Source organism: Herbaspirillum sp. CF444 (genome assembly GCF_000282135.1).
Classification (GTDB): domain Bacteria; phylum Pseudomonadota; class Gammaproteobacteria; order Burkholderiales; family Burkholderiaceae_D; genus Herbaspirillum.
Genome location: NZ_AKJW01000058.1, coordinates 57672 through 265752, shown reverse-complemented (window position 1 = coordinate 265752; position 208081 = coordinate 57672). Strand labels below are relative to the sequence as shown.

Sequence of the window (208081 nt, the reverse complement as noted above, 5' to 3'; positions counted from 1 at the left end):
CGATAGCGCTCTGACTCAGTGACGACGAAGCAGTTCGACTAAATCATATAAAGGACCTGCATCGCGTAAAGCGATGCGCCTCATACCCGTTGTCCTTCAACGGCGGCATCCGCGAACACGGAGTGGCGCGACAACATCAAATGATTTGCGATCCAATTGGAAGAAATGGTGAGCACGAGTGAAAAAGGCGGAATTCCTTGGCATCGCCCACGGCTGTGACCATTGCCGTCGAGGTAATCGGCCCCGCGCCATCGATTGCCCGGATCTTCTGGCACAACACTGAATTCTTCATGCATGCAGCGATCCGTTTGGCTACAATTCGAGGGGCCGGTTTGCGTACGGTAGTCAGAAGCTCTGCGCGCCTTACTTTAGCGCCAATATTATTCAAAATACCCAACGGTAACTAGCCATCAACCAATAAGAAGGTGCCTCACCCTGGGTCGTTGCATTGAGCATCAATGTAGCGATGCCTCGACCTATCTCGGTTTCGATACCAGCACCTAAACGCAGCCAGTCTTGTTTTAACTCTTGACCCGCGAAGCTGAAACTATATAAGCCAATGACTTGCCCCGAAGCCGGCGAGCCGAATTTCTGAAACCGATGGGCCGCTTCAACTCGCCCCTGGAGCATCGTGCTATTAGACAGCGGATAGAGCACGTCGACTCCCAATCGTGCCGTCGACGCATGGTCGAGACGCTGATCCCAGATCGCTGGAAACGATCCGCCCTGTTCTATGTAGCCGTCTGTCTGGTTTTTCAAATAGGTTAGACTGGCATACGGACTGAATCTTGCTTCACCTCTGGACACCGCGTTGAGCCAATCTACGCGCAAGCGAAGAGCCTGACTCTCTACTTTTGGTGAGGCAAAGACATGTTCCAGATTGCCCGCATTCAAATAGCCCCTGTCGATATCTGTGCGCCCCCGGCCATAGTAGGCGCTAGCCGAGAAATAGAACGACGGCGACAAAGTAACAATGAGATCCGGCATGAAAAAAGTGCTGCGGGAAGTCGCATTTCCACCCATATCTGCATTTGTCTTGCTGTACGTTCTCCCCATCGAAATGTTCAGTTGCAATGTGTCATTGAAGCGATAGCCATAACCTACCTCCGACATTCCTAGAGAGCTGTCACTACTGCCATGATCTTGACGGCCTGCATCGCCTGCAACCCAGAAGGAAAAATGACCTTTGGGCAAAAGCGTGCGCATCAAGTTACTATGCATGCCGTTGACCACGATCTCGGCATTGTTGATCGCTTGCAGGTGTGCAGCGGCTGCTTGATTTAAGCCGCCATTGAATGATTGAACATCGATGAGACCGGAACCCGCTCCCCCAACGCCAGAGTTGACAACGCGTGCGATGAATGCATGGTTGTTGGCGAGGGCTCCGACCACTACACTTCCGTCGGCATTGGTGGCGTTAGCGCTAGAGGTATTCGTCCCGATCATGGAAATGCCGTTGGACGCGAGCCAACTTTCTACAGTTTGCATACCGGAGGACGAGGTCCAGCGGAAAGCACGTTGAGCGTTTCCCGCATTGCCGTCCGTAGCGCTCCCGACAACCACGTCCCCGCTGGCATTTACTCCGTTTGCAAAAGAGCTCGTTCCGCCGTTCAGCGTTCCCAGGCTGACCATGCCGCCAGCCTGGGTCCAACGGAAGGCACGTTGCGCATTACCTGCGCTACCGTCATCGCTGACACCAACCACCACATCTCCGACTGCATTGATCCCATTCGCAGAGGAAGTTGTTCCCCCATTTATGGTTCCGAGACTGATCATGCCGCCGGCCTGGGTCCAACGGAAAGCACGTTGAGCATTGCTTGCGCTTCCATCATAAGCATTTCCAACAACGACATCTCCCAACGCATTCACGCCAGTCGCAGAGGAGTGGGTGCCGCCATTGAGCATCCCGAGGCTAACCATGCCACCAGACTGTGTCCAGCGATACGCGGTGAATGCATTGTTTGCATTGCCATCGGCACTCCCCCCGACCACCACGTCCCCGAGCGCGTTTACGCCGGCAGCATATGAGTTGCTACCGCCGTTAAGTGATCCTAAACTCACCATGCCATTCGTTTGCGTCCAACGAAAAGCCCGAAAGTTGTTACCTGCATTACCGTCGCGAGCACTTCCAACTACCACATCTCCCGTGGCATTTGTTGCGGTCGCATGAGAGCTAAGACCGCCGTTGAGTGTTCCCAGGTCCAGCATCCCGCCAGACGATGTCCAACGAAACGCCCGGAACTGATCGCCTGCGTTGCCGTCAGTCGCGTCCCCCACGACGACATCCCCGCTTGCACTTACTCCATTTGAAGACGAACTGCTTCCCCCATTGAAGGGCGCCAGATCGCTTATGGTTTGAGCCGCCGCTTGAAACGCAGAAGAAATCGCTACAACGAATAAAGTGTATTTATAGGCGGTAAGCATTTTTTCTCCCCTTAGAGATGGCAAATGACCGTTTTAGCTCGCCCGTCGTTATCAAACGTTTAGTATTTTTTGTTTTTTTCTGCCGGCTTCTCCTCTTTGCCGGAGCTAAAGAGTGCCTTGGCAGGCGAGAAATTTTTGGATGCTAACGATGATCCGTCGAATGTGTCCGGGCTTGATCAGAATTGCAGATAGTCCGACGCCGAACACACGCGCCAATCGTATCAATTCCCTTGATTAAGTATGGCACTTTGACGCCTCGGCGTGCTCAATTTTTCGTCACAATCCCTGGCTTCGGACTGATGTTTTTCTTTCATCGCAGCCATCAAGCGCGGCAACCACAGCTTGCATTGCAGACTTGCACTTCCGAATGGTACAGACGTTTAACCCGGAATCCTGGCCTCATCTCATTGACCATCGACCGGCAATGTCGCATCGCATTGTCAATGTTGCATCATCCAGGTCATGATGAACTTGGCTGGGAATTGAGGTAGTGCAAGAGGCCTGGCGCTCAGCCATGTGTCGCACGTGGCGGGACGAGCCAGGAACTGGCTATTGCCCAACCATGGCCGGCAGCAATCTCATTTCATCACCGAAATCAAACGTGCTGCCCGCCATCGATATGGATCTCTGCACCGTTCAGGTAAGAACTGGCGTCGCTGCACAGGAAATAGATGACTGAAGCGACCTCCTCCGGCGTGCCGAGTCGGCGCAGCGGAATTTTCCGGTTGACGATCGCCGTCGTACCCGGAGACAAAATATCGGTATCTATTTCACCGGGAGAAACCGCATTGACGCGCACGCCCCGCAAACCCAAGTCATGGGCCATCTCACGCGTCAACGCCAACAGCGCGGCCTTGGAGGTTCCGTAGGATGCACCGGCAAACGGATGCACCGTGTTACCGGCAATCGAGGCCACATTGACGACAACTCCGCCGGCGCTACTCAGCGAAGCGCCAAGTCCTCTTACCAATTGCACCACTGAGAAAAAATTGATGTTGAAGACGCGCCGCCAGGTTTGCAGGTCACATTCCATCACCCCCATGCGCATACCACCGGCGAGCTTGGGCGACACACCGGCGTTATTGACCAGGGCATGCAAGCGGCCATCCGGCAGACGCCGGATGATTTCGGACAGACAAGCCTTGATAGCAGCGCCGTTAGCCAGATCAACAGAAATATGCTGCAGCAATCCTTGCGACGATTGATACGCGTCTGCCAAGAGAGGTTTGCTCGACAGGGTCAGCACACGCCACCCATTGTCGGCAAATAATCGTGCCGTCGCGCGCCCGATTCCCCTGCTGCCGCCGGTAACCAAGACAGTCTTGGCAGAATTCGGGATCATGCTCTTCCTCCTGATGTAAAGGACCTATTGTTGGTGCGGTCAACTTTCCCCGAGAAGATGCGTTGCCCACCATCGCGATACGATCATCAGACAGGCTCCGGCGCCACCGCAATCAGCGCACGCCCATTTCGCACCAAGCCAGTCCATCAAAACGCCGACAACATAAAAAAGAGAAAAACCCTTGATGAAAAATGGGCGCAATCCCATTTCTGGAAATCGAAGTCGACGCCAAAATATCAGGCCAACCATCTATCGCCAAAAGACAGTTTCGACACGACAAAAATAGAGGAATATCGCGAACGAAATTGTACAAACCAAGATCATGAATCCACTCCCCCGAACCACGTTACTCATCGTCGACAGCACGATTGATGCACGCCCTTTTATTTCTCAGACTCTGCGAAACCTCGTAGGTGACGTAGTCACATTGAGAAGAAATTCGATTCAATTTTTTCACTTGAAGAAAGGATTGACGCAATCACAATCGCTAGCCGTATGCAATATGCCGTTGGAAGACGGACTGATACTTCTAGGTCGTATGAGGAAGAGCACGTGCGTTAGCAAGATACGTACTGTCGTCATTACAGGTGCAGCTACCCGTCAACTAGTCGAGACGTTGGCCCGGAATGAAGTGGATGAACTGTTGGTTACCCCGTTTAGCGCCGCCACAATCTCAAGAAAAATAGCAATCCAGGTACTAGACATGTAATGCCACTGGCACACCTGCTCGTTTGACGCTGTAGCGGTCGAAGGGCAGATCATTTCGCAATTGTAATAATTCTGTTTGATTTTTGTAATTGCTGATTTCCTACAATGGACTCATCGTCAAACGACGATATTTCACCATCATCCACATCCTCTGATCGCCATTTTCAGGGCCCGCAGATGGATGAAATTCGAGCATTTTTCTGTCGTTAATTTTTCCGCTCAGCACAAAACCTTGCCGCGCAAGCAGAATGCCATCGGCGTCCGTCCAACAACGCCTCCTGTGCAGAAAGTGCGGCTGAACCGTGATCAATAGTCGTGCTCCGCAACAATGACTTCCGTCTTTTAATAATTTCAGATGATATCGAACCCGACCGAGTACGTTTTGGATGTGCCTCAAAAGAATGAGGCACTAGCGCCGATGAGCTCAAAATTATTGCTGCTTGTAACACAAGCTGACCTCAAATCTTTGATACCGTTTATCTCTGACCTCGCTATTCCGGATTGGAACGAGCGTGTAATGCTCTTGACATTTAATGAGAACAAAAGCATCCGGAGACGCGTTGGATCCGACGAATTTGAAGGGAACACGGATCTAGCCATTGAAAAAATCACGGCGGTCCGATTCGGATACTGCATTGCCAACAAGCACGTCGCGCTGGATTTTTCGCGTCTGTCAAAACTAATGCCCACGCTTCGCAAGTGCGGCTCCTTGAAAATTCTCAAAGAAGAAGTCAAGGATGCGCTGCGTACACTGAAGCTTCATTGGCTGGACTATGCCCAAGACCAATGGGAACATTCGTCCATACAGTGTATGAATCCTTATGAGTGGTGCCACCAGTTTTCTCAACTAGGCATAAATAGAAAAGTTGGAGAAAACCTTCTGAAGCAGCTTAAAGTCATTCCAGCTTCTCACCTGCAACGCTCTTTCACCGTGAAGCGGGGAGAATTGACCGGCATGAACGTTGCACATGCTTACTTCGAGGATGACGAACCAGGATCGAGCTCTTTGATGATCAGATCGGTTCTTGAGCATATCTATCCGAATGAATCGATCATTGCCATATCACCGGATTCCTTTCCCGCGATATCGAATCTTAGCCTTAATCGAATCTATATTTATGAAGACGGTTTGTGGAGTGGCGTCGAGCTTCAGAAGCGTTTAACCGGCCTGAGCATATACGAAGCCTGGAAAAAAGTGCCACTGGTCTTTCGTTACGCAGTCACTAGCGATGCGGGCCTGGTGGTAGGTCGAATGCACTGCGCACTTCATGGCTTTAACAATGTCACCATCGAGCCGGCTGAAAACCATTTCAGCTTCCTGGAAAATAAGAGCGAATGTGATTTTTTAAATATAAAGAAAAGCGATGACCTAAGAACCATCATTGACTCCGCAATTGAACCGTTTGTTTTTAAAAACAGGATCTTATGGAAAAACGATTTGGAATCTGGTCGGAAGATAATGGAGTCGCTGGGCAAGCAGCTCATACTGCCCTTCCTGCGCCGGCGAGAACAAGCCAAGCAACAGAAGAGCGGCAAGATAGTGCAGCCCCTTGAAGACATTGTAATTAGAAATGAGAAGATCAATAAATGGTCCCTGGGATCTCTGAAATTTGGTTCTACCATTGTTTTCAGTTCGAGCATTCCCAAATCGGTGTTGCCGATTTTTTGGCTTAAGGGGCAAGTCAAATGGGGCAGCGCAGTCTTGATTTGGCGGCCACTTTTTTGGGATGTACGGCTGACCGACGAAGTTCAATACAAAACCGACTGATCTGCGATGACATGGGTTCCTGCATAGCCTGAGTTCGCCATTTCCACTGAACGATAATCTCGATTTACGATGCGTGCCCCTTTTAAATTTTTGAGCCTCCCCATTTCCGGGTTGCACAGGATGGTGCTTACTGGATGGCAAATTCATGGACCGGAGGTGAGGGTGCATCGAAGTTGCAGCATTGTTGGTTGGCGTAACCGCATTACGCGCTTTATGGGCAATTTTGTACTGCTTGTCCTTTTTATGGGCATGATTTCCACCAGCTCCTTTGCCGCCCTCGTCGGCTGCACGGGGGTCGGGAGTAATTTTTCACAACTCTGGGGGACGTCGTCGTATAGCAATGCTGCATTCAGGTACAACCAACTTGTTTACGGAGGTAGTGTTAATCGCAATGTCAACCAACTCAACAATATGCCGGATGGTAGCGTGATCTGGAGCGCGGAGCAGACGTTCTCTGGTGTCCGCTCTGATGCCCCACCCTGGGGTGACGGCGACTGGGTGGTCTATGGGTGCTGGTCCCGACCAATTGCATTGGGTGGATATTCTATTGGTTTTCGAGGTTATGGCTACTCTGGACCTGGCCATAGCAACGAGATGCCGGTATGGGCTACGCCGGTGAAGGGTGTTTACCTGCGCATGGGCATGAAGGTCAATGGAGTCAATCCTCTTAAAAATGGCACCACCATCCTCGCGAATGCCAGGCGAGTCGCTGATGGGCGCTACAGGTACTTCTTTTCGAGTCAGACAAGGTATTCAGCAACTTTCGAACTTATCAAAAGCGGGCGCGTAGAACCCGGCAGTGTCATCATAAATGGAACCGGGGATGGGGCCTGGATCGGCTTTTCTGTCGGTGGTGTCTGGGTGGCGAGTGCGGGAACGAATGGTAGGCTCGATGTGGCGGGCAGTACTTGTTCGTTGAGCAGTCCCAATGTGTCCATGGGAGCAATCAGCGCCTCGACCTTTGGCGGACACTACGGCTATAAAACGGCGTCCGTTCCATTCTCGCTGCAATTCAGCAATTGCGCCGATGTGAGCAAGATTGCTTATAAGTTTGATGCCGCCGAAGGGGCCGTTGACAAAAAAAATGGTGTTTTTAGCCTGAGTAGCAAGTCTACTGCCGGCGGGCTGGCTCTGCAGATCAGCGATCAGTCGGGGGCGGCAGTGCCGCTCGGTGAGTTTAAAACGGTGGCGACTGCAAGCGCGCCCAGTCCCTCCATCCCGTTTTCTATTTCTTACTTCCAGCTGGAAAAAACCGTCAAGCCTGGCAGTGCAGATGGCAAGCTGATTGTTACCGTTCTTTATAACTGACGAAATCCTCGGTCCGGATAGCCGGCAGTGTTCCATTGTTGCCCGACTGACGAACAATCTGTTCAAGCGCTTCCGGACGAAGTCCGTGGTCATCGGCCAGCCGGCGCGCCAAGCGCCGATACGGCTTCCATGATGCAGCTGCGCAGCGCCAGCAAAAAGAGGTACCGACTGCTTCGATCAGCCGCTGTGAGCTTGAGGTACAACCCGCTTGTCCATCGCCGGAGATTACGCTGCGTTGTACGGCAACGCCTCAAAACCCTTGCTTTGTGACGGACGGCAGAAGCCTCTGATCGGCCCAAATGGATAGTGCCGGTTTGCCCAGGCGTGCGGCTTCCCGCTCGATGATCACCTCGGCGAGCGTCTTGGTGCTTGCCTCCTTGATCACTGGGTAGTTGTTGCGAGCGTTCAGGTTTTCCTGATCGTGTCCGGCTTCAGTCTTGACGCTCGATTGTGCGCATGCAGACACCGTGAGAACAGCAAGCATGGCGCCAAAGAGGATTGGAATAGCTTTCATATGATTTTTCTGGAACGAAAATAAAAACCGTGCCTGAACCAGGCGGCCCAGATCACCAGTTCCTTGTGTGGCGCATCGTTGGAATGCATTTGCGATAGTCGCGACCAGTGCAAACAAGGTCACTAGCCGCAATGTCATCGAAGCCGGATTTTTTGGCTTCACGTTCCTTCCTCAACACGCTCCTCAAAAACGTAGCCCATGCCCCACACGGTGTGCAGCAGCTTTCTGTCAAAGGCATCGTCAAGCTTGGCGCGTAATCTGCGGACTGCGACATCGACCACGTTGGTGTCACTGTCGAAATTCATGTCCCAAACCTGAGAGGCAATGCGTGGGCGAGAGAAGACCTCTCCAGGTCTGTGGATCAGCATATGCAGCAACGCGAATTCTTTGGCCGTGAGGTTAATCCGCTGTCCGTCTCGCGTCACTTTCCTGCGCAGCACGTCAAGCCGCACATCAGCGTATTCGATGACATCGGACTCACGGCCGGGACTACGGCGGAGTAGCGTGCGCACTCGCGCCAGCAGTTCGATAAAGGCGAAGGGCTTGACAAGATAGTCATCGGCGCCCAGCTCCAATCCCTTGACCCGATATTCAATTTCATCCCGCGCGGTAAGGAAAAGTACCGGTGTGTCGTGAGTACGGCGCAACTCTCGCAGAATGTCCCAGCCGTTCATGCGGGGCAGCATGACGTCCAGAATAATCAGTTTGTATTCCAGGGATTGCGCGTTGTGCAAGCCGTCTACGCCCGTTTGGACCCAGTCGACAACGAAGCCCGATTCTCTTAGCCCGCGACAGAGATAATCGCCGGATTTTAATTCGTCCTCTACCAGCAAGATGTGCATGATTTGGTTTCCATCCAATACATCAATATTCTGAATGAACCTGCCTCGGTAGCCGAAAAACAATGGTTTGTAAAAAATAGAACTGCTTTACCGGTGCAGCCTTTGGAAGATGTAAAAGGCCGTTGAGATCGCGACTTTGGAATGATTGGCCTAATACAACAATCGTAGGTTCATGGCGCCGATCGGCTATATCCCATGCGCCAACACTGAGAAGAACCGCTACGTGCGTCAGACGAAATAAAAAAAACCGCCGGCAAAGAACTGCCAACGGATTAAAAGCTTGCATCAACAATGCGGGAGATGAGCAATGCAGCCATATGGATACGGAGCTCCGTGAAAACCATAAAAAATTTTAAGTCACCTGAACGATAGTCCGAATAGGCTCAGACTGAAAAACTGCCAGGCAAAAGCTAATCCGCACACAGGCATCACACTGCCCATCTAGGTCGGTATTACACACGAGGTCCGAATTGCGAGCTGGATTGCAACCATCTCTACCGCACAGCGCGTCGATACAACATGAAACAAAAGAAGAGGCGGAGCAATTGCAGGATAAGATTCAGCTCTACCAAGCCGAATGCTATCTGATAGTTGCAGCGAGCCAAAGCCATCCTTAACTAGTCACCTCCGGCTGTACTTTACGTTGCCGGATCACGCTCCGGCTCCGCAGCAGAATGCTTTATCAGCGCCTCGCCACTATCAACCTGCGTTCCTGTCGTACAGGTCAAGTCCAACTGGGGCAGGGGGCGCTTTGCACTTCCATCCGACCCGGACGGCAAGTTATATCGCGTGGTGCATGCCGGCCGCTGATCCCATACCGCAACCAGGCGGCCTTGTTTTTTTTGACTGCGCAGCAAAATCTTGCCGCCTTGCCCCACAATGCCCTGGCGGTTTCCACGCTCATCCTCGACCACGGTGCCGAATGGAACCCACTGTCCATCCTGCTTGCGCAAGCGCACCAGGAATGAATGACCTGTTTTCGGCGTGAACACGACTTTTACAGCAGCCCCGGCCAAAGGAGCAACTTGTTGCACGGGGTTGTCTACCTGAATATCCAGCGATGCACCGATCGGATCCAGTTCAATCTCATTTTTCATGAACGGCGTGAGATACGGAATGATGGCATAACCATTTTTATCAATGCGTATACCGTCGGCTCCAGCGAGTTTCATCCCTGCAGCCCCCTTGGCTTCAACAATTGCATAGGTATCGGACAGCGGCTTAGACAGCGTCAGCCCTCCTCCATGCAAGACGGCACCACCACGCACCCCGAATGAAGCCTGCCGGTAAGCTGCCGAAGCACTGATCGAGCTGCTGAAGTCTGCATAACGGGAGCGATAAGCGACATTGCCGCCGGCGTCCATCTGCGATTGCACATCGCCACTCATACGCTGCGCACTCACGCCATAGGAAAAATTTCTATCTTCTTCCGATGTACCGCTGAAGGCCACTTGCTGCCGCGCGTTGTGCAGGGCATCTCGAGTGAATTGCATGTTCAACATACCGCTGGCTATCCCCAACGGTATGTTGATACCGACTGTCAGCATCAAATCCGCGCGACCTCCGTCGACGCGCTGACGTGACATCGAAACGTTATATCCGATTCCCCTGAAGACGTTGCTGTAGTTCCACTGATAGCCCATGTCACGTCTGCCATCCCAATAACAGGACGATAGCGCGGTGGCGGAGAGCATGCCAAGGCCCTCGGCCAGCGGCTGAGAAAGCGTGAATGATTGCTTGCTCTTGAGGCGAGATATTGAGTCGTCGTTCAATCCGCTCTGCGCCATCGATTTCATTGCCACCAGGTCATTGAGTGACCAAAAGCGGCGGGTAGAATAGCGATGATTGGCCAGGTAGATGCCCGTACTCGAATTGCTGAGCAAATGCGACCAAGCCATCCGGAGGCTGCTTCCCTGATCCACTACGCGCGGCGACACGCGCGCCTGGGACCGGGTGGCGTCCAGGGAAAGTGCACCGATCGGCGCATTCACCGCAGCGCCGACGGCCGCCGCCCGATAGTCCTGACTGAATTGGGTGCCGGCATAGGCCGTCCAGGCATTGGAAATCCCATGATGCAGACTGGCCTCTACCAGCCAGGCGCCCTGCCCATCCAGGATCCTGCCTGCATTGATGCGATACTTCGATTGGCCAGGCCTCATCAACTGAGGCACTGCGGCATAGGGAACGGCCATTCGCCTTACCTCTCCACCGACCTCCGTGATCGTCACCTCAAGGTCACCGCCATATCCCATGGGGTATAAGTCGTCGATAACGAACGGCCCGGGCGGCACGGTAGTTTCGTAGAGCTGCACGCCGTTCTGACGGACGTCCACTCGCGCGTTGCTGTTGGCAATCCCGCGAATCTGCGGTGCATAGCCACGCTGTGATTGCGGCAACATCCGCTCGTCGCTATACATTCGTATGCCGCGCATGCGCAGCGAATCGAATAACTCTCCACCGGTGCTCGTATCCCCCAACAGCAGCTGCGATCTCAAGCTGGCGACATTACGCTGCAGATAGGAAGAAATATTTTGATAGTGGCGCCCCCTTTGGCTGGCAACGGAGAGGGATCCGCGATGGCGCAAAAAAACACCAGCGGCATTGGTACCGGCGTCGAGCCCCAGATAAGCTTGGCTGTTGCTGTTCTGACCGCGCACAGATGCGTGATAAAGATTGAGGTTATAGTTCAGGCTGGCGGCATCCGCACCTGACGACCACTCGGACGGATCGACAAAGCCTCGCGGATCGCGGCGCAACATGGCTTGCGGAATCGTCAGATCAACGCGCAGTTCGGCAAAATCCACGGAGATCGCCATGCCTGCCAGCGCCCCGAGATCAACGCACTGATCATTGATGACGCCCGCGCTTTGCCCCGAACTGTCGAGCCTGGAGAAATCCAGGCCCATGCGTTCCAACATGGCCCGACTGAAGCATGGCGCGGCTTCGCCTCCCTCATGCGCAGCGACGAAGCTGACGTCGGCGCGCTGCAAATAACGGTCATTCAGGTATAGATCGAGACGATGCAGGCCAGGCATGAATGTCGGCCGCTCAAGAACCCGGAATAGCTCCGCCGGCTCGCCATTGAGAAAGCCCTGATCGAATTCCGATTCAGCTGCGCACGCTGCCGCCGACAATGCCAGCCACACTAAACATATGGTGGAACGCAGCATCATTGAGATCGTGCAACAGCGTCCTTTGCCTTCGTTCCGCCATAGTCATCGATTTCGACATAGGTAACATCGCCTGAATGAAACGAACTTGCCTCTGGCGGCAAAGGGAACACGGCGTCTTCATCGGGCAGCACATATCCCATTCCGGCATCGAACTCCCGGCCGCCGGCTCGATATGTGATCGAACCGAAATTGTGGACATAAGGCGAAGTATTTAAGACACGCAACACCGATCGGCCGGATTTCCCGGCAGCTACCACCCAAGTCAGCGCGTCACCTCGCGCAGGCAGGCCTTCGGGCCGAAAAAGCAGCTTGATGCGACTGCGCACAGCCACCTGCAGGCGATCCCCGGGAAGGGTGGACTTGGGTGGAACATCGAGAACATTCAACCAGAACAGCGTTTCCTTACCTGTCGGCAAAGGCTCCCCCGTATAGACGATGCGCACCGACTGGCTACTTCCAGGCCCCAGACGAAACAAAGTAGGGGTAAGGACGAACGGAACATCCTGCTGACTCCCTTCCCCGGCATCCACCCATGCCTGCACAAGCGAAGCCTGTTCACCCTCGTTCTTCATGCGCAAGGTTGCCTCAGCCAGACCTGCCGGCACAATCACCCGCGTGGTTTGCAGCACGACTTCGGCCTGCACCATTCCGGTTGCCGAACACAAGGCAAGCACCGCCCCTGTGCCGACAAGAAAATGCCTTAAAGCCATGTTGCAGAACCCATTTACGGATAAACCAGGGTGTACTTGACGTTCGTGACGACGGTACCCGCACCGGCCTTTGCGGTAGCGTAGTACGCGGCGTCATAGGCGATCTGCGCGGCGCCATTTGTATCAACATCAACAAAGTCGACCGTATCCGTCGCGCCGATAACCAAAGGAGCGATAGCACCCTGCTTGAACAATGCAACATCTACATTTGTTGCGGTTGCTCCGGACGACAAGGAAAGTCGACCAGCAGAATTCACCGTGTCACCACGCTCAAAAAACACGGCAATTTTCTTCTTATCTGTTGCGGTGCTGGCGGCACAACCGGTCAGATTGAAAAGAAAGCTTTTTCTTCCGGCCACCGACCCGGCAGACTTGAGCGAAGTGTCAGACACCTTGTCCAAAGCAACGGTAAAATCTGGCGTCCCCCCATTAACCTTGCAGGTCGACCCCACAATAGAACCCGTGATCATCACGGTTCCATCGGCAGCCCACACTCCTCCATTACTCAAGCCAAAAATCGCTCCCACCACCAGAGACAACTTACTTGCCTTCGAACGCAATAATATTTTCACAGCCCCACCTTTCCATCCGTCAAAAAAAGATCAACTCAAAAAAAAGTACCCCACTCAAGGCACTAGAGCCAACCTTAATCGCGACAAGAAGAAACAAAAATGGGCCGACGCCCAGCCTGGCCTGGGTCGCCACTGAAAATTCAAAAAACCTTGCATCACAATATTGGATCTGACATCCCCACATCGAAAATGGGCAAGCCTCCAAAAAAAGAAAACGCGTACTCAAATCAAATCAGGGCAATCCCGGTAGAAATCTCCTCCCCATCCCATATCATCGCGACCTGGCCCTGCCGACAATAGCCTCCAGCTCAAACCAATAGCATGCAAGGAGGCAATCGATGCGGCAACAGAGAGCTGGCAGACAAAGCCAATCTTCTCCGAAGAAATCTCTTCCTTTTCGGGCAGCCGGGCGATCCTATTGCCTCGGTGCGACTTTATCGTTGCTGAGCGCTCAGGTCATGGCCGCTAAACCTGCGTCGTTTTACGACATGGGATACGCGATTCCGCAAGCCATTAATCCTGTTGGAGACGTGCTCGTGGGAGTGGATACAAGGGGGGCCTTTAGATGGACACCTGCGAGCGGCTACACGCGCCTGAAACTGGGTCCACTCGCACCTATCTATACTTCGATGATTCCCATGGGGGTGAGCGCCGATGGCGATACGATCATAGGTTCGGCAACGTCGGTAGATGACCGGCGCGATGCATTCATCTGGACGCGTGAATCGGGCAAGTGGACCAGTATAGGCTCACTCAATGGAGGCACCTTGACCATCCCTCGCGGCATAAACTACGCCGGAGATGTTGTTGTCGGCGAAGCCGAAGACGGTCACGATCGGCTGAAGTGGGCTGCTTTCCGGTGGACGCGTTCGGGTGGAATTGAAAGTCTCGGCTACCTTAATGGCGGCTGGTTGTCCCAAGCAACGGCCGTCAATGCCGCCGGCGATGTCATAGTTGGCGATGCAAACAATGGGCCGGGTAATCGGGTTCCCAGAGTCGCCTTCCGTTGGACGCGCGAAGGCGGCATGCAATCGCTGGGAAGCTTGCACGGACCGCAAGGCCTCTCGCGTGCTACGGCTGTCAATGCAGCCGGAAACGTGGTTGCCGGTTACTCTGCCCAGTCTGACAACGAGGGCTGGCAAGCATTTCGCTGGACGCAGCAAACCGGCATGAAAAGCCTGGGCAATCTGAATGGAGGCCTCGAATCCTGGGCCAGCGGAATCAATGCCTCTGGTGACGTGATTGTCGGCACCGCGTACGATGGAGCAACTGAGAATAACCAGCCGAGGGCATTCCGCTGGACACGCGACGGCGGCATGCAGTCCGTAGAACAATGGCTAAGTGCCGCGGGAGTCAAGATTTCGGACGACATGCATACCTATGGCGCTACGGCCGTCAACGGCGATGGCACCATCGTTACCGGAAGACTGCAATCGGGCGATGCTTTCATTGCACGCGTACCGATTAATCAACCCAACACTCCCGCTCCGGAACCAGGCCTCATCGGCATCAGAGACTACCTCAACAGTCTCTATGCAATGGGAGGCGAGTCAAAGTTGCCTCTACAGGAACAGCGAATGGTCCTGCATGGCGCCCATGGCTCCCCATTGCAAAACCTATTGATTCAAGGCCAGAAGTTCGTGCGCGCCAATGGTGATACAGGCCAGACTGGAAGCGCCGACACGCGCCTGCGTCGAAACTCGGGGGAAATCGGCGTTGGCTACGGTGTTACTCCTACCTTACAGCTACAGTTGGCCGTCGGGCGCACTGATTCACGCCAACAATTGCCATGGAACGGCAGCGCGCGACATAGCGGAACCTATGTCTTGCCAGAGTTAGTGTGGCAGTCGATTCCAGATCTGTTTGTGAGCGTTAGCGGCTATTACAACCATGGGAACGCCGATATACGTCGCGGCTATTCCAACGCGGGACTCGCCAGTAGTTCAACCGGCACTACCAATTCCGCCACCTCTTCCTTAAGGTTACGGTTCGATATGCGCAATGCACTACGCCTTGGAGCGGTCGACATATCGCCATACGCCAGCATTACCTGGAGCCGCATGAAGATGAATGATTACCGGGAGCAAGGAGGCCCCTTTCCCGCCGAATTCGATGCACGCACAATGCACGATCGCATCCTGCGACTTGGCACCTCGGCCACTCTGATCACGCGCCAAGATATCGAAATCGACGGCAGTGCAGAAATTGGTTACCGTATCAACGAGATGCCTAGAATCAACGTCTCAGGGACGATTCCTGGCTTAGGTAATTTTTCCATCAGCGGAGCCGATACGGAACGGCGCATCTGGCCCAGGATTGGCCTCGGCCTGACCTCTCCGTTAAGGCAGGGGATGCTTTCGGCAATGCTCAACGCAACCAAGCGCGAAGGCCATGTCGGATACTGGCTCGCCAGCGCATACAGCGTACATTTCTAGAGAGCCGGAGATTTGCGATGAGCGACAATGAGCCTTGTCTTGCCATCTCTTGGGTGATCGCCCATTTCAATGGCATTCCACGGACAGTAACATTCTGATAGCGCACTTGGTCCACAATTTAGACTGCAGGCCTCCCCCGGGTTGCATCGGTTCCCCCGCCCTTAACTAAACCACCAATGCAACCTTTTTGCCCCGTTGGCTATCCAGCGCCAACGGGGCTTTTTTCATCAACGACGAATCATCACTGCTTAATCCACCGCTCCACCTCTGATATCCATTGCTTGCAACGGTTGTATGCATCGAGATCGCCTCCGGCCAGCCCCGACTGCAAAGCCAGACTTTCCCCTGCCATTGCATCCTGCCCCAAGGCCTGCAACCCTCCCTGCAATCGATGAAGGAGACGAATGATCAAGGGAGTGTCTCCGTCCTCGATGGCCTCGATCAACTTGCTCCTCTCTTTTGGCCAAGATTGGGAGAACGCCTGCCGCAGAACTTCCTCAAGGCTGGCCGCACATCCGTCACTCTCGAATTTTGACTCGGAGGAAACAGGCCAGAGTCCTTCCAGTATTCGTTGCAGCGTATTGATCGAGATCGGCTTGTATATCACTTCATTGAAAATACTCAGACGCAAATCGTCTGATTTGCTGTGGCTGACCGCGGTGGCAGCGACGATCACCGCGCGGGCGTCTTGCTTGCGAATCTCGGTGGCCAGTGCAATGCCGTCGAGCCGTGGCATACCCAAATCCGTGATCAGGATATCCGGTCGTTTGGACTGCCACTGCTCCAGCGCCTCGGCACCATCTCGCGTCAGACGTACTGATCGATAACCTAATGCCTCTAGCTGATGCTCGATCAGTGTTAGATTCACATGATCATCTTCGGCCACCAGAATATCCAGGTCGCCTCGCCCGTTCGGCACAGGGACTTCAGTTCGAATCGCAGGCAGGTCCGCACTGCCGCTATCGGCGAGGGCCAGAATCCATGACTTGCGGTCAAAAGCGCTGACCTGACCAGATCCTCCGTGCGTCGTTCCGTGCCTGACAACGTCAGCCCGAATCGACACTACTTTAGTGTCGGAGTCGAGCCGCTTCTCGTCGCAATCCTGTGCTACAAGTTCGATATCGACGTGCCCCTCGCAAGGCGCTACTTGTACTTCAGCCCCCCAATGCTGCAGATAGGAGCAGAGCATCTCACGTAGTACGGCAACCCGACAATGCAGCGCTATCACGCGATTGCTTAATGGCCGGGTCTGTGCCGCTGGCTGGTATGCAGTGGAAGCCAAAGGAATTTCGGCACCAAAAACGCTGCCTTCCCCCTCCTTGCTGGTAAGGGTAATGCGCCCCCCCATCAATTCAGCCAGTCGCCGGCACAAGGAAAGGCCTAAACCGGTTCCGCCAAAACGGCTGCTAATAGTTTCGTCGGCCTGTTCGAGCGATTCGAAGATACGTTGGCGGGCAGCGAGTGAAACACCGATTCCCGTGTCGGTGACCTCGAAACGTACAACTCCGGCCAAATCCTCGCTGGTCATCCGAGTCACCGCCAGGGTGATAGCACCGTGCGATGTAAACTTCACCGCGTTGCCGACCAGGTTTTGGAGTATCTGCATCAAGCGCTGGCGATCCCCCAACAGGGGTTCTTCGAATGCCGGCGATGGCAGGCAATAGAACTGTAATCCCTTATTGAGCGCCAATGGTGCAAATAGCTGCGCACATTCTTCAAGAAGGTCATTGACGTTGACCAGGGTGCTGTTCAGCTCTATCGATGTGGCCTCAATTTTAGTGACGTCCAGGATGTCATTGACCAAGCTCATCAGCATGTCGAAGGCATGCCTGATCAGCTCCACGCGCTGACGCTGCTGATCCTTTAAGTCATCGCGCGCCAGCAGCTCCATATGTCCAATGGCCCCATGCAAGGGGGTACGAATCTCATGACTAACCTGTGCGAGAAACATCGACTTCGCCTGGTTAGCCTTATCCGCCATGGTCTTTGCTTCAAGCACCAGCGCTTCGTGCGCTTTGTGCATATTCATATCGATCATGCCCAGCAAGACCACGTCTTGACCGGCAAAGCGCGTGCGGGCCCAGACCGAACCGAGATAGCTGGCGCCACCGTCACGCAGGCGTATTTCCGCTTCGATCATCGAATGATCGAGATCACTCTCCGAGTGCTGCCCCAAAAGGTTGCATTCCCTTACGATCTGGGCATAAAACTCACTGTGTGGAATGAGCGAGTGTTCCAGCATCTGAGACGCCACGGAATTTTGCAGCACTACTTGGCCAGTGCCAAACGCATACACGGCGATTCCTACCGGCAGCGTATCGATGATGGTCTGACTGAACTGGCGTGTTTCAATCAGCGCCAGTGCCTTCTTCTGCAAGGGACTGATGACAAATTTGTCGAAGTACAAGGTTGCGGCCCAAACAAAAAACAAAGCGAACAAACCCCAAAATGCACCGATGGTGAAGTCACCATGCAGACCATCTATGATATCTCTCCATGTAAACGAATAGACGACTGTCCAGCCGGGTGCATCGATATTCTGGGTAATAAAAAAATAGCTGCCCACCCGAAAATAAGTGATGTGATTGCCATCACGCGCCGCTTGTCCGGACTTGTCGCGTACATGGCCCAGAACGGTGTTATCGAAAGGAAAATGCCAGTCGCTCAGAAGACGTCCATTATTCCCTGCATCCAGCACGAACAGTCCAGGCACGCTTTCGTTACTCATGAAGAACTGGTGAAACTGCTTGCCCGGCACCGAGAAGACTGCGGTGGCCACATGGCTGTTAGTCAGGGGGATCTGTACAGCCAGCCCGGTAATAGCGTCGCGTGCTATCGGTGCATTGCCTGATGGGCTCCACCAGATCACCTTGTGTCCTACGCTGCCCTGCGCATCTGCGGCGCGAGCAAATTCGCGCGCAAATGCAGCGTCAACCTGCAACCCCATATTGCCGATGAAGGTGTGGCTACCTTGCTGCCCGACGATGCGCGCCTCTTCAGATGCCAGCGGCGGCGAAATCGCCAGGAAAGAATGATCTGACGTATAGAGATAGCCATTGAGGGTTACGCCCGGCTCGGCAGGATTAAAGATCGGCAAAGCCGATGCCTGCCGTAGCAACTGCAGCAGGCTGCTCAGATAAGCGCGGTCGCGCGTGGGAGTCAAGTTGCCAACAATTGAAAACGGCACCACTGTCAGGGTATCGGGCGTGGTGAAAATCCCCCCTCCTTCCGGCTTGGTCAGATACCCTTCTGGCGACAGTATGTCGTTTTGATACAGACGTTGCAGCCGTCCGTACATTTCCGCGAATTGCGTGACTCGCGCAGCCAAACGATCGGCTTCAGCCTTAATCTGTTCTCGCTTGCTGATGAATAACCCAACTTGCCGCTCTCGAAATTGGCTGAAAGCGCTGTACCCTAGAAACAACAATGCACAGATGATGGCCACCGACAGCAAGGCGGCGCATCCGTACAGCATGCGGCGATAGTAGCGCTCTGAAAGCGCAAGGATCTGGCGAGGCATGCGTGCTACCTCATTCGTTCAAGTCTCTGAAGACCCGGCTCAACTCGACGTCGTTGCTGACCCCAAGCTTCTTCATCGCCGCGACTTTCTGGTTACTGATCGTTTTCGGACTGCGATGGAGACGCTGAGCGATGGCTCTGATTGATAGTCCTTCGCATATCATTCTGGCAACTGCCGATTCACGCTCTGAAAGACTCTGCAGGCCTACCTGGCCTGCCTGATGGGTGAAGATCTGTTCCAGCAGCAGCGCCGACAATGATTGTGGCAAATAGATATTGCCGGCGTACACGCTGCGCACCGCCTGCGGAAGATTGACGAAGTCCGTCTTGTTTTTACCAATAAAGCCGGCAGCTCCCAGTTCAAGTGCACCAGAGATGATGTGCGAAAGTGCATGCGCGCTAAGAAAAATGACTCGCATCTCTGGAGCATGACGCCGAATCTTACGGAGCAAGTTCAGGCCATCGGCCTGTGGATCGTCATCGAACGCATAGTCGCAAAGCAATACGTCGACCGGAGAATGTGTCAGCCCGTCCATGAGCTGCGCTATACTTTCCGCGGCGAAGCTCAACACCATGTCTGAGCAAGGCGCGAGAATGCTCTCCACGCCCCGTAAAACCACCGGATAATCGTCAGCGATTCCAACCCTGATAAGATTGCTACGCCCCATTTGTTTCGACTCCATCTTGTATCCCATGTGCTTCACAGGCAGGTTCATGTTTTTCATCCTTGGCACGTCTATGATCGCACCATCAGTACCGGACGATGCCTCCTGACGCTCCTATTTTAAATTAGGTGTGGCCATTTGGCACTCTGGTTCGTCTCCTGAAACGAGCGCCCCGGATGCATTCAGGTAAGTAAAGAATTCCGGGGCCGCTACTGGTTTTCCGAACAAATAACCTTGGAACAGACCTACGCCAAGGCGCCGCAGCCGGCGGTGTTGCGCTACCGTCTCGACTCCTTCTGCTGTGACATGCGCACCAAATGCACGCGCAAGATCGACAATCTTTGCGATTAAACGCCCATACATGGGATTACTCTCCATTTGCTCGACGAAGGATCGGTCGATTTTGACGCAACTGATGGGACCGCAAGCAAACTGATGCAGTCGTGCATCGCCAATCCCAAAATCGTCAATGGCAACGGTAGCACCTGCATTTCCCAACTCGCAAAAAAGAGCTGCGCAATGGTCAGCAGTCAGATCTGCACCGCGCTCGGGCATCTCAACCATCAATCCCAGTTGGCGATCGTCCATATGTTTCAGAAAAGACCGGCATTCCTTTGGCAATGAGGCACTCTGCAAATGTGCAAGGCAGGCATTGAACGAAAGAAAGAACGGCCGATTCAAGCGCAATGTCGCTTCGCGCCAAGTGTTCCTCGTTTTGGTCAGAATCTGACGCGTTGCTGCGACCAACAGGCCTTCTTCAGCCAACTGGGTCAGGAACTCTGCCGGAGGTAACACGCCATGGCGTGGGTGATGCCAACGCATCAGCATTTCAGCTCCCTGCCAGGCCCCATCAGCACACACAATCGGTTGAAAATAAGGATGGAATTGGTTGTCGTGCAGCGCAGCGAGCAACTGGCTGCGCTCGATACGGCTCGCAGCATAGATGAAGTTGGTTTCGGTAATTGCATTCATAGCATCACTCCTTATTTGCTGCTGAATCGGCTGAAATGACGGCATTCAACTTGGCGGCACCTGCCACCAAATTTCCGGAATCATCAATCAGCGTGTAATTCAGGCTGGCGCTGATCCGATCGAACCGGACACCAACCTCTGCAGCGATCGGGTAGACTCCCTCTCCCATGGGCGGCGTCATCATATCGGGCAACTGCTGTATCGGGTATTGTCGATCCCCAGCCTGTACAGCCATGCCTCCGAACGAAGCAAAATAGGCGCTTCGGTTGTGGCAGACGACGAACCATTGCTCGTCTTTCCGCCTGATCTGGAAATCCAATGCCGTTGCAATCGATCCTGCGGGCGCCTGTAAACCTTCAGGCCGATAGAAAATTTTAATTTGGGTATTGAGTCCAAGCAGTACCCGCGGTGTGTCATTGTTTTGGTCACCGGCCGGGAGGATGGGAATCTCGTAGAGATTGAGCCACGAGAGCGACTCCCGCCCGGCCGGCAACACGTCCCCTGTGTAAAGCACGCGTATCGACTTGACTTCGTGCGATTGCAGCCGAAATACGGCCGGCATGACGAACATCGACGATACGATGGTGTCGGGAATACTGCTTCCCTCGCCATTGTCCACCCAGATCTGCAGCATCACCGGATAGTCGTTGGTATTGACGAGGGTGACGCTTTGCGCCTGTGCACCGTCGCTGAAAATAACCCGGGTACGATCAGCCATGACCCCGGCCAGCGCTACTCCGGAGCAAGCAATGAGCCAAGCAGCCAGACACAGCTGCCTGCGCTTCGCCATGCGCTTTAGTACACAAGAGAACCAGTGGATCAGCCGCATCATTGCACCTTCACCACGACGTAGGCGCTAGCCTGGATTCGCCCCGGTGTAATCACGTTGGCGCCAGGCAGCTTGCTCAATGTGGCTGCAAATGAACGCGTGACATCGAACGTGCTGCCGCCTGCCCCTCCTCCCCCTCGGGTTGCCGGGTACCAGCCGGCGTCAGGCCCCATCTTCGCCGACCATCTCGAACCGTCGTTGGCCACGAAGCCCTGGCCTGTGATTGCCGAATTGGCCAGGAAATTCATGGTCTGGCCGGTCTCGCCGTCACTCAGGCGAATACCCACCCCCGTGGCCATTGAGGAGTCAGCGCCATAGTTATCCGACAACAGATACGTAATGCCTCCGCCAGACGTCGTCAATCCCATTTGCCGGGCTTTGGCTTCAGCACCGGCAGACACTTGAATCCCGATAGCCGTCTGGTTGATAGCTACACCGGAGTTGACGGAGCGATCGCACTCCAACTGGACTGCAAAATTTGCCTCACGTGTTTCCCCGCGCTTGAGCTCTTCGATCGTGATCGGCAGAAAATATACTTCTGGTGTGGCATTGCGCACCACACAGCTCGCCGTGTTGCTCAGGGAAGTCCCCTGACGCATACCGAACGCCACCCCGTTGGTCGGAAAAAAACGCCATTGTCGTGCACTGTCGGTGCCATCCGGATCGTTGTCGGTATAGCCCGGCCCCCGAAATGAAAGGTACGCATTCGGTTGCGTGCAGGTGTAAACCGCAGCGTTGCCGCCGCCAAGCGCTGGGGTTCCAGGACACCAGTTACCTGGCCACCCAGTGCTGTCGGCGGTCGACACCCTGGCAATCTCCGCCTTGACCGGGCTCAAATGCTTGGCCTTGATGAATATCTTTTTGCCGTCTGGACTTAAGTCATACTCCGTCAGCTTGGCGGACTGATAGAACCGCGAGAACACCTTGCCCGAACGCACATGGGTCACTTTGATGGCCACATAGGGAAACCATGTTTGATAAAACCCAGGCAAACCATCCTTCGTACCAATCTCACTGAAGCCACCGACCCGATCATCGCCGTTGGTGGCGAACACCTCGTATAGCTCGTCCTTGTCGCTGATATCGCAGGTCCACATGACAGTCTCGTCATTAATACCACGAGCCTGGCCGGCAGTAGCCGTCGCCGATCCCAGGATGGTACCGACCGGCTGCAGAGCGACATTGGTCAGGTTGACCCGACCGAACCAGAACTGCGCCGAGCCGTCGTCCAGGATAGGTGTAGTGGGATAGGCAGAATAATTGTTACGTTCGCATCGCGCCTGCGCGGGGCTGGCCAAGATAAGGCTCGTCAACGCTAAACCATGCGCCACTAGGCGCAGCAGTATTTTCTTCATCGTCAGTTCTCCCTTGCTGCAGTTTGCCGCTCAATGGAAGCCGGCATAAATTCAATGAGGTGCTGGCCTGGGCTGCATTGGCCTTCCAGGCGGATCAATGGCTTGGCAGTATCGCGCCCGGTGAGGTCGTAAGTCACAGCGCAGCTTTCGCTACTATGGTCGCCCCATCGAACGGCGAGTCGGCCTTTGGACTTGTCGCTGCGCAAGTAAGCCTGGCTTCCCTGCCCCACCATTCCCACAATACTGCCGGCTTCGTCCAGCACATCGGCACCCATCGGCACCGGGTTGCCGTCCGGCCGGATCAACTTGATAAGCATTGCATTACCTTGTCTGGTCTTGAAGCTCAGTTTCAGGCTTGCTCCGGCATAAGGCACCACGCTACGCTGCCCGTCGGTCAGTTCCACCTTACTGCTTATTCCCTCGGGCATCAGGCCGACCATATTGCGCCGGTAAGGCGACAAGGAAGGCACCAGCGCATATCCATTGCCATCGATCACGGCACCTTGACCGTTGTAGACTTTGGCTCCCTCGGCACCCTTGGCTTCGATCAGAGCAAAGGTATCACCCAGGTACGGTCCGAACGTAATACCTCCGGTATGTACCGCAATGGCGCCACGAGCATTGGCAGAGGTCTGCCAATAGCCAGGGCCATGGCTGGCATTGACACTCACGGCGGCATTGGCGAACCGGGCGCCTGCATTGGCATTAATGCTGTCCTGACCACCGCCTGAAGCATGATTAACGCCGACGCCATAATTCACATGGCGCTCACCGTCAGACATTCCCGAAAGCTGCGTCTGAAGCATGTTTTCCTTGCCCGATCGGGTAAACGAAGTACTGACTGTCGGCCGATTCCCTGCGGGGACGCCCAAAGGAATCGACATCGATACCATCAGCGAAGAGCCACGGGTTGGCGCAACTGTTTGCGTCCACATTGAAGTATCGCTGGTAGTCTGCTGGCGCTGAAATGCAATGTTCAGACTTATCGCATTGTTGAAGACGGTCGAATAACCCAGTTGCAATTGCGTCAACCGACTGCGGCTGTCGTAGAAGTTCTGCGTCAGACCCGACAGATAAATGGCGCCCCTACTGCCCAACTGCTGGCTCAGCGACACATCGAGACGCGAGCGTTGCTTATAGGTCGTAGAAATAACGGCATCCCTGGCATTATTTTGACGTTCGTTCTGTACGTCCGATAGCTCACGGTATCCGGCCGTCGAATAGCGATAGCTCGCAATCGAGAAGGTGGTGCCCGTTTGTGCAAAACTATGCGAATAGGACAAACCGGACATCCATCCGGAGCTCCGCCATCCGGCTCCGATTTCGGCTCGCGAATAATTCAGATTCATACCTAGCGCGCCGATTTTTCCGGCCCAGACGCCGCCCAAGGCGACCGACTGGTAGCCGCGTGCCAAACGCAGGCCCGTATTAACCGTAAGCGAATTGCTCACGCCCAACTGATAAATGACATCCGCGAACATGTCCTTGGCATCGCTGTCACGCGTGCGCCCCAACGTCAGGCTGTAGTGCGACATCCCGGGGCGCATCGACTCCGGCACCGACGAAAAAGGCACACTGAACTGCACCCTCGATCCATCGGCCTCGATCACAGTGACATCCAGATCACCGTTGTAGCTGGTGGGATTCAGGTCGTCGATCACAAACGATCCCGCCGCCACCGTAGTGCGATAGATCTCCCGGCCCTTTTGCGCCACGATTACTTGCGCATTGCTGCGAGCAGTCCCGCGAATGACAGGGGCATAGCCGCGCAATGAATCCGGCAGCATGCGTGGGTCCGAACTGAGCTCGATCCCCTGATAACCCATACCGGAAAAGAAGTTGCCTGACGTGAAATTTTCGCCCAGCGTCAATTCGCTGCCCCATCTGGCGATGGCGCGCTTGGCATAGGTTCGGATGGGATTCCAAGCGAAGCCATGCTGCGCATCATAACGCATGCTGCCTTGCTGGCGCAGACGCCACAGCCCAAGGTTCAGCCCGCTGCTGGTCGAGACAAAGGTGGAACTGCTACTGCTGTTACCCAGGCGCGCATAGTACTGACTGGCGTTGTAGTTGACGAAGCCGATGGAGTTGCCAGCGTCGTACTGCTGCGGATCGATATAGCCACGCGCCTCGACATTGAGTAACGATTGTGGCACGCTGACGACCAACTTCAACGCAGAAAAATCCAGGGTCGCGGTAGCGCCGGAGGCCACCGTATCAATACGGCTGCACTCTTTATCATTGGCAGAGGACACGAGGTCTCGTCGCAGATCAATGACCGCCAAGTCTTGACGCGACAGGCACGCCGCCACCCCCAGACCTTCGAACACATCGAAACGAATGCTGCGGCGCTCCCGGAATACGCCATTGACGAACATATCCACCCGATAGGTGCCAGGTTCGATGTTGCCCACACGGTTGAAACGTGACAACGTCCCTTTATTGATTGGTGAAGCCATTTCCAACCCCTCTAAAAAACGGTATTCCGACACTTTTTTTTCTTGCGTGCTGCTGCCCGACTGAGTTGTTGCATGCGCACTGGTTGGCAGCGATACCGCCATAGTAGCTACCATCCATGCCAACCAGCCGGTGCTCGCGAACACCGCCTTATTGAACAACATACTCCTGCTCGACATCGCCACCGAAGTCATTGACGATTTTCAACTTCAGACGACGTTTTCCGCTGCCTGCCGGTGCTGGCGGAAGCACCCAACTGACTTCTTGACGGGGAGGAATCATGGTGGCTCGAGCGACCTCGATAGCATGCCCATCCATTTCAACCTCAGCACGCTGGACGACGACGTAGTAGCCGCTATCGTTGCGTGCAACCACTTTGCTGCCGGTGCTGGTTTTCTCCATGGAAAACGAGAGAGATTGGCGCGCGATACTGGCATCGGCATCGCTGGCCAGCCCCGGCGGACGATAAAAAACCTTCATGCGACTGCGCACGGTAAGTACCAGCTGGTTGAAATCGGCGGAAGTGTTCTTAAGCGCCGGAACCTGCACGAAATTAAGAAAGAACAGCGACTCCCTGTCGTCGGGCAGTGGGTCACCTACATACGACAACCTTACCAGTTGACCACTATTGGCCTCCATACGGAACACTGGCGGACTAACGATGAACTGTGGTTCGCCATTGTCCATGCCTGCTGCAGAATTACCACGATCCACCCATACCTGAACCAAGTTGGGATGATCGTCCGGATTGGTGAAACGCAGAGCCTGCTCGTTCACGCCACCCGAATAGACGACACGCGTTCCCAGCATCGTCACGCTGGCCAAAGCGCCAGTGCTTGCCATTGAAATTGCCAACATAAATACCCCGCAAATTAACCTTGTTTTTTTCACTTTATTTCCCTTTCTGCCTTATTTTTTTGCTCCTTAGTGAGCCCGCGACTGCTATTGCAAAGAAGCCACACCAATCCCTGGCGCGACAAATTGAATCGCCGTCTTAAGAAGGCGAAAGAAGTAAAAAAACCGACATAGAGGGGAACCTGTCAAGAATGCGCACAAATTAAATACGCGACGCCAGCAATGAAGTGATGGCTGCAGACAAGACCAATCCAAGAATTACTTCGGCCAAAAGGCCCTAAGCAGAATTACAGTAGCGAATGCGGCGTCACGACTACGGCAGATAAGCCGCTAACCCAGCCGTGACGCAGGTAGACCGTCGTATTAAAGGTAGTCCAATGCGTACTGCACGGAACCGATCACCGTTCCGACTCCCGCGGCACCGCCTTCAGAGATATAGCGCACGGCAAAGGTATACTCGGCAGCCACATCAGTTCCTTTTTTCAACACGAGCCCCTTCACCGAAGTAGGTGCGCCAGCCACCATTTTTACCGGATTTCCGCCGGTGCCTTCCAGCAATTGCAGCGCGACATTCTGGGCGGTTCCGACATTGGGAATGTTCCCACCCGAGGTCGCAGCGTTGACCAGGAACATGGTTTTGATGGCCACATCACTGGCGGCAGATGCCGCACAGCCATCGACTCTGACGGTAAATGGCGTCTCGCCGGTAATTGCACCTGCCGTGCTCAGAGAGGCCTTGGTCACCGTCGGAAGCAACACGACCGGATTAACCTCTCCATCGACAGATACCTGACAGGTCTGGCTGGCAACTTGCCCGCGGAACGTAATCGTATTGCCTGCGGCAAATACAAGAGACGGCGATGCAAGAGCCAGCATCACAAATATTTTCTTCATGGATTAAAACCTCGCTATAAAAGTGCGACCGGACGAAAAGAGGAGCAGATGGGTGGTCGCCACCCCCACACCGCATGAATAGAAGTATGAAGCGCCACGCCCCGGCCGAATATGGCGCGCGGCCCAATAATGCACAGGCCGCAGACCCAATACTTAATGGGCAATCGCCCATTTCCGTTCGTCAACATTTCTGAAGCCTTTCTGGCATTGGGTTTGTCGAGGAATGCCGCCGCTGAGCCATGAGAGGAGAGGCCTCGACGGCAAAAGAGAACCCAAAGGGAACTACCGAGGTTTCGCGGGCTTTGGCCACTTGCCCCCAGCCAATATCCTCATGAAGTTTTGGGATATTTAACCGGATCGGGCACGCAGAATTTCGGCAACCAAGCGCGCTTCAGAACGAAGTTGGCAACTTCGACAGATGCACGTCATGAACAACGAACAGCCGGGCTCGTTATAGAGCGCCGTCCTGGCGGCAAAACCTACGCTCTTGTGAAACAGCTTGCTTGTTGAAGAAATTGTCGATGCTCGTTCGGAGATCTATTTTTTGCCGGGCGCTTCTCCATGCCTGCATGTCATGTGACGCCATGGAGGTCTGGTCGTGAATCATCAACGTACCGAACACCTGTATCGAGAAGCAGGCTTGTCGTTGCGTGGAGATGCCGCAAGAAACAACCAATTGAGCCAGCACCGACTTGCACTCCTGCAATTTCATGATGCGTCCCAAAAGAACACGTCGTGCCGACCAAATCGGCGCACGCCCATCTCGGCGGGTGGATTGGCCCGGAAATCGGACCGGCATCAACATGGACGAAATCTTATTGAGGCAGTATTCCGTGCATGCAGAATTAGATTGCATGTATCATGAAACTCAAGGACAGTTAAGTTTGCAGCCCCTTATCCCGTAACTGCGAAATCGCCCATGCGACAGACTGAGTAAAGAGCGAGTCGGCATCAAAGCAACCAACTGCATTGAGTCCTGCACTGAAACACGATCTGGGGAGAACGAAATCGTGATCAAGACTGGCAATAAATTTCCGGCAAATTTACGCACGGCGGGCGTAGGCGGCATCGCGATGGCGGTATGTATTGCAATTGCCTTGATGGGGACGACCACTCAAACCCGGGCCGACACCTTTCGCATCGCTATGGTCAGCCATGCTCCCGATGGCGATCCATGGTGGAACGTCGTCAAGAACGGGATCAAGGACGCCGATGCCGATTTTGGCGTGAGTACCGACTATCTCAACGCCCCCCAGGGAGGCACCGGGGCCATGAAGCCGTTGCTGGAAAAACTCGCCGGCTATGACGCCGTCATCAGCACGCTGGCAGACTTCTCGATGACCGGTCCTGCTCTGCAAGGCATCAGTGGGCGCAGGGTCCCCCTGATCACCATTAACAACGGAACCGAGGAGGAATCCAAAGCAGTAGGAGCCTTCACCCATATCGGCCTGGACGATTACCGGGCCGGCATGCAGGTTGGCCGATTGGCAAAGGCGGCCGGTGTTCGTTCCCTGCTCTGCATCAGCCATCTTGACTCATCGTCTTCCGCGCTGGCGCGCTGCAACGGTTTTGCCGAGATGCTTGGTAACAGTGGAAATTGGGATCTGGTGAAAGTTGGAAAGGATCCGGTTGCAGCGCAAAACGAGATTGCACGAAAGTTGAGTAGCCCCCCTTATCCGGACGCGATTTTGGCGCTGGGACCGCTATCGGCCGAGCCGGCCATTCGCGCAATTGAAACCTCCGGCGCAACCAACAAGAAAATATTCTTTGTCACCTTCGACTATTCGCCCAAGGTCATTGACGCCATTCGCAAGGGAGTGGTACAGGTTGCTGTCGACCAACAGCCCTATCTGCAAGGTTATCTGCCGGTTGCCATTTTGGCGATCATGCTCAGGCAAGACACTCGCGCCGTGTTCAACATCAGAAAGACCCTCTATGAGAACGCGAGTTTCAGGCAACGCATTGAAAAATACAATCTCGTACCATCCTATACGCTACAAAAAATCAGTACCGAGGCGCCTCTGATTACAATCAAAAATGTTGACGCAGTGGCTCCTTACGCCGGGACCTATCGGTAATCCATAGTTACCGTTACGGTGGCTTTTATGCTTTTGATGAGTGCCCCAATAACCCTCGTAAACAACGAAAAAATCGATCTCAACGAACGGTACTGCGTTCCGAGCGGCCCATATGGTTTGCTATTGTTCTGCCGCTTTATCGTGACAGTCGCCAAAGTGGGCACTGCCCATCCAAGATTGGAAAGCCACGTTAACTCGGCTTACCATCCAGTCGGGTAAACGAATCTCCATGAATTAAACGAAAGCCCGTTTACACAAAAATTCGGACACGCCCATCGGCCAGAAACCAGGCGCAAAAAAAACGCTGTCTTGCCGTTTGATTCCATGGCATACGCCTGGGAATTGCCGGGCGGCCTCGTTCCGTCAGCGTGACGTCTATAGTCAGTAGATTTTTTCCATGCGGCAGATACGATCTAGCTGTTGCGCCATCTCGCCGACTGAATCACAAAAAACTTCCTCTCCTCGCGCTTCTTGTAGATCAATCTTGCGCAGTCTTGCCCAAGCCATTGCCGCGTGAGCAGCCTGGCTGCTCAGTATTTTGACTTGTCTTCGATACACGTTACTCCTGCTCAGAAACAACTGCGCAACACGCATACGTGGCTCGACAACTGAACGAGCTCGTTTGGCAGGACCAACTTTGGAGTGAAAGCTAAGAACCAGACCGTTTTGTATCTTGAGCGAAGCCCCCCATTCTTTAGAACGCGCAAGATCAGCTTCCATAAGACGACTGGTTCTCGCGATCCTTACTTCGACAGAAAATAATTTTTGACGATTGGGGTAAATACGAAAAATGCGTACGCCGCCAGTACGAAATACCCTTTTGGGGCGTTCCATCTTTCCATTGGAAAAATACATTGGCTACTACCTTAAGTCTTAAATTAACAGAGACATATCGCCGAAAAAAGAACCGATTTCTTTTTCAAAATGGCCTTCTGTCGCTTCTTGATATTCTGCAAACCATGGTCGAAAAGGAATATGGGCCTACGCCTAAATTCCCCCACTCCCTTGCCTGGTTTTGACTGTGACTCCCAGCTTCAAGCAGTCATAAAAATCGCCGTTTAATATGATCTGGACGGTAATTTTTATCTTCCGCATCGCGCAAGGCACCTGTTGCGCCGGTCGCGGCACCATGCTGGTAGCTCCACGCACAACTGAACCGGCCTTACCACTGCGCAGCTTCTTCGACAAGGTGGCGCCACGCGGTCCAAATTGCAAGTTTCCGGCACGGCCGCTGCTGGGATTCGGTCCTGTACGGTCCCCGAACGTAATCCGTGAAGAAAATACGGGATCGACAAACGGGACCAATTCTAGTTTTCTATCGGCGGAGACGCAGACGTATATAGAACCGTACTCACCGGTCCGACTGCCATATCAAAGGACTGGTCATTTTGTAGTGTGCAAGAGCCAGAGCAGATGCTCGCAACGACCTCCGGAGGCTTAATTTTTTTTCTTGTATTTTTCGACCAACGCCAATGCAATGGCCTCGGTCTGGGCGTCGGCATCTCCTCTTATATTCTGCGGCCGGAAATGCATCTGGAAGGCACTGATCACCTTGCGCGTTTCCTCATCCAGCACCCCTGTCTGCGGAACGGTATATCCATATTCCTCCAATGCAGCCTGAATATTGGCAACAGAGGCGGGCTCTAGCAGCAATCTGCCCGCCAGATATTTTTCCACGACCAGCTCATCCGGCCATGCGCCGATACCTTGCCTGGACAGCGCCTGCCATGGGAAGCGCGGACCGGGATCATACTTCCGTTGCGGCGCGATGTCGCTATGCGCGAGCACATTTTCGGGCGCGATCTGATAACGACTGATGATATCCAAAGCCAGTTTGCCGATTAAATCCATTTGCCCCGGTGCATAGTCATACCAACGTCTTTCTGCTCCTTCATCGGTATAGCCAGGATTGACGATTTCGATGCCGATGGAGGTATCGTTGAGGTTGCTGCGGTTCCCCCAATTGCTGACACCCGCATGCCAGGCGCGCTTCTCTTCCGCCACCATTTGCAGGGCGACAGGCTTGCCGTTATCGATGGCAGGAACGGTAGGCGCCAGATAATGGGCGCTGACATTGGGTCCAGTCAGGACATCAATGGATTTCTGATCGTCAAGCGCGGTGTAATGAAAGACGAGGAAGCGTATCCTTTCATTTTGCGCCACAGCGGGATGCGTTTGGTCTGCTTTGTAGTCACCGCGATCGATAGGAAAAGGTGTCACGGCGCATCCGCTTATCAACAAGATCAATGTCAAAAAAATGAATTTCATCACGCGTCCAATGTTGGGTTTGTCGTAATGAGCAGCTTATAAAGCCGACAGTAAGGCGGATATAGGCTCGTACCCAAGTTGCCATGGGCCATTCACTCTACTTTCAGGAGTCGGATAGACAATCAGGTGCGGGCAATTGAGCGCTCTGCGGCAACGTCTTTCTTGGTTGCTGAAACCTCAGTCACATAACGCTTATGTCGAAACTTGGAAAGGACATGAGGATTGCGGTGTAGCTTTTCCAACGCGTCACTTTGAAAAATTGCTGGTGCATCGACGTGCAGCCCTGATCAACCAGATCAGAGGCTTACTCGGTGAACGAGGCGTGATCATTGCGCAGACACCTGCAGCGCTCAAACATGCAATCCGCGGTGCGTGCCGGCCAGGGGCCACTCGCCCGGAATGACCCACCCGACATCGTCGGCCGTCAACGCCAGCACACCTCGCAGATCGCCACAGCCCGTTGCTGCAAATAGTTCCTTCACGATGAGCACGTTCCCTTGCGTGCTCATCGCGCCAATCGCGCCAATCCGATATCGACGTGCATGGCGATATCGAACGTGCCAGCTCCGTTTTTTGCCAGGCCGATCATCAAGAGGCCAAGCGATTCGAGCGTCCGGGCCATGTGCAAGGCGCCAATATCCAAAGGCCGCAGGCCGAGACTCCCGAGGAAAGTCGCAACGCGGGCCTTGGCTTCTGCATCGTCGCCTGCGATGAACGCGTCGAGCCGACCACCCTTGGCAAGCACGGGGCCGAAGAGAGTGTTGAACGCTTTCACGACATGCGCACCGGCGGGGAGACCTCTGGCAGTCTCCTGCGCACCGGAACTGCCGCTGGGGGTCACCAGACCCGAGAGATCGGGGGTGACCGGGTTGGTGATGTCGATGATTACCTTGCCGCCCAGCGCCGCCCCGAAATCGGCCACCACCGACGCCGCACTGCCGTATGGCACGGCGAGGATGACGATGTCGCCCGTTGGTGCGACGCCGTACGTCCCGGTGGTCGCGCCAGCGCCAAGCTTGTCGGCAAACGCCTGCACCTTGGACTCGTCGCGGCCGATCACCTCGACTGTGTGACCAGCCGTGATGGTACGGCCCGCGATTGCCGCGGCCATGCCGCCGGCGCCGATGATGCTGATGGGAGTGCTCATATTGTTTCCTCGTCAGTTAGCAGGTTGTTCGTCACGTATTACCGGGGCGATGCCCCGGTAATACGGCGCGGGTCAGGCGGCAGGGAAATAGTGGCCGTTGTCCATATCGGCGAACAGGCCGGGCTGAGTGGGTTCCCAGCCCAGGGCCTGGCGGGTGATGAGGTTCGACGCCGGGAGATCGAGCGTGACCAGGTTTGCCAGGAAGCCAAAGTAGCCCGGCAGCATCAGCACATCCGCGGGTATGCTCACGGCCGGCACACCCAGGCGGCTGCCAATGGCCTCGGCGATGGCGCGGAACGGGATGCCTTCACTTTCGACCCCGTGCCAATATTTGCCAGCCAGCCCCTTCTCCAGCGCCAGGCGGAACAAGGTGGCGAGGTCACGGGCGTGCACGGCCGGCCACAGGTTCACGCCTTCTCCCGGATAGCCGATGACGCCTTTTTCCTTCGCCAGCCCGATCAACAATGGAAGGAAGCCGACGTCGGTCGTGCTGTGCGCGATCGTAGGAATCCGCACGATCGACGACCGCACGCCCCGCTCTGCGAGGCCGATGACGGCGAGCTCTACCGCGTTACGAACCCGCAGGGTCCCCTTGTACGCATCGCCGCCGGGAAGTGACGGGTCTTCCTCGGTGGCTGGTCGGCCCAGCTTTTCCCAACCGGGCGCGCCGATGCTCCCCGACACGACCAGCGGCTTGCCGCTTCCAGCCAGCGCCTCGCCGTATGCGAGCATGATCCGGAGTTCCGCTGCGGCCACGGCGTCGATCCCGCCGGAGGGAAGCAGGTCTTGCCTGTGCGCGACGTGAATGACACCGTCGGCGTCCGCCGCCGCTGCCTTGAGCTCTTCGAGGTCGGAAATATCCCCGCGCCGCACACTGGCGCCAAGTGCGGCCACCGCATCTGCGGCCTTGTCCGAGCGGGCCAGGCCGGTAACTTCATGTCCGGCCGCGACCAGTTCAGGGATGATGTACGAACCGATATGGCCGGTTCCTCCAGTAACGAAAACGCGCATGGTGCTGTTCCTTGTAAGTGATATGAGAAGGTGGTGTTACGGGTGGGCTGTGCCGGGAAGGCTGACCCCGATTGAGAAGTTGGTGTGCTTGATGGAGTGGGCGAGCAGGCCCAGCGACAGCAGGCAGACGTGCTCCAGCGTCTGCGCCATGGGCAGCAGCCCGATATCCAACGGGCGTAGTCCGAGGCTCTCGATGAACACGGCGACGCGTGCCTTCGCCTGCGCGTCGTTGCCCGCAATGAACACATCCAGCGGGCTACCCTGAAATGAACCGGCAGCCAGGACGTGGGAGAACAGTGTGTTGAATGCCTTGACGATCACCGCGTCGGCGGGGGCGACCCTGGCGATCTCCTGCGCGCCGAAACTGTCGCCAGGTGTCACAAAGCTCGCGAGGTCCGCGGCAACTGGGTTGGTGATATCGATCAGGAGCTTGCCTGCCAGCTTGTCACCGTATTGCTTCACCACGTCCAGAACGGCGGCGTATAGCACCGCCAGTACGACAATATCCCCGGCCGGGTCGGCGCCGAATGTACCTGTCGTCGCACCGGTGCCGACCTGCTCGGCCAGCACCCGCGCCTTGGCTGCATCGCGGTTAATCACCTCGACGCTGTGTCCGGCCTTGGCGGCAAGGCCGGCGATCGCTGCGGCCATGGCCCCCGCGCCGATGATACTGATCGTGCTCATCTATTTCCTTAGCGTGAACGGCGCGATCTGGTGACCGCGCTCAACATGCAGGTCATGCTATTCACTTCACTTGTAAAAAGCAAGTGAAATACTGAAATTTACTTGCAATGCGCAAGTAATGTTAAAATCCGGTCATGAAAACGACGAGTAAAGAAGACCTTCGGTCCCATTGCGCGGTGAACTACGGCGTGGAGATGTTCGGCGACCGGTGGTCGTTGTTGATCATTCGCGACATCGTTTTTGCTGGCAAGAAGACGTATGGCGCGTTCTTGAAATCGGAAGAGGGAATCGCGACCAATGTTCTTGCTTCCCGCCTGGCGTTTCTAGAAGAGCAAGGAATTTTGTCGCGGGCGCCCAACCCCGATGACGGGCGCAAGGACTTCTACACGCTGACCGAGAAGGGGCTGGACCTTATTCCCATCATGCTGAACATCGTCCTGTGGAGCGCGCAGCACGATGCGAAATCGTACGTGCGGAGCCAAAAGAAATTCATTGCGCGAATCAGGAAGCATCCCCTGCAAGTGAGCGAAGAGGTGAAGGCGCTGGTTCGCAATGGCGGATGTATATTTCCGGACGCTGACGTGTGAGCAAGACGGCAAGCGTGCCGGCACCTGAAGCTGACGTAGAAAAATAAGAAAACCCTGTATCCGGGCTTTCTTGTTTCAGTTTTACGGATTTGTGCGAAAGTCTACTTGCACGGATGCTCGACAAGGTTATGCAGCACTAAAGGCCCGGGGATGTGCAGCAGGCGGCCCCCTTCGTCGATGCGTCCTACGAAAATGGGAGAGAATCCTAGTTGGACGGCCAATAATCTGATCGACTCGGCGGCCGTATCTTCGTTACTTGCCAAGAACACGACACGTTTGCCGCCGTCTTGGGATGGATCCCTTGCCAGTACCGCCGCAGGGAGCTGGTTGAAGGCCTTGACAACTGAGGCGCCAGGCAGCAAGCCGGCAACAATCTCTGTAGAAAGACGTCCAGCCGACACTTCAGGAGGCACTCCGTGGGCATTCGTTTGATCGACAACGATCTTGCCAGCCCAATTCGGAAGCGCCGCAGCAAGCGTTTCAACGGCCGTGAAAGGAACCGCAAGAAACACAACGTCGGCGGCAAGTGCCTCTTCCAACGTTTTGGCCGAGACCATGTCTCCGAATTTCTTGGTCAGGTCCTGTAAAGAGTCCGGTCCTCGTGTGTTGGCGATCGACACCGGGATTCCGGCGCGTGCGAATTGTCCGGCGATGGCCGATCCTACATTGCCGGAACCAATGATGGCGTAGGTCATTCGGGCGTTCCTCTATCAGTGGCCGGTTGAGTTGGCGGAGAGTTTCAGAGTGGCGACTTGCGTCAGCGCGGCGTCAACGCTCTTCCGAGCGTCCTCCGGGCTGAAGCTCTGAGCCTCGACGCGAATTGTCTCGAAGTCGGATAAACCGATAAAACCCAGAATCTGCTTGAGATATGGCACCAACATATCGTTTGCTGCCATCGGTCCGCTCGAATAGATCCCTCCGCTGGCAGCGACAATGAAAACCTTCTTGCCGGTGATCAGGCCGCGTGGGCCTTCGTGCGAAGGGATCATGGTGACGCCTGGCCACACGATATAGTCAATCCAGGTTTTGAGGGTTGAGGATGGTCCGAAATTGATCATGCTCGCAGCGATCACGACGATATCGGCAGCCTTCAATTCAGCAACCAGCGTCTCGGCCAAGCCGACTGCTTCAATTTGAGCAGGCGTTCTCTCTGCGACGGGTACAAAGCGGCCGATTGCGTACGCTGGATCGATATGCGGCAACGAGTCGACTGCGAGATCGCGAACCGTGATGGCGGCGCTCAACTCGGACGCAAGCCGATTCGAGAGTGCCGTTGCAACTTTGGTTGACAGCGACGCGTCGCGTCGCGGACTGGAGAGGAGCATCAATACGTTTGTCATTGGGGAGGTCCTTGTCATGGCGTTGAATGGTGATCGCTCGATGCATTGGCGGGTTCAGTGCCATGGCAGCGATGTTCAAGGCGACTTTAACGGACAATCAGCGACGAAAAAACTATCTAAATGTAGTTCAACTCTGCCTATAATTTAGAACATGTATGCACTGACTCTTGACCAGATCCAGATATTCCTCGCAGTAGTCGACGAAGGCAGTTTCACGAAGGCCGCAAAGAAGCTTAATCGCGCCCGTTCTGCGGTAACTTATGGAATTCAGAATCTGGAGTCCCAGATAGATCTGCTGCTGTTTGATCGAACGGCATATCGTCCAACCTTGACCGAGGAAGGCAAGGCCCTGCTGGTGCGGGCTCGCCGTATTGCAGATGAAGCCAATTCATTCCGCGACTCCGCGCGTAGCCTTGCCAGCGGGCTTGAAGCCGAACTGACGATTGTTCTGGATTCCATGTTTCCAATGCCGCCAGTCGTCAAAGCGTTAACGGCCTTCAGAGAGAGATTCCCGACCGTTCCACCGCGCGTTTATGTACAGCCGTTAGGCGCTGCCGTTGAATTATTGCTTGATGGCACCGGGATGATCGGATTGCTGCAATCACAATTTACCGACATGACCGTCTTGAAGCGTTTTCACATGCTCACTGTCGACTTGCTCCCGGTTGTAGCGCCGCACCATCCATTGGCAGTATTTAACGGGCCCATCGAATCACATATTTTGCAGCAGTATGTTCAGTTGGTATTGACAGACCTCTCCTCGATGACAGCTGGACGTGATTACAGCGTGTTATCCAGTCAGACGTGGCGGCTTGCGGATCTGGGTGCGAAACATTCGATGCTGTTAGCCGGACTCGGATGGGGAAGCATGCCGGCGCATCTTGTTGAGGATGATATTGCACGAGGACGGTTAAAGATTCTTCGGCTTGTTGAGTTCGATGTACGAATTGCCAAGCTTGCCATGGGCGGCGCATATCGCGCGGATCAGCAGCTAGGTCCGGCCGGGCAATGGATGATTGAGTACTTGTCAGGATCGGTCTAGCATCAGCTCCCGATCCAGGCTGCGCTGGTGTAGGAGTCAAGAGAGCAGAAAGGCATGCACCAATCAAATTTCACATACCTGAAGGTCGGCAATCGGCCAGAAGCGGTCGTCTATTTTTAGAAATCTCAGAAGGCTTAAGACTCAATGATTAGTAGTGCTCAATTGGCTGCTCAGGTAATGAAAGTGAATCATGCCGGAGAGCACGGCGCGATAAACATCTATGCAGCTCAGATTCTCATGGCACGATTTACCGCGAAGTCTTTGCTTCCTGAGTTGCAAGCTTTCAAGGCAGATGAAGAACGTCACAGGAATATCTTCCTTGCCGAACTTAACCGTCGTGGTTTAGCGCGATGCAGAAGTTACTGGTTATGCGCAGTGGGCGGATACATTCTGGGGCTCGGAACGGGATTGCTGGGAGCGAGAGCAATATCTATTACAACGGTCGCCGTGGAGCGCGTCGTGCTGAAGCATTTACGGCATCAAATGGAGTTTCTGGCCGATGATACTCATGCGACTACGGCAATCTCTTCCATCATAGAGGAGGAGCAAGAGCATCATGACAAAGCAGATATCCATCGTAATACCAACAGTGTTTTTGAGGCAGTGTTAAGCACCGCTGTGTCCAGCGCCACAGAGTCTGTTATCTGGTTAGGCATGCGTATTTAATTATCAATTCTTGTCCGCAAACGGCCAGAAGCGGACGAGATCAAAAAAATAGCCTGATTAGTTTGGGTTATTTTTTTGCGAGTAAAAATCATCCAGTTTTAGTGACTGCATAAAATCACCAAAAACAGGCCGCTCCGCAAAAAAATGCATTGCGGAGCAAAATAAAAAGGCCCACCGAGCGGTGGGCCTTTTAAATACTGCTGCTGGCTGCAGGACTTGAACCCGCCACCCCCTGATTACAAGTCCGACGTAGAAATCATAAAAATCAATAACTTAGGTTATTTTCTGCTTCGCAATAAGGATTTATAGCCGGTCGCAAAGGCTAATTACATTCGGCTCAATTGCGAATTGCGAAGCGGAATCTCCAGTTCTTAATGCGAATACGGGGCTGTTCCTGATAAAGTTGCGCGACAAACATAGCGCCGACGTCCGCAATCGACCAGGAGCTGCTAATTACCTAAATCAAAAAAGAGGGGATTCATGTTTTTGCTGTTCATCGCGTTGCCATCCTTGCTCGCCATAGGTTTTTCGTGCATCACTTGGAACAGCCTCAGTCGACCGTGGTTGTTTGTCATTCTCTCGACCGTGATCCTTAATATCATGTATGCCTTGGTGGCACTCTACTATGGGCCTGGCGCAAATACATTTTTGGAGTATAGAGACCCTGCCAGCGTCTCTGGGGACAAGCCACTGCTTGGTGCAGATGCTGTATTCATGATTCAGTGTTCAGTAGCGGCAATTCTTCTACTGCTCGTTGCGTGGTATTTCTTCCGCAAAGCCACTTAGACGAGTCCTGCATAGGCCAATAGACGTCTGCTTCCGGTCAATAACGGTCGTTGTTACCAATTCCCCAAAATGACAGCGGCAAGCGCAATTACGACTTAGCTCGAGAATATGTATAACTTGTTAAACCTGTTTGCTGATGGAGTAGAGTTAGAACTAGCGCTTGCCTTCGCTCTACCTATTATTTACACAGCACTCTCTTTGATCTTCTTTTGGGGGCGAATCAATCACCCTTGGTTTTTTGCGTCTGCATCTTTGATCTTGCTTTTTATTTGCTATAGCCTGGTGATTGGCTGGACTCTTCCTGAGCCTCCGGCAGAGCATCTCCGGATCGTAGAACAACCCCCTCTATTTGGCCCCCTAAGGGTTCCGATGTTGATATTTACTTCGCTCTCGTTACCGATCCTGTATTTTTTAGGAATGTGGTTTCGCAAACCTCGATAGAATGCCCGCAGCAGCACTACAGGAAGAAACAATGCGTCCAACTACCAAGTCAGTGTTCCGTACTATGTCGATGCTTGGGGTCGCTGCCGTTATTGGCGTGACTGGAGCCACATTTACCACCTGCGGCGTAGGGCTCGCCCACGGAACAGGGACGTGGTGTGCTGCCTTGCCCCTGATGTGGTTCATTGGCTTCCCTCTCGCGATAATTGCGGCGCTGATCGTTGGCTTACCGCTTGCACTCTTGTTTTGGAAGTTTCGTCTAACGCGATGGTGGCAGTACGGAATAGCTGGCTTTATCTGCGCCATACCTCTCTGGATCGAGCTTGCTCAACCGTTCACATCTGTTCGTTGGGTACAGTCCGGTTTTTATGATTCTCTGAACTATCTAGGATCAGGGCTCGCAAGCGGACTTGCCTACTGGTGGATATACCGGAAAGTAGGCCTTCGTGACAGCACTGCTGAGATAACTCCAGAATCCAAGCGGCCTGCGTGATCGTCCGCAAAGTGAGCGAAGCTAACGTGATCAGCAAAAAATAGCCCAATTAATTTGGGCTATTTTTTGCGAGTAAAAATCATCCAGTTTTAGCGACTGCATAAAATCACAAAAAAACAGGCCGCTTCGCAAAACAGGGGCGTTGCGAAGCAAAACAAAAAGGCCCACCGAGCGGTGGGCCTTTTAAATACTGGTGCTGGCTGCAGGACTTGAACCCGCCACCCCCTGATTACAAGTCAGGTGCTCTACCAGATGAGCTAAGCCAGCAAAACTGAGAACGAGATTATAGCCTATTTAATTCTGGTTAGTACAGGTCTTCCACCTTTTTTTGGTGGTTCCGGTTCGTTATCGTGGTTTTCTTCGCTGCTGGCTTCAACTTTTCCGGATGCAGGAACGGATGCAAGACCGAGCGTCTGCGTCGGTGCTGCATCCGGCTCATCATCGACGTGCTCGCCGACGGCAAGCACGGCCGGCGCTTCGAATGCCATGCCTTGTCCGTTTTCACGCGCGTAGATGGCGATGACGTTGTCGACCGGGACCGAGATGTCGCGCGAGACGCCGCCGAAACGAGCGCTGAAGCTGATGACGTCGTTGTCCATCTTGAGACCGCTGGTGGCTTCGAAACTGATGTTGAGCACAATCTCGCCGTTCTTGACGAATTGCATGGGCACGCGTGTGCGCGCATCCACCACCACCGCGATGTGCGGCGTATAGCCGTTGTCTGTGCACCATTCGTAAATGGCGCGCAGGAGATAAGGTTTGGTAGATACTTCTGGCATGGAAAAAACCGATCCGGAAAAACGGACCGCCGCGCAATAACGCAGCAATCTTTAAAGCAGTAATCTTAAATGCGTTCGCCGATTGTCCTATTGAGATGGATCAACCGGCGAGACAGGATAATACACAATGCAGCGCGCAGCTTAACGACGCATGACCTTTTCGGAAGGCGTCAGTGCTTCGATGTAGGCAGGACGCGAGAAGATACGCTCGGCGTATTTCATCAGCGGCGCTGCGGTCTTCGACAGTTCGATGCCGTAGTGGTCGAGACGCCAGAGCAACGGCGCCAGCGCGACATCGAGCATGGAGAACTCATCGCCGAGCATGTACTTGTTCTTCAGGAACAGCGGCGCCAGCGTGGTCAGGCGATCGCGGATTTCTGCGCGGGCCTTTTCGTGTGCTTTTTCTGCTGCCTTGGTCTTTTCGTTTTCCAGCGTGTGCACGTGGATGAACAATTCCTTTTCGAAATTGAACAGCATGAGACGTGCGCGCGCGCGCATCAGCGGATCCGCCGGCATCAGCTGCGGATGCGGGAAGCGTTCGTCGATGTATTCGTTGATGATGTTGGATTCGTACAGAACCAGATCGCGCTCGACCAGGATAGGCACCTGACCGTAGGGATTCATGACCGAGATGTCTTCCGGCTTGTTGAACAGATCAACGTCGCGAATTTCAAAGTCCATGCCCTTTTCAAACAGAACGAGGCGGCAACGTTGCGAGAATGGGCAGGTTGTGCCCGAGTAGAGAACCATCATTTTTGTAGTGCCTTAGAAACAAAGGGGGCGAGACGCTGTACGCCTCACCCCGATACGTACGTCCGCAGACTGCGCGGACACAATAAACTTACTTCACTGCCTACTTGACTTCTTTCCAGAAGGAAGCGTTCAGACGCCATGCCAACACCAGGAAGGCGCCCAAGAACAGTAAAACCCAGACGCCGAGGCGCTTACGCGTATTTTGCGCGGGTTCGCCCATCCATTGCAAGTATCCGACCAAATCTGCCACGGCATTGTCGTATTCGACAGCGGTCATCTTGCCTGGTTTCAACTGTTCGAAGCCCACAAATTTGTGAATGGTCTTGCCTTCTTCGTGCGGATCTTTCTCTTCTGCATACTTTGGCGCGCGAATACCTTGCAATTCCCACAACACATGCGGCATGCCGACGTTGGGGAAAACCATGTTATTCCAGCCGGTTGGGCGGCTGTCGTCCTTGTAGTAAGTGCGCAGATAGGTATAGATCCAGTCCGGGCCGCTGCCGGCTTCGGACGCCTTGGCGCGGGCAATCACCGACAAATCGGGCGGAACGGTGCCGAACCATGCCTTGGCGTCTTGCGGCAACATGGTGTTTTTCATCAGATCGCCGACTTTTTCGCCGGTGAACAGCAAGTTGTTCTTGATCTGATCTTCGGATAAACCGATATCGCGCAGGCGGTTGTAACGCATGGCTGATGCCGAGTGGCAATTCAGGCAATAGTTGACGAACAGCTTGGCGCCATTTTGCAGGGCCGAGACGTCGGTCGTGCGGTCTGGCGCCGTATCCAGCGGATACCCGCCTTCATTGGCGTAAGCCAGCGCAGGCAGCAGCACGAGAGTCGAGATCAGTCTTTTCAGCAATGTCATTTTTATCCTCTTGGCTGGCTTAGTGCGGATGATAAGTAACGCGGTCAGGAACTTGCTTGAACTGTCCTGCAGCACTCCACCATGGCATCAGCAAGAAGAAACCGAAGTAAATGAAAGTACATACTTGACTTACGGTCTGGGCAATGTCGTTCAGGATGATATGTTCACCCACGCGCAATGCGCCCCAGACGCCTGGCGGCTTGACGCCGAGGTAACCCAGCACCAGGAAGGCAATCGCAAACACGATGTAGATGTATTTGTGCCAGCTCGGGCGATAGCGGATCGACTTCACCTGCGAGTGATCCAGCCAGGGCAGGCCGCCGAGGATCATGACGGACACGCCCATGAGCACGACACCGAAGAACTTCGCATCGAAAATCGCCATGCCGGCAATGATGGCCACGCCGATGACGATCGCCGCCACCTTGAAGATCGCGCTGCGATTGGATTTCACCAGCAGCAGCGCAACGTAGGCCGCAATACCGGCCATCAGGTACACCATGAAATCCGATGTCGTCGCACGCAGGATCGAGTAGAACGGCGTGAAGTACCAGACCGGTGCGATGTGCGGCGGCGTCTTCAGCGAATCGGCAGGGATGAAGTTGTTGTATTCGAGGAAGTAGCCACCCATTTCCGGCGCGAAGAACACGACGGCGGTGAATACGATCAGGAATACGGCAACCGCCATCACGTCATGCACGGAGTAGTAAGGATGGAAAGGCACGCCGTCCAGCGGCACGCCCTTGTCGTCCAGCTTTTCCTTGATCTCGACGCCGTCCGGGTTGTTCGAACCGACTTCGTGCAGCGCGACGATGTGCGCCACCACCAGGCCGATCAGCACCAGCGGAATCGCGATCACGTGGAACGAAAAGAAGCGGTTCAGCGTGGCGTCGGAGACGACGTAGTCGCCGCGGATCCACAGCGACAGGTCAGGGCCGATGAAAGGGATTGCGCCGAACAGGTTGACGATCACCTGTGCGCCCCAGTACGACATCTGGCCCCATGGCAGCAGGTAACCCATGAAGGCTTCGCCCATCAGGCACAGGAAGATGGCGACGCCGAACAGCCAGACCAGCTCGCGCGGTTTGCGATACGAGCCGTACAGCAGGCCGCGCACCATGTGCAGGTAGACCACGATGAAGAATGCCGACGCGCCGGTGGAATGCATGTAACGCACCAGCCAACCCCAGGGGACGTCGCGCATGATGTATTCGACCGAAGCGAATGCCAGATTCGCGTCAGGCTTGTAGTGCATCACCAGGAAGATCCCGGTCACGATCTGGATGACCAGCACCAGCAGCGCCAGCGAACCGAAGGCGTACCAGAAATTGAAATTCTTGGGAGCGTAGTACTCGGAAAGATGCGCTTTCCAAGTGGAAGTCAGCGGGAAACGGGCGTCGACCCAGTTCAATGCTTTAGCGGATACAGGTGCGTCTTTCGGCAATTGTTTTTCTTGGAATGCGGCCATGATTACGCCTCGCCTTTCTCATCTTTGCCGATGACCAGTTTCGTGTCGCCGTCAAACATGTACCGTGGAACCTGGAGGTTGTCTGGGGACGGTTTGTTTTTGTAGACCCGGCCCGCCAGGTCGAACGTCGATCCGTGGCACGGACAGAGGAAACCGCCCTGCCAGTCGTCCGGCAGCGACGGCTGCGCGCCGGTCTGGAACTTCGAGCTCGGCGAACATCCCAGATGCGGACAGATGCCCACGACCACCAGCACGTCCTTCTTGATCGAACGCCATTCGTTCAGCGCGTATTCAGGAGTGGTGGAAAATTCGGTGCGCTTGGATTGCGGATCGGCGACCTGTGCGTCGACTTTTTTCAGCGACTCCACCATTTCCGGCGTACGCTTGAGAATCCACACCGGCTTGCCGCGCCATTCGACGGTTTTCATTTCGCCCGGCGCCAAGGTGGAAATATCCACTTCGACCGGCGCGCCTGCTGCCTTGGCGCGTTCCGATGGTTGAAAAGTGGAAACAAATGCTCCTGCTGTAGCCAGTCCTGCCACGCCACCCGCCGCGCAAGTCGCGACGAGCAAACCTCGCCGACTGGAGTCGACCTGTTTTTCGTTACTCATACCAACCCCAATTAGTGAAAATACGAAAACTCAACGGAACTTCCAGCAACCTTAGATTATAACTAACCTGAAGTGCCTTTTAAAGCGAATAACAATTCGGGAAATGCGATTTATGGAACTTTTTTAATATTTCAAGTACTTCCATAGAAATGTCTCTGCTTTTTGTATTGTGCAATAAATTGCCAGCAATTTACTTTTTAATCGAAGCACGATATAACCGACTGCGTCGTTTTGCAACAATTTATAGGAGAAAAAGATGGGCATGATGCAAGAATTTCGTACTTTCGCGCTCAAGGGCAACGTAGTCGACCTCGCAGTCGGTGTAATTATCGGCGGCGCCTTCGGCAAAATTGTCGAATCGCTGGTGCAGGACATCATCATGCCGGTGGTCGGAAAGATTTTCGGCGGACTGGATTTTGCCAACTACTATCTGCCGCTCAACGGCCAGAGCGCCCAATTGACGCTGGTGGAAGCTAAAAAAGCCGGCGCGGTGTTCGCTTACGGTAATTTCCTGACCATCCTGATCAACTTCCTGATCCTGGCTTTCATCATTTTCCAGATGGTCCGCATGATCAACAAGGCGCGCGACCTGGCCTCGCATCAAGCGGAAGAAGCGCCTGCCGCCCCCGCCGCGCCACCGGAAGACATCGTGCTGTTGCGCGAAATCCGCGATTCGCTCAGAAAATAAACAAGCCGTGCAAAAGGCCCGCTCGATGCGGGCTTTTTGCCATTGCGGGGTTGATCGCTTGCTTCAGGCCGGATTGTCGATATCGATGAACTGATGACGGATGCCGAAATGATCGGCAAGATGCGCGCCCAGCGCCTGCACGCCGTAGCGCTCGGTGGCATGGTGACCGGCGGCGATGTAGGCCACGCCGGTTTCGCGCGCCAGATGCACGGTCTGCTCGGAGATTTCGCCGCTGATGTAAACCGAGGCGCCGGCGGCGATCGCGTCGCCGAGAAACCCTTGTGCCCCGCCGGTGCACCAGCCGACTTTGCCGATCGCTTGATCCGGATCCCCGATCAGCAATGGCTGGCGACCGAGGCGACGCTCAATCAGACGCGCGAGGTCGCCGACGGTGGCGACATTGGCTTCTGCCTGCACGCTACCCAACCAGCCCAGCTTGTCGTCGCAGAAGCGCTCCTCGCCGACCAGGCTCAGTTGCCGCGCCAGCTGCGCGTTGTTGCCAAGCTCGGGATGACCATCGAGCGGCAAGTGATAGGCGAACAGGTTGATGTCATGCGTCAGCAGCGCCTTGAGGCGCTTTTGCCTGGTGCCGATCACGCGCGCATCCTCGCCGCGCCAGAAATAGCCGTGATGCACCAGGATGGCGTCGGCCTTCAGCTCCACCGCCGCTTCGATCAGCGCCTGGCTCGCCGTCACGCCGCTGACGACCAGGCCGATCTCGGCGCGCCCTTCCACCTGTAGCCCATTTGGGCAATAATCGCGGTATTGTGTGATATTCAGCGTTTGCGCCAGGTATTTGGCAAGTTCATCCCTATTTGCTGTGCGCAGGGTCATCTTTCATCCTCATCTTTATTTCAATATGCGACGTTTTTGGCTGTTGTTTGCGCAAACCGTAACTGTCGGTTTGGCGGTTTGGTTCATTGTAGCTACCTTGAAGCCGGATTGGGCCAGCGGAACCTTGAGTTCCCGCGTCCGTCCCGCTGCTTCCTCGGTCCAGATGCAGGAAGCCGCTCCCGGTGCGCCGACGCCAAATTCCTATCGCGATGCTGCGCGCCAGGCGATGCCGTCGGTGGTCAACATCTTCACCACGACGGAAGCGCGCCCGCAAAAAAATCCGTTCATGGATGATCCGTTCTTCAAGAAATTCTTCGGCGACCAGTTCGAGGATCAACAGGACGACAAACAATCCAGCCTCGGCTCCGGCGTCATCGTCAGTCCGCAAGGCTACATCCTGACCAACAACCACGTAGTCGAAGCCGCCGACGAAATCGAAGTGGCGCTGGCAGACGGCCGCAAGGCATCCGCCAAAGTGGTCGGCACCGATCCGGAAACCGACCTTGCCGTGATCAAGATCGATTTGCCGAACCTCCCGGCCATCACGCTGGCGCACGTCGAGCAAGCCACCGTCGGCGACATCGTGCTGGCCATCGGCAATCCCTTCGGCGTCGGCCAGACCGTGACCATGGGCATCATCTCGGCGCTGGGCCGCAATCACCTCGGCATCAACACCTTCGAAAACTTCATCCAGACCGATGCGGCGATCAACCCGGGCAACTCCGGCGGTGCGCTGGTCGACACCAACGGCAACCTGCTGGGCATCAACACCGCGATCTATTCGCGCACCGGCGGCAACCTCGGCATCGGCTTCGCCATCCCGGTCTCGACCGCCAAGAACGTAATGGAAGCCATCATCAGCCACGGCCAGGTGGTGCGCGGCTGGATCGGCGTCGAACCCCAGGACATCACGCCCGAACTGGCGGAAAGCTTCGGCCTGACCAAGAAGACCGGCGCCATCATCGCCGGCGTGCTCAAGAACGGCCCTGCCGACAAGGCCGGCATGAAGCCGGGCGACATCCTCATCAGCGTCGAGGGCAAGCCGGTCAGCGACACGACGGAAATGCTGAACCTGATCGCGCAGCTGACCCCGGGCGCAAAAGCCAAGATGACCGTGCTGCGCAAGGCGCAGGAAACCACGCTGGAAATCGTCGTCGGCAAACGTCCGCCGCCGAAGCGCGAAGAGCGCGAATAATCAAGACGAACACAACGAACAGACACAAGAAAGCAAGCGTATGCACATCCGCGACCTGACCCAATATCTCGCCGAGCTGTCGGAGAACAACAACCGCGCCTGGTTCGTCATGAACAAGCCGCGTTACGACATCCTGCGCGCCGAGTTCCTGGAACTGGTGACCAAACTGATCGCCGACATCAGCAAATTCGATCCCATCCTCGCCAGCTGCAATCCCAAGAAAGCGCTGTTCCGCATCAACCGCGACATGCGCTTCTCGCACGACAAGAGCCCGTACAAGACGCACTTCTCCGCGTCGCTGACCGCCAGCGGCCTGAAGAAACCGAGCTCGGGCGGCGGCCCGGCTTATTACTTCCACATCGATGCCGATGGCCAGTTGCTGATCGCCGGCGGCGAATACATGCCGCCATCGGATCGCCTGCGCGCCATCCGCCAGCAAGTCATCGCCGATGCCGCCGGTTTCAGCAAGGTGATCAAGACCAAGTCCATCAAGGACAACTACGGCGGTTTGCAGGAAGAAGGCAAACTGACGCGTCCGCCTAAAGGCTTCGACGCCGACAGCCCGCATATCGAATACGTGAAACTGAAAAATTTCATCGTCTGGAAAGAAAGCAGCATCAAGAAAAAGATTCCGGCCGATCTCGGCAAGGAAGTGCTGGCTGGTTTCAAGGACGCTTATCCGCTGGTGCACTGGCTGCGCCAGATTCCATTGGTTGTGCCGGAATAACTTCCGCTTAACTTCCTCCACTGCACCAACAAAAAAGCCACTGCATGCAGTGGCTTTTTATTTGAGTCGCGGTCCGGATCAGCCGCCTACGGCGTCTTCGCGTTCTTCCGGCGCGCGTGTCGCCTTCTCGAAGATCGGCGCCACCAACAGGCCGATTTCATACAGCAGGCACAATGGCACGGCCAGCATCAGCTGACTCATGATGTCCGGCGGCGTCACCACGGCGGCGACCACGAACGCGCCGACCACGACGTAAGGACGGATCTGCTTGAGCTTGGCCAGCGGCACCAGGCCCATGCGCACCAGCACGATCACGATGATCGGCACTTCGAAGGTGATGCCGAACGCCAGGAACATGGTCAGCACGAAGTCGACGTAGCTGTCGATATCCGGCGCCACCGACACCGACTTCGGCGCGAAGTTGTTGATGAACGGGAACACCACGCCGAACACGAAGAAATAGCAGAACGCCACGCCGGTGATGAACAGTATCGACGACGAAATCACCAGCGGTGCGACCAGGCGCTTTTCGTGCGTGTACAGACCCGGCGCGACGAATGCCCACATCTGGTACAGCACCCACGGCAAGGCGATGATGAAGGCCATCAGCATGGTGACCTTGACCGGAATCAGGAACGGCGTGATCACGCCGGTCGCGATCATCTTGCTGCCGGCCGGCAGCGCGTGGATCATCGGCGCGGCCAGCAGATCGAAGATATGCGCAGCCCACGGCATCATGCACAGGAAGATGATGAGCACGGCAGCCGAGGACTTGACCACGCGGCTGCGCAATTCGATCAGATGCGAGATGAAGGTATCTTCGCTACCTGACGTTTTCTGTTCTTCGGCCATGGGATTACTGCAGGAGTGGGATGGAAAACAAGTCCATCGGGATTAGAAAAAGCCGGCGGATTTGCCGGCGCCGATCGGACGATATTTGGCCACGCGCGCTGCTGCAGAAATGACGCGGGTGCGGCGGCCGCTTTGGTTCTTGTACCACGACGGCACGGCCGAGGTGCGCGCCAGCTTCTTCTTGCGGAAATTCTTGGCCTTGATGGTCAGCGCTTCCGGACTTGGCGTGCTGCTCCAGCTGGTGCTGCTACCCGAGTTGCTGTCGTTCCAGGCCTCATTGATGGAATTCTCGGCATCGGCGACGCTCTTGGAAATGCTGCTGTGGACGTCGCTTGCCGCTTCTTCGACATCCTTTTGCATCTTGCGCAATTCCTCCAGCTCGATTTCGCGGCTGACCTCGGTCTTGACCTCGTTGATGTAACGCTGCGCGCGACCGAACAGCGAACCGGCCATGCGCGCGACCTTGGGCAGACGCTCGGGGCCGATCACGACCAGCGCGACGACGCCGATTAAAGCCAGCTTGGAAAGACCGATATCAATCATTGCGAGGGTGGATAGCTGAAATAAGCGAAAGTGAGTGCCACGGACCTGGAAACAAAAGCGCAGCAGAACAAGTGCTGCGCCGGGGCATCAGGAACAACGATAGCCCGCGCGACCCGGAAGGCGGCGCGGGTGTCGACGACATGTATTAGCTGCCGGATTTTTCTTTGTCTTTGGCTTGCACGTCGATGGTGGTCTGATCCTTGGCGACAGGCTTCTCTTCTTCGCCCTTGACGCCATCCTTGAAGCCCTTGACGGCCTTGCCCAGGTCGGAACCCATGTTGCCCAGCTTCTTCGTGCCGAAAACGACCATGACGATAACCAGAACGATCAACCAATGCCAGATACTGAACGAACCCATTTTTCTCTCCTAAGCGGACACGCGTGCCCTGTATTCAAATAAATCTTTATTGCAATATTCTTGCCAGGGGCGCCACCGGATTGCCGGTTTATCCCTGCAGCACGGACTTGGCCCGCCACGGATGCGCGCCACCGATCACATGCATATGGAGATGGTACACCTCTTGGCCGCCGTCAGGGCCCGTATTGAAAAGCGTCTTGAAACCGCCGGTCTTGTCGCCGGTCGCGTCAAGCTGGTAACCGCATCCCTGTTCCTGCGCCAGTTTTGGCGCCAACAAGGCCATTTTACCCAATAGCGCAGCATGTTTCTCCGCGCAATCGGCCAACGTGGCGACGTGTTCTTTGGGAACAATCAGGAAGTGCACCGGCGCGGCCGGGTTGATGTCGTGGAAAGCGATGACGTCATCGTCTTCATAAATCATCTTCGACGGAATCTGCTTGGCGGCGATCTTGCAAAAAATACAGTTATCCAAAGCTGCTTCTCCTCGGTGTCTCGATAAATGGGCGCCTGCGCCGGTTATTGTTTTCTTTATGCGTCGGCGGGACGATTTGCTTTTTCTTCCAGCCCCGACAAACCTTCGCGCCGCGCCAGTTCGTTCAGCACGTCCTGCGGCTTGAGATCGAATTGCGCCAGCATGACCATGGAATGGAACCACAGGTCGGCGCATTCGTAGAGCACCTTGGAGGAGTCGCCGCTCACGCGCGCATCCTTGGCGGCCATGATGGTTTCAGCCGCTTCTTCGCCGATCTTTTTCAGGATCGCGTCGTCGCCCTTGGAAAACAGCTTGGCGACGTAGGACTTTTCGGGATTGCCGCCGTTGGCCAGCTTGCGCGATTCGATGACTTCGGCCAGACGGCGCAGTGTTTCACTCATGGCTCGACCTTGGGTGTGGCTTTGGGAGTTGCTTTGCGCGTGCGCTTCGGCTTTTCCTTTTCCAGCGCCGCTGCTTCGTTGTCTTTCAGGACCGGCTCGACGGTCTGCCATTCGCCGGTCTCGGCGTTGCCTTCGAATTTCTGGAAGAAGCAGGAATGGCGGCCGGTGTGGCAGGCAATGCCGGCCACCTGCTCGACCTTCAGCAAAACCACGTCTTCGTCGCAGTCGAGGCGGATTTCATGGACCTTCTGGAAGTGGCCGGACTCTTCGCCCTTGTGCCACAGCTTCTTGCGCGAGCGGCTCCAGTACACTGCTTCACCGGATTGCACGGTCTTGGCCAGCGCTTCGCGATTCATCCAGGCAAACATCAGCACGTCGTTGGAGCCGACTTCCTGGGCAATCACCGGCACCAGTCCGACTTCGTCCCACTTCACCTTGTTCAGCCATTTTGCACTGATGCTCATGCCAGCCTCATAGGAATATTTTGATCGGCCATAAAACGTTTCGCCTCTTGCACGGTGTGTTGGCCGTAGTGGAAGATGCTCGCCGCCAGCACGGCATCCGCCTTGCCTTGTTTGATGCCGTCGGCAAGATCCTGCAAGCCGCCGACGCCGCCGGATGCAATCACAGGGATCGCCACCGCCTCGGACACCGCGCGCGTGAGCGCCAGGTCGAATCCGCTGCGCGTACCGTCGCGGTCCATGCTGGTCAGCAGAATTTCGCCGGCGCCGAGTTGCGCCATCTTGCGTGCCCACTCCACCGCATCCAGCCCGGTGGCGTTGCGGCCGCCGTGGGTGAAGACTTCCCACTTGCCTTCGCCGGTACGTTTGGCGTCGATGGCGACGACGATGCACTGAGAACCGTATTTGCTCGCGGCGTCCGCCACCAGTTGCGGATTGGTCACGGCCGAGGTGTTGATGCCGACTTTATCGGCGCCGGCATTGAGCAAGCGGCGCACGTCGTCGACTGCGCGCACGCCGCCGCCGACCGTCAGTGGAATGAAAACCTGCGACGCCACCGCTTCGATGATGTCGAGGATCAGGCCGCGGCCGTCCGACGAGGCGGTGATGTCGAGGAAGGTGATCTCGTCCGCGCCCTGTTCATCATAGCGGCGCGCAATCTCAACCGGGTCCCCGGCGTCGCGCAGCTCGACGAAATTGACGCCTTTGACAACCCGTCCGGCCGTCACGTCGAGACAGGGAATGATGCGTTTTGCGAGTGTCATGATTGTTCGCTGTCGGACCCTTCGGACGCCGGTGATGCCTCTTCCGTCAATTCATCGGCGCGATCCTGCGCCGAGCTCAGGTCCAGCGTGCCTTCGTAAATCGAACGGCCGCAAATGACGGCTTCGATGCCTTCGTCCTGCACGCCGCACAGGGCTTCGACGTCCTTGATGCTGTGCACGCCGCCGGAGGCGATGATCGGGATCGACACGGCCTGCGCCAGGCGCACGGTCGCTTCGATATTGACGCCGCCCATCATGCCGTCGCGGCCGATGTCGGTGTAGACGATGGCTTCGCAGCCGTAGCCTTCGAATTTCTGTGCGAGGTCGACCACTTCATGGCCGGACAGCTTGCTCCAGCCGTCGGTGGCGACCTTGCCGTCCTTGGCGTCGAGACCGACGATGATCTGCCCCGGAAACGCGCTGCAGGCGTCGTGCAAGAAGCCGGGGTTCTTCACCGCAGCGGTGCCGATGATGATGTAGGACAGGCCGTCGTCGAGGTAGCGCTCGATGGTGTCGAGATCGCGGATGCCGCCGCCCAGCTGCACGGGGATTTCTTCGACGTCGTTGGCAACGGCGAAATCGCGCACCGCCTTGAGGATGGCTTTGACGGCGGATTCGTTCTTCGGCTTGCCGGCGAAGGCGCCGTTCAGATCAACCAGATGCAGACGACGGGCGCCTTGCGCGAGCCAGTGCCGCGCCATTTCGGCGGGGTCTTGGGAGAATACGGTGGCTTGGTCCATATCGCCTTGCTTCAGGCGAACGCAATGACCGTCTTTCAGGTCGATGGCAGGTATCAGCAGCATGGCTACGGTAATAACGTTAGGTAAAAAGAGAACAAGTCGGCATCGCTGCGCAACTTGCCGGTTGGACAGAAATTAAGCAAAAATCAAGGTTTCCAGTGTACGAAATTCCGATACAGCTGCAAACCCGCAGCGGCACTTTTTTCCGGATGGAATTGCGTTGCAAAAATATTATCGCGGGCGACGGCACAGGCGAACGGCTCGCCGTAGACGGTCTCGCCCACGGTGTGAGCCGATTGGCCCGGTTGCGCGTAATAGCTGTGCACAAAATAAAAGTAAGCCTGCTCGTCTATGCCGTCCCAGAGCGGATGCGCGGCCTTCTGATGGACGCGGTTCCAGCCCATCTGCGGCACCTTGAAACGCGAGCCGTCCTCCTGCGTCTGACCGTCGAGCCGGAAGCGCACCACCTTGCCCGGCAACAAACCAAGTCCCGGCGTATCGCCTTCCTCGCTCCAGTCGAACAACATTTGCTCGCCGACGCACACGCCGAACAGCGGCTTGTTGCGCGACGCATCGATCACGGCCTCCTGCAAACCGGACTCGCGCAGGCAACGCATGCAGTCCGGCATGGCGCCCTGGCCCGGCAGCACGATGCGGTCGGCGGACTGGATATCGGCCACTTCGCCGGAAATGCGCACATCGGCTTCAGGCGCGACATGACGCAGGGCTTGCGCGACCGAGCGCAGGTTGCCCATCCCGTAATCCACTACAACAATTTTATTCATAGTAAAGAATGCAAAAGCACAGAAAGTGCGAACGAAGGAACCTGCTATCGCAGCGGTTCCGCCGGCCGGCTCACATTACAGACTGCCTTTGGTGGAAGGAATCGTTCCCGCCGCGCGCGGATCAAGCTCGATCGCCATGCGCAATGCACGGCCGAAAGCCTTGAATACGGTTTCGCATTGATGGTGCGCATTGATGCCGCGCAGGTTGTCGACATGCAGCGTGACCTGCGCATGATTGACAAAGCCATGGAAGAATTCGCTGGTCAGATCGACGTCGAAGCCGCCGATCATCGAGCGTGTAAACGGGATGTGGTACTCCAGGCCCGGACGGCCGGAGAAATCGATGACCACGCGCGACAGCGCTTCGTCGAGCGGCACGTAGGCATGGCCATAGCGGCGGATGCCCTTCTTGTCGCCGATGGCCTTGGCAAAAGCCTGGCCGAGCGTGATGCCGACGTCTTCCACGGTGTGATGCGCATCGATGTGCAGGTCGCCCTTGGCCTGGATGTCGAGGTCGATCAAACCATGGCGCGCGATCTGGTCCAGCATGTGATCAAGGAAAGGCACGCCGGTGTCCAGCTTTTGCTGGCCGGTGCCATCCAGGTTGATCGCGACGCGGATTTGCGTCTCGTTGGTGTTGCGGACGACTTCTGCAGTTCGTGGAGTTGACATGATCAGGGTAAAACAGACATTACAAAAATGATTCCCGGCTGAGCTCTTGAAGCGTGTCTTTCAGCGCGGCCAGGAACAGGGCATTCTCTTCGGGTGTGCTGACATTGACTCGCAGGCAATTTTTCAGCAATGGATGCATTTTACCGGCATTTTTGACTAATACCTTACGTTGCAGCAGTCCTGCAAACACTTTATCCGCATTTGCCAGTCGAATCAGCAAGAAATTGGCGGCGGAAGGGAAAACTTCAATGCCGCCGACTGCGATAATCGCCGCTGTCAGGTCCGTGCGCGCGCGGCGCAGTGCCGCCGCCTGCCGGTCCAGCTCGGCCGTATGGTCGAGCACGAACTCCGCCGCGGCCTGGGTCAGCACGTTGATATTGTAAGGAGGCCGCACCTTGTCGAATTCCTGCAACAAGGCGCCGCCGGCGGCCATGTAGCCGAGACGGATGCCGGCCAGCCCGAGCTTGGAGACGGTGCGCATGACCACCAGATTGTTGAATTCCGGCAAGCGCGGCATGAAACTCTCTTGCGCGAACGGCTGGTAGGCCTCGTCGACCACCACGATGCCATTGTCGCCGACGGCGCGGATGATCGCCTCCATGTCGCCCGCATCGTACAGCGTACCGGTAGGATTGTTCGGATAGGCGAGATAGGTAATCGCCGGCCGATGTTCGGTAATTGCCGCCAGCATGGCGTCGAGATCGAGCGTGAAGTCAGCCTTGAGCGGCACGCCGATGTAGTCGAGGCCGGCGAACTTCGCCGACACGCCATACATCACGAAACCCGGCTCCGGCGCCAACACCTTGGCGCCCGCTTTGGCGCATGCCACGGAAACGATGGAAATCAATTCGTCCGAACCATTGCCCAGCAATACGTCGAAACCTGCCGGCACGCCCATGTGGCGGCACAGCTTGGCCTTCAGCTGCGTGTAGGACGGCACCGGATAGCGATTGAGCGCGACCTCGGCCAGACGCTGCCCCAGTTCCTCGCGCACGGCCTGCGGCAAGATATAAGGATTTTCCATCGCGTCGAGTTTGACGAAGCCGGCGGCATCCGGCACCGGATAAGCCGACAGCGCGCGCACGTCGGCGCGGATGATGTTTTCAACCAGTGACTTGCTCATGGGATGTCTGTGTCGATGTGGAATCCAGTTCGGCCACGCGCTGCGCGATCAATTCGCAATAAGCCGGGTTCAGTTCAAAGCCGACAAACCGGCGGCCGCAGCGTCTTGCCGCCACCGCCGTCGTGCCGCTGCCCATGAAGGGATCAAGCACCACGCCGCCCGGCGGACACGACGCCTTGATCATGCGTTCGACGATTTCCAGCGGCTTTTGCGTCGGATGATCGGCGCGCTCCTTGTGCTCGCGATGCAGGCGCGACACGCTCCAGACGTCCTTCGGGTTGTAGCCCATTTCCAGCCACTTGGCGCCGACGAAGATAGAACGCGAACGCGCCTTCTTGGTCTCGGCGTCGTAAGGAATGCGGATGGCGTCGAGGTCGAAGTAATAATCCTTGGCGCGCGCAAAAAAACCGATGGTGTCGTGCACCGACGAATACTTGCGGGTGCTGCCGCCCATCGACGGCACGCGGCGGTCCCAGATGATTTCGTTGAGCATGGTCATGCGACGCTTGAGCATGACGAAAATTTCCGGCGAGTAACGCCAGGTCAGAAAGATGTAGAGGCTGCCGTTCGGCTTGAGCTTGGGAATGGCGGCAGTGATCCACTGCTCGGTCCACGCCAGGTAAGCCTCGGTATCGAGCTTGTCGGAGTCGTTGCCGTAATCCTTGCCGAGGCCGTACGGCGGATCCGCGATCAGCAAATCGATCTGGCCATCGGGAATGCGCGCCAAGCCATCCAGCGCATCTTCGCAAAAAACGCGGTCGAGCCAGCTCATCGCAGGCCTGGCTCAACGCGGCGCGTTGTCATTTGAGACGATACTCCGCAGAACGCGCGTGCGCCTGCAAGCCTTCGCCATAGGCCAGCTCTGCAGCCACCCTGCCCAGCGTCTGGGCGCCGGCTTCGCTGACCTGGATGATGCTGGAGCGCTTCTGGAAATCGTAGACGCCCAGCGGCGACGAGAAACGCGCCGTACGCGAGGTCGGCAGCACGTGATTCGGGCCGGCGCAATAATCGCCCAGCGACTCCGACGAAAAACGGCCGAGGAACATGGCGCCGGCGTGACGGATCTTGTCGGCCCATTGCTGCGGCTCTTCAGCGGAAATTTCCAGATGCTCGGCGGCGATCATGTTGGCGATCTCGCAGGCTTCATCCATGTCGCGCACCTTGATCAGCGCGCCGCGATCGGTCAGCGAGGTGCGGATCACGTCCTTGCGCGGCATGGCGTCGAGTTGTTTGTTGATGCTGGCTTCCACCTTCGCGATGTAATCGGCGTCCGGGCACAACAGGATGGATTGCGCCAACTCGTCATGCTCGGCCTGCGAGAACAGGTCCATGGCGATCCAGTCGGGATCGGTGCTGCCGTCGCAGATCACGAGGATCTCCGAAGGGCCGGCGATCATGTCGATGCCGACCGTACCGAACACGCGGCGCTTGGCGGCGGCGACGTAGGCATTGCCGGGACCGACGATCTTGTCGACTTGCGGAATGGTGTCGGTGCCGTAAGCCAGCGCGCCGACGGCTTGCGCGCCGCCGATGGTGAAGACGCGGTCGACGCCCGCGATCGCCGCGGCGGCCAGCACCAGTTCGTTCTTCACTCCGCCCGGCGTCGGCACCACCATGATGACTTCCTGCACGCCGGCCACCTTGGCCGGGATGGCGTTCATCAATACGGACGACGGATAGGCGGCCTTGCCGCCCGGCACGTAGATGCCGACGCGGTCGAGCGGCGTGACTTTTTGTCCAAGTACGGTGCCGTCGGCTTCGGTGTAGAGGAAACCGTCGGAGCCGCATTCCTGCTTCTGGCGCGCGTGATAGGCGCGCACGCGATCAGCAGCGGTTTGCAGGGCATCGCGACGCGCAGAGGGCAGACCAGCCAGCGCCTGCCGCAACTCATCCTGGCCGATTTCCAATGCCGCGACATCGGTGGCAGTGAGACGATCGAAACGATTGGTGTATTCCAGCACCGCGGCATCGCCACGCGTCTTGACGTCAGCCAGGATGCCCGCAGCGGCGCGATCGATGGCTTCGTCTTCGCCGGCCTCGAAGGCCAGCACGGCAGACAGCTTCGACTTGAAGCCGGATTCGGTGGAATCGAGTTTTCGGATGACTATGCCCATGATGTGCCTTTGCTGCTGACCTTCAATGCTTGCCGGTGCTGATGTGTATTTATGCGTTTGCCTGCGAGGCTTTTTCGAATGCTTCCAGAATCGGTTGCAGACGTTCGCGCTTCAATTTCAGTGCAGCCTGGTTCACGACCAGGCGCGATGAAATTTCCATGATGTGCTCGACTTCAACCAGCTTGTTGGCGCGCAAGGTGCCGCCGGTGCTGACGAGGTCGACGATGGCGTCGGACAGGCCGACCAGCGGGCCCAGCTCCATCGAGCCGTACAGTTTGATCAGGTCGACGTGCACGCCCTTGGCGGCGAAATGCTCGCGCGCCGTCTTGACGTATTTGGTCACCACGCGCAGACGCGCGCCCTGGCGCACCGCGCTGGCGTAGTCGAAACCGTCCTGCACCGCGACCGACAGGCGGCACTTGGCGATGTTGAGGTCGATAGGCTGATACAGGCCTTCGCCGCCATGCTCCAGCAACACGTCCTTGCCGGCCACGCCGAAGTCGGCCGCACCGTATTGCACGTAAGTCGGCACGTCCGAGGCGCGCACGATGATCACGCGCACCGCCGGATCGTTGGTCGGCAGGATCAGCTTGCGCGAGGTCTCGGGATCTTCGGCGACTTCGATGCCGGCGGCTTTGAGCAGCGGCAGCGTTTCTTCGAAGATGCGTCCTTTGGACAGTGCGAGGGTGAGTTGCTGGGTCATTTTTTTGTACGGCTGATTTAAAACTGAGCTGCGGCTGAGTTGCAGCTGATTATTTAACGCGTTCGATCCGGGCGCCGATCGACGACAATTTGTTTTCCATGCGATCGTAACCGCGGTCGAGGTGATAGATGCGCTCGATCAGCGTCTCGCCTTGCGCGGCCAGGCCGGCGATCACCAGCGACGCCGAAGCGCGCAGGTCGGTCGCCATCACCGGCGCGCCGACGAATTTCTCGACGCCCTTGACGATCGCGGTGTTGCCTTCGATGTCGATGGCCGCGCCCAGGCGATTCAGTTCCTGCACGTGCATGAAGCGGTTTTCGAAAATCGTTTCGGTCACGTGGCTGGTGCCTTCGGCGATACAGTTCAGCGCCATGAATTGCGCTTGCATGTCTGTCGGGAAGCCCGGGTATTCGGTGGTGCGGAAGCTGACCGCCTTCGGACGGCGCGCCATCTGCACGCGAATCCAGTCGTCGCCGGAAGTCAGGATGGCGCCGGCTTCGCGCAGCTTGTCCAGCGCCGCGTCGAGCAGGCTGCTGCGGGTGTTCTTGAGCGTGACGTCGCCGCCCACTGCCGCCACCGCGCACAGGAAGGTGCCGGTCTCGATACGGTCGGCGATGACGGTGTGCGATGCGCCGTGCAGCTTGTCGACGCCCTGGATCACCAGACGGTCGCTGCCGATGCCTTCGATCTTCGCGCCCATGGCCACCAGCAGGTGCGCCAGGTCGCTGACCTCAGGTTCGCGCGCGGCGTTTTCCAGCACGGTTTCGCCTTCGGCCAGGACTGCCGCCATCAGCAGGTTTTCCGTGCCGGTGACGGTGATCATGTCGGTGACGATGCGCGTGCCCTTGAGGCGCTTGGCCTTGGCGTAGATGTAGCCGGCGTCGATGGTGATCTCGGCGCCCATCGCTTGCAAGCCCTTGATGTGCTGGTCGACCGGGCGCGAACCGATGGCGCAACCGCCCGGCAGCGATACCTTGGCTTCGCCGAAACGAGACAACAAGGGACCCAGCACCAGAATCGAGGCGCGCATGGTCTTGACCAGCTCGTACGGCGCTTCCAGCTTGGTGATGTCGCCGCCGTTGAGGGTGACGCTGTGATCGTTCTGCTCCGCGCGCAAACCCATCTGGCGCATCAGCTTGAGGATCGTGGTCACGTCCTGCAGGTTCGGCACGTTCGACAGATTGAGCGTATCGGCGGTCAGCAGACCGGCGCACAGGATAGGCAACGCGGCGTTCTTGGCGCCGGAAATGACGACGTCGCCGGAGAGGCGATTGCCGCCGCGGATTAAAAGCTTGTCCATGAAAAAGCTAGGCCTTATTTCTGAAATTCTTCGGGAGTGAGGGTCTTCATCGACAGAGCGTGAATTTCCTCGCGCATGCGGTCGCCGAGCGCCGCGTAAACCAGTTGATGACGCTGGATCAGGCGTTTGCCGGCAAAGGCGTCGGACACGATCACGGCGGTGAAGTGCTGGCCGTCGCCTTCAACTTCAAGGTGCGAACAGGCCAGGCCGGCAGCGATGTAATTCTTAACAAGTTCAGGTGTGGGTAGCATGGTGCGGCTCTTCACTAGGTAATCAATATGCAAACGGCCTTGGCCGTCAGTGTGCGCCGGTGCGCAATTTGTAGCCGCTCTTCAACATGCGTACCGCCAGGGTCGCCAGCACGACGAAGAAAACGGCGACGATGCTGAGGCTGATCATGGGGTCGATATCGGACTGTCCGAAGAAGCCGTAGCGGAAGCCATCGATCATATAAAAAAACGGGTTGAAATGCGAGACCGTTTGCCAGAATGGCGGCAGCGAATGGATCGAATAAAACACGCCGGCCAGAAAGGTCAGCGGCACGATCAGGAAATTCTGGAACGCCGCCAGCTGGTCGAACTTTTCGGCCCAGATGCCGGCCACCAGCCCCATGGTGCCGAGAATGGCCGCGCCCAGCAAGGCGAAGATCACGATCCACCACGGCGCTACGAAACTCAGGTGACCGAACCAGGCCGTCACCACGAACACGCCGGCGCCGACGATCAGGCCGCGCACGACCGCCGCCAGCACGTAGCCGCCGAACATTTCCCAGTGCGACAGCGGGGTCAGCAGCACGAACACCAGGTTGCCGGTGATCTTGGACTGGATCAGCGACGACGAGCTGTTGGCGAAGGCGTTTTGCAGCACGCTCATCATCACCAAGCCGGGCACCAGGAAGCCGGTGTATTGCACGCCCGGATAGACCTGCACGCGATCCTGCAGCACATGGCCGAAAATCAGCAGATACAGCATGGCCGTCATGATCGGCGCGGTCACGGTCTGGGTTGCGACTTTCCAGAAACGCAACACTTCTTTGTAAAACAGGGTTTGAAAACCGGTCATTTGGCACCTTCCATGATCTGGATGAAGACGTCTTCCAGATCGGCCTGTTGCAGCTGCATGTCGTCGATGACGGCGCCGCCCTGACGCAACGCCGACAGAATCGGCTCGACGTCGTTGTAGTCGTTCACGCGCAACGTGTATTTCAAGCCCGACAACAATTCTTCGGGATGCGTCGCCAGCGCGCGCAAGCTGTCGGGCAAGCCGCCCGACTTCAGGCGCAACACCAGTTGCGAACCGGAAATACGCTTGATCAGCGCATCGGTTGAATCGAGCGCCACGACCTTGCCCAGCTTCAGCATGGCGATGCGGTTGCACAGCGCCTGCGCTTCTTCCAGATAGTGCGTGGTCAGGACGATAGTGTGGCCTTCGCGATTGAGACGGCCGATGAACTTCCACAAGGTCTGGCGCAATTCGACGTCGACGCCTGCGGTCGGCTCGTCGAGCACGATCACGGGCGGCTTGTGCACCAGCGCCTGGGCCACCAGCACGCGACGCTTCATGCCGCCGGACAAGGCGCGCATGTTGGTGTCGGCCTTGTTGGTCAGGTCGAGGTTGTCCATTACCTCATCGATCCACTTGTCGTTGTTCTTCAGGCCGAAATAGCCGGACTGCATGCGCAAGGTCTCGCGCACGGTGAAGAACGGATCGAACACCAGTTCCTGCGGCACCACGCCGAGCTTGGTGCGCGCGGCGCGATAGTCGCTGACGACGTCATGCCCGTGGATGGTGACCGAACCCGAATCGGCGCGATTCAAACCCGCGATGATGGAAATCAGCGTGGTTTTGCCGGCCCCGTTGGGGCCGAGCAGGCCGAAAAACTCGCCCTCTTCTATCGAGAGCGAAACACCGCCCAGCGCTTGCAGCGACTGGTAGCGTTTTTCGACATTGTTAATCTGTAGAGCAGCCATTTTTTTGGTGCGCTTTTAGGACACGGTGAGAAAACAAAACATGCCGCAAGCCTTTTGCATCAAGGCAATACTCGGTGCGGCGAAACGTTGGATTATAGGGGATTTCCGATCTTGCAGCCGGAACGGCAAAGCAAAGAGGGGCGCTGAAGGGGAACGCTTACTACCGGCCTGATGGCCCGATGACAACGGGAAGGAGATCAGTGATGTCGGTCTGAAGCCGAGGTCGGCGCACCCAGCAGGGAAGCAGCGCCGTACAAGTCGACCAGGCTTTGCAGATTGGCCGGCAGGACGCCGAACTGCAAAGCCAGGCCTTTTTGTTTTGCCGCGCGTTGCCAGGCCAACAATGTCGCCACGGCGGACGAATCGACCGTCGCCACGTCGCTCAGGTCGATTGCCGACTGACCGCCTGCAATGGCTTGCAAGCCTGCCGCCAGCGTGGCAGTGGCATTGTCGACGGTCAGCGTGGCGCCTGGTTTGAACATGGCAAGGTTTCCTGTGGGTTTACCGTAGTGCGACGATTACTTCTTGGCGGAAGAACGGGCAGCCAGCTGCTTGTTCTTGTCCGACAGGCTCTTGATCAGGCCGTCGATGCCGCCCTTGGTGATTTCGCTCTGGAACGTGCCCTTGTAGGCTTCCACCAGCCATGCGCCCATGACGTTGACGTCATACAGCTTCCAGCCGGTCGCCAGTTTTTCCAGGCGATAGCTCAGCTGGATCGGTTCGCCGCGCGACTGGATCACTTGCGAGCGGACTTCGACTTCGGTGTCTGCAGGATCTGCGCGCAGCGGCTTGTATTCGATCTTCTGGTCACGCACTTGCGACAACGCGCCGGAGTAGGTGTAAATCAGCAGGCTGCGGAATTCGGTCATCAGCTGTTTTTGCTGTTCCGGCGTCGCCTGGCGCCAGTAGCGGCCGGCTGCCAGCGCAGTCATGCGCTCGGAGTCGACGTAGGGCAGGATTTTTTCTTCAACCAGCGCGACAATGCGACCGATGTTGCCGGCCTGGATGTCCTTGTCGCTCTTGGCGGTGTTCAGCACGTCTTCGCTGATGCGCTTGACCAGGGCGTCCGGCGCTTCTTGCGCGGAAGCGGCAGAAGCGAATGTCAGTGCGGAAACCGACAGGGCGATTGCCAATAATTTAGAGAGCATGTTCATAGTCTATAGATCCATTGATTAACTGCTTGCGCCGACCACGGCGGCCACTTTGCCACAATTGGAGCCCGCATGGCGTTGCCGGTTCCAAACGGATACGGGAAACAGCAGTTGGTGGCATTCCCCGTTTTTTCAAGTGACGCCGGGCGCATTTGCAGCGCCCGGCTTGAGCCAGCAGTATTGCTGACAGTGCACTGTTACGGCTTGACGACTTCTTCCTTGGTCGACTTGCCATCGTCCTTGTTGCCGTCGATCTGCGACTGGCGGCTTTGCAGATACGTATCGCGAACGAAATCGTACTTGTCCAGAGCGGCGTCTTCCAGCAGGTTGGACGCATCCAGCAACTGCGCGCGCTTGTCGATCACGCGCACCACGGAACCGACGTTACGCCAGCGCACCGGCTTCTTGTAGCTCCACAGATCGCCGTAGAAGTCGGCAGGCAAAGCAGCGGTGTCGCGCACGGTCGACGGGCCCAGCAACGGCAGCACGACATAAGGACCGGAGCCTACGCCCCACTTGCCCAGCGTCTGGCCGAAATCGGATTTCTGCTTCGGCAGGCGCGCTTCGGTACTGACGTCCAGCACGCCGCCGAGGCCGAAAGTGGTATTGACGGCGACGCGCATGAAGCTGGTCACGCCGGTTTCGACACGACCTTGCAGAATCTGGTTCACGGCCGACCACAGGTCGCCGATGTTGCCGAAGAAGTTGCCGATGCCGGTCTGCACGAACTCGGGCAGGACGAATTGATAAGCCTGTGCGGCCGGCTTCAACGCCACCTTGTCGACCGTATCGTTGAAACTGAACATCGCGCGGTTGAAACCTTCGAGCGGATCGTTCGGGTTGTTAGACGTTGCGCAACCACTGAGCGCGGCGACCATGGCCAGCGTACTGATGCGAGCTGCGGTTTTCATTTTGAATTATCCTTTCCCTCTGCTGCCTTGCTATATAAGAACTGGCTGATCAGGTTCTCCAGCACGATCGCCGATTGCGTCAGCTTGATCGTGTCGCCCGCCGCCAGATTTTTTACATCACCCCCCGGTTCGATACCGATGTATTGCTCCCCAAGCAGACCCGAAGTCAGGATCTTGGCGGAACTATCTTTTGGAAACTGATAACGCTCGTCCATGTTGAGCGTCACCAATGCCTGAAATGTCTTGTCGTCGAACCTGATCGAATCGACCCGGCCGACCACCACGCCGGCGCTCTTGACCGCCGCGCGCGCCTTGAGGCCGCCGATGTTGTCAAACTTGGTCGTGATCGCGTACGTCTTCTGGCTAAACGAGAACGAGTTCATGTTGCCGGCCTTCAGCGCCAGGAAAATCAAAGCTGCTGCGCCCAGCAAGACAAACAAACCCACCCACACGTCCAATGTTTTACGTTGCATACCTTGCCATCCTAAAAATCAATCCGAAGTCTGCGATGCGAAATGCATGATCGTGACCCGCTTTGTTGCAGACTTGCCTTTTCACCTGCCGACCGTCTTGCTCAGCTGAACATCAGCGCCGTCAGCAAGAAGTCCAGTCCCAGCACCATCAGCGAAGCGATCACCACGGTGCGGGTCGTCGCCCGCGCGACGCCTTCGGGCGTCGGCTTGGCTTCATATCCTTGGTACAGGGCAACAAAGGTTACCGCAATACCGAAAACCACGCTCTTGAGCACGCCGTTGGCAATGTCGTTCCAGACATCCACGCCGCCCTGCATCTGCGACCAGAACGCGCCTTCGTCCACGCCGATCATGAGCACACCCACAATATAACCACCGATCACACCGACAGCACTAAAAATTGCCGCCAGCACGGGCATGGCAACAACACCCGCCCAGAAACGCGGCGCAATCACGCGCTGCAAAGGATCGACCGCCATCATTTCCATCGCGGAGAGTTGCTCGCCGGCTTTCATCAGGCCGATTTCCGCCGTCAGCGAGGTGCCGGCGCGACCGGCGAACAGCAAGGCCGTCACCACCGGACCGAGCTCGCGCGTCAGCGACAAGGCCACCAGCAAGCCCAGCGCCTGTTCGGAGCCGTATTTATTGAGTGTGTAATAGCCCTGCAAACCCAGCACGAAACCAACGAACAAGCCCGAGACTGCAATGATCACCAGCGAGTAGTTGCCGATGAAGTGGATCTGGTCCGTGATCAGACGCGGACGGCGCCACAGGCCGCCGGACGAACGCACCACGGTCCAGAACATGCGCGCGGCGAAGCCGAGACCCAGCACGAACTCGCGCACGGTACGACCGATTGCAGCGAAGAAACCTGAAATCATTGCTGCCCTCCCAGGCCGACGTCCTCTGCCAGCGAGCGGCCCGGATAGTGGAACGGCACCGGACCGTCGGCCTCGGCGTGCACGAATTGCTTGACGTAAGGATCCTGCGAGGCGCGCATCTCGTCCGGCGTGCCTTGCGCGACGATCCTGCCTTCCGAGAGGAAGTAGACGTAATCGGCGATGGCGAACGATTCATTGACGTCATGCGACACCAGGATCGACGTCGATCCCAGCGCGTCGTTGAGCTTGCGGATCAGGTTGGCGGTCACGCCCATGGAAATCGGATCGAGACCGGCGAACGGCTCGTCGTACATGATCAGCGCCGGATCCAACGCAATTGCACGCGCCAGCGCCACGCGGCGCGCCATGCCGCCGGAAATCTCGGCCGGTTTCAGGGCCGCGGCATTGCGCAGGCCGACGGCGTTGAGCTTGAGCAACACCAGGTCGCGAATCAGTTCTTCCGGCAGATTGGTATGTTCGTGCAGCGGGAAAGCGACGTTGTCGAACACCGTCATGTCGGTAAACAGCGCGCCGTTCTGGAACAGCATGCCCATCTTGCGGCGCAACAGATAGAGTCCGGAGGTATCCAGCGTCGGCACGTTCTGGCCGTCCACGGCCAGGCTGCCGGATTGCGGCCGCAACTGGCCGCCGATCAGGCGCAGGATCGTGGTTTTGCCGGAACCGGAACCGCCCATGACGGCGATCACTTTTCCACGCGGGAAGTCCATGCGGAGGCCCGACAGGATCGGGCGGTCCCCATAACCAAAGTGTAAGTCTCGGATTTCTACGATGTTAGGCAAGACGAGTACCAAGAATTCTCCAAAGGCGACATTGTAGAGCAAAAAGAACAATTGCTTTTGACCAGGCCATAGCGAGTGTAAATACAAACCAACGCCAGACCCGCCTTTTAACATACAGAAACAAATTGGAAACACTTCAGCGCACCATTCCTGGTGCGTTGCGGCATTCTTGCCGTGTTTTTGCAAATTGCCCGACGATCCTCCCGGCTTTGCCGAAGCCTGCGTCCGCAAGCGGCCAAACCGCGCCTAAAGCTATAGTTAGGCGGCCCGACTTGCTACAATACCGCTTTTGATCAAGAAAGAATTTTGTCATGAGCCTCAAATGCGGCATCGTGGGCCTGCCCAACGTCGGTAAATCGACCCTGTTCAATGCCCTGACCAAGGCGGGCATCCCCGCCGAGAACTATCCGTTCTGCACCATCGAACCGAACGTCGGCATGGTCGAAGTGCCCGATCCGCGCTTGCAGGCGCTGGCAGACATCGTCAAACCGGAACGCATCCTTTCGGCAACAGTGGAATTCGTCGACATCGCCGGCCTGGTCGCCGGCGCATCCAAGGGCGAAGGCCTGGGCAACCAGTTCCTGTCGCACATCCGCGAAACCGACGCCATCGTCAACGTGGTGCGCTGCTTTGAAGATCCGAACGTGATCCACGTCTCCGGCAAGGTCAGCCCGCTCGACGACATCGCCGTGATCCAGACCGAACTGGCGCTGGCCGACATGGGCACCGTCGAAAAAGCCATCCACCGCGAACAGAAAAAAGCCCGCTCGGGCGACAAGGACGCCGCCAAGCTGGTGGCCCTGCTGGAACGCATCATGCCGGCGCTGGACGATGCCAAGCCGGTGCGCGCACTGGGTCTGGACGCTGAAGAAATGGCGCTGATCAAGCCGCTGTGCCTGATCACGGCCAAACCGGCCATGTATGTCGCCAACGTCTCCGACACCGGTTTCACCGGCAACCCGCTGCTGGACCAATTGACCGCCTACGCCAAGGAACAGGGCGCGCCGATCGTCGCCATCTGCGCCGCCATCGAATCGGAAATCGCCGACCTGGACGACGCCGACAAGGCCGAATTCCTGGCCGACATGGGCATGGAAGAACCGGGCCTGGATCGCCTGATCCGCGCCGGCTTCAAGCTGCTCGGCCTGCAAACCTACTTCACCGCCGGCGTCAAGGAAGTGCGCGCCTGGACGGTGCCGGTCGGCGCCACCGGCCCGCAAGCCGCCGGCGTGATCCACACCGACTTCGAACGCGGCTTCATCCGCGCGCAGACCATCGCTTACGAAGACTACATCGCCTACAAGGGCGAAGCAGGCGCCAAGGAAGCCGGCAAGATGCGCGCCGAAGGCAAGGAATACATCGTCAAGGACGGCGATGTGATGAACTTCCTGTTCAACGTCTAAGCAGTTCGTCTGACCTACCGGCACATTCCATGAGCAGCAAGAAGCAAACCAAACCTGCGGCGGCCGGCGCTGCCGCAGGCGCCGGTACAGCGACGGCCATTCCCGATATCCGCCCCGGTCAATCGATCGAGCTGCTCAAGGAACTGCACATCCTGACGCGCGACGGCAAGCTGAACCAGGACAGCCGTCGCAAGCTCAAGCAGGTCTACCACCTGTACCAGTTCATCGAGCCGCTGCTGCAGGAAATCCGCGGCCGGCATCCCGATGTCAGCGTGGTCGATCACGGCGCCGGCAAGTCCTATCTCGGCTTCATCCTGTACGACCTGTTTTTCAAATCGCTGGAGGGTGCCTCGCGCATCTACGGCATCGAAACCCGCGAAGAACTGGTGCAGAAATCGAGCGAGCTGGCACGACGCCTCGGCTTCCCCGGCATGTCCTTCCTCAACCTGTCGGTGGCCGATTCGATCGAATCGCCCGCCCTGCCCGCGCAGATCGACATGGTCACGGCGCTGCATGCCTGCGACACCGCGACCGACGACGCTATCCATTTCGCGCTGAAAAAACAGGCGCAATTCATGGTGCTGGTGCCCTGCTGCCAGGCCGAAGTCGCTTCGGTTCTCAACCGCAACAAGGGCCAGTCGCTGGGCCGCACGTCGCTGACCGAACTCTGGCGCCATCCGCTGCACACGCGCGAATTCGGCAGCCAGGTCACCAATGTGCTGCGTTGCCTGCAACTGGAAGCGCACGGCTACCAGGTCAGCGTCACCGAATTGGTCGGCTGGGAACACTCGATGAAGAACGAACTGATCATCGCCCGCTACAAGGACCTGCCGCGCAAACGACCGACCGAGCGCCTGCAGGAAGTCTTGCAATCGCTGGGGCTGGAAGAAATGGGCGAACGATTTTTTACCGGTCTATCGCCATCCGCAGCGCGGTAATGGTAAGCTTGTGCGCCCTCGTGATGCCGATTGAATATGGCGCCGCGGGCAACAGGGAACGTGGGCGGCATGCACCACGTTAGGGAAAAAGAGCGGCTGCAAGACCGGATCAACGATGAAAAGCGCTGTCGACACTCAAGCATTGATCGAAGAGAATCAGCAGTTGCATGCTGAGATGCAGGATCTCCTGGAGCAAGCACGCATCAACCAGCAGATCATGCAGCGCCATCAGGCTTTCGACCTGCGCCTGATCGGCTCCGGCGAATTCCGCGACCTGATTGAAACGGTATCCTTGCTGATGCCGAACACGTTCAATCTGGAAATCGTCACCCTCACCCTGATCGACCACGATTTCGACATCCGCCGCATCCTGCAGGACCTGCAGATCGGTCTCGATGAATATCCCAATTTGCTGTTCCATGTCGAAGGCGGCACGTCGCTGCCTCAGGACAAACCGACGCTGGGCCCGTACCAGCCGACGCTGCACACTCCCCTGTTTCCCAGCTACCAGCCGGCCAGCGTGGCGGTGCTGCCGCTCATGCGCCATCAGAAGCCGATCGGCTACCTGGCGCTGGGCAGCGCCCACGAAGGACGCTTTACCGGCAACCTGGCGACCGACTTCATCGAACGCCTGGCCTCGGTGGTCGCCATTTGCCTCGAAAACGTCATCAACAACGAGCGCCTGAAACACATCGGCCTGACCGACCCGCTCACCGGCGTCAACAACCGTCGCTACATCGAACAACGCATGCAGGAAGAAATCGGCCGCGCCCAGCGCGAGCGTTCCGCGTTGTCCTGCCTGTTCATCGACATTGATCACTTCAAGCGCGTCAACGACAAGTTCGGTCATCAAAGCGGCGACGACGTGTTGCGCGAAGTGGCCACACGAATCAAAAAAGAATTGCGTCTGAGCGACTCGCTCGGCCGTTACGGCGGCGAAGAATTCATCGTGCTGCTCACGCAGGCGACCGTGCAAGACGCTGCCCGCATTGCCGAGCGCATCCGTGCCAGCGTGGCCCAGCAAGCTATCCTGATCGCCGGCGCCGACGAAGCGCTGAAAGTCACCGTCTCCATCGGCGCCGCCGCGCAAACGCCGCCGGACCGCAGCATTCCGGCCGACATGGCGCGCCAGAAGCTGGTCGCCCGCGCCGATGAAGCCTTGTACCGCGCCAAGGAAAGCGGCCGCAACCGCGTCGTGCTGGCGGACTAAGGGCCACTGACAAAACGTCGATGGCAAGGCGCGCCGGCGCAGACAGTACGAATGTACCTTAGAGCTCTACATCAGTGCCCTGACGGCAGCACCCGCTTGTCGCGAATCAGCCATGGCGTCGCGATGATCAAGGCGCCGCCGATAAAATCCTGCACGCGCAATTCCGCCGCCCCCATCCACCATGCCGATGCAGCGGCGACGATGATTTCCACCAGCATCACAACCGCCGTGATATTGACCGGCAGACGCGCCACGCCGTATTGCAGGCACAGGTTGGAAATCATGAACAGCACCGACCACAAGGCCAGCGTCGGCACCGACGGCGCGCCGATGGAAGCCGGCCACGCAATCACACCGGTCACCGCGAGCGCAGCGCCCAACGCCAGCGACAGCACTGCTCCGCCGCCCAGCATCGCAATCGAGCGCGCACCATCGGCCACGCCGTGCAAACGGCGCAACATCACATTGCTGAAGGCAAAGCTCAAACCACCGAGCAAGGCCACCCAGTCGGCCAGGTCATGCGGCAGCGGCACGCCGATGGACGGCTGATACAACACGATCAGCGCGCCAAGCAACCCCAGTGCAATACGCAGCACCGCAGGCCGGGTGATCGGTTCGTGCAGCACCAGGCGCGCCAGGATCACGGCCCAGATCGGCATCAGATAAAACAGCAGGACCACGCGCACCACATCGCCGAAGGCCACGGCGCCGTTGAACGCAATGTTGTTGACGCCGGATGCCACCGCGACGTACAGCAGCTCGGGATGCTTGCGCAGTGCGGGAATGGATTTACGCTTGAGCAGCAACAGCCAGATCGTGCAGAACGAAAAAATGATCGCGGTCGCCCATATCGGATGGATGCCCTGCTGCTGCAAGGATTTGAAGGCTATCCAGGACAAGCCCCAGATGGTCGTATTGACGAGCAAAGCACCGACGGCCCGTGGCGAAATAGGTTGCATGTAGTCCTGCAGAAAAGAAAACGCGACCGTCATTGTAATCGGGTCGCGCCGTTCTCGATTTACTCTGCAGAAATACGCTATATCACGTAGAACCCATGCGTGCCGTCGCGTCCGAGCTGCTCGACCAGGCCGAATTCCCAATCGAGGTAAGCCTGCATGGCCGAAGCCGGATTGTCGGTACCTTCGTATGGACGGCGGTAGCGGTCGATGCGCGGCGACGCCAGCGCGGTTGCGCCGGTCTCGATCGGCAAGCCGGCGGCCTTCCAGCCATTGTCGCCCCCCTCCAGCAAGAACACCGGTTTGTCGGTCAACGCAGCCAGATCGCCGATCACGTACGCCGCCAGCAAGCTGCTGCCGCAAGTGACGACATAGCGCTCGGCCGGCGGCACGGCTTTCAATGCCTCGGGTAATTGCGAGCGCAGCGCGAACCAGGCGCCGGGAATGTGTTGCTTGACGTAGTTGGCGCTGGTGGCGAAGTCGAGTACGACGGTGCCGTCCTTGCGCTCCAGCCAGGCGGCCAGGGTTTGCGGCGAGATTTTTTCCGACTGCGGCGCGGGCGGCAGCTCACGCTTGGCCGGGCCCTGTTCGGACAATTGCTGCGCCGTCACGCCGTCGAGCACATAGACTTCCCACGCCATTTGCGCCAGCCACGATGCCGTCATGTTGGCGCGCACGCCATCGTCGTCGACCAGTACGATACGGGCGCCGCGCACGGTGGCATTGGATTCGGTCTCCTGCACCAGTTGCCCGCCGGGCGCACTGAGGAAGCCCGGCAAGTGGCCGGCTTCATATTCCTGCGGCGTGCGCACGTCGAACTGATAGGTCGTGCGCGTGGCATCGGCTCGGAAGGCCTGCAAACCCTGCCGATCGAGTCGTTTGACGCCGGCGCGATCCGCCACCGCACGCGCATCGCCGGCCGCCTGTACGCGCGTCTCCGTGGCGACGCCGACCGGAAACTGGCGGCTGTTGCCGTGCTCCAGCTGTTGCCCCGCCAGCGTCCAGCCGATGGTGCCGTTGCGCAGCGCATGCACCTGATTCGGAATGCCGGCGTTGACCAACGATTGCGTGCCGATGATGCTGCGCGTGCGGCCGGCGCAATTGACGATGACGCGGGTACGGGGATCCGGCGCCATTTCGCGTACGCGCAGCACCAGCTCGGCGCCCGGCACGCTGACCGAGGTCGGGATGTTCATGTTCTGGTATTCGTCGAAACGGCGCGCATCCAGCACGACCACGTCTTCTTTGGCGTCGAGCAGAGCCTTGACTTCTTCTGCGGACAAGGACGGCGTGTGGCGCTTGCTTTCCACCAGTTCGCCGAAGGATTTGCTCGGTACGTTGACGTCCTGGAACAGCTCGCCGCCTGCGGCCTTCCAGCCGCTGACGCCGCCGGCCAGGATGCTGACGTTGCGGTAGCCGAGCGCGATGAAACGGACAGCGGATTGTTCCGCCAAACCTTCGCCGTCATCGAGTACGACGATGGCGGTGTCGCGGCGCGGAATGCGCGCATAGGCCAGCAGCTCCAGATGCGAGAACGGCAGGTTGGCGGCGAACAGCGGATGCGCTTCGGCGTGCGGCGCCTCTTCGCGCACGTCGAGCAGCGCGATCTCGCGGCGCGCCAGAAGATCGTCACGGACTTGCTGGAAGCTGCGGGTAGGAATGCTCATCTTGTTGTCGTCTCCTGGGACAGGTCCCAAATATTAGGTAAGGTAGTGTTGGAATAACCCGAAATGAATGCCTTGCGCGTGCCGTCCGGCTGATACACGGAACGATGCACTGCGCCGATGTTGGCACCATACACGTGGATGCTGATCGATACCCTGTCGTCGTAGGCATTGCGCACGCGATGGATGTCGTCCAATCCGTCCACATTGGGCGAGACTGCTTCCACCATGCCGGGCGTCAATTGTATCGGTTCTCCGAAAGGCTGGAGCGCGCCGGCATTTTCGTCTTGCCTTCGATAGGATTGCGAGTATTCCGAACCGCGCAGCATGCCGATCAATCCCCAGACCGTATGGTCGTGCACCGGCGTTTGCTGCCCCGGCCCCCAGACAAAACTCACCACGGAAAATCGCTGTGCCGAGTCGACATGAAGCAGGTATTGGCGATAACGATCCGGATCGGGCTGGGCGCATGCTTCCGGCAACCAGTCGTCGACGGCGACCAATTCGCGCAAGAGCGATGATCCCTCGCGGATGATGCCGGCTTCGCCGGATTCACGCTCCAGCAAGGCGGCAAATGAAGTGACGAAATGGCGCAGGCGCTGATGATTGGGCATGGCGGTTTTCCAGACAAAAGAGGATTGAAGCGCGGCAGAGCGGCGCAACGACAGACGAAGGAAATGGCTAAAGAACAGACAAGCGACGATGATACCGCGCCAGAACGGCACAACAGAAATACTGACTACCGATAAGCAAGCAGGATTTTCTTATGGCGCCACGAGGATGTGGCGGATGCGGCAAGGATGCCGGGGGGATGTACGTGGAGAGCCCTTCAGCCTTTGGCCGCAACCTGCAAAGTTTCGTACTTGACCATCAGTTGTTCTTTGGATTCGCGCCAGGCCGGATCGAAGGGGATGCAGGCGACCGGGCAGACTTGCTGGCATTGCGGCTCGTCGAAATGGCCGACGCATTCGGTGCATTTGTTGGGGTCGATTTCATAGATCTGCGGCCCCATGTAGATCGCTTCGTTCGGGCACTCAGGCTCGCAGACGTCGCAGTTAATGCAATCATCGGTGATCATCAGTGCCATAAATACTCCGCTCTCTTCTCATACAACCTGCCTTGCCCGCAGAGGATGCGGACAAGGCAATTACAAATCAGCTACAGATCCATCTTCGCCATCTTTTCCTTCAGCCATTTTTCGACCGAGGGGAATACAAACTTCGACACGTCGCCGCCCAGCAGGGCGATTTCGCGCACGATGGTGCCCGATATGAATTGATATTGGTCCGACGGCGTCAGAAACAAGGTTTCCACGTCGGGCAACAGATAACGATTCATGCCGGCCATCTGGAATTCATATTCGAAGTCCGATACCGCGCGCAGGCCGCGTACGATGACGCGGGCGTTGTTTTGCCGCACGAAATCCTTGAGCAGCCCGGAAAAACTTTCCACCTGGACATTTGGATAATGTCCCAGTACTTCATTCGCTATCGACAGGCGCTCCTCGAGGGAGAAAAACGGCTTCTTGTTTTTGCTGTCCGCTACGCCCACGACCAACTTGTCAAACAATCCCGATGCGCGTCTTACCAGATCTTCATGGCCACGTGTCAACGGATCGAATGTTCCCGGATAAACAGCTGTCACCATCAGGGTCTCTCCTCACCAGCTAAGCAATCAGAACGCGCATTATGCCTGAATTAGCTAATGTTTTTGCGCCGCAATAAGTGATAAAACACCACGCCAGCCTTATCGGCCCGCACAACTTCCCAGGGCGCCATCCAGTCCGGGAGCGCATCGCCCTCCAGCGAATGTTCCGACTCCACGTACATCAGACCGCGGTTCGCCAGAAGCTGCTCGCATATCGGCATGATTTTCGCCAACCAGTTTTGATGATACGGCGGATCGGCAAAAATAAGCTGAAATCCGTTTGCAGTTGTGGCACGCGTGCTCAGCCCCTGCAATAGCGCCAGCGCATCGCCGCGCTGGATCTCGACTTGCGCCGCCTGCAGTTTTTCCTTGTTGGCTTCAAGCTGGCGCACGGCCGGGGTGTGATTCTCGACCATGACGACGCGCTGCGCGCCACGGCTGGCGGCCTCGAAGCCGAGCGCGCCGGAACCGGCGAACAGATCGAGGCAGCTCATCTGCTCCCAGTCGCCGTCGATCAGATGCGTCAGCCAGTTGAAGACGGTTTCGCGCACGCGGTCCGGCGTCGGCCGCAGGCCTTCGGCATCCAGCACCGGCAGCGGCGTGCGCTTCCACTGGCCGCCGATGATGCGGACCTGGTGCGCGCTGCGGCCATGCGCCGCGATGCCATGTTTTCTTACGGTCTTGCTCATATTTTATTCAGCCTCGCCCACCACGACAGTCGTCAATTGATCGGGCGCAATTTTACGCTTGAAGGCATCGCGAATCTGTACGGTCGTGACTTTGCCGATATTGGCCGTCCAGGTGTCGAGATAATCCAACGGTAAACGGTAATAACCGATCACCGCCAGGTTGTCGAGAATCTTGCGATTGTTGTCGATACGCAAGGCAAAGCCGCCGATCAGGTTGTCCTTGGCCGCTTTCAGCTCGGCCGCCGTCGGGCCATCCCTCAGATAGGCCGCCAGCGTGCTGCGCACCACGCCGAGCGCTTCATTGGTCTGTTCCCGCTTGGTCTGCAAACCGATCTGGAACGGACCTTTTTGCGCCAGCGGCGAGAAATAGCTGTAGACGCTATAGCTCAATGCCCGCTTCTCGCGCACTTCATTGGTCAGACGCGACACAAACCCGCCGCCGCCGAGAATGTAATTGCCGACCGTCAGTGCGAAAAAATCCGGATCGCCGCGCACCAGCGCCGGCATGCCGATCAAAATGTGGGATTGCGATGCCGGATGTGCAATGCGCTGCTCCGCCGCCTTGCCTGCGACCACTTCGGGCAAGGCCGGCAGCGCGGCGCCTTGCGGCAACTGCTGCGTCAGGCGTTGTGCGATCTGATCCGCCTGCCTGCGCGTGACGTCGCCGATCATGGCGATGACGGCGCGGTTGGCGACGTAATGCATGCGATGGAAATTCACCAGATCATCGCGTGTGATGGCGGCGACCGAGGCTTCGCTTTCCTGGCGCGCATACGGGTGTTCGCCATAGAGAGCAGCCCAGAACGCCTTGTTGGCGATGTCCTCGGCCTTGGTTTGCGATTCCTTGACGTCGGCGATGGTGCGCGCCCGGTCGCGGGCGAACAAGTCTGCAGGGAAACTCGGCTGCGCCAGCGTGCGCGCCAGCAAGTCCACTGCGACGTCACGCTCGGTCGCGCTCGATAACATGCGCAAGGTGACGCCGGCGCGATCCAGGCTGGCGCCGCCGCCGCGCTGCGCCGCCACGTCGGCGAAACCATCGAGGATCTGCGCTTCCGACAAGGCCGGCGCATCGCCGGCGACAGAGGCGCCGCGCGTCAGCATGGCATTGGTCAGCGACGCCAGTCCGGATTTTCCAACCGGATCGCGGCGCGTGCCGGCATCGAATTCGACGCTGAGATCGAGCATGGGAATTGCATGGTTTTCGACGAACAGCACGCGCGCGCCATTGGGCAAAGACCACGACTGAATCTGCAGGGCCGCCTGCGCCTGCCCGGCAAAACAAGCGAGCAGCGTCGCACAAACCAACCAATATTTTTTCATCTTGATGCTGACTAAATAATCTTAATGATAAGTAGAGACCACGCTCACTGCGGCGGCATGGCGATGGCCGCAACGGCAGGCGCGGGAATCGGCCGGCCTTCGACCCAGTCGATGATGGGCTGCCATTGCTCGATGTCGCGCTGCACGCGCGAAGGCGCGATATCCCACAGCGTCAGGCCGTGCGCCGCCAGTTGCACGTAGTTCTGCGTGTCGCGCAGATAGCTCAGCACCGGCAGGTTCAGGCCTTCGATGAAGCGGTGCAACTGATCGGCCGAACGCGTGCGCGCGTCGACGCGCATGCCGACGATGCCGACGTCGATTTCGCCTTGCCGCACGGCTTTTTCTTCCGCCAGACGGCGCAGGAAATCCTGTGTCGCAAGGATGTCGAAAATCGACGGCTGCAAAGGCACGATCACCTTGTCCGCCATTTTGAGGACGTCGTTCAGGCGCCATCCATGCAAGCCCGCCGGCGTATCGAGCACCACGTGCGTGGTGCCCTTGGGCGGCTTGGCGATGTAGTCCTCGCTGATGTCCCAGGTGGCGATCTGCGTCGCCGCCGGCGGCCGGATGTTGAGCCAGGCGCGCGCCGATTGCTGGCGGTCGATGTCGCCCAGCAGCGCGCCATGCCCGCGGCTGGCGAAATAGCCGGCAAGGTTGGTGGAAAGAGTACTTTTACCTACGCCGCCTTTGGGGTTCGCAACGACGATCACTGGCATGTTCTTCCTCCATAAGAGTGCAATGCACGGATAGTTTTTGGGACAAACATCATCAAGTCACATCGTCAAGTCAATACTGCGACAAACCCGGTGCTTACCTGAGCGGCCCCGGCGGCGGTCCGAGCTTCTTGCCCGACAGGGGCAGCGGCTCCAGCGTGGCCACGGTCAGCTTGTCGTCGGTGAAATACTTCTGCGCGACGGCCTGCACTTGCTGCGGCGTCACGGCTTTGAGCTTGTCGACGATGCGGTCGATGTTCTTGTGCGACAGGCCGGACATTTCCATCACGCCGATTTCCATGGCCTGGCCGAAGATGGAATCGCGCTTGTAGATTTGCGAGGCGATCAGTTGCGTCTTCACACGCTGCAGTTCCTGCTCCGACACGCCCTCCTTCGCAATGCGCGTGACTTCGGCGCGCAGCAATCCTTCCAGTTGCGCGGTGGTGGTGCCGGCAGTCGGACTGCCTGCGAGCGTGAACAGGGTCGGGCCGCGCGTAATGTCGTCGTAGCCGGCGCCGGCGCTGTTGGCGACCTTGTCGGTGCGCACCAGCTTGTCGTTCAGGCGCGCGTTGTCGTAGCCGTCGAGCACCGCGGACAGCACGTCCAGCGCGTAGGCATCCTGATCCTTTTCTACATCGCGTAGCGTCGGTACCTTGAAAGCCAGGATCACGTACGGATTTTCGGCCGGCGCCTTGACGGTGACGCGGCGCAGGCCATGTTGCTCCGGCTCGTTTTGCGGTTTGCCGCGCACGATGGTTTTGGAGGGAATGGCGCCGAAATGCTTCTGCGCCATCGCGACGACCTTGTCGGCGCTGACATCGCCGCTGATCACCAGCGTGGCGTTGTTGGGCGCGTACCAGCGGCGATACCAGGCTTCGATGTCGGCGATGCTCATGTTTTGCAGGTCGTCCATCCAGCCGACCACCGGGTGATGGTAAGGGTGGGCGACGAAGGCGGCGGCGTTCAGCGCCTCGTTCATCAAGCCTTGCGGCTGGTCATCGGTGCGCCAGCGGCGCTCTTCCATGACCACGCGGATTTCCTTGGCGAATTCGTTCTTGTCGAATTGCAAATTGCGCATGCGGTCGGCTTCCAGCGCCATGACCGCTTCCAGACGGGTGTGCTCGACTTGCTGGAAGTAAGCGGTGTAATCGCGATTGGTGAAGGCGTTCTCGCGGCCGCCGAGCTCGGCGACCAGGCGGCTGAACTCGCCGGTCTTGTGCGTTGTGGTGCCCTTGAACATCATGTGCTCCAACGCATGGGCAATGCCGGTGGTGCCGTTGGTTTCGTCGATGGAGCCGACCTTGTACCAGACCATCTGCACCGCCGTCGGCGCGCGATGGTCTTCCTTGACGATCACTTTCATGCCGTTTTTGAGCACGAACTCCGAGGCGACGGAAGGCGCGGACTGGGCCAGAACGGCAGGGCCCATGGCCGCCAGGCAGCCGAATAACAAACCGGTCGACAGGATTGCGCTGATCTTCAATTTCATTCGCTGTGCTCTGATAGAATGCGGGGGCTAGTCAAGGAGTGCCCGGACGGCAATATTCCGGGCCAATTGTACCTTGTTCATTGCGTTTTCCCGCCGGGAAACCAGGGAAACGCGCCCCCATCCGACACCGCAGCCACATTCGACGAATCAGCCCAGCATCCGATGTTTAGTTTCTTCAAGAAAAAGCCCCAGCCAGAACCCATCGTCGCCAAGGAAGCCGCGCCGGCGCACGTTCCCGCAGTGACCGCAACGCCGACACCGGTATCGGTGCCCGCCGCTGAAGAAATCGTCGAAACCGCCGAAATCGCCATACCGTCGCCCGAAGCCAAGCGTTCGTGGCTGGCCCGCCTCAAGAGCGGCCTGTCCAAGACCTCCAGCAACCTGACCACGCTGTTCATCGGCGCCAAGATCGGCGACGAGCTCTACGAGGAACTGGAATCGGCCCTGCTGGTCTCGGACGCCGGCGTCGAAGCCACCCAGTTCCTGCTCGATTCGCTCAGGAAGAAGGTCAAGGACGAAAAACTGACCGAAGCCGACCAGGTGCGCCAGGCCTTGCGCGCGCTGCTGATCGATATGCTGCGCCCGCTGCAGAAGCCGCTGGTGCTGGGCCGCCATCAACCGCTGGTGATGATGATTGCAGGCGTCAACGGCGCCGGCAAGACCACCACGATCGGCAAGCTGGCCAAGCATTTGCAGGCGCATGACCAGTCCGTGCTGCTGGCCGCCGGCGACACCTTCCGCGCGGCCGCGCGCGAACAGCTGACGATCTGGGGCGAGCGCAACAACATTACCGTAATCGCCCAGGAATCGGGCGATCCTGCGGCCGTCGCCTACGATGCCGTGCATTCGGCCACGGCGCGCGGCACCAATGTCGTCATGGTCGACACCGCCGGCCGCCTGCCGACGCAACTGCACCTGATGGACGAACTGAAAAAGATCAAACGCGTCATCGGCAAGGGCATGGACACCGCGCCGCACGAAGTACTGCTGGTCATCGACGGCAATACCGGCCAAAATGCGCTGGCGCAGGTCAAAGCTTTCGACGACGCGCTGGGCCTGACAGGCTTGGTGGTGACCAAACTGGACGGCACCGCCAAAGGCGGCATCCTGGCGGCGATCGCCAAGACCCGGCCGGTGCCGTTGTACTTCATCGGCGTGGGCGAACAGATCGACGATCTGCAAGCCTTCGACGCCGAAGAGTTCGTGGATGCGTTGCTGAGCTGACAAATAAGCTGAAGTAAGCCAAAAAGAAAAGATCAAACAACCGACGATGATTGAATTCGCCAAGGTCTCCAAACAATACTCGCGCGACGTGTTCGCCTTGCGCGACATCACGCTGTCGGTGCAGAAAGGCGAATTGCTCTTTCTCGCCGGTCCGTCCGGCGCCGGCAAATCCACTTTGCTGAAAATGATCGCCGCCATGGAACGTCCCAGCAGCGGCACGCTCAGCGTCAACGGTCAGAGCATCAACACCATCAAGCCTTCCGGCATGCCGTATCTGCGCCGCAACCTCGGCCTGATCTTCCAGCAGCAGCGCCTGCTGCAGGACCGCAGCATCCTGGCCAACGTCATGCTGCCGCTGATCGTGACCGGCGCCGCCCGTTCGGACGCCGAGAAACGCGCCCGCGCCGCGCTGGACAAGGTCGACCTGCTCGACAAGGCTGCGTCGGGGCCGCAGGAGCTCTCCGGCGGCGAGCAGCAGCGCGTGGCGATTGCCCGCGCCATTGTCAACCGCCCGCAAATCATCCTGGCCGACGAGCCCACCGCCAATCTCGACCGCGACAACGCCAACAAGGTGCTGGCGGCGCTCAAGTCTTTCCACGGCGTCGGCGTGACTTGCCTGATTTCGACCCATGACGAGCAATACCTGACCGGCGCCGACCGCATCGTGTACCTGGATCGCGGCCGCATCGTCGATGGCTGGCACAACGGCGTCAGCCATCCGGTGGAGATTTCGCAATGAACTGGCTGCGCCAACATTTCTTCGCCCTGGCGGATGCCTTCAGCCACCTGCTGCGCTCGCCGGGCAACTTCGTGCTCAACGTGCTGGTGGTGTCGATTGCGCTGGCGCTGCCGTTCGCCGGCCTGACCGTGCTGGAAAACGTGCGGCCGGTGTCGGAACAGCTCGCCGTCGAGCCGGAAATCAGCATCTTCCTGAAGATGGACGTCTCGCGCGACAAGGCCACAGCCCTGAGCACGACCATCAACGGCATCCTGCAAAGCAGCGGCAGCACGGCCAAGGTCGAATTCACGCCACGCGAAAAGGCTTTCGATTCGCTCAAGAGCAAAACCGGCCTCAATGACGTGCTGGCGACGCTGGGCTCGAACCCGTTGCCGGACAGTTATGTCCTGAAACTTTCCGGATTTCAGAATGCGATGGACGCCAGCCGCGTCGACGACATCGCGCAAAAGTTGAAGGCCATGCCCGGCGTCGACACGGTCCAGATCGATTCGGCCTGGGTCAAGCGCCTGGCTGCATTGCTGCGCATCTTGCGGCTGGTGCTGCTGTTTCTGGGCGTTACGCTGGGCGCGGTGGTGGTCGCGGTGGTGTTCAATACGATCCGTTTGCAGGTCATGACGCAGTACGAAGAGATCGAAGTATCGCGTCTGCTGGGTGCGACCAACGCCTTCATCCATCGCCCCTTCTACTACACCGGCGCGCTGCTCGGGCTGTGCGCCGGCGGTCTGGCGCTCGTACTGGTGGTGCTGTCCTTGCAGCCGCTGAACATGGCCATCACCGATTTCGCCCGACTGTATGCGTCGGAATTCCGCCTGGCGCCGCCCAGCATCCAGGCCATCGCCTTCCTGCTCGGGGCCAGCGCCCTGCTCGGCCTGTTGGGCGCCATGCTGTCCGTGAAGCAGCATCTTTCCCGGTTGGCCTGAGCTCTCCAACATTGCGGCCGCCCTTTCGGCATCAATCAAGGCAATAATTCCCCGATGGAAATTATTGCCTTGATTGCATTGTTGCTTTGCAAAATTTGTTACAGCTTTCTGGTTGAAAGAAGCAACTTTGGACCTCAGCTTCCCTCTAATTCCTGCGATGAAAGCCAATTGCATCAAAAACAACCATAGATATTAGCTATTCCTTCCTTCCAGATTCGTTATTAGCACTCCCTTGGAAGGAGTGCTAGAATAGTTGATAGAAATACTCCAGCTTTAAGGCAACTGCTTAATTTATGCATCGCTTCCTCATTTAGGAACCAAGGAGAATCAATGAAATCAGCTACTGCACTCATGCCCGTCGAGACCAATGCGCTTGCGCTCGGCTTCTCCGGCAGCCTGGGCAATATCGACGCCTACATTTCGGCCGTCAACCGCCTGCCTATGCTGACGCAAGCTGAAGAAGTTTCGCTGGCGCGCAGTCTGCGCGACAAGAACGACCTCGCTGCAGCGCAAAAACTGGTGCTGTCGCACTTGCGCCTGGTGGTCTCGATCGCCCGCGGCTACCTGGGCTACGGCCTGCCGCACGCCGACCTGATCCAGGAAGGCAATATCGGCCTGATGAAGGCGGTCAAGCGCTTCGACCCGGATCAGAACGTGCGCCTCGTGTCATACGCGATGCACTGGATCAAGGCCGAGATGCACGAGTACATCCTGAAGAACTGGCGTCTGGTCAAAGTGGCGACCACCAAGGCCCAACGCAAGCTGTTCTTCAATCTGCGCAGCCACAAGGAAGGCCTGGACGCCATGACACCGGCGCAAGTCGACGCGCTGGCCAAGACGCTGGACGTCAAGCGCGAAGAAGTCATTGAAATGGAAACCCGCCTGTCCGGCCGCGACGTCGCACTGGAAGCGCCGACCGACGACGAAGACGACAAATTCGCGCCGATCGCCTACCTGTCCTCGGACAACAGCGAACCGACCCGCGTGATGGAAGCCAAGCAATACGACCGTCTGCAATCGGAAGGCCTGGAAGCTGCGCTGAGCAAGCTCGACGACCGTTCGCGCCGCATCGTGGAAGCACGCTGGCTGGCCAACGACGACGGCAGCGGCGCGACGCTGCACGAACTGGCTGATGAATTCGGCGTGTCCGCCGAGCGTATTCGCCAGATCGAAGCGGTTGCCCTGAAGAAGATGAAGGGCGCGCTGCAGGCGTTTTCCTGATCGGCGACAAGTAACACGCAGCAATGAAAAAGGCGCTCTTTGAGCGCCTTTTCTTTTGCCTTTTTGCTGACGTATTCCGGTCAGGACAGCAGCAATTTCAAATCATGCACGATGGGCTCCGCACCCTGGCCATGCTTGACGAACAGGCGGATATGCCCCTGCGGGTCAAACACATAGCTGCCGGCGGTATGGTCCATCGTATAACTGCCCGGCGTCTTGCCCGGCACCTTCTGATAGAACACCTTGAATTCCTTGGCGACCTTGGCGGTTGCCGCCTCATCGCCATACAAGCCGAGGAAACGCTTGTCGAAAGCCGGTACGTACTGCGACAGGATCTGCGGCGTATCGCGCGCCGGATCGACGGTGACGAACAGCACCTGCACCTTGTCGGCTTGCGGGCCGAGTTCCTTCATCACATTGGCCATCTCGGCCATGGTGGTCGGGCAGACGTCCGGACATTGCGTATAGCCGAAGAACATCACGACCGCCTTGCCCTTGAAATCGGCCAGGGTGCGCGGCTTGCCGTTGTGGTCGGTCAGCGCGAAGTCTTTTGCGTATTCCAGGCCGGTGACGTCGGTGTTGACGAACTTCTCGGTATTGCCCTGGCATGCCGCCAGCATCAACGTGGACAAGGCCAGCAACGCTGCCGGCAACAACGAACGCAAACGCTTCATCAGAAAGTCCTGAACAGGAAATAGTGATCGACCAGCAGCACCGCAAACAACAGGGACAGATAAATGATCGAATAGGTAAATGCCTTGCGCGCGATCAGGTCCGTGTAGTGGCGATAAATCTGCCAGGAGTAATAGAAGAAAATGGCGCCCAGCACGACGGCGCTGGCGAGATAGATCAGACCGCTCATGCCGACCGCGAACGGCAACATGGTGGTGGCGATCAGCGCGATCGTATACAGCAGGATCTGCAGCTGCGTGAACTTCATGCCATGCGTGACCGGCAGCATCGGCAGGCCGGATTTCGCATAGTCGTCGCGACGGTACATGGCCAGCGCCCAGAAATGCGGCGGCGTCCAGATGAAGATGATCAGCACCAGGATCCAGGCCTGCATCGGCACGTCATTGGCGACGGCAGCCCAACCCAATGCCGGCGGCATCGCGCCGGACAGGCCGCCGATGACGATGTTTTGCGGCGTCGACGGCTTGAGAATGATCGTGTAGATGACCGCGTAACCGACGAAAGTCGCCAGCGTCAGCCACATGGTCAGCGGATTGACCAGAGCGTACAGCACCCACATGCCCATGCCGCCGATGACCCCGGAAAACACCAGCGTCTGCACTACGGTAATTTCGCCGCGCGCCATCGGACGGCGTGCGGTGCGGGCCATGCGCGAATCGATTTCGCGCTCCACCAGGCAATTGATGGCGAACGCGGCGCCGGCCAGCAGCCAGATGCCGATCGTGCCGAACACGACCTTGCGCCAGTCCGGCAATTCCGGCGTGGCCAGGAACATGCCGATGACGGCGCAGAACACCGCGAGCTGCGTCACGCGCGGCTTGGTCAGCGCCCAATACTGGGCAATTCGGTTGGTTTGTACGGTCAATGTGGTCATGTCAGATTGTCGGCGCAGTATTTTCCCCGGCATGCGGGACGGAAACACGGGCCGTTTTCCCCTCGGCAAGCGGTGCGTACCTGGCTTTGTAGTTTAGCATGACCAGCAAAAGCAGAAGTAAGGCCGCCCCACCATTGTGCATGACGGCAATCGCCAGTGGCCAGTTCAGGTAAATCGTCGATAAGCCGGTCACTAGCTGCAAGGCCATCACGATCAGCAGCCAGCATCCGGTTTTGCGCAAGCCGGCATCCTTGAGTGCCCTGTGCGCCAACCATGCGACATAGGCGATCACCACGAAAGCGAATGAGCGGTGCACCCAGTGGATCGCGGTCAGGGCCGGAAACGGCAGGTATTCGCCGTCGGCGGTCTTGCCCAGATGGCGCCACAGCGTAAAGCCGTTCTCAAAATCCATCTGCGGAATTACTGCGCCGTGACAAAGCGGAAAGTCGTTGCAGGCCAGCGCCGCGTAATTGGTGCTGACCCAGCCGCCCAGCGCAATCTGCACGATCAGCAGCAACATGCCGATCAGCGCCGGCAACGCCAGTGCCCGGCCCGGCGTCGACACCGGCACATGCTCATTCTGCCGCCCCCCCAGCCAACCCAGCATCGCCAGCAGCGTCAGGCCGAGCAGCAAGTGGATGGTGACGATGATCGGCTGCAGTTTCATGGTCACGGTCCATGCGCCGAACGCACCCTGCAGACACACGAACAAGAACAGCGCGGTCGGAAACCATGGCCGGAACTTGATCTCGATGTGACGCGACTTGATCCAGCGCCGCCATGCAACCACCATCAGGATGATGATCAGCACGCCGACCGCCATCGCCAGATAGCGGTGAATCATTTCAATCCAGGCTTTGGCGACGGTGACGGGACCGGTCGGCATGACTTCTTGCGCGGCGCTGATGTGCTCGTGCGCCAGCAGCGGGTTGGAGTGGCCGTAGCATCCCGGCCAGTCGGGACAGCCGAGACCGGAATCGGTCAGGCGCGTAAAGGCGCCGAACATGATCAGGTCGAAGGTCAGGAACAGCGTGACCCAGACCAGCTTGCGGTATTTGTCGGCGTCGTTGGAAACCCAGGTCAGCGTCAGCGGAATCAGCGCGACCAGCAAACCCATGACGGCAAGTTGAATCAGCATGGCCGTCTTATCCTATCGCCGATGCGCGCAGCAATTTGCCGATGTCTTTTTTCATCTTGTTGGGATCGGCATCCTTGGGGAAGCGCAGCATCAGGTTGCCCAGCGGGTCGATGATGTAGATATGGTCTTCCATGGCCGTGCCTTCGTCGGTCGGCAACCAGGCCTTCAACAGTTTGGCGTCGACGCGCAGCATGTCGGTGCCGTCGTACTCGCGCATGAGCACGGTGTCGAGCGGTTTGGCGTCGGTGATCAGCCAGACGCGTTCGACGCGTTCCATTTCCTTGCCTTGCATCAGGCGCAGCTGGCGCATGGCGAACAGGCGCGTCTTGCAGGCGTCGTCGCACTCGCCGCTCGCCACTTGCAGCATGACCCATTTGCCTTTGTAGTCTTCGAGCCTGGCCGGTTTGCCGTCGAGTTCGGTGCTGCCGAGCGCCGGAATCGGGTATTGGCGCGGATCGATCAGTACGCCGTAATTGGTGCGGCTTTGCGGCTTGATCACGTAGTAGGTGAGGTACGAGGCAATCATCGGCGCAGCGCACACGGCGACGACCAGCAACAACTTCCAGCGGCCGCGTTTGCGTTGCACTTCTGGTTGAATTTGTGGCACCAGCTCTTTACTTTTTTCCACTTCGAAATCCTGTCACAACAAAGAAAATAACGGCCATCAAGGCCAGTGCATACCATTGCACGGCATAGCCCCGATGACGTTCGATGCCCAGCGACGGTGCCGGCCAGTCGCGCACCAATCCGTCTTTCATCTCCCCGCCCTGCTCGATCAGAAAAGGCGCGAGCTTCAAATTGCTGGCGGCGGCGTAAGCCGGAAGATCCAGATTCTGCATGATGGCGCCTGGCTTCGGCGCCTCGGCTGTGCCCAGTTGCAGCAAATGACCGGCGTCGCGACGGATCACGCCCTCGATCTCGACCACGCCCGCCGGCGTCGGCAAAACAGGCACCTTGGTACGATCACCGACGTCGCGCGGCGTCCAGCCGCGTTCGACGAGTACCGAGGTATCCGAATCCGCTATTTTAAACGGGGTCAGCACATAGAAGCCCGGCGCGCCATTGTAAGGACGATTGTCGAGGTAACTGGTCCACGAAAAAATGAATTCGCCCTTCACCCTGACGTGCCGGTATTCGCTCTGTCCTACGTCGAGCTGTTGCGCATTGCCGGCCAACGCCATTGCAGGCGCAGCCTGGCGCTCGGCCATTTTGTCCTGGATGGCCTGCTTCTCGTCGCCGCGCCGCGTCTGCCACTGCCCCAGCGACACGCCGATGGCCGCGACAATCAACGTCGCCACCAGCGGAATCCATCTAATGCGAAATCTGATTGGCATTACAATGTCATTTCACTCAATACGACAAGAGTCTCTACGCAGCCGGCAGCTTTGCCGACTGCCGATGCAGACATTTCCGCTCCCACCATGAAAATCATCGTCGCCATTGCTTTCATCCTGATCATCGGCAGCCTTGCTTCCGCGCTCCTGTTTCTGATGCGCGACAAAGGCAAGAGCAACCGCACGGTGTACGCGCTGACCTTGCGCGTGGGGTTTTCGGTGCTGCTGTTCATCCTGCTGCTGATCGCCTATAAATTCGGCTTGATTCAGCCTACCGGCATTCGCTGACGACAACTTGGACAGAGGGGCAAGCCAAAGATTACACGTCTGCTGAATATTTTCGAGCCATCGCCTGATCGTAAAAAAGCCGCACCGAAGTGCGGCTTTTTATTTGGCGAGGCGTCGGATCTTACAGCCAGTAGACCACCACGTAGAGGCCCAGCCAGACCACGTCCACGAAGTGCCAGTACCAGGCGGCGCCTTCGAAGGCAAAGTGGTGTTCCGGCGTGAAGTGACCGCGCAGCACGCGATACAGCACCACCGACAACATGATCGCGCCCATCGTCACGTGGAAGCCGTGGAAGCCGGTCAGCATGAAGAAGGTCGAACCGTAGACGCCCGAGGTCAACTTGAGGTTCAGCTCGGTGTAGGCATGGTGATATTCATAAGCTTGGAAGCCCATGAAGATCGCGCCCAGCAGGATCGTCGCAAACAGCCAGATCGCGGTCTGTGCACGATGACCGGCGCGCAGCGCGTGGTGGGAAATCGTCAGCGTCACGCCCGATGTCAGCAGCAAGGCCGTATTGATCGTCGGAATCGGGAACGGTCCCATGGTCTGGAACGATTCGATCGTGCCGGCCGGGCCGGTGTTGCCCCAGTGTGCGGCAAAGTCGGGCCAGATCACCTTGTGATCCAGGTCGGCCAGCCACGGCATGGTGATGCTGCGCGCGTAGAACAGGGCGCCGAAGAAGGCGGCGAAGAACATCACTTCCGAGAAAATGAACCAGCCCATGCTCCAGCGGAACGAGGCATCAATGCGCTCGTTGTACTGCCCGGATTCGGACTCGCCGATGGCCTGGCCGAACCACTTGTACAGCACCACCAGCACGGCAAGGATGCCGATGATGTTGAGCGCCATGCCCCAGGAATGACCGTTGACCCAGGCCGACGCGCCGGCCATGGTAAGCAGCATCGACATGCCCGCCAGCACCGGCCATTGCGATGGACCGGGTACGAAATAGTACGGTGCTTTAGCGTGTTGAGAACTCATCTCCATCTCCCAATACAAAATTCGGATCTTTTATAAATGACTGCTTCGGATTGGCACTGCAACATCCCTTGGTTGATTCAGCGTCGCTTCGCCGAGCGCTTATGTTTACTGATTATTACTGAGCCACCACCATCTTTACTATCAGTACCAACACCGTCACAAAAATCGCTGCGCCGATGACGCCGGCAATGATGACGTGCAGCGGGTTCAGCTTCGCGGCGTCGCTTTCGTAATCGCTGCGCTTGCGCACGCCGAAGAAAGACCAGAACACCGCCTTCATCGTCGCCGCAAATGATGCCTTGCGCTGCGTTGCATCTTTCAAGTCGCTCATTTGCCGCTTTCCTTCTTGACCGCAGGAAGCAGATGTCTGCGTCCGGTTTGCTTCAGCTTGCCTTCTTGTTCAGTCCTTCGATTTCGAAGAACGTATAAGACAGCGTAATCGTCTTCACATCCTTGGGCAAAGCCGGATCGATGTAGAACACCACCGGCATCTGCTTGGCCTCATTCGGCCCCAAAGTCTGCTGCGTAAAACAGAAGCACTCCACCTTCTTGAAGAAGGCCGCCGACTGCTGTGGCGCGTAACTCGGTATCGCCTGCGCATCGACGCTGCGCGCCTGCGTGTTGACCACTTCGTACAGCACCTGCGTCATTTCGCCAGGATGCACCTGCATGCTCGCCACCGTCGGGCGGAAGCGCCACGGTCCTTGCGAATTACCGTCGAACTCGATCGTCACGGTGCGGCTTTTGTCGATCTGGCTGTTCGTCGGCGCTTCGACCGTCACATCCTTGGGCGTCAGGAAATTGACGCCGGTTACTTCGCAGATCTTCTTGTACACGGGAATCAACGCGTACCCGAAACCGAACATCAGGACGGCGATGACCAGCAACTTCCCCAGCATCTGCCGATTCAGTTTGCGATCGGTCGTCATTTGAACCAGATGCGGTTGATGAAGATACCCACGAAGAACCCTGCTGCTACCAGCGCCAGCAACAAGCCTGTGCGCAGATTGTTCGGCTTTTTACGATCTGTCATACAGAGTGGGCAGGACCAGCCTGCCGCTCCCTTTATTTAACTGTCGGCGGCGTTTCGAATGTGTGGAAAGGCGCCGGGCTCGGCACTGTCCACTCCAGGCCTTCTGCACCTTCCCATGGCTTGTCTTCCGCTTTCGCGCCGCCCTTGATCGACGGGATCACGACGAAGAACAGGAAATATACCTGCGACAGACCGAAGCCGAAGGCGCCGATGGTCGCCACCATGTTGAAGTCGGTGAATTGCGCCGGGTAGTCGGCATAGCGACGCGGCATGCCGGCCAACCCCAGGAAGTGCATCGGGAAGAAGGTCACGTTGAACCAGATCAGCGAGTTCCAGAAGTGGATCTTGCCGCGGGTTTCGTTGTACATGAAGCCGGTCCACTTCGGACCCCAGTAGTAGAAACCGGCGAACAGCGCGAACAATGAACCGGCCACCAGCACGTAATGGAAATGCGCCACCACGTAATAGGTATCCTGCATCTGGATGTCGATCGGGGTCACGGCCAGGATCAGGCCGGTGAAGCCGCCCATGGTGAACACGAAGATGAAGCCGACCGAGAACAGCATCGGCGTTTCAAACGTCATCGAACCGCGCCACATGGTGGCGATCCAGTTGAAGATCTTCACGCCGGTCGGCACGGCGATCAGCATCGTGGCGTACATGAAGAACAGCTGCGCGGTCACCGGCATGCCGGTGGTGAACATGTGGTGGGCCCAGACGATGAAGGACAGGATCGCGATCGATGCGGTCGCGTACACCATCGAAGCGTAGCCGAACAATTGCTTGCGGGCGAAGGCCGGGATGATCTGCGACACGATGCCGAAGGCCGGCAGAATCATGATGTAGACCTCGGGATGGCCGAAGAACCAGAAGATGTGCTGATACATCACCGGATCGCCGCCGCCTGCTGCATTGAAGAAGGAGGTACCGAAGTGACGGTCGGTCAGCGTCATGGTGATCGCGCCGGCCAGCACGGGCATCACGGCGATCAGCAGGTAGGCGGTGATCAGCCAGGTCCAGCAGAACATCGGCATCTTCATCAGCGTCATGCCGGGAGCGCGCATGTTGAGGATGGTGACGATGATGTTGATCGAACCCATGATCGACGATGCGCCCATGATGTGCATCGCGAAGATACCCATGTCCATGCCCGGGCCCATTTGCGTCGACAGCGGCGCGTACAGGGTCCAGCCGGCGGCAGTCGCACCGCCCGGCACCAGGAAGGAACCGGCCAGCAGCAGCGCCGCAGGCGGCAGCAGCCAGAACGAGAAGTTGTTCATGCGGGCGAACGCCATGTCGGAGGCGCCGATCTGCAGCGGAATCATCCAGTTGGCGAAGCCGACGAAGGCCGGCATGATCGCGCCGAACACCATCACCAGGCCGTGCATCGTGGTCAGCTGGTTGAAGAATTCGGGCCGGAAGAACTGCAGGCCGGGCTGGAACAGTTCGGCGCGGATCAGCAGCGCGAGGACACCGCCCGACAGCAGCATGGTGAACGAGAACCACAGGTACAGCGTGCCGATGTCCTTGTGGTTGGTGGCGAAGACCCAGCGGCGCCAGCCGTGCGGGTGGTCATGGTGTCCGTGATCATCGTGACCATGTGCGCCATGATCATGTGCGTGCGAATGATCGTGGCCGTGATCGACTACTGTTGTGCTCATTTCAGTCTCCCAATTCGATACGTGTGCGCGTACAAGGTAAGCGCTCAGGTTCTCACTCAGTTCAGTTACTTGCGCGCAGCCAGTACGTCAGCCGGTTGAACGATATTTTCTTGTGCTTTATTGGACCAGCTGTTGCGCGTGTAGGTAATCACGGCGGCGATCTCGGTGTCGTTAAGCACCGACTTCCAGGCCGGCATCGCGTTCTTGCCGTTCAACACGGTATTGATCTGCGCGGCCTTCGGGCCGTTCACGACCGGGTCGCCGTCCAGTGCAGGGAATGCGCCGGGCACGCCCTTGCCGTTGGCCTGATGGCAGACCACGCAATTGGAGGTGTAGACTTTTTCGCCGCGCTGCTTGAGTTCGTCGATGGTCCAGACCTTGGTCGGATCATCGGCCTTGGCGGCCATTTCCTTTTTCTTGCCGTCGACCCAGGTCTTGTAGTCGGCTTCGCTGACCACGTTGACGACGATAGGCATGAAGGCATGGTCCTTGCCGCACAGCTCAACGCACTGGCCGCGGTAAGTACCGATCTTCTCGGCCTTGAACCAGGTGTCGCGCACGAAACCGGGGATCGCATCCTGCTTCACGCCGAAGGCCGGAACAGTCCACGAGTGGATCACGTCGTTGGCGGTGGTGACGATGCGGACCTTCTTGTTGACCGGGACAACGACTGGATTGTCGACTTCGATCAGGTAGTTGTCGTTTTTCTTCAGGGAAGCATCGACGATCTGTTCACGCGGCGTGGCCAGGTTGGACAGGAAGGAAATGCCTTCGCCTTCGCCCTTGAGGTAATCGTAACCCCACTTCCACTGCATGCCGGTGACCTTGATGGTCAGGTCGGCGTTGGAAGTGTCTTTCATCGCGACGACGGTCTTGGTGGCGGGCAGCGCCATGCCGATCACGATCAGGAAAGGAACCACGGTCCAGGCGATTTCGACGGTGGTGCTTTCGTGGAAACTGGCCGACTTGTGGCCGAGGGACTTGCGGTGCTTGAGGATGGAGTAAAACATGACGCCGAACACGGCGATGAAAATCACCAGGCAGATGATCAGCATCAGGTGATGCAAATCATAGATCTGTTCGGCGATCTGCGTGACCGGCGGCTGGAAATTGGTCTGCAACACGGCCGGACCGCCCTGACTATCGACGACCTTATCACCCCATGCCCATGACGGCACGGAAGCCGTCAGGAGCGATGCACCAAGTAGCAAAGAATGAAGGCGCTTCGCAATTATCATGATTTCCTCAAAAGCCCAAAATAATTATAAGAATTGTGCCGACTACCTGACGCTACTGCTTGCTGATCTCCCGCTCCAGCTCCAGTGCGAACTCGCGTCTCTTCCATTCCGTCAGGTACCGACCTACATCGACTCGTATTCCAGAGGACTCCAGTCCCACCAATTTGTGGCGAGACCCTGCCGGCTCGATTCGTATCTTGTGCAGATCAAGCCTGAAGCGACTCGTTTTTCCTGCTTGCACGAATTCGACCAGCAAACAATCTTCGACCAGCGCGATATATTCGCGATCAGTCGCATGACGTGCATAAATCAGAAAAGCAAAACCGACTGCGGACAACTCAAGTACAGAAAAAACCAATATGTACCAGGCTCCACGCAAAGTGAAAACAAACGCTACTGTCAGAGAAACCGCGCAGAGGATCGCGAAAACTTGCCCCAGTTGGTGCGGCGCAATCGAACAGTTGCGCTTCAACATCCACTCCCGCTTTACCACGGTACGCCTCTGCAATCACCTTTGAAACCGTAAGGCCGAGCACGTCCGCACAAGCTAAAACCCTCGGAGTATAAGGGGTAACCGTAAATGTTATCAAGCGGAATAAAGTCGCTTTTTCGCTCTTGACACAATGCCTTTTCGGACCTCGGAAAGCACCCGCCTGCGCCAGAAAAATCCGCTCCGGACGACGATGCAACACGATGAAATGTCGGATCGGCGGCGCGCATGGCTAGTTTTTCGGCAAATCGAAGCGAATAATCGACTCTCCGCCGGCCGTGGTCCTGGGTACCGGCCGGAAGGCGTGGCCGTAGATCACTTCAAACGTCAGCGGTATCTTGCCGTCGGCGCCGCGCAGTTGCTCCAGCGCCTTGATCAGCTTGCCGTAAGCGTCGCGTCCGAGCAGGCCGCGCCGCCGGTTTTCGAGCGGATTGCCGCCCCAGGCGCGCACGTCCGCCAGCAGGCGTTGCGGCGTTTCATAGGTGACGGTGATGTTTTCCATGTCCATCACCGGCGTGGAAAAACCGGCATTGACCAGCATGTCGCCGAAATCGTGCATGTCGACGAACGGCAGGCTGTGCGGCGCGACATCCACGTTTTCGAAGGCGGCGCGCACTTCCTTGAAGGTGTCCGGGCCGAAGCAGGAGAACATCAACAGGCCTTCGACGCGCAGGACCCGGCGCCATTCGGCGAACACGCGGTCCGGCTGCGGATGCCACTGCAAGGCCAGGTTGGACCAGACCACGTCCAGCGCATTGACGGCAAACGGCAATTGGGCAAAGTCGGCGCACGCCAGGCTGCCGGCACTGCCGGAGCCGGACGACGGCAGCCATTTGGTCAGCAGGCGGTTGACGGCGGATTGCGCCGCCTGTTGGCGCTCCTGCGCCAGGGCCAGCATGCTGAAGGCGCCGTCCAGGCCGATGATCTGGGCGTCGATGAAACGCTTTTGCAACGCCGCGATGTCGGCGCCCTCGCCGCAACCGGCGTCCAGCACGCGCTTCGGCTCGATCTTGATCAGCGTCAGCTTCTCCTGCATGCGGGCGGAGACTTCGCGGCGCAAGAAATCCGATTCGGCGATGCGGGCCGGCATGGAAAACAGGCGGCGCACCAGAGGCAGATCGATCGGCGCGCTCAATTTGGCGCTGGCGTTGGGCAGAGGCAAAGACATGAAAAATCGGGCGGGCAAGATGAGATAATCGGTGCTGGGCGCTTGTCGGACTTGGGGAATCGAAGCGAAAAAATAGCTGGGCGAGGACAGATTTTGCCGGATTCGAAGTGTCAATAGCGAGCTATTGACCAAGAAGACGGTGAAATATGGACCGTCCAGGTGTTTTTGCAGCCGATTACTCCCAAGTCCGGCAGGCTCCTAGTGTAGTCCAATTCCCTATTTTGAGTACAAACCCGCCCCTGCCGCCAGGATGCCCCGACCATGTTCGCCCGCTTGCAAAGTATGACCAGAAACCTCCTGCGGCGACCAGATTGGCTGCCGCAACTGCTGCCCTCTTCCTGTGTGCTGTGCGGACAAACCGACCGCAACGCCGTGTGCCAGCCCTGCCGCCAACGGCATTTCACGACGCGTCCGCGCCGCTGCGTGCAATGCGCCATGCCGATTCCGACCACCGCCAAGGAAATCCGCTGCGGCGACTGCCTCAAGCACAAGCCGGCCTTCGACGCCACCGTCGTCGTGGCCGACTATGCCGCGCCGGCCGACCAGTTGGTGCTGGCGCTGAAATTCGGCGCCAAACTGCCGCTGGCGCCGCTCATGGCGGACATGCTGCGGGAGGCGGCGACGCATTACGCCGAGCGTGGCCTGGCGCTGCCGACGCTGCTGACGGCGGTGCCGCTGGGCAAACTGCGGCTGCAGGAGCGCGGCTTCAACCAATCCCTGGAAATCGCCCGGCCGCTGTCGCGCCGGCTCGACATCCCGCTTGAGTCCTTGCTGGTGCGCCTGCGCGACACCCTGGCCCAGGCGACGCTGCCCAACGAGGAGCGCCGACGCAACATCAAGCGCGCCTTCGTGGTGCCGACGCCAGCCATGAACTACGTACGCGGCGCGCATATCGGCGTGATCGACGACGTCATCACCACCGGTGAAACGCTCAACGAAATCGCTTCCACGCTCAAGCGCTTCGGCGCCAAGCGCGTGACCAATATCGTGTTTGCCCGCACGGTATCGAAATAGCCTCAACTTTCATCCGCTTCACTCAAGGAGAATCATTTGTTTCACGTCGTTCTGGTCGAGCCGGAAATTCCTCCCAATACCGGCAACATCATCCGCCTGTGCGCCAACACCGGCGCGCAATTGCATCTGATCGAGCCGCTCGGCTTCCCGCTCGACGACGCCAAGATGCGGCGCGCGGGGCTGGATTATCACGACTACGCGAGCATGCAGGTGCATCCCAACTGGGATGCCTTCATCGAAAAACGCCAATCCGATCCGGACTTCGATGCCGCGCGCATGTTCGCGCTGACCACGCACGGTTCGACGCCGTTTGCCGGCGTGGCCTTCCATCCCGGCGACGTGTTCGTGTTCGGCGCCGAAACGCGCGGCCTGGCGCCCGAGTTGCGCGAATCCTTCCCGACCGGCCAGCGCATCCGCCTGCCGATGCGGCCGGACAATCGCAGCCTGAATTTGTCCAATACGGTCGCCGTGGTGGTGTATGAGGCGTGGCGGCAGAATGGTTTCGCCGGCGGCAGTTGAGTCGCGCCGAATTGTCCGCGCAATAAAAAAGGCCGCACACGCGGCCTTTTTATTTGATTGCTCCCGCTTACCCCAGCAGCAGCGCATCGTCGGAGAGCACTTCCCCACGCGTGCGCTCGAACATCTTGAGCAGATCCGGCACGTCCAGACCGGCGCGTTCTTCTCCGGACACATCCAGCACCACTTGGCCCTGATGCAGCATCACCGTGCGGTCGCCGTAATCCAGCGCCTGGCGCATGCTGTGGGTCACCATCATGGTGGTCAGCTTGCTTTCGGCGACGATCTTGGCGGTCAGCTCCAGCACGAAAGCTGCCGTCTTCGGGTCCAGCGCGGCGGTGTGCTCGTCCAGCAGCAGGATGCGCGACGGTTGCAACGACGCCATCAGCAGACTGACGGCCTGGCGCTGGCCGCCGGACAGCAGGCCGATGCGGTCCGTCAGGCGCTTTTCCAGGCCTAGGTTGAGGATCGCCAGCTTCTCGCGGAACAGCTCGCGCATGTTGCGCTTGATGGCGAAGCCAAAGCCGCGGCGCTTGCCGCGCGCCATCGCCAGCGCCATGTTTTCTTCAATGGTCAGGGCTTCGCAGGTGCCCGCCATCGGGTCCTGGAACACGCGCGCCACCATGCCGGCGCGATCCCAGGCTTGTTTCTTCGTGACGTCGACGCCGTCGATTTCGATACTGCCCGAATCCACCAGCAGGTCGCCCGAAATCGCATTGAGGAAAGTCGACTTGCCGGCGCCGTTGGAGCCGATCACGGCGACGAACTGGCCGGTCGGGATTTCCAGGTCGAGACCGCGCAGGGCGGGGTTTTCAATCGGCGTGCCCGGATTGAAGGTAATTTTGAGATCTTTTGCCTTCAACATGTCAGCCTCCCTTGCGCAGCAGTTTCAGCTTGCGCTTGCCCATCGGCAGCACCAGCGCCAGCATGACCAGCACGGCGGTGACCAGGTTCAGGTCCTGCGCTTGCAGGCCGATGAAATCGCTGTTGAGCGCCAGCGCGATGAAGAAGCGGTACAGAATCGCGCCAAGAATCACCGCCAGCGTGGTCAAGACCAGACGACGCGCCGGCAGGATGTTTTCGCCGATGATCACGGCCGCCAGGCCGATCACGATGGTGCCGATGCCCATGGAAATGTCGGAACCGCCCTGGGTCTGCGCAAACAGCGCGCCGCCCAATGCCACCAGTGCGTTGGCCAGCGCCATGCCGGCCAGCGTGGCGCGGCCGGTGGCGATGCCTTGCGCGCGCGCCATGCGGGCGTTGGCGCCGGTGGCGCGCATGGCCAGGCCGATTTCGGAAGAGAAGAACCAGTCCAGCAGCAGCTTGGCGAGCACCACCACCACGATCAGCACCAGCGGACGCTCGACATAGTCGGGCATCCAGTCCGGCAGCAGGATGCTGAAAATGGTCGGTTCGTTGATCAGCGGCACATTGGGCTTGCCCATGACGCGCAGGTTGATGGAGTACAGCGCGATCATCATGAGAATACTGGCCAGCAGATCCATGATCTTCAGGCGCACGTTCAGCCATGCGGTCGTGAAACCCGCCAGCGCGCCGGCCAGGATCGCCACACCGGTCGCCAGGAAGGGGTTGTAGCCGGCGGCGATCATGGTTGCCGCCACGGCGCCGCCCAGCGGAAAGCTGCCGTCGACGGTCAGATCGGGGAAAGTGAGGATGCGGAAGGAAATCAGCACCCCGAGGGCGACCAGGCTGAAAATCAGCCCGATTTCCAGTGCGCCCAAGAGCGTATACAGCGACATAAAAAGGTCTTTCTAAGAAAACACATTCGGCATTGATCTCTGTATGACCAATGCCGGATGTCCTCTGAAAATCATGCCGTGGAGCGCTGGTGGCGCCGCACGGCATGCTTCGAGATACAACTGTCCGCGGCCCTGGTACAGCCGGGCCGCAAGGCGCTCAACAAGGAATCAGTTGAGGACCTTGGTCGCCGACTTGAGGAAGTCCGGATTCAGCGTCACGCCCTGCTTTTGCGCGGCGGACGTGTTGATGTACAACTCCAGGTTCTTGCTGGTCGACGATGGAATATCGCCCGGCTTTTCGCCCTTGAGGATGCGCGCCACGATTTTACCGGTCTGACGGCCCAGGTCGTAGAAATTCACGCCCAGTGCTGCAACCGCGCCACGCTTGACGCTGCCGGTGTCGGAGGCGATCAGCGGAATTTTAGCGTCATTGCAGACCTTGGCCAGCGACTCGAAGGTCGACACCACGACGTTGTCGGTGGTGGTGTAGATCAGGTCGACCTTGCCGATCAGGCTTTTGGCGGCAGGCGCGACGTCAACCGAACGCGGCGACGCCGCTTCCACCAGCGTCATGCCCTGCTTTTCCAGCACGGCCTTGATGGCGTTGAGCGCAGAGACCGAATTGGATTCGCCCGGATTGTAGACGATGCCGACGCGCTTGGCGTTGGGAACGACTTTCTTGATGATCTCGACTTGCTTGACCGGATCCAGCATATGCGACAGGCCGGTGACGTTGGTGCCGGACGGGCCCCAGTCCTTGACCAGTTGCGCCGCGATCGGATCGGCGATGGCCGTATAGACGATAGGAATGGTCTTGGTCGATGCCACCAGCGGTTGCGCCGACGGCGTGCCGATGGCGACGATCACGTCAGGATTGTCGCCGACGAATTTCTTGGCGATCTGGCCGGCGGTACCGGCATTGCCCTGGGCGCTCTGAAATTCCCATTTGAAACCCTTGCCGGCATCGAAGCCTTCGGCCTTCAGTTCGTCGCGGGTGCCGTCGCGCACCGCGTCCAATGCCGGATGTTCGACGATGGACGTCGCCAGCACGCTCTTGTCGGCAGCCAGCGCCGGCGCGGCGCAGACAGCGGCCAACGCGAGCGCGCCGGTGATGATGCGCAAACTCTTACTCAATGTGAACATATCCTCTCCTCAGGTGATGCTGTGTGTATGAAAAAGCGCCTCTTGGCGGGCGCTTGTTTTTCAGTGATTCAGTTATTTACTTGATGACTGTCTTGGCCGACTTGATCAGGTCAGCCGACAAGGTCACGCCTTGCTTTTGCGCCGCGGTCGTATTGACGAACAGTTCCAGCTTGCTGCTGGTTGCCGAAGCGATGTCGCCCGGCTTTTCGCCCTTCAGGATGCGCGCCACGACTTTGCCGGTCTGACGGCCGAGGTCATAGTAGTTCACGCCCAGCGCCGCAATCGCACCGCGCTTGACGCTGTCGGTGTCGGAAGCCACCAGCGGGATCTTGGCGTCGTTGCCGACCTTGACCAGCGCTTCGTAGGCCGACACCACGTTGTTGTCGGTGTTGGTGTAGATCACGTCGACCTTGCCGATCAGGCTCTTGGCGGCGGAACCGACGTCGACGCTGCGCGGCGCGGCGGCTTCAACCAGGCTGATGCCGGACTTGCCCAGCAGTTCCTTCAATGCCTTGACGACCACGGCCGAATTGGCTTCGCCCGGGTTGTAGACCATGCCGACGCGCTTGACGTTAGGCACGACGCGCTTGATCAGGTCGACTTGCTTTTCCAGTTCCAGCAGGTCGGACACGCCGGTGACGTTGGTGCCGGATGCCTTCCAGTCCTTGACCAGTTGCGCAGCGACCGGGTCGGTGACGCCGGAATAGACGACAGGAATCGATTTGGTGGCGGCCACGACGGCCTGTGCCGACGGTGTCGCGATGGCGACGATGGCGTCAGGCTTGTCGCCGATGAACTTGCGGGCGATCTGTGCGGCAGTGCCGGTGTTGCCTTGGGCGCTTTGGTATTCCCACTTCAGGTTCTTGCCGACTTCGAAGCCTTCATCCTTCAATTCGTCCTTGACGCCGTCGCGCACGGCGTCCAGAGCCGGATGCTCGACGATGGCGGTGACCAGAACGGTTTTGTCCGCGGCGAAAGCCGGCGCAGAGCATGCCGCGGCCAGGGCCAGGGTGCCGACAAGCGCATTTACCATTGCTGGCAACGACAATTTTTTCATGCTGGACATGGATGTCTCCTCAAAATTTTTAGATGAAAGCCGCAAAAGACGCTAAGTCTAGCCTAGCGCCTGCCAACAATCAATTTACGTAAACAATTTTGGAGCAGGACGAAATCAGCCGCCGGATGCGGCATCGGCGCCAAAAATCGATCATTCGGCACGATCTTTCGCACATCCGTTCTTATTTCTCGCAAAATCGTAAAAAGTCGACCTGACAAACGACCGATCCGGCTCGCATTGGGAAGCGAGAAAACCTCAATTGATATAATCTGCGCCCATGCCGACCGCCCTTCGTTCCTTCGCCGCCTGGATTGCCATCGCCTGCCTGGCATTCGGCAGCCTGTTGCCGCTGAGTTCGCTGGCGACGGCAAAAACGCCGGCGTCAGCCATGGCGATTTGCTCGACCGGGACTGCCTGGCAAAGTCCGGGCTCCGCTCCCGGCCAGCCGGCGCACGGCCATTGCACCTATTGCAGCAGCAGCCAGCCCTTCGTACTGGATTTGCCGGCAAGCAATGTCGATGCATTCCGGGCAACCTGTGCATACCTGAGCGCGCAGATGCCGCGGCGCAGCCATCTGCCGCATTTATCGCTGGAAGACAACCGGGCGCGAGCGCCGCCGGGCTGAGCACCTGCATTTCTTGTGCACCCGCCTCGCGATTACTCTCAACATTCAAAGGATTCCCATGTCTTACCGCCACTTGCTTACCCTCGTCGCCGCCTTCGTCCTGACCGGCGTCGCTCATGCTCACGAATACAAGGTCGCCGAACTCCAGGTCGGCCATCCATGGGCGCGTCCTACCGTGCCCGGCCAACCGTCCGGCGGCGCTTACCTGAGCATTGAAAACAAAGGCAAAGCCGGCGACAAGCTGATCGCCGTCGCCACCCCCGCCGCCAAGTCGGCTGAAATCCACACCATGTCCATGGAAGGCAATGTGATGAAGATGCGCGAAGTCGGCAGCATCGACATCAAGCCCGCCGAAAAAATCGCCATGCAGCCCGGCAGCGGCTATCACATCATGCTGATCGGCCTGAGCCAGCCGCTGAAAGCCGGCGACAAGATCCCGATGACGCTGACGTTTGAAAAGGCCGGCAAGCTGGAAGTCTCGGTATACGTCGAAGACAAGACCGCCGATAAAGGCGGCGACAAGGGCGGCATGGAACATATGCACCATTGATAGCTCGTCGTGCAGCATCCAGCCTGCGATAAGCGGCAATAAAAAAGCGGCCCACGTAAACGGGCCGCTTTTTTTGTGACCGGCATTGCCGCCGTATTCCGCCTGGCTGCGCTTATTTGCGCACCTTGGCCAGCAACTTGGTGGTGGAGCGATCATGCTCGAAAGCGATGGCCACGGCCTTGCCGCCATAGGCCGCAACGGCTTGCCCTTCCGGGATGGCCGTCATGTCGTAGTCGCCGCCCTTCACATAGATCTGCGGACGCGCTTCCTGCACCACTTCCAGCGCCGTGTCTTCGTCGAAAGGCACCACCAGCGACACCGACTCCAAGGCAGCCAGTACCGCCATGCGGTCTTCGCAGGTGTTGATCGGACGATCCTCTCCCTTGCCGAGGCGCTTCACCGATGCATCGGTATTGGCCGCCACCACCAGCGATGCGCCTTGCGCGCGCGCCTGCGCCAGATAGGTCACGTGGCCGCGATGCAAAATATCGAACACGCCGTTGGTCAGCACCACCGGCTGCGGCAACGCGGCGACGCGCGCTTTCAACTCGGCGCGGCTGCAAATCTTTTTCTCGAAATCGCTCATCTGGTTCTTTCTGTACTGTCTCACTGCCCGCTTGGCTATTGAGCGCTTTGCTCACGCGGCTTTAGCAAATAAAAAAGCCGCACGTAGTGTGCGGCTTTCGTCGTCATACTGCAAGCCGGCCAGGATCAGGCGGCGGCAGATCGCACCGGCGCAGGCGCCATGCGAGTGACGATTTCCTTGCGATAACGATTGAGCTCCTGCACGGTTTCAAAGGTGCGCTCGAACAGCAGCGACATGTTGTGCAGGATGCGGTCGACGACCTTCTTTTCCCACTCGCTGTCGAACTTGATCTGCGTGTCGAGCCAGTGCTCCAGCCACTCCGGATCCGGCAGGCGGCTTTGCACAGTGTCGTTCGGGAACAGCGCCTGATTGACGTGCAGGTTGGTCGGATGCAGCGGCTTTTCGGTGCGGCGGGCCGATGCCATCAATACGCCGATCTTGGCGAAGGCTGCGCGTGCAGTGTCGCCGACTTCGACCAGGGCCTTCTTCATGTAGCGCAGGTAAGCGCCGCCGTGGCGTGCTTCGTCCTGGCTGATGATCTTGTAGATTTGCTTGATGACCGGTTCGGTGTGCCAGTCGGAGGCGCAGCGGTACCAGTGATTCAGGCGGATTTCGCCGCAAAAGTGCATCATCAGCGTTTCCAGCGGCGGCGCAGGATCGAATTCGAAACGCACGTTGTGCAGCTCTTCTTCCGTCGGCGCAAATTCGGGCTTGAAGCGGCGCAAATATTCCATCAGCACCAGAGAGTGTTTTTGCTCTTCGAAGAACCATACCGACATGAACGCGGAAAAGTCGCTGTCGCCACGGTTGTCGCGCAGGAACATTTCCGTCGCGGGCAGCGCCGACCATTCAGTGATCGCATTCATGCGAATGGTCTGGGCTTGTTCGTCGGAGAGCATCGAAGCATCGAATTTATCCCAGGGAATATCTTTATCCATATTCCAGCGGACTTGTTCGAGCGATTTAAACAGTTCTGGGTACAGCATTCTGACCTTGCCTATGATTTAACTTGTTGATTTTACCAAGAGTTTCCCCCGTCCCCATACTAAAACGACTTCGTTTCAGAATGATGACATGCGACAAAGTCACGCACATTTGCGGACAAATGTTGTTGTTTTGCGCCGATCAAGGGGATTTTGGCTTGCGAGAGGCTGGCTTGGATTGGCGAGATTGTACAACAGTCGATTTGGCGCGTGTTCGCGGTTTGGCTTCCGCCTTGGGTTTTGTTGTTTTTTTCGGTCCTGCCGGCTTGACCGCCGCCCTGGCTGAGGGCTTGGCTACGGGCTTGTTTTCTTTGGCCGTTTTCCCCGCAGGAACCTGATCGGCCAGCACGTTGCCGACGGCCTGCTGAAATTGCTCCTGCAACAGATTCCACCAGGCATTGGGATTGGCCATGGAGGCCTGGAAATCCGGTACCGGCATCGGCTTCTGCGCTGCTTGCGGCTTTTCCTTTGCAGCTTCGGTCTCAGCAGCCGCATCATTGGCGGCCGCCGACACATCTTCCGGCATGTCTTCTTCGGCTTCTTCCTCGTCTTCCACGGCCGGCTCCGGCTCTGACTTCGGCTGCGGCGCCGAGGCTTTGCGCGGTGCGTCCTTTTCCTGAGCAGGCGATTGCGGCGGCCAGGCCGGGAAACCGAACGGCGAGGCGGTCTTGGCCGCAGCAGCGGCAGCGTCGCCTTCGCCCGGCGTCAGGATGGCGCCCATGGCCTGCAAGGTCGACAAGGTGGCGCTTTGCACTTCGAGGGTCTGGATGGTCGCCCGCAGCATATTCATGTTGAGTTCCAGCCATGAAGCGACGGTTTTGAGGTCCGCGATCTTCTTGTTGATTTCCTCGACCGACAACGACGGAATCCCCATGGCGGGCGCGCCCATGCTGCCCCACATCTTGCGCATGAATTCCATGGTGTCGGCTATCGATCCGGCGCCGGGCATGTTGTTGTGATTCAGCATTTCAGTCTCCTGTCGATCCACTCAATTGAAACATCCGCCGTCGGTACGCACGATATCCGCGCGTCCGGAAGAAAGCGACTTGATCATGCGCTCCTTCCTCAGGCTGTGCAACCTGCCGCGCCGCCGATCAAGGAACGATTTCTCATTCCCCGCAATATACGGACAGCACACGGACAACACACGGGCGACCAGCAGTCCCGGGCGAAAAAATCGCATTGTACTTGGGTTCAATTGCAGATTGCTGCATTCGCGCCCGGGAAAACCAGAGCCGCAACCAGGAGCCGCGCTACACTTACGCCATGACAGAAACAAAGGCTTTCCCTCCGACCAGACGATGGCGCATCGTGGCGCTGGTCTTGTTCACCATCCTGCTGCACCTGCTGGCCATCCATTGGGGCAAGCCCTACCTGAATGCATCCGGGACCGATAATCCGGCGTCGGCCGGCATCAGCGTGGCGCTGGTGCCGTTGGAATTGCCCAGGCAACCCGTCTCGCTGCCGGTCGCGACCAAACCCAAGGTTCAAAAAGTCAAACCAAGGCTTGCGCCCAAAGTGCCGCCGGCATCGACACCGGCAAACAGCACGGCCCTCCCGGTCGTGGCGGATGCCCCGACTGCGCCGGCAACCGGCGACGTTGCCGACGCCGCAAAGACGGAAGCGGATGCAACTGCAACACCAAGCCTCCCTCCCCTTGCCCCCGCCGATGACAAGGCCGCGCCAAAAGCCGGACAGGGTACGCAATACCAGTTCGATCCGCCGCCGTCAGCCGACCTGGAATATGACGTCCACGCCTTTTTCAATGACCTGAACTGGTCCGGCACCGGCACGCTGGCATGGAAAACCGACGGCAACAGCTATAACGTGGACGGCGAAGTCTATGTCCGGATGTTCGCCAAGATCACCTTCCTGACCTTCACCAGCAAGGGCGAGCTCGGCCAATTCGGCGTCTCGCCCGAGATTTATACAGAAACGAAACGCAACCGTTCCGCCACCAACACGCACTTCAACCGCGAGCGCAATCTGGTCAGTTTCTCTTCGTCCACCGCCACTTACCCGCGTGCCGGCGGCGAACAGGACCGCGCCAGCATCATCTGGCAACTGGCCGCGATCGGCCGCGGCGACCCAGGCAAGTTCGTGCCCGGCGCGGTCATCGACATGTTCGTGGCAGGCGTGCGCGACGGCGAAGTGTGGCGCATGCAAATCGTCGGCCAGGAAGAAATCCGCCTGATCGATGGCGCGCACCAGGCCTGGCACGTGGTGCGCCAGCCGCGTCCGGGCTCCTACGACCAGCGGCTCGACATCTGGCTGGACCCGGCGCGGCAATGGTATCCGGCCCGTTTGAGGTTTACCGAAACAAACGGGGATTATTTGGAGATGTCGTTGTCCAATCTCAAAACTCGGTAAACTAGGGTTTTGGGCTGAGGCGTTGAACCCAGCCCCCAGCTACGCTCCGAAAAACCGTAGGCACGGGTCCCGCAAAGTATATTGCCCACCGGACAGTTGCCGAATTTTCAAGTGAATCCACATGTCTCTATCCACCTCTCCGCGCCGCGCGCTTTCGCGGCTGTTCAGCGCACTGCTGCTGACCGCAGCCTCCCTGTCCGTCCTCGCCGCCGATCCCGCCGAGCATCCCGTGGTCAAGCGCAAAGTCAGCCTGCCGCCTTCAGCCGAGCTGCACTACGCCATCGAGGCCAAACAAAGCGGCCTGCAAGTCCAGGGCGAGGCACTGGTCAAATGGAACAACAGTGGCGCCAAGTACGTCGTCACCACCGAAACCCGCGCCATGATGCTCGGCAAGATCCTGGAAGCCACCAGCGAAGGCGACATCGACGACTACGGCCTGGCGCCGACGCGCTTCGTCGACAAGCGTTTCCGTCGCGAAGCGTCGACCACGACCTTCAATCGCGAAACCAAGGCCATCAACTTCACCCAATCGACGGAAAATTATCCGCTCAGGGGTGGCGAACAGGACCGCGCCAGCATCATTTGGCAGTTGATCGCCGTCGCGCGCGGCAATGCCGACAAATTCACGCCGGGCTCCGAATGGCTGTTCTTCGTCGCCGGTCCGCGCGACGCCGAACAATGGAGCTTCAAGGTCGTCGGCCGCGAAAAGATCAAGACCAGGCAGGGTGAAATCAACGCCGTCCACGTGCTGCGCGCGCCGCCGCCGGACGACAAGGGACAAAAGCTCGACATCTGGCTGGCGCCGTCGTCGGACTGGTATCCTGCACGCTTGCGCTTCACCGATCCGGATGGCGATTTCATCGAACAAACGCTGGACAGCGTGAACAAGAAACCCGCTTAGACAACGATTCAGGCAACAAGACAACATCAACACAATGACCGTCGGAAACAAGAACATGACAACTCCCCGCCCTTCTCTGTCTCATCGCGCGCTGGTGCTTTTCAGCGGCGGCCAGGATTCCACGACTTGCCTGGCGTGGGCGCTGTCGCGTTATGAGAAGGTCGAGACCATCGGCTTCGACTACGGCCAGCGTCACGCCATCGAACTGAAGGTGCGGCCGACGCTGCTGGAAAAGATGCGCGGCTTTTCAGCCGAATGGCACAGGAAACTTGGCGAAGACCACATGATCGATCTGTCGCTGATCGGCAATATTTCCGACACGGCGCTGACGCGCGACGTCGCCATCTCGATGCAGGAAAACGGCTTGCCCAACACCTTCGTGCCGGGACGCAACCTGCTGTTCATGACGGTGGCGGCAACCGTGGCCTATCGCCGCGGCCTGGACGTGCTGGTCGGCGGCATGTGCGAAACCGATTTCTCCGGCTATCCGGATTGCCGCGACGATACGATGAAGGCGCTGCAAGTCGCGCTCAATCTCGGCATGGCGACGCACCTCAAGGTGGAAACGCCGCTGATGTGGATCGACAAGGCCGCCACCTGGCGCCTGGCAAATGACCTGGGCGGACAGGCGCTGGTCGACCTGATTCGTTCAGACACCCACACCTGCTATCTCGGCGAGCGCGGCGCGCTGCATGACTGGGGCTACGGCTGCGGCAGCTGCCCCGCCTGCGAACTGCGCGCACGCGGTTATCAGCAGTACGTGCAAACGGCATAAACTTTTCTTGCAGGCATAAAAAACGGCAGGACCGGGAATCACCCGCCTGCCATTTTGTATTTTTTCCTTACCGTCCCGATGCGACGTCAGAACAACTCGTTCTTCATCTGGTTCTTGGCCTTTTCTTCTTCCGGCGACGCCGTCGTTCCGTGGTCGCCCATGCCCAGATCGCGCACGCTGGCGTTAGGCGGATATTCCGAATAATAGTATTCGCCGCCCGACTCGATCAGGCCGCCCGGGACCGTGCGGTCGACCATCGGCGCATCCTTGAGCGCCTTCTGCATGTAGCTGATCCAGATCGGCAAGGCCAGACCGCCGCCGGTTTCGCGGTCGCCCAGGCTCTTCGGCTGGTCGTACCCCATCCACGCAATCCCGACCAGATTCGGCTGATAGCCGGCGAACCAGGCGTCCATCGAATCGTTGGTGGTGCCGGTCTTGCCCGCCAGGTCGGTGCGCTTGAGCGACAAGGCCTTGACCGCGGTGCCGTGGCGCACGACGTCGCGCAGCATGCTGTCCATCACGAAGGCGTTGCGCGCATCGATGACGCGGTTGGCTTCGTCGCCGGACTTGACCGGCTGCGCTTCGGACAGCGTGTTGCCGTTATTGTCGGTGATCTTGGAAATCAGATAGGGATTGATCTTGTAACCGCCGTTGGCGAACACCGAATAGGCACCCACCATCTGCAACGGCGTCACCGCACCCGCGCCCAGCGCCAGCGTCAGGTAAGGCGGGTTCTTGTCGGCGTCGAAACCGAAGCGCGTGATGTACTCCTGCGCGTACTTGACGCCGACGCGTTCAAGAATGCGGATCGACACCAGGTTGATCGATTTCTGCAACGCACGGCGCATCGAGATCGGACCTTCGAACTTGCCGCCGTAGTTCTTCGGCTGCCACACCTGGCCGCCGGTCTGCGTGAAGGTCAGCGGCGCATCGTTGATGATGGTGGCCGGCGACAAGCCTTTTTCCAGCGACGAGGAATAGATGAACGGCTTGAACGACGAACCCGGCTGGCGCCATGCCTGGATCACGTGGTTGAACTTGTTGCGGTTGAAGTCGAAGCCGCCGACCAGCGCGCGGATCGCGCCGTCGTTCGGATTGACCGAGACGAAAGCCGATTCGACTTCCGGCATTTGCGTGACGATCCAGTTCTTGCCGTCCTGGAACACGCGAATGATGGCGCCTCGCTTGATTTTCTTTTGCGGCGGCGCTTTTTCGCTCAACAGGTTGCCGGCGAAGCCGAGGCCGGAACCGGAAATCTTGATCTCGTCGCCGGTCGCCAGCACGGCGGTGATTTCCTTGGTGGTCGCTTCCAGCACCACGGCGGCGACCAGGTCGTCGCTGTCGGGGTGGTCGGCCAGCTCGGACTCGATGGCGTCCTCGGCCTCTTCCTTGGAAGTGGTCGGAATCTCCATGTAACCTTCCGGACCGCGGTAACCGTGGCGACGTTCATAGTCGATGATGCCACGGCGCAGCGCCAGGTAGGCGGCATCCTGGTCTGCTTTGGTGATGGTGGTAAAGACGTTCAGGCCGCGCGTGTAAGTGTCGTCCTTGAATTGCGCGTAGACCAGCTGGCGCGCCATTTCCGACACGTACTCGGCATGCACGCCGAAGGCCGAGCTGTCGCTCTTGACCTGCAGCTCTTCATCCTTGGCCTTGGCGTATTGCTGGTCGGTGATGTAACCGAGCTGGCGCATGCGCAGCAAGATGTATTGCTGGCGCGCGTGGGCGCGCTTGGGATTGACCACCGGATTGTAGGCCGACGGCGCTTTCGGCAAACCGGCCAGCATGGCGGCTTCGGCGATGGTCAATTCCTTGAGCGACTTGCCGAAATAGATCTGCGCCGCCGACGAGAAGCCGTAAGCGCGCTGACCGAGGTAAATCTGGTTCATGTAGACCTCAAGGATCTGGTCCTTGGTCAGGTTGCGCTCGATCTTCCAGGCCAGCGGAATTTCGTAGAGGAATTTGCGCGACGCTTTTTGCAGGAAGGTCGGTTCGTTGCTGGTCAGGAAGAAGTTGCGCGCCACCTGTTGCGTGATCGTACTGGCGCCGCCGCCGCCGCCCGACAAATTGGCGAAGCTGGCGCGCACGATGCCCTGATAGTCGACGCCGCCGTGCTCGTAGAAACGATCGTCCTCGATCGCCAGCACGGCCTTTTTCATGATCTCCGGAATATCTTTGATATGCACGAGGTTGCGACGCTCTTCGCCGAACTCGCCGATCAGCACGCCGTCGGCGGAAAACACGCGCAGCGGAATCTTGGGACGATAGTCGGTCAGCGAATCGAGGTCCGGCAGCTTCGGATACGCCAGCGTCACCACAAACCCCAGCACCAGCACCGCCATGAGCACCAGCGCTGCCAGCACGCCCACCGTCCCCAGCAGAATGCGGATGACCGGATGCAAGCGTTTCTTGGGGGTCGCGACAGGAGTTGGTGCAGGGCTAGGCGCGGCAGCCGGAGCTGGAGTTGGCGCTTTGCCGTTGTTTTCTGGGGTGGTCATGCGTTGAGACTGGGGTTGAGAAAGACAATCCTCGCATTATAACGACTTGCAAGGAGGGGAAATTCGGCAATTGACGGAATCCGTAACCGCCCGGACCGGCGCACTATGCGCTTGCCGGGACGGCGGCGAAGCGGAATCGGTGTTCTGAGAGCATTTCCGACAATAAGTTTCTCTTTTGTCCAGAGAAACGATTTTTATTGTCCAACGGAAAATTTCTTTACAGACAACAAATCTTGTTGCTAGGATGCCGCAAGTTGCAAAAACGACAATTATTCGTATCGGTCCGCTTGCACCGCTACATCCGTCGATAAAACTCCCGTCCGCCCGGAAAACCATCGTGATCGATCTCGCGCGCCTCTTTTCATCTCGGAACACTGCATTCGTCGGCATGGACATCGGCCGCCATGCCGTGCGCATGGTCGAGCTGTCTCGCGGCAAGGCCGGCGCATTCGTGCTGGAAGGGTATGGCAGCGAAGCGCTTGCCGACGGCGCCGTCGGCGAAGACGGCATCGACGATCTTGAACATGTCATGGCCGCCGCGCGCCGACTGTGGGAACGATCGGACTTCCAGGCGCGCAATGCCGCCATCGGCATCCCCGCAGGCGCGGTTGTCGTCCACACTTTTCGCACCAACCGGATCCATGCGGAGAGCGAACTCGAAACGCTGGCAAGAGAACACATCGCGCCTTTGCTGGATTATCGCGCCGCCGACGCATGCATCGATTTTTGCATCGTCGGTCCGGCCTCACTCCCTGCTGGTCAAGCCGATGTGCTGGTAGCCGCGGCACGCAGGGAAAGCGTCGAAGACCGCCTCGCCGTCGCCGAATTTCTCGATCTGCACGCCATCGTTGCCGACGCCGAAAATTACGCCGCACAGGCCGCATTGCTGCGTGCCGGCGCCGGCGGTGCTGCCGCCCCGTTTGCCGGCATGGTCCTTGCCGCCGATATCGATGCAGAACGATTGCGCGCGGAAGCGCCGGCTTACCTGGTCGCTTGCGGGCTGGCGCTGAGGGGCTTCGACCGATGGTGAAACTCAATTTCCTGCCGCATCGCGTGTCCGAAGAAAAGAAACGGCAACAGCAGTTTTGCCGGATGCTGGGCGGCGCCATGGCGGCCGGTGCCATCAGCGTGTCGCTCGCCGACGTGCTGCTTGAGCGGCAGATCGCGCAACAGACGGCGCTGGTCCGATTGCTGCAAGACGAACACGGCAAGCTCGATGCGCAGCTGCGCAAGGAGAATGAACTGCAGACGCACATCGCCGAACTGACGCAACGACAGCAGCGCATCGCCGCATTGCGCCGACAGCAAAACGAGACGACGCAACTCCTCCAGACGCTGGCAAACCAGACGCCGTCTAACGTGCACTTGCGGACCTTGAAACAGCAAGCCGCGCACATCACGCTCACCGGAAGCGCAGCAACGCCCGCCGACATCCTGCAACTGCTCGCGAATTTGCACGGCAGCGAGGGCGTGCTCAGTCATGCGCGACTGCAGGAAACGCACACCGCGCAGCCGCCATCGGGCAGCGACGGCCGGGATGGCGCCGGCCATGATTTTGTCATCGTCACGGACACCACGCCTGCCGCGCGAACATCGCCCGCACTCAATAGCAAGGCCATGCAATGAACCGCCGGCAACCCGGAAACTGGCCGCCATTCCAGCAAGCGCTGATCGGCCTTGCCGCATTTTCGCTGGTCGTGCTGCTGGGCTGGCAAAGTTATCTGCAACCGGCAAGAACGCGTTTAAAGAACCGCGAACAGGAAGAACGCGTATTGAAAAATACCTACGAAACGAAAATGAAAACGGCGACCGACCTGCCGTTGCTGCAGAACCGGCAGCGACAAGCCGCCGATGCACTGCACGTGGAGCAGCGTCATCTGGCCTCGTCCGGAGATGGCAACGCCGCGCTGCAAGACATCGCCGCAGCGGCGCAAACGCATGGCCTGGCATTCGAATCCGCCAGGCCCGGACAGACGGACGCCACGGCCGACTATATGGTCCGTACGGTCGGCATTCGACTCCGCGGACGCTATCACGACGTGGGGCGTTTCGCCGCAAGCATGGCAGGCATGCCGCACATTGTCGTATTGAGCGATCTGCAATTGTCCGCGCATGACGACGGCACCGTCGCCATGGACGCCGTCGCGCTGAGCTACCACCATCCCCATACGGAAAGCCCTTCCGCCGAAAGCCGTGAAGCAACGGAAAGGAACATGCAATGACGCCGGGATTTCGCCTCGGCCCGATGCTCCTGCCTCTCGTCGTCGCCCTCACCGCTTGCGAAGAACGCGAAACGCCGGCGCAGCTGCAGGCGTGGGTCAACATGGTGCGCAACAACACGACGGCGACGCAACCGCAATTCGTCGCCGCACCGGCATTCATTCCCTTGTCGTATGACGCGGAAACCGGCAGCGCGCCTTTCGGTCGTCCGCAAAACGCCGGATCCGACCTGCCCCGCGCACGACCGCCGCAACGCGGCAAGGCTCAGCCGCTCGAAGATTTTCCACTGGAATCGATACAAATGGTCGGTACGATTTCGCAAGAGGGGCGACGCTATGCCTTGCTGCAAGCGGACAGAATTGTGTACCAGGCCAAACCCGGAGATTACGCAGGAAAGAACTTCGGCGTGATCCGGCACATTGCCGACGATGAAATCGAGCTGGAAGAACTGCTCCCCGCCGCAGAAGGCGGCTGGACGATTCGTCAGGCGAAGCTGGCGCTGCGAGGAGAAAAGAAATGAACATCCGCCGCGGCTTGCCGCCCGCCATCTTTGCGCTTGCTGTGCCGACCGTGCTTGCTGCGCTGCTGGCCTGCGCCATGATGCCCGGCACGGCGAAAGCGCAAGCACGGCATGCGCCAAACGCCATTCTCTCCATCGACGCCACAGAGACGCACGACCATGCCGAGGTGCGCATCAAACTGCGCGAGGCGCCGGCCTCGACGCCGCCGCACTTTGCCATCGTCAATCCGGCGCGCATTGCGATCGATCTTGCAGAGACGGACAACGCGACGGGCCATCATAGCCGGACCCTGAGCCTGCACGCCCTGCGCTCATACACGATCGCGCGCTCCGACGAGCGCAGCCGCATCGTCTTCAATCTGGCAAAGACGATGCCGTACCACGTCAGCGTGGAAGGCGATGTCCTGCTGCTGCGCATGAATGCGCCCTTGTCGTCGCAGGCAAAGCCGAACCTGCCGCCAACGCCGGACCAGAATCTTCCGACGGTGAAGAACATCGATTTCCGGCGCGGCCCGCAAGGAGAAGGCCGCATCATCGTTGACTTGCCCGATGCCTCCACCATGCTCAATGTGCGCCGGCAAGGCAAGCAACTGGTCGCGGAGCTGAACAATACCGGCCTGCCGGAATCCCTGCGGCGCAACCTCGATGTCGGCGATTTCGGCACGCCGGTGCAGGCCATTCGCAGCATGCAGGAAGGATCCGGCGTGCGCATGCTGATCGACGCGGCAGGCCCCTGGGAATACAACGCTTATCAAAAGGATGCGCAACTGGTCATTGACCTGCATGCGCCGGCCGGCAGCGGAAAACGTCCGCAGCAACAGTATCGCGGCGACAAACTGTCGCTGCATTTCCAGAACGTCGAGGTGCGCGCCATCTTGCAGGTCATCGCGGATTTCACCGGCCTCAACATCATCACCAGCGACAGCGTCGGCGGCGCGCTGACCTTGCGGCTCAAGGACGTTCCCTGGGACCAGGCGCTCGATATCGTATTGCAGGCACGCGGACTGGACATGCGTCGCAACGGCGGCGTGATCTGGATTGCGCCGCACGACGAGTTGCTGTCCAAGGAAAGGCGGGAGCTGGAACAGCGCGCACAAATCGCCGAACTGGAACCGCTGCACGCGGAAGTGTTCCAGCTCAATTACCAGAAGGCCGAGGCGTTTCGCAAAGTCTTCGGCATCAGCGACGACAACGGAAGCGGAAGCGGCAACGGCGGCGGTTACGGCAACAGTTACAGCAACGACAACCCGGGCGGAGGACGACGCAACAGCATCCTCTCGCGCCGCGGCAGCGCGATGGTGGATCAACGCACCAACCAGTTGTTCGTCACCGACACGCCGACCGTGCTCGACAACATCCGCAAACTGCTGGAAAAGGTCGATATCGCATCGCGCCAGGTGCTGATCGAAGCGCGCATCGTCGAAGCCGACGATTCCTTCAGTCGCAATCTCGGCGTGCGGCTGGGCTTCTCGGCCAGGACCGGCGATCTCGCCGTGGGCAATACCTACGACAGCGTCGGCGAGCTGGCCGGCCTTGCGCCCAGGGCGCCGGGGTCGTATGCGAACACGCAGGCCGTCAATCTGCCGGCGCACGCCATCGGCGGCGCCCATGCGAGCAACTTTGCGCTGAGTCTCTTCAATGCCGCCGCCAATCGTTTCCTCACTCTGGAACTCTCCGCGCTGGAAGCCGACGGCAAGGGCAAGATCGTATCCAGTCCGCGCGTCGTGACCGCCGACCAGCAAGCTGCGCTGATCGAACAAGGCGAAGAAATCCCCTACCAGCAAGCCACCAGCAGCGGCGCCACTGCGACGGCGTTCAAGAAGGCCAATCTCAAACTGGAGGTCACGCCGCAGATCACGCCGGACGGCAACGTCATCCTCAGCGTCGACATCAACAAGGACAGCCGCGGCACCGCCACGCCGGGCGGCCTGGCCATCAACACCAAACACGTCAAGACGCTGGTGCAGGTGGAAAACGGCGGCACCGTCGTCATCGGCGGCATCTATACCCAGACCGAATCGACCTCCGTCTCCAAAGTGCCCTTGCTGGGGGACATACCGGTGCTCGGCAATCTGTTCAAAAATACCGCCAGAATCGACAACAAGACCGAATTACTGATCTTCCTGACGCCCAAAATCGTCGCCGACCGCAATTTCCTGCGCTGAAGCGGCCCGAAAGCCGGGTTTTTACCGATATTTCCCCGACAACAGGGGCAACAAACGGTAAAATCGCCTGTTGCGGCAGGTCGCTGCGAACGGGCCAAAAATCAGCACACATGCCCGCCGGCGATCCGCTATCCGGACAATCCCGTAGTGAAAACCAGATATGAGCGGAAGCATCTTTCTTGTCGGCCTGATGGGTGCCGGCAAGACCACCATAGGGCGTGCCCTGGCGAAAAAACTGAACAAGCGCTTCGTCGACTCCGATCACGAGATCGAGTCGCGCACCGGCGCATCCATTCCCGTGATTTTTGAAATCGAAGGCGAGGAAAGTTTTCGCAAGCGCGAAGCCGACGTCATCCGCGAACTGAGCGCGCAACAGGACATCGTCCTGGCCACGGGCGGCGGCGCCATCCTGCGCGCCGAAACGCGCGCCTACCTCAAACAGCGCGGCACCGTGATTTATCTGCGTGCAGGCATCAACCAGATCCTGCAACGCACCGGACGCGACAAGAATCGCCCGCTGCTGCAGACCGCCGATCCGCGCCGCAAGCTCGAAGAATTGTCGCGCCAGCGCGATCCCTACTACCGTGAAGTCGCCGATTTCATCATCGAAACCGGCCGCCCGAACGTCCAGTTTCTGGTGCAATCCATCCTGAGCCAGCTCGAACTGGCGCCCAAGCAGACCGCCGTGATGTCGCCGGCCGAAGTTGCCGCCTCGACAGCTGTCTCGACACCGATCAACACCACACCAGCCGAACCCGCCATGACCGCCTCCACTCACGCCACCATCGCCCTGCAAGTCGACCTGGGAGAGCGCAGCTATCCGATCACCATCGGCCACGGCCTGTTGTCGAACCCTGAACTGCTGACGCGCCATGTCGCCGGCAAGCGCGCCGCCATCGTCACCAACGACAAGGTCGGCCCGCTCTATCTGGCACAGGTGCAGAAACTGCTGGAAGACGCCGGCAAGCAAGTCACCGCCATCGTGCTGCCGGACGGCGAAGAAGAAAAAACCTGGAACAGCCTGATGAAGGTGTTCGACGTCCTGCTCGCGGAAAAATGCGACCGCAAGACCACCATGATCGCGCTGGGCGGCGGCGTCATCGGCGACCTGACCGGCTTTGCGGCGGCATCGTACATGCGCGGCGTGCCCTTCGTGCAGATTCCGACCACGCTGCTGTCGCAGGTCGACTCGTCGGTCGGCGGCAAGACCGGCATCAACCATCCGCTCGGCAAGAACATGATCGGCGCCTTCTACCAGCCGCAAGCCGTGATCGCCGACACCGCGACGCTGCACACGCTGCCGGCGCGCGAATTGTCGGCCGGCCTGGCCGAAGTCATCAAGCACGGCGCCATCATCGATGCGCCGTTCTTCGACTGGATCGAAGCCAATATCGGCAAGCTCGTCGCCAAGGACAATGCCGCGCTGGCGTATTCGATCCAGCGCTCCTGCGAAATCAAGGCGGAGGTGGTGCGCCAGGACGAGCGCGAAGGCGGCCTGCGCGCCATCCTGAATTTCGGCCATACCTTCGGCCACGCCATCGAATCCGGCCTCGGCTACGGCGAATGGCTGCACGGCGAAGCCGTCGGCTGCGGCATGGTGATGGCCGCCGATCTGTCGCAGCGCCTGGGCTTCATCGACACCGCCGCCAGGGATCGCCTGACCGCGCTGGTCAAGGCTGCCGGCCTGCCGGTGGTCGCGCCGAACCTCGGCACGCAACGCTGGCTGGAACTGATGGAAGTCGACAAGAAAAACGAAGGCGGCCAGATCAAGTTCATCCTGGTCAAGCCGCTGGGACAACCGCTGATCACCACGGTACCGCAAGACATCCTGCTGCAGACCCTGGCGGCATGTACGGAAAGCTGATATCACCGCCTCCGTCCCGCTGCTCCTGTTTTGCGCTGCATTGAAGAACCTTCATGAAATGAGTTCCTGACATGACCCAAGACGCGCCGCTCCAACTCGCCCCCTATGCCGCACACGCAGCGAACTCGGCAGGGCGGCGCTTTCCGGAGCCGGCGCCCGGTTCACGCACCGAATTCCAGCGCGACCGCGACCGCATCGTCCACTCGACCGCTTTCCGCCGCCTCGAATACAAGACCCAGGTGTTCGTCAATCACGAAGGCGACCTGTTCCGCACGCGCCTGACCCACAGCATCGAAGTCGCCCAGATCGCCCGCTCCTGCGCGCGCAACCTGCGCCTGAACGAAGACCTGGTGGAAGCCATTTCGCTGGCCCACGATCTCGGCCACACGCCCTTCGGCCATGCCGGCCAGGACGAACTCAACAGCTGCATGAAGGACTTCGGCGGCTTCGAACACAACCTCCAGAGTCTGCGCGTGGTGGACGACCTGGAGCAGCATTACGGCGCGTTTGACGGTCTCAACCTGACCTTCGAAACGCGTGAAGGCATCCTCAAGCATTGCTCGCTGCCCAACGCGCGGCAACTCGGCGCAATCGGCCAGCGCTTCATCGACAAGAAGCAGCCGGGACTGGAAGCGCAACTGGCCAATCTGGCCGACGAAATCGCCTACAACAATCACGATATCGACGACGGCCTGCGTTCCGGCCTGCTGACGCTGGCGCAATTGGGCGAGGTCGATTTCTTCGCGCGCCATCAGCGCGAAGCCGAATTGGCTTATCCCGGCATCACCGGCCGCCGCGCCATCAACGAAACCGTGCGCCGCATGATCAACACGCTGATCGTCGACCTGATCCGCAGCTCGCAGGCCAACATCGCCGCCATCGATCCGAAGAGCATCGACGACGTGCGCAATGCGCCACCGCTGATTGCCTTCTCCGAGCCGATGCAACAAGAAGCGGCGATTCTCAAGCGTTTCCTGCGCCAGAACCTGTATCGCCACTACCAGGTCAATCGCATGACCAGCAAAGCCCGCCGCATCATCGCCGAGCTGTTCGCCGCCTTCAATGCCCAGCCCAACCTGCTGCCGCCCGACTATCAGGTCGGCGGCGCGGACGACGATGCGCGTCGTCGCCAGGCACGCCAGGTGGCCGACTACATTGCCGGCATGACGGACCGCTACGCCATGCGCGAACATCGTCGCTTGTTCATGGTGGAAGAACTTTAAAAAAATCCCGCAGTAAGTTTCAAAGCCGACTGAAATTTATTTCTTCTTTCGATGAATTCCAAGTCCGCCCATTGCACTTCCCTTTGTCGTTGCTACCCTTGACAAGGTGGCTGCCGGCGCAAGTGCGCCGCATCCACGGCACATGAACGACATGCAAAGGTGGGCACATGAAAAGCTTCGTTCAACCATGGAGATCGCATATCGTCGGCATCCTGCTCTTCGCCTGCATCGCGGGAGATAGCCATGGCGCCGCCGACAGCAACGCCGAGCTGCCGGATATTCTCGAACCGGGCGACATCGTTCTCGGCCAGTCGGCCGACCTCAGCGGCCAGTATGCGAACATCAGCCGTCAGTTCCTTGCCGGTGCAAATGTCTATTTCGCCCAGCTCAATGCCCAGGGCGGCGTTCGCGGACGCAATATCAAACTGGTCAGCCTCGACGATAAAGGCGACCCCGAGCTCGCCGTCCGGAACACCTATCAGTTTCTGCGCGCGGACAAGGTAGTGGCGCTGTTCGGCTATGCAAGCGCGCTGACCAGCAGCGCGGTGTTGCCCATCGTCAATCAGAAGAATATCCCGTTCTTTGCGCCGATCACGGGATCCCGGATTGTCTATTCCCCGTTCAACCGCTATGTCTTCACGATCCGCGCCAGCTATCTGGATGAATACAAATACCTGTTTTCGCATTTTTCGCAAATCGGGCTGAAACGCCTTGCGATCTTCAATGATGCCGCGGGGCTGCCCTACACGGCAGTGATGCAGGCCATGATCGCCCACGCCAAAGCGGAATTGGTGGCATCCGAAAGCGGCCTGGGCAGGGATGTCGACAAGATTGCCGATAATCTGCTGCAAGCGCGGCCGGACGTCATCATGTTCATGAGCATCTCGCAGCAAGTCAATGGCGATCTGATCAAGACCCTGCGCCTCAAAGGCTATCTCGGCTATTTCTATTGCGCCTCGCTGGTATGCAGCCCGTTGCTCACGGACGATTTGCAGGACGCCGCCAGCGGCATGATTATTTCGCAAGTCGTCCCCTTCCCGTGGCGCGCCTCCTCGCCGATCGTGCACGCATATCAACAGGCCATGCTCAAGGCCCGCATCCGGAAATTCAGTTATCTCGGTTTGGAGGGATTCATCGCCGCCAAGGTTCTCGCCGAAGGACTCAATCGCGCCGGGACGAACATGACACGCGAGAAACTGATTTCCGCACTGGAAGGCATCAATCAAAAAAATTACAAGATCGGCGGCTTCCGGATCAATTTTTCAACATCGAATCATCATGGTTCGACCTATGTCGACACGACAACCATCGATAAGCGCGGAACTATCGTGCATTAGATAATTGCGCCCATGACTGTCATGGGGAAACGATCGTTTGCAGGGCCTGGACAACGGAGAAGATCGTTTCGAAAGATGATTTCCACAGAGAAATATTTACGCAACTCCAGCGAAAACGATACGTATTGTCTCGTTTTTGTCAGCAAATTCCGACATCCTTAGTTGCCTTTCTGACCTTCAGATTCCTTTTCAGATGCCGTAAGTTGAGGATGGACTGCCTTTCCCCCTTCTTTTTGTGCGGTCCTTGTACAGGAGACTGCCATGGCAATCAGCACCACCGACCTCAATACCTTAAGCACCATCCCGCAGACCAACACCTTGCCTGCCAATACGGACAACACCGATGCGGCGACCGGCACCGGCACGACCACCAGCGCCAACGGCGCCGGTCAAACCAAGTTGACGCCCGAGATTGTGAAACAGCAATTCAATGCATCGATTCTGCAAGCCTCGCTCGAAGTATCGATCAGCTCGCAAAACGATCCGCTGGCGCTGGTTTACAAATCCGCGATTGAAAATATCAACCAGATCCTCAAGCCCCAGCTGGGCGACAATGCGATCCAGAACGCAGCGTCTCAGGACAACAGCCCTGAAGCGACTGCAGGACGCATTCTGTCGTTCATCAAGAGCGCGTTTCAGATGTTCAGCCTCGGCAGCAGCACGCAGAGCTCGGGAGGCGCGAATAACACTGACGGCACGGATAGCGCCGATGGCACGAACGGCAATGCCGGCACCGATCAGAACGCCGCCTTCGACAACTTCATGAGCTTGATCCAAAAGGGTGTCGACCAGGGTTTCAGCGAAGCACGCGGCATCCTGTCGGGCCTCAACGTGCTCAATGGCGATATCGCCAGCAACATCGATAAGACTTACGAGATCCTCAAAAAAGGCATCGCCGATTTCATCGCCTCCATCAAGAATCCGACAAGCGACGATGGTTCGACGCCGGCGACAGGTGACGGCAGCAGCTCCAGCTCCTCGTCCACATCCGTGTCGATTTCCATCTCGGTCACTTCCATCCAGACCGAAGTCACCAACTATTGAGCCGACGTTCCGCCGCGATTCCTGTTCTGCAAGACAGGAATCGCAAGAGCCGAAGCAATTTTGCAGACGTAAAAAAAGACGCGGCATGCCGCGTCTTTTTCTTTGTCAGATCGTTCTGCGTCTCATGCGAAGACGCAGAACGTCTCCGGCTTAACCCTTCAGCTTGGCGAAGGCCGCCGCCATCGCGCTGTTCACAGGCGCCTGCTGACGCGCCTGCTGTCCCTGGTGTTGCGACAGGCGACGCGCGTCGTTGCGATCGCCACGCTGTTCCGGCTTGCTGCCCGCCACCGGCGCACTGTCGGACAGGCGCATGGTCAGCGCGATGCGCTTGCGCTTCTCGTCGACTTCCAGCACCTTCACCTTGACCACCTGGCCGGCCTTGACGACGGTGTGCGGATCCTTGACGAAGGTATTCGACAGCGCCGAGATATGCACCAGGCCGTCCTGATGCACGCCGATGTCGACGAAGGCGCCGAAGGCCGCCACGTTGGTGACCACGCCTTCGAGGATCATGTCCGGACGCAGGTCGCGGATTTCTTCCACGCCTTCCTTGAAGGTTGCGGTGGTGAATTCGGGACGCGGATCACGGCCCGGCTTTTCCAGTTCCTTCAGGATGTCGGTCACGGTCGGCACGCCGAATTTTTCGTCGGCATACTTGGACGGGCTGAGCGACTTCAGCAATGCCGCTTCGCCGAGCACGCCTTTGACGTCCTTGTTGATGTCGGCCAGGATCTTTTGCACCAGCGGATACGATTCCGGGTGGACTGCCGATGCGTCGAGCGGATTGTCGCCGTTCATCACGCGCAGGAAACCCGCGGCTTGTTCAAATGTCTTGTCGCCGAGGCGCGGCACGTCGCGCAACGCCGCGCGCGAGACAAACATGCCCTTCATATCGCGGTAGGACACGATGCTTTGCGCCACCGCCGCGTTCAAACCGGACACGCGCGCCAGCAGCGGTGCCGAGGCGGTATTGACGTCCACGCCGACGGCGTTCACGCAATCCTCAACGACGGCGTCCAGCGAACGCGCCAGTTGCGACTGGCCGACGTCGTGCTGATACTGGCCGACGCCGATCGATTTCGGATCGATCTTGACCAGCTCCGCCAGCGGATCTTGCAGACGGCGCGCAATCGACACCGCGCCGCGGATCGACACGTCCAGGTCGGGCAATTCTTTCGAGGCGAATTCCGACGCCGAGTACACCGACGCGCCGGCTTCCGACACGACGATCTTGGTCAGCTTCAGTTCGGGACGCATCTTGATCAGGTCTTGCGCCAGCTTGTCGGTTTCGCGCGAGGCGGTACCGTTGCCGATCGAGATCAGCGACACGTTGTGCTTCTCGGCCAGCTTGGCCAGCGTGTGCAGCGAGCCTTCCCAGTCATTGCGCGGCTGGTGCGGGAAGATAGCGGTCGTGTCGACCACCTTGCCGGTGGCGTCGACCACCGCTACCTTGACGCCGGTGCGCAGTCCGGGATCAAGGCCCATGGTCGCGCGCGGACCGGCAGGCGCGGCCAGCAGCAGGTCTTTCAGGTTGCGGGCGAAGACGTTGATCGCTTCCGCTTCGCTGCGCTCACGCAGGCCGGTCATCAGTTCGGTTTCCAGATGCATGAAGACCTTCACGCGCCATGCCCAGCGTACGGTATCGGCCAGCCACTTGTCGGCCGGACGGCCCTTGTTGCTGACGCCAAAGCGCGCGGCGATGCGGCCTTCGCATGGGTTATGCGGCGCGTCCCACTTCGGTTTTTCTTCTTCCGTATCCAGACGCAAGGTCACGGTCAGCATCTCTTCGCGGCGGCCGCGGAACAGCGCCAGCGCGCGGTGCGACGGAATCGTACCGATGGTTTCGGAGTAATCGAAATAATCGGCGAATTTTTCACCGGCGTCCTGCTTGCCTTCGATCACTTTTGATTCGACCACGCCGTGGTCGGTCAGGTATTCGCGCAATGCCTGCAGCAGTTCCGCATCTTCGGAGAAACGCTCCATCAGGATCTGGCGCGCGCCGTCCAGCGCCGCCTTGGCGTCGGCGACGCCGGGGTTGTCGCCGTTGTCGGTGGTGAAGGCCGGCTTGAGGTACTTGGCGGCTTCTTCTTCCGGATTCAGCATCGGGTCGTTCATGAGCGCGTCGGCCAGTTCGGTCAGACCGGCTTCCGCCGCGATCTGGGCCTTGGTGCGGCGCTTCGGCTTGTACGGCAGGTACAAGTCTTCGAGGCGGGTCTTGTCTTCGGCGTGGACGATGGAGTCGAGCAGCTCCGGCGTCATCTTGCCCTGCTCTTCGATCGACGCGATGATGGCGGCGCGGCGGCCTTCCAGCTCGCGCAGATAGCGCAGACGCTCTTCCAGCAAGCGCAATTGCGTGTCGTCCAGACCGCCGGTGGCTTCCTTGCGGTAACGCGCGATAAACGGCACGGTGGCGCCTTCGTCGAGTAAGGCGACCGCGGCGGCAACCTGCGCCGGCTTGGCGACGAGTTCAAGAGCTAAACGTTGTTCGATGGAAGGCAACATGACAATGAAATCCGGGAATTGAAAAACAAGCGTTGGATGATACGCAATTCAACCGCATGCGCCAATCTTGACAGGACTTATTTCTTGCCGAATAGATGAAATAAATCGCTTGCATGCGGGTTTACGCCGATAAATTCACCGGAATTGGACGAGGCGATTCGATATCCGCGATAATCGTCGCTTTCATTGTTAACTTTTTATCCAGTATGTCTATCCGTCTCATCGTCGGCCTCGGCAATCCCGGCCCGGAATACGAGCAAACCCGGCACAATGCCGGCTTCTGGCTGGTAGACAACCTCGCCGGCAGCACCCGCCTGGCACGCGAGACGCGCTTCAACGCGCTGGCCGCAAAAACATTCATCAGCGGCAAGGAGGTCTGGCTGCTGGAACCGCAGACCTTCATGAACCGCTCCGGGCAGTCGGTCGGCGCATTGGCGCGCTTCTACAAGATCGCGCCGGAAGAAGTGCTGGTGGTGCATGACGAACTGGATATTCCGCCCGGCAGCGCCAAGATCAAGAAAGGCGGCTCCTCAGGCGGCCACAACGGCCTCAAGGACATCACCGCCGCGCTCGGCACACAGGACTACTGGCGCCTGCGCATCGGCATCGGTCACCCGCGCAGCATGGGCCTGCAGCAACCGGTTGCCGACTTCGTGCTGCATCGTCCGCGCAAGGAAGAACAGGCACTGATCAACGAGGCCATCGAGAAGAGTCTCGATGCGATTCCGCTGCTGTGCGAAGGCAAGTTCGAAGCAGGCATGATGCAGCTGCATACGGCGGCGAAATAAATCTGCCGTCGCACAAACCGCGCGCCCAAATAAAAACGCCGGCAGCATGCCGGCGTTTTCAACTCTTCCGGGCAACTTACTTCAGCGTCGAGAACTTTTGTTCCAGCGTCTTGGCGTCGATGGCGCCGGGAATACGCGAGCCATCCGCAAAAATGATGGTCGGCGTGCCGGTCACCTTCATCTTCTGGCCCAGCGCCAACACTTGCTCATGCGGCGCATTGCACGATGCCGGCGCGGCCGATGCTTCCTTGCCGTTCATCATCCAGTCGCTCCAGGCCTTGCTCGGGTTGGCGGCGCACCAGATATTGCGCGACTTCTCGATCGAATCCTGCGCCAGGATGTTGTACTGGAAAGTGTAGACGGTCACGTTGTCGACTTCCTGCAAAGTCTTCTGGAAGCGCTTGCAATAGCCGCAGTTCGGATCTTCAAACACGGCGATGAAACGCTTGCCGTTGCCCTTGACGGTCTTGATCGCCAGATCCAGCGGCAGGTCGGAGAACTTGACCTTGTTGATCGCCTGGATCTTTTCCTTGGTGAAATCGCGATAGGTTTGCGAATCGACCACGCGGCCGATGAACAGGTATTGCGCCTTGGCATCCGTATAAATCACGTCGCCGTCGACCTGCACTTCATACAGGCCGGAGTATGGCGTCCTGGTCACGGCGTCGACCTTGGCGCCTTCGCCGAGACGCGGTTCGATCAGTTTCTTGATGGTGGCTTCGGTGGTATCGGCAGCGCATGCCGAACCGCCGACACAGGCCAGCAACAAACCGGCAACAGCCACGACTGCGGAGAATGCGGCAGGAAGTGCAAAAATCTTTTTCATGTTTATTCCAATGGAAGGACAGTCTTCGGAGTCGGTTCGAGATAGCTCACTGACCGATTCGCGCAAATTCTGCCCACACTATAAGGTAAATTTTCTAAACTCGTTTGCCGAGCGCGTGGGCCATCAAACGCCGCTTTAAGACAGGCAGATGGTTCACCAGGTTCAATCCCAGATTGCGCACCACGCGCAAAGGCTCGATGTTGGTCTCAAACAGCCGGGCAAGACCATCGGTCGCCAGTTGCATGAGCAACACTTCTTCCTTGCGCGCGCGGGCATAACGGCCCAGCACGCGCGCATCGCCGCAATCGCGTTGCGGTTCGCGCGCGGCGATCACGTTGAGCAACGCGGCGACGTCGGCAAAACCGAGGTTCATGCCATGTCCGGCCAGCGGATGAATCACGTGCGCCGCATCGCCGATGAGTGCAACGCGCGCCGCCGTCATGGCATGCGGCTTCACCAGCGTCAGCGGAAAATCGCGCACCAGTTCCGGCTCCAGCGGCGTCAGGGCGCCCAGCGCATGGCTCGCATATTTGGCCAGATGCTGCGCCAGCTGCGCGGCGGATTGACGCAGCAAGGTTTCCGCCAGCGCATCCGGCGCCGACCACACCAGCGACACGCGCCGGCCCGGTAACGGCAACAACGCCACGATGCCTTCCGCAGCGGTGAACCATTGATGCGCCACGCCCTGATGCGCCTTCTCGCAGGCAAAATTGGTCACGATGGCGCGCTGGCCGTAGGCGCGATAGTCGAGTCCGATATCGCATTGTCCACGCACCCACGACTGGCCGCCGTCGGCGCCGACCAGCAGAGATGCTTTCAGCACGTCGCCGTTGTCCAGCTGCAGATCGACGCCCTGTGTGTCCGTGCGCAGCGACACGGCGCGACCGTTGGTCACGCGCACGTTGGGAGAAAATTTCAGCGCCGCGTCGAGCGCGCCATTCAGATTGCGATCCTCGACGATCCAGGCCAGCGCATCGACATGCGCCGAGTAGGCATCGAAGGCCAGCTTGCCCGGATAATTTTCGGCGTCGCCGAATACTTCCATGCCATCGACGGCAGCCACGCGCGCCGCATCGATCGCGTCCCAGACCTTGATGGAAGACAGCAGGTCGCGCGCGATCTGATTGACTGCATAGACGCGCACGTCCCAGCTTGCCGGTTCGGCATTTGCAGCCGGCGACGGCGATGGCGGCGGCGCCAGCAAATTGACGCGCAGGCCGGCTTGCGCCAGGGCCAACGCGGCGGTCTTGCCGATCGCGCCGTTGCCGACGATGCAAATATCGCCGGACTGCGCATCCGTCGCCTTGCGCGCAGCGGCCGCAGAAGAATTTAATGTATGACCATTCATGGGGAAGCATTATAAACGGCTTCGCGGCAGCGCCTTCCTTGATCTCCATCGCAAGAAACACCGGAAACGCGGCATCAATAAAGGGGCCGCCAACAGGCAACGAACAAGAAACAACGAAGAAACAAATGGGCCGAACAAACTTTTTATAAAAAAAGTGGGAGCACCCTTTGCATTCTAAAATTATCTTGCTATAATTCGGCCTCTTGGCCTGGTAGCTCAGTCGGTAGAGCAGAGGATTGAAAATCCTTGTGTCGGTGGTTCGATTCCGCCCCGGGCCACCAAGAATACAAAAGCTTAGCTTCGGCTGGGCTTTTTTTTCGTTCTGCAATTCTTGCCCGCGCCCTACAAAAACAAAAAAATGCGGCATATCGCATTGCTGTTCGATGCGCACGAACTTGTAGCCGATGCCATGGAAATCCATTGTTAACAGGCTCTGGCGCCGCCTCGCAGAAAATCCGCATACGACAAATCCGCTTTCCGCTATGCTCTTGGCATCCCGCTCATTTTCCTGTCTATCATGCCTATCCACACATCAGACAAAAACGACCTGATCGCACGCCTCCATCTGCAACCGCATCCCGAAGGCGGTTTTTTCCGCGAGACTTATCGTTCGAACGCAAACGTGTTCCGCCAAGAGGCCAAAAATATCGATCAGGCACGCAGCGCGTCAACCGCAATCTATTACCTGCTTTGCGACGGCGCGCATTCGTCCTGGCATCGGATCAGATCGGATGAGGTCTGGCATTTTTATGCCGGCACGCCGCTGGATGTCCATGTGCTTGGCGACGATGGCTCCCTCACCACACTGCGCCTGGGCAATGCCATCGAACATCCGGATGCGGTATTTCAGGCGGTCGTTCCCGCGGGCTTGTGGTTTGCGGCCGAATGCGTGGATCCTGCGGGATTTGCGCTGACCGGATGCACGGTCGCGCCGGGATTTGAATTCAGCGAATTTGAACTGGCCGATGTCGATGTTCTGCTGGCGGCCTATCCCCGCCATCGTGAACATATCCTGCGTCTGGCGAGCAAGCCATAGCACTGCGCGCGCCATGCCCGTCCAGCAGCTCACCGCAACGGGGCCAGATTCAGCATGCGCATCAGAACGCCTGCATCGTCCATGAGCGCCGCCTCTTGCCGAAAACCTGGTCCATCGGCGTAATAGAGTACGGTTCAAACTCGTCAGTCGGATAGACGCTGGATACGGGGCGGGGAGGCTGGAAACCCCGTATCCGGTTCTTGTTCGCGAAAATCAGACGCTTAGCTTGGCGGCCAATACATCGACTCTTTCGATACGTGGCGGTTCAGTCAAAAGATCGGCAGCTTTTGCCATGAGCGCTGCCGCAATCGGCCCTGCAAGATGGGCATCCCGCCCCGCCTGATCGGCAAATGCATCGAAAATGCCGAACTCGGATGGACTTAATTTAAACGCGAACCAAACAACTGTTCCTGCCTCTTGATTGGCAAGCGGCAAAGCGCTTTTCAAGAACGCTTCAACTTCCGCTTCTTTACCTGGCTTGGCTTTTACTCGGACGAGCAGTGCGACGTTGACCATGATCATATTCCCTTACACGTTGTGAATGAGAGCAAATTGTAGGAGCCGCCTTAAAAAATCAATAGTGGCAGAAATGCCATTAATGATACTATTTCAGCCATGCTCATTTATATACTTGCTCTTAACGGCGTGTTCGATACGGGCCTGTCTTCGCTGATGGACGTGATTGGCACGGCAAACGAATTAGTTCAACAGGAGCAAATCTCCGTGCAATTCGATGTCCGCTTGGTCGGCGTGCGGCGCAAGGTTCAGACAGCACAAGGACTGACGGTGCCGGTGTTGTCGGCAGTCACCTTGCCGTGCCCCGATGTGGTGCTGGTGCCGGCATTGGGAGCGAAGATGCCGCTGTCGTTAACTGCGGCGTTGGCACGGCGAGAGGTAAAAGATGCCGGAACCTGGATCAAGAAATGGACGCAAGAAGGTGCCGTGGTGGGGGCGGCCTGCACGGCGACCTTCGTTTTGGCAGAGACGGGCCTGCTCGATGGCCAAACCGCGACCACATCCTGGTGGCTGTCATCTTTATTTCGACAGCGTTATCCGCGAGTCGCCATCGATGAAAGCAGAATGTTGGTCAATTCATCTTGCTTCACCACTGCAGGTGCAGCGCTGGCACACCTTGATTTGGGATTGAGCATCGTGCGTAGCCAAAGTCCCGGGCTAGCTGCATTATGCGCGCGCTATCTGCTCATTGAATCGCGTGCCTCGCAAGCCGTTTTCGTCATTCCTGATCACGTCGCGCACACGGATCCCATCGTGGAACGATTTGAACAGTGGGCAAGGAAGCATCTGGCACAAGGTTTTTCCATGAACGCAGCCATTACGACAATCGGCACTAGCGAGCGCACGCTGGTACGTCGCATGCAAACCATATTGGGAAAATCACCATTGGCATATTTTCAGGATTTGCGCGTGGAGCGGGCTGTGCATCTGTTGCAGACCAGCGATGAAAGTGTCGAACGGATTGCCAGCCTGGTAGGGTATGAAGATGGCACCACTTTGCGTACTTTATTACGTCGCAAGTTGGGTAAAGGCGTACGCGAATTGCGTGATCGCGGCTCTTGACCATGGCCCCCAGGGGCGTAAGCGTCTTCTGGCTCAACGCATATAGGCAAAAAAGAAACCGAATGTCTTCTGACGGCGGCGCGTTGTCCGATCAGCATCATCTGTCAATCCCGATCTCTGGAACCATTCATCAGCGCCAATCCACTTACTGACCCGAGCATGAAGTTATTTAAATCCAAGGAGAGTACGATGGGTATCAGTTTTGGCGATTTTATGAATACGGTGCATACACTCAAAGATGAGGGAGCTTCGGATGACGATATCAAGAGTTTATTCAAGGAAGCTAAAAAGGACGGGGTTGACCCCGGAGACATCGCGTCTGCCGTAAAAAACGGCGCGTCGCTGGACGATGTAAAAAATTCCCTGCATCAAAAAGAGCATAAGGCAAAGGAGAAATCCTTATCGGATATTTCAGAAGGATGATGTTCTGGAAGAATGTACAAACGGCACATCCGATACGCGTGGAGCATAACGTCATCCGTTTGCACCACGCGCCGGCAGTCTGCCGGCATCGTTGATTGGCATGCGAGACGTCGTGCGAGGTCGACATGCCTCCACTTCGCTGTTCGCGTTTTTTGTACCGACAAAATCAAGTTGTACCCGAAGGCAGCATGACTTGCGTAATGCTGTTTTTTCGCTTTTGCGATTTCTGCATGCCATCTCCCCCATTGCATCGATCTGACAAACCACATGCCCGACGTTTGCGCTCTTGATCAATGTAAAAATCTCGCCCCTCCCGGCAGGTTTTTCCAATCCGGAGTAAAATCACTACCAGTCTGTGAACTGTTGTCCCTGGTTAATGCTTTTACTTGATTTTCATTAACTCCCCCGCAGGACGGCTCCGCGACTTCGAGCAACCATCATCACGCAGTAACACAACATGAACATCCCCGAGCAAGGCCAGCTGGTCTGCGGCCCTTGTGGCCTCAAGAGCGGCTACAAGATTCCCGCAAGCGCCATCTGGCACTACGCTACCTGCATCAAGTGCCACACCAAACACAGCGTCACCACACAGATCAGGCCGGAAGATCAGTAAAGGACGCGCAACAATGAAAAAAGCGGAACGCCCCTCACAGGTCGTTCCGCTTTTTTGTTCCGCTTTTTCGTTCAGAATCGGCCGGATCAGCGCGGCTTGAGTTCGGTCAGTCCCTGCTCCGCCAGTGCCTTGAGCCAGCCCAGTCCGTCCGAGGTCGCTGCCGCAGGCACGTACTCGCAACCGATCCATCCCTTGTAGCCGAGCGCATCGATCAGTTTGAGCAGATACGGATAGTTCAGCTCGCCGATATCTGGCTCATGGCGTTCCGGCACGCCGGCGATCTGGATGTGGCCGACGCCGGCCATGTCGCGCTTGAGCTTGACGGCGACGTCGCCCTCGACGATCTGGCAGTGGTAGCAATCGAACTGCACCTTGAGATTCTCCGCGCCGATTTCTGCGCAGATGGCTTGCGCGTCGTCCTGGCGATTGAGGAAGAAGCCGGGGATGTTGCGCGTATTGATCGGCTCGATCACCACCGTCACGCCGGCCAGGTCGGCGTGATGCGCGGCGTACGACAGGTTGTCCATGTAGACGGCGCGATGTTTGGCGCGATCCTGCTCGGGGCGAATCAAACCCGCCATCACGTGCAGCGTCTTGTTGCCGATGACTGCGGTGTATTTCAGCGCGGTGTCGATGCTGCGCTTGAATTCGTCTTCGCGTCCCGGCAGGGAAGCGATGCCGCGCTCGCCCGCGGCCCAGTCGCCCGGCGGCGCGTTGAACAAGGCTTGCGTCAGGCCGTGCGCATCGAGACGCGATTTGATTTCTTTCGGCTGATAATCATAGGGAAACAAAAACTCAACGCCGCTGAAACCATCTTTGGCGGCAGCGGCGAAGCGATCGAGGAAAGCATGTTCGTTGTACATCATGCTCAGGTTGGCGGCGAAGCGCAGCATCGTGATCTCCTTGGGATGGAGGCGCGCACCTTGTTCGAATGCGCGCCTGTAAGCTTACTCGTAATGGTTATTTATTCACCAGTTTAGGCGAAGTCTTCAACACGGCGGCAGAACCGACCACCAGCATGACCGCCAGCATGTACATGCCGGTCGCGCCATTGTGCGTCAGATCCTTCAGATAACCGATCAGGTACGGGCTGACGAAACCTGCCAGGTTGCCGACCGAATTGATGGCGGCGATACCGACCGCGGCAGCGGCGCCAGACAGGAAGGAAGTCGGCAGCGACCAGAACAGCGGTGCGCAGGTCAGCACGCCGGCGGCGGCCAGCGACAGCGATGCAATCGAAATTGCGGTGTTGTCGGCAAACAGGGCGGCGCCGACAAAACCGACCGCGCCCATCATGGCCGGCACGATCAAGTGCCAGCGGCGTTCACGGCGCGCATCGGCGCTGCGGCCGATCAGGTTCATCGCGACGATGGCGCAACCGAAAGGAATCGCGCTCAGCAGACCGATGTGCAGGTTGCCGGTCACGCCGGTCGCCTTCACCAGGGTCGGCATCCACAGCGTCAGGCCATATTGCCCCATGACGAAACAGAAATAGATCAGGCACATCAGCCACACGCGCTTGTCGCCGACGATGTCCGCGAACGAGTGCACGCTTTCCTTGCCCTGCTGGTCGGCGGTGATTTCGTCCGCCAGCAATTTCTTTTCATCGTCGCTCAGCCACTTTGCCTTGACGATGCCGTTGTCCAGATAGGCCAGCGTCGCCAGACCGATCAGCACGGCAGGAATCGCTTCGATGACGAACATCCATTGCCAGCCGTGCATGCCGGTGGTGCCGTGGAAGGCGTCCATGATCCAGCCCGACAGCGGATTGCCGAGAATGCCGGCAACCGGAATGCCCGACATGAACACGGCGATCACCTTGGCGCGGCGATGCGATGGATACCAGTAAGTCAGGTACAGGATGATGCCGGGATAGAAGCCGGCTTCAGCCAGGCCGAGCAGGAAGCGCAGCACATAGAATTGCATCGGCGTTTCGACGTACATGAAGGCTGCCGACAGGATGCCCCAGGTAATCATGATGCGGGCGATCCAGACGCGCGCGCCGACCTTGTGCATCAGGATGTTGCTCGGCACTTCAAACAGGAAGTAGCCGATGAAGAACACGCCGGCGCCGAGGCCGAACACGGTTTCGCTGAAGCCGAGGTCGACCGACATCTGCAGCTTGGCAAAGCCGACGTTCACGCGATCCAAATACGCGATGACGTAGCACAGCATAAGGAAAGGCATGATGCGCCAGAATACTTTGGCGTAGACGCGGTTCTTTTCTTGTTCGTTGGCGCTGGAGCCAAGGTTGAGCTTAGATTCGGCTCCGAGTGTGGTTGATGCAGTCATGCTACGACAATCTCCTGTTGGTATAAGGCCGCTCCCACGGCCGTTGGTTTATGGTGCTTGCATTAAAAATCTGACGTACTGAAACAGAATCGGCTGGCGCCTGGCCGGCAAAAAAAGTGAATGCTGCCGCCGGGATGCCGGCTCTGAGCGGCGTCCCTGTTTGCTTGCTTTTTGTTTTTGTCGGAGCCGATCCGGATCGCTGAATGGCTACCAGCGCGCGTTGAACACCTCGCGCAACTCTTGCAGCGCCGCGTCATTGAGCGGTGCAACATTGCCGCCGGCCAGATGCCACAGCTTGGCGGTTTCTTCCAGTTCTTCCAGTGCGTAGGCCGCCTTGGATACCGAGCTTTCCCACACCACCGGGCCGAGGCGTTCGAGCAGCACGCCGCGTACCTTGTTGGCGAGTTGCCTGACCTGCTCCGCCACCAGCGGATCGCCCGGACGGCGATAAGAAATCAGCGGAATGTGACCGACCTTCATCACGTAATACGGCGTGATCGGCGGCAACACGTCATCCTGCGACCACACGCCCTTGATGCTCAGGTTGACCAGGTAGGTCGAGTGCGTATGGACCACGCCGTGCATCTCCGGATTGTTGTCGTAGACCATGCGATGCAGCGCCAGCGTCTTGGACGGCTTGTCGCCCGACACCCAATTGCCGCTGGCATCGACCTTGGCAATACTGGCCGGATCGAGATAACCGAGACAGGCGTCGGTCGGCGTGATCAGCCAGCCTTCGCCATCCGGTAGACGCGCACTGATGTTGCCGGCCGAGCCGACGGTATAACCGCGCTGATAGAGACTGGCGCCGGTGCGGCAGATTTCTTCGCGCAATTGATTTTCTTTGCTCGTGCGCTGGTTCATTGCTTGGCTCCGCCGAGGAAGCGCAAGGCCTTCTCGAAGAAATCGACGCTGCCGAAATTGCCCGACTTCAGCGCCAGCGCCAGCGGCTGCTCATCAAGCGTGGCGGTTGCCGGCACGCCCGGATCGATCTGCGGTCCGATGCGCAATGCGCGCACATCCAGCGCCTGCACCACCGCGCCGGAAGTCTCGCCGCCGGCCACCACGAACCGGCGCACGCCGCGTTCGCGCAAACCCCTGGCGATATCGGCCAATGCCTGTTCCACCAGATGGCCCGCCTTGGCGACGCCCAGTTCTTTTTGCACGGCCTTCACTTCATCCGGCGTCGCGGTGGCGTATATCAACACCGGCTCTTTCTGAATGTACTCATCGGAAAAAACCAGCGCCTGCTCCACGACGGCTTCGCCGCGCGCCAATGCCAGCGGATCGATACGATGCGCCGGATGCTTTGTCTTCCACTCGGCGACCTGCGCATTGGTCGCCTTCGATGCGCTGCCTGCCAACACCACCGACAAGCCGCCGACCTCGGGCAATTGCGCCGCCTCGCCTGCCGCATGCAACAAACCGGCGCGGCGGAAATTCTCCGGCAAGCCAAGCGCGATGCCCGAACCGCCGGTCACCAGTTTCAGCTCGGCGCAGGCTTCTCCCAACACGTACAAATCGCGATCGGAGACGGCATCGGCAATGGCCATCTTCACGCCGTCGGCACGCAGCGCGGTGAAGCGCTCGGCGACGGCGGCGGCATCCTTGGCCACCGTGTCGTAACGCACCAGGCCGACCTTGGACTCGGTCTGACGCTGCAGCACGCGCACGAGATTGGCATCGGTCATCGGCGTGAGCGGATGGTTTTCCATGCCCGATTCGTTGAGCAAGGCATCGGCGACGAACAGGTAGCCGCGATAAATGGTACGGCCGTTTTCCGGGAAGGCCGGGCAAGCGATGGTGAAATCGGCGCCCAGTTCTTTCAGCAGCGCGTCGGTCACCTGGCCGATGTTGCCGGCATCGGTGGAATCGAACGTGGAGCAATATTTGAAGAAGAATTGTGTGCAGCCCTGCTGCTGCAACCAGCGCAAAGCGGCCAGCGATTGCTCGACCGCTTCGGCTGCCGGAATCGTGCGCGACTTGAGCGCGATCACCAGCGCGTCGGCGGCGACCGCAGGCATCTGCTCGGGGATGCCGATGGTTTGCACGGTACGCATGCCGCCGCGCACCAACATGTTGGCGAGATCGGTGGCGCCGGTGAAATCGTCGGCGATACAGCCGAGCAAAGGTTTGGCTTGGGACATGGTCAACTCCTGTATTGCTTTTTACTGTTTCGACTGTGGCAAATCGATGCCCGGGAAAATCTTGATCACCGCGGAATCGTCTTCACCGCCATGACCGGCAGTCGACGCCATCATGAACATCTGATGCGCGGCAGCCGACAACGGCAGCGGGAATTTGCTGCGGCGTGCCGTGTCGAGCACCAGTCCCAGATCCTTGACGAAGATGTCGACCGCCGACAGCGGCGTATAGTCGCCGTTGAGGATATGCGGCACGCGGTTCTCGAACATCCACGAATTGCCGGCGCTGTGCGTGATGACTTCATACAAGGCGTCGGGATTGACGCCTTCGCGCAGACCCAGCGCCATCGCTTCGGCCGAGGCGGCGATGTGCACGCCGGCCAGCAGCTGATTGATGATCTTGACCTTGGAGCCGACGCCGTGGGTGTCGCCCAGGCGATAGACCTTGCCGGCCATGCCCTTCAGCACGTCTTCGATTTTGGCGTAGACGTCGGCGGGGCCGGAAGTCATCATCGTCATCTCGCCCGATGCGGCGCGCGCGGCGCCCCCCGACACCGGCGCGTCCAGCATGAGCAAACCTTTTTCAGCAAGACGCTGGCCGAGGGCGATCGCGAAATCGGGTGCTACCGTCGCGCTGGAAATCACCACGCTGCCCGCCTTCAGTGTCGATGCGGCGCCATTCTCGCCGAACAGCACGGTCTCGGTCTGCGCGGCATTGACCACCAGCGTGACGACCACGTCGACCGCCTTGCCCATCTCGGCAGGATGGGCGCAGGCGACGCCGCCTTCGGCCGCAAACTTGTCCAGCACTTCCTTGCGCACGTCGCAGGCGTGCACGTTAAAACCTGCGCGCAGCAGCGAGCGGGCGACGCCCAGACCCATTGCTCCCAGACCGATCACACCTACATTTTCAGACATCGTCGACTCCATTGATTACGGCGGCGTTGGCGGTGGATCGCTGAGATCGTGGACCGGCACATTGCGCCTTGATTGAAAGGTTTTACTGCAAGTTTTTGCTACCCGGCCTGGCTCAAACGCCGGGCCGCGTTGAACATATGCGTCTGCGCCGCCGCGCGCGCCGCCATCTCGTCGCCGGCGCGAATCGCGGCGACGATGGCCTCGTGCTCTTCCCGCACCTGGCGCGAAAAATCGTCGCGCCGGGCTTCGTTGCCGCGCGTGACGGTGGTGGCGGCTTCCAGATATTGGCTGAGGAATTCCAGCGTCTTGATGAAATACGGATTGCGCGTCGCCGTCGCCAGCGCGCGATGAAAGGCGACGTCGGCGGCCACGCCGTCGCCGCCCTCTTTGACGTCCATGCCGATGCGCGCCAGCGCGTTGTCGATGGCGACCATGTCGGCATCGGTGCGGCGCTTGGCAGCCTGCGCCGCCACTTCGGCCTCGATGGCCCGGCGCAGCTCGACGATCTGCAGAACCGCTTCCGGCGAGCTGACTTCGGTGTAGTCGATGCGCAAAGGCTTGATGCCCGCCTGTTCGGTGACGAACACGCCGCTGCCCTGGCGCGGCTCGACCACGCCTTCATGCTTGAGCCGGGAAATCGCTTCGCGCACCACCGTGCGGCTGACGCCGAATTCCTGTGCCAGCACGGCCTCGGTCGGCAATTTGCCGCCGCGGGGGAACGCGCCCAGGTCGATTTTCTCCAGCAATTGCCGCGCTACCGTATCGCTGAGCGCCTGCACAGGAATCTTTTGGAACATGAATGTCTCGTCGTTTTTGATGAAGTTATCCGGTCATCATACAAATTTATGTAGCGCGATGCAATCCGTCGCTACAAAATACTTTTCAGCAATATTTGTCAAAAATGAAAGCAATATGACGCTTTTTGATGGAGATACGGCGCAAATGCGCGACAGAGAGAACGCGAACGCCCCTCATGCCCGTCCTGCATGGATGGAAAGCACTACAAAACTAGGGTGAAAATGGCATCTGTGGCACACTGCACGGATCACATTCTGCAGTCCGACACTGGTTATATAGACATGGCTTACGATCTCTCCGGCATGCTGGTCATCGGCATTTCATCGCGCGCACTGTTCGATCTGGAACACGAAAACGCCATCTTCGACAACGAAGGCGTGGAAGCCTATACCGCCTATCAGCGCGAGCACGAGAACGATCCGCTGCTGCCCGGCACCGCCTTCCCGCTGGTCAAGGCGCTGCTCAAGCTGAACCACCTGATCCCCGGCCGCCGCCTGGTGGAAGTGGTGGTCATCTCGCGCAACACGCCCGACACCGGCCTGCGCGCCTTCAACGCCATCGAGGCGCACAAGCTCGACATCAGCCGTGCAGCCTTCACCGGCGGCGAGCCTATCGTGCACTATCTGGAAGCCTTCAAGATCGACCTGTTCCTGTCGCGCGACAAGGACGACGTGCAGGACGCCATCGACGGCGGCGTCGCCGCAGCGCAGTTGTATACCGCGCCGAGCAATTACATCGCGCCGGAAAACCAGATCCGCATCGCCTTCGACGGCGACGCCGTGCTGTTCTCGCCGGAGTCCGAACGCATCTATGCCGAAAAAGGCCTGGAAGCCTTCGTGCGCCACGAGCAGCGCCATCGCAACAAGGCCATGAAGGAAGGTCCGCTGGCCAAGCTGCTGTTCGCCCTGTCGGAAATCCAGAAGCAATTCACGCCGGCCACCTGCCCGGTGCGCATCGCCATCGTCACCGCCCGCAACAGCCCGGCGCACAAACGCGTGATCCACACGTTGCGCACCTGGAACGTGACGGTCGACGAAGCCTTCTTCCTCGGCGGCCTGCCCAAGGCCGACGTGTTGCACGCGTTTGGCGCGCACATGTTCTTCGACGACCAGGAAGGCCACGTGCAACTGGCCTCCGCCGTGGTGCCGTCCGGCCGCGTGCCGTACGAAGGCGGCGCCCTGAGCGGACGCACGGCGCGCAAGCCCGCCGCCAAATCACTGCCGGCGCCGGCCGACAGCAATGCCTCGCTGGAAACCTCCAAAAACTAGTTCTCCACTATATAGAGCTGCTCACCGCCCGCTGCCGTCGCCGACAGCGAGCCGCCAGCTTTTGTCATCAGGAAATGCGCCGATATCGGGAACTGGTATACAAGATGCACCATTCGGGTGATCTCCAGCGTCCCAAAGTGAATCGCCGCCATTGCCCAACCGGCAAGGCATTGCACGGAAAACCCGCCTGACTGCGCGATTCGAACGCCTCCTCCCGCCTACCTCCGGCACGTTCTTTCTGTACGTCAATCTTGTATATCAGATTGAAATACATGGCATGCATATTGCTGTAGTGGGGACATGAGCACAGACGCCATCAAATCCTCGATTCAGATCGCCAGCCGCATCATGGAAGCGATCCTCGCCAAGCAGCTTGCCCCCGGCACGCGCCTGGGCGAACAGCAATTGTCCGAATTGTTCGGCGTCAGCCGCACGCTGGTACGCGAAGCGCTGACGCGCCTGGTCACGCGCGGCATCGTCACGGTCAGCGCCCGGCGCGGCTGGTTCGTGATCGAACCGACGCCGAGCGACGCGCGCGAAGCCTTCGAAGCGCGCCGCGTGATCGAACTCGGCCTGCTGCGTCACGCGCGTCCGATCACCAAGACCGCCATCGAACAACTGCGCGACCATATCCGGCGCGAACAGGCCGCCATCGAGGGCGACGACGTCGGCGCGCGCAGCTACCTGCTGGGCGACTTCCACGTCGCGCTGTGCGAATGCCTCGGCAACACGCTGCTGTCCGACACCCTGCGCGACCTGACCGCGCGCACCACGCTGACGGCCATGCTGCACCAGTCGTCGGAACAAGCCGAAGACTCCTGCGCCGAGCATGTGCATATCGTCGCCGCCCTGGAACGCGGCGATCTGGCCGCCGCCGAGCAACTCATGCACGAGCACCTGCAACACGTCGAAGCCGGCCTCAACAAGGTCGGCATCAGCGATCCGCTGGGGCAGCTGCGCCAGGCGCTGGCGCCCGTGTCCGCCGTCGGCAACTCTTTTGCAACACCCGCGAAGCTGAAAAAAACCGCTGCGCGATCCGGTAAAAAAACCAAGGCCATTTCCTTCACTTCATCTCAACCTGGAGAATCATGATGAAACTCTCGAAACTTCTGCTTGGCCTGATGGCCGGCGCACTGCTGATTTCCGCTTCCGCCGCGCGCGCCGATGCGCTGGACGACATCCAGAAGGCCGGCGTGCTGCGCGTCGCCGTGCCGCAGGATTTCCCGCCGTTCGGCTCGGTCACTTCCGACCTCAAGCCGCAAGGCCTGGACATCGACGTCGCCACCCTGATCGCCAAGAAACTGGGCGTCAAGGTTGACCTGATTCCCGTCACCAGCGCCAACCGCGTGCCTTACCTGCAAACCAAGAAGGTCGACCTGGTCATCTCCAGCATGGGCAAGAATGCAGAACGCGAAAAAGTGATCGACTTCACTGCCGCTTACGCACCGTTCTTCAACGGCGTGTTCGGTCCGGCCGATCAAAAAGTCAGCGGCCCCGCCGATCTGGCGGGCAAGACCATCGGCGTGACCCGCGGTTCGGTGGAAGACCTGGAACTGTCGAAGATCGTTCCGGCCGGCGCCACCGTCAAGCGCTACGAAGACAACAACGGCACCATCAGCTCCTTCCTGTCGAACCAGGTGCAACTGGTCGCGACCGGCAACGTGGTCGCCGCCGCCATCATCGCCAAGAACCCGCCGAAGAAGCCTGAAACCAAATTCCTGATCAAGGATTCGCCGTGCTTCATCGGCCTGAACAAGGACGAGAAGAAGCTGCAGGACAAGATCAACGCCATCCTCGCTGAAATCAAGAAAGACGGCGAACTGAGCGCACTGACAGTCAAATGGCTGGGGCTGCCGCTGCCTGCGAACCTGTAATTGCTTTGTAATGACACCGGATCCCGGCATGCACCGGAACGAGCGGGGATGGCTTAAAACTTGCTGAGCAAGAAGCATCCGGCGAACGTCGGGACCCGGTGGCCTTTTATTCCAAGTGATTCAACGCTGACCACCATTTTCAGAAAATGAAACCACATGGCCTATCACTTTGATTTCCTGTCGACCTTCGACTATACCGACGTGCTGGTCAAGGGCGTGCTGACGACGATCGAGCTGATCGCCGTCGGCGGCGTCATCGGCATTGCCGTCGGCATCTTCGGAGCGTGGGCGCGCACGCAGGGACCGCGATGGCTCAAGCCCATCGTGAGCGCCTACGTCGAGCTCATACGCAACACGCCCTTTCTGGTGCAGCTGTTTTTCATCTTTTTCGGCTTGCCCAGCCTGGGAATACAGATCAGCGAGATGCAGGCCGCGATTCTGACCATGGTGATCAACCTCGGCGCCTACAGCACCGAAATCATCCGCGCCGGCGTCAATGCCATTTCACGCGGGCAGATGGAAGCCGCGCTGAGCCTGTCGATGTCGCGCATCCAGGCGTTTCGCCACATCATCCTGCGCCCGGCGCTGCAAAAAATCTGGCCGGCGCTGTCGAGCCAGATCGTGATCGTGATGCTGGGCTCGGCGGTGTGCTCGCAAATCGCCGTGGAAGAGTTGTCCTTCGCCGCCAACTTCATCCAGGGCCGCAACTTCCGCGCCTTTGAAGCCTACCTCGTGGCGACGGCGGTGTATCTGCTGATGGCGATCCTGCTGCGCCAGTTCCTGCGCCTGATCGGCGACAAGTTCATCTTTGCGCGGAGGGCTTCATGATTTCCTTTTCCTTGTGGGACATCGTCCGCAACCTGCTGCTGGCAGGGCGCTGGACCGTGCTGCTATCGCTGGCGACCTTCCTGCTGGGCAGCGCGGTGGGCATGATCGTCCTGTTCATGCGCATCTCCAAGCGTCCCTTCCTGCGCCGCGCGGCCCAGCTCTACATCGAGATATTCCAGGGCACGCCGCTGCTGATGCAGCTGTTCCTGATCTTTTTCGGGCTGGCCCTGTTCGGCATGGAAGTGCCGGCCTGGCTCGCCGCCGGCCTGGCGCTGACCTTGTGGAGCGCGTCCTTCCTCGCGGAAATCTGGCGCGGCTGCGTGGAAGCGATTCCGCGCGGCCAGTGGGAAGCTTCTTCGGTGCTGGCCATGGGCCACATGCAGCAGATGCGCCACATCATCCTGCCGCAGGCGCTGCGCATCGCGATTCCGCCCACCGTCGGCTTCGGCGTGCAGATCATCAAGGGCACGGCGGTGACCTCGATCATCGGCTTCGTCGAACTGTCGAAGGCCGGCACCGTGATCACCAACGCCACGTTCATGCCGTTCACCGTGTTTGCCGTCGTCGGACTTTTTTACTTTGCCCTGTGCTGGCCGCTGTCGAAGTACAGCCAATTTTTGGAAAGGAAATTCAATGCCGCTCATCGCCATTGAGGATGTCAAAAAACGCTACGGCGACAACGAAGTGCTCAAGGGCATTCGCCTGTCGGTCGATGCCGGGGAAGTGATCGCCATCATCGGCAAGAGCGGTTCCGGCAAGAGCACCCTGCTGCGCTGTATCAACGGTCTGGAAACCATCGACGAAGGCTCCATCAGCGTCGCCGGCGCCTATCTCGGGCAAAGCGAACTGGAGCTCAAGACGCTGCGCCTGAAGGTCGGCATGATCTTCCAGCAGTTCAACCTGTTCCCGCACCTGAGCGTGGGCCGCAACGTGATGATCTCGCCGATGATCGTCAAGGGCATGCCGGAAGCGGAAGCGCGCGAGCTGGCCCGGAAGAATCTGGAACGCGTCGGCCTGGGCATGAAATTCGACGCCTTCCCCGAGCAGTTGTCGGGTGGCCAGCAACAGCGCGTGGCGATTGCGCGCGCGCTGAGCATGCAGCCGCAAGCCTTGCTGTGCGACGAAATCACCTCGGCGCTCGATCCGGAGCTGGTCAATGAAGTGCTGGCGGTAGTGCGCAGCCTGGCCGACGACGGCATGACCCTGCTGATGGTCACGCACGAAATGCGTTTCGCCCGCGAAGTGTGCGACCGCGTGGTCTTCATGCACCAGGGGAAGGTCCACGAAATCGGCCCGCCGGAAGAATTGTTCGCCAATCCGAAAACGCCGGAGTTGCAGCAATTTCTCGGCATGACGCAGTGAGTACTCGTTACACGTCAATGCGGTCGTTGAAAACAAAAAAGCCTGAGTGTTTGTCACTCAGGCTTTTTTGTTGACGACCCCGGAATCAATCAATGATCAGCGCGAAATCTCGCACACCGTGCGGCCATTCTCGACGAACTGCACCGGTCCGGTGGTGTAACGATCCTTGGGAATCTCCACCAGCAGGAAATCCTTGATCTGATAGGTCGCGCCGGAGGCCGGCTGGACGAAGCGGTATTCCAGCTTCAGCACGCCGCCCCTCATTGTCACCTTGTCGGCGGTGAAAATCTGGCCGCGCTCGCTGCTGTCGGGCGCCTGGACGACGCGCGTGGCCAGCATCAACTGGCGAGTTTCGAAATACTCGGACGACGGCGCCAGCGCGTTTTTATGGCGCATCGTCGCGGCCGGCTGGAACCAGTAGTTCCATTCGCCCGAGGAGCGGATCAGGGCGCACAGCACCGGCTGATCCTTATCGTCCCAATTCTTGACGAAGCTCTGGTAGGCGCCGCTCGAAATCGTCGAGAAAGGCACCAGCGTCGGATCTTCCTTTTTCTTCCAGAACATCAACGAGCAGCCCGAGAGCGTCATTCCCGCTCCCGCCAGCATGCTGCATGTCATCGTCGTTGCAATTATCTTTTTCATTCTGATCCCGCACTTGGTCCCATTGACGGCACAGCATTAAAGCATGCAAATCCGGCGATACGATGGATTTCACAAAATCTTTACGTCTTTATTTCGGCATCGCCTGCAGGCTTAGTCAGCAGGCGGCCGGTTTAGTTTTCAATTTTTCAGCCGGCCCCGGGTTTTCTGAGAAAATACGCCATCGCTTAGTTCATTCGTTTCAGTTCCATACAAAGGCCAGCCATGATTTCCTCCGCCCCCCCAACCCTGCCCGCAGACCTGCGCGCCTTCATCGAAGCACTGCCCAAAACCGAGCTGCACCTGCATATCGAGGGTACGCTGGAACCGGAATTGCTGTTCGCCCTGGCGCAACGCAACAAAGTCGAGCTGCCCTACGCCTCGGTCGAAGCGCTGCGCGCGGCCTACGCCTTCACCGACCTGCAATCCTTCCTCGACCTGTATTACGCCGGCGCCAACGTACTGCGCACCGAACAGGACTTCTATGACATGACCATGGCCTACATCGAGCGCGCGCGCGCCGACAACGTGCGTCACGCCGAGATCTTTTTCGATCCGCAGACGCACACCGAACGCGGCATCGCCATCGACGTCGTGTTTGCCGGCATCGCCCGCGCCCTGCGCGAAGCACGCGACCGCCACGGCTTCTCCAGCGCCATGATCATGTCCTTCCTGCGCCATCTGTCGGAAGAAGACGCCTTCGTCACGCTGGACGCCGCCCTGCCCCTGCGCGACCAGTACCAGGACCTGTGGAACGGCATCGGCCTGGACTCGTCCGAGCGCGGCAACCCGCCGGAGAAATTCGCCCGCGTGTTCGCGCGCTGCAAGGAGCTCGGCTTCCATCTGGTCGCCCATGCCGGCGAAGAAGGTCCGCCGGAATATGTCGTCAGCGCGCTCGACGTGCTCAAGGTCGAGCGCATCGACCATGGCGTGCGCAGCGAAGAGGATCCGGCGCTGATGCAACGCCTGATCCGCGAAAAAATGCCGCTGACCGTGTGCCCGCTGTCCAACCTCAAGCTCTGCGTCGTCGACGACATGGCCGATCACAATATCGCCCGCATGCTGCGCGCCGGTCTGGCGGTGACGGTGAACTCGGACGATCCGGCCTATTTCGGCGGCTACATGAACGCCAACTATCTGGCGATCGCCTCGGCGCTGGCGCTCACGCGCGAAGAGTTGCTGCAACTGGCGCGCAACGGCATCGAGGCCAGCTTCATCCCGGCCGCTGAAAAAGCCCGCCTGGGCACGGAACTCGATCAGTACGCCGCCGCGCACTAAATCCCAGTACCACTGTCGTCCTGACGAAAGTCAGGACGACAGTCAGGAGTTACTGCAGCAATTCACCCAGCGCCAGCGTCACCACCTTGGTCGCCTTCAGCAGGTCGTCCAGACGCAGGTTTTCATCCGAGTTGTGGCCGCGCGCCTCCATCAGCGTGCGCGGTCCGGCGCCATACAGGATCGTCGGGATGCCTTGCTTGGTGTAATGGCGCGCATCGGTGTACAAAGGCACGCCATGCGCGGCAACCGGCTCGCCCAGCACGGCTTCGGCATTGCGCCGAAACGCGCCTATCAGCTTTTCCACGCCCGGCAACGCGGCCAGCGGCTCCGCCAGCAGGGTGCGCTGCACGCCGACTTCAATGCCGGGATAGTGTGCGGCGGCGGCATCGATCACGCGGCGCAGATCGCCCTCGGCGTCGAAGCCCGCCTCTTCCGGAATCATGCGGCGATCCAGGCGGAACACTGCCAGGTCGGGGACCACGTTGGTGTTGATGCCGCCCTTGATCAGGCCGACGTTCAGGGTCGCGTGATTGATGCCGGTCACCCGGGACTTCTTCTTCGCCAACTCTGCGCGGTAGGCATACAAGGCTTGCAAGATGCCGGTGGCGGCTTCGATCGCATCGATGCCGGTGTGCGGCATGGCGGCATGCGCCTGTTTGCCCTTGACCGTGACTTCCAGATGCAGGCAACCGTTGTGCGCGGAGGTAATGCCGTAGGCGAAACCGGCCGAGACCGCGTAATCCGGTTTGCTCAGGCCTTGTTCCAGTATCCACTTCGGGCCGATGTCGCCGCCGGCTTCTTCGTCGTAGGTGAATTGCAATTCGATCGCACCGTTGAGCGCGACGCCTTGTTTCTCCGCTGCGATCAGCGCCAGCAGCGCCCAGGTGTAGGTGGCGAAATCCGACTTCGACACCGCCACGCCGCGGCCGTACATGACCGGACCGTGTTCGGCGTCCTGCACGATCTCGCCGCCGTAGGGATCCTTGCTCCAGCCCAGGCCCGGCGGCACGACGTCGCCGTGCGCGTTCATGGCGATGGTCGGTCCGCCGCCGCCGAAACGCTTGCGCACGATCAGGTTGGTCGCCGAGATCATGCCGTTGGCTTTGACCAGGGCGTCTGGCACGGCATGGGCCTCAACGTCAAAGCCCAGTTCTTCGAGCAATTGTTTGGCACGCGCGCCATGGGCGGCGCAATCGCCGGCGGGATTGTCCGACGGCACGCGCACCAGTTCCTGCAGAAACCGCGTCTGGGCATCGTGTTCTTTGTCAAGAAAGGAAGTAACCAGGGAATGCAGGGATGCGAAAGATGACGACATAAGGGAGCCTGTAAATAAACGGTAAAAATGCGGTGATCGTGCCGGGCAGTGGATCATTGTAAAAGACTTGAGTCGTCAGCGGCAGAGACCTTTGACGGCAATCGTCAGCACACTGAAAACAAGAAATTCGCAGCAAGTACGGTTCTTGCATAAGATAAAAAAGAATCGTCAAAACGCATAAGCAATTTCTGATGAAAAACCAGCAAACAATTGTCGACAATAAAAATTGCCAGTCTCTGCAGCGTCAATACGCGCTGAAGATTGTCGCCACGCGGCTTATTGCTGTCGATTGCGCCGCAACCAGATTTCCTCACCACATTGCGTCGTGGTGCAGCCAAGGGCTGCAATCGTCAATTCTGGTGCAAGCACTCACCAAATTGTTGCCGATCAATTTATCCATTGTTGACAATTCTGCGCACCGGTACGACTCCTGCTCTGGATCCGGTGGCAGCGCCATCTTCTTTCATTGATGTCATTCTTAAACAGCCATGACCAAATCAACCAAGACATCCCGCTCCTTCCTGGCCTCGCAAACCGCCGCCCGCGAACAATCGCCGGCAGTGGAAGAACGTATTTACCAGGACATCTACGACGCCATCATGGAACATCGCCTGCCGCCGCGCACCAAGCTCACTGAGCAGGTCTTGTGCCAGATTTACGATACCGCCCGCCACACGGTGCGCAAAGTGCTGTCGCGCCTGGCCACGGAAGGCATGGTCGATCTGGAAGCCAACCGCGGCGCCTTCATCGCCAGCCCGTCGAACACCGAGGTAAAGGACATGTTCGAGCTGCGCAACATCATCGAATACGCGGTGCTCGACAAGGTCGGGCGCGAAGCCAGCACGCGCCAGATCGCCGGCATGCGCAAGATGGTCGAGGAAGAGCGCCAGTCCTACCTGACCGGCGACCGTCCGCGCTGGATCCGGCTGTCGGCCCAGTTCCACCTGGCGCTGGCGGAACTGACCGGCAACGCCCTGCTGGTCGACACGCTGCGCAAACTGGTCTCGCGCACCACGCTGATGATCGCCAAGACCGAAGCGCCGGGACACAATGCCTGCTCCTTCGACGAACACGACACCGTGCTGGCGGCGCTGGAAAGCGGCGACATCGCGCTGGCGCAACAACACATGGCACACCATTTGCACTTATGCGAAGACCGCGTCCGTCCCAGCGACGACGATCACTTCGATTTGCGCTCGGTGCTGGGAAAGGGCGCCTGAGCGACAATACGGCTTCCGAACCGCAATATGGAGCCGTGAAGCATCGGCGAACACGGTCATCATCATTACAAAAGAACACATGCAATACATGCGACCAGCAGACAATTACCCGCGCGACCTGATCGGCTACGGTCGCAACGCTCCTCACGCCAACTGGCCGGGCCGGGCCAGGATCGCCGTGCAGTTCGTCCTGAACTATGAAGAAGGCGGCGAAAATTCGGTGCTGCACGGCGACCCGGCGTCGGAGCAATTTCTCTCCGAAATCATCGGCGCGGCCGCCTATCCGGCGCGCCACCTGTCGATGGAATCGATCTACGAATACGGCTCGCGCGTGGGCGTCTGGCGCATCCTGCGCGAGTTCGAAAAACGCCGGTTGCCGCTGACGGTGTTCGGCATCGCCATGGCGCTGCAACGTCATCCCGAGGTCACCCAGGCCTTTGTCGAACTGGGCCACGAGATCGCCTGCCACGGCCTGCGCTGGATTCACTATCAGAACATGGACATCGAGACCGAGCGCGAACACATGCGCGCCGCCGTCGAGATTTTCCGCGCGCTGACCGGCGTCCATCCGCAAGGCTGGTACACCGGCCGCGACTCGCCCAACACGCGCCGGCTGGTGGTCGAACACGGCGGCTTTACCTACGACTCCGACTACTACGGCGACGACCTGCCGTTCTGGACCCGGGTCGCGCTGGCCGACGGCAGCGAGCAACCTCACCTTATAGTGCCGTATACGCTCGACAGCAACGACATGCGCTTCGCCACGCCGCAGGGCTTCAACACCGGCGAGCAGTTTTTCCAATACCTCAAGGACAGCTTCGACGTGCTGTACGCGGAAGGCGAAGAAACGCCCAAGATGCTGTCCGTCGGCATGCATTGCCGCCTGCTCGGCCGGCCGGGCCGCTTCGCCGCGCTGCAACGCTTCCTCGACTATGTGCAGTCGCATGAGCGCGTCTGGATCTGCCGCCGCATCGACATCGCCGATCACTGGCGCGCGCAACATCCCTACGTTGCGAAATAACTTGAGCGACGCGCGATAAAAAAGGCTGAACGCAATGTTCAGCCTTTTTTCATTTCCGCCTGAATCGTCCTATTCTGCCTTGGCCCCTGCTTCAAACCATGTCCCGAGCAGAGCGCGCTCATCGTCGGTGATGTTGGTCATGTTCCCCAGCGGCATGGCCTTTTGCACCACGGCCTGCTGATAAATCTGCTGGGCGTGCTGCAGAATGCCGTCCTTGCTGTCGAGCAGGATGCCCTTGCCCGGCACCGGCATGAGCGTCGGTTTGGCGGCATGGCATTGAATGCAGCGCGTCTCGATGACCTGCTGCACCCGTGCAAACGAAACGGCCGGCGCCCCGGCAACAGGTGCAGGCTGCAACGCCGACTTCGGCACGATCCATGCCGCCACGCCGGCCAGGATCACGACCGCTGCCACCGGATACCGCCACTTGAAAACGTCTTTGTGCTTGAGCACGAAGAACTGCCGGATCAGCACGCCCGCCAGCATGATCAGCAGCAGCACCAGCCAGTTGTTGGCGGCGCTGTAGGTCATGCTGTAATGGTTCGACAGCATGGCGAAGATCACCGGCAGCGTGAAGTAGGTGTTGTGCACGCTGCGTTGCTTGCCGCGCTTGCCGTGGATGGGGTCGGGACTCTGGCCGGCGCGCATCGCCGCCACCATCTTGCGCTGGCCCGGAATGATCCAGAACAGCACGTTGGCGCTCATCACCGTCGCCAGCGACGCGCCCGTCATCAGGAAAGCCGCACGGCCGGAAAACACGTGGCAAGCCACCCACACCGCCGCCACGACATAGATCGTCACCAGCACGCCGACCACGCGATCGCCGCCCGGCTTGTCGCCAAACACACGGCAAATGGCGTCGTACACCACCCAGCCCGCCACCAGATATCCCAGCGCGGCAAACACCGCCGTGGTCGCCGTCATGTCGAGCACGTGCTTGTCGACCAGGAAGGTGCCGGCATTGAACAGGTACAGCACCGAGAACAACGCGAAGCCCGACAGCCAGGTGCTATAGGACTCCCAGAAGAACCAGTGCAGGTTTTGCGGCAAGGTCTTCGGCGCCAGCAGGTATTTTTGCGGGTTGTAGAAGCCGCCGCCATGCACCGCCCACAGCTCGCCGCCGACACCTTTCTCCAGCAGCCCGGGATCCTCCGGCCGGGTCAGGCTGTTGTCGAGCCAGACGAAGTAAAACGACGAACCTATCCAGGCAATCGCCGTGATGACGTGCAGCCAGCGCAGCAAGAGGTTGAGCCAGTCGAAGATGTATGCTTCCATTGTGCCCCGCTTTTCAGTTCGTCAATTCGTTGAAAATGATTTATATCGTTTGTTTGCCGACACCGATTTCAGACAATCATTGTCGACAATTTTTACTACCCGCATAACCCCATTCTGCGCAGGCTCCGCACAAAACCTGTTTTAGTGCAGCGCGTCAAAATTAGTGCAGCCCCGGCACCAATTCATCACAAACGCCGATCCGCTTTGTTGACAAAACCTGACCGGCTTACCGCCAATAGCCATGAGCAGGACTTGTGCCAATGGCATGGCGAAGACGTCCATTATCAATCCATTCGCCCAATAAAAAATGCCGGGTCCGAAGACCCGGCATTTCGAACTCATCTCATCAATCATCGTGAGATGCGTTCAACCGTTTAGAAATGGTATTCGGCGCGCAGCATAGGCGTCTTGGCCAACGAGCCGGGAACAGTGCTTGGGTTGCCGAACTTGTTGCGCCAGTATTGATATTCCAGACCGACGCGGAAGGTATTCTTGCCCATGCCCAGCGGCATGCCGACGTCGTACATGATCTGGCCGTCGAAGTTCAGTTCAGGCGCGGTGCCGCCGCCGAATTCGTTCTTGCCCTTGGCGGCGATGTAGTTCACATAGCCTTCGAACGCGAAGCCGCTGGTGCCGAATGGGATGCCCCAGGCTGCATTCAACATCGGGTGCGTGTCGTAGGAATAACGGCTGGACAGACGTACGCCGTTATTCAGCGGCTGGTTGCTTTCCCACAGGGCCAGCAGGCTGATGTTCAAGAAGCCGGGTACATCCATCATCAGCGTCGGACCGGCGACATACATGCGCTTGCGCGAGCTGTAGCCTGGATCGTTCTTGGTGTTCCAATCGAAGCCCAGCGTAAAACCAAGGCCGCGTGCCGGGCCGAAGGACAGGTCCTTGCCGCTGATCTTGCCGATATCCAGCGTGTGGCGATAGACGATGTACGCTTCTTGCGCTTCATTGTCCTTGCTATCGGAATTCAGGAGGTCGATGTTCAGGTAGTTGGTGCCGTATTTATAACCGCTGGCATGCGTGAAATTGACGATCTTCTTGGAAATATCCTGCGAGTTGAACGGCTCGGCAAACTTGGTGCCGTAGCGAATCCCAACCGAATTATCCGCCCAATCCGCAGCATTGGCCGACATGCTGCCCATGGCCGACACCGCCAGCGCTGCAGTAGTCAAGCACATCCCCATTGCACTTTTCTTCATACGTTTCTCCCTTTTACAATTCATGAAAAATAAAATCCGGATCCCATGCGCACAGCGCGTGATGACTTGCTTCATCGAGCATGCGTTTTATCGTTTGCCCGGTTTGTTCAGTCACGCGCCATGTGCTCCTTCATTTGCTCACCCATTCAAACAAGGTCGGTCATGTTGCTGCCGGCATTCGCCGAAGCTCAATCCGCCGGGTTCGTTAATGCAAACGCCGTGCCAGCAAAAAAGCATGCCTCGTAAAAAGTGTCGACAAACAGAGGGGCGATTAAAAACAGAAAGCGTCGTACCGAATGACAAGGCCGCACGCCTGCATCGGCGTCGTGCGGCAGGAGAGGAAAGCCGCACATGGGAAGGGGCATTTCACCGACGAAACAAGGGCCTGTGCAAATAAATTGTCGACAGGATATAGAACGAGGGTACTTAACGGCAATCAGCACCTGATCCAGTCTTTGCAAGGCTTACAAGCGAGTAAGAATACTGTTTTTAGTGCAATCGCTGCTAGACGGGTGCATCAAAGCACCAAATTGTTGCAAAATATTTTTTATATTGTCGACAAAACAGAGCCTCCCAAAAAGTCGACAACGACGACGCTTTTTCTCCCCTGCCCAGCCGCCCCGGCAAAACCGCCTCCAACCGGCAGCCAGGACACGTCACGCGTTCTTGGCACAGTAAATGCTTTTCACAACACGTTGTTTGCAAGAACCGGTTCACAAAATACGGCCGCATTGGCGACAGCATCAGGGACGGCGCCAGGCCGGTCGAACACGGATCAATGAATTAAAAAAGGAAGCCAACCATGCACGCAAAGAAACTCTTCAAGTACACCGCCGCCTTGCTGCTCGGCGCCGCCTGCGCATCTGCCTTCGCGCAAGAGACCAAAATCAAGTTCCAGCTCGACTGGCGCTTTGAAGGTCCGTCCGCGCTGTTCCTGGTGGCGAAATCCAAGGGTTATTTTGCGCAGGAGAAACTGGACGTCGTCATCGACGCCGGCAGCGGCTCGGGCAATGCGGTCAATCGCGTGGCTTCCGGCACCTACGACATGGGTTTTGCCGACATGGCCGCGCTGATGGAATTCACCGCCAACAATCCGAGCTCGCCGGGCAAGCCGATGGCCGTGATGATGGTCTACAACGACACGCCGGCGGCCATCTTCTCGCTCAAGAAAACCGGCATCAAGACGCCGGCCGACCTGGTCGGCAAGAAGCTGGGGTCGCCGGTGTTCGACGCCGGCCGCCGCGGCTACCCGATCTTCGCCAAGGCCAACGGCCTGGACGCGTCCAAAGCCAACTGGATCAGCATGGATCCGCCGCTGCGTGAAACCATGCTGGCGCGCGGCGACGTCGACGCCATCACCGGCTTCTATTTCACCTCGCTGCTGAACTTGAATGCGCGCGGCATCAAGGACGCCGACATCAACATCATGATGTACCCGGACTACGGCGTGAAGCTCTACGGCAACGCCATCATCGCCAACGAGAGCCTGATGAAGACCAATCCGGAGGCGCTCAAGGGCTTCCTGCGCGCCTTCGCCAAGGCGACCAAAGACGTGCTGGCCAATCCCGAAGCCGCCATCAAGGTGCTCAAGGAACGCGACGGCCTGATCGACGAGAAGCTGGAACTGCGCCGCCTCAAGCTGGCCATCTCCAGCGCCATCGCCACGCCGCATGCCAAGGCGGAAGGCTACGGCCAGGTGTTCCTGCCGCGCCTGACGCTGATGGCGTCGCAAGTGTCGGATGCCTACGGCACCAAGACGCGCGTCAATGCGGAGAAGATCTGGACCGCCGCTTACCTGCCGTCCAAAGAAGCGCTCAACGTTTTCGGGAAATGATGTTGCAAGCTGAAGCCATCGAAACAATCGTGAACGATACCTTCGTTGATTTTCGTCGCGTCTTTCTGTCCTACGACGGTTCCGACGAGTTCGCGGTGGAAGACATCTCCCTGCAAACCAGGCAGGGCGAGTTCATCGCCATCGTCGGCCCGTCCGGCTGCGGCAAATCGACCTTCATGAAACTGGCGACCGGCCTCAAGCGCCCGACCCGCGGCAGCGTCGCCATCGCCGGCGCCGAGGTCACCGGTCCGCTGAAGTTCGTCGGCATGGCCTTCCAGGCGCCGACCTTGCTGCCGTGGCGGACCACGCTCGACAACGTCCTGCTGCCGCTGGAGATCGTCGAGCCGTACCGCAACGACTTCAAGAAGAACAAGGCGCAGTACACGGAACGCGCGCTCAAGCTGTTGAAAACCGTCGGCCTCGACGGATACGCCGACAAGTTTCCGTGGGAGCTGTCGGGTGGCATGCAGCAGCGCGCCTCGATCTGCCGCGCGCTGATCCATGAGCCGAAGATGCTGTTGCTGGACGAACCGTTCGGCGCGCTCGACGCCTTCACGCGCGAAGAACTGTGGTGCGTGCTGCGCGACCTGTGGACCGAACGCAAATTCAACGTGATCCTGGTCACGCACGATCTGCGCGAAGCCGCCTTCCTCGCCGACACCATTTATGTGATGAGCAAGCGGCCCGGCCGCATCGTGGCGCGCAAGGAAAATCCGCTGCCGCGTCCGCGCGAACTTGAACTCACTTACACCGATCCCTTCAACGCCCTGGTGCACGAGTTGCGCGAGCATATCGGCCGCGTCAGAAATACTTGAGCCGAGGCGCACATGAAAAAACCTTCTTCATTGAACAAAGCCGCGCGCACGCTGGCGCCCTGGATACTGCTGCTGGCGATCCTGGTGATCTGGCAGTTCCTCTGCAGCGTGCTGGAAGTCTCCGAATTCATCTTCCCGAGCCCGATGGCGATCATCGAGGCCATGATTGAATTCGCCGGCCCGATTGCGCATCACGCCATCAGCACCTTCTGGGTCACCATGGTGGGCTTCGCCATCGCGGTGGCGGTGGGCGTGTCGCTGGGCTTCCTGATCGGCTCGTCGCCGCTGCTGTACGCCGCCGCCTACCCGCTGATGACGGCGTTCAACGCGCTGCCCAAGGCCGCCTTCGTGCCGGTGCTGGTGGTGTGGTTCGGCATCGGCGCCGGGCCGGCGATCCTGACGGCCTTCCTGATTTCCTTCTTCCCGATCATGGTCAACATCGCCACCGGCCTGGCCACGCTGGAACCGGAGCTGGAAGACGTGCTGCGCGTGCTCGGCGCCAAACGCATGGACATCCTGCTCAAGGTCGGCATGCCGCGCTCGCTGCCGTATTTCTTCGCCTCGCTGAAGGTTGCCATCACGCTGGCTTTCGTCGGTTCCACCGTGTCGGAGATGAACGCCTCCAACGAAGGCATCGGCTACCTGCTGGTGTCCGCCGGCTCGTCCATGAAGATGCCGCTGGCCTTTGCCGGCCTGGTCGTCATCGGCGCCATGGCGATGGCGATGTACGAGTTGTTTGCGATCATCGAAAAACGCACGACGCGTTGGGCGCATCGGGGTAACCACGGTGGCGGCAACAAGTGATCATTTTCCTGATTGTCGACAATGTGGCTATGGTAAATTCCGCAGATCATTTGAATAACGTAAAGACCGCCTGCGCGCATGAGCGCGCCGGTCTCTGAAGGGGAATCCGTGACAGCACCATCTTCCCGCCTGCACATAGCGCACATCCGCAAGGCCTATCCCGGCGTGCTGGCCAACGACGACATCAATCTGAGCGTCGCGCCCGGCGAGATCCATGCCGTGCTCGGCGAGAACGGCGCCGGCAAATCGACGCTGATGAAGATCATCTTCGGCACCGTCAAACCCGACGCCGGCGAGATATACTGGAACGGCGAACTGGTGCATATCGCCAATCCGCACATCGCGCGCAAGCTCGGCATCGCCATGGTGTTCCAGCACTTCTCGCTGTTCGACACGCTGACCGTGGCCGAAAACATCGCGCTGGGCCTGGAGTCGGATACCGACATGCAGGACCTGGTCGCGCGCATCCGCCAGACCGGTGAAAAATACGGCCTGGAGCTGGAGCCGAATCGCCACGTCCACACGCTGTCGGTGGGCGAACGCCAGCGCGTGGAAATCGTGCGCGCGCTGCTGACCAATCCGCAACTGTTGATCCTCGACGAACCGACTTCGGTGCTGACGCCGCAGGCGGTCGAGAAGCTTTTCGTCACGCTGCGCAAGCTGGCCGACGAAGGTTGCAGCATTCTCTACATCAGCCACAAGCTCGACGAGATCCGCGCGCTGTGCCACAGCGCCACCGTGATGCGCGGCGGCCGCGTGACCGGCAACTGCGATCCGCGCAACGAAACCAGCGCCGGCCTGTCGCGCATGATGATCGGCGAAGAGCTGGTGCGCCTGCGCCGCGAACGGAATCCGCAACATTCCGGCATGCAACGCAACGAGCGCAAGCTGCACGTCAATCGCCTGTGTCTGCCGAAGGCGCATCTGTTCGCCACGGAATTGAAAGACATCGAATGCGAAGTGCGCGCCGGCGAGATCGTCGGCATCGCCGGCGTCTCCGGCAACGGCCAGCAGGAATTGCTGGCGGCGCTGTCCGGCGAAGACCAGCGCGCCGCGCCCAACATGATCATGCTGGCCGGCAGCGCCGTCGGTCATCTGGCGCCCAATCCGCGCCGCGCGAAAGGCCTCGGCCTGGTGCCGGAAGAACGCCTCGGCCGCGGCGCCGTGCCGACGCTGAGCCTGTCGGCCAACATGCTGCTGTCGCATCAGAAGGTACCGTACGTGAAGCACGGCATGATCGATTTCGGCTACACGCGCAAGATCGCGGCCTCCATCATCGAACGCTTCAAGGTCAAGGCCAGCGGTCCCGATGCGTTGGCGAAAAGTCTGTCCGGCGGCAACCTGCAAAAATTCATCGTCGGCCGCGAGATGGAGCGCAAACCCAGCGTCTTCATCGTCGCGCAACCGACCTGGGGCGTCGACGTCGGCGCCGCCGCGCAAATCCACGCCGAAATCCTGGCGCTCAAACAGGAAGGCTGTGCGGTACTGGTGATCTCCGAAGAACTCGACGAATTGTTCGCCCTGTGCGATCGCCTGCATGTGATTGCCAAGGGACAGTTGTCGCCCTCCATCCCGATCGAACAAGCCACGCGCGAACAGGTCGGTTTGTGGATGAGCGGATTGTGGCATGACGAAACGCCGGATGCTGGTGCATCGGAGGCTGCCCATGTTTAAGAGTCTTCCCTTCCGTCTCGAGCTGCGCGGCACGCCGTCGCGCCGCATGACGTATCTGTCGCCGGTGATCGCGATCATCCTGACGCTGTTGCTCGGCGCCTTGCTGTTCATGGCGCTGGGCAAGGATCCGGTTGCGGGACTGAAAGTCTTCCTGGTCGATCCGTTCAGCAGCAAGCGCGCCATCAGTGAATTGTTGTTGAAATCGATCCCGCTGATCCTGTGCGCGCTCGGTCTTGCCGTGTGCTTCCGCGCCAGCATCTGGAACATCGGCGCCGAAGGCCAGTTCACCGTCGGCGCTTTGTGCGCGGGCGCGATGCTGGTGTGGATCGACGTGCCGGATCACGCCGTCTCCGGCGGCGTCGGCCTGATCCTGATGATCGTGGCCGGCGTAATCGGCGGCGCGTTCTGGGCCAGCATCACGGCGCTCTTGCGCGACAAGTTCAACGCCAATGAAATCCTGGTGTCGCTGATGCTGACTTACGTGGCGCAGCTGTTGCTGATGTACGCCGTCAACGGTCCGTTGAAGGATCCGAACGGCATGAATTTCCCGCAATCGAAAGTGTTTTCCAGCGAGTTCATGCTGCCGATGCTGATGAGCGGCACGCGGCTGCATGTCGGTTTTGTGGTCACCATCGTCGCGGCGATCGTGATGGCGGTATTCATGATGCGCAGCTTCCGCGGCTTCTCGCTGATGGTCGGCGGCGTGGCGCCGCATGCCGCGCGCTACGCAGGTTTTTCCAGCCGCAACGCCTTGTGGGTGTCGCTGCTGATTTCGGGCGGCTTCGCCGGCCTGGCCGGTGCATTTGAAATCGCCGGACCGATCGGCCAGTTGTTGCCGTCGGTGTCGCCGGGCTACGGCTTCGCGGCGATCATCGTGGCCTTCATCGGCCGCCTGCATCCGGTCGGCGCGGTATTCGGCGGACTGATCATGTCGCTGCTGTATCTGGGCGGCGAGCTGGCGCAATCTCGCCTCGGCCTGCCGTCGGCGATCACGGGCGTGTTCCAGGGCATGTTGCTGTTCCTGCTGCTGGCTTGCGATACGCTGATCGACTATCGCCTGCGCTGGAAACAAAAAGGATAAGCACAATGGACCAACTCGCTCCTCTCATCGCAGCCTCGATCAATGCCGGCACCCCGTTGCTGCTGGCGGCCATGGGCCTGCTCATCAACGAACGCGCCGGCGTGCTCAACCTCGGCGCCGAGGGCATGATGCTGGTCGCGGCGATTGCCGGTTTCGCGGTCGGCTACACCACCAAAAGCCCGCTGCTGGGTTTCTTCGCGGGCGCGATCTGCGGCATGCTGATGGCGACGCTGTTCTCGTGGCTGGCGTTGATCCTCGCGACCAACCAGGTGGCGACCGGACTGGCGCTGTCGATCTTCGGCACCGGCTTGTCGGCTTTCATCGGCCAGCGTTTCGTCGGCCTGGCGCTGCCGTCGCAAAGTTCCGGCATTCCCGGCCTGAACAGCATTCCGTTTGTCGGCCCGGCCTTCTTCAACCAGCACTGGATGAGCTATGTGGCGCTGCTGCTGTGCGCGTCGATTGCGTGGTTCCTGTACCGCACGCGCGCCGGCCTGATCCTGCGCGCGGTCGGCGAGTCGCCGGAGTCGGCGCATGCGCTGGGCTATTCGGTGCGCGGCATCCGTTTCATCGCGCTGCTGTTCGGCGGCGCCTGCTGCGGCCTGGCGGGCGCCTATCTGTCGCTGGTCTATACCCCGATGTGGGTCGAAGGCCTGGTGTCCGGTCGCGGCTGGATCGCGCTGGCGCTGACGGCGTTCGCCACCTGGCGCCCGGCACGCGTCTTGCTGGGTTCCCTGCTGTTCGGCGGCGTGACGATTCTGCAGTTCTATCTGCAAGGCATCGGCGTCACGATTCCGTCGCAGATTTTGTCGATGCTGCCGTATGTCGCCACCATCGTGGTGCTGGCGCTGATCTCGCGCAATCCGGACTGGATCCGCCTGAACATGCCGGCCTCGCTGGGCAAGCCGTTCCGCCCGGGAGCATCCTGAGTTTGTAGTTCTTGCGCAGTTTTTTATGTAGTTCGATTGATGTTTTGATTTTGCTGTCTTGCTGTTTTGCTTTTATTTACCAACAACGCTTAAGTCCAGGGAGAAACTAATGAAAATTTCGCGCAGAGCCTCGATTGCGATGCTCGCCACCATCGCCGCAGCCTCGTTGATCGGCTGTGGCAAGAAAGAAGAACCGGCACCGGCCGCCGCGCCTGCTGCTGCAGCCGCTCCTGCGCCCAAGGCAGACCCGCTGAAGGTCGCTTTCGTCTACATCGGACCGGTGGGCGACGCCGGCTGGACTTTCGCGCATGACAACGGCCGCAAGGCGGTCGAAGCCAAGTTCGGCGACAAGGTCAAGACCACTTTCGTCGAAAACGTCCCTGAATCGGCCGCCGACGCCGAGCGCGTGATGCGCCAGCTGGCGACCGACGGCAACAAGCTGATCTTCGGCACCACCTTCGGTTACATGGAAGCGATGCTGAAAGTCGCCAAGGAATTCCCGGACGTCAAATTCGAACACGCCACCGGCTTCAAGACCGCCGACAATCTGGCGCAATACGACGTGCGTACTTATGAAGGCGCTTACCTGGCAGGCGTGGTCGCCGGCAAGATGAGCAAGTCCGGCAAGCTGGGCGTGGTCGCCTCGGTGCCGATTCCTGAAGTGATCCGCAACATCGACGCCTTCACCCTGGGCGCGCGTTCGATCAATCCGAAGGCCACCACCCGCGTGGTCTGGGTCAACAAGTGGTTCGATCCGGGCAAGGAACGTGAAGCCGCCACCACGCTGATCGGCCAGGGCGTCGACGTGCTGATGCAAAACACCGACTCCGCCGCCGTCGTCCAGACCGCGCAGGAAAAAGGCGTCTACGCATTCGGCTGGGACAGCGACATGACCAGCTTCGGCCCGAAGGCGCATCTGGCGGCATCGATGATCAACTGGGGCGTGTACTACACGGCGCGCGTGCAAGCCGTGCTGGATGGCTCGTGGAAGACCGGCAGCACCTGGATCGGCCTGAAAGAAGGCGGCATCGACCTGGGCGGCTTCAATCCTGAACTGCCGGCCGACGTGAAGACACTGGTCGAAGAACGCAAGAAGGGCATCGCCGACGGTTCGGCGCCGATCTGGAAGGGTCCGATCAAGGACAATACCGGCAAGGAACAAGTCGCCAAGGATGCCGTGGCTGACGACGGCTTCCTGCACGGCGTGAAGTTCTACGTCGAAGGCGTGGAAGGCAAGGTACCGGGCTGATCGTACTATCCGCCTGGCTTGCCAATGTAGCAATCTGCCGGAGACATCGCTGTCTCCGGCATTTTTTTGTCCGCTCGCTTCACTTCTTCAGGCCGCATAATAGACTCCTTGCCTACGGAGACCTGACCATGCCCAAGCCTCTTCCCACCCGCCTTCTCCACGTCACCATCGAGCGCCGCCTGCAGGACGTCTACGACTTTCTTGCCGATCCCGCCAACATGCCGCAATGGGCCTCCGGGCTTGGCAAAGGCATTGAACAAATCGATGGAAAGTGGCTCGCCGATACGCCGGAAGGCAAACTGGAAGTCCGTTTTGCGCCAGCCAACGATGTCGGCGTGCTCGATCATGAGGTAGTGACGACCTCGGGAGAAAGCGTATTCATCCCCATGCGCGTGGTTGCCAACGGCGACGGTTGCGAGCTGACCTTCATCCTGTTCCGCCAACCGGGCATGAGCGATGACAAATTCAACGAGGACACCGCCTGGGTGACGCGCGACCTGGAGACGCTCAAAACCTTGCTGGAAGCCTGAAATTGCCGCTCGGCTGACTGCCCGGCTGACTGTATAATGCCAAACCAATACAGGCTGGCAGCACGTTTGCCGGCGCAAGACGGTTTGAGATGACTCCCCCGAACGCAATGAACCTGACCGTTTTCCCGCAGGAAAACGCAGGCACTGAACAATTTATGCAAAAAGCTCGTAAACCGATCGAAATCAAGATATCCACGGTGGTCGCCATTTCCGCGATCCTGCATGAAACCGATCCGGCAGCGCTGGACAAAGCGCTCAAGGACATGACCGGCGGCGTGTCCGACTTCTTTGAAGACGAATTCGCCGTGCTCGACATCGGCGCCCTCGACACCGGGGCTGCCGGCATCGACTGGACCGCGCTGGTGGCCTTGTTCAAACGCTATCGCCTCAATGCGGTCGCCGTACGCAACGCGCCGGAAGAACTGCACGCCGAAATCGCCGCGCAAGGACTCTCCATCGACGGCGGTGCGCCGCGTCCGCAGCAACCCGACGCCGCCGCCGAGGCAGAAGCAGCGCCCCAGCCGGCCCCGGTTGCAGCGCCTGCTCAACCGGCACAGACAACGCAAGCAATACAGGCAACACAGGCAACACAGGCAGCACCGGTTGCACAAGTAACACCGGCCGCAGCCACGATGATCATCGACACGCCGGTACGCGCCGGCCAGCGCATTTATGCGCGCGGCGCCGATCTGGTGATCATGGCGGCGGTCAACAACGGCGCCGAGATCATCGCCGACGGCAGCATCCACGTCTACGCCCCTTTGCGCGGCCGCGCACTGGCCGGCGCCAGCGGCAATACCGGCGCGCGCATCTTCGCCGCGAGCCTGGAAGCGGAACTGGTATCGATTGCCGGCGTCTACCGTACCTTTGAGAACGGACATCCGCCCGAACTGGCGCAAAAACAGGTGCAGGTGCGCCTGACCGGCGACCGCATCGACGTGTTGCCGATCAATACCAGCAAATAATTTAGTATTCGAACAATCAAATCTGAATCTGATCTTCTAAGGAGTCTTTTGTGGCAAAAATCATCGTTGTGACATCCGGTAAAGGCGGCGTCGGCAAAACGACGTCGAGCGCCAGTTTCGCATCGGGTCTGGCTCTGCGCGGACACAAGACCGTGGTCATCGACTTCGACGTCGGCCTGCGCAACCTCGACCTGATCATGGGCTGCGAACGCCGCGTGGTGTACGACCTGATCAATGTCGTCAACCAGGAAGCAACGCTGAACCAGGCGCTGATCAAGGACAAGCACTGCGACAACCTGTTCATCCTGCCGGCTTCGCAAACCCGCGACAAGGACGCGCTGTCGGAAGAAGGCGTGGAACGCGTGCTGGGCGACCTGCAAAAGATGGACTTCGAATACATCATCTGCGATTCGCCGGCCGGCATCGAACACGGCGCCGTGATGGCGCTGACCTTCGCCGACGAAGCGATCATCGTGACCAATCCGGAAGTGTCCTCGGTGCGCGATTCCGACCGCATCCTCGGCATCATCCAGGCCAAGTCGCGCCGCGCCCTGAGCGGCGGCGAGCCGGTCAAGGAACACCTGCTGATCACCCGCTATTCGCCCAAGCGCGTCGAAGCCGGCGAAATGCTGTCCTACACCGACGTGCAGGAAATCCTGCGCATTCCGCTGATCGGCATCATTCCTGAATCGGAGTCCGTGCTGCACGCGTCCAACCAGGGCAATCCTGCGATCCACCTGAAAGAGACCGACGTTTCCGAGGCTTATCAGGATCTGGTCAGCCGTTTCCTCGGCGAAGACTTGCCGCTGCGCTTTACCAGCTACGAAAAGCCGGGCCTGCTCCAGCGTATTTTCGGAGGTAAATGACATGGCTTTGCTTTCCTTCCTGTTTCCGCCCAAGGCGAAGAGCGCCACGGCTGCCAAGGAACGCCTGCAGATCATCATCGCGCGCGAACGCGGCGGCCGCCAGGGCCAGGGATACGACTTCCTGCCGGCCTTGCACAAGGAGCTGATCGAGGTCATTTCCAAATACACCAAGGTCAACGCCGACGACATCAAGATCTCGCTGGATCGCCAGGGCAACCTGGAGGTGCTGGACGTGAACGTGGTGTTGCCGGACTCCGACGCGGCTTAAACATTCTGCCCATTACCATTGCGCCGGACTCGATCCGGCGCAATGCTTTCCGGGTCTGTACTTTGCTCATTCGGGAAACGCCTCTCCAGCGCGCCATGCACATCGCCGTCTTCAGCAACTCCGCCGCCGACATCGCCCTGATCGCACGCAGCCTGCCCGCGCACGATTGCCTCGGCGTGCAGCAGCGCGCCGACCTGCGCCGTGCGCATCCGCAATTGCTGATCGTGGATGTGGCCAGCGCCGGTGCGCATCTGGCGGACATCTTGCAGATGGCGAAGACGCCCGCCATCCCGGTGTTGCTGCTGGCGACGGATAGCGCAGCCGACCTGGCGGCGTTGACGACGTTGCCCGCAGAACCTGCCGACGAACGCCTGATCGATAGCGAATTCAAACCGCTGCGACGCAACGCGGTCGCAGCGCGCGTCAAACTCCTGCTGCAACGCTCCTATCCGGACCATAGCGAAAAACAGGTGCAACAATTCGGCGACTATATCTTCGAGTCGCCCGCACATGTCGTCGCCCACGCCGGCATCCATACAACGCTGACGCAAAAAGAATTTGCGCTCGCCGTTTTACTGTTCGGCAACCTGGGCCGACCGCTGTCGCGTGCGTATTTGCAGGAAAGCGTCTGGGGCCCGGAAGATGAAACCGAATTGCCGACCCGCACCATCGACACCCATATCTCGCGCGTGCGCAACAAGCTGGACTTGAAGCCGGAAAAGGGTTTCCGCCTGACGACGGTATACGGTTACGGCTATCAGCTGGAGCGGCTGGCGACGCCGGTTACAAGGAAGTAAGCACCCATGCCGGGATCCCGCACCGACTATTTCCTGACGCGCCTGTCGGCATCGCTGGCGCATGTTCCCATGGCGCCCGCGAACCTGAAGTACGTCGAGACCGCTGCGGGACGCGTGCACGTGTTCGACTCGGCAAACGAACCCGGCAATGACAACACGCCCACCGATTGTCCCTGCATCGTCTTCACTCCCGACGGCCCCAATGTCGTGGCCCATTACCGGCGTCTCATCGCTCTGCTGACACCGCATTTCCGGGTGGTGTGCTTTGACATGCCCGGTTTCGGCTTTTCGCTGCCGGCGGCAAGCTACGGACATGGCCTGGAACAGGGAGCGCGCGCCGTGCTCGCCGTTCTCGACCAGCTCGGCATCGCGCGGGCGACGCTGGCCTTCAGTTGCGCCAACGGCTTGTACGCCATCCGGGCGGCGCAACTGGCGCCGGCGCGCATCGCCAGCCTGATGCTGTCGCAAACGCCGTCGCTGCCGGCCATGCAGGCCTGGGCTTACCGCATGATTCCACGGCCGCTGCGCCTTCCGGTTGCGGGTCAGTTCATCACCTGGCTGGCGCGCCGCAAGCTGGCGCAACTCTGGCATCGCAGCGCCCTGCCGGCACAGACCGATGCGAGGCCGTTCCAGCAACTGACGCGGCAATCCTTCGACGCCGGCGGTTGTTTTTGTCTCGCGGGAGTCGTGCAAGGTCTGCTGCGTGAAACCGCTCTCACAGACATCCCGGCCCCGCTCGCGATTCCCTGCACCCTGATCTGGGGAGAACAAGACCGCTCGCATCGGGTAACGCCGCCTGAATCGCTGCGGGAATACCTGCCGCAACTGGATATCCGGCGCTTCGCCGATTGCGGGCATTTTCCCGATCTGGAGCAGCCGGAACGATACGTGCAGGAAATAATTGCCCATATGGCAAAAATTGCTGCAGACCCTCAGCCCCGGCCTTGCGCCGACATCGTTCGATAGTCTGCGCATATAGTCATTATTGATACAGTTCAAAACCCCTTTACGTGCAGCGGGTATAATAGGGAGTTGATATTTCTCCATTTTTTACGCTGTCTAGCCCCGTAAACACGCCATGCACCTGCTTGCCGTCGGACTGAACCACACCACCGCGCCGGTTTCCCTGCGCGAGAAGGTTGCGTTCCCGGCTGACCAGATCGGTCAGGCGGTGGCTTCGGCGCGTGCGTGGTTCGGTCGTGCCGATCTGGCGTCCAATCTGGCGCAGACCGGCGAAGCGGCGATCCTCTCGACCTGCAACCGCACCGAACTGTACGCCGCCAACACGGCCTCACATGGAGGCGTCGACGACGCCATCGACAGCACGGCGCATTTCCTGGCCGACTATCACAAGCTTTCTTACGCCGACCTGCGCCCCTTCCTGTATGCCTTGCCGCAAGACAACGCCGTACGCCATGCCTTCCGCGTCGCCTCCGGGCTCGATTCGATGGTGCTGGGCGAACCGCAGATCCTCGGCCAGATGAAAGACGCAGTGCGCCAGGCCGATGCCGCCGGCGGACTCGGCACCTATCTGCACCAGTTGTTCCAGCGCAGCTTCGCGGTCGCCAAGGAAGTGCGCAGCACGACCGAAATCGGCGCGCACAGCGTATCGATGGCTGCTGCTGCCGTACGCTTGTCGCAACGAATTTTCGACTCCATCTCGGGCCAGAACGTGCTGTTCATCGGCGCCGGTGAAATGATCGAGCTGTGCGCCACCCACTTCGCCGCGCAAAACCCGAAATCGCTGACCGTCGCCAACCGCACGCTGGAGCGCGGCGAAACGCTGGCGCATCGTTTCAACGGCTCGGCCTTGCGCCTGGCCGATCTGCCGACGCAATTGTCGAAGTTCGACATCGTGGTGTCCTGCACCGCGTCGTCGCTGCCGATCATCGGCCTCGGCCTGGTCGAGCGCGCCGTCAAGGCCCGCCGCCACAAACCGATCTTCATGGTCGACCTGGCCGTGCCGCGCGACATCGAATCCGAAGTCGGCCGTCTGGACGACGTCTTCCTGTACACCGTCGACGATCTGGCATCGGTCGTGCAAAGCGGCGTCGAAAATCGCCAAGCCGCCGTCGCGCAAGCCGAAGCCATCATCGAAACCCGCGTGCAATCCTTCATGCACTGGATCGACAGCCGCGCCGTCGTGCCGGTGATCCAGGATCTGCACGACGCCGGCGAATCGCTGCGCCTGGCCGAGCTGGAACGCGCGCGCAAGCTGCTGGCCAAGGGCGAAGACATCGATGCCGTGCTCGACGCACTGTCCAAAGGCCTCACCGCCAAATTCCTGCACGGCCCGCAACAGGCCCTGCATCACGCGCAAGGCGACGAGCGCACCCAACTGGTCCAGCTGCTGCCGCAGCTGTTCCGCACCAAGCGTTAGCGACTTCATTCGTACGCCGTGATCCTGGCGATCGCCGGCTCTCGTCTGCCCATGTTTTCAGCGGGCATCGCATCACCCCCTCTTCAACGTAAAGTAAGCCCATGAAACCATCCATGCTCGCCAAACTCGACCAGCTCGCCGAACGGCTGGAAGAACTCAACAATCTGCTGATGCAGGAAGACGCGACGTCCGACATGGACAACTACCGCAAGATGACGCGCGAGCACGCAGAACTCGGCCCGCTGGTGGCGCTGTACCATACCTATTCGCAAGCGGCGAACGACATCGCGACGGCGCAGGAACTGCTGTCGGATCCCGACATGAAAGAGTTCGCGCAAGAGGAAATCAACGGCGCCAAGGCGCGCATGGAAGCGCTCGAAGGCGACCTGCAAAAAATGCTGCTGCCGAAAGATCCCAACGACGAGCGCAACATCTTCCTGGAAATCCGCGCCGGCACCGGCGGCGACGAATCGGCGCTGTTCGCCGGCGACCTGCTGCGCATGTACACGCGCTTTGCCGAGCGCAATCGCTGGCAGGTGGAAATGATGTCGGCATCCGAATCGGAAATCGGCGGCTACAAGGAAGTCATCGTGCGCATCGCCGGCTTCGGCGCCTACTCGCGCCTGAAGTTCGAATCGGGCGGCCACCGCGTGCAGCGCGTGCCGGCCACCGAAACCCAGGGCCGCATCCATACCTCGGCCTGTACCGTCGCGGTGATGCCGGAAGCCGATGAAGTCGAAGACGTCGACATCAATCCGGCCGACATCCGCATCGACACCTATCGCGCCTCGGGCGCGGGCGGCCAGCACATCAACAAGACCGACTCGGCGGTGCGCATCACCCACATGCCGACCGGCATCGTGGTGGAATGCCAGGACGACCGCAGCCAGCACAAGAACAAGGCCTCGGCGCTGAAAGTGCTGGCGGCGCGCATCAAGGACGTGCAACTGCGCGAACAGCAATCCAAGGAAGCCGCCACGCGCAAATCGCTGATCGGCTCGGGCGACCGCAGCGAGCGCATCCGCACCTACAATTTCCCGCAGGGACGCATGACGGATCACCGCATCAACCTGACGCTGTACAAGCTGGACTTCATCATGGACGGCGATCTGGAAGAATTGACCAATGCCCTGATCACGGAACACCAGGCGGAGCTGCTGGCACAACTGGGCGACGACGAATAAGAGATTGTGCCGCCCCGACTGAGCGTGCGTGCAATTGTTCCGCGGAAACGACCAGTAACCCGGCATTGTCACGGCCTGTGGCACAATGCAGCAGCGCCGGAACCAATTGCACGAAGGCCTCTCTGAGGTACAGCTTCAAGTGCAGCCACCTTCGAACAACATCAAAATTAAACGCTCATGAAATCGTCCAAATCCCTGTTTCTGTCAGTCGCCCTTCTGTGCATCGCCTTGCTCGGCGCCGCCCTTTATCTCCAGATCGTCGAAGAAATGATGCCGTGTCCGTTGTGCATCATCCAGCGTTACATCTTCGTGGCCATCGCCATCATCTGCATCATCTTCGCCTTCCTGCCGCCGGGTTCCGCCAAACCTGGCGCCGGCCTGGGTATGCTGGCTGCGCTGGGCGGCATCGCCACTGCCGGCTGGCATCTGTGGGTGCAGGCGCATCCGGGCACTTCCTGCGGTATCGACCCGCTCGAAACTTCCCTGAACACCATCCCGACCGCCAACCTGTTCCCGACGCTGTTCAAGGCTGACGGCCTGTGCGCGACGCCGTACCCTTTCCTCGGCCTGTCGATTCCGCAATGGTCGCTGATCTGGTTCGCCATCATCGCCATCCTGCTGGCGCGTCGCGTCTTCAAGCGCGGTTGATTCGCGGTTAATCCGCAGTTAAGCTTTCATGAGCGATTTTCCGGACATCCCGCCAGGCATCAGCCTGGCCGACGTGCTGCGTGGCGCGCCGCTCGACACCCTGGAAAATCGCATCCTGATCGGCCATGCGCTGCAACTGACGCGCATCCAGCTGATCACGCAATCCGAACGCCTGCTCACGGCGACAGAAGCGGAGCAATTGACCGCGCTGTTTCGCCGCCGCCTGCAAGGCGAGCCGATTGCCTACATCGTCGGCGAGCGCGAATTCTTCGGCCTCGCCATGCAGGTCACGCCGGATGTCCTGATCCCTCGTCCCGATACCGAATTGCTGGTGGAGCTGGCGCTGGAACGCCTGCCGCAACAGTGCAAGGCGCTCGACATGGGTACCGGTTCCGGCGCCATCGCGGTTGCCATTGCGCACACGCGGCCGGATGTTGCCATGACGGCGCTGGATGTCAGTGAAGGCGCTTTGAAAGTTGCGGCTAGCAATGCACATCGGCATGGCGCGAAGGTGACTTTCCTGCGCAGCGACTGGTACGCGGCGCTCGGCGAAACGCCTCAGCCCTGGCTCGATCTGATCGTTTCCAATCCACCCTACATCGTCGCCGGCGACGCACATTTGTCGCAAGGCGATTTGCGCTTCGAGCCGATCGGTGCGCTGACGGATCATGCCGACGGTTTGTCGGCTTTGCGCATCATCGTTGACGGCGCGGCGACTTATCTGAAACCGGATGGCTGGTTGTTGATGGAACACGGGTACGATCAAGCGGAAGCCGTTCGCACATTACTGGCGCAGCGCGGTTTCAGCGAAGTGCAAAGCTGGCGCGATCTCGCGGGGATCGAACGCGTCAGCGGCGGCAAGTGCCCCCGCGCTTCGTAACAAATCTCACGCCCGAAAATAAAAACACCGTCGTCCTGACGAAAGTCAGGACCCAGCGGCGTTCGTCGCATCCAATAAAATCCATTGAACGCTGTACGACACTGGGCCCCAGCATTCGCTGGGACGACGGTGAGCGTTAATGCTATTTGCAGGACTATCAGGCAGCCTGCTTCCCACCTTCCGGCACATGCGGCTTCTGCCCGGCGTCAAACATCCGCAGCAAATCCGCTTCCTTCTGCTTCGCAGCTTTCAGATGACGATCCTTGACGTGACCGTAACCGCGAATCTCTTCAGGAATGCGCGCAATCGCCACGGCCTGTGCAAGATTGTCGGCACTGAGCTTGCTCAGCAATCCACTGACCGTCTTGCAGTAGTCGCCGATCAGCGCGCGCTCCTGCTTGCGCTCGTCCGTGTAGCCGAACACGTCCAGCGGCGTGTTGCGCAGGAAACGCAGCTTCGCCAGCACGCCGAAGGCGCGCATCATCCATGGACCGTATTCCTTCTTGATGAGATGACCATTGCTGTCGTGCTTGGCCAGCAACGGCGGCGCCAGATGGAATTTCAGCTGGTAGTCGCCCTCGAACATGCCGGCGATTTTTTCGCGGAAAGCCGGCGCGGTGTAGAGACGTGCAACCTCATACTCGTCCTTGTAGGCCATCAGCTTGAACAGGTAAGTCGCGACCGCCGTGCTGAGCTTCATCGCCTTGGCCGGTTCGCCCAGGGCAGATTCCGCACGACGCACTTGCTCGACGAAATCGCTGTACTGACGCGCATAGGCGGCGTTCTGATATTGCGTCAGGAAGTCGACGCGCCTGGTCAGCACCTCCTCCAGCGACGGTGGACGCTTGAAGTCGATCACTTGCGCGGTCATGCCGTTGCGGCGCGCAGCCAGCGCCACGGCATCCGCATCATGCGCGGCGGCGCGACCCCAACCGAAGGCCTGCTTGTTGAAATCAACCGACAAGGCGTTCAGTTCGATGGCCTTGAGAATCGCGCCTTCCGACAACGGCACCCAGCCGCGTTGCCAGGCGTAGCCGAGCATGAACATGTTGGTCGCGATCGCGTCGCCCATCAACGCGGTAGCGATGTTGCCGGCGTCGATCAAGGCCACGCGATCCTTGCCGCAGGCGCTCTGGATGCTGCCCTCGGCAGACACCGTCGGGAACTGCCAGTCCGGATTGCGCACGAAGGCCGCCGTCGGCATCTGCGTCGAATTGACCGCCGCGTGCGTGCGCCCTTCGCCCATGCGCGACAAGGCGTCGCGACTGGCCGTGACGATCACGTCGCAACCGATCACCAGGTCCGCAGCGCCGGTGCCGACGCGGGTGGAATACAGATCGTCGGCATGATCGGACAAGCGCACGTGCGACATCACCGGTCCGCCTTTTTGCGCGAGGCCGCTCATGTCGAGCACCGAGCAAGCCTTGCCTTCGACGTGCGCCGCCATCGCCAGGATCTGGCCGATGGTGATCACGCCGGTGCCGCCGATGCCGGTGACGACGATGCCGTAGCTGTCGCCCATGGCCGGCAATTGCGGCTCGGGCAACACCGGCCCTTGCGCAGCGGCTTCGGTCTTTTCCACGGCGACGCGTTTGGCTTTTTTCAGTTTGCCGCCTTCCACCGTGACGAAGCTCGGGCAGAAGCCGTTCACGCAGGAATAGTCCTTGTTGCAGGACGATTGATTGATCTGGCGCTTGCGGCCGAATTCGGTCTCCAGCGGCTCCACCGACAGGCAGTTGGATTGCACGCTGCAGTCGCCGCAACCTTCGCACACCGCTTCATTGATGACGGCGCGCTTGGCCGGATCGGGATAGGCGTCGCGTTTGCGGCGACGGCGCTTTTCCGAGGCGCAGGTCTGGTCGTAGATCATGGCGGACACGCCCGGCACTTCGCGCAGTTCGCGCTGGACGGCATCGAGTTCGCTGCGATGGCGGATCGTCACGCCCTCTGCCCACGGCGTACCGGCAGGATATTTGTCCGGCTCGTCGGTGACGACGATGATGGGGCGCACGTTTTCCGCTGCAAGCTGGCGCGAGATCATGGCCGGATCGAGCGGGCCGTCAAACTCTTGTCCGCCGGTCATCGCGACCGCATCGTTGTACAGAATCTTGTAGGTCATGTTGACCTTGCCCGCCACCGCCGCGCGCACCGCCAGCAAACCCGAATGGAAATAGGTGCCATCGCCGAGATTGGAGAACACGTGCTTCTCGCTGGTGAACGGCGCCTGCCCGACCCAAGTCACGCCCTCGCCTCCCATGTGCGAAAAGATCGAGGACTCGCGGTCCATCCAGGTCACCATGTAATGGCAACCGATGCCGGCCAGCGCGCGGCTGCCGTCGGGCAGTTTGGTCGAAGTATTGTGCGGACAGCCCGAGCAGAAATGCGGAATGCGGTCCTTGTTGGGATCGGGCCTGGTGCTGACGTTGAGCGTGGCTTCCTTGGCTTCGAGGAAGGCGATGCGCGCCTTGACGCGCTGTTCGATAGGATGGCCGGCGTAGTACTTGGAAATGCGCGTGGCGATGGCGCGCGCGATCTGCGCCGGGCTCAGTTCATAGGTCGCCGGCAGCAGCCAGTTGCCATGGCCCTGGCTCGGCGAGCCGCTCCATTCGCCGGTGTCGTCGAACTTGCCGACCACGCGCGGACGGACGTCGTCGCGCCAGTTGTAGAGTTCTTCCTTGATCTGGTATTCGAGGATCTGGCGCTTCTCTTCGACCACCAGGATTTCATCGAGACCTTGCGCGAACTCGCGCACGCCTTCGGCTTCCAGCGGCCAGGTCATGCCGATCTTGTAGAGACGGATGCCGATGTCGCGCGCAACTTGTTCGTCGATGCCGAGATCGTAGAGCGCCTGGCGCGTGTCGAGGTAGGACTTGCCGGCGGTGACGATGCCGATGCGCGCATGCGGGCTGTCCCAGATGATCTGGTTGAGTTTGTTGACGCGGGCGTAGGCCAGTGCGGCGTACCATTTGTAGACGTTCATCCGCGTTTCTTGCTCGAGCACGGTGTCGGGCTGGCGGATGTTGACGCCGCCCGGCGGCAGTTCGAAATCGGTGGGAATGATCGGTTGCACGCGTTGTGAATCGATCATCACCGACATGCCGGATTCGACGATGTCGGTCACGCATTTCATCGACACCCACAAGCCGGTATAACGACTCATGGCCCAGCCGTGCAGGCCGTAGTCGAGATACTCCTGCACCGACGACGGATACAGCACCGGGATGCCGCAGGCTTTCAGGATGTGTTCGCTCTGATGCGCGGTGGTGGACGATTTGGCGGCATGGTCGTCGCCGGCGATCACCAGCACGCCGCCATGCCGGGAAGTGCCCGCCATGTTGGCATGCTTGAAGACGTCGCCGCAGCGGTCCACGCCGGGGCCTTTGCCGTACCACAGCGAGAACACGCCGTCGTATTGCGCCCCCGGGAACAGGTTGACCTGCTGCGTGCCCCACACGGCGGTGGCGGCCAGGTCTTCGTTCATGCCGGGATGGAATTTGACGTGCGCGGCATCGAGGTATTTTTTCGCCTTGGCGGCGGTCTGGTCGACCGTGCCCAGCGGCGAACCGCGATAGCCGGTGACGTAACCGGCGGTGTTCAATCCGGCCTGGAGGTCGCATTGCCGCTGCAGCATCGGCAGCCGTATCAATGCCTGTATGCCGGTCATGAAAACCCGGCCACGCTCCAGCGTGTATTTGTCGTCGAGGGAAATGTCATCCAGCAACAGGCGTTGACTGGAAGGTAGGGGTGCGTTCATGCGCTTGTCTCCGTGCCAAAAATCGTGTCTTTGTTTGCACATGGATCTGTTCAAGATCCTGCTTAAAACGCTTCCGCCTTGTGGGCGAATGGTTTCGTTCTTTTGATGGGGCTACAGTAGCACAAGCGGCTTATTGCCGCTACGCACGGCGCAACACGCCGGGAGCCCGGCTGAGGGTGAAACTGACTGAGCGCTGACGGCATGAAAAAAGCCCCTGTTTTTCATGCAGGGGCTTGATGACTTGGCAAGGAGACAAGGCCTGGTCAGCCGACCAGAAAGTTGTGCTCTCCCGGCAACAAGGTATTGGCCGGCAGCGCATCCTGCGCTTTCAATTGTTCGTACAGCGCGGTGAAATCCGGCGCCGTGTCGTCGAACAGTTGCTGGAAGTCGCGGATGACGAAGTAGGTTTCCTGGTACGAGTCGATCTTGTACAGGGTGCGCATGACGCGCTCGAGCTGGAACGGGATGCGGTTCGGTTGCTGGTTCTGCCCTGAACCGCGCAGGGAATACTCGACCTCGCCGCCCGACGACAGGATGCCCGCGCCGTAGATGCGCAAGCCCTCGGGACTCTGGATCAGGCCGAACTCGATCGTGTACCAGTACAGGCGCGCCAGGAAAGCCAGACCGTCGAGCTTGAGCGCCTTGAGGCCGCCCTTGCCGTACTCTTGCAAATGCTCGGCGAAGATGGGATTGAACAGCAGCGGCACATGGCCGAAGAAATCATGGAACACGTCGGGCTCGACGATGTAGTCGAACTCGTGTTCTTCGCGCAGCCAGACCGTCACCGGGAAACGGCGATTGGCCAGATGCTCGAAGAAGGTATGATCCGGCACCAGTCCCGGCACCGCGACCAGTTGCCAGCCGGTGGCCTTGTACAGCGCCTCGGTGGTGCGGTCGAATTGCGGGATGCCTTGCGAGACGTCGAGCGCCTTGATGCTGTCGAGGAAGACGTCGCAGGCGCGGCCGGGAATCAGCTTGGCCTGGCGCTCGTACAGACGCCGCCACAGCGCGTGTTGTTCAGGTGTGTAGCCGGCCCAGTTCTGGGCCACGACGTAGTTCTTGTCGGCGTGCGTGTAATCGCCGCGCAATGCCCCGCTGTCGGATTTTGTCGCGACGCTGGCAAAGAAATCGTCGGTTGAGACGGTGGTTTCCATGGAAATGATTATTGAGATATGTTGATAGCCGCGTTGATAACCGTATTATGCGCCTTCTGACCGGTTTGCATCCAACCCTGGCATGGATCTCTGATCCGGATCAAGCCGGGCTCAGGATTTGGGCTTGCCGATGCCGGTGACCTTGCCCACCCATTTGAACAGCGCGCGCATGTTGGCCTTGACGATGTAATCGATCATGGCGACCTGCTCTTCCATCGCCTCCTGGAAGACCGTGACGGAGTTGGCGGGCTGGAGTTTGAGATAGGCGTCGGCCTCGCCATAGTCGCGATGGATTTCCATGCCGGCCTTGCGGGCGATATGCATCATGACTTTGTTGGACGACAGGCAATGCATGTACAAGGTGTCGACGTCGGCGTTGCGGCAACGCATGGCGCCGCGCTCGAACAACTTGGTGCCCACGCCCATGCCGCGCGCCGCCGCCGATACCGAGACGCCGAATTCGGCCACCTTCGCCTTGATGGTGGCGCCGGAGACGCGTGAGGTTTCGCGTGGCGCAAAGGCCAGATGGCCGACGCCCAGCAGACGCAGCTTGCGATCGTAGACGCCAAAAATGGTGTCGCGCGCGAAGTCGATTTTTTCCACGTAACTTGTCACCAGTTCGTCGGACAGTTTGGTGCCGAAACGCAACAGCCGGTCTTTTTCTTCGAGCGCCAGAAAATGCCGCAGCAGATGTCGGCGCGAACGCGGCGACAGCTCCTTGACGAGGATCAGCGGTTTGTCCGAAGCCTCGATGATGAGGCGCTTCAGACTCTCCAGTCGGGTGCGCAGTTGCGTGGTGAGTTTTGACATGGACGCAGTTTAACGAACCTGAGCCGCGTAGTCCGTCACGGCCTCGGTACGCGCCGCCAGGATCGCTTCGGGAATGCGTTGCGGCTGCTCCCTGTACTTCGCCGCGATGGCGCCGGCGTCGACGCCTTGCGCGACTTTCAGTGCGCCCAGCAGATAGCCCAGCTGCGGAAATTCGACGTCTTCGAAACCGGTGCGGCCGCGGCGATCGCACTCGGATGCCTGCAGCATTTCCTTGAATCGTTCCGGCTTGCGAAAGCCGTCGCAACGCGCCAGCAAATTGACGATGGTGGCCGGACGCAGCTCGAACGCACGACCGACGTTGCCGTGTTCGCGCGCGGTGATGACGGCCAGATCGCGGCAATCGTTGGGGACTTTGAGGCGATCGCAAATCCCTTGCACCAATTCGACGCTGCGGCCTTCATGGCCGTGATGGCTGGGCCACAAGTCCGGCGGCGTGGTGCCTTTGCCGAGGTCGTGCATCAAGGCGGCAAAGCGCACGCCCAGCGAATACGAGCGGCTCGCCGCGTAGTCGAGCACCATCATGACGTGCACGCCGGTGTCGATCTCAGGATGATATTTGGCCGGTTGCGGAACGCCCCAGAGTGCATTCAGTTCGGGCAGGATGCGCGCCAATGCGCCGCATTCGCGCAGCACGTTGAACATGCGCGACGGCGTCTGCTCCATCATGCCGCGCGCCAGTTCCTGCCACACGCGTTCCGGCACCAGCGCATCGACTTCGCCGGCGCGCACCATCTCTTGCATCAGCGCATTGGTTTCAGGCGCAACGGTGAAATCGGGAAAGCGCGCAGCGAAACGCGCCATGCGCAGGATGCGCACGGGATCTTCGACGAAGGCATCCGAGACATGGCGGAACACGCGGCGACGGATGTCTTCCTGCCCGCGATAGGGATCGACCAGCACGCCGTCCTCGCCCTTGGCGATGGCGTTGATGGTGAGGTCGCGGCGCGCCAGATCCTGTTCCAGCGTGACGGCGCTGTCGGTGTGAAAGACGAAGCCCTTGTAGCCCGGCGCAGTCTTGCGCTCGGTGCGCGCGAGCGCGTATTCCTCTTGCGTCTCGGGATGCAGGAACACCGGAAAATCCTTGCCGACCGGCCGGAAGCCCTGGGCCAGCATGTCTTCCGGCGTGGCGCCGACGACCACGTAATCGTGATCCTGCACCGGCAAGCCGAGCAGTTCATCGCGCACCGCGCCGCCGACGACGTAGATCTTCATGGAGAGCTCAATGGTCCGGCAGGATTTCTTTTTCGGCCAGCGCCTCGGCAATCCACTTGGCCACCGCAGGGTGCGCGACGACGCGGTCGACGTAGGCTTGCAGCGCCGGCGCCAGCGACACGTGATAGCTGCGGAAGCGCATCACTACCGGCGCATAGAAGGCATCGGCAATGGAGAAATCGCCGAACAGGAATTCGTGATGACCGAATTCGGACAGACAGTCCTCCCAGATTTCGCACACGCGGCCGATGTCGCCCTGCGCTTCTGGCGTGCGCCCCTTGCCCGGGTAGCTGCCGCGGATGTCCATGCCCATGGCGCTGCGCAGGCCGGTGAAGCCGGAATGCATTTCGGCGACGATGCTGCGCGCCACGGCGCGCGCGGAGGTTTCTTGCGGCCACAGCGCGCGGTCAGGGAATTGTTCGGCAAGGTATTCGCAGATCGCCAGCGAATCCCAGATGTGCGTTTGCCCGTCGAGCAGCACCGGTACGCGGCCGGCGGCGGAATATTCGGCGATCTTGCCGGCGGTGTCGGGCTGGTCGAGGCAGATGCGGACTTCGCGGAAAGGAATGTCGAACGCGGTGAGCACCACCCAGGGGCGCATCGACCAGGATGAGTAGTTCTTGTTGCCGATGACCAATGTGATGGCATTCTTGCCTGCCTTTTCCAGCGTGGCCGACAGGGTTGGATCGAGTTCGGTGTTTTGCATGCTGTCTGTCCTTTGATGACTTGTCTTGCTCTTAACCCTGTTCAGCGTCGCGCGCCGCGCCGGTGAGCGTCCATTTGCTGCTGCATGTGCACGCCCGCAAGGTAGCGCGGTGCAATCGCTTCCAGCGCAGTCGGCGTGATGCCCAGTTCCGCGGCCATCGGCCCGCCGGCAATATTATCCACCTGCATGGAAGCAAGATTATCGCGACTCATCATGCGTCCTGGCAAATGTTCCAGGCAAAAGGCTTGCAAAGATGCCAATGCCGGCGGCAGACCGACGACAGGACGCGGATGGCCGGAATAGATGCCGGCCAGTTGCACCAGCTGGCGCAGGGTATAGATCTTCGGCCCGGCCAGTTCGTAGGTTTTGCCGCTGGTCGATTCATGCTGCAAGGCGGCGACAAATGCCTGCGCCACATCGCCGACATAAACCGGCTGGAATTTGGCGTCGGCGCCGCCCAAGGGCATGAGCGGAAACCGTTTTTGCAAGGCCGCGAACATGTTCAAAAACCGGTCCGCTTCACCGAACACCACCGATGGACGGAACACTGTCGTGGCGATATCGCTGTCGGCAAATGCAGCCGCTTCTCCGGCAGCCTTGGAACGCAGATACATCGACGGTCCCTGCGCGGAGGCGCCGAGCGCGCTCATGTGCAGATAGCGTCTGACGCCATGGCGCTTGCAGGCGGCGACGATCTTGCGCGGCAAATCCACGTGCGCCTGCAGGAAATCGGGACCATAAGCGCTGCCGCCGGGGCCGCTGCGCGAATGCAGGATGCCGACCAGATTGACGACGGCGTCGATGCCGTCGAACAACGCGTCCAGCGCTGTCTCGTCGTGCACGTCGGCGATCACGGTGCGCACGGTCGGCATCACCAGCAAATGCTTGCTGCGCTCGTAGCGACGCGTCGGCACCACGACGCGGCTGGCGGTGGTGCGCGCCAGTTGCGCCACCACCTGGCTGCCGATGAAACCGGAACCGCCGATTACCAGTATGTTTTTATACGCCATGGTCAGTTATCGCTTTCTTTACTTATATGCCTCACCGTAGCGCTGTCTGCTTAATACAGGATCACGGCAAATCGGTCGGAGTATTGGTGCGCGGTGCGACCGTGCCGAGGCGCTGTTTCAGTGATTGCGGCTTGTTCTCGAACAACGCGGCATAGTAGGTCGCGTTGGACATCACGTTCTTGACGTAGCCGCGCGTCTCGTTGAACGGAATCGATTCGGCGAAGATCGCGCCTTCCACCGGCCGGCTCAGGGTAGAGCGCCAGGTGCGCGGACGCCCCGGACCGGCGTTGTAGGCCGCCGTCGCCAATGCCTGCGAGCCGTCGAGATTGTTGAGCACCATGTTGAGATAGCTGGTGCCGAGCAGCAGGTTGGTGTTGATGTCGTTGATCTGGTCTTGCGTAAATTCGGTGAGGCCGATTTTCTTGGCGACATACTTCGCGGTGGACGGCATCAATTGCATCAGGCCGGACGCGCCGACATAGGATTTGGCGTTCTTGATGAAGCGAGATTCCTGCCGGATCAGACCGTAGACCCAGGCGTTTTCCAGGCCCAGCGGACGCGTGTTGGCGCTCATCTCGGTCAGGTGCGGTGCCGGGAAGCGCTGGGTGAAATCCATCTCCAGCCTGGTGCGGTCCGAAGTGTTGACCATGCGGTCGAGCACGTCGCTCTGGCGCGCGAATTCCGCGGCGGCGAGCAACTGGCGGTCATTCATCTTGCGCAGTTCCCAGTTCCATTCCCGGATGCCTTCGTAGCGCATGTTCAGGTCGTAGAATTTGAGCGCGCGCTTGAAGCCGGTGTTCTGCGCCATCGGCGCGATCTCGGCCGGCGTCGGCGGCACCGGGCCCGACGGGATCACGATTTTCTGGCCGAGGTCTTCGGTGGCGAGTTGGCCGTAGAAGCTGACGTTGGAGGCAATCGACTGGAACAGGCGCTGCGCCGCTTCGGCCTGGCCGTCCTCTTTCAGCGCGCGCGCCAGCCAGTAGGTCCAGGTGATGTCGTTGCGCAAGGAGCCGGGCATGGCGTCGATGGTGGCTCTGACCATTTTCCAGTCGCCGGCGCGCAAGGCGATGCGCGCCTTCCATTGATAGGATTCGTAGGACAGCGGCGCATCCTTGGTCTTGCGCCAGTAATCGATGGCTTCCGGCATCAACTTCATCGACGCCGGCAAGGCGATCTGCGCCCAGGCGATGGCCTGCTCCTGCGCGGTCAGCCCGGAAGCGCTGCCGAGGAAGCTCGCCGCCTGCTGCGGATTGCCCTTGGCGGCGCGGCCGATGGCGATAATGTACAACTCGTGCGCGGTGCGCCCCTGCCCCGGACCGCGCGCCAGCATCAGCGCCGGCTTGTCGATGACTTGTTGCAGGCTGACGTCGCCGTTGTCGGTGAAGATCGCCGCGCGGCGCGCCACGGTGGTGTTGCCGGCCTCGACCGCCTGGCGGATCTGCGCCCACAGGTCGCTTTCGCCGAACTGGTGGTTTTGCGCCAGCGTGCCGATCAGGTCGCTGCAACCCTGGCCGTAGTCCTTGGGACTGGTCAGCAAGGCGCGCGCTTCATCGGCGACATTCTGGCCCTTGAGGGCGCGTGAATTGAGAGCAAAGCATTTGACCTGCACGTCGTCGTTGAGGACGAACAAGGGATACTGCTCGTCGAAAGTCGTCCAGTCGCCGGTCTTGCCCAACGCCAACAACCAGTCGTTGCGCAGGCGGTCGGCAATGGCGCTGCCGTCGTAACGCGTCAGGAAATCGCGAATCTCGGAAACCGGCGCGGTGAAATCGCGCACGCGCGGTTTGAGCCGATAATAGTCGACATAAGAAGGAATGACATAATCCGGCAGACGCGCCGCCAGATTCATCGCCGTCGCCGAATCGTCCGCGCGGGCGGCGTCGCGCAAGGCGAGAAAGACGTCATCGGACGCGGCGTTGGCGGAAGGACGTTTTTGCGCATGGGCCGGCATCGCAAAACCAAGTGCCGCTGCCGTTGCTGCGGCGCAGGTGATCACAACCACGCATTTCTTTAATTGCATTCTTATACAACCTTAGATTGAGACAGATGACGACTTCAAGGATAGCACGCGACACCACGCCGTCCGACACTGCCCTGACCACGGCAATAACGGCATCGCCGGCTTCGGACAAATCCGCGCTGCGCACCCGCTTGCTGGCGGCCCGCAAAGCCATGACGCCTGCCGCCAAGGCCGCGGCGGAAGCCGCCATTTGCGCGCGCCTGCTGGCCTGGCTGCAGACCCGGCAGGTTTCCAGCATCGGTGTCTACCATCCGATCCGGCAGGAACCGGATCTGCATCCGGCTTATAACGCGCTGAGTACCCAAGGCGTGCACCTGTCGCTGCCGATTATTCGCGGAAAAGAGCAACCGCTGGAATTCGTGCGCTGGACACCGGGGGAAACGCTGGTCAAGGATGCCATGGGGACTTCCGTCCCGGTGCATGGGGAGATCGTACAGCCGCAGGCTTTGCTGATTCCCTGCCTGGGGTTTAACGCCGCGCGGCTGCGGCTGGGCTACGGCGGCGGTTTCTACGACCGCACGCTGGCGCAGATGCCGCATCCGCTGGCGATCGGGATCGCCTATGCCGATGCGCAGGTGGATTTTGAGGGACAGGCGCACGATATCGCACTGGACTTGATTATTACTGACGCCTGAATCGGGTGATGCAGCGTCACGCAAGGACATGAAAAAAGCCGGCATCTGCCGGCTTTTTTGCTTGCGATCCAATCTCTCCGGATGACTCAGGCGACCAGGCGTTGCCAGATTGCCATCGTCGCGGCAGGTTGATTGAGCGTGTAGAAATGCAGGCCGGGAGCGCCGCCTTCCAGCAACTGTTCGCACAGTTGTGTCACGACATCCAAGCCGAAGGCGCGGATCGACTCGCCGTCGTCGCCGTAGCTGGCCAGCTTGAGACGGATCCAGCGCGGGATTTCGGTGCCGCACATGTCGGAAAAACGCATCAGCTGCGTGTAATTCGTGATCGGCATGATGCCGGGCACGATGGGCGCGCTGATGCCCAGCTTTTCCGCTTCGTCGACGAAATTGAAATAGGCGTCGGCATTGTAGAAATACTGCGTGATGGCGGCATCGGCACCGGCCTTGATCTTGCGTGCGAAGTTCTGCACGTCGTCCTGCGGCGACTTGGCCTGGGGATGCATTTCCGGATAGGCGCCGACTTCGATATGGAACCAGTCGCCGGTTTCCGCGCGAATGAATTCGACCAGCTCATTGGCATAATGGAATTCGCCGGAGGCCGTATCGACTGCACCGAAACCGCTCGGCAAATCGCCGCGCAAGGCGACAAGTTTCTTGATGCCGTGCGATTTGTAATTGCTGAGGATGTCGCGCAATGTCGCGCGCGAGCTGCCGATGCAGGAAAGATGCGGCGCGGCGATGTGGCCTTCGCGCATGATCTCGAGCACCGTGTCGAGCGTGCCTTGCTGCGTCGAACCGCCGGCGCCGAACGTGACCGAGAAATACTTCGGCTGCAGTTCGGCCAGCTTGGCGCGCGTGACGCGCAGTTTTTCCGTACCCTCAGGCGTCTTCGGCGGGAAAAACTCGATACTGAAATTATGTTGTGTCATGGAAGAATCAATCCGTAATCAGATTACCGCGCAATCAGTTGCGCCCGGATTTCAGCAGCAACGTGGACAAGGCCCAGGAGACGATGCTGTACAACAACGCGCCGCCGACGGCCGCCCAGAAACCCGCCACGTGGAAACCACCCACCAGTTGCGCCACCACCCAGAACATCAGGCCGTTGATCACGAGGATGAACAAGCCCAGCGTCAGCAGCGTCACCGGCAAAGTCAGGATCACCAGCACCGGGCGCACCAGCGTATTGACGAAACCGAGAATGAGCGCAGCGATCAGGGCCGCGCCGAAACTGTCGACCTGCACCGAATGCATGAGGTAAGGCACGGCCAGCAAGGCCAGCGCATTGATCAACCAGAGAATCAGCAAACGCGTCATGAAATGTCCTTTCGAGCGGCGCATCGGCCGGATTTCAACAATCTGCGTAATTGCTGCGATCCGGCCGATGGCGGGTAAAGCTGTTGAACAACCGGGCAATCACGGCTGTAATCCACGTTGCCCGGTCAGCTAATTAATAACGGTAGTGATCAGGCTTGTAAGGGCCGTCTGTCTTCACGCCGATGTAAGAAGCTTGTTCCGCGGTCAGTGTGCTCAACTGGGCATTGAGTTTCTTCAACTGCAGACGTGCAACCTTTTCGTCCAGATGCTTCGGCAATGTGTAAACGCCGACCGGATAGTTCTTGGTGTTGACGAACAATTCGATCTGGGCAATGGTCTGGTTGGCGAACGACGAGCTCATCACATAGGACGGATGGCCGGTGCCGCAGCCGAGGTTGACCAGACGACCTTCCGCCAGCAGGATGATGCGCTTGCCGTCGGGGAAGATGATGTGGTCGACTTGCGGCTTGATGTTTTCCCAGGTGTATTGCTTCAGTGCGGCGACTTCGATTTCGTTGTCGAAGTGGCCGATGTTGCAGACGATGGCCTGGTCTTTCATCTTCTTCATGTGATCGTGCGTGATCACATGGTAGTTGCCGGTACATGTCACGAAAATATCGCCGTGTTCGGCGGCGTAATCCATGGTGACGACGCGGTAGCCTTCCATTGCCGCCTGCAGTGCGCAGATCGGATCGATTTCAGTGACCCAGACTTGTGCCGACAAGGCGCGCATGGCTTGCGCCGAGCCCTTGCCGACGTCGCCGTAACCGGCGATGACGGCAACCTTGCCGGCGATCATGACGTCGGTGGCGCGCTTGATGCCGTCGACCAGCGATTCACGGCAGCCGTACAGGTTGTCGAACTTGGACTTGGTGACGGAATCGTTGACGTTGATCGCAGGGAAGGCCAGCTTGCCGTCCTTGTGCATCTGATACAGGCGGTGCACGCCGGTGGTGGTTTCTTCGGTCACGCCCTTGATTTGCGCCAGGCGCGAGGAGTACCAGTTGGTGTGGCTGGCCAGGCGCTTCTTGATGGAGTTGAACAGGCAGATTTCTTCTTCCGAAGTCGGGTTGTTCAGTACCGATGCGTCTTTTTCAGCGCGCGTACCCAGGTGCAGCAGCAGTGTTGCGTCGCCGCCGTCGTCGAGGATCATGTTGGCTTGTTCGTTCTCGCCGCCTTGCCATTCGAAGATGCGGTGCGTGAATTCCCAGTAGTCGTCCAGCGACTCGCCCTTGAACGCAAACACCGGCGTGCCCTTGTCGGCGATTGCCGCGGCAGCGTGGTCTTGCGTCGAATAGATGTTGCAGGATGCCCAACGCACCTTGGCGCCCAGCGCTTCCAGCGTCTGGATCAGCACGGCGGTCTGGATGGTCATGTGGATGGAACCGGTGATGCGCGCGCCCTTCAGCGGTTGAGCGGCTGCGAATTCTTCACGGATGGCCATCAGGCCCGGCATTTCGGTTTCTGCGATCTTGATTTCCTTGTGGCCCCATTGCGCCAGGCCGATATCGGCGATCACATAGTCTTTGGTAGTGGAATTGGTAGTCATGACTGCGGCGTTCTCACGCCCTCCTTTCAAGAAATCAGAAAAAAAGTAACGTGAGCGCAGTTGCTTGGTGACGGTATCAAGCCTGGCAAGATCGATGTCTTGTCGCAACGCTCCTTGATACGGAAAGGCATTGTAAATCCTTTAGGTGTGCAATGCCAACACACCGCAGCAATCCGGCCGCAAGAACCGGATTGCGCCGAGGAATTACAGACCGGCGGCGGCCTTCAGTGCAGCAGCCTTGTCGGTGCGTTCCCACGAGAATTCCGGCTCTTCGCGACCGAAGTGGCCGTAAGCGGCGGTCTTCTGATAGATGGGGCGCAGCAGGTCCAGCATCTGCACGATGCCCTTGGGACGCAGGTCGAAATACTCCTGCACCAGTTGCGACAGCTTTTCATCGCTGACCTTGCCGGTGCCGAAGGTGGTGACCATGACCGAGGTCGGCTTGGCGATACCGATGGCGTACGACACCTGGATCTGGCAACGCGACGCCAGGCCGGCGGCCACGATGTTCTTGGCGACGTAACGGCCGGCGTAAGCTGCCGAACGGTCGACCTTGGAAGGGTCCTTGCCGGAGAATGCGCCGCCGCCGTGCGGTGCTGCGCCGCCGTAGGTGTCGACGATGATCTTGCGACCGGTCAGGCCGCAATCGCCTTGCGGGCCGCCGATGACGAAACGACCGGTCGGGTTGATCAGGTAACGGGTATTCTTCAGCCATTCAGCCGGCACGACCGGGCGGATGATTTCTTCGATCGCCGCTTCTTCGATGGCCTTGTGCTCCATTTCAGGCGCATGCTGGGTCGACAACACGATGGTGTCGATGGCGACCGGGCGGCCGTCGACATACTTCAGCGTGACTTGCGACTTGGCGTCCGGGCGCAGCCATGGCAGGCGGCCGTCCTTGCGCAATTGCGACTGGCGTTCGACGATGCGGTGTGCGTAGTAAATCGCGGCAGGCATCAGTTCCGGCGTTTCGTCGCAAGCGTAACCGAACATCAGTCCCTGGTCGCCGGCGCCCTGGTCGAGGTCGAGGCCCTTGCCTTCGTCGACGCCCTGGGCGATGTCCGGCGATTGCTTGTCGTAGGCGACCAGCACGGCGCAGCTCTTGTAGTCGATGCCGTAGTCGGCGTTGTCGTAACCAATGCGCTTGATGGTTTCGCGGGCGACGTCGATGTAGTCGACGTTGGCGCGTGTGGTGATTTCACCGGCGAGTACGACCAGGCCTGTGTTGCACAGGGTTTCGGCGGCGACGCGGGACAGTGGATCTTGTGCAAAGATGGCATCCAGAATCGCATCGGAAATCTGGTCGGCTACTTTGTCTGGGTGGCCTTCCGAGACGGATTCGGAAGTAAAGAGAAATTCATTGGACATCACAGGCTCCTGCTATATAGAGATTTAACCGATGTCGCGGCTAATCCCTAGCCTGCGACGCTTTAGCGAAATTTATATCCCGTCTCGCAAGTTGTCATTAACTCGACGGCTTTCGTGCTATTTTACGCCTCTTGCAAAAATTCGGCAATTTCACGGCATTATTCACGGTAACGGCAAGTATGATTTTTTCTTTATTCCGCCTGCTATCTTTTTTCCCGCTGCCCCTGCTGCACCTCACCGGGATCGCGATGGGCTGGCTTGTCTACCTGGCTTCGCCGTCCTACCGCAAGCGCCTGAAAGAGAATCTGACCCGCGCCGGCTACCGGCAACATTTGTTTGCTGCAATCAACGAATCGGGCAAAGGCATCTTCGAATTGCCCTTCGTCTGGTGCGCCTCTCCCAAACGCGTCCTGCGCACCGCCCGTATTGAAAACTGGAAACTGGCGCAACAAGCGCTGGACGCCAAAACCGGCGTGGTCTTCCTGACGCCGCACCTTGGTTGCTTTGAAATCATCGCGCAAGCCATTGCCGAACAAACATCGCTCACGGCACTGTATCGCCCGCCGCGCAAGGCCGCCTTGAAACCCTTGATCGAAGGCGCGCGTTCGCGCCCGAACCTGCATCTGGCGCCGGCCAATCTGTCCGGCGTACGCGTTCTGCTCAAAGCACTGAAAGCGGGCAAAGCGATCGGCTTGCTGCCCGACCAGGTACCGCAACACGGCGAAGGCGTGTGGGCGGATTTCTTCGGCAAACCGGCATACACCATGACCTTGTCGGCCAAGATGCATCAGATGAGCGGCGCGCCGATCATCCTGTCGTATGCCGAACGCCTGTCATGGGGGCGCGGCTTCGTGATCCGCTTCGTCGCCTTCGAGGAAGAACTGGGCGAGACGCCGGAGCAACAAGCGCGCGCCATCAACCTGGCCATGGAAAAACTGATTTCGCGCTGCCCCGCACAATATATATGGAGCTATAACCGCTACAAGACGCCGCCCGGCGTCACTGCCCCGGGAGCGGCGCAATGAGGGCATTGATTGCCATGATGTGGCTGCTGCACTGGCTGCCGTTGCCGATCCTGGGCCGCCTCGGCGAAGGCTTGGGCTCGTTGCTGTTCATCATCATGAAGCCGCGCCGCCACATTACCCTGACCAACTTGCGGCTGTGCTTTCCCGGCAAGTCGGAGGCGGAACGGGAAACCATCGCCAGGCAGCACTTCCAGGCGTATGCCCGCAGCGCGCTGGAACGCGGCATTCTGTGGTGGGCCTCGGAAAAACGCCTGAAGCGCCTGATCAGGATCGACTCCGGCGTGCCGGTGGATGTAATCAAATCCGGCCCTACCATCCTGCTTTGCCCCCATTTCGTCTGCCTGGAGATTCCCGGCATCGCGCTGGTGCTTAATTCAGACCTGTCCATTTGTACTATTTATTCCAAACAACAAAACGAAGTCGTTGACCAGGCACTGCTTAAAGGCCGCTCCCGCTTCCGTCCGGTGACCTTGCTATCGCGCGAAAAAGGCGTCAAGCCCATCATCCGCGCCATGCGCGACGGCCTGCCTTTCATCATGTTGCCGGACATGGACTTCGGCCTGCGCGACGCCGAATTTGTCCCCTTCTTCGGGAGACCGGCTGCCACCTTGACCGCCACTGCACGCATTGCCGCAGCAACGCACGCCAACGTCATCCCCATGATCACCACCTTCCTGCCGGATTACCAAGGCTGGAAAACCACGTTCTATCCGGCCTGGGAAAATTACCCGGGTGACGACATCGTAGAAGCCACGCGCAAAATGAATGCCTTCATCGAGCAGCGCGTGCTGGAAGCCCCGGCGGAATATTTTTGGGCGCACAAGCGCTTTAAAACCCAGCCTGAAGGCCTAACTAATGTATACGGCCAGGATGACTAAGCGCATCCGGCATCTATAATAAGTGTCATGAAAATCAAATTCACCAAAATGCACGGCGCCGGCAACGACTTCGTTGTGGTGGACGCCATCAACCAGAACATCGATCTGACTGCAGATCAGTGGAAGTTCATCGCCGACCGCCGTTTCGGCATCGGCGCCGACCAGATGCTGGTGGTGGAAAAAACGCAGTCGCCGGGCATTGATTTTCGCTATCGTATTTACAACGCCGACGGCGGCGAGGTCGAGCAGTGCGGCAATGGCGCCCGCGCATTCGCCCGCTTCGTCAGCGACAAGGGACTGACGACAAAACGCGCTATCCGCGTGGAAACTTTGTCCGGCGTGATTGAGCCGACCCTGGAAGACGATGGGCGCGTGACCGTTGACATGGGTGCGCCGATATTGACGCCGGAGCAAGTGCCGTTCGACGCCGCCGGCCTGTCCGGCAAGACGGAAGGCGTCGATACGCTGTGGCCGCTGGACGTGAACGGCAAGACAACGTGGATTTCCGTGGTGTCGATGGGTAATCCGCATGCCGTGCAAATCGTGGCGGATACCGAAGCCGCGCCGGTGCTGATCGACGGCCCCGCGATCGAACATCACCAGCGCTTCCCGAAGCGCGTCAACGCCGGCTTCATGCAGGTAGTCAATCGCCACAACGTCAATTTGCGCGTCTTTGAACGCGGCGCGGGCGAAACCCTGGCCTGCGGCACCGGCGCCTGCGCCGCAGTCGTCGCCGGCATCCGGCGCGGCTTGCTGGATGCGCCCGTTGCCGTGCAAACCCACGGCGGAGAACTGGTGATCAACTGGGCCGGCCCCGGTCTGCCGGTAATGATGACCGGTCCGGCGGTTTCGGTGTTTGAAGGCGAAATCGAAATCTGACCGCTGTTTTGGCTACGGCATTCCACCAATAAAAAAGAGATGGCAACTTGCCATCTCTTTTTTATTTCTGCGCCCTTGCTAAAGGAGTCAGGACTCTTCGGCCAGATCGCTCTCTTCTTCGCGCTCGTCCGCAGCCTGGGGCAAGGCTGTTTTCAGGCGATACATGCGCTGGCGATAATTGCCTTCCGGTCCGTTCAGGCTGCAATCGACATCTTCGAACAGCCGACCGATGCGATTGAGCACTTGCCGCTCGTCGCCGGTCTCTATTAATATGAGGCGCCGCTTGCTGCGCGCATAGTAGTCACGGATATCGACCACCAGGCAGTGGCCACAATCGGCCTGCTTCAGGTCGATCAGCAAGGCCTCCGGTCGCGTCAGCCCGAACAGGATCGCCAATTCCAGCCGCGCCGCCAAAAATGGGTAGGCGCTCAGAAATTCACGCGTCATGTGACGCCGCGCCTCGACCGCCCAATCGGCGGGCGCCGGACGATCGGCGATTTTATCCAGCAGATCGCGGGCATCGGCATTGTTCTGCGCCGCCGCCTTTTGCAACCAGTAGACCGCCCGCACATCGTTGGACGGATCGTCGCGGCGATTGCGCCAGGCGCTGCTGCCGCATTCCAGCTGCGCCAGCGAGTGCCCCATTTCGGCAGCGCGCTCCAGGTAATGCTGCGCATCCGCCAGATTGCGCTGGGAGAACTCGGGCTTCAAATAGATGCGCGACAAGGCAAACCACGCCGACGCCAACCCGCGCTCCCCGGCCTGGGTCAGCCAGCGGATCGCCTTCTTATAATTAGCGGACCCGAAATCGGGAAAAGCGCGGCCGCCGTCTTCCTGCATGCGCGCAAAGAACAGCCCCAGCGACAATTGCGCTGTCTTGTCGTCGGCATAGGCGCCCAGCTCCAGCAATTGTTGCGCTTCGTCGACATCAAGATTTTCGATTTTCGACAACACCTGCGCCAGACGGGACAGTAAAACAATATTGCCGTCGCCCAGATACCGTGCAAGCGCCTCCGAGGGAGCGTTCAATTGCGGCAGATCGGCGCCATATTGCGCCAGCAGAGAACGCCCCAGCGGCAAAGCCCGCCGGATGAAATCTTCCCGGTCATGGCGAAGCCAGGCGGCGTCGGCCAATGACAACTGCGCCGGACCGACGCCGGCATCCGCCGCTTTTTGCGCCCATTTGGCGGCAGCTTGCGTCGCTTCTTGCCGGGACTCTCCGGCGACTGCAGGCGCCGCACCGGCAATCTGCCCGCCGGCCTGCTGCTGCGCCAGCAGCCATTGCGCCTCGGCAGTACCGGCATGCGCTTCCGCCTCCAGCACCTTGATTGCCTTGCCCAGCATGGACTGGGCCTCGGCCTGCGCCCGATACGCCAGCACCAGGCGTGCAAACGCCAGGCCGGCCGCTTTCAGACCGGCGTCGAATGCCCGCTCGTACCACAGCACATAGTCAAGCGGCCGCGGCGCCTGTGCCACCACGTCATAAGGAATGTGTTCGCCGATCAGCGACCAGGCATCAGCGGCCCCTTGGCGTGCAGCACGATCCAACCAATGCAGCGCCGTCGCGAAACTTTGCGGCAAACCGTTGCCGCCAAACAGATAGCGCCGTCCCAAGGCCAACTGCGCCTCAGCCTGCCCGGCGCGCGCCGCCCGAATAATTGCCAGATCTTCCCGACTCGCCATAAATCAATCCAAGCCCACTTTCGAAGGAAAAAATTATCCCCCATAAATCACTATATTTTTTTAATCCGTCTATTTAGCAAACAATATGGAGCTTTAAAACAACAAATCAAGTCTTTAAACGCCATTTTGTTGCCGTCAAAACAATTTGATAACGCCATGACATCGGCAAATCGCAAAAATGCGTCCCGTACAGAGAACCAGGGCTAAAGCGTTAGAAAAAAACAACACTCGTGCAGGGGTTTCGGAATTTCAACCAAAACTCTGTCCGCCAAACGACCAATCTGAGGCCATGGTTAATGAGAACCCTTAATGTCTCACCATCCGACTAGATGTACGGATCCTCAAGACTATTTTTATAGAAGGATGTCAAATGAAAAAATCTCTGCTTGCACTGGCCGTTCTCGGCGCGTTTGCAGGTGCTGCACAAGCACAAAGCTCCGTCACAATCTACGGTATCGTTGATACCGGCATTGTTTACACAAGCAAGGCTGTCACCGCAGCTGGCACTGGCACTGGCTCCAAGTTTGGTCTGAATTCCGGCATCATCCAAGGTTCCCGTATCGGCTTCAAGGGCGTTGAAGATCTGGGCGGCGGTCTGAATGCAGTGTTCCAACTGGAAACTGGCTTCACCAACGACAACGGCGGCCTGCAAGGTTCCGACGCAGTGACTTCCTCGAACCTGTTCCGTCGTAAGTCGGTTGTTGGTCTGAACGGTGGCTTCGGTACTGTTCTGCTGGGTCGTCAAACTGACTACGCAGATACCATCAGCGCATACACATCGGTTAACGACTTCGGTGGCCTCACCGGCGCAGTCGGTCACAACATCGACCGCCTGGAAGGTACACGTACCAACAACTCCATCAGCTACACCACCAACAACCTGGGTGGCTTCACCGGTAACCTGATCTACGGTTTCGGCGAACAAGCTGGTCAAACGACAGCCGGCCAATCGTTCGGTCTGGGTGGTAAGTACGACAACGGCCCACTGGGTCTGGGTTTGAACTACTACCAATCGAAGCAAGGTTCGACACCTAGCGATACTCAGCTGACATCGACTACAGCTGGCTACTACGCACCGAATTCCGCTCAAGCCGGCAATTCGGCACTGAAGGTTTTGAACGTTGTTGCCAGCTACCAGTTCGGCCCAGCACGCGTGTACGGTAACTACTCGCGCGTCAAGCAAGGTCTGAACACAGCTACTCCAGCATCGATCGCTGTTTCGACTCTGGGTACAGCTAACAAGATCGACGTTTATGAACTGGGTACTGCATGGTCCCTGACCCCATCCCTGAAGCTGCTGGGCGCAGTCACACACACACGTGCTGACTTCAACTCCGCATCCAAGGGCAAGCTGACTCAAATCAGCCTGGGTACAGACTACTGGCTGTCCAAGCGTACCGACCTGTACGCATTCGTTGCTAACACACGTGCTTCCAACATGGCTAACACCGGCGTGTTCGGCGATGCAACTGGCAATGCAACAACAGGTGGTGTTGATTCCAGCCAAACAGCAGTTGCTGTTGGTATCCGCCACAAGTTCTAATTTAAGTCTCTGACCTCTGGCGTGCAAACGCCGGAATCAGAACTTGATTGAACAATTCGGGCTTACATGAGCAATCATGTAAGCCCGTTTTTATTGGCAGACGCAGCTCCGACAGCCTGATTAAAAAGTTGTCAGCACCGACGATAGCGTAGATAATCTCGCGATATTGCGGATATGCAAGCCCGGCTGCGCTTCGCATGCCATGCCGTAAAACACTCAACCCAACAAGCATGCACATGACTCCTCTGGATTCCGATTCGATTGCCGACTATTTGCTCGACCATCCGCACTTCTTCGAAGAGCATGCGGAGTTGCTTGGCCGGATCCGACTCACCAGCCCGCTGCTGGGACGCGCCATCTCCCTGCAAGAGCGCCAGATGGAAATCCTGCGTGAGAAGATCAAGGTGCAAGAGTTGCACATGGCTGATCTGATGCGCATCGCACAAGAAAATGACGAGATCACCAGCAAATTTCAATCGTGGACGCGTTCTCTGCTGCTGGCCCGTAACGACAGCGACCTGCCCCAGGTCTTGTCCGGCAATTTGCAAACCATCTTCAATGTGCCCCAAGTTACGCTGCGACTCTGGAACATCGCCGAAAAACACGACGGCAACTGGTTCACCGCAGCCGTATCGGAAGACGCGCGCATTTTCGCCAATGGCCTGACCACGCCGTTCTGCGGCCCCAACAACGAATTCGAAGCCGCCGGCTGGCTCGAAGACGCTGCGTCGGTCAAATCCATCGCCATGCTGCCACTGCGTGTCGGCGCGGCGCCCGAAGCGTTTGGCCTGCTGGTGCTGGGTTCGTCCGATCCGAGCCGTTTTACGGCGGACATGGGCACCGATTTCCTGACGCGCATCGGCGAAACCGCCAGCGCAGCCCTGGCCTGCCTGCTACACTGAAACATCTCTTTTCTCCTCGACCACCCGTGTGAGCACCGAATCCACTCAAGTCGCTGCTGATCGTCACGTCGAAGGCTATCTCGACAGCCTGCAGAACCAACGCATGCTGTCGCACCACACTATCACCGGTTATGCACGCGACCTGGCTGAACTGAGTGCATTGGCGCAGACTGCCGGCATCATGCTCGCGGCCGTTTCTCACTTCCAGATCCGCAAATTCGCCGCACAGTTGCACGGCAAGGGCCTCAATGCCCGCTCCATCGCGCGCAAACTGTCGGCGTGGCGCGGTTTTTACGAATGGCTGTCGGAACAAGGCGGGTTGAAATCGAACCCCGTCGATGGCGTCAAGGCGCCCAAAAAAGCCAAGCCCTTGCCCAAGGCGCTGGCTGCCGACGATGCCGTACATCTGGTGTCTCACAGCAATCCGCTCAAGGATGCCGAAGCGCCGGCCCAGCTTTGCAATCTCGCCATGTTTGAACTGCTGTATTCCAGCGGTCTGCGTGTATCCGAGCTGGTTGGCCTGGACGCACGCTACCACCACGAAGCGGAATATACCTCGTCGGGCTGGATCGACATGGACAGTTGCGAAGTCACCGTCACCGGCAAAGGTAACAAGATGCGTGGCGTGCCGGTAGGGCAACCTGCAATGCTGGCGCTGAAGAACTGGCTCGCGGCACGGGAAAGCGTTCTCGCCAAACACGCCGATGCCGACCGCCGCGCTCTTTTCCTGAACGAACGCGGCGCCCGCATGTCGGCCCGCGTGACGCAATTGCGCATCAAAGCCCATGGCCAGGCGCTGGGCATGGCGACGAACGTGCACCCCCACGTGTTGCGTCACTCCTTCGCCTCGCACGTCTTGCAAGGCTCGGGCGATTTACGCGCAGTCCAGGAGATGCTCGGCCATGCATCCATCACGGCAACGCAGGTCTACACTTCACTCGACTTTCAGCGCCTCGCACAGGTCTACGACGCCGCCCATCCCCGCGCCAAGAAAGTTGCTCCGAAATAATCGCATGAAGGGACGCGCGACGATGCTTTATTGCACCGGCCTGGCGCGCGCGGAACGCTTGCTGCGGCGAATTGCGGCATAATTCGTCCATAGGCTTTTACTTCAAAGCCGGAACCCCAGCAAACGTCCCATGAAATCCAAACCAGCCGACACCGTCATGCCAACCGCTCTCGCCCAAGCCCCGGTCCCGGCCAAAGCGCAAGCGTTGGCTGAATTGCAATTGCGCGACGCGTCCGTGCGCGTGACGCAGGCGCGCGTCAGCGTCATGGCGGCACTGCTCAGCGCGCGCAGCGCCGTGTCGCATCAGGATATTCAGGATCAACTGGTCGACATGGACCGCGTCACGCTGTACCGCGCGCTCGATTGTCTGACCGAAGCCGGGCTGGCGCACAAAATCGCCAGCGACGACCGCATTTTCCGCTACAACGCCGGCGCCGGCGCGGAACATCACGACCATGGCGCTCATCAGCATGCGCATGGCCACCCGCAACACCAGCACGGCCACTTCAAATGCACTCGCTGCGCCCGTGTGTTTTGCCTCGACGGCAGCGGCGAAGCAGGTTTTCTGGAAAGCGTCCTGCCTTCGTCCGGCAAGCGCCAGACCACGGCGGCACAGCTCCAGACCGCCTTGCAAAAATCACTGGGCAAAGGCTTTCAAAGCCACGAAATCGAATTGACCATCAAGGGCTGGTGCGCGGATTGCGCCGATTAAGCGCGCGCGACCAAGCGGCGCAAATGGCCAGTCAATTGCCGCACTGATCTCACCTTGACGTCGACGTAAGACGGATGCATCGTCAACATGCGACGCACTCCGGCCGAAGAGAAATGCGGATTTCCGGTCAAATATTGCGTCACCCACGCCGTGCGCAAACCCAGTTCCTTCGCTGATTTCAGGTTCGCCGGCGTATCTTCCACCAGTACGCAGCGATGAGCGGCGACACGCTCGCGCGCCAGCAGCTTGCGCAGCATCTGCCGCGACGGCTTGGGTTTCAATTGCCGGTGCACACGCATCGATTCGATGGAAATGTGCTGGTCGAAATGCCGGTGCAGACCGAGATAGCGCACGACGTCCCGCGAATAACGCAACGGCGCATTCGTCAGCAAAATCTTGCGACCCGGCAAACGCTTGAGCATGTTCAGCAAACCACGCTCGGCGCGGATCATGTCGAACAAGTCGTCGAAGTGGTGCGCCTCGCGCAGGAAATCGTCCGGCAGCACCTGATGATGCTGCACCATCCCCAGCAAGGTCGCGCCATACAAACGCCAGTAACGCTGACGCAACGCATTGACGGCCTCCTCGTCGGACGGCAGGCCCTGCTCCTTCAGCACGCGTTCCATGAACACATTCATGTTGGCGTTGATTGCCGGGAAGATCGCGTGGGAAGCGTTGTGGAGGGTGTTGTCGAGATCGAAAAGCCAGAGCGGTGTAGTATTCGGCACGATGAAACTGGATGAAGTGAACAAGGATACGAAATGGTGCGACGTCTGATTATAGTGATATTCGCCTGGACGCTTGGTCTTTATCTGCCCATGGCGGAAGCCGCCGGTGCGACACAGGCTGCAGCAGAAAACGGACGGCATGGCGCATTGTTCAAAGTCCGGGATGCACATCACACGCTGTATCTGTTCGGCACCATCCACGTCGGCGCGGACAATTTCTATCCGCTCGAACCTCGCGTCATGCAGGCGCTGGAACAAGCTCCCGCCATCGCGCTGGAAATCGATCCGCAGAAAATTCCGGCGATGCAGGCAGCAGTCCTGCAATACGGTTTCTATCCCGACGGAAAAAGCTATCTCACCGAACTGAATCCCGAGCTGTTGCAACAAGTCCGGGCTGCGTTGCAGAAATACCATGTCCCGCCCGACGCAGTCGGTCGCTTCCGCCCGTGGATGATCGCCAGCCTGCTGACCATCCAGGAATTCGACAGCAAGGGCTACCGCTCCGAACTTGCCGTCGACAGCTACCTCGCCAACCTCATCCAGAAACGCAACAAGCCCATCATCGAACTGGAGAGCGCGGCAACACAACTGGCTTTGTTCGGCGCACTGAGCGAGTCGCAGCAAGACCTGCTGCTGGAAGACACCATCAAAGAGTTGAATGACCCCGCCGGCGCAGCCAAGGTGGTGGAACTGGCCGAATATTGGCGCACCGGCAACCTGCAAGGTCTACAAGGCTTGCTGGACGAGATGGAGAGCGACAAGAGTTTCGTCGGCCGTTTTACCAAGGAAGTGTTGCTGGACCAGCGCAATCCCTTGCTCACCGATCGCATCGCCGCGCTGCTGAAACGGCAGGACGGCGTCTTCGCCGCCATTGGCATCCTGCATCTGGTCGGCCCCACGGGCGTGCCGGCATTACTGAAACAACAGGGATATACGGTCGAACGCATTTACTAGGATCCGGCGTTCCATGCACCAGATACAAATGAAAAAGGCGCCGCCGGTTTCCCGGAAGCGCCTTTTCCTTTACGCCGCAACGATCAGTGCGAACGGATCATCGTACCGAATGCCTGCTCGGTCAGCACTTCCAGCAACAGCGAATGCTCGATGCGGCCGTCGATGATGTGAACGGTATTGACGCCCGACTTGGCGGCGTCCAGCGCCGACGAGATCTTCGGCAACATGCCGCCCGAAATCGTGCCGTCTTCGAACATCTCGTCGATTTCGCGCGCCGACAGATCGGTCAGCAGATTGCCCTTCTTGTCTTGCACGCCGGCAATGTTTGTCATCATGATCAGCTTTTCGGCGTGCAGGATCTCGGCGATCTTGCCGGCCACCACATCGGCGTTGATGTTGTAAGCCTGACCATCGTCGCCGAAGCCGATCGGCGAAATGATCGGAATGAAGGCGTCATCCTGCAAGGCCTTGACCACCGCCGGATTGATCGCTTCGATCTCGCCGACAAAACCGATGTCGAGGAATTCGCCCGGGTGCTCCTTGTCCGGCATGCGCATCTTGCGCGCACGGATCAGGCCGCCATCCTTGCCGGTCAGGCCGACTGCCTGGCCGCCGTAGTGATTGATCAGCATCACGATGTCCTGCTGCACTTCGCCGCCCAGCACCCACTCCACCACTTCCATGGTTTCTTCGTCGGTGATGCGCATGCCTTGCACGAAGGTGCCTTGCTTGCCGATCTTCTTCAGCGCATTGTCGATCTGCGGACCGCCGCCGTGCACCACCACCGGGTTCATGCCGACCAGCTTGAGCAGGATGACGTCGCGCGCGAAACCGTGTTTCAGGCGCTCTTCCGTCATGGCGTTGCCGCCGTATTTGACGACGATGGTCTTGCCATGGAATTTGCGGATGTACGGCAAGGCTTCGGCCAGAATTTCGGCCTTGATTTGAGGGGCAACGTCGGTCAGATCGGTCAAGTCGGTCATAGCGCAAATCCTGAGCTGGGAAGAGATGTTCGGAATGTCCGCGATTTTACATGGAAAGCGCGCAGCTATTGTTGCGGATGTTGTCTTTTATCGGCACTCCCGCCAAATCGACCCGGGTCCGTAACCCGCGCCGGCCTTAGCCCGCGCAACTGCGCATCTCCTGATTCGGGAATTTTGCCTTGAGGCTGTCCAGGGAAGCCTTGGTCGCTCCGTCAATGCCGCGCCACTGGTATGTCTGCCTGGTCGAAGTGACATTGCGCGCGATGATGCGCGCGCTGCGCACGCCTTGCGAGATCAACTGACCGATGTAGGCCTTGGCGGCTTCCTCGGTCTTGAATACGCCCAACGAAATCGCCCAGCGCAGCGCCGGATTGGGTTGCGATTCCGGCATCACGTAGAAATCCTGGATATCGAGGCGACGCAGCTCGGCAGCCTTGCGGTCGGCGCCATCCCTGCCGTCTTGCGACGGCAGATAAACCATGTAACTGCCCGCCTCCTGAATGCTGCGCGACACCGGCTTGACGGACAAGTGCAGACCGGCAAGTTGGGCTTCGAACTTGCGCGCCTCGACAGTATTGAAATTGCCAATCTCGGTGCAAGCGATGGTTTCTGCCTTGGCTGCGCTCTTAGGATCAGGCTTGGTGTCCGCTTTCGATTCGGACTTGGCCTCGGCCTGCACAGCTGGCGTCTCGACGGCAGGCTTGGCATTCTTGTCGGCTTCAGCAGCCGCAAGCGGTGCCGCAGCCTTGGCCGGCGCCACCAGCTTCTCGCTGTTCGGCGGCAGGATCGTCAGCGTTTCCGGCTGCAACTGCAACTCCATGCGCTTGGGCTCGTGGCGTTCGGAAGCCGTCGCGCCCAGATAGCCGCGATTCACCGCAAACAAAACGCCATTCGCAATCAGCAATAGCCAAAAAAACAATTTCAGCATAGATAACGGTCAGCCCGATTCACCAAGAAAGAGAAAGCCTCAGACGCTCGCTGCCACATGCAGCCCGATCAACACGAGATTATCGACCTTTTCGCACGGCATCGCCAGATACGACGCCAGCACAGGCCCGGCGCCGCCGGCCAGCACACACAGCACGTCGCCGTGCAGCTCGCGATGCCGGACGACTGCGCGTTCGATGGCGCCCGTCTGCGCCGCGATGCAGCCGGCGACGATGGCGTCGGTCGTGTTGTCGGCAAAGGGAGTGACCGTCTCGCTGATGCTCTGTATCTGCGGAAGCTGGGCCGTATTGAGCGCCAGCGACGTCGCCATCACGCCGAGACCGGGCAGGATCATGCCGCCGATGAACTCGCCGCCAGCGGTAACGGCGTCGACCGTCGTCGCCGTGCCGCAGGTGGCAACAATCAGCGCGCGGCCCGGAAACAGCGCATGCGCGCCGATGGCGGAGGCGAAACGGTCGCATCCCAACTGGGCGGGATTTTGATAGCGGTTGCGCAAGCCGGCCAGTTCGGCTTGCGACGCGAACCAGGTCACCTCGATTCCTGCGCCGAAGACACCCTGCAATACTGCCAGCAATGCCTCGCGCAGAACCGGTCCGGCAACGTTGGAAACCACGACGCGCGCAATCTGCAATCCGCTCCACGCCGCAGACAAATCAGCCACCTCGCCGCGCGCCACCGAACCGGCATGCAGCCAGCGATCGGTCTGTCCCGACGCGAACGCGACGTCGCGCGGAACGCCCCATTTGACGCGCGTATTGCCGGCATCGATCAACAGCAACATGGCGTTACTCCTGCAACCGCAACGACACGTCGCCCGCCACCACGGCAATGCGTCCGCCCGCGGCATCCATCAAAAAACGACCTTTGTCGTCCACGCCGACGGCCGTGCCTTCGTGCACCACGCGGTCGTTGTCGAGGATGCGCACGGCGCGTCCGGCATAGGCGTGCAGGCGATTCCAGCGTGCCGCGAACGCGGCAAATCCCTGCACGTCGAATTCGGCCAGCGCGTCGGACAAAGCGCTCAGCAACAAGGCCAGCAGGCGCTCGCGGTCATGGCCGAGCAATTCGGACACGTCGGCGACCGCGCGTCCGATGCGGTTTTGCAAATCCTGCGGCATGGCGAGGTTGACGCCGATGCCGATCACGGTCCAGGTCGATGCCACCGTGCCGGCGTCGGCCGCTTTGTCTTGTGCCGTCTCGATCAGAATGCCGGCGAGCTTGGCGCCGTCGCGCAGCACGTCGTTGGGCCATTTCAATTCGACCTGCACGCCGAACACCACCAGCGCTTCTGCCAATGCGACACCGATGGCGAGCGGCAGGCCGATCAGCGCATGCACAGGGCGGCGAAATTTCCACGCCAGCGAAAACGTCAATGCCGAAGTGGCCGTCGTATGCCAGGCGCGACCGGCGCGGCCCCGGCCCGCCGTCTGCGATTCGGCGACCAGCAAAGTCGGTGCCGCCAGCGTGGCGACGCGCGCCAACAAATCGGCGTTGGTCGAGCCGGTTTGGGCGACCACCTCGATCGCGACAGGTTTGGCGTGCTCATTGCTCGATGCCGCGATCAATGCGGCAATGCGCGCGGCCGAAATCGTGGACGTGGCCGTCACAGCGCTGGAGGATGGGGAATCGGTGGCGTACATGGCGCACATTGTAACGGTTGTCGTTGATGCAAGCGACGAAGAAATCGGGTACCCTCGCCGGCATGGATGCCTCCCACCGACCTCCACAACCGCCTGCGCCGGCCGCCCAGTCGACCTCAGTTGCTGCGGCATCTGCTGCATCCGCGGCATCTGCAACAAGGCCCGTCGCCTCGTCATTCGCGCGCGTCAGCCTGCTGATGTATACGCTGCTGATCGTCTACGCCAGCTGGTATCCGTTCACCGGCTGGCGCGACATGGGCCTGCAACCCTGGGATTACCTGTGGGCGCGCCTGCCCTACTATTGGACCGGTTTCGACCTGTGGACCAACATCGTCGGCTATGCGCCGTTTGGCGCACTGATGGTGTTTGCACTGTATCCGCGCCTCCGTTCGTACTGGGCCGTGATCATCAGCATCATTGCCGGCATAACACTGTCGACGGTGATGGAAGCGGTACAGACGTATCTGCCGACGCGCATCCCGTCCAATCTCGATTTGATTACCAACAGTTGCGGCACGGTGCTCGGCGCATTGCTGGGCGCCTGGAGCGGACGCTATTTCCTGCGTGAAAGCCGTTTTCTCGAATTGCGCCGGCGCTGGTTCTCGCGCGAAGCCAGCCGCGGACTGGTGGTGGTCGGGCTGTGGCCGCTGGCGCTGATCTATCCGCAAAATCCGCTGTTCGGCCTCGGCCACCTGGTGCCGCCCTTGTCCGCCCTGCTCTCCGACCTGCTCGACACCCCCATCGACCTGGCGACCTGGTGGACCAACAATGCCCAACTGAGCGCCGAACAATACTGGCTGGCCGAGATCATCGTGACCGCCTGCGGCGTGACCGGCGCCATGCTGACCATGCTCCTGCTGCTGCGCAAGCAGGCGCCGCGCAACGCATTGACGGCCTGCTATCTGCTGGCCGCGGTCTTCATCAAGTCGCTGGCCTGCGCCTTGTTCTTCGCCCCTGAAAACGCCTTCGTCTGGTTCACGCCGGGCGCCGCCGGCGGCATGATCATCGGCGGCCTGATGGTCGCAGGCCTGTCGTTCGCACCGCTCAACGCACAGCGGCGCGTGGCCGGACTGGCCCTGATTTTCAGTCTGCTGGCAACCAACGCCGTGCCCGCCAACCCTTACTTCATATCGACGCTGCAAACCTGGGTGCAGGGCAAATTCCTGAATTTCGACGGCGCGGCGCAATTCCTCTCGGTGCTGTGGCCCTTCCTGGCGCTGTGGTTCCTCTATCATCCCGTGCACCGCAAGCCGGGCGGCCAGAAATAACGAGGTGTATCATGGTGCCTTTGGTCCATTCCCCCCGAGCTCCCGATATGGCAGACACCGCAGATACAACAGATACTCCAGACAAACCATTCTACGAACACCACGTTTTCTTCTGCTTGAATCAACGCAAACCCGGCGAACGCACTTGCTGCGCCGACAAGGGCGCGCAGGCGGCGCAAGAGCACGCGAAAAAACGCATCAAGCAACTCGGCCTGGCCGGCGAAGGCAAGGTCCGCATCAACAAGGCCGGCTGCCTGGAACGCTGCGAAGAAGGCCCGGTGGTTGTCATCTATCCGCAAGGCACCTGGTACACCTACGTCGACAATCAAGACATCGATGAAATCATCGACTCCCACATCGTCGGCGGCAAGATCGTCGATCGCCTGAAAATCTGAACACCTGAATGCCACGCACGCAATGAACGCCCAAACACAATCGTTCCTGATCCCCGGCGCAGTCGGCCCGCTCGAATGCGCGCTGGACCTGCCGGACCCCGAGCAATTCGCCGCGCCGCGCGGCCTGGCGCTGGTCGCCCATCCGCATCCGCTGTTCGGCGGCACCATGGACAACAAGGTCGCGCAGACGCTGGCGCGTTCTTTCCTGGCGCTCGGCTACGTGACGGTGCGCATGAATTTCCGCGGCGTCGGCAAATCCGAAGGCGTGCATGACCACGGCCAGGGCGAAACCGACGACATGGCGCTGCTGCTCGCGCACATGCGCCGGCAATATCCGGAGTTGCCGCTGGCGTTGGGCGGCTTCTCGTTCGGCACCTTCGTGCAGGCGCAACTGCAACAGCGCCTGATCGCCGAAGGCACGCCGGCCGAACGCCTCGCGCTGGTCGGCACCGCCGCCGGCAAGTGGCCGATGCCGGAGGCGCCGGCCAATACCATCCTGATTCACGGCGAGCTGGACGACACGATTCCGCTGACTGCCGTTCTCGACTGGGCGCGTCCGCAGGAATTACCAGTCATCGTGATTCCCGGCGCCGATCACTTTTTTCATCGCAAACTGCAACATATCAAGAACCTGATAGTCCAAATGTGGCATCGCTGATTCCTGTCCCATGCTCCTACTGCGAGGCCGTGATCCGGCGCCGTCCGGTGCTCGGAATCCTCGTGTACTGAAGTACACTCCGGTATCCTGCGCTCCGGTCGTCACCGGCTGACGGCCTCTCGCTACGGACCATGAAACAGGAAGACACTGCAAGCAAACAGACGCCGTAAAGCCTTATTGTCAGGCTCGGCGTTTATAATCCCGGTGCGATGTTCACTCATCTCTTTTCAAACGACAGTCCCGCGAGCAGTCCGGCGGGACACATTTTTACACCTGAAGATGAAAAAACTACTCGCGGCTGTTGCCGCAACCGCCCTGACCTTGTCGGTCACTTTCTCGGCAGCAAGTGCCCAGACCCTTCCACCTCCCGGCGTCGCCGCCAAATCCTGGCTCCTGCTGGATGCCTCGAGCAACCAGATCATGGCTTCGCAAGAAGCCGACATGCGCGTCGAACCGGCATCGCTGGTCAAGCTGATGACGGCTTACCTGGCCTTCGCCGCCGTGCGCGACAAGCGTCTCGACCTGAATCAGGAAATCAACGTTTCCGTCAACGCATGGAAGGTCGATCCGAGCAGCTCCAAGATGTTCATCGAACCGAACAAGCCGGTGTCGGTCAACAACCTGCTGTACGGCCTGATCTCGGTCTCCGGCAATGACGCGGCGGTGGCGCTGTCCGAAGCCGTGTCCGGCACCACCGACGCCTTCGTCGTGCTGATGAACCGCGAGGCGCAACGCCAGGGCCTGACCGGCACGCACTTCAGCAATCCGCACGGTTTGCCCAGCCCGGATACGTACACGACCGCGCGCGATCTGGCGATCCTGTGCCGCAACCTGATCAACGACTTCCCCGAGTTTTACAAAACCTATTACTCGGTCAAGAAATTCACCTACAACAACATCACCCAGCCGAACCGCAATCGCCTGCTGTGGCTGGATCCGACCGTTGACGGCATGAAGACCGGCCACACCGAAAGCGCCGGCTATTCGCTGATCACCTCCGCCAAGCGTCCGGTCGCCAACGGCGAGCGCCGCCTGATTTCGGTGGTCATCGGCACCGTCTCCGATCAAGTCCGTACGCAAGAAAGCCAGAAGCTGCTGAACTGGGGCTTCCAGAACTTCGACGCGGTGAAGCTGTACAGCAAGGGCCAGGCCGTCGACACGCCTGACGTGTGGAAGGGTTCGCAAGGCAAGATCAAGATCGGTTTCCTGCGCGACGTCTACGTGACGGTACCGAAGGGCACCGCCGACAAGATCAAGCCGCGCGTTGAACGCAACGATCCGCTGATCGCGCCGATTTCCGAAAACGCCAAGGTCGGCACCCTGAAGGTCATGATTGACGACAAGGTGGTCACCGAATTGCCGCTGGTGGCATTGGAATCGGTTGGTCCTGCCGGCATCTTCGGCCGTGCGTGGGATTCGATGCGCCTGCTGTTCAAGTAATCCCGCAACATCGCTTGGCGCCGGGAAGTTTCGGCGCAATAAAAAAGCCACCTCGCGGTGGCTTTTTTACGTCTGGCTTACTACTGAAACGCATACGTCAATCGCTATCAGGCTGCGACAGCTTCCTTCGCAGCGACGACCGGCGCTTCTTCCGGCGCCGAAGTGCGGATCAGGTGATCGAAAGCGCTCAGCGCTGCCTTGGAGCCTTCACCCACTGCAATCACGATCTGCTTGTACGGCACCGTCGTCACGTCGCCTGCTGCGAACACGCCGGGGATAGACGTCTGGCCCTTGGCGTCGATTTCGATTTCGCCGTGCTTGGACAGGGCAACCGTACCCTTGAGCCATTCGGTGTTCGGCACCAGACCGATCTGGACGAAGACGCCTTCCAGTTCGACGTGCTTCACTTCGCCGCTGACACGTTCCTTGTAGCTGATGCCGTTGACCTTCTTGCCGTCGCCGGTGATCTCGGTAGTCTGCGCCGAGGTGACGATGGTGACGTTGGGCAGGCTCTTGAGCTTGCGCACCAGCACCGCATCGGCCTTCAACTCCGCAGCGAATTCCAGCAGCGTGACATGACTGACGATACCGGCCAGGTCGATTGCCGCTTCCACGCCGGAGTTGCCGCCGCCGATGACCGACACGCGCTTGCCCTTGAACAGCGGACCATCGCAATGCGGGCAGTAAGCCACACCGTGGTTGCGGTATTCGTCCTCGCCCGGCACGTTGACTTGCCTCCAGCGCGCGCCGGTGGACAGAATCACGGTCTTGCCCTTCAGGACGCCGCCGTTGGCCAGCTTGACTTCGATCAATCCGTTACCCGGCACCAGTGCTTCGGCGCGTTGCGTGTTCATGATGTCGACGTCGTAAGCGCGGACGTGCTGCTCCAGCGCAGTCGCGAACTGCGGGCCTTCGGTTTCCTTGACGGAGACGAAGTTTTCAATCGCCAGCGTGTCCAGCACCTGGCCGCCGAAACGTTCGGCGACGACGCCGGTGCGGATGCCCTTGCGCGCTGCATAGATCGCAGCAGCCGCGCCGGCAGGACCGCCGCCGACGATCAGCACGTCATAGGCTTCCTTCGCGCTCAGTTCTTCACCCTTGCGCGCTGCGGCGCCGGTGTCGAGTTTGGCGAGGATTTCTTCCACGCCGGTGCGGCCCTGGCCGAACACTTCACCGTTCATGTAGACGGTCGGCACGGCCATGATCTGGCGCTTCTCGACTTCGTCCTGGAACAGCGCGCCGTCCACCGTCACCGAACGGATGCGCGGGTTGATGATCGCCATCACGTTCAGCGCCTGCACGACTTCCGGGCAATTCTGGCAAGTCAGCGAGATATAGGTTTCAAAGGTGTAATCGCCATCCAGATTGCGGATCTGTTCGATCACCTTGTCGTCGAGCTTGATGGGGTGGCCGCCGACTTGCAGCAGCGCCAGCACCAGCGACGTAAATTCGTGGCCCATCGGGATACCGGCGAACTGCACGCTGATATCGGTACCGGGGCGATTCAATGAAAAGGACGGCTTGCGTGCAGCGTGATCGTTGCGCTCGACCAGCGTGATGCGCTCGGACAGCGTGACGATTTCCTGCAGCAGCTCCTGCAACTCACGAGACTTGGCGCCATCATCCAGCGACGCGACGATCTCGATAGGCTGCGTGACCTTTTCCAGGTAGGCTTTTAATTGGGCTTTGAGATTGGCATCCAACATGGTGATTTCCACTTTCCTCTGATGTGAGATTTCAATATTGTCCGGACTCCGTCGCTCGGCCTCGTGAGCTCTGCGGCGTTGCTTGCGCCGAGCCCGGACTGGTACTTCAGTGTTTGTTTCTTTACTTCTAAATACTAACTAATGCATTAAATCGTCGAGTGGGCGTAGCGAGCGGTCCGAGGTCGAAGCGAGAAGCGCAGCCGTACGGATGTACGGTGAGCATCACAGCTTTGAGGTCGGGCCGCGCAGTAGCCCAATCGGCGATTTAGATCTTGCCGACCAGATCCAGGGATGGCTTCAGGGTTTCTGCGCCTTCAGTCCACTTCGCCGGGCAAACTTCACCTGGGTGCGAAGCAACGTATTGCGCTGCCTTGACCTTGCGCAGCAGTTCGGATGCGTCGCGACCGATACCGTTGTCATGGATTTCCAGAACCTTGATCTGGCCTTCCGGATTGATGACGAAAGTACCGCGCAGTGCCAGGCCTTCTTCTTCGATCAGGACTTCGAAGTTGCGAGCCAGCGTTGTGGTTGGATCGCCGACCAGTGGGTATTGCACCTTCTTGATGGCGTCCGATGTGTCGTGCCATGCCTTGTGCGCGAAATGGGTGTCGGTCGACACGCCGTAGATTTCCACGCCCATCTTCTTGAATTCAGCGTAGTTGTTGGCCAGGTCTTCCAGTTCTGTCGGGCAGACGAAAGTAAAGTCAGCTGGGTAGAACACGAACACGGACCATTTGCCCTTCAGGCTTGCTTCGGTGATGTCGACGAATTTGCCGTCGTGGTAAGCAGTTGCCTTGAATGGCTTGATTGTCGTATTGATCAGGGACATTGCATTTCCTTTACTTAGGGGTTGAAAGAGAGTGAAGAGATAGTAAAGTGCCTCTATATATTAATCAAATTTATTTGTTTAATACTTTCGATTGCATTTGACTATCGACATTCGTATGAAACGGCATGCTGCGTGTAACAAGGGATAAGAGGCATATGGGCACGAAGACGCCATATGCAACCATGGGCTTTACCCTTCCCCGCTGCGCCGCCAAAGGCGATCGCTTACACTGCTGACTTGCCGTTCAGTAGAAATCGGGAGACGGGCTTCGTTCCCGTCGCAATATTACTTCAGCACGGCAACACGCGTGTGACCAGTCCAAGACAAACACGCCGCCCGGTGAAGGTGCAGGACCACATGCGCAGCGTGCTGCAGACTATCTGCGGCCATAAAAAAACGGCCATCGAAAATCGACAGCCGTTTTCCTTAACAGTGCAGAGAGCTCATCGGCGGGATCAGGCCGCCAACTTCTTCTCCAGCGCGACCTTCACTTCGACCAGTTCCTTCGGCAAGTTGTGCTTCAGCTTGTCGAACAGCTCGGTGTGCAACTCGACTTCCTGGGACCAGGCCGCCTTGTCGATCGAGGTGATCAGGGCGAACTGTTCCGGCGTGAAATCGATGCCGTCCCATTGCAGGTCTTCGTAACGCGGCGACACGCCGAAGATGTGCGGCGTACCGCCGACGCGCACGCCTTGCGGATCTTCGATGCGTTCCAGCATCCACTTCAAGACGCGCATGTTGTCGCCGAAGCCGGGCCAGACGAACTTGCCGTCGGCGTCGGTACGGAACCAGTTGACGCAGTAGATCTTCGGCAGTTCGGCAGGCGAGGCGGCGATCTTGCGGCCCAGGTTCAGCCAGTGCTGGAAGTAGTCGCTCATGTTGTAGCCGGCGAACGGCAGCATCGCGAACGGATCGCGGCGCACCACGCCTTGCTGGCCGACGGCGGCGGCAGTGGTTTCCGAACCCATGGTCGCGGCCATGTAGACGCCTTCCACCCAGTTGCGCGCTTCGGTCACCAACGGCACGGTGGTCGAACGGCGACCGCCGAAGATGAAGGCCGAAATCGGCACGCCGGCAGGATCGTCCCATGCAGCATCGATCACAGGATTCTGTGTCGCGGCGACGGTGAAGCGCGCGTTCGGATGCGCAGCCTTGCGGCCGGTTTCCTTGGCGATTGCCGGCGTCCAGTCCTTGCCTTGCCAGTCGATCAGATGCGCAGGCGCTTCCTTGGTCATGCCTTCCCACCAGACATCGCCGTCGTCGGTCAGTGCGACGTTGGTGAAGATGGTGTTGGCGCGCAGCGACGCCATGCAGTTGAAATTGGTCTTTTCGTTGGTGCCCGGGGCAACGCCGAAATAACCCGCTTCCGGATTGATCGCATACAGGCGACCGTCCTGGCCAGGTTTGATCCAGGCGATGTCGTCGCCGATGGTGGTGACTTTCCAGCCGTCGAAGGCTTTTGGCGGAATCAGCATCGCGAAGTTGGTCTTGCCGCACGCCGATGGGAAAGCTGCTGCGACGTAGTGTTTTTTACCTTCAGGCGACTCCACGCCGAGAATCAGCATGTGTTCTGCCAGCCAGCCCTGATCGCGGCCCATGGTCGACGCAATGCGCAGTGCGAAGCACTTCTTGCCCAGCAGCGCATTGCCGCCGTAGCCGGAACCGAAAGACCAGATCTCGCGGGTCTCAGGGTAGTGAACGATGTACTTGGTGGCGTTGCATGGCCAGGCGACGTCTTTCTCGCCTGCTTGCAGCGGCGCGCCGACGGTGTGCACGCACGGCACGAAATCGCCGTCCGCGCCCAGCACGTCGTACACGGCCTTGCCCATGCGCGTCATGATGCGCATGTTCACGGCAACGTAAGGCGAATCCGACAATTCCACGCCGATGTGCGCGATCGGCGAACCCAGCGGCCCCATCGAGAACGGCACGACATACAAAGTACGGCCGCGCATGCTGCCGGCAAACAGACCGTTGAGGGTCGTGCGCATTTCGGCGGGGTCGGTCCAGTTGTTGGTCGGGCCGGCGTCTTCCTTGTTCTTGGAGCAGATGAAGGTACGGTCTTCCACGCGCGCCACGTCCGACGGATCGGAGCAGGCCAGGTAGCTGTTCGGACGTTTTTCCTGATTCAGCTTCTTCATGGTGCCGGCGGCGACCATCTCGGCGCACAGGCGATCGTATTCTTCCTGCGAACCGTCGCACCAGTAGATGCTTTCCGGCTTGGTCAGCGCGGCGATCTCGGTGACCCAGTTGATCAGTTTCTGGTGTTTGACGAAAGCGGGGGCGTTCACTGCGGCGACGCCTTCCATGACAGGTTGATTCATAAACACTACCTCCAATGCCTAAAGTTAAATCGAATTCGTTGGCACGGCAGGATCGTCGTTGCATGCAGCCGGCGAGGCGGGTGGCGCCATCAGCCGGTGGTACGGCGGTCTTGTCGAATGCTTCAGGTCAGCAGGCCGGATGAGCCGTGGTCATCACTGAAACCGTTCATAAATGCGCTGCCGGAAATCGCTCCGCAGCCGCTGCTTTTATGAAAATCAGGCGGCGATTGTACACCCGTACCCTGCTTAATTGTAGTGAAAAGTAACCGACTAATGTAGTAGGAAATTTGCTTTTAACGCGATCGCGTTTTTTCATTACGAAGCAGTGCAGCAAAAGGTATTTCCTGAGATTTCGCCTGCCGAAGCCTTACTGAATGGACATCGTGGGAATATCAAAGTGCCGCAGGACAAACGACCGATTTGTTGTCAGCGCCTGACCGACATTGCTGTGCAGCAGCAAAGAAGAAAATGAGGATAAATGAAAAATGATGTTTAAAAGACAGCAGCGACGAAATCGACGAAAGCCTTGATTTTCGCCGCCCGATGATGCTTCTGCTGAAACAGCACCGACACGTCCGGCCCCGGCGCCAGCCAGTCCTGCAACACCGGCACCAGCTCGCCGCCGCGCACCGGCGGAATCAGCGACACCGACATCTGCTGCACGATGCCGCAACCGGCCTTGGCGGACTCGATCAGCGACTCCACATGGTCCATCGCCAGCGCGCCTTGCGGGATGTGCGTATAGCTGTCCTTGCCGTGGGTAAATTGCCATGGGCGCACCATGCGCGATTTGGGATTGAGGAAGCCGAGACAAGCGAAATCCGGCAGCTCCTGCGGCGTCTTCGGCGCGCCATGACGCTCGAGGAAAGCCGGCGAGGCGCAGGTCATGAAACTGGTCTTGAACACCGTTTTCGCAATCAGGTTGGAGCTCGGCAGATCGCCGATGCGGATCACCACGTCGACACCCTCTTCCACCATGTCGATCATGCGGTCGCCGACGGTGATCTTCAGCGCGATGTCCGGATATTGCGCAAGGAATTTGGGCAAGGCCGGCGCAATGTACTGCCGGCTGATGACGCTGGGCATGTCGACCCGCAAGGTGCCGGCAGGCGTAGCGTTCGACTGCATCAGCCCCTCTTCCAGCTCGCTCATGTCGCCAAGCAACTTCAGCGCCTGCTCGTAGCATTGTCGGCCCTCTGCGGTCAGCGACATGCTGCGCGTGGTGCGGTTGAGCAGCTTGATGCGGAAGTGCGCCTCCAGCGCGGAAATCTGATTGGTCACCGACGACGTCGAGATACCGAGACGATCGGCGGCGCGGCTGAAGCCACCGGCCTCGACCACGCTGCAAAACACTTTCAGGGCATCCAGTCGGTCCATGCTCTTCTCGCTTTTTTAAGTTTTGCGTCTTGCGTGCCGTTTTTGGCCGCAATCGATTATCCACGTTTTCATCATTCTGTATTGTGGCCTGCCCCGTTTTTCTGCGTCCTTTCCCTCTCTACACTGGCTCCATCGCTGAAGACACACCACTCGGCGCCCAGCCATCACCATCGAAAGGAAATGTCATGAACACCATGCAAGCCGTCCTGCTCAACGCGCACGCCACACCGCTGCAAGTCACCCATATCGCCCTCCCGGTCGCCGGCCCCGGCCAGGTGCTGGTGCGCATCCTCGCCAGCGGCCTGAACCCGCTCGACGCCAAGATCCGCGCCGGCAAAGCCGGACATGCCCAGGCGCAATTGCCGGCGGTCCTCGGCATCGACATGGCCGGCGTGGTCGAAGCCGTCGGCGCCGGCGTCGCCGGCTTCAGCATCGGCGACGAGGTCTACGGCATGACCGGCGGCGTCGGCAACGTACAAGGTTCGCTGGCGCAATTTGCCGCCGTCGACGCCGACCTGCTGGCGCGCAAGCCATCCAATATCGGCATGCGCGACGCCGCCGCCCTGCCGCTGATCTTCATCACCGCCTGGGAAGGCCTGGTCGACCGCGCGCACGTGCGCACCGGTCAAAAGGTATTGGTGCATGGCGGCGCCGGCGGCGTCGGCCATATCGCAGTGCAGATCGCCATCGCCTTCGGCGCCAAGGTCTACGCCACCGGCTCGGCCGAACAACGCGACACCATCACCGCCTACGGCGCCACCTTCATCGACTATCGCGCCGCCACGGTGGAAGAATATGTGCAGCAATACACCGACGGCGAAGGCTTCGACATCGTCTACGACACCGTCGGCGGCGCCACGCTGGATGCCTCCTTCGTCGCCGCACGCCGTTACCACGGCCACGTCGTCAGTTGTCTCGGCTGGGGCACGCACGCCCTGGCGCCGCTGTCGTTCCGCGCAGCGACTTACTCGGGAGTCTTCACGCTGATGCCGCTGCTGAGCGGCAAGGATCGCGCTCATCATGGCGAAATCATGCAAGAAGCCACCAAGCTGGTCGAAACGGGCAAGCTCGTCGTGCAGGTCGATGAACGCCGCTTCGGCTTCGATCAGGCCGATGCTGCCTATGACGTCATCGACGCCGGTGGCGCGCGCGGCAAGCTGGTGATCGAAATGGCAGCCTGATCTTCTTGCCGTTGAAAAGGTCGCGGCAAAAATCCGGCGGGCGTTTTATGATGTGGTTTTCCTCAACACCGACCGCCCTCCGGAGACCCTATGAAGATCGCCATCCTCGACGACTACCAGGACAGCGTCCGCCAGCTCGACTGCTTCAAGATGCTGGAAGGACATGACGTCAAAGTGTTCACCAACAGCGTGCGCGGTGCCGGGCAACTGGTCGCGCGTCTGACGCCCTTCGACGCCGTCGTACTGATTCGCGAACGCACGGTCTTCAACAAGGCATTGCTGGAAAAACTCCCGGCGCTGAAACTGATCTCGCAAACCGGAAAAGTCAGCGGCCACGTCGATGTCGCCGCCGCCACTTCGCAGCGCATCGCCATCGTCGAAGGCGTCGGCGATCCGACCGCGCCGGCGGAACTGACCTGGGCGCTGATCATGGCCGCCGCGCGCCGCGTGCCGCAATACACCGCCAACCTCAAGGCCGGCATCTGGCAGCAAGTCTCCGCCGTACCGGAACACAATCCCCTCGGCGTCGCACTCAAGGGCCGCACGCTCGGCATCTGGGGCTACGGCAAGATCGGCCGCATGGTGGCCGGTTACGGCAAAGCCTTCGGCATGAAGGTGGTGGTGTGGGGTCGCGACGCCAGCCGCACGCAGGCACAGCAAGACGGCTATACCGCGGCAGAGAGCAAGGAAGAATTTTTTGCGACGTCGGATTTCGTCTCGGTGCATCTGCGCCTCAACGATGCCACGCGCGGCATCGTCACTGCTGCAGACCTGGCACAGATGAAGCCGACCGCCACCTTCATCAACACCAGCCGCGCCGAACTGGTGGCCGCAGGCGCGCTGGAAGCAGCGCTGCAACAAGGCCGTCCCGGTTTCGCCGGGCTCGACGTATTCGAAACCGAACCGCTGCCGCAGGATTCGCCGCTGCTGCGCATGGACAACGTCGTCGCCACGCCGCATCTCGGCTATGTGGAAAAAGACGGCTACGAGTTGTATTTCCGCGCGGCGTTCCAGAATATCGTCGACTTCGCCGCCGGCACGCCGAAGAACGTCCTCAATCCTGAGGCGTTGGCTTGATCCTCACCGGGATCGGCGGCGCATACTGCGCATGCGACACCTTCCATAGATGCATCCAGCCGGGCGGCCACGACAACGGCGGCCCGGCGTAAGGCGCGACACCGCGCCGCACGGCAATCACCGGCAACTGCTCCGGCATCGGCCCGGCGTGATCCCATCCCATGCTGTACGCATGATCCGGCAACAAGGCATCGCACACCGAGGCGAACCACTCGGTGTGATCTTCATCGCGGCCCAGCGCCTGCGCCAGTCCATGCGGATCGAATTGCGCGAGTGCGCTGGCCAGTTCCTGCGCACTCGCGCCCGGCACATCGCCCCAGCCGAAAACAGGATTGAAGTTGTAATCCGCGCCCGAACCGTACCAGCCTTCGCGCCAGGGACGCTCGCTCCATTGCCGCGGTCCCGCGAACAAATGCCAGCGCCAATGCAAACCCGACGGCTTGGGCCAGCTGTATAAATACAAACGCTGATAACCGGCGGCATGCAGTTCCCGCACCATCGCCATCAGCCGCGCATGCGGCATGCGATCCGGCGGTGCGCGGCGAAACAGGATGGGCGTGCCGTCGGCGTGCTGCACTTCATCGGAAGACAGATTCAGATCGAGCGTGCGCACCTCGCTGCCGAAGCGCGCAGAAATCCACCCCGTCAATAAGTTGACGGAGACGATGACGCCATAGCCGCGATGACGATGAAAGATGACGGTGCCGGGAGCAATCGGTTTCATATCCCCTCAATTTTATCCAACTATAAAAATTCTGACTGACGGCAGCATGACTGTTATGTGACGTCGCCCGGACTTAGGTGTGCCTGCTTCCCCAAAATTCAACGCGACAGTTTCTCTTCCTTTTCAAACCCGTTCGAAATTTCCACGTGGAAATTTAAAAACCTAGTCTGTACGCGGCTTTGCAGACCATCTTGTAGACAACATGAATATCGATTCATCAATAAAATGCGTGGCACGCAATTTGCGTAGTGACAACTGAGCGTCGACATTAACTCAGAAATTTTTACAAAACATAAGCACGGCGCGGATAGGTTCTTGCGGACTTCTTCAATTAAAGGGACAACATGAGCGAACACGTAGCGATTCAAACCGAGACCTTCCTGCCATACATGCGCGATGTGACGAAATGCGAACAGTCATTGCAGGAGCTGAATCTGATGTGGCGCGTAATCGAAGCCTCGGCCAAAATGAATTGCCCCGGCGAAGCCAAAACCATCCTGCCGACCATGGCGGCGACGCGCACCGGCTTCAGCCGCCTTGAACGCGAGTTGGTGGCCAGCCTGGTCCAGGAAAAAGTCCGCAACGTGCTCACCGAGATCGGCACCAAGGCGCAATACGTGATCGACATCGTGGTCCGCAATCTGTTCGAGCGCACCGCCGACGTCGGCTTTCTCGCCACTGATCGCGAATTGTGCAATTTCGTCGCCGGCATCACCGACAACACCGACGCGATCCGCTATCGCCTGCGCGAGTACCGCAACAAATACACCGTCTACGACGAGATCATGCTGCTCGACACGGCAGGCAACGTGCTCGTGCAGATCGATCCGGCGACACCGCTGGAACACAGTACCGACGCGCTCATCGCCGAGACGCTCAACTCCGATGCCTATGTCGAGACCTTCCGTTTCAGCGATCTGCGGCCCGGCAAGGAACGCGCGCTGATTTACTCGCGCCGCATGCAGCATCCCCAAACTGGTGCGGTGGTCGGCATCCTCTGCCTGTGCTTTCATTTCGAAGAAGAGATGGCCGGCATTTTCTCTTCGCATCGCGATGCCGAATCGCGCTCCAACATGCTGCTGCTGGACGCCGACAACCGCGTCATCGCCAGCGCCGACAAGCTGTGGGTTCCGGTCGGCACCGAAGTGCCGGTCAACCGCGACGGCAATGCATCGCTGATGCTGTTCTGCGGCCGCGAATATCTGGTGCGCACGGTGTCTTCCGATGGATATCAGGGCTATCCGGGACCGAGCGGTTGGCAAGGCCAGGTCATGATTCCGGTGGAAGTCGCCTTCAGCGGCGTCATCAGCGACGCACTGACCAAGCTGCCGTCCGACATCGCCGAGGGCTTGCTGTCGCATGCGGAATCCTTCTGCCCGCCGCTGTTCGACATCATGACCGCCGCCAAGACCATCCAGCGCATCGTCTGGAACGGCCAGGTCATGACCGCCGGCCAGCGCGGCGAAATGCTCAAGCTCAAGACCATCCTCGACCAGATCAGCGAGACCGGCAATCGCAGCAATGAATTGTTCGCGCAGTCGATCCATGACCTCTACCAGACCGTGCTGGTGTCCGGCATGCGCGACGCCGAATTCACCACCAGCCTGCTGGTCGACCTGCTTGACCGCAATCTGTATGAACGCTCCGACGACTGCCGCTGGTGGGCGTTGACGCCGGAGCTTCGTACCGCTCTGGCGCAGCCGGAGCAAGATCAGGCGACGGTGGAGAAGATGACCAACATCCTTGCCTACATCAACGGTCTTTACACCGTGTATACACGCATCTTTGTCTACGACCGGCACGGACGCATCGTCGCCAGCACCGGCGACAATACCGCCGCGATGATCGGCACGCATGTCGATGAAGACAGCCTCAAGCAAGTGCTGTCGCTGCGCACGCAGCAGCAATACTACGTCAGCCAGTTTGCTACTACGCCGCTGTACGACGACAAGAACACTTACATTTATCACGCGGCAATTCGCGATCTCGAGAATGAAGCCACCGTGGTCGGCGGCATCGGCATCGTTTTCGATTCGACGCCGGAATTTTCCAACATGCTGGCCAGCGGCATCACCGGCAAGAAGAAGATGACCGCCTTCTACATCGACCGCAACGCGCGCATCATCTCGACCACCGACGACAAGCGCGCCGTCGGCGACACGCTCGAAATCGATCCGGCGCTGCTGGCTATCGCCAACGGCGGACGCGCGTCGCAAGTCACCGTGCATGACAATGAATACGCCATCGTGGCCTGCTCGGTGTCCAGCGGCTATCGCGAATTCAAGGTCAGCGACGGCTATCAGGAAGACATCATCGCCGTCGTCTTCGAATCCTTCGGCGCGGTGCAAGGTGCAGGTTCGCAAACCGACAGCCGCCAGTTCCTGCTGGAGAGCGATCCTACCATCACCGACGGCAGCGAATACGCGACCTTCTTCAGCGACAACAATCTGTTCGCCATCTCGGCCGCGCATGTTGTGGAGGCGGTTCCCTACAGCGCCGTGCTGCCGACATCGATGGGATCGCGTGTGGAACAGATCGGCGTGCTGGGCTTGCAGCGCGACGATGCGGACAATAAGCACAAAGAATTCATCTGGGTCTTCGACCTCGGTCAGATGATGCGCGGCACGCGCTCGACCGTCAGCGGCAGCAGCCAGGTGATGATCGTGCGCGAAGGAGAGCACACCATCGGCCTGCTGGTCGATGAATTGCACGCCGTACCGCAATTCAATCCCGGCCAGATCA

204 protein-coding genes, 2 tRNA genes, 2 pseudogenes and 1 riboswitch (1 of these 209 running past the window's edge) are annotated in these 208081 nt (G+C 59.1%); of the genes and pseudogenes, 86 read left to right on the top strand and 122 right to left on the bottom strand.

The window, feature by feature from the left end; translation table 11 throughout:
• Window positions 1–187: 187 nt before the first annotated feature.
• The 3 genes and pseudogenes from PMI16_RS25890 to PMI16_RS11765 all read right to left on the bottom strand — a co-directional run.
• Window positions 188–304: pseudogene (locus PMI16_RS25890) on the bottom strand (IS110 family transposase); the annotation flags it as partial.
• 80 nt (window positions 305–384) lie between these two features.
• Window positions 385–2424, bottom strand: a complete 2040-nt coding sequence (locus PMI16_RS11770; protein ID WP_007879731.1) for an autotransporter domain-containing protein — start codon at window positions 2422–2424, stop codon at window positions 385–387.
• 595 nt (window positions 2425–3019) lie between these two features.
• Window positions 3020–3766 carry an SDR family NAD(P)-dependent oxidoreductase gene (locus PMI16_RS11765; protein WP_007879729.1) on the bottom strand — a complete coding sequence of 249 codons (747 nt, stop codon included), beginning with the start codon at window positions 3764–3766 and terminating at the stop codon, window positions 3020–3022.
• 1126 nt (window positions 3767–4892) lie between these two features.
• Between PMI16_RS11765 and PMI16_RS11755 the strand changes: the two genes are divergently transcribed.
• Window positions 4893–6242, top strand: a complete 1350-nt coding sequence (locus PMI16_RS11755) for a phosphoribosyltransferase-like protein (protein ID WP_157212611.1) — start codon at window positions 4893–4895, stop codon at window positions 6240–6242.
• Window positions 6243–6311: 69 nt separating this feature from the next.
• Window positions 6312–7550, top strand: coding sequence for a fimbrial protein (locus tag PMI16_RS11750; RefSeq protein WP_007879725.1), 1239 nt, complete (start codon window positions 6312–6314; stop codon window positions 7548–7550).
• 250 nt (window positions 7551–7800) lie between these two features.
• Here PMI16_RS11750 and PMI16_RS25015 read toward each other — a convergent pair whose 3' ends face one another.
• The 5 genes from PMI16_RS25015 to PMI16_RS11725 all read right to left on the bottom strand — a co-directional run bounded on the left by PMI16_RS25015 (window position 7801) and on the right by PMI16_RS11725 (window position 13361).
• On the bottom strand, window positions 7801–8226 hold the full coding sequence (locus tag PMI16_RS25015; protein WP_157212610.1) for a hypothetical protein: 426 nt from the start codon (window positions 8224–8226) through the stop codon (window positions 7801–7803).
• Window positions 8223–8906 carry a heavy metal response regulator transcription factor gene (locus PMI16_RS11740; RefSeq protein WP_007879721.1) on the bottom strand — a complete coding sequence of 228 codons (684 nt, stop codon included), beginning with the start codon at window positions 8904–8906 and terminating at the stop codon, window positions 8223–8225. The genes PMI16_RS25015 and PMI16_RS11740 overlap by 4 nt, the downstream gene beginning before the upstream one ends.
• A gap of 638 nt (window positions 8907–9544) precedes the next feature.
• The gene (locus PMI16_RS11735) at window positions 9545–12079 is read right to left on the bottom strand and encodes a fimbria/pilus outer membrane usher protein (RefSeq protein WP_007879720.1); all 2535 of its coding nucleotides are present in this window, start codon (window positions 12077–12079) and stop codon (window positions 9545–9547) included.
• Entirely contained in the window at window positions 12076–12789 is a 714-nt protein-coding gene (locus tag PMI16_RS11730; RefSeq protein WP_007879718.1) for a fimbrial biogenesis chaperone, read from the bottom strand. Before PMI16_RS11730 ends, PMI16_RS11735 begins: the two co-directional genes overlap by 4 nt.
• A 14-nt stretch (window positions 12790–12803) precedes the next feature.
• Window positions 12804–13361, bottom strand: a complete 558-nt coding sequence (locus tag PMI16_RS11725; protein ID WP_007879716.1) for a fimbrial protein — start codon at window positions 13359–13361, stop codon at window positions 12804–12806.
• Between the two features lie 458 nt (window positions 13362–13819).
• On the opposite strand from PMI16_RS11725, the gene PMI16_RS11720 reads away from it, so the two are divergent.
• Entirely contained in the window at window positions 13820–15796 is a 1977-nt protein-coding gene (locus PMI16_RS11720; RefSeq protein WP_162131120.1) for an autotransporter domain-containing protein, read from the top strand.
• 241 nt (window positions 15797–16037) lie between these two features.
• Here PMI16_RS11720 and PMI16_RS11715 read toward each other — a convergent pair whose 3' ends face one another.
• From PMI16_RS11715 to PMI16_RS11675, 9 genes are all read right to left on the bottom strand, one after another.
• Window positions 16038–19316 (bottom strand): hybrid sensor histidine kinase/response regulator, encoded by a 3279-nt coding sequence (locus PMI16_RS11715; RefSeq protein ID WP_007879714.1) that lies wholly within the window; start codon window positions 19314–19316, stop codon window positions 16038–16040.
• Window positions 19317–19326: 10 nt separating this feature from the next.
• A complete protein-coding gene (locus tag PMI16_RS11710) occupies window positions 19327–19983 on the bottom strand; it encodes a response regulator transcription factor (RefSeq protein ID WP_051994639.1) in 657 nt (218 codons plus the stop codon).
• A gap of 111 nt (window positions 19984–20094) precedes the next feature.
• On the bottom strand, window positions 20095–20952 hold the full coding sequence (locus PMI16_RS11705; RefSeq protein ID WP_007879712.1) for an EAL domain-containing protein: 858 nt from the start codon (window positions 20950–20952) through the stop codon (window positions 20095–20097).
• A 4-nt stretch (window positions 20953–20956) separates the two neighbouring features.
• On the bottom strand, window positions 20957–21784 hold the full coding sequence (locus PMI16_RS11700; protein ID WP_157212609.1) for a fimbrial biogenesis chaperone: 828 nt from the start codon (window positions 21782–21784) through the stop codon (window positions 20957–20959).
• Entirely contained in the window at window positions 21781–23136 is a 1356-nt protein-coding gene (locus PMI16_RS11695) for a fimbrial protein (protein WP_007879709.1), read from the bottom strand. The genes PMI16_RS11700 and PMI16_RS11695 overlap by 4 nt, the downstream gene beginning before the upstream one ends.
• Before the next feature lie 2 nt (window positions 23137–23138).
• Entirely contained in the window at window positions 23139–25757 is a 2619-nt protein-coding gene (locus PMI16_RS11690; protein ID WP_007879701.1) for a fimbria/pilus outer membrane usher protein, read from the bottom strand.
• Window positions 25744–26484 carry a fimbrial biogenesis chaperone gene (locus PMI16_RS11685; protein WP_237719849.1) on the bottom strand — a complete coding sequence of 247 codons (741 nt, stop codon included), beginning with the start codon at window positions 26482–26484 and terminating at the stop codon, window positions 25744–25746. The genes PMI16_RS11690 and PMI16_RS11685 overlap by 14 nt, the downstream gene beginning before the upstream one ends.
• 327 nt (window positions 26485–26811) lie before the next feature.
• Window positions 26812–27342, bottom strand: coding sequence for a fimbrial protein (locus tag PMI16_RS11680; protein ID WP_007879692.1), 531 nt, complete (start codon window positions 27340–27342; stop codon window positions 26812–26814).
• Between the two features lie 451 nt (window positions 27343–27793).
• Window positions 27794–28054: a hypothetical protein gene (locus PMI16_RS11675; protein WP_034380041.1), complete on the bottom strand. Its 261-nt coding sequence runs from the start codon at window positions 28052–28054 to the stop codon at window positions 27794–27796.
• Between the two features lie 298 nt (window positions 28055–28352).
• On the opposite strand from PMI16_RS11675, the gene PMI16_RS11670 reads away from it, so the two are divergent.
• Window positions 28353–29420 (top strand): substrate-binding domain-containing protein, encoded by a 1068-nt coding sequence (locus tag PMI16_RS11670; RefSeq protein ID WP_007879691.1) that lies wholly within the window; start codon window positions 28353–28355, stop codon window positions 29418–29420.
• A gap of 381 nt (window positions 29421–29801) precedes the next feature.
• Here the strand turns inward: PMI16_RS11670 and PMI16_RS25885 are convergent, their stop codons facing one another.
• Together PMI16_RS25885 and PMI16_RS11660 are read right to left on the bottom strand one after the other, a co-directional pair.
• Window positions 29802–30275 (bottom strand): hypothetical protein, encoded by a 474-nt coding sequence (locus PMI16_RS25885; RefSeq protein WP_157212607.1) that lies wholly within the window; start codon window positions 30273–30275, stop codon window positions 29802–29804.
• A gap of 582 nt (window positions 30276–30857) precedes the next feature.
• Window positions 30858–31688 carry an N-acetylmuramoyl-L-alanine amidase gene (locus PMI16_RS11660; RefSeq protein WP_007879689.1) on the bottom strand — a complete coding sequence of 277 codons (831 nt, stop codon included), beginning with the start codon at window positions 31686–31688 and terminating at the stop codon, window positions 30858–30860.
• 256 nt (window positions 31689–31944) lie between these two features.
• Between PMI16_RS11660 and PMI16_RS26785 the strand changes: the two are divergent.
• Window positions 31945–32052, top strand: a pseudogene (locus PMI16_RS26785) (IS110 family transposase); the annotation flags it as partial.
• Window positions 32053–32193: 141 nt separating this feature from the next.
• On the opposite strand, the gene PMI16_RS11655 reads toward PMI16_RS26785, so the two are convergent.
• From PMI16_RS11655 to PMI16_RS11645, 3 genes are all read right to left on the bottom strand, one after another.
• Window positions 32194–32835, bottom strand: coding sequence for an NADPH-dependent F420 reductase (locus tag PMI16_RS11655; protein WP_007879685.1), 642 nt, complete (start codon window positions 32833–32835; stop codon window positions 32194–32196).
• Window positions 32836–32907: 72 nt separating this feature from the next.
• The gene (locus PMI16_RS11650) at window positions 32908–33846 is read right to left on the bottom strand and encodes an SDR family oxidoreductase (protein WP_007879683.1); all 939 of its coding nucleotides are present in this window, start codon (window positions 33844–33846) and stop codon (window positions 32908–32910) included.
• A gap of 36 nt (window positions 33847–33882) precedes the next feature.
• Complete coding sequence (locus tag PMI16_RS11645) at window positions 33883–34530, bottom strand: NADPH-dependent F420 reductase (RefSeq protein WP_007879681.1); 648 nt, start codon at window positions 34528–34530, stop codon at window positions 33883–33885.
• Window positions 34531–34664: 134 nt separating this feature from the next.
• Between PMI16_RS11645 and PMI16_RS11640 the strand changes: the two genes are divergently transcribed.
• A complete protein-coding gene (locus PMI16_RS11640) occupies window positions 34665–35117 on the top strand; it encodes a winged helix-turn-helix transcriptional regulator (RefSeq protein ID WP_007879678.1) in 453 nt (150 codons plus the stop codon).
• Between the two features lie 101 nt (window positions 35118–35218).
• Here PMI16_RS11640 and PMI16_RS11635 read toward each other — a convergent pair whose 3' ends face one another.
• Both PMI16_RS11635 and PMI16_RS11630 read right to left on the bottom strand, forming a co-directional pair.
• Window positions 35219–35812: an NADPH-dependent F420 reductase gene (locus PMI16_RS11635; RefSeq protein ID WP_007879677.1), complete on the bottom strand. Its 594-nt coding sequence runs from the start codon at window positions 35810–35812 to the stop codon at window positions 35219–35221.
• Between the two features lie 15 nt (window positions 35813–35827).
• The gene (locus PMI16_RS11630; RefSeq protein ID WP_007879675.1) at window positions 35828–36457 is read right to left on the bottom strand and encodes an FMN-dependent NADH-azoreductase; all 630 of its coding nucleotides are present in this window, start codon (window positions 36455–36457) and stop codon (window positions 35828–35830) included.
• Between the two features lie 151 nt (window positions 36458–36608).
• On the opposite strand from PMI16_RS11630, the gene PMI16_RS11625 reads away from it, so the two are divergent.
• From PMI16_RS11625 to PMI16_RS11615, 3 genes are all read left to right on the top strand, one after another.
• Window positions 36609–37499, top strand: a complete 891-nt coding sequence (locus PMI16_RS11625) for a LysR family transcriptional regulator (protein ID WP_007879674.1) — start codon at window positions 36609–36611, stop codon at window positions 37497–37499.
• A 144-nt stretch (window positions 37500–37643) separates the two neighbouring features.
• A complete protein-coding gene (locus PMI16_RS11620) occupies window positions 37644–38165 on the top strand; it encodes a demethoxyubiquinone hydroxylase family protein (RefSeq protein WP_007879672.1) in 522 nt (173 codons plus the stop codon).
• A gap of 480 nt (window positions 38166–38645) precedes the next feature.
• Window positions 38646–38951, top strand: a complete 306-nt coding sequence (locus tag PMI16_RS11615; protein ID WP_007879670.1) for a hypothetical protein — start codon at window positions 38646–38648, stop codon at window positions 38949–38951.
• A 1125-nt stretch (window positions 38952–40076) separates the two neighbouring features.
• Here the strand turns inward: PMI16_RS11615 and PMI16_RS11605 are convergent.
• The 6 genes from PMI16_RS11605 to petA form a co-directional block, all read right to left on the bottom strand.
• Window positions 40077–40152, bottom strand: a tRNA-Thr gene (locus tag PMI16_RS11605).
• Window positions 40153–40175: 23 nt separating this feature from the next.
• Entirely contained in the window at window positions 40176–40664 is a 489-nt protein-coding gene (locus tag PMI16_RS11600; RefSeq protein ID WP_007879669.1) for a ClpXP protease specificity-enhancing factor, read from the bottom strand.
• A 141-nt stretch (window positions 40665–40805) separates the two neighbouring features.
• On the bottom strand, window positions 40806–41417 hold the full coding sequence (locus tag PMI16_RS11595) for a glutathione S-transferase N-terminal domain-containing protein (protein WP_007879667.1): 612 nt from the start codon (window positions 41415–41417) through the stop codon (window positions 40806–40808).
• A gap of 100 nt (window positions 41418–41517) precedes the next feature.
• Entirely contained in the window at window positions 41518–42282 is a 765-nt protein-coding gene (locus PMI16_RS11590) for a cytochrome c1 (RefSeq protein WP_007879664.1), read from the bottom strand.
• A 19-nt stretch (window positions 42283–42301) separates the two neighbouring features.
• Window positions 42302–43750 (bottom strand): cytochrome b, encoded by a 1449-nt coding sequence (locus tag PMI16_RS11585; protein ID WP_007879663.1) that lies wholly within the window; start codon window positions 43748–43750, stop codon window positions 42302–42304.
• A 2-nt stretch (window positions 43751–43752) separates the two neighbouring features.
• A complete protein-coding gene (petA, locus tag PMI16_RS11580; protein ID WP_007879662.1) occupies window positions 43753–44361 on the bottom strand; it encodes a ubiquinol-cytochrome c reductase iron-sulfur subunit in 609 nt (202 codons plus the stop codon).
• A gap of 256 nt (window positions 44362–44617) precedes the next feature.
• Between petA and mscL the strand changes: the two genes are divergently transcribed.
• Complete coding sequence (mscL, locus tag PMI16_RS11575) at window positions 44618–45049, top strand: large conductance mechanosensitive channel protein MscL (RefSeq protein ID WP_007879656.1); 432 nt, start codon at window positions 44618–44620, stop codon at window positions 45047–45049.
• A 63-nt stretch (window positions 45050–45112) separates the two neighbouring features.
• Here the strand turns inward: mscL and PMI16_RS11570 are convergent, their stop codons facing one another.
• Entirely contained in the window at window positions 45113–45883 is a 771-nt protein-coding gene (locus PMI16_RS11570) for a Nif3-like dinuclear metal center hexameric protein (RefSeq protein WP_007879654.1), read from the bottom strand.
• A gap of 25 nt (window positions 45884–45908) precedes the next feature.
• Between PMI16_RS11570 and PMI16_RS11565 the strand changes: the two genes are divergently transcribed.
• On the top strand, window positions 45909–47078 hold the full coding sequence (locus PMI16_RS11565) for a Do family serine endopeptidase (protein ID WP_007879652.1): 1170 nt from the start codon (window positions 45909–45911) through the stop codon (window positions 47076–47078).
• Between the two features lie 40 nt (window positions 47079–47118).
• Complete coding sequence (locus PMI16_RS11560; protein WP_007879651.1) at window positions 47119–47805, top strand: DUF2461 domain-containing protein; 687 nt, start codon at window positions 47119–47121, stop codon at window positions 47803–47805.
• Window positions 47806–47883: 78 nt separating this feature from the next.
• On the opposite strand, the gene tatC is transcribed toward PMI16_RS11560, so the two are convergent.
• The 24 genes from tatC to PMI16_RS11440 all read right to left on the bottom strand — a co-directional run bounded on the left by tatC (window position 47884) and on the right by PMI16_RS11440 (window position 65279).
• Complete coding sequence (gene tatC, locus PMI16_RS11555) at window positions 47884–48657, bottom strand: twin-arginine translocase subunit TatC (RefSeq protein ID WP_007879649.1); 774 nt, start codon at window positions 48655–48657, stop codon at window positions 47884–47886.
• 42 nt (window positions 48658–48699) lie between these two features.
• Window positions 48700–49200 carry a Sec-independent protein translocase protein TatB gene (tatB, locus tag PMI16_RS11550; protein WP_007879648.1) on the bottom strand — a complete coding sequence of 167 codons (501 nt, stop codon included), beginning with the start codon at window positions 49198–49200 and terminating at the stop codon, window positions 48700–48702.
• 145 nt (window positions 49201–49345) lie between these two features.
• Entirely contained in the window at window positions 49346–49558 is a 213-nt protein-coding gene (tatA, locus tag PMI16_RS11545; protein WP_007879646.1) for a Sec-independent protein translocase subunit TatA, read from the bottom strand.
• An 88-nt stretch (window positions 49559–49646) separates the two neighbouring features.
• Window positions 49647–50030, bottom strand: a complete 384-nt coding sequence (locus PMI16_RS11540; RefSeq protein WP_007879645.1) for a histidine triad nucleotide-binding protein — start codon at window positions 50028–50030, stop codon at window positions 49647–49649.
• Window positions 50031–50086: 56 nt separating this feature from the next.
• A complete protein-coding gene (locus tag PMI16_RS11535; RefSeq protein WP_007879644.1) occupies window positions 50087–50431 on the bottom strand; it encodes a phosphoribosyl-ATP diphosphatase in 345 nt (114 codons plus the stop codon).
• Window positions 50428–50895 carry a phosphoribosyl-AMP cyclohydrolase gene (gene hisI / locus PMI16_RS11530; RefSeq protein ID WP_007879643.1) on the bottom strand — a complete coding sequence of 156 codons (468 nt, stop codon included), beginning with the start codon at window positions 50893–50895 and terminating at the stop codon, window positions 50428–50430. Before hisI ends, PMI16_RS11535 begins: the two co-directional genes overlap by 4 nt.
• Window positions 50892–51656 (bottom strand): imidazole glycerol phosphate synthase subunit HisF, encoded by a 765-nt coding sequence (hisF, locus tag PMI16_RS11525; RefSeq protein WP_007879641.1) that lies wholly within the window; start codon window positions 51654–51656, stop codon window positions 50892–50894. Before hisF ends, hisI begins: the two co-directional genes overlap by 4 nt.
• The gene (gene hisA, locus PMI16_RS11520; RefSeq protein WP_007879640.1) at window positions 51653–52459 is read right to left on the bottom strand and encodes a 1-(5-phosphoribosyl)-5-[(5-phosphoribosylamino)methylideneamino]imidazole-4-carboxamide isomerase; all 807 of its coding nucleotides are present in this window, start codon (window positions 52457–52459) and stop codon (window positions 51653–51655) included. Before hisA ends, hisF begins: the two co-directional genes overlap by 4 nt.
• Window positions 52460–52542: 83 nt before the next feature.
• Window positions 52543–53181, bottom strand: a complete 639-nt coding sequence (gene hisH / locus PMI16_RS11515; RefSeq protein WP_034380027.1) for an imidazole glycerol phosphate synthase subunit HisH — start codon at window positions 53179–53181, stop codon at window positions 52543–52545.
• A 75-nt stretch (window positions 53182–53256) separates the two neighbouring features.
• Window positions 53257–53853 (bottom strand): imidazoleglycerol-phosphate dehydratase HisB, encoded by a 597-nt coding sequence (gene hisB / locus PMI16_RS11510; RefSeq protein WP_007879636.1) that lies wholly within the window; start codon window positions 53851–53853, stop codon window positions 53257–53259.
• Window positions 53854–53872: 19 nt separating this feature from the next.
• Window positions 53873–54976: a histidinol-phosphate transaminase gene (gene hisC / locus PMI16_RS11505; protein ID WP_007879633.1), complete on the bottom strand. Its 1104-nt coding sequence runs from the start codon at window positions 54974–54976 to the stop codon at window positions 53873–53875.
• Window positions 54957–55748: a DNA-methyltransferase gene (locus tag PMI16_RS11500; protein WP_007879626.1), complete on the bottom strand. Its 792-nt coding sequence runs from the start codon at window positions 55746–55748 to the stop codon at window positions 54957–54959. Before PMI16_RS11500 ends, hisC begins: the two co-directional genes overlap by 20 nt.
• Window positions 55749–55776: 28 nt before the next feature.
• On the bottom strand, window positions 55777–57090 hold the full coding sequence (hisD, locus tag PMI16_RS11495) for a histidinol dehydrogenase (RefSeq protein ID WP_007879624.1): 1314 nt from the start codon (window positions 57088–57090) through the stop codon (window positions 55777–55779).
• Window positions 57091–57139: 49 nt separating this feature from the next.
• Complete coding sequence (gene hisG, locus PMI16_RS11490) at window positions 57140–57793, bottom strand: ATP phosphoribosyltransferase (protein WP_007879623.1); 654 nt, start codon at window positions 57791–57793, stop codon at window positions 57140–57142.
• 49 nt (window positions 57794–57842) lie between these two features.
• On the bottom strand, window positions 57843–59093 hold the full coding sequence (gene murA / locus PMI16_RS11485; protein WP_007879621.1) for a UDP-N-acetylglucosamine 1-carboxyvinyltransferase: 1251 nt from the start codon (window positions 59091–59093) through the stop codon (window positions 57843–57845).
• Between the two features lie 14 nt (window positions 59094–59107).
• Window positions 59108–59344 (bottom strand): BolA family protein, encoded by a 237-nt coding sequence (locus PMI16_RS11480; RefSeq protein WP_007879619.1) that lies wholly within the window; start codon window positions 59342–59344, stop codon window positions 59108–59110.
• Window positions 59345–59390: 46 nt separating this feature from the next.
• Window positions 59391–60155, bottom strand: a complete 765-nt coding sequence (locus PMI16_RS11475; RefSeq protein WP_007879616.1) for an ABC transporter permease — start codon at window positions 60153–60155, stop codon at window positions 59391–59393.
• Window positions 60152–61063: an ABC transporter ATP-binding protein gene (locus PMI16_RS11470; protein ID WP_007879615.1), complete on the bottom strand. Its 912-nt coding sequence runs from the start codon at window positions 61061–61063 to the stop codon at window positions 60152–60154. The genes PMI16_RS11475 and PMI16_RS11470 overlap by 4 nt, the downstream gene beginning before the upstream one ends.
• Before the next feature lie 197 nt (window positions 61064–61260).
• A complete protein-coding gene (locus PMI16_RS11465; protein WP_007879613.1) occupies window positions 61261–61545 on the bottom strand; it encodes an STAS domain-containing protein in 285 nt (94 codons plus the stop codon).
• A 36-nt stretch (window positions 61546–61581) separates the two neighbouring features.
• Entirely contained in the window at window positions 61582–62217 is a 636-nt protein-coding gene (locus PMI16_RS11460) for an MlaC/ttg2D family ABC transporter substrate-binding protein (protein ID WP_007879610.1), read from the bottom strand.
• A 194-nt stretch (window positions 62218–62411) separates the two neighbouring features.
• Entirely contained in the window at window positions 62412–63125 is a 714-nt protein-coding gene (locus PMI16_RS11455; RefSeq protein ID WP_007879609.1) for an MlaA family lipoprotein, read from the bottom strand.
• Window positions 63122–63598: an outer membrane lipid asymmetry maintenance protein MlaD gene (gene mlaD, locus PMI16_RS11450; protein ID WP_007879608.1), complete on the bottom strand. Its 477-nt coding sequence runs from the start codon at window positions 63596–63598 to the stop codon at window positions 63122–63124. Before mlaD ends, PMI16_RS11455 begins: the two co-directional genes overlap by 4 nt.
• Window positions 63599–63699: 101 nt before the next feature.
• Window positions 63700–64479, bottom strand: coding sequence for a lipid asymmetry maintenance ABC transporter permease subunit MlaE (gene mlaE / locus PMI16_RS11445; protein ID WP_007879607.1), 780 nt, complete (start codon window positions 64477–64479; stop codon window positions 63700–63702).
• A complete protein-coding gene (locus PMI16_RS11440; RefSeq protein WP_081493407.1) occupies window positions 64476–65279 on the bottom strand; it encodes an ABC transporter ATP-binding protein in 804 nt (267 codons plus the stop codon). Before PMI16_RS11440 ends, mlaE begins: the two co-directional genes overlap by 4 nt.
• Window positions 65280–65590: 311 nt before the next feature.
• Here PMI16_RS11440 and ychF point away from each other — a divergent pair, with 311 nt between their 5' ends.
• From ychF to PMI16_RS11425, 3 genes are all read left to right on the top strand, one after another.
• Complete coding sequence (gene ychF, locus PMI16_RS11435; protein ID WP_007879604.1) at window positions 65591–66682, top strand: redox-regulated ATPase YchF; 1092 nt, start codon at window positions 65591–65593, stop codon at window positions 66680–66682.
• Window positions 66683–66711: 29 nt separating this feature from the next.
• Window positions 66712–67620 carry a class I SAM-dependent methyltransferase gene (locus tag PMI16_RS11430; protein ID WP_007879603.1) on the top strand — a complete coding sequence of 303 codons (909 nt, stop codon included), beginning with the start codon at window positions 66712–66714 and terminating at the stop codon, window positions 67618–67620.
• A 115-nt stretch (window positions 67621–67735) separates the two neighbouring features.
• Complete coding sequence (locus PMI16_RS11425) at window positions 67736–68830, top strand: GGDEF domain-containing protein (RefSeq protein ID WP_007879602.1); 1095 nt, start codon at window positions 67736–67738, stop codon at window positions 68828–68830.
• Window positions 68831–68901: 71 nt separating this feature from the next.
• Here PMI16_RS11425 and PMI16_RS11420 read toward each other — a convergent pair whose 3' ends face one another.
• The 9 genes from PMI16_RS11420 to PMI16_RS11380 all read right to left on the bottom strand — a co-directional run bounded on the left by PMI16_RS11420 (window position 68902) and on the right by PMI16_RS11380 (window position 77308).
• Window positions 68902–69789, bottom strand: coding sequence for a DMT family transporter (locus PMI16_RS11420; protein WP_034380119.1), 888 nt, complete (start codon window positions 69787–69789; stop codon window positions 68902–68904).
• A gap of 77 nt (window positions 69790–69866) precedes the next feature.
• Complete coding sequence (locus PMI16_RS11415) at window positions 69867–71453, bottom strand: rhodanese-related sulfurtransferase (protein ID WP_007879600.1); 1587 nt, start codon at window positions 71451–71453, stop codon at window positions 69867–69869.
• Window positions 71450–72064, bottom strand: a complete 615-nt coding sequence (locus PMI16_RS11410) for a cysteine dioxygenase (RefSeq protein ID WP_007879599.1) — start codon at window positions 72062–72064, stop codon at window positions 71450–71452. The genes PMI16_RS11415 and PMI16_RS11410 overlap by 4 nt, the downstream gene beginning before the upstream one ends.
• Window positions 72065–72279: 215 nt before the next feature.
• On the bottom strand, window positions 72280–72537 hold the full coding sequence (locus tag PMI16_RS11405) for a YfhL family 4Fe-4S dicluster ferredoxin (protein ID WP_007879598.1): 258 nt from the start codon (window positions 72535–72537) through the stop codon (window positions 72280–72282).
• A gap of 71 nt (window positions 72538–72608) precedes the next feature.
• The gene (gene coaD, locus PMI16_RS11400; RefSeq protein ID WP_007879597.1) at window positions 72609–73097 is read right to left on the bottom strand and encodes a pantetheine-phosphate adenylyltransferase; all 489 of its coding nucleotides are present in this window, start codon (window positions 73095–73097) and stop codon (window positions 72609–72611) included.
• Window positions 73098–73147: 50 nt separating this feature from the next.
• Window positions 73148–73786, bottom strand: a complete 639-nt coding sequence (gene rsmD / locus PMI16_RS11395) for a 16S rRNA (guanine(966)-N(2))-methyltransferase RsmD (RefSeq protein ID WP_007879596.1) — start codon at window positions 73784–73786, stop codon at window positions 73148–73150.
• 3 nt (window positions 73787–73789) lie between these two features.
• Window positions 73790–75106, bottom strand: coding sequence for a M16 family metallopeptidase (locus tag PMI16_RS11390; RefSeq protein WP_007879595.1), 1317 nt, complete (start codon window positions 75104–75106; stop codon window positions 73790–73792).
• A gap of 44 nt (window positions 75107–75150) precedes the next feature.
• Complete coding sequence (locus PMI16_RS11385; RefSeq protein WP_007879593.1) at window positions 75151–75822, bottom strand: ParA family protein; 672 nt, start codon at window positions 75820–75822, stop codon at window positions 75151–75153.
• A gap of 94 nt (window positions 75823–75916) precedes the next feature.
• Window positions 75917–77308, bottom strand: coding sequence for a M16 family metallopeptidase (locus PMI16_RS11380; protein ID WP_007879592.1), 1392 nt, complete (start codon window positions 77306–77308; stop codon window positions 75917–75919).
• 162 nt (window positions 77309–77470) lie between these two features.
• Between PMI16_RS11380 and ftsY the strand changes: the two genes are divergently transcribed.
• From ftsY to rpoH, 4 genes are all read left to right on the top strand, one after another.
• Window positions 77471–78532, top strand: coding sequence for a signal recognition particle-docking protein FtsY (ftsY, locus tag PMI16_RS11375; protein ID WP_034380023.1), 1062 nt, complete (start codon window positions 77471–77473; stop codon window positions 78530–78532).
• A gap of 46 nt (window positions 78533–78578) precedes the next feature.
• The gene (locus PMI16_RS11370) at window positions 78579–79271 is read left to right on the top strand and encodes a cell division ATP-binding protein FtsE (RefSeq protein WP_007879588.1); all 693 of its coding nucleotides are present in this window, start codon (window positions 78579–78581) and stop codon (window positions 79269–79271) included.
• Window positions 79268–80191, top strand: coding sequence for a permease-like cell division protein FtsX (gene ftsX, locus PMI16_RS11365; protein ID WP_007879586.1), 924 nt, complete (start codon window positions 79268–79270; stop codon window positions 80189–80191). The genes PMI16_RS11370 and ftsX overlap by 4 nt, the downstream gene beginning before the upstream one ends.
• Before the next feature lie 330 nt (window positions 80192–80521).
• Window positions 80522–81412 (top strand): RNA polymerase sigma factor RpoH, encoded by an 891-nt coding sequence (gene rpoH / locus PMI16_RS11360; RefSeq protein ID WP_007879584.1) that lies wholly within the window; start codon window positions 80522–80524, stop codon window positions 81410–81412.
• A gap of 80 nt (window positions 81413–81492) precedes the next feature.
• On the opposite strand, the gene PMI16_RS11355 is transcribed toward rpoH, so the two are convergent.
• The 5 genes from PMI16_RS11355 to PMI16_RS11335 all read right to left on the bottom strand — a co-directional run bounded on the left by PMI16_RS11355 (window position 81493) and on the right by PMI16_RS11335 (window position 85451).
• On the bottom strand, window positions 81493–82086 hold the full coding sequence (locus PMI16_RS11355; protein WP_007879581.1) for an SCO family protein: 594 nt from the start codon (window positions 82084–82086) through the stop codon (window positions 81493–81495).
• Window positions 82086–82979, bottom strand: coding sequence for a heme o synthase (gene cyoE / locus PMI16_RS11350; protein WP_007879580.1), 894 nt, complete (start codon window positions 82977–82979; stop codon window positions 82086–82088). The genes PMI16_RS11355 and cyoE overlap by 1 nt, the downstream gene beginning before the upstream one ends.
• Before the next feature lies 1 nt (window position 82980).
• Window positions 82981–84117 carry a COX15/CtaA family protein gene (locus tag PMI16_RS11345; RefSeq protein ID WP_007879579.1) on the bottom strand — a complete coding sequence of 379 codons (1137 nt, stop codon included), beginning with the start codon at window positions 84115–84117 and terminating at the stop codon, window positions 82981–82983.
• 7 nt (window positions 84118–84124) lie between these two features.
• Complete coding sequence (locus PMI16_RS11340; protein ID WP_237719851.1) at window positions 84125–84643, bottom strand: SCO family protein; 519 nt, start codon at window positions 84641–84643, stop codon at window positions 84125–84127.
• Window positions 84644–84731: 88 nt separating this feature from the next.
• Window positions 84732–85451, bottom strand: coding sequence for an SURF1 family protein (locus PMI16_RS11335; RefSeq protein ID WP_034380021.1), 720 nt, complete (start codon window positions 85449–85451; stop codon window positions 84732–84734).
• An 87-nt stretch (window positions 85452–85538) separates the two neighbouring features.
• Between PMI16_RS11335 and PMI16_RS11330 the strand changes: the two genes are divergently transcribed.
• On the top strand, window positions 85539–85739 hold the full coding sequence (locus PMI16_RS11330) for a twin transmembrane helix small protein (protein WP_034380018.1): 201 nt from the start codon (window positions 85539–85541) through the stop codon (window positions 85737–85739).
• 121 nt (window positions 85740–85860) lie between these two features.
• On the opposite strand, the gene PMI16_RS11325 is transcribed toward PMI16_RS11330, so the two are convergent.
• The 8 genes from PMI16_RS11325 to PMI16_RS11295 form a co-directional block, all read right to left on the bottom strand.
• Entirely contained in the window at window positions 85861–86721 is an 861-nt protein-coding gene (locus tag PMI16_RS11325) for a cytochrome c oxidase subunit 3 (RefSeq protein ID WP_007879575.1), read from the bottom strand.
• Window positions 86722–86836: 115 nt separating this feature from the next.
• Window positions 86837–87052, bottom strand: coding sequence for a DUF2970 domain-containing protein (locus PMI16_RS11320; protein WP_007879574.1), 216 nt, complete (start codon window positions 87050–87052; stop codon window positions 86837–86839).
• Window positions 87053–87104: 52 nt separating this feature from the next.
• Complete coding sequence (locus PMI16_RS11315; RefSeq protein WP_007879570.1) at window positions 87105–87650, bottom strand: cytochrome c oxidase assembly protein; 546 nt, start codon at window positions 87648–87650, stop codon at window positions 87105–87107.
• Window positions 87647–87754, bottom strand: a complete 108-nt coding sequence (locus PMI16_RS26455; protein ID WP_237719848.1) for a cytochrome oxidase small assembly protein — start codon at window positions 87752–87754, stop codon at window positions 87647–87649. Before PMI16_RS26455 ends, PMI16_RS11315 begins: the two co-directional genes overlap by 4 nt.
• A gap of 32 nt (window positions 87755–87786) precedes the next feature.
• Window positions 87787–89415: a cytochrome c oxidase subunit I gene (gene ctaD, locus PMI16_RS11310; RefSeq protein WP_007879569.1), complete on the bottom strand. Its 1629-nt coding sequence runs from the start codon at window positions 89413–89415 to the stop codon at window positions 87787–87789.
• 65 nt (window positions 89416–89480) lie between these two features.
• On the bottom strand, window positions 89481–90653 hold the full coding sequence (gene coxB / locus PMI16_RS11305) for a cytochrome c oxidase subunit II (protein ID WP_007879567.1): 1173 nt from the start codon (window positions 90651–90653) through the stop codon (window positions 89481–89483).
• Between the two features lie 52 nt (window positions 90654–90705).
• Entirely contained in the window at window positions 90706–91128 is a 423-nt protein-coding gene (locus PMI16_RS11300; RefSeq protein ID WP_051994637.1) for a DUF2244 domain-containing protein, read from the bottom strand.
• Window positions 91129–91375: 247 nt separating this feature from the next.
• On the bottom strand, window positions 91376–92311 hold the full coding sequence (locus PMI16_RS11295; RefSeq protein WP_007879564.1) for a methyltransferase domain-containing protein: 936 nt from the start codon (window positions 92309–92311) through the stop codon (window positions 91376–91378).
• A gap of 282 nt (window positions 92312–92593) precedes the next feature.
• Here PMI16_RS11295 and PMI16_RS11290 point away from each other — a divergent pair, with 282 nt between their 5' ends.
• Entirely contained in the window at window positions 92594–93325 is a 732-nt protein-coding gene (locus tag PMI16_RS11290) for a ComF family protein (RefSeq protein WP_237719847.1), read from the top strand.
• Window positions 93326–93361: 36 nt separating this feature from the next.
• Window positions 93362–93844, top strand: coding sequence for a tRNA (cytidine(34)-2'-O)-methyltransferase (locus PMI16_RS11285; RefSeq protein ID WP_007879560.1), 483 nt, complete (start codon window positions 93362–93364; stop codon window positions 93842–93844).
• A 67-nt stretch (window positions 93845–93911) separates the two neighbouring features.
• On the opposite strand, the gene PMI16_RS11280 is transcribed toward PMI16_RS11285, so the two are convergent.
• The 4 genes from PMI16_RS11280 to PMI16_RS11265 all read right to left on the bottom strand — a co-directional run bounded on the left by PMI16_RS11280 (window position 93912) and on the right by PMI16_RS11265 (window position 97810).
• The gene (locus PMI16_RS11280) at window positions 93912–94706 is read right to left on the bottom strand and encodes an ABC transporter ATP-binding protein (protein WP_007879557.1); all 795 of its coding nucleotides are present in this window, start codon (window positions 94704–94706) and stop codon (window positions 93912–93914) included.
• 1 nt (window position 94707) lies between these two features.
• Window positions 94708–95601, bottom strand: coding sequence for an ABC transporter permease (locus PMI16_RS11275; RefSeq protein WP_007879556.1), 894 nt, complete (start codon window positions 95599–95601; stop codon window positions 94708–94710).
• Window positions 95602–95769: 168 nt separating this feature from the next.
• The gene (locus PMI16_RS11270; RefSeq protein ID WP_007879554.1) at window positions 95770–96744 is read right to left on the bottom strand and encodes an ABC transporter substrate-binding protein; all 975 of its coding nucleotides are present in this window, start codon (window positions 96742–96744) and stop codon (window positions 95770–95772) included.
• A 76-nt stretch (window positions 96745–96820) separates the two neighbouring features.
• On the bottom strand, window positions 96821–97810 hold the full coding sequence (locus tag PMI16_RS11265) for an ABC transporter substrate-binding protein (RefSeq protein WP_007879550.1): 990 nt from the start codon (window positions 97808–97810) through the stop codon (window positions 96821–96823).
• 268 nt (window positions 97811–98078) lie between these two features.
• Between PMI16_RS11265 and PMI16_RS11260 the strand changes: the two genes are divergently transcribed.
• Both PMI16_RS11260 and PMI16_RS11255 read left to right on the top strand, forming a co-directional pair.
• A complete protein-coding gene (locus PMI16_RS11260) occupies window positions 98079–98426 on the top strand; it encodes a DUF2946 family protein (protein ID WP_007879549.1) in 348 nt (115 codons plus the stop codon).
• Between the two features lie 58 nt (window positions 98427–98484).
• Window positions 98485–98976 carry a copper chaperone PCu(A)C gene (locus tag PMI16_RS11255; protein WP_007879548.1) on the top strand — a complete coding sequence of 164 codons (492 nt, stop codon included), beginning with the start codon at window positions 98485–98487 and terminating at the stop codon, window positions 98974–98976.
• A 112-nt stretch (window positions 98977–99088) separates the two neighbouring features.
• Here PMI16_RS11255 and rfaE2 read toward each other — a convergent pair whose 3' ends face one another.
• The 3 genes from rfaE2 to PMI16_RS11240 all read right to left on the bottom strand — a co-directional run bounded on the left by rfaE2 (window position 99089) and on the right by PMI16_RS11240 (window position 101512).
• Window positions 99089–99562 (bottom strand): D-glycero-beta-D-manno-heptose 1-phosphate adenylyltransferase, encoded by a 474-nt coding sequence (gene rfaE2 / locus PMI16_RS11250; RefSeq protein ID WP_007879547.1) that lies wholly within the window; start codon window positions 99560–99562, stop codon window positions 99089–99091.
• A gap of 125 nt (window positions 99563–99687) precedes the next feature.
• Window positions 99688–100548, bottom strand: a complete 861-nt coding sequence (locus PMI16_RS11245) for a ferritin (protein WP_007879546.1) — start codon at window positions 100546–100548, stop codon at window positions 99688–99690.
• A gap of 139 nt (window positions 100549–100687) precedes the next feature.
• On the bottom strand, window positions 100688–101512 hold the full coding sequence (locus PMI16_RS11240; protein ID WP_007879544.1) for a PhaM family polyhydroxyalkanoate granule multifunctional regulatory protein: 825 nt from the start codon (window positions 101510–101512) through the stop codon (window positions 100688–100690).
• 299 nt (window positions 101513–101811) lie between these two features.
• Here PMI16_RS11240 and PMI16_RS11235 point away from each other — a divergent pair, with 299 nt between their 5' ends.
• The 3 genes from PMI16_RS11235 to queC all read left to right on the top strand — a co-directional run bounded on the left by PMI16_RS11235 (window position 101812) and on the right by queC (window position 104591).
• Window positions 101812–102915 carry a DUF3108 domain-containing protein gene (locus PMI16_RS11235; protein WP_034380014.1) on the top strand — a complete coding sequence of 368 codons (1104 nt, stop codon included), beginning with the start codon at window positions 101812–101814 and terminating at the stop codon, window positions 102913–102915.
• A 121-nt stretch (window positions 102916–103036) separates the two neighbouring features.
• Window positions 103037–103816 carry a DUF3108 domain-containing protein gene (locus PMI16_RS11230; protein ID WP_007879542.1) on the top strand — a complete coding sequence of 260 codons (780 nt, stop codon included), beginning with the start codon at window positions 103037–103039 and terminating at the stop codon, window positions 103814–103816.
• A gap of 55 nt (window positions 103817–103871) precedes the next feature.
• The gene (queC, locus tag PMI16_RS11225) at window positions 103872–104591 is read left to right on the top strand and encodes a 7-cyano-7-deazaguanine synthase QueC (RefSeq protein WP_007879536.1); all 720 of its coding nucleotides are present in this window, start codon (window positions 103872–103874) and stop codon (window positions 104589–104591) included.
• 86 nt (window positions 104592–104677) lie between these two features.
• Here queC and PMI16_RS11220 read toward each other — a convergent pair whose 3' ends face one another.
• Window positions 104678–107089 (bottom strand): penicillin-binding protein 1A, encoded by a 2412-nt coding sequence (locus PMI16_RS11220; RefSeq protein ID WP_007879535.1) that lies wholly within the window; start codon window positions 107087–107089, stop codon window positions 104678–104680.
• Between the two features lie 337 nt (window positions 107090–107426).
• On the opposite strand from PMI16_RS11220, the gene pilM reads away from it, so the two are divergent.
• The 9 genes from pilM (at window position 107427) to PMI16_RS11175 (ending at window position 117462) form a co-directional block, all read left to right on the top strand.
• Window positions 107427–108119: a type IV pilus biogenesis protein PilM gene (gene pilM, locus PMI16_RS11215; RefSeq protein WP_051994630.1), complete on the top strand. Its 693-nt coding sequence runs from the start codon at window positions 107427–107429 to the stop codon at window positions 108117–108119.
• Window positions 108113–108715, top strand: a complete 603-nt coding sequence (locus PMI16_RS11210) for a PilN domain-containing protein (RefSeq protein ID WP_007879532.1) — start codon at window positions 108113–108115, stop codon at window positions 108713–108715. Before pilM ends, PMI16_RS11210 begins: the two co-directional genes overlap by 7 nt.
• The gene (locus PMI16_RS11205; RefSeq protein ID WP_007879529.1) at window positions 108712–109311 is read left to right on the top strand and encodes a type 4a pilus biogenesis protein PilO; all 600 of its coding nucleotides are present in this window, start codon (window positions 108712–108714) and stop codon (window positions 109309–109311) included. Before PMI16_RS11210 ends, PMI16_RS11205 begins: the two co-directional genes overlap by 4 nt.
• A complete protein-coding gene (locus PMI16_RS25010; RefSeq protein WP_007879528.1) occupies window positions 109308–109829 on the top strand; it encodes a pilus assembly protein PilP in 522 nt (173 codons plus the stop codon). Before PMI16_RS11205 ends, PMI16_RS25010 begins: the two co-directional genes overlap by 4 nt.
• Window positions 109826–111994, top strand: a complete 2169-nt coding sequence (pilQ, locus tag PMI16_RS11195) for a type IV pilus secretin PilQ (RefSeq protein WP_007879518.1) — start codon at window positions 109826–109828, stop codon at window positions 111992–111994. The genes PMI16_RS25010 and pilQ overlap by 4 nt, the downstream gene beginning before the upstream one ends.
• Window positions 111995–112154: 160 nt before the next feature.
• Window positions 112155–113858, top strand: coding sequence for a bifunctional shikimate kinase/3-dehydroquinate synthase AroKB (gene aroKB, locus PMI16_RS11190; RefSeq protein WP_007879516.1), 1704 nt, complete (start codon window positions 112155–112157; stop codon window positions 113856–113858).
• A gap of 71 nt (window positions 113859–113929) precedes the next feature.
• On the top strand, window positions 113930–115081 hold the full coding sequence (locus PMI16_RS11185; RefSeq protein ID WP_007879515.1) for a deoxyguanosinetriphosphate triphosphohydrolase: 1152 nt from the start codon (window positions 113930–113932) through the stop codon (window positions 115079–115081).
• Between the two features lie 167 nt (window positions 115082–115248).
• A complete protein-coding gene (locus PMI16_RS11180; protein ID WP_007879513.1) occupies window positions 115249–116418 on the top strand; it encodes an ABC transporter substrate-binding protein in 1170 nt (389 codons plus the stop codon).
• Between the two features lie 261 nt (window positions 116419–116679).
• Entirely contained in the window at window positions 116680–117462 is a 783-nt protein-coding gene (locus PMI16_RS11175; protein WP_007879511.1) for a DUF5610 domain-containing protein, read from the top strand.
• Between the two features lie 150 nt (window positions 117463–117612).
• On the opposite strand, the gene PMI16_RS11170 is transcribed toward PMI16_RS11175, so the two are convergent.
• A complete protein-coding gene (locus PMI16_RS11170; protein ID WP_007879510.1) occupies window positions 117613–119964 on the bottom strand; it encodes a Tex family protein in 2352 nt (783 codons plus the stop codon).
• Between the two features lie 206 nt (window positions 119965–120170).
• Between PMI16_RS11170 and pth the strand changes: the two genes are divergently transcribed.
• Window positions 120171–120752, top strand: coding sequence for an aminoacyl-tRNA hydrolase (gene pth, locus PMI16_RS11165; protein ID WP_007879509.1), 582 nt, complete (start codon window positions 120171–120173; stop codon window positions 120750–120752).
• A gap of 76 nt (window positions 120753–120828) precedes the next feature.
• Here pth and PMI16_RS11160 read toward each other — a convergent pair whose 3' ends face one another.
• On the bottom strand, window positions 120829–121578 hold the full coding sequence (locus PMI16_RS11160; protein WP_007879508.1) for a DsbC family protein: 750 nt from the start codon (window positions 121576–121578) through the stop codon (window positions 120829–120831).
• A gap of 94 nt (window positions 121579–121672) precedes the next feature.
• Window positions 121673–122926, bottom strand: coding sequence for an FAD-dependent monooxygenase (locus PMI16_RS11155; RefSeq protein WP_007879507.1), 1254 nt, complete (start codon window positions 122924–122926; stop codon window positions 121673–121675).
• Between the two features lie 205 nt (window positions 122927–123131).
• On the opposite strand from PMI16_RS11155, the gene PMI16_RS11150 reads away from it, so the two are divergent.
• Both PMI16_RS11150 and PMI16_RS11145 read left to right on the top strand, forming a co-directional pair.
• Window positions 123132–123207, top strand: a tRNA-Phe gene (locus tag PMI16_RS11150).
• A gap of 236 nt (window positions 123208–123443) precedes the next feature.
• Window positions 123444–123962 (top strand): cupin domain-containing protein, encoded by a 519-nt coding sequence (locus PMI16_RS11145; protein WP_007879506.1) that lies wholly within the window; start codon window positions 123444–123446, stop codon window positions 123960–123962.
• A 213-nt stretch (window positions 123963–124175) separates the two neighbouring features.
• Here PMI16_RS11145 and PMI16_RS11140 read toward each other — a convergent pair whose 3' ends face one another.
• Window positions 124176–124478, bottom strand: coding sequence for a putative quinol monooxygenase (locus PMI16_RS11140; RefSeq protein ID WP_034380007.1), 303 nt, complete (start codon window positions 124476–124478; stop codon window positions 124176–124178).
• A gap of 99 nt (window positions 124479–124577) precedes the next feature.
• Here PMI16_RS11140 and PMI16_RS11135 point away from each other — a divergent pair, with 99 nt between their 5' ends.
• From PMI16_RS11135 to PMI16_RS26295, 3 genes are all read left to right on the top strand, one after another.
• Window positions 124578–125540 (top strand): GlxA family transcriptional regulator, encoded by a 963-nt coding sequence (locus PMI16_RS11135; protein ID WP_007879505.1) that lies wholly within the window; start codon window positions 124578–124580, stop codon window positions 125538–125540.
• A 189-nt stretch (window positions 125541–125729) separates the two neighbouring features.
• The gene (locus PMI16_RS11130) at window positions 125730–125963 is read left to right on the top strand and encodes a hypothetical protein (protein ID WP_007879503.1); all 234 of its coding nucleotides are present in this window, start codon (window positions 125730–125732) and stop codon (window positions 125961–125963) included.
• Window positions 125964–126420: 457 nt separating this feature from the next.
• The gene (locus tag PMI16_RS26295; protein ID WP_007879501.1) at window positions 126421–126576 is read left to right on the top strand and encodes a hypothetical protein; all 156 of its coding nucleotides are present in this window, start codon (window positions 126421–126423) and stop codon (window positions 126574–126576) included.
• 86 nt (window positions 126577–126662) lie between these two features.
• On the opposite strand, the gene otnI is transcribed toward PMI16_RS26295, so the two are convergent.
• From otnI to PMI16_RS11100, 6 genes are all read right to left on the bottom strand, one after another.
• The gene (gene otnI, locus PMI16_RS11125) at window positions 126663–127469 is read right to left on the bottom strand and encodes a 2-oxo-tetronate isomerase (RefSeq protein WP_007879500.1); all 807 of its coding nucleotides are present in this window, start codon (window positions 127467–127469) and stop codon (window positions 126663–126665) included.
• Between the two features lie 67 nt (window positions 127470–127536).
• The gene (locus PMI16_RS11120; protein ID WP_007879499.1) at window positions 127537–128868 is read right to left on the bottom strand and encodes an MFS transporter; all 1332 of its coding nucleotides are present in this window, start codon (window positions 128866–128868) and stop codon (window positions 127537–127539) included.
• 207 nt (window positions 128869–129075) lie between these two features.
• Window positions 129076–129732: a 3-oxo-tetronate 4-phosphate decarboxylase gene (gene otnC, locus PMI16_RS11115; RefSeq protein WP_007879497.1), complete on the bottom strand. Its 657-nt coding sequence runs from the start codon at window positions 129730–129732 to the stop codon at window positions 129076–129078.
• A complete protein-coding gene (otnK, locus tag PMI16_RS11110) occupies window positions 129729–131015 on the bottom strand; it encodes a 3-oxo-tetronate kinase (protein WP_007879496.1) in 1287 nt (428 codons plus the stop codon). Before otnK ends, otnC begins: the two co-directional genes overlap by 4 nt.
• A 21-nt stretch (window positions 131016–131036) precedes the next feature.
• Window positions 131037–131930, bottom strand: a complete 894-nt coding sequence (gene ltnD, locus PMI16_RS11105; RefSeq protein ID WP_007879495.1) for an L-threonate dehydrogenase — start codon at window positions 131928–131930, stop codon at window positions 131037–131039.
• A gap of 98 nt (window positions 131931–132028) precedes the next feature.
• Complete coding sequence (locus tag PMI16_RS11100) at window positions 132029–132727, bottom strand: FadR/GntR family transcriptional regulator (protein WP_007879494.1); 699 nt, start codon at window positions 132725–132727, stop codon at window positions 132029–132031.
• Between PMI16_RS11100 and PMI16_RS25880 the strand changes: the two genes are divergently transcribed.
• Both PMI16_RS25880 and PMI16_RS11095 read left to right on the top strand, forming a co-directional pair.
• On the top strand, window positions 132726–132947 hold the full coding sequence (locus PMI16_RS25880) for a hypothetical protein (protein WP_157212606.1): 222 nt from the start codon (window positions 132726–132728) through the stop codon (window positions 132945–132947). The two genes, PMI16_RS11100 and PMI16_RS25880, sit on opposite strands and share 2 nt — an antisense overlap.
• A gap of 62 nt (window positions 132948–133009) precedes the next feature.
• Window positions 133010–133996 (top strand): 5'-nucleotidase, encoded by a 987-nt coding sequence (locus tag PMI16_RS11095; protein ID WP_034380003.1) that lies wholly within the window; start codon window positions 133010–133012, stop codon window positions 133994–133996.
• Here the strand turns inward: PMI16_RS11095 and PMI16_RS26450 are convergent.
• On the bottom strand, window positions 133993–134148 hold the full coding sequence (locus tag PMI16_RS26450; protein ID WP_237719846.1) for a hypothetical protein: 156 nt from the start codon (window positions 134146–134148) through the stop codon (window positions 133993–133995). The two genes, PMI16_RS11095 and PMI16_RS26450, sit on opposite strands and share 4 nt — an antisense overlap.
• A gap of 148 nt (window positions 134149–134296) precedes the next feature.
• Here PMI16_RS26450 and PMI16_RS11090 point away from each other — a divergent pair, with 148 nt between their 5' ends.
• The 5 genes from PMI16_RS11090 to PMI16_RS11070 all read left to right on the top strand — a co-directional run bounded on the left by PMI16_RS11090 (window position 134297) and on the right by PMI16_RS11070 (window position 138060).
• A complete protein-coding gene (locus tag PMI16_RS11090; protein WP_007879492.1) occupies window positions 134297–135088 on the top strand; it encodes a GntR family transcriptional regulator in 792 nt (263 codons plus the stop codon).
• Window positions 135088–135870 (top strand): transporter substrate-binding domain-containing protein, encoded by a 783-nt coding sequence (locus tag PMI16_RS11085; RefSeq protein WP_007879490.1) that lies wholly within the window; start codon window positions 135088–135090, stop codon window positions 135868–135870. Before PMI16_RS11090 ends, PMI16_RS11085 begins: the two co-directional genes overlap by 1 nt.
• A 156-nt stretch (window positions 135871–136026) precedes the next feature.
• Window positions 136027–136698, top strand: a complete 672-nt coding sequence (locus tag PMI16_RS11080; RefSeq protein ID WP_007879487.1) for an amino acid ABC transporter permease — start codon at window positions 136027–136029, stop codon at window positions 136696–136698.
• Entirely contained in the window at window positions 136695–137351 is a 657-nt protein-coding gene (locus PMI16_RS11075) for an amino acid ABC transporter permease (protein WP_007879484.1), read from the top strand. Before PMI16_RS11080 ends, PMI16_RS11075 begins: the two co-directional genes overlap by 4 nt.
• Window positions 137332–138060, top strand: a complete 729-nt coding sequence (locus PMI16_RS11070) for an amino acid ABC transporter ATP-binding protein (protein ID WP_007879482.1) — start codon at window positions 137332–137334, stop codon at window positions 138058–138060. The genes PMI16_RS11075 and PMI16_RS11070 overlap by 20 nt, the downstream gene beginning before the upstream one ends.
• A 96-nt stretch (window positions 138061–138156) precedes the next feature.
• Here the strand turns inward: PMI16_RS11070 and PMI16_RS11065 are convergent, their stop codons facing one another.
• Complete coding sequence (locus PMI16_RS11065) at window positions 138157–138702, bottom strand: hypothetical protein (RefSeq protein WP_034380001.1); 546 nt, start codon at window positions 138700–138702, stop codon at window positions 138157–138159.
• A 222-nt stretch (window positions 138703–138924) separates the two neighbouring features.
• Here PMI16_RS11065 and PMI16_RS11060 point away from each other — a divergent pair, with 222 nt between their 5' ends.
• On the top strand, window positions 138925–139977 hold the full coding sequence (locus tag PMI16_RS11060; protein WP_007879475.1) for an adenosine deaminase: 1053 nt from the start codon (window positions 138925–138927) through the stop codon (window positions 139975–139977).
• Between the two features lie 49 nt (window positions 139978–140026).
• Here the strand turns inward: PMI16_RS11060 and PMI16_RS11055 are convergent, their stop codons facing one another.
• The gene (locus PMI16_RS11055) at window positions 140027–141292 is read right to left on the bottom strand and encodes a M20/M25/M40 family metallo-hydrolase (protein ID WP_007879473.1); all 1266 of its coding nucleotides are present in this window, start codon (window positions 141290–141292) and stop codon (window positions 140027–140029) included.
• A 191-nt stretch (window positions 141293–141483) separates the two neighbouring features.
• Here PMI16_RS11055 and PMI16_RS25875 point away from each other — a divergent pair, with 191 nt between their 5' ends.
• From PMI16_RS25875 to puuE, 3 genes are all read left to right on the top strand, one after another.
• On the top strand, window positions 141484–141762 hold the full coding sequence (locus PMI16_RS25875) for a hypothetical protein (RefSeq protein WP_157212605.1): 279 nt from the start codon (window positions 141484–141486) through the stop codon (window positions 141760–141762).
• Between the two features lie 18 nt (window positions 141763–141780).
• Window positions 141781–142512, top strand: a complete 732-nt coding sequence (locus tag PMI16_RS11050) for a GntR family transcriptional regulator (protein ID WP_007879471.1) — start codon at window positions 141781–141783, stop codon at window positions 142510–142512.
• A 79-nt stretch (window positions 142513–142591) separates the two neighbouring features.
• A complete protein-coding gene (gene puuE, locus PMI16_RS11045; RefSeq protein WP_007879470.1) occupies window positions 142592–143533 on the top strand; it encodes an allantoinase PuuE in 942 nt (313 codons plus the stop codon).
• Window positions 143534–143602: 69 nt separating this feature from the next.
• Here puuE and PMI16_RS11040 read toward each other — a convergent pair whose 3' ends face one another.
• A complete protein-coding gene (locus PMI16_RS11040) occupies window positions 143603–144808 on the bottom strand; it encodes a urate hydroxylase PuuD (protein ID WP_007879468.1) in 1206 nt (401 codons plus the stop codon).
• A gap of 374 nt (window positions 144809–145182) precedes the next feature.
• A complete protein-coding gene (locus PMI16_RS11030; RefSeq protein WP_007879467.1) occupies window positions 145183–146019 on the bottom strand; it encodes a hypothetical protein in 837 nt (278 codons plus the stop codon).
• Between the two features lie 802 nt (window positions 146020–146821).
• Between PMI16_RS11030 and PMI16_RS11025 the strand changes: the two genes are divergently transcribed.
• From PMI16_RS11025 to prmC, 17 genes are all read left to right on the top strand, one after another.
• Window positions 146822–147853, top strand: a complete 1032-nt coding sequence (locus PMI16_RS11025) for an ABC transporter substrate-binding protein (RefSeq protein WP_007879465.1) — start codon at window positions 146822–146824, stop codon at window positions 147851–147853.
• A gap of 29 nt (window positions 147854–147882) precedes the next feature.
• The gene (locus tag PMI16_RS11020; RefSeq protein WP_034380092.1) at window positions 147883–148668 is read left to right on the top strand and encodes an ABC transporter ATP-binding protein; all 786 of its coding nucleotides are present in this window, start codon (window positions 147883–147885) and stop codon (window positions 148666–148668) included.
• A gap of 12 nt (window positions 148669–148680) precedes the next feature.
• Window positions 148681–149472, top strand: a complete 792-nt coding sequence (locus tag PMI16_RS11015; protein ID WP_007879459.1) for an ABC transporter permease — start codon at window positions 148681–148683, stop codon at window positions 149470–149472.
• A gap of 78 nt (window positions 149473–149550) precedes the next feature.
• Window positions 149551–151146, top strand: coding sequence for an ABC transporter ATP-binding protein (locus tag PMI16_RS11010; protein WP_007879457.1), 1596 nt, complete (start codon window positions 149551–149553; stop codon window positions 151144–151146).
• A complete protein-coding gene (locus PMI16_RS11005; RefSeq protein ID WP_007879456.1) occupies window positions 151139–152227 on the top strand; it encodes an ABC transporter permease in 1089 nt (362 codons plus the stop codon). The genes PMI16_RS11010 and PMI16_RS11005 overlap by 8 nt, the downstream gene beginning before the upstream one ends.
• Window positions 152228–152232: 5 nt before the next feature.
• Window positions 152233–153153 carry an ABC transporter permease gene (locus PMI16_RS11000; RefSeq protein WP_007879453.1) on the top strand — a complete coding sequence of 307 codons (921 nt, stop codon included), beginning with the start codon at window positions 152233–152235 and terminating at the stop codon, window positions 153151–153153.
• 109 nt (window positions 153154–153262) lie between these two features.
• Window positions 153263–154402: a BMP family ABC transporter substrate-binding protein gene (locus tag PMI16_RS10995; protein ID WP_007879450.1), complete on the top strand. Its 1140-nt coding sequence runs from the start codon at window positions 153263–153265 to the stop codon at window positions 154400–154402.
• 128 nt (window positions 154403–154530) lie between these two features.
• Window positions 154531–154932 (top strand): hypothetical protein, encoded by a 402-nt coding sequence (locus PMI16_RS10990; RefSeq protein WP_007879449.1) that lies wholly within the window; start codon window positions 154531–154533, stop codon window positions 154930–154932.
• A 155-nt stretch (window positions 154933–155087) separates the two neighbouring features.
• Window positions 155088–155897 carry a septum site-determining protein MinC gene (gene minC / locus PMI16_RS10985; protein ID WP_034380086.1) on the top strand — a complete coding sequence of 270 codons (810 nt, stop codon included), beginning with the start codon at window positions 155088–155090 and terminating at the stop codon, window positions 155895–155897.
• Between the two features lie 50 nt (window positions 155898–155947).
• Window positions 155948–156763, top strand: a complete 816-nt coding sequence (gene minD, locus PMI16_RS10980) for a septum site-determining protein MinD (protein WP_007879447.1) — start codon at window positions 155948–155950, stop codon at window positions 156761–156763.
• Between the two features lies 1 nt (window position 156764).
• Window positions 156765–157031, top strand: a complete 267-nt coding sequence (gene minE / locus PMI16_RS10975) for a cell division topological specificity factor MinE (protein ID WP_007879446.1) — start codon at window positions 156765–156767, stop codon at window positions 157029–157031.
• A gap of 95 nt (window positions 157032–157126) precedes the next feature.
• Complete coding sequence (locus PMI16_RS10970; protein WP_007879444.1) at window positions 157127–157828, top strand: response regulator transcription factor; 702 nt, start codon at window positions 157127–157129, stop codon at window positions 157826–157828.
• A 6-nt stretch (window positions 157829–157834) separates the two neighbouring features.
• Window positions 157835–158794, top strand: coding sequence for an alpha/beta fold hydrolase (locus tag PMI16_RS10965; RefSeq protein WP_007879441.1), 960 nt, complete (start codon window positions 157835–157837; stop codon window positions 158792–158794).
• A 112-nt stretch (window positions 158795–158906) separates the two neighbouring features.
• Window positions 158907–160208 (top strand): glutamyl-tRNA reductase, encoded by a 1302-nt coding sequence (gene hemA / locus PMI16_RS10960; protein WP_007879439.1) that lies wholly within the window; start codon window positions 158907–158909, stop codon window positions 160206–160208.
• Window positions 160209–160309: 101 nt separating this feature from the next.
• Window positions 160310–161392 carry a peptide chain release factor 1 gene (gene prfA, locus PMI16_RS10955; RefSeq protein ID WP_034379993.1) on the top strand — a complete coding sequence of 361 codons (1083 nt, stop codon included), beginning with the start codon at window positions 160310–160312 and terminating at the stop codon, window positions 161390–161392.
• A gap of 177 nt (window positions 161393–161569) precedes the next feature.
• Complete coding sequence (locus PMI16_RS10950; RefSeq protein ID WP_007879437.1) at window positions 161570–162040, top strand: disulfide bond formation protein B; 471 nt, start codon at window positions 161570–161572, stop codon at window positions 162038–162040.
• Between the two features lie 28 nt (window positions 162041–162068).
• The gene (gene prmC, locus PMI16_RS10945; RefSeq protein ID WP_007879436.1) at window positions 162069–162920 is read left to right on the top strand and encodes a peptide chain release factor N(5)-glutamine methyltransferase; all 852 of its coding nucleotides are present in this window, start codon (window positions 162069–162071) and stop codon (window positions 162918–162920) included.
• A 157-nt stretch (window positions 162921–163077) separates the two neighbouring features.
• Here the strand turns inward: prmC and PMI16_RS10940 are convergent, their stop codons facing one another.
• The 7 genes from PMI16_RS10940 to PMI16_RS10910 all read right to left on the bottom strand — a co-directional run bounded on the left by PMI16_RS10940 (window position 163078) and on the right by PMI16_RS10910 (window position 173607).
• Window positions 163078–166674: an indolepyruvate ferredoxin oxidoreductase family protein gene (locus tag PMI16_RS10940; RefSeq protein ID WP_007879435.1), complete on the bottom strand. Its 3597-nt coding sequence runs from the start codon at window positions 166672–166674 to the stop codon at window positions 163078–163080.
• A 263-nt stretch (window positions 166675–166937) separates the two neighbouring features.
• Window positions 166938–167828, bottom strand: a complete 891-nt coding sequence (phhA, locus tag PMI16_RS10935) for a phenylalanine 4-monooxygenase (protein WP_007879434.1) — start codon at window positions 167826–167828, stop codon at window positions 166938–166940.
• Between the two features lie 111 nt (window positions 167829–167939).
• Entirely contained in the window at window positions 167940–168638 is a 699-nt protein-coding gene (locus tag PMI16_RS10930; protein WP_007879433.1) for a GNAT family N-acetyltransferase, read from the bottom strand.
• Window positions 168639–168647: 9 nt separating this feature from the next.
• Entirely contained in the window at window positions 168648–169871 is a 1224-nt protein-coding gene (locus tag PMI16_RS10925; RefSeq protein ID WP_007879432.1) for a multifunctional CCA addition/repair protein, read from the bottom strand.
• A 7-nt stretch (window positions 169872–169878) separates the two neighbouring features.
• Window positions 169879–170577, bottom strand: a complete 699-nt coding sequence (locus PMI16_RS10920; protein WP_007879431.1) for a glutathione S-transferase family protein — start codon at window positions 170575–170577, stop codon at window positions 169879–169881.
• Window positions 170578–170618: 41 nt separating this feature from the next.
• Window positions 170619–171587 (bottom strand): complex I NDUFA9 subunit family protein, encoded by a 969-nt coding sequence (locus tag PMI16_RS10915; protein WP_007879424.1) that lies wholly within the window; start codon window positions 171585–171587, stop codon window positions 170619–170621.
• A 61-nt stretch (window positions 171588–171648) separates the two neighbouring features.
• Window positions 171649–173607: a lytic transglycosylase domain-containing protein gene (locus PMI16_RS10910; protein ID WP_007879422.1), complete on the bottom strand. Its 1959-nt coding sequence runs from the start codon at window positions 173605–173607 to the stop codon at window positions 171649–171651.
• Window positions 173608–173633: 26 nt separating this feature from the next.
• On the opposite strand from PMI16_RS10910, the gene PMI16_RS10905 reads away from it, so the two are divergent.
• Window positions 173634–174242 (top strand): 5-formyltetrahydrofolate cyclo-ligase, encoded by a 609-nt coding sequence (locus PMI16_RS10905; protein ID WP_007879414.1) that lies wholly within the window; start codon window positions 173634–173636, stop codon window positions 174240–174242.
• Between the two features lie 86 nt (window positions 174243–174328).
• Here PMI16_RS10905 and metF read toward each other — a convergent pair whose 3' ends face one another.
• The 4 genes from metF to metK form a co-directional block, all read right to left on the bottom strand.
• Window positions 174329–175171 (bottom strand): methylenetetrahydrofolate reductase [NAD(P)H], encoded by an 843-nt coding sequence (gene metF, locus PMI16_RS10900; protein WP_007879412.1) that lies wholly within the window; start codon window positions 175169–175171, stop codon window positions 174329–174331.
• Between the two features lie 34 nt (window positions 175172–175205).
• Entirely contained in the window at window positions 175206–175559 is a 354-nt protein-coding gene (locus PMI16_RS10895; RefSeq protein WP_007879410.1) for a phage holin family protein, read from the bottom strand.
• A 133-nt stretch (window positions 175560–175692) separates the two neighbouring features.
• Complete coding sequence (gene ahcY, locus PMI16_RS10890; RefSeq protein WP_007879409.1) at window positions 175693–177108, bottom strand: adenosylhomocysteinase; 1416 nt, start codon at window positions 177106–177108, stop codon at window positions 175693–175695.
• Between the two features lie 45 nt (window positions 177109–177153).
• Window positions 177154–177230: riboswitch (S-adenosyl-L-homocysteine riboswitch) on the bottom strand.
• 82 nt (window positions 177231–177312) lie between these two features.
• The gene (metK, locus tag PMI16_RS10885) at window positions 177313–178476 is read right to left on the bottom strand and encodes a methionine adenosyltransferase (RefSeq protein ID WP_007879407.1); all 1164 of its coding nucleotides are present in this window, start codon (window positions 178474–178476) and stop codon (window positions 177313–177315) included.
• Window positions 178477–178607: 131 nt separating this feature from the next.
• On the opposite strand from metK, the gene PMI16_RS10880 reads away from it, so the two are divergent.
• Genes PMI16_RS10880 through dapF form a run of 3 tightly spaced genes read left to right on the top strand, consistent with a single transcriptional unit; the run spans window position 178608 to window position 181258 of the window.
• The gene (locus tag PMI16_RS10880; RefSeq protein ID WP_272942479.1) at window positions 178608–179501 is read left to right on the top strand and encodes a lysophospholipid acyltransferase family protein; all 894 of its coding nucleotides are present in this window, start codon (window positions 178608–178610) and stop codon (window positions 179499–179501) included.
• Window positions 179498–180379 carry an LpxL/LpxP family acyltransferase gene (locus PMI16_RS10875; RefSeq protein WP_007879403.1) on the top strand — a complete coding sequence of 294 codons (882 nt, stop codon included), beginning with the start codon at window positions 179498–179500 and terminating at the stop codon, window positions 180377–180379. Before PMI16_RS10880 ends, PMI16_RS10875 begins: the two co-directional genes overlap by 4 nt.
• A gap of 27 nt (window positions 180380–180406) precedes the next feature.
• Window positions 180407–181258 carry a diaminopimelate epimerase gene (dapF, locus tag PMI16_RS10870; RefSeq protein WP_007879398.1) on the top strand — a complete coding sequence of 284 codons (852 nt, stop codon included), beginning with the start codon at window positions 180407–180409 and terminating at the stop codon, window positions 181256–181258.
• A gap of 87 nt (window positions 181259–181345) precedes the next feature.
• Here the strand turns inward: dapF and PMI16_RS10865 are convergent, their stop codons facing one another.
• On the bottom strand, window positions 181346–182941 hold the full coding sequence (locus tag PMI16_RS10865; RefSeq protein ID WP_007879396.1) for a tetratricopeptide repeat protein: 1596 nt from the start codon (window positions 182939–182941) through the stop codon (window positions 181346–181348).
• Window positions 182942–183311: 370 nt separating this feature from the next.
• On the opposite strand from PMI16_RS10865, the gene PMI16_RS10860 reads away from it, so the two are divergent.
• From PMI16_RS10860 to PMI16_RS10840, 4 genes are all read left to right on the top strand, one after another.
• Window positions 183312–184484 (top strand): porin, encoded by a 1173-nt coding sequence (locus PMI16_RS10860; RefSeq protein WP_007879394.1) that lies wholly within the window; start codon window positions 183312–183314, stop codon window positions 184482–184484.
• A gap of 236 nt (window positions 184485–184720) precedes the next feature.
• Window positions 184721–185386: a DUF484 family protein gene (locus PMI16_RS10850; RefSeq protein WP_007879390.1), complete on the top strand. Its 666-nt coding sequence runs from the start codon at window positions 184721–184723 to the stop codon at window positions 185384–185386.
• Between the two features lie 28 nt (window positions 185387–185414).
• On the top strand, window positions 185415–186395 hold the full coding sequence (locus PMI16_RS10845) for a tyrosine recombinase XerC (RefSeq protein WP_007879388.1): 981 nt from the start codon (window positions 185415–185417) through the stop codon (window positions 186393–186395).
• Window positions 186396–186525: 130 nt separating this feature from the next.
• Complete coding sequence (locus tag PMI16_RS10840) at window positions 186526–187107, top strand: Fur family transcriptional regulator (protein WP_007879380.1); 582 nt, start codon at window positions 186526–186528, stop codon at window positions 187105–187107.
• Here the strand turns inward: PMI16_RS10840 and PMI16_RS10835 are convergent.
• On the bottom strand, window positions 187104–187838 hold the full coding sequence (locus PMI16_RS10835; RefSeq protein ID WP_085942267.1) for a pyrimidine 5'-nucleotidase: 735 nt from the start codon (window positions 187836–187838) through the stop codon (window positions 187104–187106). The genes PMI16_RS10840 and PMI16_RS10835 overlap by 4 nt on opposite strands.
• Window positions 187839–187868: 30 nt before the next feature.
• Between PMI16_RS10835 and PMI16_RS10830 the strand changes: the two genes are divergently transcribed.
• Window positions 187869–188789, top strand: coding sequence for a TraB/GumN family protein (locus PMI16_RS10830; protein ID WP_007879376.1), 921 nt, complete (start codon window positions 187869–187871; stop codon window positions 188787–188789).
• 83 nt (window positions 188790–188872) lie between these two features.
• Here PMI16_RS10830 and argB read toward each other — a convergent pair whose 3' ends face one another.
• The 4 genes from argB to PMI16_RS10810 form a co-directional block, all read right to left on the bottom strand.
• Entirely contained in the window at window positions 188873–189772 is a 900-nt protein-coding gene (gene argB / locus PMI16_RS10825; protein WP_007879374.1) for an acetylglutamate kinase, read from the bottom strand.
• 136 nt (window positions 189773–189908) lie between these two features.
• Window positions 189909–190700 (bottom strand): SPOR domain-containing protein, encoded by a 792-nt coding sequence (locus PMI16_RS10820; RefSeq protein WP_007879372.1) that lies wholly within the window; start codon window positions 190698–190700, stop codon window positions 189909–189911.
• Between the two features lie 39 nt (window positions 190701–190739).
• Window positions 190740–191501 carry a type III pantothenate kinase gene (locus tag PMI16_RS10815; RefSeq protein ID WP_007879370.1) on the bottom strand — a complete coding sequence of 254 codons (762 nt, stop codon included), beginning with the start codon at window positions 191499–191501 and terminating at the stop codon, window positions 190740–190742.
• A gap of 4 nt (window positions 191502–191505) precedes the next feature.
• A complete protein-coding gene (locus tag PMI16_RS10810) occupies window positions 191506–192360 on the bottom strand; it encodes a biotin--[acetyl-CoA-carboxylase] ligase (protein WP_007879369.1) in 855 nt (284 codons plus the stop codon).
• Window positions 192361–192557: 197 nt separating this feature from the next.
• Here PMI16_RS10810 and PMI16_RS10805 point away from each other — a divergent pair, with 197 nt between their 5' ends.
• From PMI16_RS10805 to PMI16_RS10790, 4 genes are all read left to right on the top strand, one after another.
• The gene (locus PMI16_RS10805) at window positions 192558–193628 is read left to right on the top strand and encodes a VanZ family protein (protein ID WP_007879368.1); all 1071 of its coding nucleotides are present in this window, start codon (window positions 192558–192560) and stop codon (window positions 193626–193628) included.
• A 47-nt stretch (window positions 193629–193675) separates the two neighbouring features.
• Window positions 193676–194023: a (2Fe-2S) ferredoxin domain-containing protein gene (locus PMI16_RS10800; protein ID WP_034379984.1), complete on the top strand. Its 348-nt coding sequence runs from the start codon at window positions 193676–193678 to the stop codon at window positions 194021–194023.
• A 22-nt stretch (window positions 194024–194045) separates the two neighbouring features.
• Window positions 194046–194681 (top strand): alpha/beta hydrolase, encoded by a 636-nt coding sequence (locus PMI16_RS10795; protein ID WP_007879366.1) that lies wholly within the window; start codon window positions 194046–194048, stop codon window positions 194679–194681.
• Between the two features lie 279 nt (window positions 194682–194960).
• On the top strand, window positions 194961–196121 hold the full coding sequence (locus PMI16_RS10790) for a D-alanyl-D-alanine carboxypeptidase family protein (RefSeq protein WP_007879364.1): 1161 nt from the start codon (window positions 194961–194963) through the stop codon (window positions 196119–196121).
• Window positions 196122–196228: 107 nt separating this feature from the next.
• Here the strand turns inward: PMI16_RS10790 and ahpF are convergent, their stop codons facing one another.
• The 4 genes from ahpF to PMI16_RS10770 all read right to left on the bottom strand — a co-directional run bounded on the left by ahpF (window position 196229) and on the right by PMI16_RS10770 (window position 202357).
• Entirely contained in the window at window positions 196229–197827 is a 1599-nt protein-coding gene (ahpF, locus tag PMI16_RS10785) for an alkyl hydroperoxide reductase subunit F (RefSeq protein ID WP_007879362.1), read from the bottom strand.
• 265 nt (window positions 197828–198092) lie between these two features.
• Window positions 198093–198656 carry an alkyl hydroperoxide reductase subunit C gene (gene ahpC, locus PMI16_RS10780; protein WP_007879356.1) on the bottom strand — a complete coding sequence of 188 codons (564 nt, stop codon included), beginning with the start codon at window positions 198654–198656 and terminating at the stop codon, window positions 198093–198095.
• 455 nt (window positions 198657–199111) lie between these two features.
• On the bottom strand, window positions 199112–200980 hold the full coding sequence (locus tag PMI16_RS10775; RefSeq protein WP_007879355.1) for a phosphoenolpyruvate carboxykinase (GTP): 1869 nt from the start codon (window positions 200978–200980) through the stop codon (window positions 199112–199114).
• A gap of 492 nt (window positions 200981–201472) precedes the next feature.
• Window positions 201473–202357: a LysR family transcriptional regulator gene (locus tag PMI16_RS10770; RefSeq protein ID WP_007879354.1), complete on the bottom strand. Its 885-nt coding sequence runs from the start codon at window positions 202355–202357 to the stop codon at window positions 201473–201475.
• A 185-nt stretch (window positions 202358–202542) separates the two neighbouring features.
• Between PMI16_RS10770 and PMI16_RS10765 the strand changes: the two genes are divergently transcribed.
• Together PMI16_RS10765 and PMI16_RS10760 are read left to right on the top strand one after the other, a co-directional pair.
• The gene (locus PMI16_RS10765; RefSeq protein WP_007879353.1) at window positions 202543–203538 is read left to right on the top strand and encodes a zinc-dependent alcohol dehydrogenase family protein; all 996 of its coding nucleotides are present in this window, start codon (window positions 202543–202545) and stop codon (window positions 203536–203538) included.
• A 90-nt stretch (window positions 203539–203628) separates the two neighbouring features.
• Complete coding sequence (locus PMI16_RS10760; RefSeq protein ID WP_007879352.1) at window positions 203629–204615, top strand: D-2-hydroxyacid dehydrogenase family protein; 987 nt, start codon at window positions 203629–203631, stop codon at window positions 204613–204615.
• Here PMI16_RS10760 and PMI16_RS10755 read toward each other — a convergent pair.
• A complete protein-coding gene (locus PMI16_RS10755) occupies window positions 204593–205339 on the bottom strand; it encodes a hypothetical protein (protein WP_007879346.1) in 747 nt (248 codons plus the stop codon). The two genes, PMI16_RS10760 and PMI16_RS10755, sit on opposite strands and share 23 nt — an antisense overlap.
• Window positions 205340–205683: 344 nt before the next feature.
• Between PMI16_RS10755 and PMI16_RS10750 the strand changes: the two genes are divergently transcribed.
• On the top strand, window positions 205684–208081 hold the 5' portion of the coding sequence (locus PMI16_RS10750) for a chemotaxis protein CheW (protein ID WP_007879344.1). Its footprint extends 203 nt past the window's final position; only the first 2398 of its 2601 coding nucleotides appear in the window; the start codon lies at window positions 205684–205686; its stop codon lies beyond the right edge, outside the window.

What these genes read in the sequence shown, in the direction of transcription:
- PMI16_RS11770 (WP_007879731.1), bottom strand. Translation starts at nt 2,424, where the DNA reads ATGCTTACCGCCTATAAATACACTTTATTCGTTGTAGCGATTTCTTCT.
- PMI16_RS11765 (WP_007879729.1), bottom strand. Translation starts at nt 3,766, where the DNA reads ATGATCCCGAATTCTGCCAAGACTGTCTTGGTTACCGGCGGCAGCAGG.
- PMI16_RS11755 (WP_157212611.1), top strand. Translation starts at nt 4,893, where the DNA reads ATGAGCTCAAAATTATTGCTGCTTGTAACACAAGCTGACCTCAAATCT.
- PMI16_RS11750 (WP_007879725.1), top strand. Translation starts at nt 6,312, where the DNA reads ATGCGTGCCCCTTTTAAATTTTTGAGCCTCCCCATTTCCGGGTTGCAC.
- PMI16_RS11740 (WP_007879721.1), bottom strand. Translation starts at nt 8,906, where the DNA reads ATGCACATCTTGCTGGTAGAGGACGAATTAAAATCCGGCGATTATCTC.
- PMI16_RS11735 (WP_007879720.1), bottom strand. Translation starts at nt 12,079, where the DNA reads ATGATGCTGCGTTCCACCATATGTTTAGTGTGGCTGGCATTGTCGGCG.
- PMI16_RS11730 (WP_007879718.1), bottom strand. Translation starts at nt 12,789, where the DNA reads ATGGCTTTAAGGCATTTTCTTGTCGGCACAGGGGCGGTGCTTGCCTTG.
- PMI16_RS11720 (WP_162131120.1), top strand. Translation starts at nt 13,820, where the DNA reads ATGGCCGCTAAACCTGCGTCGTTTTACGACATGGGATACGCGATTCCG.
- PMI16_RS11715 (WP_007879714.1), bottom strand. Translation starts at nt 19,316, where the DNA reads ATGCCTCGCCAGATCCTTGCGCTTTCAGAGCGCTACTATCGCCGCATG.
- PMI16_RS11710 (WP_051994639.1), bottom strand. Translation starts at nt 19,983, where the DNA reads ATGGGGCGTAGCAATCTTATCAGGGTTGGAATCGCTGACGATTATCCG.
- PMI16_RS11705 (WP_007879712.1), bottom strand. Translation starts at nt 20,952, where the DNA reads ATGAATGCAATTACCGAAACCAACTTCATCTATGCTGCGAGCCGTATC.
- PMI16_RS11700 (WP_157212609.1), bottom strand. Translation starts at nt 21,784, where the DNA reads ATGATGCGGCTGATCCACTGGTTCTCTTGTGTACTAAAGCGCATGGCG.
- PMI16_RS11695 (WP_007879709.1), bottom strand. Translation starts at nt 23,136, where the DNA reads ATGAAGAAAATACTGCTGCGCCTAGTGGCGCATGGTTTAGCGTTGACG.
- PMI16_RS11690 (WP_007879701.1), bottom strand. Translation starts at nt 25,757, where the DNA reads ATGTTGTTCAATAAGGCGGTGTTCGCGAGCACCGGCTGGTTGGCATGG.
- PMI16_RS11680 (WP_007879692.1), bottom strand. Translation starts at nt 27,342, where the DNA reads ATGAAGAAAATATTTGTGATGCTGGCTCTTGCATCGCCGTCTCTTGTA.
- PMI16_RS11675 (WP_034380041.1), bottom strand. Translation starts at nt 28,054, where the DNA reads ATGAAATTGCAGGAGTGCAAGTCGGTGCTGGCTCAATTGGTTGTTTCT.
- PMI16_RS25885 (WP_157212607.1), bottom strand. Translation starts at nt 30,275, where the DNA reads ATGTATTTTTCCAATGGAAAGATGGAACGCCCCAAAAGGGTATTTCGT.
- PMI16_RS11660 (WP_007879689.1), bottom strand. Translation starts at nt 31,688, where the DNA reads ATGAAATTCATTTTTTTGACATTGATCTTGTTGATAAGCGGATGCGCC.
- PMI16_RS11655 (WP_007879685.1), bottom strand. Translation starts at nt 32,835, where the DNA reads ATGAGCACTCCCATCAGCATCATCGGCGCCGGCGGCATGGCCGCGGCA.
- PMI16_RS11650 (WP_007879683.1), bottom strand. Translation starts at nt 33,846, where the DNA reads ATGCGCGTTTTCGTTACTGGAGGAACCGGCCATATCGGTTCGTACATC.
- PMI16_RS11645 (WP_007879681.1), bottom strand. Translation starts at nt 34,530, where the DNA reads ATGAGCACGATCAGTATCATCGGCGCGGGGGCCATGGCCGCAGCGATC.
- PMI16_RS11640 (WP_007879678.1), top strand. Translation starts at nt 34,665, where the DNA reads ATGAAAACGACGAGTAAAGAAGACCTTCGGTCCCATTGCGCGGTGAAC.
- PMI16_RS11635 (WP_007879677.1), bottom strand. Translation starts at nt 35,812, where the DNA reads ATGACCTACGCCATCATTGGTTCCGGCAATGTAGGATCGGCCATCGCC.
- PMI16_RS11630 (WP_007879675.1), bottom strand. Translation starts at nt 36,457, where the DNA reads ATGACAAACGTATTGATGCTCCTCTCCAGTCCGCGACGCGACGCGTCG.
- PMI16_RS11625 (WP_007879674.1), top strand. Translation starts at nt 36,609, where the DNA reads ATGTATGCACTGACTCTTGACCAGATCCAGATATTCCTCGCAGTAGTC.
- PMI16_RS11620 (WP_007879672.1), top strand. Translation starts at nt 37,644, where the DNA reads ATGATTAGTAGTGCTCAATTGGCTGCTCAGGTAATGAAAGTGAATCAT.
- PMI16_RS11615 (WP_007879670.1), top strand. Translation starts at nt 38,646, where the DNA reads ATGTTTTTGCTGTTCATCGCGTTGCCATCCTTGCTCGCCATAGGTTTT.
- PMI16_RS11600 (WP_007879669.1), bottom strand. Translation starts at nt 40,664, where the DNA reads ATGCCAGAAGTATCTACCAAACCTTATCTCCTGCGCGCCATTTACGAA.
- PMI16_RS11595 (WP_007879667.1), bottom strand. Translation starts at nt 41,417, where the DNA reads ATGATGGTTCTCTACTCGGGCACAACCTGCCCATTCTCGCAACGTTGC.
- PMI16_RS11590 (WP_007879664.1), bottom strand. Translation starts at nt 42,282, where the DNA reads ATGACATTGCTGAAAAGACTGATCTCGACTCTCGTGCTGCTGCCTGCG.
- PMI16_RS11585 (WP_007879663.1), bottom strand. Translation starts at nt 43,750, where the DNA reads ATGGCCGCATTCCAAGAAAAACAATTGCCGAAAGACGCACCTGTATCC.
- petA (WP_007879662.1), bottom strand. Translation starts at nt 44,361, where the DNA reads ATGAGTAACGAAAAACAGGTCGACTCCAGTCGGCGAGGTTTGCTCGTC.
- mscL (WP_007879656.1), top strand. Translation starts at nt 44,618, where the DNA reads ATGGGCATGATGCAAGAATTTCGTACTTTCGCGCTCAAGGGCAACGTA.
- PMI16_RS11570 (WP_007879654.1), bottom strand. Translation starts at nt 45,883, where the DNA reads ATGACCCTGCGCACAGCAAATAGGGATGAACTTGCCAAATACCTGGCG.
- PMI16_RS11565 (WP_007879652.1), top strand. Translation starts at nt 45,909, where the DNA reads ATGCGACGTTTTTGGCTGTTGTTTGCGCAAACCGTAACTGTCGGTTTG.
- PMI16_RS11560 (WP_007879651.1), top strand. Translation starts at nt 47,119, where the DNA reads ATGCACATCCGCGACCTGACCCAATATCTCGCCGAGCTGTCGGAGAAC.
- tatC (WP_007879649.1), bottom strand. Translation starts at nt 48,657, where the DNA reads ATGGCCGAAGAACAGAAAACGTCAGGTAGCGAAGATACCTTCATCTCG.
- tatB (WP_007879648.1), bottom strand. Translation starts at nt 49,200, where the DNA reads ATGATTGATATCGGTCTTTCCAAGCTGGCTTTAATCGGCGTCGTCGCG.
- tatA (WP_007879646.1), bottom strand. Translation starts at nt 49,558, where the DNA reads ATGGGTTCGTTCAGTATCTGGCATTGGTTGATCGTTCTGGTTATCGTC.
- PMI16_RS11535 (WP_007879644.1), bottom strand. Translation starts at nt 50,431, where the DNA reads ATGAGTGAAACACTGCGCCGTCTGGCCGAAGTCATCGAATCGCGCAAG.
- hisI (WP_007879643.1), bottom strand. Translation starts at nt 50,895, where the DNA reads ATGAGCATCAGTGCAAAATGGCTGAACAAGGTGAAGTGGGACGAAGTC.
- hisF (WP_007879641.1), bottom strand. Translation starts at nt 51,656, where the DNA reads ATGACACTCGCAAAACGCATCATTCCCTGTCTCGACGTGACGGCCGGA.
- hisA (WP_007879640.1), bottom strand. Translation starts at nt 52,459, where the DNA reads ATGCTGCTGATACCTGCCATCGACCTGAAAGACGGTCATTGCGTTCGC.
- hisH (WP_034380027.1), bottom strand. Translation starts at nt 53,181, where the DNA reads ATGAATAAAATTGTTGTAGTGGATTACGGGATGGGCAACCTGCGCTCG.
- hisB (WP_007879636.1), bottom strand. Translation starts at nt 53,853, where the DNA reads ATGTCAACTCCACGAACTGCAGAAGTCGTCCGCAACACCAACGAGACG.
- hisC (WP_007879633.1), bottom strand. Translation starts at nt 54,976, where the DNA reads ATGAGCAAGTCACTGGTTGAAAACATCATCCGCGCCGACGTGCGCGCG.
- PMI16_RS11500 (WP_007879626.1), bottom strand. Translation starts at nt 55,748, where the DNA reads ATGAGCTGGCTCGACCGCGTTTTTTGCGAAGATGCGCTGGATGGCTTG.
- hisD (WP_007879624.1), bottom strand. Translation starts at nt 57,090, where the DNA reads ATGGGCATAGTCATCCGAAAACTCGATTCCACCGAATCCGGCTTCAAG.
- hisG (WP_007879623.1), bottom strand. Translation starts at nt 57,793, where the DNA reads ATGACCCAGCAACTCACCCTCGCACTGTCCAAAGGACGCATCTTCGAA.
- murA (WP_007879621.1), bottom strand. Translation starts at nt 59,093, where the DNA reads ATGGACAAGCTTTTAATCCGCGGCGGCAATCGCCTCTCCGGCGACGTC.
- PMI16_RS11480 (WP_007879619.1), bottom strand. Translation starts at nt 59,344, where the DNA reads ATGCTACCCACACCTGAACTTGTTAAGAATTACATCGCTGCCGGCCTG.
- PMI16_RS11475 (WP_007879616.1), bottom strand. Translation starts at nt 60,155, where the DNA reads ATGACCGGTTTTCAAACCCTGTTTTACAAAGAAGTGTTGCGTTTCTGG.
- PMI16_RS11470 (WP_007879615.1), bottom strand. Translation starts at nt 61,063, where the DNA reads ATGGCTGCTCTACAGATTAACAATGTCGAAAAACGCTACCAGTCGCTG.
- PMI16_RS11465 (WP_007879613.1), bottom strand. Translation starts at nt 61,545, where the DNA reads ATGTTCAAACCAGGCGCCACGCTGACCGTCGACAATGCCACTGCCACG.
- PMI16_RS11460 (WP_007879610.1), bottom strand. Translation starts at nt 62,217, where the DNA reads ATGAACATGCTCTCTAAATTATTGGCAATCGCCCTGTCGGTTTCCGCA.
- PMI16_RS11455 (WP_007879609.1), bottom strand. Translation starts at nt 63,125, where the DNA reads ATGAAAACCGCAGCTCGCATCAGTACGCTGGCCATGGTCGCCGCGCTC.
- mlaD (WP_007879608.1), bottom strand. Translation starts at nt 63,598, where the DNA reads ATGCAACGTAAAACATTGGACGTGTGGGTGGGTTTGTTTGTCTTGCTG.
- mlaE (WP_007879607.1), bottom strand. Translation starts at nt 64,479, where the DNA reads ATGATTTCAGGTTTCTTCGCTGCAATCGGTCGTACCGTGCGCGAGTTC.
- ychF (WP_007879604.1), top strand. Translation starts at nt 65,591, where the DNA reads ATGAGCCTCAAATGCGGCATCGTGGGCCTGCCCAACGTCGGTAAATCG.
- PMI16_RS11430 (WP_007879603.1), top strand. Translation starts at nt 66,712, where the DNA reads ATGAGCAGCAAGAAGCAAACCAAACCTGCGGCGGCCGGCGCTGCCGCA.
- PMI16_RS11425 (WP_007879602.1), top strand. Translation starts at nt 67,736, where the DNA reads ATGAAAAGCGCTGTCGACACTCAAGCATTGATCGAAGAGAATCAGCAG.
- PMI16_RS11420 (WP_034380119.1), bottom strand. Translation starts at nt 69,789, where the DNA reads ATGCAACCTATTTCGCCACGGGCCGTCGGTGCTTTGCTCGTCAATACG.
- PMI16_RS11415 (WP_007879600.1), bottom strand. Translation starts at nt 71,453, where the DNA reads ATGAGCATTCCTACCCGCAGCTTCCAGCAAGTCCGTGACGATCTTCTG.
- PMI16_RS11410 (WP_007879599.1), bottom strand. Translation starts at nt 72,064, where the DNA reads ATGCCCAATCATCAGCGCCTGCGCCATTTCGTCACTTCATTTGCCGCC.
- PMI16_RS11405 (WP_007879598.1), bottom strand. Translation starts at nt 72,537, where the DNA reads ATGGCACTGATGATCACCGATGATTGCATTAACTGCGACGTCTGCGAG.
- coaD (WP_007879597.1), bottom strand. Translation starts at nt 73,097, where the DNA reads ATGGTGACAGCTGTTTATCCGGGAACATTCGATCCGTTGACACGTGGC.
- rsmD (WP_007879596.1), bottom strand. Translation starts at nt 73,786, where the DNA reads ATGAGCAAGACCGTAAGAAAACATGGCATCGCGGCGCATGGCCGCAGC.
- PMI16_RS11390 (WP_007879595.1), bottom strand. Translation starts at nt 75,106, where the DNA reads ATGAAAAAATATTGGTTGGTTTGTGCGACGCTGCTCGCTTGTTTTGCC.
- PMI16_RS11385 (WP_007879593.1), bottom strand. Translation starts at nt 75,822, where the DNA reads ATGCCAGTGATCGTCGTTGCGAACCCCAAAGGCGGCGTAGGTAAAAGT.
- PMI16_RS11380 (WP_007879592.1), bottom strand. Translation starts at nt 77,308, where the DNA reads ATGAAATTGAAGATCAGCGCAATCCTGTCGACCGGTTTGTTATTCGGC.
- ftsY (WP_034380023.1), top strand. Translation starts at nt 77,471, where the DNA reads ATGTTTAGTTTCTTCAAGAAAAAGCCCCAGCCAGAACCCATCGTCGCC.
- PMI16_RS11370 (WP_007879588.1), top strand. Translation starts at nt 78,579, where the DNA reads ATGATTGAATTCGCCAAGGTCTCCAAACAATACTCGCGCGACGTGTTC.
- ftsX (WP_007879586.1), top strand. Translation starts at nt 79,268, where the DNA reads ATGAACTGGCTGCGCCAACATTTCTTCGCCCTGGCGGATGCCTTCAGC.
- rpoH (WP_007879584.1), top strand. Translation starts at nt 80,522, where the DNA reads ATGAAATCAGCTACTGCACTCATGCCCGTCGAGACCAATGCGCTTGCG.
- PMI16_RS11355 (WP_007879581.1), bottom strand. Translation starts at nt 82,086, where the DNA reads ATGAAGCGTTTGCGTTCGTTGTTGCCGGCAGCGTTGCTGGCCTTGTCC.
- cyoE (WP_007879580.1), bottom strand. Translation starts at nt 82,979, where the DNA reads ATGACCACATTGACCGTACAAACCAACCGAATTGCCCAGTATTGGGCG.
- PMI16_RS11345 (WP_007879579.1), bottom strand. Translation starts at nt 84,117, where the DNA reads ATGCTGATTCAACTTGCCGTCATGGGTTTGCTGGTCGCGCTGATTCCG.
- PMI16_RS11340 (WP_237719851.1), bottom strand. Translation starts at nt 84,643, where the DNA reads ATGATTGCCTCGTACCTCACCTACTACGTGATCAAGCCGCAAAGCCGC.
- PMI16_RS11335 (WP_034380021.1), bottom strand. Translation starts at nt 85,451, where the DNA reads ATGCCAATCAGATTTCGCATTAGATGGATTCCGCTGGTGGCGACGTTG.
- PMI16_RS11330 (WP_034380018.1), top strand. Translation starts at nt 85,539, where the DNA reads ATGAAAATCATCGTCGCCATTGCTTTCATCCTGATCATCGGCAGCCTT.
- PMI16_RS11325 (WP_007879575.1), bottom strand. Translation starts at nt 86,721, where the DNA reads ATGAGTTCTCAACACGCTAAAGCACCGTACTATTTCGTACCCGGTCCA.
- PMI16_RS11320 (WP_007879574.1), bottom strand. Translation starts at nt 87,052, where the DNA reads ATGAGCGACTTGAAAGATGCAACGCAGCGCAAGGCATCATTTGCGGCG.
- PMI16_RS11315 (WP_007879570.1), bottom strand. Translation starts at nt 87,650, where the DNA reads ATGACGACCGATCGCAAACTGAATCGGCAGATGCTGGGGAAGTTGCTG.
- PMI16_RS26455 (WP_237719848.1), bottom strand. Translation starts at nt 87,754, where the DNA reads ATGACAGATCGTAAAAAGCCGAACAATCTGCGCACAGGCTTGTTGCTG.
- ctaD (WP_007879569.1), bottom strand. Translation starts at nt 89,415, where the DNA reads ATGAGCACAACAGTAGTCGATCACGGCCACGATCATTCGCACGCACAT.
- coxB (WP_007879567.1), bottom strand. Translation starts at nt 90,653, where the DNA reads ATGATAATTGCGAAGCGCCTTCATTCTTTGCTACTTGGTGCATCGCTC.
- PMI16_RS11300 (WP_051994637.1), bottom strand. Translation starts at nt 91,128, where the DNA reads ATGTTGAAGCGCAACTGTTCGATTGCGCCGCACCAACTGGGGCAAGTT.
- PMI16_RS11295 (WP_007879564.1), bottom strand. Translation starts at nt 92,311, where the DNA reads ATGTCTTTGCCTCTGCCCAACGCCAGCGCCAAATTGAGCGCGCCGATC.
- PMI16_RS11290 (WP_237719847.1), top strand. Translation starts at nt 92,594, where the DNA reads ATGACCAGAAACCTCCTGCGGCGACCAGATTGGCTGCCGCAACTGCTG.
- PMI16_RS11280 (WP_007879557.1), bottom strand. Translation starts at nt 94,706, where the DNA reads ATGTTGAAGGCAAAAGATCTCAAAATTACCTTCAATCCGGGCACGCCG.
- PMI16_RS11275 (WP_007879556.1), bottom strand. Translation starts at nt 95,601, where the DNA reads ATGTCGCTGTATACGCTCTTGGGCGCACTGGAAATCGGGCTGATTTTC.
- PMI16_RS11270 (WP_007879554.1), bottom strand. Translation starts at nt 96,744, where the DNA reads ATGTTCACATTGAGTAAGAGTTTGCGCATCATCACCGGCGCGCTCGCG.
- PMI16_RS11265 (WP_007879550.1), bottom strand. Translation starts at nt 97,810, where the DNA reads ATGTCCAGCATGAAAAAATTGTCGTTGCCAGCAATGGTAAATGCGCTT.
- PMI16_RS11260 (WP_007879549.1), top strand. Translation starts at nt 98,079, where the DNA reads ATGCCGACCGCCCTTCGTTCCTTCGCCGCCTGGATTGCCATCGCCTGC.
- PMI16_RS11255 (WP_007879548.1), top strand. Translation starts at nt 98,485, where the DNA reads ATGTCTTACCGCCACTTGCTTACCCTCGTCGCCGCCTTCGTCCTGACC.
- rfaE2 (WP_007879547.1), bottom strand. Translation starts at nt 99,562, where the DNA reads ATGAGCGATTTCGAGAAAAAGATTTGCAGCCGCGCCGAGTTGAAAGCG.
- PMI16_RS11245 (WP_007879546.1), bottom strand. Translation starts at nt 100,548, where the DNA reads ATGCTGTACCCAGAACTGTTTAAATCGCTCGAACAAGTCCGCTGGAAT.
- PMI16_RS11240 (WP_007879544.1), bottom strand. Translation starts at nt 101,512, where the DNA reads ATGCTGAATCACAACAACATGCCCGGCGCCGGATCGATAGCCGACACC.
- PMI16_RS11235 (WP_034380014.1), top strand. Translation starts at nt 101,812, where the DNA reads ATGACAGAAACAAAGGCTTTCCCTCCGACCAGACGATGGCGCATCGTG.
- PMI16_RS11230 (WP_007879542.1), top strand. Translation starts at nt 103,037, where the DNA reads ATGTCTCTATCCACCTCTCCGCGCCGCGCGCTTTCGCGGCTGTTCAGC.
- queC (WP_007879536.1), top strand. Translation starts at nt 103,872, where the DNA reads ATGACAACTCCCCGCCCTTCTCTGTCTCATCGCGCGCTGGTGCTTTTC.
- PMI16_RS11220 (WP_007879535.1), bottom strand. Translation starts at nt 107,089, where the DNA reads ATGACCACCCCAGAAAACAACGGCAAAGCGCCAACTCCAGCTCCGGCT.
- PMI16_RS11210 (WP_007879532.1), top strand. Translation starts at nt 108,113, where the DNA reads ATGGTGAAACTCAATTTCCTGCCGCATCGCGTGTCCGAAGAAAAGAAA.
- PMI16_RS11205 (WP_007879529.1), top strand. Translation starts at nt 108,712, where the DNA reads ATGAACCGCCGGCAACCCGGAAACTGGCCGCCATTCCAGCAAGCGCTG.
- PMI16_RS25010 (WP_007879528.1), top strand. Translation starts at nt 109,308, where the DNA reads ATGACGCCGGGATTTCGCCTCGGCCCGATGCTCCTGCCTCTCGTCGTC.
- pilQ (WP_007879518.1), top strand. Translation starts at nt 109,826, where the DNA reads ATGAACATCCGCCGCGGCTTGCCGCCCGCCATCTTTGCGCTTGCTGTG.
- aroKB (WP_007879516.1), top strand. Translation starts at nt 112,155, where the DNA reads ATGAGCGGAAGCATCTTTCTTGTCGGCCTGATGGGTGCCGGCAAGACC.
- PMI16_RS11185 (WP_007879515.1), top strand. Translation starts at nt 113,930, where the DNA reads ATGACCCAAGACGCGCCGCTCCAACTCGCCCCCTATGCCGCACACGCA.
- PMI16_RS11180 (WP_007879513.1), top strand. Translation starts at nt 115,249, where the DNA reads ATGAAAAGCTTCGTTCAACCATGGAGATCGCATATCGTCGGCATCCTG.
- PMI16_RS11175 (WP_007879511.1), top strand. Translation starts at nt 116,680, where the DNA reads ATGGCAATCAGCACCACCGACCTCAATACCTTAAGCACCATCCCGCAG.
- PMI16_RS11170 (WP_007879510.1), bottom strand. Translation starts at nt 119,964, where the DNA reads ATGTTGCCTTCCATCGAACAACGTTTAGCTCTTGAACTCGTCGCCAAG.
- pth (WP_007879509.1), top strand. Translation starts at nt 120,171, where the DNA reads ATGTCTATCCGTCTCATCGTCGGCCTCGGCAATCCCGGCCCGGAATAC.
- PMI16_RS11160 (WP_007879508.1), bottom strand. Translation starts at nt 121,578, where the DNA reads ATGAAAAAGATTTTTGCACTTCCTGCCGCATTCTCCGCAGTCGTGGCT.
- PMI16_RS11155 (WP_007879507.1), bottom strand. Translation starts at nt 122,926, where the DNA reads ATGAATGGTCATACATTAAATTCTTCTGCGGCCGCTGCGCGCAAGGCG.
- PMI16_RS11145 (WP_007879506.1), top strand. Translation starts at nt 123,444, where the DNA reads ATGCCTATCCACACATCAGACAAAAACGACCTGATCGCACGCCTCCAT.
- PMI16_RS11140 (WP_034380007.1), bottom strand. Translation starts at nt 124,478, where the DNA reads ATGGTCAACGTCGCACTGCTCGTCCGAGTAAAAGCCAAGCCAGGTAAA.
- PMI16_RS11135 (WP_007879505.1), top strand. Translation starts at nt 124,578, where the DNA reads ATGCTCATTTATATACTTGCTCTTAACGGCGTGTTCGATACGGGCCTG.
- PMI16_RS11130 (WP_007879503.1), top strand. Translation starts at nt 125,730, where the DNA reads ATGGGTATCAGTTTTGGCGATTTTATGAATACGGTGCATACACTCAAA.
- PMI16_RS26295 (WP_007879501.1), top strand. Translation starts at nt 126,421, where the DNA reads ATGAACATCCCCGAGCAAGGCCAGCTGGTCTGCGGCCCTTGTGGCCTC.
- otnI (WP_007879500.1), bottom strand. Translation starts at nt 127,469, where the DNA reads ATGCTGCGCTTCGCCGCCAACCTGAGCATGATGTACAACGAACATGCT.
- PMI16_RS11120 (WP_007879499.1), bottom strand. Translation starts at nt 128,868, where the DNA reads ATGACTGCATCAACCACACTCGGAGCCGAATCTAAGCTCAACCTTGGC.
- otnC (WP_007879497.1), bottom strand. Translation starts at nt 129,732, where the DNA reads ATGAACCAGCGCACGAGCAAAGAAAATCAATTGCGCGAAGAAATCTGC.
- otnK (WP_007879496.1), bottom strand. Translation starts at nt 131,015, where the DNA reads ATGTCCCAAGCCAAACCTTTGCTCGGCTGTATCGCCGACGATTTCACC.
- ltnD (WP_007879495.1), bottom strand. Translation starts at nt 131,930, where the DNA reads ATGTCTGAAAATGTAGGTGTGATCGGTCTGGGAGCAATGGGTCTGGGC.
- PMI16_RS25880 (WP_157212606.1), top strand. Translation starts at nt 132,726, where the DNA reads ATGAATGTCTCGTCGTTTTTGATGAAGTTATCCGGTCATCATACAAAT.
- PMI16_RS11100 (WP_007879494.1), bottom strand. Translation starts at nt 132,727, where the DNA reads ATGTTCCAAAAGATTCCTGTGCAGGCGCTCAGCGATACGGTAGCGCGG.
- PMI16_RS11095 (WP_034380003.1), top strand. Translation starts at nt 133,010, where the DNA reads ATGGCTTACGATCTCTCCGGCATGCTGGTCATCGGCATTTCATCGCGC.
- PMI16_RS26450 (WP_237719846.1), bottom strand. Translation starts at nt 134,148, where the DNA reads ATGGCGGCGATTCACTTTGGGACGCTGGAGATCACCCGAATGGTGCAT.
- PMI16_RS11090 (WP_007879492.1), top strand. Translation starts at nt 134,297, where the DNA reads ATGAGCACAGACGCCATCAAATCCTCGATTCAGATCGCCAGCCGCATC.
- PMI16_RS11085 (WP_007879490.1), top strand. Translation starts at nt 135,088, where the DNA reads ATGAAACTCTCGAAACTTCTGCTTGGCCTGATGGCCGGCGCACTGCTG.
- PMI16_RS11080 (WP_007879487.1), top strand. Translation starts at nt 136,027, where the DNA reads ATGGCCTATCACTTTGATTTCCTGTCGACCTTCGACTATACCGACGTG.
- PMI16_RS11075 (WP_007879484.1), top strand. Translation starts at nt 136,695, where the DNA reads ATGATTTCCTTTTCCTTGTGGGACATCGTCCGCAACCTGCTGCTGGCA.
- PMI16_RS11070 (WP_007879482.1), top strand. Translation starts at nt 137,332, where the DNA reads ATGCCGCTCATCGCCATTGAGGATGTCAAAAAACGCTACGGCGACAAC.
- PMI16_RS11065 (WP_034380001.1), bottom strand. Translation starts at nt 138,702, where the DNA reads ATGAAAAAGATAATTGCAACGACGATGACATGCAGCATGCTGGCGGGA.
- PMI16_RS11060 (WP_007879475.1), top strand. Translation starts at nt 138,925, where the DNA reads ATGATTTCCTCCGCCCCCCCAACCCTGCCCGCAGACCTGCGCGCCTTC.
- PMI16_RS11055 (WP_007879473.1), bottom strand. Translation starts at nt 141,292, where the DNA reads ATGTCGTCATCTTTCGCATCCCTGCATTCCCTGGTTACTTCCTTTCTT.
- PMI16_RS25875 (WP_157212605.1), top strand. Translation starts at nt 141,484, where the DNA reads ATGAAAAACCAGCAAACAATTGTCGACAATAAAAATTGCCAGTCTCTG.
- PMI16_RS11050 (WP_007879471.1), top strand. Translation starts at nt 141,781, where the DNA reads ATGACCAAATCAACCAAGACATCCCGCTCCTTCCTGGCCTCGCAAACC.
- puuE (WP_007879470.1), top strand. Translation starts at nt 142,592, where the DNA reads ATGCAATACATGCGACCAGCAGACAATTACCCGCGCGACCTGATCGGC.
- PMI16_RS11040 (WP_007879468.1), bottom strand. Translation starts at nt 144,808, where the DNA reads ATGGAAGCATACATCTTCGACTGGCTCAACCTCTTGCTGCGCTGGCTG.
- PMI16_RS11030 (WP_007879467.1), bottom strand. Translation starts at nt 146,019, where the DNA reads ATGAAGAAAAGTGCAATGGGGATGTGCTTGACTACTGCAGCGCTGGCG.
- PMI16_RS11025 (WP_007879465.1), top strand. Translation starts at nt 146,822, where the DNA reads ATGCACGCAAAGAAACTCTTCAAGTACACCGCCGCCTTGCTGCTCGGC.
- PMI16_RS11015 (WP_007879459.1), top strand. Translation starts at nt 148,681, where the DNA reads ATGAAAAAACCTTCTTCATTGAACAAAGCCGCGCGCACGCTGGCGCCC.
- PMI16_RS11010 (WP_007879457.1), top strand. Translation starts at nt 149,551, where the DNA reads ATGAGCGCGCCGGTCTCTGAAGGGGAATCCGTGACAGCACCATCTTCC.
- PMI16_RS11005 (WP_007879456.1), top strand. Translation starts at nt 151,139, where the DNA reads ATGTTTAAGAGTCTTCCCTTCCGTCTCGAGCTGCGCGGCACGCCGTCG.
- PMI16_RS11000 (WP_007879453.1), top strand. Translation starts at nt 152,233, where the DNA reads ATGGACCAACTCGCTCCTCTCATCGCAGCCTCGATCAATGCCGGCACC.
- PMI16_RS10995 (WP_007879450.1), top strand. Translation starts at nt 153,263, where the DNA reads ATGAAAATTTCGCGCAGAGCCTCGATTGCGATGCTCGCCACCATCGCC.
- PMI16_RS10990 (WP_007879449.1), top strand. Translation starts at nt 154,531, where the DNA reads ATGCCCAAGCCTCTTCCCACCCGCCTTCTCCACGTCACCATCGAGCGC.
- minC (WP_034380086.1), top strand. Translation starts at nt 155,088, where the DNA reads ATGCAAAAAGCTCGTAAACCGATCGAAATCAAGATATCCACGGTGGTC.
- minE (WP_007879446.1), top strand. Translation starts at nt 156,765, where the DNA reads ATGGCTTTGCTTTCCTTCCTGTTTCCGCCCAAGGCGAAGAGCGCCACG.
- PMI16_RS10970 (WP_007879444.1), top strand. Translation starts at nt 157,127, where the DNA reads ATGCACATCGCCGTCTTCAGCAACTCCGCCGCCGACATCGCCCTGATC.
- PMI16_RS10965 (WP_007879441.1), top strand. Translation starts at nt 157,835, where the DNA reads ATGCCGGGATCCCGCACCGACTATTTCCTGACGCGCCTGTCGGCATCG.
- hemA (WP_007879439.1), top strand. Translation starts at nt 158,907, where the DNA reads ATGCACCTGCTTGCCGTCGGACTGAACCACACCACCGCGCCGGTTTCC.
- prfA (WP_034379993.1), top strand. Translation starts at nt 160,310, where the DNA reads ATGAAACCATCCATGCTCGCCAAACTCGACCAGCTCGCCGAACGGCTG.
- PMI16_RS10950 (WP_007879437.1), top strand. Translation starts at nt 161,570, where the DNA reads ATGAAATCGTCCAAATCCCTGTTTCTGTCAGTCGCCCTTCTGTGCATC.
- prmC (WP_007879436.1), top strand. Translation starts at nt 162,069, where the DNA reads ATGAGCGATTTTCCGGACATCCCGCCAGGCATCAGCCTGGCCGACGTG.
- PMI16_RS10940 (WP_007879435.1), bottom strand. Translation starts at nt 166,674, where the DNA reads ATGAACGCACCCCTACCTTCCAGTCAACGCCTGTTGCTGGATGACATT.
- phhA (WP_007879434.1), bottom strand. Translation starts at nt 167,828, where the DNA reads ATGGAAACCACCGTCTCAACCGACGATTTCTTTGCCAGCGTCGCGACA.
- PMI16_RS10930 (WP_007879433.1), bottom strand. Translation starts at nt 168,638, where the DNA reads ATGTCAAAACTCACCACGCAACTGCGCACCCGACTGGAGAGTCTGAAG.
- PMI16_RS10925 (WP_007879432.1), bottom strand. Translation starts at nt 169,871, where the DNA reads ATGAAGATCTACGTCGTCGGCGGCGCGGTGCGCGATGAACTGCTCGGC.
- PMI16_RS10920 (WP_007879431.1), bottom strand. Translation starts at nt 170,577, where the DNA reads ATGCAAAACACCGAACTCGATCCAACCCTGTCGGCCACGCTGGAAAAG.
- PMI16_RS10915 (WP_007879424.1), bottom strand. Translation starts at nt 171,587, where the DNA reads ATGGCGTATAAAAACATACTGGTAATCGGCGGTTCCGGTTTCATCGGC.
- PMI16_RS10910 (WP_007879422.1), bottom strand. Translation starts at nt 173,607, where the DNA reads ATGCAATTAAAGAAATGCGTGGTTGTGATCACCTGCGCCGCAGCAACG.
- PMI16_RS10905 (WP_007879414.1), top strand. Translation starts at nt 173,634, where the DNA reads ATGACGACTTCAAGGATAGCACGCGACACCACGCCGTCCGACACTGCC.
- metF (WP_007879412.1), bottom strand. Translation starts at nt 175,171, where the DNA reads ATGACACAACATAATTTCAGTATCGAGTTTTTCCCGCCGAAGACGCCT.
- PMI16_RS10895 (WP_007879410.1), bottom strand. Translation starts at nt 175,559, where the DNA reads ATGACGCGTTTGCTGATTCTCTGGTTGATCAATGCGCTGGCCTTGCTG.
- ahcY (WP_007879409.1), bottom strand. Translation starts at nt 177,108, where the DNA reads ATGACTACCAATTCCACTACCAAAGACTATGTGATCGCCGATATCGGC.
- metK (WP_007879407.1), bottom strand. Translation starts at nt 178,476, where the DNA reads ATGTCCAATGAATTTCTCTTTACTTCCGAATCCGTCTCGGAAGGCCAC.
- PMI16_RS10875 (WP_007879403.1), top strand. Translation starts at nt 179,498, where the DNA reads ATGAGGGCATTGATTGCCATGATGTGGCTGCTGCACTGGCTGCCGTTG.
- dapF (WP_007879398.1), top strand. Translation starts at nt 180,407, where the DNA reads ATGAAAATCAAATTCACCAAAATGCACGGCGCCGGCAACGACTTCGTT.
- PMI16_RS10865 (WP_007879396.1), bottom strand. Translation starts at nt 182,941, where the DNA reads ATGGCGAGTCGGGAAGATCTGGCAATTATTCGGGCGGCGCGCGCCGGG.
- PMI16_RS10860 (WP_007879394.1), top strand. Translation starts at nt 183,312, where the DNA reads ATGAAAAAATCTCTGCTTGCACTGGCCGTTCTCGGCGCGTTTGCAGGT.
- PMI16_RS10850 (WP_007879390.1), top strand. Translation starts at nt 184,721, where the DNA reads ATGACTCCTCTGGATTCCGATTCGATTGCCGACTATTTGCTCGACCAT.
- PMI16_RS10840 (WP_007879380.1), top strand. Translation starts at nt 186,526, where the DNA reads ATGAAATCCAAACCAGCCGACACCGTCATGCCAACCGCTCTCGCCCAA.
- PMI16_RS10830 (WP_007879376.1), top strand. Translation starts at nt 187,869, where the DNA reads ATGGTGCGACGTCTGATTATAGTGATATTCGCCTGGACGCTTGGTCTT.
- argB (WP_007879374.1), bottom strand. Translation starts at nt 189,772, where the DNA reads ATGACCGACTTGACCGATCTGACCGACGTTGCCCCTCAAATCAAGGCC.
- PMI16_RS10820 (WP_007879372.1), bottom strand. Translation starts at nt 190,700, where the DNA reads ATGCTGAAATTGTTTTTTTGGCTATTGCTGATTGCGAATGGCGTTTTG.
- PMI16_RS10815 (WP_007879370.1), bottom strand. Translation starts at nt 191,501, where the DNA reads ATGTTGCTGTTGATCGATGCCGGCAATACGCGCGTCAAATGGGGCGTT.
- PMI16_RS10810 (WP_007879369.1), bottom strand. Translation starts at nt 192,360, where the DNA reads ATGTACGCCACCGATTCCCCATCCTCCAGCGCTGTGACGGCCACGTCC.
- PMI16_RS10805 (WP_007879368.1), top strand. Translation starts at nt 192,558, where the DNA reads ATGTATACGCTGCTGATCGTCTACGCCAGCTGGTATCCGTTCACCGGC.
- PMI16_RS10800 (WP_034379984.1), top strand. Translation starts at nt 193,676, where the DNA reads ATGGCAGACACCGCAGATACAACAGATACTCCAGACAAACCATTCTAC.
- PMI16_RS10795 (WP_007879366.1), top strand. Translation starts at nt 194,046, where the DNA reads ATGAACGCCCAAACACAATCGTTCCTGATCCCCGGCGCAGTCGGCCCG.
- PMI16_RS10790 (WP_007879364.1), top strand. Translation starts at nt 194,961, where the DNA reads ATGAAAAAACTACTCGCGGCTGTTGCCGCAACCGCCCTGACCTTGTCG.
- ahpF (WP_007879362.1), bottom strand. Translation starts at nt 197,827, where the DNA reads ATGTTGGATGCCAATCTCAAAGCCCAATTAAAAGCCTACCTGGAAAAG.
- ahpC (WP_007879356.1), bottom strand. Translation starts at nt 198,656, where the DNA reads ATGTCCCTGATCAATACGACAATCAAGCCATTCAAGGCAACTGCTTAC.
- PMI16_RS10775 (WP_007879355.1), bottom strand. Translation starts at nt 200,980, where the DNA reads ATGAATCAACCTGTCATGGAAGGCGTCGCCGCAGTGAACGCCCCCGCT.
- PMI16_RS10770 (WP_007879354.1), bottom strand. Translation starts at nt 202,357, where the DNA reads ATGGACCGACTGGATGCCCTGAAAGTGTTTTGCAGCGTGGTCGAGGCC.
- PMI16_RS10765 (WP_007879353.1), top strand. Translation starts at nt 202,543, where the DNA reads ATGAACACCATGCAAGCCGTCCTGCTCAACGCGCACGCCACACCGCTG.
- PMI16_RS10760 (WP_007879352.1), top strand. Translation starts at nt 203,629, where the DNA reads ATGAAGATCGCCATCCTCGACGACTACCAGGACAGCGTCCGCCAGCTC.
- PMI16_RS10755 (WP_007879346.1), bottom strand. Translation starts at nt 205,339, where the DNA reads ATGAAACCGATTGCTCCCGGCACCGTCATCTTTCATCGTCATCGCGGC.